204 protein-coding genes and 1 pseudogene (1 of these 205 running past the window's edge) are annotated in these 226082 nt (G+C 72.0%); 112 read left to right on the top strand and 93 right to left on the bottom strand.

All coding sequences use genetic code 11. The features are described from left to right. The 3 genes from ACWCO8_RS26965 to ACWCO8_RS26955 form a co-directional block, all read left to right on the top strand. Window positions 1-849, top strand: partial view of a class I tRNA ligase family protein gene (locus ACWCO8_RS26965; RefSeq protein WP_451034428.1) — the 3' portion only. 717 nt of this gene lie to the left of the window's left edge; the window shows 849 of its 1566 coding nt (coding positions 718-1566); its start codon lies off the left edge, out of view; its stop codon occupies window positions 847-849. A gap of 62 nt (window positions 850-911) precedes the next feature. Beyond that, window positions 912-2270, top strand: coding sequence for a D-inositol-3-phosphate glycosyltransferase (gene mshA, locus ACWCO8_RS26960; protein WP_451034427.1), 1359 nt, complete (start codon window positions 912-914; stop codon window positions 2268-2270). A 216-nt stretch (window positions 2271-2486) separates the two neighbouring features. Next, window positions 2487-2690 carry a hypothetical protein gene (locus ACWCO8_RS26955; RefSeq protein WP_384506627.1) on the top strand — a complete coding sequence of 68 codons (204 nt, stop codon included), beginning with the start codon at window positions 2487-2489 and terminating at the stop codon, window positions 2688-2690. 129 nt (window positions 2691-2819) lie between these two features. On the opposite strand, the gene ACWCO8_RS26950 is transcribed toward ACWCO8_RS26955, so the two are convergent. From ACWCO8_RS26950 to ACWCO8_RS26920, 7 genes and pseudogenes are all read right to left on the bottom strand, one after another. Further along, on the bottom strand, window positions 2820-3893 hold the full coding sequence (locus ACWCO8_RS26950) for a helix-turn-helix domain-containing protein (protein WP_362007410.1): 1074 nt from the start codon (window positions 3891-3893) through the stop codon (window positions 2820-2822). A gap of 124 nt (window positions 3894-4017) precedes the next feature. Next, window positions 4018-5118, bottom strand: a complete 1101-nt coding sequence (locus ACWCO8_RS26945; protein WP_451034426.1) for a LuxR C-terminal-related transcriptional regulator — start codon at window positions 5116-5118, stop codon at window positions 4018-4020. An 88-nt stretch (window positions 5119-5206) separates the two neighbouring features. Further along, window positions 5207-5626: a Fur family transcriptional regulator gene (locus ACWCO8_RS26940; protein ID WP_451034425.1), complete on the bottom strand. Its 420-nt coding sequence runs from the start codon at window positions 5624-5626 to the stop codon at window positions 5207-5209. A 41-nt stretch (window positions 5627-5667) separates the two neighbouring features. Beyond that, the gene (locus ACWCO8_RS26935) at window positions 5668-6546 is read right to left on the bottom strand and encodes a class I SAM-dependent methyltransferase (protein ID WP_451034424.1); all 879 of its coding nucleotides are present in this window, start codon (window positions 6544-6546) and stop codon (window positions 5668-5670) included. Window positions 6547-6724: 178 nt separating this feature from the next. Further along, the gene (locus ACWCO8_RS26930) at window positions 6725-7210 is read right to left on the bottom strand and encodes a GNAT family N-acetyltransferase (RefSeq protein WP_451034423.1); all 486 of its coding nucleotides are present in this window, start codon (window positions 7208-7210) and stop codon (window positions 6725-6727) included. 136 nt (window positions 7211-7346) lie between these two features. Further along, a complete protein-coding gene (locus ACWCO8_RS26925; protein ID WP_451034422.1) occupies window positions 7347-8258 on the bottom strand; it encodes a M56 family metallopeptidase in 912 nt (303 codons plus the stop codon). A gap of 176 nt (window positions 8259-8434) precedes the next feature. Then, window positions 8435-8797, bottom strand: a pseudogene (locus ACWCO8_RS26920) (BlaI/MecI/CopY family transcriptional regulator); the annotation flags it as partial. 103 nt (window positions 8798-8900) lie between these two features. Between ACWCO8_RS26920 and ACWCO8_RS26915 the strand changes: the two are divergent. Further along, on the top strand, window positions 8901-9056 hold the full coding sequence (locus ACWCO8_RS26915; RefSeq protein WP_362007396.1) for a hypothetical protein: 156 nt from the start codon (window positions 8901-8903) through the stop codon (window positions 9054-9056). Between the two features lie 19 nt (window positions 9057-9075). Here the strand turns inward: ACWCO8_RS26915 and ACWCO8_RS26910 are convergent, their stop codons facing one another. The 3 genes from ACWCO8_RS26910 to ACWCO8_RS26900 form a co-directional block, all read right to left on the bottom strand. Further along, on the bottom strand, window positions 9076-9357 hold the full coding sequence (locus tag ACWCO8_RS26910; protein WP_015035316.1) for a metal-sensitive transcriptional regulator: 282 nt from the start codon (window positions 9355-9357) through the stop codon (window positions 9076-9078). Between the two features lie 28 nt (window positions 9358-9385). After that, complete coding sequence (locus ACWCO8_RS26905) at window positions 9386-11671, bottom strand: heavy metal translocating P-type ATPase (RefSeq protein ID WP_451034421.1); 2286 nt, start codon at window positions 11669-11671, stop codon at window positions 9386-9388. Window positions 11672-11760: 89 nt separating this feature from the next. Beyond that, window positions 11761-12051, bottom strand: coding sequence for a heavy-metal-associated domain-containing protein (locus tag ACWCO8_RS26900; RefSeq protein ID WP_362007391.1), 291 nt, complete (start codon window positions 12049-12051; stop codon window positions 11761-11763). Window positions 12052-12238: 187 nt separating this feature from the next. Between ACWCO8_RS26900 and ACWCO8_RS26895 the strand changes: the two genes are divergently transcribed. The 3 genes from ACWCO8_RS26895 to ACWCO8_RS26885 all read left to right on the top strand — a co-directional run bounded on the left by ACWCO8_RS26895 (window position 12239) and on the right by ACWCO8_RS26885 (window position 14867). After that, window positions 12239-13168, top strand: coding sequence for a hypothetical protein (locus ACWCO8_RS26895; protein ID WP_451034420.1), 930 nt, complete (start codon window positions 12239-12241; stop codon window positions 13166-13168). 70 nt (window positions 13169-13238) lie between these two features. Next, window positions 13239-13928 carry a copper homeostasis protein CutC gene (locus ACWCO8_RS26890; protein WP_362007386.1) on the top strand — a complete coding sequence of 230 codons (690 nt, stop codon included), beginning with the start codon at window positions 13239-13241 and terminating at the stop codon, window positions 13926-13928. A 186-nt stretch (window positions 13929-14114) separates the two neighbouring features. After that, entirely contained in the window at window positions 14115-14867 is a 753-nt protein-coding gene (locus ACWCO8_RS26885; protein ID WP_451034574.1) for a VOC family protein, read from the top strand. Window positions 14868-14980: 113 nt separating this feature from the next. Here ACWCO8_RS26885 and ACWCO8_RS26880 read toward each other — a convergent pair whose 3' ends face one another. Next, window positions 14981-15727, bottom strand: a complete 747-nt coding sequence (locus ACWCO8_RS26880) for an SDR family NAD(P)-dependent oxidoreductase (RefSeq protein WP_451034419.1) — start codon at window positions 15725-15727, stop codon at window positions 14981-14983. An 84-nt stretch (window positions 15728-15811) separates the two neighbouring features. On the opposite strand from ACWCO8_RS26880, the gene ACWCO8_RS26875 reads away from it, so the two are divergent. Beyond that, entirely contained in the window at window positions 15812-16690 is an 879-nt protein-coding gene (locus ACWCO8_RS26875; protein ID WP_451034418.1) for an aminoglycoside phosphotransferase family protein, read from the top strand. 162 nt (window positions 16691-16852) lie between these two features. Beyond that, window positions 16853-17536 (top strand): esterase/lipase family protein, encoded by a 684-nt coding sequence (locus ACWCO8_RS26870; RefSeq protein ID WP_451034573.1) that lies wholly within the window; start codon window positions 16853-16855, stop codon window positions 17534-17536. A gap of 19 nt (window positions 17537-17555) precedes the next feature. Here ACWCO8_RS26870 and ACWCO8_RS26865 read toward each other — a convergent pair whose 3' ends face one another. Continuing rightward, a complete protein-coding gene (locus ACWCO8_RS26865; RefSeq protein ID WP_451034417.1) occupies window positions 17556-19145 on the bottom strand; it encodes a serine/threonine-protein kinase in 1590 nt (529 codons plus the stop codon). A gap of 123 nt (window positions 19146-19268) precedes the next feature. Further along, window positions 19269-21296, bottom strand: a complete 2028-nt coding sequence (locus ACWCO8_RS26860; protein WP_451034416.1) for a HelD family protein — start codon at window positions 21294-21296, stop codon at window positions 19269-19271. Window positions 21297-21530: 234 nt separating this feature from the next. On the opposite strand from ACWCO8_RS26860, the gene ACWCO8_RS26855 reads away from it, so the two are divergent. Together ACWCO8_RS26855 and ACWCO8_RS26850 are read left to right on the top strand one after the other, a co-directional pair. After that, window positions 21531-21716: a hypothetical protein gene (locus tag ACWCO8_RS26855; RefSeq protein ID WP_362007373.1), complete on the top strand. Its 186-nt coding sequence runs from the start codon at window positions 21531-21533 to the stop codon at window positions 21714-21716. A gap of 128 nt (window positions 21717-21844) precedes the next feature. Further along, entirely contained in the window at window positions 21845-23197 is a 1353-nt protein-coding gene (locus ACWCO8_RS26850) for a hypothetical protein (RefSeq protein WP_451034415.1), read from the top strand. Between the two features lie 92 nt (window positions 23198-23289). Here the strand turns inward: ACWCO8_RS26850 and ACWCO8_RS26845 are convergent, their stop codons facing one another. Beyond that, the gene (locus tag ACWCO8_RS26845) at window positions 23290-24942 is read right to left on the bottom strand and encodes a DNA repair helicase XPB (RefSeq protein WP_451034414.1); all 1653 of its coding nucleotides are present in this window, start codon (window positions 24940-24942) and stop codon (window positions 23290-23292) included. 111 nt (window positions 24943-25053) lie between these two features. On the opposite strand from ACWCO8_RS26845, the gene ACWCO8_RS26840 reads away from it, so the two are divergent. Further along, on the top strand, window positions 25054-25632 hold the full coding sequence (locus ACWCO8_RS26840) for a Uma2 family endonuclease (protein ID WP_451034413.1): 579 nt from the start codon (window positions 25054-25056) through the stop codon (window positions 25630-25632). A gap of 16 nt (window positions 25633-25648) precedes the next feature. On the opposite strand, the gene ACWCO8_RS26835 is transcribed toward ACWCO8_RS26840, so the two are convergent. Beyond that, window positions 25649-28195 carry a helicase-associated domain-containing protein gene (locus ACWCO8_RS26835; RefSeq protein ID WP_451034412.1) on the bottom strand — a complete coding sequence of 849 codons (2547 nt, stop codon included), beginning with the start codon at window positions 28193-28195 and terminating at the stop codon, window positions 25649-25651. 62 nt (window positions 28196-28257) lie between these two features. Here ACWCO8_RS26835 and ACWCO8_RS26830 point away from each other — a divergent pair, with 62 nt between their 5' ends. Then, on the top strand, window positions 28258-29250 hold the full coding sequence (locus tag ACWCO8_RS26830) for a hypothetical protein (RefSeq protein ID WP_451034411.1): 993 nt from the start codon (window positions 28258-28260) through the stop codon (window positions 29248-29250). Here ACWCO8_RS26830 and ACWCO8_RS26825 read toward each other — a convergent pair. From ACWCO8_RS26825 to ACWCO8_RS26810, 4 genes are all read right to left on the bottom strand, one after another. Further along, window positions 29247-30710 (bottom strand): hypothetical protein, encoded by a 1464-nt coding sequence (locus ACWCO8_RS26825; RefSeq protein WP_451034410.1) that lies wholly within the window; start codon window positions 30708-30710, stop codon window positions 29247-29249. The two genes, ACWCO8_RS26830 and ACWCO8_RS26825, sit on opposite strands and share 4 nt — an antisense overlap. Before the next feature lie 74 nt (window positions 30711-30784). After that, window positions 30785-31594 carry an ABC transporter ATP-binding protein gene (locus tag ACWCO8_RS26820; protein ID WP_451034409.1) on the bottom strand — a complete coding sequence of 270 codons (810 nt, stop codon included), beginning with the start codon at window positions 31592-31594 and terminating at the stop codon, window positions 30785-30787. Continuing rightward, entirely contained in the window at window positions 31591-32646 is a 1056-nt protein-coding gene (locus tag ACWCO8_RS26815; protein WP_451034408.1) for a FecCD family ABC transporter permease, read from the bottom strand. The genes ACWCO8_RS26820 and ACWCO8_RS26815 overlap by 4 nt, the downstream gene beginning before the upstream one ends. After that, the gene (locus ACWCO8_RS26810) at window positions 32643-33647 is read right to left on the bottom strand and encodes a FecCD family ABC transporter permease (RefSeq protein WP_451034407.1); all 1005 of its coding nucleotides are present in this window, start codon (window positions 33645-33647) and stop codon (window positions 32643-32645) included. Before ACWCO8_RS26810 ends, ACWCO8_RS26815 begins: the two co-directional genes overlap by 4 nt. 113 nt (window positions 33648-33760) lie before the next feature. Between ACWCO8_RS26810 and ACWCO8_RS26805 the strand changes: the two genes are divergently transcribed. After that, window positions 33761-34387 carry an HAD family hydrolase gene (locus ACWCO8_RS26805; RefSeq protein ID WP_362007351.1) on the top strand — a complete coding sequence of 209 codons (627 nt, stop codon included), beginning with the start codon at window positions 33761-33763 and terminating at the stop codon, window positions 34385-34387. On the opposite strand, the gene ACWCO8_RS26800 is transcribed toward ACWCO8_RS26805, so the two are convergent. Further along, the gene (locus tag ACWCO8_RS26800) at window positions 34384-34653 is read right to left on the bottom strand and encodes a hypothetical protein (RefSeq protein WP_451034406.1); all 270 of its coding nucleotides are present in this window, start codon (window positions 34651-34653) and stop codon (window positions 34384-34386) included. The genes ACWCO8_RS26805 and ACWCO8_RS26800 overlap by 4 nt on opposite strands. 162 nt (window positions 34654-34815) lie before the next feature. On the opposite strand from ACWCO8_RS26800, the gene ACWCO8_RS26795 reads away from it, so the two are divergent. Beyond that, window positions 34816-35199 (top strand): cold-shock protein, encoded by a 384-nt coding sequence (locus tag ACWCO8_RS26795; protein WP_308354918.1) that lies wholly within the window; start codon window positions 34816-34818, stop codon window positions 35197-35199. A gap of 24 nt (window positions 35200-35223) precedes the next feature. Here the strand turns inward: ACWCO8_RS26795 and ACWCO8_RS26790 are convergent, their stop codons facing one another. The 4 genes from ACWCO8_RS26790 to ACWCO8_RS26775 form a co-directional block, all read right to left on the bottom strand. Continuing rightward, entirely contained in the window at window positions 35224-36075 is an 852-nt protein-coding gene (locus ACWCO8_RS26790; RefSeq protein ID WP_451034405.1) for a 1,4-dihydroxy-6-naphthoate synthase, read from the bottom strand. After that, the gene (locus tag ACWCO8_RS26785) at window positions 36072-36848 is read right to left on the bottom strand and encodes a futalosine hydrolase (protein ID WP_451034572.1); all 777 of its coding nucleotides are present in this window, start codon (window positions 36846-36848) and stop codon (window positions 36072-36074) included. The genes ACWCO8_RS26790 and ACWCO8_RS26785 overlap by 4 nt, the downstream gene beginning before the upstream one ends. Next, window positions 36845-37327 carry a DUF2771 domain-containing protein gene (locus ACWCO8_RS26780; RefSeq protein WP_362007342.1) on the bottom strand — a complete coding sequence of 161 codons (483 nt, stop codon included), beginning with the start codon at window positions 37325-37327 and terminating at the stop codon, window positions 36845-36847. Before ACWCO8_RS26780 ends, ACWCO8_RS26785 begins: the two co-directional genes overlap by 4 nt. A 100-nt stretch (window positions 37328-37427) precedes the next feature. After that, window positions 37428-38798 (bottom strand): MFS transporter, encoded by a 1371-nt coding sequence (locus ACWCO8_RS26775; RefSeq protein WP_451034404.1) that lies wholly within the window; start codon window positions 38796-38798, stop codon window positions 37428-37430. A gap of 327 nt (window positions 38799-39125) precedes the next feature. Between ACWCO8_RS26775 and ACWCO8_RS26770 the strand changes: the two genes are divergently transcribed. Together ACWCO8_RS26770 and ACWCO8_RS26765 are read left to right on the top strand one after the other, a co-directional pair. After that, window positions 39126-40046 (top strand): DUF3027 domain-containing protein, encoded by a 921-nt coding sequence (locus ACWCO8_RS26770; protein ID WP_451034403.1) that lies wholly within the window; start codon window positions 39126-39128, stop codon window positions 40044-40046. 106 nt (window positions 40047-40152) lie between these two features. Beyond that, window positions 40153-43410, top strand: coding sequence for a sacsin N-terminal ATP-binding-like domain-containing protein (locus ACWCO8_RS26765; protein WP_451034402.1), 3258 nt, complete (start codon window positions 40153-40155; stop codon window positions 43408-43410). 13 nt (window positions 43411-43423) lie between these two features. Here the strand turns inward: ACWCO8_RS26765 and ACWCO8_RS26760 are convergent, their stop codons facing one another. Then, window positions 43424-43996 carry a dihydrofolate reductase family protein gene (locus ACWCO8_RS26760; protein WP_451034401.1) on the bottom strand — a complete coding sequence of 191 codons (573 nt, stop codon included), beginning with the start codon at window positions 43994-43996 and terminating at the stop codon, window positions 43424-43426. Between the two features lie 215 nt (window positions 43997-44211). On the opposite strand from ACWCO8_RS26760, the gene ACWCO8_RS26755 reads away from it, so the two are divergent. Together ACWCO8_RS26755 and ACWCO8_RS26750 are read left to right on the top strand one after the other, a co-directional pair. Then, on the top strand, window positions 44212-45507 hold the full coding sequence (locus tag ACWCO8_RS26755) for a glycosyltransferase 87 family protein (RefSeq protein ID WP_451034400.1): 1296 nt from the start codon (window positions 44212-44214) through the stop codon (window positions 45505-45507). 112 nt (window positions 45508-45619) lie between these two features. Further along, the gene (locus ACWCO8_RS26750) at window positions 45620-47125 is read left to right on the top strand and encodes a hypothetical protein (RefSeq protein WP_451034399.1); all 1506 of its coding nucleotides are present in this window, start codon (window positions 45620-45622) and stop codon (window positions 47123-47125) included. 65 nt (window positions 47126-47190) lie between these two features. Here ACWCO8_RS26750 and ACWCO8_RS26745 read toward each other — a convergent pair whose 3' ends face one another. Together ACWCO8_RS26745 and ACWCO8_RS26740 are read right to left on the bottom strand one after the other, a co-directional pair. Further along, a complete protein-coding gene (locus ACWCO8_RS26745) occupies window positions 47191-49599 on the bottom strand; it encodes an HAD-IC family P-type ATPase (RefSeq protein WP_451034398.1) in 2409 nt (802 codons plus the stop codon). Window positions 49600-49703: 104 nt separating this feature from the next. Further along, window positions 49704-49982: a DUF2530 domain-containing protein gene (locus ACWCO8_RS26740; protein WP_451034397.1), complete on the bottom strand. Its 279-nt coding sequence runs from the start codon at window positions 49980-49982 to the stop codon at window positions 49704-49706. 140 nt (window positions 49983-50122) lie between these two features. Between ACWCO8_RS26740 and ACWCO8_RS26735 the strand changes: the two genes are divergently transcribed. Then, window positions 50123-51574, top strand: a complete 1452-nt coding sequence (locus ACWCO8_RS26735) for an NCS2 family permease (protein ID WP_451034396.1) — start codon at window positions 50123-50125, stop codon at window positions 51572-51574. 3 nt (window positions 51575-51577) lie between these two features. On the opposite strand, the gene ACWCO8_RS26730 is transcribed toward ACWCO8_RS26735, so the two are convergent. Then, the gene (locus tag ACWCO8_RS26730; RefSeq protein WP_362007323.1) at window positions 51578-51790 is read right to left on the bottom strand and encodes a ribbon-helix-helix protein, CopG family; all 213 of its coding nucleotides are present in this window, start codon (window positions 51788-51790) and stop codon (window positions 51578-51580) included. Between the two features lie 132 nt (window positions 51791-51922). Between ACWCO8_RS26730 and ACWCO8_RS26725 the strand changes: the two genes are divergently transcribed. Both ACWCO8_RS26725 and ACWCO8_RS26720 read left to right on the top strand, forming a co-directional pair. Continuing rightward, on the top strand, window positions 51923-52366 hold the full coding sequence (locus tag ACWCO8_RS26725; protein WP_362007321.1) for a MarR family winged helix-turn-helix transcriptional regulator: 444 nt from the start codon (window positions 51923-51925) through the stop codon (window positions 52364-52366). A gap of 27 nt (window positions 52367-52393) precedes the next feature. Further along, window positions 52394-53731: an MFS transporter gene (locus tag ACWCO8_RS26720; RefSeq protein ID WP_362007318.1), complete on the top strand. Its 1338-nt coding sequence runs from the start codon at window positions 52394-52396 to the stop codon at window positions 53729-53731. Between the two features lie 99 nt (window positions 53732-53830). On the opposite strand, the gene ACWCO8_RS26715 is transcribed toward ACWCO8_RS26720, so the two are convergent. Further along, window positions 53831-54340: a GNAT family N-acetyltransferase gene (locus ACWCO8_RS26715; protein WP_451034395.1), complete on the bottom strand. Its 510-nt coding sequence runs from the start codon at window positions 54338-54340 to the stop codon at window positions 53831-53833. 33 nt (window positions 54341-54373) lie between these two features. Between ACWCO8_RS26715 and thpR the strand changes: the two genes are divergently transcribed. Beyond that, window positions 54374-54955 (top strand): RNA 2',3'-cyclic phosphodiesterase, encoded by a 582-nt coding sequence (gene thpR / locus ACWCO8_RS26710; protein ID WP_362007313.1) that lies wholly within the window; start codon window positions 54374-54376, stop codon window positions 54953-54955. Between the two features lie 135 nt (window positions 54956-55090). Here the strand turns inward: thpR and ACWCO8_RS26705 are convergent, their stop codons facing one another. After that, complete coding sequence (locus ACWCO8_RS26705) at window positions 55091-56080, bottom strand: aldo/keto reductase (RefSeq protein ID WP_451034394.1); 990 nt, start codon at window positions 56078-56080, stop codon at window positions 55091-55093. Window positions 56081-56190: 110 nt separating this feature from the next. After that, on the bottom strand, window positions 56191-56760 hold the full coding sequence (locus tag ACWCO8_RS26700) for a MarR family winged helix-turn-helix transcriptional regulator (protein ID WP_451034393.1): 570 nt from the start codon (window positions 56758-56760) through the stop codon (window positions 56191-56193). Between the two features lie 35 nt (window positions 56761-56795). On the opposite strand from ACWCO8_RS26700, the gene ACWCO8_RS26695 reads away from it, so the two are divergent. Next, window positions 56796-57266 carry a carboxymuconolactone decarboxylase family protein gene (locus ACWCO8_RS26695; RefSeq protein ID WP_451034392.1) on the top strand — a complete coding sequence of 157 codons (471 nt, stop codon included), beginning with the start codon at window positions 56796-56798 and terminating at the stop codon, window positions 57264-57266. Window positions 57267-57296: 30 nt separating this feature from the next. On the opposite strand, the gene ACWCO8_RS26690 is transcribed toward ACWCO8_RS26695, so the two are convergent. The 4 genes from ACWCO8_RS26690 to ACWCO8_RS26675 all read right to left on the bottom strand — a co-directional run bounded on the left by ACWCO8_RS26690 (window position 57297) and on the right by ACWCO8_RS26675 (window position 59649). After that, on the bottom strand, window positions 57297-57824 hold the full coding sequence (locus ACWCO8_RS26690) for a hypothetical protein (protein WP_451034391.1): 528 nt from the start codon (window positions 57822-57824) through the stop codon (window positions 57297-57299). Between the two features lie 72 nt (window positions 57825-57896). Beyond that, on the bottom strand, window positions 57897-58418 hold the full coding sequence (locus ACWCO8_RS26685) for a hypothetical protein (protein ID WP_451034390.1): 522 nt from the start codon (window positions 58416-58418) through the stop codon (window positions 57897-57899). A gap of 114 nt (window positions 58419-58532) precedes the next feature. Next, on the bottom strand, window positions 58533-59237 hold the full coding sequence (locus tag ACWCO8_RS26680; protein WP_451034389.1) for a GDSL-type esterase/lipase family protein: 705 nt from the start codon (window positions 59235-59237) through the stop codon (window positions 58533-58535). A gap of 7 nt (window positions 59238-59244) precedes the next feature. Next, window positions 59245-59649: a DUF6083 domain-containing protein gene (locus tag ACWCO8_RS26675; RefSeq protein ID WP_451034388.1), complete on the bottom strand. Its 405-nt coding sequence runs from the start codon at window positions 59647-59649 to the stop codon at window positions 59245-59247. Window positions 59650-59815: 166 nt separating this feature from the next. Here ACWCO8_RS26675 and ACWCO8_RS26670 point away from each other — a divergent pair, with 166 nt between their 5' ends. Continuing rightward, window positions 59816-60829 carry a WD40 repeat domain-containing protein gene (locus tag ACWCO8_RS26670; RefSeq protein WP_451034387.1) on the top strand — a complete coding sequence of 338 codons (1014 nt, stop codon included), beginning with the start codon at window positions 59816-59818 and terminating at the stop codon, window positions 60827-60829. Window positions 60830-60880: 51 nt separating this feature from the next. On the opposite strand, the gene ACWCO8_RS26665 is transcribed toward ACWCO8_RS26670, so the two are convergent. Next, complete coding sequence (locus ACWCO8_RS26665) at window positions 60881-61648, bottom strand: TetR/AcrR family transcriptional regulator (protein WP_451034386.1); 768 nt, start codon at window positions 61646-61648, stop codon at window positions 60881-60883. Window positions 61649-61724: 76 nt separating this feature from the next. On the opposite strand from ACWCO8_RS26665, the gene ACWCO8_RS26660 reads away from it, so the two are divergent. Together ACWCO8_RS26660 and ACWCO8_RS26655 are read left to right on the top strand one after the other, a co-directional pair. Continuing rightward, window positions 61725-62807 carry an ATP-binding cassette domain-containing protein gene (locus ACWCO8_RS26660; RefSeq protein ID WP_451034385.1) on the top strand — a complete coding sequence of 361 codons (1083 nt, stop codon included), beginning with the start codon at window positions 61725-61727 and terminating at the stop codon, window positions 62805-62807. Beyond that, window positions 62804-63625 (top strand): ABC transporter permease, encoded by an 822-nt coding sequence (locus ACWCO8_RS26655; protein ID WP_451034384.1) that lies wholly within the window; start codon window positions 62804-62806, stop codon window positions 63623-63625. The genes ACWCO8_RS26660 and ACWCO8_RS26655 overlap by 4 nt, the downstream gene beginning before the upstream one ends. 76 nt (window positions 63626-63701) lie before the next feature. On the opposite strand, the gene serC is transcribed toward ACWCO8_RS26655, so the two are convergent. Then, complete coding sequence (gene serC, locus ACWCO8_RS26650; RefSeq protein WP_451034383.1) at window positions 63702-64820, bottom strand: phosphoserine transaminase; 1119 nt, start codon at window positions 64818-64820, stop codon at window positions 63702-63704. Window positions 64821-64870: 50 nt separating this feature from the next. On the opposite strand from serC, the gene ACWCO8_RS26645 reads away from it, so the two are divergent. The 3 genes from ACWCO8_RS26645 to ACWCO8_RS26635 are packed head-to-tail and all read left to right on the top strand — an operon-like array spanning window position 64871 to window position 68915. Beyond that, the gene (locus ACWCO8_RS26645; protein WP_451034382.1) at window positions 64871-67615 is read left to right on the top strand and encodes an FAD-binding and (Fe-S)-binding domain-containing protein; all 2745 of its coding nucleotides are present in this window, start codon (window positions 64871-64873) and stop codon (window positions 67613-67615) included. 9 nt (window positions 67616-67624) lie between these two features. Beyond that, window positions 67625-68323, top strand: coding sequence for a TetR/AcrR family transcriptional regulator (locus ACWCO8_RS26640; RefSeq protein WP_451034381.1), 699 nt, complete (start codon window positions 67625-67627; stop codon window positions 68321-68323). Window positions 68324-68333: 10 nt separating this feature from the next. Then, on the top strand, window positions 68334-68915 hold the full coding sequence (locus ACWCO8_RS26635) for a DUF2867 domain-containing protein (protein ID WP_451034380.1): 582 nt from the start codon (window positions 68334-68336) through the stop codon (window positions 68913-68915). A gap of 6 nt (window positions 68916-68921) precedes the next feature. On the opposite strand, the gene ACWCO8_RS26630 is transcribed toward ACWCO8_RS26635, so the two are convergent. Beyond that, window positions 68922-69905, bottom strand: coding sequence for a GlxA family transcriptional regulator (locus ACWCO8_RS26630; RefSeq protein ID WP_451034379.1), 984 nt, complete (start codon window positions 69903-69905; stop codon window positions 68922-68924). Window positions 69906-70003: 98 nt separating this feature from the next. On the opposite strand from ACWCO8_RS26630, the gene ACWCO8_RS26625 reads away from it, so the two are divergent. The 3 genes from ACWCO8_RS26625 (at window position 70004) to ACWCO8_RS26615 (ending at window position 73069) form a co-directional block, all read left to right on the top strand. Continuing rightward, entirely contained in the window at window positions 70004-71152 is a 1149-nt protein-coding gene (locus tag ACWCO8_RS26625; RefSeq protein ID WP_451034378.1) for an AraC-like ligand-binding domain-containing protein, read from the top strand. A gap of 273 nt (window positions 71153-71425) precedes the next feature. Next, on the top strand, window positions 71426-72019 hold the full coding sequence (locus ACWCO8_RS26620; RefSeq protein ID WP_451034377.1) for an MBL fold metallo-hydrolase: 594 nt from the start codon (window positions 71426-71428) through the stop codon (window positions 72017-72019). A gap of 51 nt (window positions 72020-72070) precedes the next feature. Then, window positions 72071-73069 carry a hypothetical protein gene (locus tag ACWCO8_RS26615; RefSeq protein ID WP_451034376.1) on the top strand — a complete coding sequence of 333 codons (999 nt, stop codon included), beginning with the start codon at window positions 72071-72073 and terminating at the stop codon, window positions 73067-73069. Here the strand turns inward: ACWCO8_RS26615 and ACWCO8_RS26610 are convergent. Beyond that, the gene (locus ACWCO8_RS26610; protein ID WP_451034375.1) at window positions 73041-73928 is read right to left on the bottom strand and encodes a LysR family transcriptional regulator; all 888 of its coding nucleotides are present in this window, start codon (window positions 73926-73928) and stop codon (window positions 73041-73043) included. The two genes, ACWCO8_RS26615 and ACWCO8_RS26610, sit on opposite strands and share 29 nt — an antisense overlap. A gap of 205 nt (window positions 73929-74133) precedes the next feature. Here ACWCO8_RS26610 and ACWCO8_RS26605 point away from each other — a divergent pair, with 205 nt between their 5' ends. From ACWCO8_RS26605 to ACWCO8_RS26575, 7 genes are all read left to right on the top strand, one after another. Then, on the top strand, window positions 74134-75024 hold the full coding sequence (locus ACWCO8_RS26605; RefSeq protein WP_451034571.1) for an EamA family transporter: 891 nt from the start codon (window positions 74134-74136) through the stop codon (window positions 75022-75024). Between the two features lie 88 nt (window positions 75025-75112). Beyond that, complete coding sequence (locus ACWCO8_RS26600; protein ID WP_451034374.1) at window positions 75113-75712, top strand: hypothetical protein; 600 nt, start codon at window positions 75113-75115, stop codon at window positions 75710-75712. 203 nt (window positions 75713-75915) lie between these two features. Beyond that, window positions 75916-76707 (top strand): TIGR03084 family metal-binding protein, encoded by a 792-nt coding sequence (locus ACWCO8_RS26595; RefSeq protein WP_451034373.1) that lies wholly within the window; start codon window positions 75916-75918, stop codon window positions 76705-76707. Then, complete coding sequence (locus ACWCO8_RS26590; protein WP_451034372.1) at window positions 76704-78398, top strand: acyclic terpene utilization AtuA family protein; 1695 nt, start codon at window positions 76704-76706, stop codon at window positions 78396-78398. The genes ACWCO8_RS26595 and ACWCO8_RS26590 overlap by 4 nt, the downstream gene beginning before the upstream one ends. A gap of 19 nt (window positions 78399-78417) precedes the next feature. After that, window positions 78418-80013, top strand: a complete 1596-nt coding sequence (locus tag ACWCO8_RS26585; RefSeq protein WP_451034371.1) for an acyl-CoA carboxylase subunit beta — start codon at window positions 78418-78420, stop codon at window positions 80011-80013. Window positions 80014-80021: 8 nt separating this feature from the next. Next, entirely contained in the window at window positions 80022-81965 is a 1944-nt protein-coding gene (locus tag ACWCO8_RS26580; RefSeq protein WP_451034370.1) for an acetyl/propionyl/methylcrotonyl-CoA carboxylase subunit alpha, read from the top strand. After that, the gene (locus ACWCO8_RS26575; RefSeq protein WP_451034369.1) at window positions 81962-83098 is read left to right on the top strand and encodes an acyl-CoA dehydrogenase family protein; all 1137 of its coding nucleotides are present in this window, start codon (window positions 81962-81964) and stop codon (window positions 83096-83098) included. The genes ACWCO8_RS26580 and ACWCO8_RS26575 overlap by 4 nt, the downstream gene beginning before the upstream one ends. A 105-nt stretch (window positions 83099-83203) precedes the next feature. On the opposite strand, the gene ACWCO8_RS26570 is transcribed toward ACWCO8_RS26575, so the two are convergent. Both ACWCO8_RS26570 and ACWCO8_RS26565 read right to left on the bottom strand, forming a co-directional pair. Beyond that, window positions 83204-83632 carry a hypothetical protein gene (locus ACWCO8_RS26570; RefSeq protein WP_451034368.1) on the bottom strand — a complete coding sequence of 143 codons (429 nt, stop codon included), beginning with the start codon at window positions 83630-83632 and terminating at the stop codon, window positions 83204-83206. Window positions 83633-83649: 17 nt separating this feature from the next. Next, window positions 83650-87978, bottom strand: a complete 4329-nt coding sequence (locus tag ACWCO8_RS26565; RefSeq protein ID WP_451034367.1) for a DNRLRE domain-containing protein — start codon at window positions 87976-87978, stop codon at window positions 83650-83652. Between the two features lie 283 nt (window positions 87979-88261). On the opposite strand from ACWCO8_RS26565, the gene ACWCO8_RS26560 reads away from it, so the two are divergent. From ACWCO8_RS26560 to ACWCO8_RS26550, 3 genes are read left to right on the top strand one after another with little or no spacing between them, the layout of a single operon-like run. After that, window positions 88262-89839 (top strand): 4-coumarate--CoA ligase family protein, encoded by a 1578-nt coding sequence (locus ACWCO8_RS26560; RefSeq protein ID WP_451034366.1) that lies wholly within the window; start codon window positions 88262-88264, stop codon window positions 89837-89839. Between the two features lie 22 nt (window positions 89840-89861). Continuing rightward, a complete protein-coding gene (locus ACWCO8_RS26555; RefSeq protein WP_451034365.1) occupies window positions 89862-90569 on the top strand; it encodes an enoyl-CoA hydratase family protein in 708 nt (235 codons plus the stop codon). Beyond that, complete coding sequence (locus ACWCO8_RS26550; protein WP_451034364.1) at window positions 90557-91264, top strand: TetR/AcrR family transcriptional regulator; 708 nt, start codon at window positions 90557-90559, stop codon at window positions 91262-91264. The genes ACWCO8_RS26555 and ACWCO8_RS26550 overlap by 13 nt, the downstream gene beginning before the upstream one ends. Here ACWCO8_RS26550 and ACWCO8_RS26545 read toward each other — a convergent pair. Then, the gene (locus tag ACWCO8_RS26545) at window positions 91198-92880 is read right to left on the bottom strand and encodes an FAD-dependent monooxygenase (RefSeq protein WP_451034570.1); all 1683 of its coding nucleotides are present in this window, start codon (window positions 92878-92880) and stop codon (window positions 91198-91200) included. The genes ACWCO8_RS26550 and ACWCO8_RS26545 overlap by 67 nt on opposite strands. Before the next feature lie 298 nt (window positions 92881-93178). Between ACWCO8_RS26545 and ACWCO8_RS26540 the strand changes: the two genes are divergently transcribed. Then, window positions 93179-94258 (top strand): isopenicillin N synthase family dioxygenase, encoded by a 1080-nt coding sequence (locus tag ACWCO8_RS26540; RefSeq protein ID WP_451034363.1) that lies wholly within the window; start codon window positions 93179-93181, stop codon window positions 94256-94258. A 107-nt stretch (window positions 94259-94365) separates the two neighbouring features. Here ACWCO8_RS26540 and ACWCO8_RS26535 read toward each other — a convergent pair whose 3' ends face one another. Continuing rightward, complete coding sequence (locus tag ACWCO8_RS26535) at window positions 94366-95475, bottom strand: citrate synthase 2 (RefSeq protein ID WP_362007242.1); 1110 nt, start codon at window positions 95473-95475, stop codon at window positions 94366-94368. A gap of 237 nt (window positions 95476-95712) precedes the next feature. Between ACWCO8_RS26535 and pdxH the strand changes: the two genes are divergently transcribed. Beyond that, a complete protein-coding gene (gene pdxH / locus ACWCO8_RS26530; protein ID WP_451034362.1) occupies window positions 95713-96375 on the top strand; it encodes a pyridoxamine 5'-phosphate oxidase in 663 nt (220 codons plus the stop codon). Window positions 96376-96380: 5 nt separating this feature from the next. Here the strand turns inward: pdxH and ACWCO8_RS26525 are convergent, their stop codons facing one another. Continuing rightward, window positions 96381-97259 (bottom strand): winged helix-turn-helix transcriptional regulator, encoded by an 879-nt coding sequence (locus ACWCO8_RS26525; protein ID WP_451034361.1) that lies wholly within the window; start codon window positions 97257-97259, stop codon window positions 96381-96383. Window positions 97260-97416: 157 nt separating this feature from the next. Here ACWCO8_RS26525 and ACWCO8_RS26520 point away from each other — a divergent pair, with 157 nt between their 5' ends. The 4 genes from ACWCO8_RS26520 (at window position 97417) to ACWCO8_RS26505 (ending at window position 101823) form a co-directional block, all read left to right on the top strand. Next, window positions 97417-98220, top strand: a complete 804-nt coding sequence (locus ACWCO8_RS26520; protein WP_451034360.1) for an ABC transporter permease — start codon at window positions 97417-97419, stop codon at window positions 98218-98220. Window position 98221: 1 nt separating this feature from the next. Continuing rightward, window positions 98222-99196, top strand: coding sequence for an ABC transporter ATP-binding protein (locus ACWCO8_RS26515; protein ID WP_451034359.1), 975 nt, complete (start codon window positions 98222-98224; stop codon window positions 99194-99196). Further along, entirely contained in the window at window positions 99193-100038 is an 846-nt protein-coding gene (locus ACWCO8_RS26510) for an ABC transporter permease (protein ID WP_451034358.1), read from the top strand. The genes ACWCO8_RS26515 and ACWCO8_RS26510 overlap by 4 nt, the downstream gene beginning before the upstream one ends. Before the next feature lie 411 nt (window positions 100039-100449). After that, on the top strand, window positions 100450-101823 hold the full coding sequence (locus ACWCO8_RS26505; RefSeq protein WP_451034357.1) for a PAS domain-containing protein: 1374 nt from the start codon (window positions 100450-100452) through the stop codon (window positions 101821-101823). A 39-nt stretch (window positions 101824-101862) separates the two neighbouring features. Here the strand turns inward: ACWCO8_RS26505 and ACWCO8_RS26500 are convergent, their stop codons facing one another. Genes ACWCO8_RS26500 through ACWCO8_RS26485 form a run of 4 tightly spaced genes read right to left on the bottom strand, consistent with a single transcriptional unit; the run spans window position 101863 to window position 105330 of the window. Beyond that, window positions 101863-103065: an ABC transporter permease gene (locus ACWCO8_RS26500; RefSeq protein ID WP_451034356.1), complete on the bottom strand. Its 1203-nt coding sequence runs from the start codon at window positions 103063-103065 to the stop codon at window positions 101863-101865. Further along, on the bottom strand, window positions 103062-103751 hold the full coding sequence (locus ACWCO8_RS26495; protein ID WP_451034355.1) for an ABC transporter ATP-binding protein: 690 nt from the start codon (window positions 103749-103751) through the stop codon (window positions 103062-103064). Before ACWCO8_RS26495 ends, ACWCO8_RS26500 begins: the two co-directional genes overlap by 4 nt. Then, window positions 103748-104809: a peptidoglycan-binding protein gene (locus ACWCO8_RS26490; RefSeq protein ID WP_451034354.1), complete on the bottom strand. Its 1062-nt coding sequence runs from the start codon at window positions 104807-104809 to the stop codon at window positions 103748-103750. The genes ACWCO8_RS26495 and ACWCO8_RS26490 overlap by 4 nt, the downstream gene beginning before the upstream one ends. Then, on the bottom strand, window positions 104806-105330 hold the full coding sequence (locus tag ACWCO8_RS26485) for a hypothetical protein (RefSeq protein WP_362007216.1): 525 nt from the start codon (window positions 105328-105330) through the stop codon (window positions 104806-104808). The genes ACWCO8_RS26490 and ACWCO8_RS26485 overlap by 4 nt, the downstream gene beginning before the upstream one ends. A gap of 88 nt (window positions 105331-105418) precedes the next feature. Here ACWCO8_RS26485 and ACWCO8_RS26480 point away from each other — a divergent pair, with 88 nt between their 5' ends. Together ACWCO8_RS26480 and ACWCO8_RS26475 are read left to right on the top strand one after the other, a co-directional pair. Next, complete coding sequence (locus ACWCO8_RS26480) at window positions 105419-106081, top strand: response regulator transcription factor (protein WP_384506903.1); 663 nt, start codon at window positions 105419-105421, stop codon at window positions 106079-106081. A gap of 32 nt (window positions 106082-106113) precedes the next feature. Beyond that, complete coding sequence (locus tag ACWCO8_RS26475; protein ID WP_451034569.1) at window positions 106114-107283, top strand: sensor histidine kinase; 1170 nt, start codon at window positions 106114-106116, stop codon at window positions 107281-107283. Between the two features lie 32 nt (window positions 107284-107315). Here ACWCO8_RS26475 and ACWCO8_RS26470 read toward each other — a convergent pair whose 3' ends face one another. Continuing rightward, window positions 107316-108083, bottom strand: coding sequence for an SIS domain-containing protein (locus ACWCO8_RS26470; RefSeq protein WP_362007210.1), 768 nt, complete (start codon window positions 108081-108083; stop codon window positions 107316-107318). A gap of 160 nt (window positions 108084-108243) precedes the next feature. On the opposite strand from ACWCO8_RS26470, the gene ACWCO8_RS26465 reads away from it, so the two are divergent. Together ACWCO8_RS26465 and ACWCO8_RS26460 are read left to right on the top strand one after the other, a co-directional pair. After that, window positions 108244-108936 (top strand): metal-dependent transcriptional regulator, encoded by a 693-nt coding sequence (locus ACWCO8_RS26465; RefSeq protein WP_362007208.1) that lies wholly within the window; start codon window positions 108244-108246, stop codon window positions 108934-108936. A 473-nt stretch (window positions 108937-109409) separates the two neighbouring features. Next, window positions 109410-110270: an alpha/beta fold hydrolase gene (locus tag ACWCO8_RS26460; RefSeq protein WP_451034353.1), complete on the top strand. Its 861-nt coding sequence runs from the start codon at window positions 109410-109412 to the stop codon at window positions 110268-110270. Window positions 110271-110279: 9 nt separating this feature from the next. Here the strand turns inward: ACWCO8_RS26460 and ACWCO8_RS26455 are convergent, their stop codons facing one another. Beyond that, window positions 110280-111512, bottom strand: a complete 1233-nt coding sequence (locus ACWCO8_RS26455; RefSeq protein WP_451034352.1) for a serine hydrolase domain-containing protein — start codon at window positions 111510-111512, stop codon at window positions 110280-110282. A 199-nt stretch (window positions 111513-111711) separates the two neighbouring features. On the opposite strand from ACWCO8_RS26455, the gene ACWCO8_RS26450 reads away from it, so the two are divergent. Next, window positions 111712-112248, top strand: coding sequence for an NUDIX hydrolase family protein (locus tag ACWCO8_RS26450; RefSeq protein ID WP_451034351.1), 537 nt, complete (start codon window positions 111712-111714; stop codon window positions 112246-112248). A 63-nt stretch (window positions 112249-112311) separates the two neighbouring features. On the opposite strand, the gene ACWCO8_RS26445 is transcribed toward ACWCO8_RS26450, so the two are convergent. Continuing rightward, window positions 112312-113685: a protein kinase domain-containing protein gene (locus ACWCO8_RS26445; protein WP_451034350.1), complete on the bottom strand. Its 1374-nt coding sequence runs from the start codon at window positions 113683-113685 to the stop codon at window positions 112312-112314. 77 nt (window positions 113686-113762) lie between these two features. Beyond that, complete coding sequence (locus ACWCO8_RS26440; RefSeq protein WP_451034349.1) at window positions 113763-114647, bottom strand: arginase family protein; 885 nt, start codon at window positions 114645-114647, stop codon at window positions 113763-113765. A gap of 86 nt (window positions 114648-114733) precedes the next feature. On the opposite strand from ACWCO8_RS26440, the gene ACWCO8_RS26435 reads away from it, so the two are divergent. Both ACWCO8_RS26435 and ACWCO8_RS26430 read left to right on the top strand, forming a co-directional pair. Further along, window positions 114734-115957, top strand: coding sequence for a hypothetical protein (locus tag ACWCO8_RS26435; protein ID WP_451034348.1), 1224 nt, complete (start codon window positions 114734-114736; stop codon window positions 115955-115957). A 110-nt stretch (window positions 115958-116067) separates the two neighbouring features. After that, window positions 116068-116193, top strand: coding sequence for a hypothetical protein (locus ACWCO8_RS26430; protein WP_451034347.1), 126 nt, complete (start codon window positions 116068-116070; stop codon window positions 116191-116193). Between the two features lie 134 nt (window positions 116194-116327). On the opposite strand, the gene ACWCO8_RS26425 is transcribed toward ACWCO8_RS26430, so the two are convergent. The 3 genes from ACWCO8_RS26425 to ACWCO8_RS26415 all read right to left on the bottom strand — a co-directional run bounded on the left by ACWCO8_RS26425 (window position 116328) and on the right by ACWCO8_RS26415 (window position 117608). Next, window positions 116328-116468 (bottom strand): hypothetical protein, encoded by a 141-nt coding sequence (locus ACWCO8_RS26425; protein ID WP_362007188.1) that lies wholly within the window; start codon window positions 116466-116468, stop codon window positions 116328-116330. A gap of 64 nt (window positions 116469-116532) precedes the next feature. Then, complete coding sequence (locus ACWCO8_RS26420) at window positions 116533-116793, bottom strand: DUF397 domain-containing protein (protein ID WP_451034346.1); 261 nt, start codon at window positions 116791-116793, stop codon at window positions 116533-116535. Next, window positions 116790-117608: a helix-turn-helix domain-containing protein gene (locus tag ACWCO8_RS26415; RefSeq protein WP_451034345.1), complete on the bottom strand. Its 819-nt coding sequence runs from the start codon at window positions 117606-117608 to the stop codon at window positions 116790-116792. The genes ACWCO8_RS26420 and ACWCO8_RS26415 overlap by 4 nt, the downstream gene beginning before the upstream one ends. Before the next feature lie 82 nt (window positions 117609-117690). Between ACWCO8_RS26415 and ACWCO8_RS26410 the strand changes: the two genes are divergently transcribed. Then, window positions 117691-118101, top strand: coding sequence for a hypothetical protein (locus tag ACWCO8_RS26410; protein WP_451034344.1), 411 nt, complete (start codon window positions 117691-117693; stop codon window positions 118099-118101). Here ACWCO8_RS26410 and ACWCO8_RS26405 read toward each other — a convergent pair. Continuing rightward, the gene (locus ACWCO8_RS26405; protein WP_451034343.1) at window positions 118082-118867 is read right to left on the bottom strand and encodes a hypothetical protein; all 786 of its coding nucleotides are present in this window, start codon (window positions 118865-118867) and stop codon (window positions 118082-118084) included. The two genes, ACWCO8_RS26410 and ACWCO8_RS26405, sit on opposite strands and share 20 nt — an antisense overlap. Window positions 118868-119037: 170 nt before the next feature. Here ACWCO8_RS26405 and ACWCO8_RS26400 point away from each other — a divergent pair, with 170 nt between their 5' ends. After that, window positions 119038-120261, top strand: a complete 1224-nt coding sequence (locus tag ACWCO8_RS26400; RefSeq protein ID WP_451034342.1) for an FG-GAP-like repeat-containing protein — start codon at window positions 119038-119040, stop codon at window positions 120259-120261. Between the two features lie 116 nt (window positions 120262-120377). Here the strand turns inward: ACWCO8_RS26400 and ACWCO8_RS26395 are convergent, their stop codons facing one another. Then, entirely contained in the window at window positions 120378-120821 is a 444-nt protein-coding gene (locus ACWCO8_RS26395; protein ID WP_362007173.1) for a subtilase-type protease inhibitor, read from the bottom strand. A gap of 338 nt (window positions 120822-121159) precedes the next feature. Here ACWCO8_RS26395 and ACWCO8_RS26390 point away from each other — a divergent pair, with 338 nt between their 5' ends. Continuing rightward, the gene (locus ACWCO8_RS26390) at window positions 121160-122374 is read left to right on the top strand and encodes an FG-GAP-like repeat-containing protein (RefSeq protein WP_451034341.1); all 1215 of its coding nucleotides are present in this window, start codon (window positions 121160-121162) and stop codon (window positions 122372-122374) included. 57 nt (window positions 122375-122431) lie between these two features. Here ACWCO8_RS26390 and ACWCO8_RS26385 read toward each other — a convergent pair whose 3' ends face one another. The 3 genes from ACWCO8_RS26385 to ACWCO8_RS26375 all read right to left on the bottom strand — a co-directional run bounded on the left by ACWCO8_RS26385 (window position 122432) and on the right by ACWCO8_RS26375 (window position 125629). Beyond that, entirely contained in the window at window positions 122432-124045 is a 1614-nt protein-coding gene (locus ACWCO8_RS26385) for a transporter (RefSeq protein WP_451034340.1), read from the bottom strand. Further along, the gene (locus ACWCO8_RS26380; RefSeq protein WP_451034568.1) at window positions 124042-124866 is read right to left on the bottom strand and encodes an ABC transporter ATP-binding protein; all 825 of its coding nucleotides are present in this window, start codon (window positions 124864-124866) and stop codon (window positions 124042-124044) included. The genes ACWCO8_RS26385 and ACWCO8_RS26380 overlap by 4 nt, the downstream gene beginning before the upstream one ends. A gap of 85 nt (window positions 124867-124951) precedes the next feature. After that, window positions 124952-125629, bottom strand: a complete 678-nt coding sequence (locus ACWCO8_RS26375) for a bifunctional DNA primase/polymerase (protein WP_451034339.1) — start codon at window positions 125627-125629, stop codon at window positions 124952-124954. Between the two features lie 279 nt (window positions 125630-125908). Between ACWCO8_RS26375 and ACWCO8_RS26370 the strand changes: the two genes are divergently transcribed. Then, window positions 125909-127291, top strand: coding sequence for a transcriptional regulator (locus ACWCO8_RS26370; protein WP_362007164.1), 1383 nt, complete (start codon window positions 125909-125911; stop codon window positions 127289-127291). A 33-nt stretch (window positions 127292-127324) separates the two neighbouring features. Here ACWCO8_RS26370 and ACWCO8_RS26365 read toward each other — a convergent pair whose 3' ends face one another. After that, window positions 127325-128047 (bottom strand): helix-turn-helix domain-containing protein, encoded by a 723-nt coding sequence (locus ACWCO8_RS26365; RefSeq protein ID WP_451034338.1) that lies wholly within the window; start codon window positions 128045-128047, stop codon window positions 127325-127327. 259 nt (window positions 128048-128306) lie between these two features. On the opposite strand from ACWCO8_RS26365, the gene ACWCO8_RS26360 reads away from it, so the two are divergent. Next, a complete protein-coding gene (locus ACWCO8_RS26360; protein ID WP_451034337.1) occupies window positions 128307-128978 on the top strand; it encodes a DUF4097 family beta strand repeat-containing protein in 672 nt (223 codons plus the stop codon). Between the two features lie 165 nt (window positions 128979-129143). Next, complete coding sequence (locus ACWCO8_RS26355) at window positions 129144-130646, top strand: hypothetical protein (protein WP_451034336.1); 1503 nt, start codon at window positions 129144-129146, stop codon at window positions 130644-130646. 32 nt (window positions 130647-130678) lie between these two features. Here the strand turns inward: ACWCO8_RS26355 and ACWCO8_RS26350 are convergent, their stop codons facing one another. Then, complete coding sequence (locus tag ACWCO8_RS26350) at window positions 130679-131977, bottom strand: ABC transporter substrate-binding protein (protein WP_451034335.1); 1299 nt, start codon at window positions 131975-131977, stop codon at window positions 130679-130681. Between the two features lie 282 nt (window positions 131978-132259). On the opposite strand from ACWCO8_RS26350, the gene ACWCO8_RS26345 reads away from it, so the two are divergent. Both ACWCO8_RS26345 and purU read left to right on the top strand, forming a co-directional pair. After that, window positions 132260-132712: an SCO4402 family protein gene (locus ACWCO8_RS26345; RefSeq protein ID WP_362007863.1), complete on the top strand. Its 453-nt coding sequence runs from the start codon at window positions 132260-132262 to the stop codon at window positions 132710-132712. Between the two features lie 84 nt (window positions 132713-132796). Next, the gene (gene purU, locus ACWCO8_RS26340) at window positions 132797-133648 is read left to right on the top strand and encodes a formyltetrahydrofolate deformylase (protein ID WP_362007151.1); all 852 of its coding nucleotides are present in this window, start codon (window positions 132797-132799) and stop codon (window positions 133646-133648) included. A gap of 14 nt (window positions 133649-133662) precedes the next feature. On the opposite strand, the gene ACWCO8_RS26335 is transcribed toward purU, so the two are convergent. Both ACWCO8_RS26335 and ACWCO8_RS26330 read right to left on the bottom strand, forming a co-directional pair. Continuing rightward, on the bottom strand, window positions 133663-134955 hold the full coding sequence (locus tag ACWCO8_RS26335) for a maleylpyruvate isomerase N-terminal domain-containing protein (protein ID WP_451034334.1): 1293 nt from the start codon (window positions 134953-134955) through the stop codon (window positions 133663-133665). Then, window positions 134952-135533 carry a sigma-70 family RNA polymerase sigma factor gene (locus ACWCO8_RS26330; RefSeq protein WP_362007147.1) on the bottom strand — a complete coding sequence of 194 codons (582 nt, stop codon included), beginning with the start codon at window positions 135531-135533 and terminating at the stop codon, window positions 134952-134954. Before ACWCO8_RS26330 ends, ACWCO8_RS26335 begins: the two co-directional genes overlap by 4 nt. Window positions 135534-135751: 218 nt before the next feature. Here ACWCO8_RS26330 and ACWCO8_RS26325 point away from each other — a divergent pair, with 218 nt between their 5' ends. Beyond that, complete coding sequence (locus ACWCO8_RS26325; RefSeq protein WP_362007146.1) at window positions 135752-136126, top strand: STAS domain-containing protein; 375 nt, start codon at window positions 135752-135754, stop codon at window positions 136124-136126. Window positions 136127-136182: 56 nt separating this feature from the next. Next, window positions 136183-136695 carry an EF-hand domain-containing protein gene (locus ACWCO8_RS26320; RefSeq protein ID WP_362007143.1) on the top strand — a complete coding sequence of 171 codons (513 nt, stop codon included), beginning with the start codon at window positions 136183-136185 and terminating at the stop codon, window positions 136693-136695. Here the strand turns inward: ACWCO8_RS26320 and ACWCO8_RS26315 are convergent. Further along, window positions 136682-138229: a class I adenylate-forming enzyme family protein gene (locus ACWCO8_RS26315; RefSeq protein WP_451034333.1), complete on the bottom strand. Its 1548-nt coding sequence runs from the start codon at window positions 138227-138229 to the stop codon at window positions 136682-136684. The genes ACWCO8_RS26320 and ACWCO8_RS26315 overlap by 14 nt on opposite strands. Before the next feature lie 180 nt (window positions 138230-138409). On the opposite strand from ACWCO8_RS26315, the gene ACWCO8_RS26310 reads away from it, so the two are divergent. From ACWCO8_RS26310 to ACWCO8_RS26295, 4 genes are all read left to right on the top strand, one after another. Beyond that, window positions 138410-139612, top strand: coding sequence for an amidohydrolase family protein (locus ACWCO8_RS26310; protein ID WP_451034332.1), 1203 nt, complete (start codon window positions 138410-138412; stop codon window positions 139610-139612). Then, window positions 139612-140745: an acyl-CoA dehydrogenase gene (locus ACWCO8_RS26305; protein ID WP_451034331.1), complete on the top strand. Its 1134-nt coding sequence runs from the start codon at window positions 139612-139614 to the stop codon at window positions 140743-140745. Before ACWCO8_RS26310 ends, ACWCO8_RS26305 begins: the two co-directional genes overlap by 1 nt. 8 nt (window positions 140746-140753) lie before the next feature. Further along, entirely contained in the window at window positions 140754-141620 is an 867-nt protein-coding gene (locus tag ACWCO8_RS26300) for an acyl-CoA dehydrogenase family protein (RefSeq protein WP_451034567.1), read from the top strand. Window positions 141621-142030: 410 nt separating this feature from the next. Beyond that, entirely contained in the window at window positions 142031-142543 is a 513-nt protein-coding gene (locus tag ACWCO8_RS26295; protein WP_451034330.1) for an ATP-binding protein, read from the top strand. Between the two features lie 186 nt (window positions 142544-142729). Here ACWCO8_RS26295 and ACWCO8_RS26290 read toward each other — a convergent pair whose 3' ends face one another. Beyond that, on the bottom strand, window positions 142730-143692 hold the full coding sequence (locus ACWCO8_RS26290) for a cyclase family protein (protein ID WP_451034329.1): 963 nt from the start codon (window positions 143690-143692) through the stop codon (window positions 142730-142732). A gap of 102 nt (window positions 143693-143794) precedes the next feature. On the opposite strand from ACWCO8_RS26290, the gene ACWCO8_RS26285 reads away from it, so the two are divergent. From ACWCO8_RS26285 to ACWCO8_RS26275, 3 genes are all read left to right on the top strand, one after another. Next, window positions 143795-144709 (top strand): SDR family oxidoreductase, encoded by a 915-nt coding sequence (locus tag ACWCO8_RS26285; protein ID WP_362007126.1) that lies wholly within the window; start codon window positions 143795-143797, stop codon window positions 144707-144709. 216 nt (window positions 144710-144925) lie between these two features. Next, a complete protein-coding gene (locus tag ACWCO8_RS26280; protein WP_451034328.1) occupies window positions 144926-145981 on the top strand; it encodes a Zn-dependent alcohol dehydrogenase in 1056 nt (351 codons plus the stop codon). Between the two features lie 30 nt (window positions 145982-146011). Next, on the top strand, window positions 146012-147268 hold the full coding sequence (locus tag ACWCO8_RS26275; protein ID WP_451034327.1) for an MFS transporter: 1257 nt from the start codon (window positions 146012-146014) through the stop codon (window positions 147266-147268). 26 nt (window positions 147269-147294) lie between these two features. Here ACWCO8_RS26275 and ACWCO8_RS26270 read toward each other — a convergent pair whose 3' ends face one another. Further along, window positions 147295-148275 carry a GlxA family transcriptional regulator gene (locus ACWCO8_RS26270; protein WP_451034326.1) on the bottom strand — a complete coding sequence of 327 codons (981 nt, stop codon included), beginning with the start codon at window positions 148273-148275 and terminating at the stop codon, window positions 147295-147297. 117 nt (window positions 148276-148392) lie between these two features. Here ACWCO8_RS26270 and ACWCO8_RS26265 point away from each other — a divergent pair, with 117 nt between their 5' ends. The 5 genes from ACWCO8_RS26265 to ACWCO8_RS26245 all read left to right on the top strand — a co-directional run bounded on the left by ACWCO8_RS26265 (window position 148393) and on the right by ACWCO8_RS26245 (window position 153754). After that, on the top strand, window positions 148393-149610 hold the full coding sequence (locus tag ACWCO8_RS26265) for an MFS transporter (RefSeq protein WP_451034566.1): 1218 nt from the start codon (window positions 148393-148395) through the stop codon (window positions 149608-149610). Window positions 149611-149684: 74 nt separating this feature from the next. Next, complete coding sequence (locus tag ACWCO8_RS26260; RefSeq protein ID WP_451034325.1) at window positions 149685-150200, top strand: helix-turn-helix transcriptional regulator; 516 nt, start codon at window positions 149685-149687, stop codon at window positions 150198-150200. Window positions 150201-150308: 108 nt separating this feature from the next. Further along, on the top strand, window positions 150309-151502 hold the full coding sequence (locus tag ACWCO8_RS26255; RefSeq protein ID WP_451034324.1) for a DUF2306 domain-containing protein: 1194 nt from the start codon (window positions 150309-150311) through the stop codon (window positions 151500-151502). Continuing rightward, entirely contained in the window at window positions 151499-152356 is an 858-nt protein-coding gene (locus ACWCO8_RS26250) for a hypothetical protein (protein ID WP_451034323.1), read from the top strand. Before ACWCO8_RS26255 ends, ACWCO8_RS26250 begins: the two co-directional genes overlap by 4 nt. 150 nt (window positions 152357-152506) lie before the next feature. Then, window positions 152507-153754 carry an MFS transporter gene (locus ACWCO8_RS26245; RefSeq protein ID WP_451034565.1) on the top strand — a complete coding sequence of 416 codons (1248 nt, stop codon included), beginning with the start codon at window positions 152507-152509 and terminating at the stop codon, window positions 153752-153754. Here ACWCO8_RS26245 and ACWCO8_RS26240 read toward each other — a convergent pair. From ACWCO8_RS26240 to ACWCO8_RS26220, 5 genes are all read right to left on the bottom strand, one after another. Next, window positions 153729-154280: a DinB family protein gene (locus ACWCO8_RS26240; RefSeq protein WP_451034564.1), complete on the bottom strand. Its 552-nt coding sequence runs from the start codon at window positions 154278-154280 to the stop codon at window positions 153729-153731. The genes ACWCO8_RS26245 and ACWCO8_RS26240 overlap by 26 nt on opposite strands. A gap of 157 nt (window positions 154281-154437) precedes the next feature. Then, a complete protein-coding gene (locus tag ACWCO8_RS26235; RefSeq protein ID WP_451034563.1) occupies window positions 154438-155016 on the bottom strand; it encodes a flavin reductase family protein in 579 nt (192 codons plus the stop codon). Between the two features lie 131 nt (window positions 155017-155147). After that, window positions 155148-155933, bottom strand: coding sequence for an enoyl-CoA hydratase/isomerase family protein (locus ACWCO8_RS26230; RefSeq protein ID WP_451034322.1), 786 nt, complete (start codon window positions 155931-155933; stop codon window positions 155148-155150). Window positions 155934-155955: 22 nt separating this feature from the next. Beyond that, a complete protein-coding gene (locus tag ACWCO8_RS26225) occupies window positions 155956-158187 on the bottom strand; it encodes an acetate--CoA ligase family protein (protein WP_451034321.1) in 2232 nt (743 codons plus the stop codon). Window positions 158188-158335: 148 nt separating this feature from the next. Then, on the bottom strand, window positions 158336-159490 hold the full coding sequence (locus tag ACWCO8_RS26220) for a flavin-containing monooxygenase (protein ID WP_451034320.1): 1155 nt from the start codon (window positions 159488-159490) through the stop codon (window positions 158336-158338). 192 nt (window positions 159491-159682) lie between these two features. On the opposite strand from ACWCO8_RS26220, the gene ACWCO8_RS26215 reads away from it, so the two are divergent. Both ACWCO8_RS26215 and ACWCO8_RS26210 read left to right on the top strand, forming a co-directional pair. Continuing rightward, window positions 159683-160132, top strand: a complete 450-nt coding sequence (locus ACWCO8_RS26215; protein WP_451034319.1) for a DoxX family membrane protein — start codon at window positions 159683-159685, stop codon at window positions 160130-160132. After that, entirely contained in the window at window positions 160132-160536 is a 405-nt protein-coding gene (locus ACWCO8_RS26210; RefSeq protein ID WP_451034318.1) for a Zn-ribbon domain-containing OB-fold protein, read from the top strand. The genes ACWCO8_RS26215 and ACWCO8_RS26210 overlap by 1 nt, the downstream gene beginning before the upstream one ends. Here ACWCO8_RS26210 and ACWCO8_RS26205 read toward each other — a convergent pair. The 7 genes from ACWCO8_RS26205 to ACWCO8_RS26175 all read right to left on the bottom strand — a co-directional run bounded on the left by ACWCO8_RS26205 (window position 160525) and on the right by ACWCO8_RS26175 (window position 171037). Beyond that, entirely contained in the window at window positions 160525-162459 is a 1935-nt protein-coding gene (locus tag ACWCO8_RS26205) for a serine/threonine-protein kinase (RefSeq protein WP_451034317.1), read from the bottom strand. The two genes, ACWCO8_RS26210 and ACWCO8_RS26205, sit on opposite strands and share 12 nt — an antisense overlap. A 176-nt stretch (window positions 162460-162635) precedes the next feature. Next, window positions 162636-164930, bottom strand: coding sequence for an FG-GAP repeat domain-containing protein (locus ACWCO8_RS26200; protein WP_451034316.1), 2295 nt, complete (start codon window positions 164928-164930; stop codon window positions 162636-162638). 118 nt (window positions 164931-165048) lie between these two features. Beyond that, window positions 165049-167289 carry an FG-GAP repeat domain-containing protein gene (locus ACWCO8_RS26195; RefSeq protein ID WP_451034315.1) on the bottom strand — a complete coding sequence of 747 codons (2241 nt, stop codon included), beginning with the start codon at window positions 167287-167289 and terminating at the stop codon, window positions 165049-165051. A 63-nt stretch (window positions 167290-167352) separates the two neighbouring features. Further along, window positions 167353-169599 carry an FG-GAP repeat domain-containing protein gene (locus ACWCO8_RS26190; protein WP_451034314.1) on the bottom strand — a complete coding sequence of 749 codons (2247 nt, stop codon included), beginning with the start codon at window positions 169597-169599 and terminating at the stop codon, window positions 167353-167355. A 178-nt stretch (window positions 169600-169777) separates the two neighbouring features. Further along, window positions 169778-170293, bottom strand: a complete 516-nt coding sequence (locus ACWCO8_RS26185) for a mycothiol transferase (RefSeq protein WP_451034313.1) — start codon at window positions 170291-170293, stop codon at window positions 169778-169780. Window position 170294: 1 nt separating this feature from the next. Beyond that, on the bottom strand, window positions 170295-170699 hold the full coding sequence (locus ACWCO8_RS26180) for a DnaJ family domain-containing protein (protein ID WP_451034312.1): 405 nt from the start codon (window positions 170697-170699) through the stop codon (window positions 170295-170297). A 134-nt stretch (window positions 170700-170833) separates the two neighbouring features. Further along, window positions 170834-171037 (bottom strand): cold-shock protein, encoded by a 204-nt coding sequence (locus tag ACWCO8_RS26175; protein ID WP_003967102.1) that lies wholly within the window; start codon window positions 171035-171037, stop codon window positions 170834-170836. A gap of 339 nt (window positions 171038-171376) precedes the next feature. On the opposite strand from ACWCO8_RS26175, the gene ACWCO8_RS26170 reads away from it, so the two are divergent. Continuing rightward, window positions 171377-172249 carry a menaquinone biosynthetic enzyme MqnA/MqnD family protein gene (locus ACWCO8_RS26170; RefSeq protein WP_451034311.1) on the top strand — a complete coding sequence of 291 codons (873 nt, stop codon included), beginning with the start codon at window positions 171377-171379 and terminating at the stop codon, window positions 172247-172249. A gap of 21 nt (window positions 172250-172270) precedes the next feature. Here ACWCO8_RS26170 and ACWCO8_RS26165 read toward each other — a convergent pair whose 3' ends face one another. Further along, the gene (locus ACWCO8_RS26165) at window positions 172271-173332 is read right to left on the bottom strand and encodes an alpha/beta hydrolase (protein ID WP_451034310.1); all 1062 of its coding nucleotides are present in this window, start codon (window positions 173330-173332) and stop codon (window positions 172271-172273) included. A gap of 275 nt (window positions 173333-173607) precedes the next feature. On the opposite strand from ACWCO8_RS26165, the gene ACWCO8_RS26160 reads away from it, so the two are divergent. From ACWCO8_RS26160 to ACWCO8_RS26140, 5 genes are all read left to right on the top strand, one after another. Further along, window positions 173608-175377, top strand: a complete 1770-nt coding sequence (locus ACWCO8_RS26160; RefSeq protein WP_451034309.1) for a serine/threonine-protein kinase — start codon at window positions 173608-173610, stop codon at window positions 175375-175377. Between the two features lie 68 nt (window positions 175378-175445). Next, window positions 175446-176645, top strand: a complete 1200-nt coding sequence (mqnC, locus tag ACWCO8_RS26155; protein ID WP_362007074.1) for a cyclic dehypoxanthinyl futalosine synthase — start codon at window positions 175446-175448, stop codon at window positions 176643-176645. A gap of 7 nt (window positions 176646-176652) precedes the next feature. Then, a complete protein-coding gene (locus ACWCO8_RS26150) occupies window positions 176653-177252 on the top strand; it encodes a hypothetical protein (protein WP_362007071.1) in 600 nt (199 codons plus the stop codon). A gap of 111 nt (window positions 177253-177363) precedes the next feature. Beyond that, entirely contained in the window at window positions 177364-178056 is a 693-nt protein-coding gene (locus ACWCO8_RS26145; protein WP_451034308.1) for a demethylmenaquinone methyltransferase, read from the top strand. 75 nt (window positions 178057-178131) lie between these two features. Then, entirely contained in the window at window positions 178132-179418 is a 1287-nt protein-coding gene (locus ACWCO8_RS26140; RefSeq protein WP_451034307.1) for a geranylgeranyl reductase family protein, read from the top strand. On the opposite strand, the gene ACWCO8_RS26135 is transcribed toward ACWCO8_RS26140, so the two are convergent. Further along, window positions 179384-180379: a helix-turn-helix domain-containing protein gene (locus ACWCO8_RS26135; protein ID WP_451034306.1), complete on the bottom strand. Its 996-nt coding sequence runs from the start codon at window positions 180377-180379 to the stop codon at window positions 179384-179386. The genes ACWCO8_RS26140 and ACWCO8_RS26135 overlap by 35 nt on opposite strands. Before the next feature lie 85 nt (window positions 180380-180464). On the opposite strand from ACWCO8_RS26135, the gene ACWCO8_RS26130 reads away from it, so the two are divergent. Further along, a complete protein-coding gene (locus tag ACWCO8_RS26130) occupies window positions 180465-181331 on the top strand; it encodes an NAD(P)-dependent oxidoreductase (RefSeq protein WP_451034305.1) in 867 nt (288 codons plus the stop codon). An 81-nt stretch (window positions 181332-181412) separates the two neighbouring features. Here ACWCO8_RS26130 and ACWCO8_RS26125 read toward each other — a convergent pair whose 3' ends face one another. After that, window positions 181413-182249, bottom strand: coding sequence for a C40 family peptidase (locus tag ACWCO8_RS26125; RefSeq protein ID WP_451034304.1), 837 nt, complete (start codon window positions 182247-182249; stop codon window positions 181413-181415). 679 nt (window positions 182250-182928) lie between these two features. Between ACWCO8_RS26125 and ACWCO8_RS26120 the strand changes: the two genes are divergently transcribed. From ACWCO8_RS26120 to nuoN, 14 genes are read left to right on the top strand one after another with little or no spacing between them, the layout of a single operon-like run. Then, window positions 182929-183288, top strand: coding sequence for an NADH-quinone oxidoreductase subunit A (locus ACWCO8_RS26120; RefSeq protein WP_030494815.1), 360 nt, complete (start codon window positions 182929-182931; stop codon window positions 183286-183288). A gap of 17 nt (window positions 183289-183305) precedes the next feature. Beyond that, window positions 183306-183860: a NuoB/complex I 20 kDa subunit family protein gene (locus ACWCO8_RS26115; protein WP_010041554.1), complete on the top strand. Its 555-nt coding sequence runs from the start codon at window positions 183306-183308 to the stop codon at window positions 183858-183860. Beyond that, complete coding sequence (locus tag ACWCO8_RS26110; protein ID WP_362007054.1) at window positions 183857-184588, top strand: NADH-quinone oxidoreductase subunit C; 732 nt, start codon at window positions 183857-183859, stop codon at window positions 184586-184588. The genes ACWCO8_RS26115 and ACWCO8_RS26110 overlap by 4 nt, the downstream gene beginning before the upstream one ends. Beyond that, a complete protein-coding gene (locus tag ACWCO8_RS26105; RefSeq protein ID WP_451034303.1) occupies window positions 184588-185925 on the top strand; it encodes an NADH-quinone oxidoreductase subunit D in 1338 nt (445 codons plus the stop codon). The genes ACWCO8_RS26110 and ACWCO8_RS26105 overlap by 1 nt, the downstream gene beginning before the upstream one ends. Next, window positions 185922-186665 carry an NADH-quinone oxidoreductase subunit NuoE gene (gene nuoE, locus ACWCO8_RS26100; RefSeq protein ID WP_362007049.1) on the top strand — a complete coding sequence of 248 codons (744 nt, stop codon included), beginning with the start codon at window positions 185922-185924 and terminating at the stop codon, window positions 186663-186665. Before ACWCO8_RS26105 ends, nuoE begins: the two co-directional genes overlap by 4 nt. Continuing rightward, on the top strand, window positions 186665-188014 hold the full coding sequence (gene nuoF, locus ACWCO8_RS26095; protein ID WP_451034302.1) for an NADH-quinone oxidoreductase subunit NuoF: 1350 nt from the start codon (window positions 186665-186667) through the stop codon (window positions 188012-188014). The genes nuoE and nuoF overlap by 1 nt, the downstream gene beginning before the upstream one ends. Beyond that, window positions 188011-190491, top strand: coding sequence for an NADH-quinone oxidoreductase subunit G (locus ACWCO8_RS26090; RefSeq protein ID WP_451034301.1), 2481 nt, complete (start codon window positions 188011-188013; stop codon window positions 190489-190491). The genes nuoF and ACWCO8_RS26090 overlap by 4 nt, the downstream gene beginning before the upstream one ends. Beyond that, window positions 190488-191849 carry an NADH-quinone oxidoreductase subunit NuoH gene (gene nuoH / locus ACWCO8_RS26085; protein ID WP_362007041.1) on the top strand — a complete coding sequence of 454 codons (1362 nt, stop codon included), beginning with the start codon at window positions 190488-190490 and terminating at the stop codon, window positions 191847-191849. Before ACWCO8_RS26090 ends, nuoH begins: the two co-directional genes overlap by 4 nt. Beyond that, a complete protein-coding gene (gene nuoI / locus ACWCO8_RS26080) occupies window positions 191842-192420 on the top strand; it encodes an NADH-quinone oxidoreductase subunit NuoI (protein ID WP_451034300.1) in 579 nt (192 codons plus the stop codon). Before nuoH ends, nuoI begins: the two co-directional genes overlap by 8 nt. Then, complete coding sequence (locus ACWCO8_RS26075) at window positions 192417-193274, top strand: NADH-quinone oxidoreductase subunit J (protein ID WP_362007035.1); 858 nt, start codon at window positions 192417-192419, stop codon at window positions 193272-193274. The genes nuoI and ACWCO8_RS26075 overlap by 4 nt, the downstream gene beginning before the upstream one ends. Next, the gene (nuoK, locus tag ACWCO8_RS26070; RefSeq protein WP_069927518.1) at window positions 193271-193570 is read left to right on the top strand and encodes an NADH-quinone oxidoreductase subunit NuoK; all 300 of its coding nucleotides are present in this window, start codon (window positions 193271-193273) and stop codon (window positions 193568-193570) included. The genes ACWCO8_RS26075 and nuoK overlap by 4 nt, the downstream gene beginning before the upstream one ends. A gap of 11 nt (window positions 193571-193581) precedes the next feature. Beyond that, window positions 193582-195477 (top strand): NADH-quinone oxidoreductase subunit L, encoded by a 1896-nt coding sequence (nuoL, locus tag ACWCO8_RS26065; RefSeq protein ID WP_451034299.1) that lies wholly within the window; start codon window positions 193582-193584, stop codon window positions 195475-195477. A gap of 5 nt (window positions 195478-195482) precedes the next feature. Beyond that, window positions 195483-197057: an NADH-quinone oxidoreductase subunit M gene (locus ACWCO8_RS26060; RefSeq protein ID WP_451034298.1), complete on the top strand. Its 1575-nt coding sequence runs from the start codon at window positions 195483-195485 to the stop codon at window positions 197055-197057. Continuing rightward, complete coding sequence (gene nuoN / locus ACWCO8_RS26055) at window positions 197054-198727, top strand: NADH-quinone oxidoreductase subunit NuoN (protein WP_451034297.1); 1674 nt, start codon at window positions 197054-197056, stop codon at window positions 198725-198727. Before ACWCO8_RS26060 ends, nuoN begins: the two co-directional genes overlap by 4 nt. 67 nt (window positions 198728-198794) lie before the next feature. On the opposite strand, the gene fahA is transcribed toward nuoN, so the two are convergent. Then, window positions 198795-200024, bottom strand: coding sequence for a fumarylacetoacetase (gene fahA / locus ACWCO8_RS26050; RefSeq protein WP_451034296.1), 1230 nt, complete (start codon window positions 200022-200024; stop codon window positions 198795-198797). 301 nt (window positions 200025-200325) lie between these two features. Between fahA and ACWCO8_RS26045 the strand changes: the two genes are divergently transcribed. Then, window positions 200326-201624: an LPXTG cell wall anchor domain-containing protein gene (locus tag ACWCO8_RS26045; protein ID WP_451034295.1), complete on the top strand. Its 1299-nt coding sequence runs from the start codon at window positions 200326-200328 to the stop codon at window positions 201622-201624. A gap of 136 nt (window positions 201625-201760) precedes the next feature. Next, window positions 201761-203050 (top strand): LAETG motif-containing sortase-dependent surface protein, encoded by a 1290-nt coding sequence (locus ACWCO8_RS26040; protein ID WP_451034294.1) that lies wholly within the window; start codon window positions 201761-201763, stop codon window positions 203048-203050. Window positions 203051-203070: 20 nt separating this feature from the next. Here the strand turns inward: ACWCO8_RS26040 and ACWCO8_RS26035 are convergent, their stop codons facing one another. Both ACWCO8_RS26035 and ACWCO8_RS26030 read right to left on the bottom strand, forming a co-directional pair. Then, the gene (locus tag ACWCO8_RS26035; RefSeq protein ID WP_451034293.1) at window positions 203071-205071 is read right to left on the bottom strand and encodes a CocE/NonD family hydrolase; all 2001 of its coding nucleotides are present in this window, start codon (window positions 205069-205071) and stop codon (window positions 203071-203073) included. Between the two features lie 18 nt (window positions 205072-205089). After that, complete coding sequence (locus ACWCO8_RS26030) at window positions 205090-206595, bottom strand: peptide MFS transporter (RefSeq protein ID WP_451034292.1); 1506 nt, start codon at window positions 206593-206595, stop codon at window positions 205090-205092. Window positions 206596-206884: 289 nt separating this feature from the next. Here ACWCO8_RS26030 and ACWCO8_RS26025 point away from each other — a divergent pair, with 289 nt between their 5' ends. Then, complete coding sequence (locus ACWCO8_RS26025) at window positions 206885-207895, top strand: polyprenyl synthetase family protein (protein WP_362007015.1); 1011 nt, start codon at window positions 206885-206887, stop codon at window positions 207893-207895. A 117-nt stretch (window positions 207896-208012) separates the two neighbouring features. Beyond that, a complete protein-coding gene (locus ACWCO8_RS26020) occupies window positions 208013-209245 on the top strand; it encodes a LolA family protein (RefSeq protein ID WP_451034291.1) in 1233 nt (410 codons plus the stop codon). A 108-nt stretch (window positions 209246-209353) separates the two neighbouring features. Here the strand turns inward: ACWCO8_RS26020 and ACWCO8_RS26015 are convergent, their stop codons facing one another. Both ACWCO8_RS26015 and ACWCO8_RS26010 read right to left on the bottom strand, forming a co-directional pair. Next, on the bottom strand, window positions 209354-210667 hold the full coding sequence (locus ACWCO8_RS26015) for a M28 family metallopeptidase (protein ID WP_451034290.1): 1314 nt from the start codon (window positions 210665-210667) through the stop codon (window positions 209354-209356). Window positions 210668-210815: 148 nt separating this feature from the next. After that, window positions 210816-211625 (bottom strand): HEAT repeat domain-containing protein, encoded by an 810-nt coding sequence (locus ACWCO8_RS26010; RefSeq protein ID WP_451034289.1) that lies wholly within the window; start codon window positions 211623-211625, stop codon window positions 210816-210818. Between the two features lie 184 nt (window positions 211626-211809). Between ACWCO8_RS26010 and ACWCO8_RS26005 the strand changes: the two genes are divergently transcribed. Continuing rightward, the gene (locus ACWCO8_RS26005) at window positions 211810-212298 is read left to right on the top strand and encodes a carboxymuconolactone decarboxylase family protein (protein WP_451034288.1); all 489 of its coding nucleotides are present in this window, start codon (window positions 211810-211812) and stop codon (window positions 212296-212298) included. Window positions 212299-212371: 73 nt separating this feature from the next. Then, window positions 212372-212878 carry a DUF1203 domain-containing protein gene (locus ACWCO8_RS26000; protein ID WP_451034287.1) on the top strand — a complete coding sequence of 169 codons (507 nt, stop codon included), beginning with the start codon at window positions 212372-212374 and terminating at the stop codon, window positions 212876-212878. Window positions 212879-212881: 3 nt separating this feature from the next. Here the strand turns inward: ACWCO8_RS26000 and ACWCO8_RS25995 are convergent, their stop codons facing one another. Next, window positions 212882-213337 carry a VOC family protein gene (locus tag ACWCO8_RS25995; protein ID WP_451034286.1) on the bottom strand — a complete coding sequence of 152 codons (456 nt, stop codon included), beginning with the start codon at window positions 213335-213337 and terminating at the stop codon, window positions 212882-212884. 65 nt (window positions 213338-213402) lie between these two features. Beyond that, window positions 213403-213876 (bottom strand): winged helix-turn-helix transcriptional regulator, encoded by a 474-nt coding sequence (locus ACWCO8_RS25990; RefSeq protein ID WP_451034285.1) that lies wholly within the window; start codon window positions 213874-213876, stop codon window positions 213403-213405. Between ACWCO8_RS25990 and ACWCO8_RS25985 the strand changes: the two genes are divergently transcribed. After that, entirely contained in the window at window positions 213875-215383 is a 1509-nt protein-coding gene (locus ACWCO8_RS25985) for an MFS transporter (protein WP_451034284.1), read from the top strand. The genes ACWCO8_RS25990 and ACWCO8_RS25985 overlap by 2 nt on opposite strands. On the opposite strand, the gene rarD is transcribed toward ACWCO8_RS25985, so the two are convergent. Together rarD and ACWCO8_RS25975 are read right to left on the bottom strand one after the other, a co-directional pair. Continuing rightward, a complete protein-coding gene (gene rarD, locus ACWCO8_RS25980) occupies window positions 215380-216408 on the bottom strand; it encodes an EamA family transporter RarD (RefSeq protein ID WP_451034283.1) in 1029 nt (342 codons plus the stop codon). The genes ACWCO8_RS25985 and rarD overlap by 4 nt on opposite strands. A gap of 102 nt (window positions 216409-216510) precedes the next feature. After that, window positions 216511-217371, bottom strand: a complete 861-nt coding sequence (locus tag ACWCO8_RS25975; RefSeq protein WP_451034282.1) for an SDR family oxidoreductase — start codon at window positions 217369-217371, stop codon at window positions 216511-216513. 111 nt (window positions 217372-217482) lie between these two features. Between ACWCO8_RS25975 and ACWCO8_RS25970 the strand changes: the two genes are divergently transcribed. The 4 genes from ACWCO8_RS25970 (at window position 217483) to ACWCO8_RS25955 (ending at window position 223288) form a co-directional block, all read left to right on the top strand. Next, entirely contained in the window at window positions 217483-217914 is a 432-nt protein-coding gene (locus ACWCO8_RS25970; RefSeq protein ID WP_451034281.1) for a winged helix-turn-helix transcriptional regulator, read from the top strand. A gap of 83 nt (window positions 217915-217997) precedes the next feature. Then, complete coding sequence (locus ACWCO8_RS25965) at window positions 217998-218828, top strand: hypothetical protein (RefSeq protein WP_451034280.1); 831 nt, start codon at window positions 217998-218000, stop codon at window positions 218826-218828. Continuing rightward, entirely contained in the window at window positions 218825-221065 is a 2241-nt protein-coding gene (locus tag ACWCO8_RS25960; RefSeq protein WP_451034279.1) for a bifunctional serine/threonine-protein kinase/ABC transporter substrate-binding protein, read from the top strand. The genes ACWCO8_RS25965 and ACWCO8_RS25960 overlap by 4 nt, the downstream gene beginning before the upstream one ends. Window positions 221066-221068: 3 nt before the next feature. Next, on the top strand, window positions 221069-223288 hold the full coding sequence (locus ACWCO8_RS25955; protein WP_451034278.1) for a bifunctional serine/threonine-protein kinase/ABC transporter substrate-binding protein: 2220 nt from the start codon (window positions 221069-221071) through the stop codon (window positions 223286-223288). 57 nt (window positions 223289-223345) lie between these two features. Here ACWCO8_RS25955 and ACWCO8_RS25950 read toward each other — a convergent pair whose 3' ends face one another. Both ACWCO8_RS25950 and ACWCO8_RS25945 read right to left on the bottom strand, forming a co-directional pair. Further along, the gene (locus tag ACWCO8_RS25950) at window positions 223346-224398 is read right to left on the bottom strand and encodes a 2-oxoacid:ferredoxin oxidoreductase subunit beta (protein WP_451034277.1); all 1053 of its coding nucleotides are present in this window, start codon (window positions 224396-224398) and stop codon (window positions 223346-223348) included. Continuing rightward, a partial coding sequence (locus tag ACWCO8_RS25945; RefSeq protein WP_451034276.1) for a 2-oxoacid:acceptor oxidoreductase subunit alpha occupies window positions 224391-226082 on the bottom strand: 1692 nt, incomplete at its 5' end. The genes ACWCO8_RS25950 and ACWCO8_RS25945, both read right to left, overlap by 8 nt.

The raw sequence follows: 226082 nt of genomic DNA, 5'->3' as shown, positions 1-226082 counted from the left end.
GTGCCCGTCGAGGGCTTCCCCGAGCACCGGATCGACGGCTGCTTCGAGGCCGCCGCCATGCACCTCTTCGGCTACGACCCCAAGGGCCCGCTGCCGCGCCGCGCCATCCACTTCTGCGGCTTCGGGCACGCCTTCTGCCACGCCGTGCTGCTGCCGGTGCTGCTCCTCGCCCAGGACATCAAGCTGCCGCAGGACTTCTGCGTCAACGAGTCGTACGTCGTCGAGGAGGGCGTCCAGGAGGGCAACGTCTGGGCGCTCGACCTGCTCACCGAGTACGGCTCCGACACCCTGCGCCGGCACGTGCTCCAGGCCCGCCCGCTGGGCCGCCGCACGGTCTTCCACCGCGACCGGCTCGCCGCGGCCCGCCACGAGCTCGACGAGAGCTGGAACAGCTGGCTCGCCCGGCTCTTCTCCGCCGTACGCGAGGAGTGCGCCGGTCTCACCCCGCAGGCGCTGCCCGGCGGCACCGGCTGGGAGGTCCTGGAACGGCGGCTGGGCCGGGCGGTGGAGGACCTGCGCGAGGCGTACGGCCCCGATGCCTTCGACCCGCGCCGCGCGGTCGCCGTCCTCGACGAGATGGTCCGCTCGGTGGCCGACTTCGGCCACGTCAACGCCCACGAACGCTGCCGGCCCACCACCGCCTGCCCCCATCTGCCCGCACTGGCCGCCCAGTTGGCGGTCGCCTCGGCGCTCTCGGCGTGGGCGCGTCCGGTGATGCCGGAGGGCGCCGACCGCCTGGCCGCCGCGCTCAAGACCGAGCCGGGCGGCCCGATCGACGCGACGGCGCTCACCCCGCCCACGCCGGGTACGCGTCTCGCCCCACCGTCGGGACCGGTGTTCGGTTTCTGACGGACCACACCCCCAGCGCCCCCCACCCCAGCGCCGTCCCACCCATCCCTGCCGCGTGGACCGTGCGCGCGCGACGCGCGGGGGCACGTGGCCCGCCTCCCCAGGAGCCCCACGTGTCCCTGCGCGTCGCCATGCTCAGCGTCCACACCTCCCCGCTGCACCAGCCGGGCACCGGGGACGCCGGTGGCATGAACGTCTACATGGTCGAACTCTCCCGCGCCCTCGCCGAACAGGGCGCCCAGGTCGACCTGTTCACCCGCTGCCGGGGCGAGGGCCGGCCCCCGCTGGTCGAGCTCGCCCCCGGGGTCCGGGTCCGGCATCTGCACGCCGGGCCGCGCCGGGCGCTCCCCAAGGAGGCCATGCCCGGGCTCGTCGTCCCGTTCTCGCTCGCCCTGCTCAAGGAGAGCGCCCGCTACGACCTGGTCCACTCCCACTACTGGCTCTCCGGGCAGGCCGGGCGCATCGCCGCGGCCGGCTGGCGGATACCCCTGGTCCACACCGCGCACACCCTGGCCCGGGTGAAGAACGCGGCCCTCGCGGCGGGCGACACCCCCGAGCCCGAGCTGCGGATCCGCGGCGAGCACCAAGTGGTCGAGTCCGCGGACCGGTTGATCGCCAACACGGCCGACGAGGCGGCGGCCCTCGCCTCGCTGTACGGGGCCGCGGGACCGCGCACGGAGGTCGTACGGCCCGGCGTTGACCTGCGCACCTTCGGCCCGCGCGAGGGCGGCCGGGCGGCAGCCCGGGCCCGTCTCGGACTGCCCGCCGACGCCTTCGTGCCCCTCTACGCCGGCCGCATCCAGCCCCTGAAGGGGCCGGACGTGCTCGTGCGGGCCGTGGCGGAGCTGCTGTTCCTCGCCCCGGAGCTGCGCCGCAGGCTGCTCGTCCCGGTGATCGGGGGTCACTCGGGGGCGACCCGGGAGGGTTCGGCCTGGCGGCTCGCGCGGGAGCTCGGGGTCGACGATGTGCTGCGGCCCAGCCCTCCCGTACCGCAGGAGCGGCTCGCGGACTGGTACCGGGCGGCCGATGTGCTCGTGGTGCCCTCGCGCAGCGAGTCCTTCGGTCTGGTGGCCCTGGAGGCGCAGGCGTGCGGGACGCCGGTGCTCGCGGCGGCGGTCGGCGGGCTGCCGACGGCGGTGTGGGACGGGGTGACCGGAATGCTCGTGCGCGGCCATGACCCGCTGGAGTACGCCCGCCGGCTGCGGTGGCTCGCGGCGCATCCCCGGGCGGGGGCGACGATGGGGGAGGCGGCGGTCGCGCACGCCCGGGGGATGAGCTGGCGGGCCTCGGCCGCGCGGACGGTCGAGGTGTACGAGGCGGCGCGTCGGGACAGCGCGCGGATGGGGCAGGGGCGGCGGCACGCCCCTGCCCCGGCGGCCCCTCTCTCCTGGAGGAACGAGAAGGCCGTCGCACGAGTCTAGCATTTGTTTTGGTCGGACCAAAGATGTGGATCGCTCCGGATCCCTCAATTCCGATACCGCACAGGCGTATTGACGCATCCACGCCATGGCGGATCCACGCATGGAGAAACTCTGGATCCCTTTCCCGGTGCGGGCCAATATGGAGATGTCTTCAGGGAGCGCCCGGCGGCACGGGCCCCCGAAGTCGGAATTCGCATTCCAACTCCTGGAGGAAACATGTCTGCTGCGCGTATAGCGGGTATTCGGAAGACGGTCCGCCAGTTCGCCGTCGCGATCGTGGCCTGTACGGCCGTCGCCGGTGGCGCGGCGCTGGTCGCGGCCCCCGACGACACCGCGCCCGTCGGCCCGCGCATGGTGGCCGACGGTCAGGACAACGGCTGGCCCGTCCCGCCGCCGTCCCCGGCCCCGACCGTCAACTGACCACCTGATCGACGTATCCACTGAGCACCTGCCGAACGGAATTCGTACCGGGGAGTCGAATCGGGCCCCGCGATCGCCGCGCGCGATTGCGGGGCCCGACCCGTGTCCGGGCCCCGAATTCTCCCGCGGTCAGTCCAGCCAGCCGAGGCGAACCGCGCGCGCCCCCGCCTCGAATCGGCTCGACGCGCCCAGTTCCTGCATGAGTTCGGAGATCATCCGGCTCACCGTCCGCAGCGACACCCCGAGCGTGCGGGCGATCTTCTCGTCCTTCATTCCCGACGCGAGCATGTGCAGCGCCGCCCGCTGCTGCTCCGAGAGCCCGTCGCCGCCCCGCTCGGGCGCCGCGTCGTCGCCGTACGGCGTGGCCGTGTGCCAGCAGTGCTCGTACAGGCTCAGATACGGCCGTACGAGCGCACTGCCCCGGGCCAGGATCGCGCCCTCGCCGGGGTCCTCGGGGCGGATGGGCACCAGGGCGAACTGCCGGTCGGCGATGATCAGGTTCAGCGGGACGGACGGGGCGAGCCGGATCTCCACCCCCAGCTCGGCGCGCCGGCCGAGGAACTCCGCCATCTCCGGGAGCGCCGCCTCCTGCCGCCCGTAGATGGCGCGGACCCGCACTCCGTTGCCGATCTGCCGGCGGTCGCGGTCGAGCATCCGCTCCGGGTTCTGGCGCCCGGGCGTCCCGGGGTGCAGGGAGGCCGAACTCTCCTGCATCACATCGGTGATGTCCTCGATCGCCTGCTGGATGCGGCGGTAGTCGGTGAGCGCCTCGACCTCCGCCTCCGCCCGGGTCAGCGCGTCCGCCCGCAGGAAGGTGCCGGCCAGGGTCTCCAGGGTGCTGTACGCCCGGTCGGCCTCGGCGAGGTGCTCGCGCAGCCGCTCCCGCTCCCGTTCGAGGAGCCGCAGCAGCGCGATCTCGGGGTCGACCGCGGCGACGACATCGGTGTCGGAGCGCCAACTGCCGTCCTGGACGGCGGTGACGGTGGCGTGCGCGGCGCCGGTCGGCACGATCAGGCCCAGCTGGACGAGGGCGTCACGACATCGCTCGTACTCCTCGGGCGCGAGCCGTAAGTCCGCGTACGCCTCGCCGAAGCCCGATACTCCGCGCCTGCGCAGCTCCTGATAGAGGGTCAGGACGTCGTCATCCCGCCCGGGCGCGTCGATCGCGCTGTCCGTCGTGCCGGTGCCCGCGTCCGTGACCATGGCGAAGTGACCCCCTCTTCGTCCGAGTCGCCGCCCCGCCTCACCTTGTCACAGGGTCCGGCGACGAGCCGAGATGCCGATCTTGGATGTGTCGTGCGTCACTGCCGTGCGTCACGGTCGCTCGTCACGCCTCGCCCTCGCCGTCGAGCAGCCCGAGCCTGGCCGCCTTCACCCCGGCCTCGAAGCGGCTGGCGGCGCCCAGTTCGTGCATGACCTCGGAGAGCAGCCGGCTGACGGTCCGCAGCGACACCCCGAGGTTCTTCGCGATCTGCTCGTCCTTGATGCCGGAGGCGAGCATCCGCAGGGCCGCCCGCTGCTGCTCGGAGAGCCCGTCGCCACCGCGCTCGGGCTTCTCCTCGTCGCCGTACCGGCCGGCGGCCTGCCAGCAGTACGCGTAGAGGGCGAGGTACGAGCGGACCAGGCCGGGCCCGCGCGCCAGGAGGGAGGCGGAGTCCGGGTCGTGGGGATCGGTGGGCAGCAGGGCGAAGTTCTCGTCGGCGAGCACCATGTTCATCGGCACGACGGGGGAGAGCCGGATCTCCACGCCGAGCGCGGCCCGCTCCTCCAGGTGCTGCGCCATGTCCGGTACGGAACTGATCCGGCGGCTGTACATCGCATGGACGCGCACCCCACGCCCGCTCAGGGCCCGGTCGCGCGCCAGCTCGGCGGCCATGTCCTCGCGCCGTACCGAGCCCGTGTGCATGGAGTGCACGGAGACGCGGACCGAGTCGCCGAGCGCGGCCAGTTCCTGCCGTACGCGCGCGGGGTCGGCGACGACCTCGACGTCGACGGCGGAGCGGGGCGCCGTGCCGGCCCGGAGGAACGGTCCCGCCAGCGTGGCGAGGGTGGTCTGGGCCCGGCTGGTCTCGGCGAGCCGGTGCTCCAACCGCTCCCGCTCACGCTGGAGGAGCCGCACGAGCGCGACGTCGGGCTCGACGACGGCCTGCGGGGCGGGCGGGGCCTGGGCGTTAGGGTGCTCCGCCGGGGTCTGGGCCTCAGGGGGTTCCGGCGGTGTGGTCTGGGTCTGCGCCTCAGGGTGCTCCGGCGCCGGTTCGATCAGGCCGAGGGCGGTGAGTTCGGCGCGGCAGCGCTGCCGGTCGGTGGCGGAGAGCCCGAGGCCGTCCGCGACGTCGTCGAAGACGGCGGTGGGCCGGGCACGGAGTTCGAGGTAGACCGCGAGAGCCTGTTCGCTTCCCGTGCGCGTCCCGGTGGCGTGTTTGGACACTGAGCAGCAGACTCCCCCCGGACCCGTACGGGTCCCGTTGAATCGCCCCGCTAGACCCTGCCACACATTCGAACGCCCCGCACGGGGTTCAACCGGCCGCGCAGTCGGGGCACAGCCCCTTGAAGACGATCTCGGCGTCGCTGGTCCGCCAGCCGGGCAGGGCGCCGCGCGGGGGCTTGGGGGCGGGCGCGTCGACGTTCTCCACGCGGCCGCACCGGACGCAGAGGGCGTGCTGGTGCGGGGTCCCCGAGATCTCGAAGACGGCGGGCAGGCCGGGCCGGTCGAACTTGGTGACCAGGCCGGTCTCCTGGAAGTGCCGCAGCATCTCGTACACGGCCTGGCTGGTGAGCGTGCCGAGGCGTTCGCGCGCGGCGGCGGCGATCGCCTCCACGTCGAGATGGCCTGCGGAGGCGAGCACCGTGAGCACCTCGAGGCGGGGGCCCGTGACCCGGAGGCCCACGTCGCGCAGGCGCTGGATCACCGCCTCGCGGTCCGAGAGTTCTTCCACGACTGCCATCTTCTCCGCCCGGCACGGTCGATCTGGTCGGCTCAAACTTTTGCGGGCATCGTACCTCTTGTCTCCCCGGCGCGGCAGATGAGGAGCACGCTCTCGGTCCGTTCGTCGATACGGTGCCGCCGCCGTCCCTCGATGTGCAGGCCCGCGGAGCGCAGCTCGGCCGCGAGGCGTTCGGGGTCGACGATCCACTTGTCGGTGGTGAGCACGACCCGTTCGTGGGAGCGCTTGCCGGTCCTGGCCGCGTAGTAGGTGATCCGCTCGCTCATCGTGGGCAGGTCGAAGACCTGCCGGGCGACCACCCACTCGTCGACCCCGTCGAACCGGGGGACCTGGAAGGTCCAGGTGCGCGACGGCTCGGTGACGAGGCCGTGGCGCAGGTGGGAGGTGTAGTCGAGGGCGAGGGCGCCGCCGGTGTCCAGGTGCGTGGCGATCTCGCGGAGCAGCGCGGGGCGGGCGCGCGGCGGTACGGCGGAGACCATGGCGCCGGCCAGGAGCGCGAGGCGGTAACTGCGGTGCAGGCGGAGTTCGGTGAGGTCGGCGCGCGTGGTGAGGACGAGCCGGGCGACCTGGGGGCCGATGCGCCGCGCCCAGGCGTCGAGCCGGGCCAGGGCGGCGGGGTCGCGGTCGACGGCCTCGACGGCGAAGCCGTGCCGGGCGAACGGGACGGCGAGGCGCCCGGCGCCGGAGCCCAGGTCGAGAACGGGGCTGCTGGTTGTACCGGTGGTCGTGGCGCGGGCGAGGTCGAGGTAGCGGAGGATGTCGGCACTGTGGGGCCCGAGGAGGGCGTCGTACAGCCAGACGGCGTCCTCGCCCCAGGGGGAGACGGACTCGAGGCCCCGGAGCGCGTCGGTGTGGGGGTCGTATCGGGACGGCAGGACCGGCGCGAGCGCGGCGCCGCTCGGTGTCTGCATCGCTCCTCCAGGGGCTCGCTCGGTCCATGCCGTCCGCGAAGCGGGAACCCGTGCCGCCGGGCGACCGCGTCGCGCGTCCATGGTGCCGGGGGAGAGCGTGCCGCTTCCAGGTTCGGCGGCGGCGTGAACACGCGATGGCGTTCATCTGCCAAGCGAGGAGCCCTGCGAGGAGCGGGAGTTACAGCGGGCGGCCGAGGCGCGTGGGGTTGAGGGGGGCGAAGCCCTGGCTCTCGTAGAAGGGGAGGGACGGGTCCTTGTCCGCGTCCGAGGGGAGCGTCACGCGCTGCGCGACCGCCCCGAACCCGCGCATCCGTTCCGTCGCCGCGCCCAGGAGCGCCGAGCCGACGCCCCGTCGGCGCGAGTTCTCCGCCACGGCGAGCGCGTACACCTCGCCCTCGCCCGGTACCGGGACCCCGCCGGCCGCCGCGCCGACGATCGTGCCGTCCTCGCCCGTGGCCACGAGCCAGCCAAGCCAGCCGGGCGCGCCACCCGGAATTTCAATTTCCGCGCGGATGCGGGGAAGTGCGCATTGGGTGGACACCAGTCGGTGCACCGGGATTTCACCGAGGATTTCGTGGTAACTGCCCCGAATGGCATCCGCCAGCAGCCTGGATATCGTCGCCGCGTCGGCGGCCGCCGCCGCCCGCACGTCAGCCAGCTGCATTGGTTCGTACCCTTCGACGTGCCGAGCCCCAGCGTCAACATACCCACACTAGCCGGGAATTCAGGGCCGCGGGACGGATGGTGACCGATGTGAAATCTACGAATTCACTTAGTAATGAGCCGCTGAAACGAGTCGCTTATCCGGGTACGGAACAACACGCGACGATCAACGGAGCCATCGCCCCCGCGGCCGTCGAGATCGCGAGCAGGCCGCGCAGCACGGGGTGTCCCGCGCTGTACGGAGTGAGAATGCGCCGCATCCGCAGCGCGGCCGAAGGCCCGCCCGCCGCGAACGCCTCGCGCGGCGCCTGGCCGGCCGCGAGCGCGTACAGCGCCGTCGCGAGCGCGTCGCGCGAGCAGCGGCGCAACGCCCGGTCGTCGGCGGCCATTTCGAGCAGCAGCGGTACGGCGGTTCCGCCGTGGCGGGCGAGCGGGAGGCGGGGGAAGACGGTCGCGAAGGCCTCCGTCGCCGCGACGAGGAGGTGGTGCCGTCCGGCGATGTGCGCCCGCTCGTGCGCGAGCGCGGCCGCCAACTGGGGTGCGGTGAGGGTGTCGAGGGCGCCGGAGGAGACGACGACGCGCCGGGAACGGCCCGGCAGGCAGTAGACGGCGGGGCGGGCGTGGTCGAGCACGGTGGCCCGCAGGTCCGGGTCGTACCGCCCGACCAGGCGCAGGACGCCCGCGTGCCGCAGTCGCGAGCGGCGGGCGCGCAGCAGCTCCCGTACGAAACCGGCGGTGGGCAGCGCGAGGACGGCGAGGGCCAGGCCGGCGGCCGTGTACTGGCGGGCGGTCAGGTCGAGGAGCGCGGCGGGGGAGGGGAGGGCGAGGGTGACGACCCGGTCGGTCAGCCGGTGGCTGCTGTCCCCGTCGAGGACGAGCTGGGCGGGCAGCAGAGCGGCGGCCCCGGCGAACACGGCCCCGATCACCGCCCACACCGCGAGCCCGAGCCGCGGCACCTGCTGCGCCCAGCGGGCCCGTACGAGGAGCCAGGGGATCAGCACCCCACAGACGAACGCGAGCCCGAGCGGCAGCAGGACGTGATGACTCACGCGTCACCGCCGGGCAGTTCGCGGCGGGACGAGTCGCCGAGCGGCTGGTGGTCACCACGGGGCGCGTCGGCGCCGCGCGCGCCGCCGCCAGGGCCGCCGCGACCCGGGCCGCCCTCCGTGCTGTCGCGGCGACCGGGACCGCCCACCCCCGGCCCGTCCTGCCCCGGGGCCGAGGGCTCCCCGCCCCCGCGCGCCATCCGCAGCGCCGCGTCCAAGGCGCGCATGTCCTCGGGGGAGATGGTCTCCACGAAACGGAGGAGCGCGGCCGGGCGGTCGGCGCTGTCGCCGAGGGCGTCCTGCATGAGGGCCGCGGTGTACTCCTCGCGGCTGCGGACCGGTTCGTACAGCCAGGCGCGGCCCGCCTTCTCGCGACGGAGCCAGCCCTTGCGGTGGAGGATGTCCGCCACCGTCATCACCGTCGTGTAGGCGACCCTGCGCCCCAGATTGATGTCGTCGACGATCTCGCGGACCGTGGCGGGCCGTTGCCAGGCCCACAGCCGGTCCATGATCTCCGCCTCCAGCTCGCCCAGTCGGCGCACGCGGATCCCCTCCCCTCGATCCCCCTCGCGTCCCCATGGGGGCGGCCCATCGTACGGGCCGTCAACCCGGCGCAGATATACCCCCTAGGGGTACGATGACCGGATGTCGACCCTCATGAAGAACCGCCCTTGCGCGAAGGTCTGCGGCCCCGGTCTGCCCGGTTCGGTGGAGCTGACGCTCCTCCGGGCGGTGCTCGGGCTCTGTCTCCGCCTGAGCGTCACCGTGACCGCCGACTGCCCTTCACGCAAGGGCGGTTGAGCCCCGCGAGGCGCTGCGCCTACGTCCTGATCAGCCGGGCGATCGCCTTCGACGCCTCGCCCACCTTCACCTTCGCCTGGTCCCCGCCCTGGGCGATCGCCTCGGTCACGCAGCAGCTGAGGTGCTCGTCCAGGAGGGCCACGGCGCAGGACTGCAGCGCCGCGTTGATCGCGGAGACCTGGGTCAGGACGTCGATGCAGTAGACGTCCTCGTCGACCATCCGCTGCACCCCCCTCACCTGCCCCTCGATGCGCCTCAGGCGTCTGATGATGTCTTCCTTGTGCTGTCCGTACCCGGCCATGGCAGGCTCCTCGGCTGCTTGTCGAGCTCTACTTGTCGAGCTGCTTGTCGGCGGCCTGGAAGCCGCGCAGGCGCAGGCTGTTGCCGACGACGAAGACCGAGGAGAAGGCCATCGCGGCGCCCGCGATCATCGGGTTGAGCAGTCCGGCCGCGGCGAGCGGCAGGGCGGCCACGTTGTAGGCGAAGGCCCAGAACAGGTTCGAGCGGATCGTGCCGAGCGTGCGCCGGGAGAGCCGGATCGCGTCGGCCGCGGCCCTCAGGTCTCCCCGTACGAGCGTCAGGTCGCCCGCCTCGATCGCGGCGTCCGTGCCGGTGCCCATCGCCAGGCCCAGGTCGGCCTGGGCGAGCGCGGCGGCGTCGTTGACCCCGTCGCCGACCATGGCCACCGAACGCCCCTCCGCCTGCAGCCGCTTGACGACGTCGACCTTGTCCTGCGGCATGACCTCCGCGATGACCTCGTCGATGCCGACCTCGGCGGCGACGGCCTCCGCGACCGCCTTGTTGTCGCCGGTGAGGAGGATCGGGGTGAGGCCGAGGCCGCGCAGTCGGCGGATCGCCTCGGGGCTGGTCTCCTTGACGGCGTCGGCGACCTCCAGGACCGCGCGGGCCTCGCCGTCCCAGGCGACGGCGATCGCGGTCTTCCCCGCCGTCTCGGCCGCCTCCTTGGCGGACTTGAGCGAGGCGGGCAGCTCCATCGCCCACTCCGTGAGCAGCTTCTCCCGGCCGACGAGGACCGCGTGGCCCTCCACGACGCCCTGGACGCCGAGCCCGGGGAGGTTGGCGAAGTCCTCGGGGGTGGGGAGCGTCCCGACCTTGGCGGCGGCGCCCGTGGCGACGGCCTGCGCGATGGGGTGCTCGGAGGAGTGCTCCAGGGCGCCCGCGAGGCGCAGCACGTCCGTCTCGTCCGTACCGGCGGCGGTGTGGACCTTGATGAGCGTCATCCGGCCGGTGGTGACCGTACCGGTCTTGTCCAGGACGATCGTGTCGACCTTGCGCGTGGTCTCCAGGACCTCGGGCCCCTTGATCAGGATGCCGAGCTGCGCGCCGCGGCCGGTGCCGACCATGAGCGCGGTCGGCGTGGCCAGGCCCAGGGCGCAGGGGCAGGCGATGATCAGTACGGCGACGGCGGCGGTGAAGGCGGCCGTCAGACCGGCGCCGGTGCCGAGCCAGAAGCCGAGGGTGCCGAGCGCGAGCGCGATGACGACGGGGACGAAGACGGCGGAGATCCTGTCGGCGAGACGCTGGGCGGCGGCCTTGCCGTTCTGGGCGTCCTCCACCAGCTTGGCCATCCGGGCCAGTTGGGTGTCGGCGCCGATGCGGGTGGCCTCGACGACGAGCCGGCCGCCGGCGTTCAGGGTGGCACCGGTGACGGCGTCGCCGACGCCGACCTCGACGGGTACGGACTCGCCGGTGAGCATGGACGCGTCGACGGCGGAGGAGCCCTCGACGACGGTGCCGTCGGTGGCGATCTTCTCGCCGGGCCGGACCAGGAAGCGGTCCCCGACCTGGAGTTCGCTCGTGGGCACGGTGATCTCGCGCCCGTCCTTGAGGACCGTGACCTCCTTGGCGCCGAGCTGCATGAGCGCCTTGAGGGCGGCGCCCGCCTTGCGCTTGGAGCGGGCCTCGAAGTAGCGGCCGGCCAGGATGAAGGCGGTGACGCCGGCGGCGGCTTCGAGATAGATGTTCCCGGCGCCGTCGGTGCGGGCGATCGTGAACTCGAAGGGGTGGGTCATGCCCGGCGTACCGGCGGTGCCGAAGAACAGCGCCCACAGGGACCACAGGAACGCGGCGATCGTGCCGACGGAGATCAGGGTGTCCATGGTGGCCGCGCCGTGCTTGGCGTTGGTCCAGGCGGCCTTGTGGAAGGGCCAGGCGGCGTAGACGACGACCGGCGCCGCGAGGGTGAGGCTGAGCCACTGCCAGTACTCGATCTGGAGCGCCGGGACCATCGCCATCGCGATGACGGGGACGGCGAGCGCGACGGCGGTGACGAGCCGCTGCTTGAGGGGCCGGAGCTCTTCGTCGGCCTTCTCGTCGTCGGTGGGCCCGTCGTCGTCGGCGTTGTTCGCGGGGCGCTCGGGCTTGGGCTCGGCGGCGGTGTACCCGGTGGCCTCGACGGTGGCGATGAGGTCGTCGACGGAGATGTCGGCGTCGGCGTCGAAGGTGACCTTCGCCTTCTCGGTGGCGTAGTTGACGGTGGCCTCGACCCCGTCCATGCGGTTGAGCTTCTTCTCGATCCGGGCGGCGCACGAGGCGCAGGTCATGCCGCCGATGGCGAGCTCGACCTGGGCGGCGCCTGGGGTGGTGGTGGTCATTTCCTGCTCCTCGGTACTGCGGGGTGCGGGGGCCGGGGCCCATGGGCGGACGGGCCCCGGCGGCCGGAATGGGGCGTGGGCCGCTGCCGTCAGGCGCGGCCGGTCAGCTCGTAGCCGGCGTCGTCGACGGCGGCGGTGATCGCGGCGTCGTCGGGCGCGCCGCCGGTGGTCACGGTCACCAGGCCGCCGGCGACGTCGACGTCCACGGAGATGACGCCGTCGAGGGCGGAGACGGAGGTGGTGATCGCGGTCTTGCAGTGCCCGCAGGTCATGCCGGACACGGCGTAGACGGTGGCGGTGCTCTCGGCGACGGCGGTGGCGGTGGTGGCGGTCTCGCCGGTGGTGGAGCAGCTGCCGTCAGGAGTACAGCAGGAAGACATGGGTTCCTCCTCATGGTGGGCGCAGATACCCTGAGGGGGTATCCGGGAACGAGTCCATGTATACCCCCCAGTGGTATCCAACGCAAGGGCGGCCTCGGCTTGACTCCATACCCCCCAGGGGTATGGTGAAGTGCAACTGGACGACATCGGGTCGCTCATCAGGCCACTTACGTACGGGAGAGCAGCCATGAACACCGGAGTGAAGATCACCGCCTTCGCCGCCGCGATCGCCGCGACGTTCGGGACGGCGTACGGCGTGGGCAAGGGCGTCGGCCCCGTGGGCGAGCCCCCGGCGAAGGCGTCACACGGCGAACACGCGGAGGCGGAAGCGGCCCCCGCGGCGAACGCCCCCGTGGCCGGGGGCCTCCAGGTCTCGGAGGGCGGCTACACGCTGGCCCTGGAGACGCCGACCCCGGCGCAGGGGAGGAGCGTCCTGAAGTTCGCGGTCAAGGACGCGGCCGGCAAGAAGGTCACCGCGTACACGACCGAGCACGGCAAGGAGCTGCACTTCATCGTGGCCTCGCGCGACCTGACGGTCTTCCGCCACCTGCACCCGGTGCGGGCGGCGGACGGCACGTGGTCGACGCCGGTCGACCTGCCGGCGGCCGGGGGCTACAAGGCCTTCGCGGACTTCAAGCCGGCGGCGAAGAACGCGAAGGGCATCACGCTGGGCGCGGACCTGTCCGTACCGGGCATGAGCGCCCCGCAGCCCCTGCCGAAGCCCACGCGAACGGCGACGGTGGACGGCTACGAGGTGAATCTGGGCGGCACCCTGGCCCCCGGCCGGGCGGGCGAACTGAAGCTCACGGTCAGCAAGGCCGGGAAGCCGGTGACGGACCTGGAGCCGTACCTCGGGGCGTACGGCCACCTGGTCGCCCTGCGCGCCGGCGACCTCGCCTACCTCCACGTCCACCCCAACGAGGGCGGCCCGGGCCCGGACGTCTCCTTCACGGCGACGGCGCCGAGCGCGGGGTCGTACCGCCTGTTCCTGGACTTCCAGCACGGCGGAAAGGTGCGGACGGCGGCGTTCACGGTGCAGGCGGGGCAGGGCGGGGCGCCGGCGATCTCGACGCCGGATGAGGCAGGGCACGATGCGGGAGGCCACGAGCACGGCTAGGGTGGGGTCATTGGACTAGACCTGTAGACCCTGCAGACCTGTAGCCGTCATTCATGGAGGAATGGGCTCGATGAGCAACCGTGCAGTCCTAGAGGTGATCGCCCTCGACGAGGAGGACGCGGTCGCCGCCCAGGCCGGTGGGGCGGACCGCCTTGAGCTGGTCACCGACATGGCGGCCGACGGGCTGACCCCGTCGCGGACCGGCTTCGCCGCGATCCGCGCCGCCGTGGACATCCCGCTGCGCGTGATGCTCAGACTGACGGACGGCTTCGCCGCGGGCGACATCGACGCGCTCGTGGCCCGCGCGACCGACCTCCGGGACGCGGGCGCGGACGAGTTCGTCCTCGGCTTCCTCACCCCGGACGGCGACGCCGACCTGGTGGCGGTGGAGCGGCTGATCGCCGTCCTGGACGGCTGCCGCTGGACCTTCCACCGGGCGATCGACCGCACGCCCGACCGCGACGCCCTGCGCAAGCAGCTCGCGGACCTGCCGGGCCTCGACACCTACCTCACGGCGGGCTCGCCGACCGGCGTCGACGACGGCCTCCCCGTGCTCCTCGCGGAGGCGGCCCGCGCGGGCGAGCCCGGCTACGAGCCCCAGATCCTGGTGGGCGGCGGCCTCCGCCTCGACCACCTCCCCCACCTCCGCACCGCCGGCCTCTCCGCCTTCCACATCGGCGGCGCGGCCCGCCCCCACGGCTGGACGGCCCCGGTCTCCCCGGAAGCGGTCCGGGTCTGGCGCGAGGCTCTGGACGCGTAGCGCTGAGGCACGGAGGCCTCCGCCTGCCCGCTCCAGGCGCCCGCGGTGTCACCTGAACGGCCCGATTTCGGGCGGCGGGGCCGGGTAGGGGGTGGACCGTTCTTCCCCGCAGCGCTATCGACGGAGGCACCCGTGCCCGAAAAGCATGGTCACTACAAGCCCGGCACCCCGTGCTGGATCGACCTGATGGTTCCCGATCAGCAGGCGGCCCTCGACTTCTACCGCGACCTCTTCGGGTGGCAGGGCGAGATCGGGTCGGCGGAGACGGGGGGCTACTCCGTCTGCACCCTCAAGGGGCAGCCGGTCGCGGGGATCATGAAGGCGATGAACCCGGACGGGACGGTGCCCGACCCGCTGCCGCCGGTGGTGTGGACGACGTATCTGGCGACCGACGACCTCGAGTCCACGGTCAAGTCCGTCGCCGACGCGGGCGGCACGGTCATGGTGGAAGCCATGGACGTCATGGAGCTGGGGCGGATGGCCGTGGTGGTCGACCCGACCGGCGCCGTCATCGGCCTGTGGCAGGCCGGCACCTTCCCCGGCGCCGGCATCGTCAACGAGCACGGCGCGCTGATCTGGAACGAGGTCGTCACCAGCGACCTCCCGGCCGCCTCCGCCTTCTACTCGGCGATCCTGCCCGTCACCACGGCGCGGTCCGAGATGCCCGGCGCGGAGGAGTACATCGAGTTCCAGGTCGCGGGCCGTGCCGTGGGCGGAATGATGGACCTGAGCGCGCTTCCGCCGGGCGTACCGCCGCACTGGCAGCCGTACTTCCACGTGGACAGCGTGGACGAGGTCCAGGCGGCCGCCGTCCGCGCGGGCGGCACGGTCCTGGCCCCGGCCTTCGACATGGCGGCCGGCCGCATGGCCGTCCTGGCCGACCCCCAGGGCGGCGCGTTCTCCGTCATCACGGCGTCCGAGCCGGAGCAGCCCGCCTGACGTCGCCCTGTCCGGGCCGGGGGACGGCGGCCGGTTCGTCCGCCCTCCTGGGTGCCCGGCGCCGCCGCCGACCGTACGCGTACGCCGCCGACCGTACGCGTACGGAGCCGCCCTCAGCGGCCGCCCGCCACCCGCAGGATCGTGCCCGTCGTGTACGAGGCGTCCGCCGACAGGAGCCACGCCACCGCCGCCGCGATCTCGTCCGGTCGGCCCGGCCGGCCCAGCGGGATCGTCGCCGCCGCCTTCGCGGGGCGGTCCGGGTCGCCCATCGCCGCGTGCATGTCGGTCTCGATGATGCCGGGCGCCACCGCGTTGACCCGGATGCCGTCCGGGCCCAGCTCCTTGGAGAGGCCCACGGTCAGCGCGTCGGTCGCCGCCTTCGTCGCCGCGTAGTGGACGTAGTCGCCGGGGCTGCCGAGCGTGGCGGCGGCGGAGGAGACGTTCACGATCGCGCCGCCGCCCAGCGCGGCCATGTCGCGGGCGGCGCGGCGGCAACAGAGCAGGTAGCCCAGGAGGTTGACCTCCACCACGCGGCGCAGGTCCTCCGTCGTGGCGTCGGCGAGGCGCCCCAGCGGGCCGGTGACGCCCGCGTTGTTCACCAGGCCGGTCACCGGGCCGAGTTCGGCCTCCGCCGTGTCGAAGAGCCGCTCCACGTCCGCCTCGTCCGACGTGTCCACCCGGACGACCACGCACCGCGCGCCCGCCGCCCGGACCGCCGCCGCCGTCTCCTCGGCGGCGGCCGCGTCCCGTACGTACCCGAGCGCCAGATCGTGCCCCTCGGCCGCCAGCCGTACGCAGGTCGCCGCGCCGATCCCGCGGCTGCCGCCCGTGACGACGGTGACATTTCGGGGGTCAGACATGGTGTTCCCACCTTCCTCTCGGTCGCGCCGCCCCCACCGTAAAGCGGTGGCCCGGCCGGTCCGCCGCTGGCTACCCTCCCCGCCATGGCCGACCCCGTACGCACCGTCCGCACCCTCGTCGCCGCTCAGTTCCCGCAGTGGTCCGGGCTGCCCGTCAGGCGTGTGCCGTCGGCCGGTACGGACAACGACATGTACCGCCTCGGCGACCGCCTCGCCGTCCGGCTGCCCAAGACCGCCGCGAACGCCGGGTCCATCGCCAAGGAGCAGCGCTGGCTGCCGCACCTCGCCCCGCACCTGCCGCTGCCCGTACCGGTGCCGGTCGGCCACGGCGTGCCCGGGGAGGGCTTCGACCTGCCCTGGTCGGTGTACGACTGGCTCGACGGCGCCAACGCCTACGACGAGCCGATCGCCGATCTCGCGAACGCGGCGGTCGAGTTGGGCCGGTTCGGCGCGGCGCTGCGCCGCGTGGACGCGACGGACGGGCCGAGGTCGTTCCGGGGCGGCCACGTCACCGAGTGGGTGTCGGCGAGGGTGACGGAGGGGGCGATCCGGGACCTCGGCGCGGACGGCGTCCTCGACGCGGACCGGGTGACAGCCGCCTGGGAGTCGGTGCTTCGGCTGCCGCAGTGGGAGGGCCCGCCCCGGTGGGTCCACGGCGACCTGCTGCCCGGCAACCTGCTGGCCCGGGACGGCCGGCTGAGCGCCGTCATCGACTTCGGCGCGGTCGGTACGGGCGACCCCGCCTGCGACATGATGGCCGCCTGGACCCTCCTCACCGCCGAGACCCGCCCGCTGTTCCGGGCGGCGGCGGAGGTCGACGACGCGACCTGGGCGCGCGGGCGCGGCTGGGCGCTGTGCTGGGGCGTGGTCACGGAACACGAGTACCGCGGTACGAATCCGGTCCTGGCGGCCGTGGCCCACCGCGCGTGGTCGGAGGCGCTGCCGGAGTACGGCGCGCAGTAAGCGCTTCCCGGCGGCCGCTCCGCGGCCATGAAGTTTTAGCCGCCGCGGGACTGTTCTTCCGCGCTCCCGGACCCCACCATGCTCCTCACTACTCGTGCGTAACACCCTGTAGGGAGAAGCGTGTTGAGACTCCGTGCCCGTCTCCGTGCCCGTGTCGGCCTCGTGGCGCTCCTTGCCCTGACGGCGTCCGCCTTCGTCACCCAGGCCGGCCAGGCCGCCCCGTCCGCTTCCGCTTCGGCTCAGGCCGTGGCCCGTACCCCCGTCGTCTTCGTCCACGGCTACAACGCCGACCCGGGTGTCTGGGGCGGCCTGCGCGAGGACCTCAAGGCGGACGGCTACACCGACGCCGAGCTCTTCTCCTTCGGCTACGACACCCACCGCTCCGTCAACGAGGCCATCGCCGGCGAGCTGGCCGCGTACGTCGCCGACGTCAAGCGGCGGACCGGCGCGAGCCGGGTCGACCTCGTCTCGCACTCCTTCGGCAGCCTCGTCTCGCGCTGGTACGTGAAGTTCGACGGCGCCGGCCAGTCCTCCGTCGCCCACTGGGTCTCCCTCGCCGGCCCCAACCACGGCACCAGCACCGCCTGGGCCTGCGCCCTGTGGGACCAGGCCTGCCGCGACATGACCCCGGGCTCGTACGTACAGAAGAAGCTCGCCGAGGGCGACGAGACCCCGGGCGCCGTCCGCTACGCCACGTGGTGGTCGAACTGCGACGAGGTCATCAACCCCGACAACAGCGTCCCGCTGACCGGCGCCACCAACAACGCGGCCGGCTGCCTCGACCACAACGCGCTGCTCGGCGACGACGGGGTCTCGGCGGGGGTGCGGGCGTTCCTCGCGTCGTAGCCGACCGGTGGCCGGGCGGCTACGGCGCCCGCCAGACCGTCAGGTCACCGGTCAGGAAGTTGACCCCGCTGTCCGGCAGGTACGTCGACTTGATCTGGACGACGAAAAGACCGATGTCTCCTGAGGGGTGCTTGACGCAGATCTCGCTGCCCGCCGCCGCCGTGAGCAGGGAGAGGCGGCGCGTGGGAACGACCTCGACGGCGATGCGGCAGTCGTCGAGGGTCGCCCCCGGCTTGCCGACGTGCATGCTCATCAGGGTGGAGTCGCTCTGCAGGTCGCACAACTCCTTGCAGACCAGGCGGATGTCCCCCTTGCGGTCCGTGCGCTCGACCGGCTCCTTGATGCTCAGGGAGTTCTTCTCGTCCAGCCTTTGGAAGGGGTACGCGACGGCTTGAGGCTTCTTGGGCGGCGCCGCCGAGGACGGGGTCGAGGAGGGAGTCGACGAGGGGCCCGAGGACGGGCCCGTCGGGCCGCCAGTGCGGCCGCCGTCCTTCGTATCCGAGGCCGACGCCTCCCGGTCCCGGATCCACCGGCCCACGGCGTCCGTGACCGTCCAGGTCAGACCGGTCACCAGCAGGGCCCCCGCCAGGACGGCGACGGCCGTGACGAGTACGGTGCGCCGTCTTCGGGCCCGTCGCTCGTCCGGCCCCGTCTCGCGGCGGTCCTCCGGGCGCGGGACCAGGGGGAGCGTGCCCACGGGGGTGGGTTCGGGGACGGGGCCAGGGACCGCGAGTTCCGGGCCCATGACCTCGCGCCAGACGGCCGGGCCCGCGCCCGCCTCCGGGCCGAGGTGCCGGCGGCACCACTCGACGACCTCCGCAGGGGTGGCCCGGTCCGCCGGGTCGGCGGCCAGGCAGCGGGCGATCAGGGGGCGGAGCTCGGCGGGCAGGCGGGACAGGTCGGGCTCGGAGTGCACGATCCGGTACAGCACCATGACCGAGGGGCCGTCGCCGTACAGCGGCTCGCCAAGCGCCGCGAAGGCCGCCGTCTGACCGAGCGCGAAGATGTCGGTCGCCGGGGTGAGTTCGCCCACGGACGCCTGCTCGGGAGCCATGAACGAGGGGGTGCCGATGGCGGTGCCCGTCGCCGTCTGCGAGGTGATGTCGGAGGCGAGCGAGATCCCGAAGTCGATCACGCGCGGACCGTCGGCGGCGAGCAGGACGTTCGCCGGCTTCAGGTCCCGGTGGACGATGCCCGCGCCGTGGACGGCCTGCAGCGCCTCGGCGACGCCCGCCATCAGCCACAGCACCGCGGCCACCGGCAGCGGCCCGCGCCGGGCGACGGCCTCGGCCAGGGAGGGTCCGGGTACGTAAAGGGTCGCCAGCCACGGCGGTGAGGCGTCCGCGTCGGCGTCGATCAACTCGGCGGTGTACGCGCCCCGGACCCGCTGCGCCGCCTTGATCTCCCGGCGGAACCGGCGCCGGAAGACCGGGTCGTCGGCCAGCTCGGGCCGTACGACCTTGATGGCCACCGGCCGCCCGCCGGGTGTGTGCGACAGGTACACCCGGCCCATGCCGCCCGCGCCGAGCCGGGCGGCGAGCCGGTAGCGCCCCACCACCGGCGGATCGTCCGCCTGCAGCGGCTGGAACACCTCGGTCGCGTACTCCACCTGAACCAGTCCCCCCGAACCCTGAACCCCGAACCCGGAACTCTTGACCGACCCCCGTGGTCAGCAGCCTAGGCCGCAGAGCGCCGGCGTCCGCCGCCAGGGTTGGCGATCAACGCGAGGCGATCACGCGTCCAACTGCTCCGGGAGCGCCGAGGAGTGAACCACCGTCAGACCCGACACCGCACGCGTCAGCGCCACGTACAGGCGCCGCAGCCCCGTCCGCTCGTCCGGTTCGCCGTCCACGACGGCCGCCGGGTCGTCCAGGACCACGTAGTCGTACTCCAGGCCCTTGGCGAGCGAGGCCGGGACGAGGGTCAGACGGGACTCGGCCGTCGTCTCCTCGCCGGGCGAGAGGTACGCGTGCCCCGCGGCGGTCAGCGCCTCGGCGAGCGGTGCGATCCGGGCGTCGGCGGCGATCAGGCCGATCGAGCCCTCGTGCTCCAAGGCGTCCGCGCACGCGGCGACGACCGCCGCGTCGAGCTCCGCGGGCTCGCGGTGGAGGATCGACAGCGAACCCGGGTTCTCCCGGACCGACTCGACGGCCGCGAGCCCCGGCGACATGTGCGGCAGCAGCCTCGACGCGTACGCGATGACCTCGCGCGGCACGCGGAAACCGGCGGTCAGCTCCTCCACCACGGCCTCCGGCTTGCCCAGGTGCCCGAGCGCCTGCGCCCAACTCCCGGTCGCCCAGGGCGTGGTGCCCTGCGCGAGGTCGCCCAGGATCGTCGCCGAACCGGTCGTGCAGCGGCGGCCGACGGCCCGGTACTGCATCGGGGACAGGTCCTGCGCCTCGTCCAGGACCACGTGCCCGAGCGAGTGCGTCCGCTCCACCAGGTCCTTCGCCTCGTCGATCAGGACCGTGTCCGCCGCCGACCACTTCGCCGACTTCACCGAGCGGCCCGGCTTCGCCCACAGCAGCAGCTTCTGCTCGTCGTCCGTCAGGACGCCGTCCGCGTGCTCGGCGAGGAACTCGGCGTCGCTCAGCAGCCGCAGCACCAGCTTCGCCGGGTCGACCGGCGGCCAGAGCGTCTTCACGACCGCCTTCACCGCCGCGTTGCGGGCCACCGCGTCCTGCACCCGGTCGTCGGGCGCCTCGCCCGCCTGCTCCATCCGCACCAGGACCGTGTGCGCGATGCGCTGCGGGAGCGCGTCGCGGGCGGCGCCGTAACGGATGTCGCGATCGAGCAACTCGCGGACGATCTCCTCCAGTTCGTACGCCGGGACCCGCCAGCGGCGTGAGCCGCGCACCACGACGAGCGGCTCCGTCGGCAGCGTGACGTGCGAGCGCACCGCCCGCCGCAGCACCTCCGCCATCCTCGCGTCGCCCTTGACGACCGCCGTCGCCGCCTCGTCCGCGCCCCGGACCTCGACATGCGCGACGAGGTCGTCGACGGTCGCCTGCTGGACCTCCAGCTCGCCGAGGGCGGGCAGGACCTGCTCGATGTAGTGGAGGAAGGACCGGTTCGGCCCGATGACGAGGGTGCCGGTGCGGGCGAGCCGATCCCGGTGCGCGTAGAGCAGATACGCGACCCGGTGCAGGCCGACGGCGGTCTTTCCGGTGCCGGGGCCGCCCTGGACGCAGACGGTGCCGGAGAGCCCGGACCGGACGATCTCGTCCTGCTCGGGCTGGATGGTGGCGACGATGTCCCGCATCGGGCCGACGCGGGGCCGCTCGATCTCGGCCTGGAGCAGCTTGCTGGTCCGCTCCAGCTCGGCCGGGTCGGAGAGGTGCTCGTCCTCGTACGCGGTGAGGTCACCGCCCGTGTAACCGAACCGGCGCCGGAGCCCTACGTCCTGCGGGTCCTTCCGCGACGCCCGGTAGAACGGCTGGGAGACCGGCGCGCGCCAGTCGATCACCATCGGGTCCCCGCCGGCGTCGTGCACGTGCCGGCGGCCGATGTAGAAGCGCTGCCCCTCCTGCGTGGTGTGCAGGTAGTCGAGCCGCCCGAAGAAGAGCGGGGTGTGGGAGAGGTCGGCGAGCGCCTTGATCCGCTCCTCGATCTGACGGCCGAGGACGGCGGCGTTGACCCAGTTCGCGGTGACGTCCTTGATGTCGAGCGCCTCGACGTCCTCGCGCATCGCGCGCAGCGCGGCACGCGAGTCGGCGAGATGGGCGCGCTCGCGCGCGAGCGGGTCGGCGGGCGTGGACATGCGGAAGCCTCCGGAGGTGCGTGAGCGTGACGGGGCGGCCGCCGGTTTCCGACCGGCAGGCAGCGCTCTCCACGGAGGGAGGCGGGGAAGTCGGAGATTGTAGCTCTGTGGGGCGTGCGGGGCGACCGAATATTCCGGGGGAGGTCCCGTAGGGGGTGGTCTCCGACCTGAGGGGGACGAGGGTTCCATCCCCAGCCTGATGTGTTCGGAATGTCCGGATTCCATCATGGAGACATGACCACCGCGACGTTCACCCCAGACCGCACGATCCCGCGCTCCCGCCGCCTCGGCCTCGCGCTACGGGCGATACGCGCCTACGGCTCGGCGGCCGTGTCCGTCGTCGTCCTCGGCGACCACGGCCCGTACGGCGAGCGCACGGGCGTCCGTGACCCCCGGCCTCAGTACGTCGGACGGCCCTGATAGGCCGGACGGATGCCCAGCTGACCTCCGACGATCTTCACAGCCCTCGGAGCGCAACCCTTCCCCACTCTCACAGGTCTCCTCATCGCACCGCCGTCTCCCCATGGAGCAGAGGAACAGAGGAGATCATGGGAATGCCTTTCGCCGGCCGCGTCGCGCGGCTCGGTGCCTGTCTCACCGCCGCCGGTCTGGTCACGGTCGGCCTGACCGCCACCCCGGCCGCCGCCGACAGCGACCAGCTCTGGATCGCGTCGCCGTGGGAAGTGGCGCTGCCCAAGGCCGTCGCCGGCGGTCAGGTCCCGGCCACGACCGTCGCCCTGAGCCTGTACCACGACAACGCCAACCACCGCGTGACGGACGGCCGGCTCACCGTCGACGTCTCCGAGCTGACCGGTGTCGCCGACGTCACCTGGCCCGAGAACTGCGCGCCGACCGGCGCGACCGCCGTCTGCTCCCTCCCCGAGGTGCCGCTCACGGGCGAGTCCCCCGAGTCCCCGGTGGAGCTGAAGCTGCGCGCGGCCTCGGGCGCCGAGACCGGGGTCGGCGGCCGGATCACCTACGGGGCGACCGCCACCACGAACGCGCCCGAGGGCACCCTCACGGCCTCCGAGGGCTGGTCCACCGTCCGGGTCGCCTCCGGCCCCGACCTGGTCCTGAGCCGGATCCCCGCCGTCACGGACGTCGCCCCGCGCTCCACCGTGGCCGTGCCGTTCTCCGTGGTCAACAACGGCAACGAGGCCGCGAACGGCGTCCAGGTCACCCTGTACGTCACGCGCGGCCTCTCCCTCGGCACCGTCGCCCCGCAGTGCGTGAGCACGCCCGAGGGCGAGAGCGTGCCGGCCGCGCTCACCAAGGTCGAGTGCCTCTTCGACGACGTCGTCGCACCCGGCTCCACCTTCACCCTGCCGGCCCCGCTCCGCGCGAGCGTCGCCCGGTACGCCCTCGCCGAGCGGATCGACATCGGCGTCGCGGCCCGCGGCGGAGCCGAGGACGTGACGCCCGAGAACAACGGTCAGGTCGCCTCGATCGGCGTCACCAACACGGCCGACTTCGCCGTCGGCGGCGTCCGCGCGAGCGGTGCCGCGGGGGAGACGGTGACCGCCGCACTGACCTTCCGCAACCGCGGTCCGGCCTGGGTCGCCAACCTGGGCTCCGGGGACCCCGTCGGCGCGGTCGACCTGACCGTCCCCAGGGGCGCCACCGTCACCTCCGTACCGGAGGGCTGCGACCCGCGCACGGCGGACGGCGGCTGGTGGGAGAGCGAGACCCGGACCGGCGCCCCGCGCTACGTCTGCAACCTGCCGATGTGGGTGGCCGAGAAGCAGACCGTGACGTTCCCGTTCCAGCTGCGGATCGACACCGCGATCCGCGGCGCGAAGGGCGCGATCACGCTCAAGCAGGCCTACGGCGACGGGCCGTTCCCGTTCGACCCGAACCCGACGAACAACCAGGCGAAGCTGGTCCTCAACCCGGCGGTCTGAGCACGGCGTACGGCTCACGACGTACGACGAAGGGCCCCGCCCACGTTTCCACGAGGACGGGGCCCTTCCACTTACGCGCCGTACGCGCGCCGTCAGCTCGGCGAATCGCCCGCGAGCAGCTCGTCCGCGTCCACGATCCGGTACGCGTACCCCTGCTCGGCCAGGAACCGCTGGCGGTGCGCCGCGAAGTCCTGGTCGATCGTGTCGCGCGCGACGACCGAGTAGAAGTGCGCCTGGTGGCCGTCGGCCTTCGGGCGCAGCACCCGCCCGAGCCGCTGCGCCTCCTCCTGCCGGGAGCCGAAGGTGCCGGAGACCTGGATGGCGACGGTGGCCTCGGGCAGGTCGATGGAGAAGTTGGCGACCTTCGAGACGACGAGGACGCTGATCTCGCCCTGCCGGAACGCGTCGAAGAGCTTCTCGCGCTGCGCGTTCGGCGTCTCGCCCTTGATGACCGGCGCGTTCAGGTGCTCGCCGAGCTCGTCCAGCTGGTCGATGTACTGGCCGATGACGAGGATCTGCTGCCCGGCGAACTTCCGCACCAGCGCCTCGGTCACCTTCCGCTTGGTGGCCGTGGTGGCGCAGAAGCGGTACTTCTCCTCCTGCTCGGCGGTCGCGTAGGCGAGCCGCTCGGAGTCCGTGAGGTTGACCCGGACCTCGACGCAGTCGGCGGGCGCGATGTACCCCTGCGCCTCGATCTCCTTCCACGGCGCGTCGAAGCGCTTCGGGCCGATGAGCGAGAAGACGTCCGACTCGCGCCCGTCCTCGCGCACGAGCGTGGCCGTGAGGCCGAGCCGCCGCCGCGCCTGCAGGTCGGCGGTGAACTTGAAGACCGGCGCGGGCAGCAGGTGCACCTCGTCGTAGACGATGAGGCCCCAGTCGCGGGAGTCGAAGAGCTCCAGGTGCGGATAGATGCCCTTCCGCTTCGTCGTCAGGACCTGGTACGTGGCGATGGTGACCGGCCGGATCTCCTTCTTCGTACCGGAGTACTCGCCGATCTCGTCCTCGGTGAGCGAGGTCCGCTTCACCAGCTCGTGCTTCCACTGCCGGGCGGAGACGGTGTTGGTCACGAGGATGAGCGTGGTGGCCTTCGCCTGGGCCATCGCCCCGGCGCCGACCAGCGTCTTGCCCGCGCCGCAGGGCAGCACGACGACACCGGAGCCGCCGTGCCAGAAGCCCTCGACGGCCTGCTTCTGGTACGGGCGCAGGGCCCAGCCGTCCTCGGCCAGCTCGATCGGGTGCGCCTCGCCGTCGACGTAACCGGCGAGGTCCTCGGCCGGCCAGCCCAGCTTCAGGAGCGTCTGCTTGATCTGCCCGCGCTCGGAGGGGTGCACGGCGACGGTGTCCTGGTCGATGCGGGCGCCGACGAGCGGCTGCACCTTCTTCGACCGGAGGATCTCCTCCAGGACGGGCCGGTCGGTGCTGGTCAGGACGAGCCCGTGGGTGGGGTGCTTGGAGAGCGTGAGCCGCCCGTACCGGGCCATGGTTTCGGCGACGTCCACGAGCAGCGCGTGCGGCACGGGGTACCGCGAGAACTCCACGAGCGCGTCGACGACCTGCTCGGCGTCGTGCCCGGCCGCCCGCGCGTTCCACAGCCCGAGCGGCGTCACCCGGTACGTGTGGATGTGCTCGGGCGCCCGCTCCAGCTCCGCGAACGGCGCGATGGCCCGGCGGCAGGCGTCCGCCTGCTCGTGGTCGACCTCCAGGAGCAGCGTCTTGTCGCTCTGGACGATGAGTGGTCCGTTCACGTACGTAATCCCTTCCGCACGGCCAAACATCCAGTGTGCCTGAGGTCCGGCGGTTGTCGGTGGGGCCTGCCACTCTGAAGGCGACCGGTTCCACGAGAGGGAGGTGGCGAGATGAGCGTCGCGCACGATCCGCACTATGGGCCCTGGACCATAGAAGAAGTCCTGGCATTGCCGGAGGACCGTGGTCAGCGTCGTGAATTGGTGGGGGAAGCGCTCGTGCTGTCTCCGGCTCCGGGAACCAAGCATCAGCGGGCGTCGTCGCGTCTCTGGAGTCTGCTGGACCGTGCCGTCCAGGAGGAGGGCGTGCCCGCCGAAGTCCTGGAGGCGATCAACCTCATCCTGCCCGACGGGCTCTTCATCCCGGACATCGTGGTGGTCGAGGCGGCCGCCTCGGCGGAGAACCCGGTGACGTGCGACGCCGATGACGTGCTGCTCGTCGTGGAGATCGTCTCGCCCTCGTCGTCCGGCCGCCGCACCGACCGGCTGCTGAAGCCGCCGTACTACGCGGAGGCGGGCATCGAGCACCTGTGGCGACTCGAACTGGAGCCGGTGCCGACGCTGGTCGTCTGCGAGCTTCAGGACGGCCGCTACGTGGAACGGACGGTCGCCGAGGCGGGGCGGACGACGCTGATCGAGAAGCCGTTCCCGGTGGAGGTCGATCCGGCCGCCCTCGTCGCCCCGAGGGCCTAGGGCAGGTCGGCTGTCGCTAGACCTGGTCCTCCGCCAGTTCCGCGACGCCCGTGATGCGGTGCAGGGGGTACGTGCGGACTTCGTCCGCCGTGTGGTCGTAGCCCGTCACGAAGCCGCCCTCCACGCGCACGGGGGCGATCACGCGCTGGCTGGCGGCGCCCTCGGCGTTGACGTAGCCGATCCAGACGGCCGTGCCGGTCAGCGCGGCGGCCTGGACCGTGGCCAGGGTCTCGGCGGGGGAGGTACGGGGAAGCTCGCCGGCCGCGCGGGCCGGGGCCTCCGCGGTCTCGGGGCGCTCCTTGCGGACGGCCGTCGCGGCCAGGTCGCCCGCCCGGATCGCGCGGACCGCCGCGCCGAGCAGCGTCGCGTCGGGGGACGGCGGGCCGTCGGGGACGGGCGCGGGGGCGGTGCGGGCTCCGGTGCGGTAGGCGTCGGCGCGGGTGATCAGGACGTCGCCGGCCGCGGACTCGGCGGCCGGGGCGTACCCCATCGACCGCAGCCCGTCGAGCAGCGCCGCCGGGTCCGTCTGCGCCGCGAGGACCGTCGGCGCGAGGCGGCGCAGCCGCAGGGACGCGGACCGCTTGTCGGCCAGGATCTCGCCGAGGACCGTGTCGTCGTCGCAGCGCACGTATGCGGACGCGGCGCCGATCCTGAGGTGGCCGTGCCTCCGCGCCACGTCGTCGATCAGGTACGAGAGCGGCTGCGGCACCGGCGTACGGGAGTGGGCGGTCAGGAAGTCGTGCAGGTCGGACGCGCTGCGCCCGGCGTCGAGCGCGCGCCGCACCGAGCCGGGCGTGAAGCGGTAGACCGTCGCGCCACCCTTCGACTCGACGTCCGCGAGGACCGAGAGCGTGTCGGCCAGCGGGCGCCGCAGCGGGCCGGGCGCGACGGCGGTGAGGTCGGCCTGGAGGAGGACGTGGTCGACGGCCTCCGGGAGGAGCGGCGCGAGCAGCGTCGCGGCCCGCGCGGCGGCGACGGACAGCTCGACCCCGTGCTCGGCCACCGGCTCCGGGGCGGCCTCGGCGAGCGGCAGGTTGAGCAGCGCCCGCGCGGGCGAGGCGAGGGCGCCGCGCCCGGTGACCCCGAGCAGCTCGGCCTCGGTGAGGGTCCAGTGGGCGAGCCGGGAGCGGAGGTCGCCGCCCGCGTTCGACGGAGGCGTCGTACCCGCGCCGCGCAGCGGGCGTTCCCAGCGCAACCGGGTCAGCAGGGCCTCCGGGTCCGCCGCCGAGCCCGGCGGCAGCGTCGCCTGCAGGGTGAGGACCCGGCGCCGTACCTCCGGCGCGCCGCCCCGGTCCAGGTCCGGGCCGAGGGCCGACAGGGTGCGGCCCTTCGCGTCCTGGCCGCCGACCAGACCGGCCGTCCTCGTCCCCATGAGCCAGGCCGTGACGAGCCGGCCCCAGCGCTCGGCGGGCGGCAGGTCGAGCCAGTCGTCGTACGCGGGCGTCGGCGCGTACCGCTCGTCCGCCTCGCCGTCCGAGGCGAGCAGCCCCGCCCCGTACGTCAGCTCCAGCCAGAACGCCGCGATCGGCTCGCCCACGTCGAGCGCGACGGCGGTCCTCTTGAGGTCCCGTACCGACATCCCGCCCGCGCGCAGCACCGCCGGGCCGCCCTGGTCCCAGCTCTTCAGGAGCTCCTCGACCGTCGACAGCGCCGCGTGCGCCTGGCCGGCCGCGGCGTTGTCCACAACCTGGGGACGGTACTCGCGCAACACGGTCAGCTCGGGCGCCTGCGGCTCGGGCGAGCGGTGCGCGCGGCCGCCGCGCAAATGGAGCGCGGCCTCGCGGGGCAGGACGACCGTCCGGGGCGAGGCGGGGAGCAGCAGGCCGCGGTCGCGCAGCCACTGGACGGGCGGGGCCGGGTTCGCCGTCACCTCGCCGTACGGCGGACCCCACACCAGCCGGTCCAGCACCGCGAGCGCCTCCGACGGCGCGGTGTCGAGCAGCGCGCCCATCCGGTCCCGGTCGGTGAAGAGCCCGGTGAGCGCCGCGACGGCGGAGACCGGGTCGTGCGTCGCGGGCAGCCCGGCGGTGGCGATGATCTCCTGGATCCGGCCCGGGGACATCCCGGCCGTCGCCTCGGAGACGGTCGGCCCGAGACCGGTCGGGGACGGGTGCTGCGGAGAGGGCGCGAGCAGCTCGCGGGCGGTCCGTACGAGCCGCAGCCGGTCGTCCTCGCCCCAGACCAGGGCCTGTTCGCGCAGCACCTCCACCGCGCGGGGCAGCGCCTTCTCGACACCCGGGTGGCCGTCGTCGCCGGACAGCAGGGCGAGCAGCACGGTGTACGGGGCGGGGTCCGGGGCGACGGCGAGCGCCTCGGCGGTCTGGAGGGTGAACCGGTCGAGCCGTTCGAGCGCGCGCACGACGGAGCCGCGGGTGCCGGCCCGGGTCGCGAGCTGGGTCAGGTCGTTCGGTACGGGGGAGAGCAGATCCGGGCGTGCGCGCAGCAGCGCGGCGAGCCCCTCGTCGCCCCGCGCGCGCAGCGCCTCCGCGAGCGTGCGCGGCGCGGCGGCGGCGTCAGTTCCTCCGGGCACGTACGCCTCCCGATCGAGCTCACCGATCCCCATCCGGACCACGTTAGCCCCTGCACGGGCGCTAACGTCGGGGCGTACCGGCCGTGGAGGGGACTGTGGGGATCGAGAGCGACCAGTTGGTCTTCGACTATCTGAGCCGGGTGGGCGATCTGGCCCAGCAGCGGCAGCTGCCATCGGGGGACCGGATGAAGCTCGTCTCCTCGCTCCGGGGCGAGATCGACCGCCGGCGCGCCACGTTCGGCCAGGAGAGTCCGGCGGCGATACGGAACCTCCTCGACGAACTGGGCTCACCGGCCGAGGTCGTGGACAGGGCGGCGGGCCTGCCGGCGCAGCGGGACGGCGCGGGGGCTGGTGCTGGTGCCGGTGCTGGTGCCGGTAATGGGGGCGGCCGCCTACGGAAGCGAAAGCCCCCGGTACCGAAGCCGCGCGCTCCTGAGCCGGCAGCCTGGCCCACGCCTCCGCACCTGGCGGGCATGGACGAGGTCGGTGCGGCGGACGACCCGGACTGGTGGCGCCTGGACGCCCTCGACGTCGACGAACCCCTGCCGGGCGACGACCTGGTGCCGGGGTTCCGGGGCGGGGTGGAGATCCCGGAACTCCTGAAGCCGCCGGTGACGGAGGAGGACGAGGAGGCCGACTTCGTAGAGGAGGAGACGGAGACGGCCCGGAGACCGCTGTGGCGCCGGATCCTCCGGAGGCAGCGACCGGACACGGAGGACGGGACTCCCGCCGGTTTCAGACTGGGCAGCCCGGGCGTGGTCCTGGCCGCGCTGCTCCTCCTGGGCGGCGCGATCTTCGGCTCCCTGATCGCCGTGGCGTTGGGCTGGCTCCTGGCCTACGCCTCGCGCCGCCTCTCCCGTACGGAGAGCCAGTGGGCGGTCATCATCCTCCCGGGCCTCACGGCGGCGGCCGGCGTGGTCTGGCTCTGGGGCCGCGTGGAGGGCCGCTGGGGCACCCCGGTGGCCCAGGGCGGCGAGGCGATGGGCGCGGCGATCTCGGAGACCTGGCCGTGGACCCTGAAGGCGGCGGCGATCGCCTCGGCGGTGTTCCTGCTGTGGCGCGCGCGGAGGGGCGGACCAGCGAGTTAGGGCTTGTCCGGGGGCGGGGACGGGTTCACGACGGCCGCGAAGGGGGTCGAGGCGTGGGCCTCCACCGTGAACAGGTCGAACCTGCGGTATTCCCTCTGGGTCTCGGCGTCCGTGATGAGGCCCTTGCCTTTGAACGTGGAGATGGAGGCGTCCCAGTTGGAATCCGCCGCACCCAGTCCCCACCACGCGGTCACATAGCGAGGCTTCCGCGTCACGTTGATCACGTTGTTGTTGTAGCGCACGGCCGCGTGGTGGATGAGGAACTCGCCGTCGCAGTCCTTCGGGGGGCAGTAGAGGATCGCCTTGGTGTCCCACGAGTACTGCGGCTCGCGGAAGGTGTCCAGATCGATACGCCCCCGGTCCATTCTCATGACCATGGCGCTCAGATCGGCCTCGATCACGTCGTACTTCGCCGCCTTGGGAATCTGGACGATCTTGTCCTCCCGGTACTCCTCACCGGGTTCGAACCAGTAACCGGGCCCCGTGAACCGGCCAACACCGAGCGCGGTCCACCCGATGGAGCCGACGAGCAGCGAAACGTCGCCGTCGCCGTTCTCCAATGAGAGTCTGCGGTCTCTCAGTTCCGTGCTCGTCTCGTTGTACTCACCTGTGCGCCCGTAGACCGACCAGTCGTCGGCGAGGATGTACAGCGGGACGGATCCGGTGTTCTTCAGGTGGAGAGTCACGGGGAAGTGGAGGACCGGCCGTTCGAGGTCTGTGCGCGGCGCCCCGAAACTCACCTTCACGGCCAGGTTCGCCGGTGCGGCGGTGGGCTGGTACAGCGACGAGTAGGCGATGTTCACCGCGGCCAGGAGCGCCGTGGCCAGCACCCCGGCCGCGATCTTCGTCGGATGGGGAGTACCCCGCCAGATCTTCGCCCGGATGGCCACCGACAACGCCCACAGGGACCAGCCGAAGAGAGGGAAGATGCCCAGCATGTAGGGCGTGTATTCCTTTTCCTGGAACCACAGCACTACCAGCATGGTGGTGGCGCTCAGCGCGATGAGGACGCCGACGAGGACGATCGTCCCGGAGATACGCAGGCCTCGCTTGCCCCAGTAGTCGAAGACCGCCACGGCCGCCGCGACCTCGGCCACCCCCGCGAGCATGAACACGAACCCCGTGATCCGCCCCGCGAAGGACAGCGCCTCGAAAGCATCCGGGATGCCGATGGAGGTCAGCAGGGCCCAACCGCCCACAAGACCCGCCACCATCAATACGATCGTCGCGCGTCTGCGTCGGGTGTGGTCGGGCCACGTGTCGCTTCCGGCCCCCTGCCAGGTCACGGAGGTCCGGTCCTCGAGATCCAGATCCTTCGGGTATCCGTGGTTGCGGAGAATGCGCCGCAGCTCGTGCGGCGACCAGGCGCTGCCCACCGTCTCGGCGCCGATGCGCACCTCGCGCAGGCCCCGGCTGTCGGGCGGAAGTACCGTGACCTTGACCTTCGTCCGGTCGTGCATGCCCTCCAGCGTCGTGTCTGAAGGAGCCCGCCGCAGGCGGTGGGGCCCCATTGGAGTGCCGGCCCAGGGCCGGCCTAGGCCCGCACCCGCACCACGTCCGCCCCCCAAGGCGCCCCCGGCACCACCAGCGGTGACCCCGTCACCGGGTCCGGGACCACGACCGAGTCCAGGCCGAAGACGTCGCGGACCAGGTCCGCCGTCACCACGTCGGCCGGTGCGCCCTCCGCCACCACCTCGCCCGACTTCATCGCGACCAGGTGGTCGGCGTACCGCGCCGCCTGGTTCAGGTCGTGGAGGACGAGCACGATCGTGCGGCCGCGTGAGACGTTCAGGCGGCGGACCAGGTCCAGGACCTCGACCTGGTGGGCGATGTCCAGGTACGTCGTCGGTTCGTCGAGGAGCAGCAGGTCCGTGTCCTGCGCGAGGGCCATCGCGATCCAGACCCGCTGCCGCTGACCGCCCGACAGCTCGTCCACCGAGCGGTCGGCCAGGGCGGCGACGTCGGTCGAGGCCATCGCCTCCACGACCGCCCGCTCGTCCGCCTCCGACCACTGCTTCCACCACGCCTGGTGCGGCTGACGGCCCCGCGACACCAGGTCGGCGACCGTGATCGCCTCCGGTGCGACCGGCGTCTGCGGCAGCAGGCCGATCGACTGCGCGATCCGCTTCGTCGGCAGTTTCGCCAGCGACTCCCCGTCGAGCAGCACCGCCCCGCCCGCAGGCTTGAGCAGCCGCCCGAGCGCCCGCAGCGTCGTCGACTTCCCGCACGCGTTCGGGCCGACGATCACGGTCACCTTGCCGTCCGGTACGGCCAGGTCCAGGTCCTTCACGACCGTACGGTCCTCGTACGCGAGCGTCAGCCCGCGCGCGGTCAGCCTGCTCACTGCGCTCCTCCCACGCTTCGGCTCCGGACGATGAGCCAGATCAGGTACGGGGCGCCCACCGCCGCCGTCAGGACGCCCACCGGCAGCTCCGTCGGTGCGAACAGGCGCCGCCCCAGCAGGTCCGCGAGGACCACCACGAACGCGCCCATGAGCGCCGAGGACAGCAGCGGAATCTGCGCCGTACGCGTCATCCGCCGGGCGATCTGCGGCGCGAGCAGCGCCACGAAGTCCACCGGGCCCGCCACCCCCGTCGCCACCGACGCGAGGACGACGCCCACCACGACCAGGCCCAACCGGACCCGCCCCAAGGAGACGCCGAGCGCCGTCGCCGTGTCGTCGTCGAGCGACACCGTGCGCTGCGCCCGCGCCGCCCACAGGATCGCGGGGAGCAGCAGGAGCAGTGTCCAGCGGATCGGCGCGGCCTCGTCCCAGCCGCGGCCGTTGAGCGAGCCCGTCATCCAGACCTGGGCCTGCTGGGCGACCAGGTAGTCGCCCTTGGTCATGAACAGGGTGATCAGCGACCGCAGCGCGATCGCGAATCCGATCCCGATGAGCACGAACCGCGTCGCGTGCAGCCCGCCCCGCCAGGCGACGACGTACACGAGCGCGGCGGCCGCGATCCCGCCGACGATCGAGAGGTACGGCAGGACGGTGTACGAGGTGAGGCCGAAGGTCATCGCGCCGACCGTCAGCGCCCCCGCGCCCTGGCTGATGCCGATGATGTCGGGGCTGGCGAGCGGGTTGCGGGCGACGGTCTGGATGAGGGCGCCCGCGATCCCGAACGCGGCGCCGACCATCAGCCCGACCGCGAGCCGCGGCATCCGCAGCTCCTCGACGACGAACGTCGAACGGGACTCCTGCCCGAAGACCACCTTCAGGACCTCGCCCGGCGCCACGAACTTCTCGCCCACGCACAGGTACGCGACCGAGACCGCCGCCAGGAGCAGCACCAGGCCCACCGCCACGGCCGCCGAGCGCCGGTGCAGCAGGAACGAGCCCCGCCCGGCGCGCACGACCCCGTACCCCGCGGGACGTACCGACGTCGTCGTCATGCCGGCACCGCCTTCCGGCGTACGAGCGTCACCAGGAACGGCACCCCGATGAGCGCCGTCATCACCCCCGCCGGGACCTCGCCCGGCGGGAAGAGCACCCGGCCGATCACGTCCGACACCAGCAGCATCACGGGCCCCACGAGGGCGGCCATCGGCAGCACCCAGCGGTGGTCGCCGCCCACGATCGCGCGGGCGATGTGCGGCACCGCGAGGCCGACGAACGCGATCGGTCCCGCCGCCGCGACCCCCGCCCCGGTCAGCACGGTCGCCCCGATCCCGCCCACGATCCGTACCGTCGCGACCCGCTGCCCGAGCCCCTTCGCCACGTCCTCGCCGAGCGCGAGCGCGTCCAGGCCCCGGGCGACGGAGAGCACGAGCACCGCGCCGAGCAGCAGGAAGGGCCAGATCTGGCCGACGACCTCGGCGTCCCGCCCGTCGAGCGAGCCGATCTGCCAGAACCGGAACTCGTCGAGAGCCGAGGCCCTGGTCGTGAGCACCCCGGTCGTCACGGAGAGCAGCAGCGCGTTGATCGCGGCGCCGCCGAGCGCGAGCTTCACCGGGGTCGCCCCGCCGCGCCCGCTGGAGGCGATCGCGTACACCGCGACCGAGGCGAGGGCCGCGCCCGCGAAGGCGAACCACACGTACCCGGTCAGCGTGTGCACGCCGGCGAAGGCGATCGCGAGGACCACGCCCACCGAGGCGCCCTGGCTGATGCCGAGGATGCCGGGGTCGGCGATCGGGTTGCGGGTGATGCCCTGCAGGGCCGTGCCGGCCAGCGCGAGGGCGGCGCCGACCATCAGCCCGATGAGCGTCCTGGGCACCCGCATCTGCCGGACGACCTCGGCGTCGGCGCTCGTCCCGCCGTGCAGCAGCGCGTCGAGGACCGTGGACGGGGCGATGGCCCGGGCGCCCACGGCGAGGCTCAGCAGGATCGCGACGAGGAGGGCGATGACGGCTACGGCGATGGCCAGAACTCGTCTGGAACGGAAGGCGGCGGTCATCGAGGCCCATCAGGAAGTACGAGGTGCGAGGTGCGGGCGTTGCTCAGGTAAGGCGTGGCTCAGTGGCTCAGTCTAAGCAGCGGCCCGAAGGCCGATTCGAACATGTAGGCACAATGTCCTCCATGGCTACCCCTGGCATCCCCACCGTCGGCTTCGACCTCGACATGACCCTGATCGACTCCCGCCCCGGCATCAAGGCCACCTACCAGGCCTTCTCCGCGCAGGTCGGCGTGGCGATCGACGCCGACCTCGCCGTCTCCCGGCTCGGCCCGCCGCTGGAGCACGAGCTGGCGAACTGGTTCCCGGAGGCGGAGATCGCGGAGCGGGTCGTCCAGTACCGCGCGCTCTACCCGACGTACGCGATCGAGCCCTCGCTCGCGCTGCCCGGCGCCAGGGATGCGATTCAAGCCGTTCGCGAGGCGGGCGGCCGGGCGATCGTCGTGACCGCCAAGAACGAGCCGCACGCCAAGCTGCACCTCTCCCACCTCGGCATCGACCCCGACGCCGTCATCGGCGGCCTGTGGGCCGAGGGCAAGGCGCAGGCGCTGCGCGAGTTCGGCGCGGGGGTGTACGTCGGCGACCACACCGGCGACGTGCGCGGCGCCGCGCACGCGGGCGCCCTGTCGGTGGCCGTGGCGACCGGACCGTGCGACGCGACCGAGCTGCGCGAGGCCGGCGCGGACGTCGTCCTGAGCGACCTGACGCAGTTCCGTGCCTGGTGGGAGGCGTACCGGGGCTAGCCGCCCTGCGCCGTCACCGTCTTCGCCTGGCGGCGCTGGGCGGCGATCGAGCGCAGCACGCCGGCGCCGGCGACGAGGAATCCGACGCCCATCAGCATGCACACGCCGTAGGCGATCGGCGGGAACGGGTCGGTGCCGAGGAAGAGCGGCGCGACCGTGACCAGGGTGGCCACCGCACCGATGATGAAGACAATCGCACCGGCACGGACCAGACCGTCGCCGGGCGCACTGTCGTCCGACGAGGCCGCGGGGGTTTCACTACGCATTCGGCCAGGGTAGTTCCCAGGCCGTATGAACAAAGCGGCGACGTCTTGTCACCGGCGCGAAGCCCATTAGCCTTGATCTCAGCGGGTCTCGGGGCCCGCTGTATTGCTATCCAGAGCCGGATTCCCGGCGCATTCCCATCGAGTACGAGGACGAGGACAGACGTGCCTACCGGCAAGGTCAAATGGTTCAACAGCGAGAAGGGCTTCGGCTTTCTCTCCCGGGACGACGGCGGCGACGTCTTCGTCCACTCGTCGGTGCTCCCTGCCGGAGTCGACGCCCTCAAGCCGGGGCAGCGTGTGGAGTTCGGGGTGGTCGCGGGCCAGCGCGGCGACCAGGCCCTCTCCGTGACGGTCCTCGACCCGACCCCCTCCGTCGCCGCGGCGCAGCGCCGTAAGCCCGACGAACTGGCGTCCATCGTGCAGGACCTGACGACGCTCCTGGAGAACATCACGCCGATGCTGGAGCGGGGCCGCTACCCCGACAAGGCGCAGGGCGCGAAGATCGCGGGCCTGCTGCGGGCGGTCGCGGACCAGCTCGACGTGTAGCTCGACATGTGACGCGCCGCGTTCCTACGGGAACGACAGCGCGTCCGGGCCGAGGGGCGGCACCAGCCCCTCGGCCGCCGCGCGCGTGAGGAGCCCGCGCACGGCCGCGTAACCGGCCTCGCCGAGGTCGGCCGTGAACTCGTTGACGTAGAGACCGATGTGCTGATCGGCCACCTTGGGGTCCATCTCCTGCGCGTGCTCGAGTACGTACGGGCGTGAGACGGCCGGGTCGTCCCAGGCCATCCGGACCGACGTGCGGGCCGCGTCGGCGAGGCTCCGCAGCACGTCGGGGCCGAGCGAGCGGCGCGCGATGATCGCGCCGAGCGGGATCGGGAGACCGGTGGTGTCCTCCCAGTGGGCACCCATGTCGGCGAGGGCGTGCAGACCGTAGTTCTGGTACGTGAACCGGGCCTCGTGGATGACGAGCCCCGCGTCGACCTTCCCGTCCCGTACGGCGGGCATGATCTCGTGGAACGGCATGACGACGACGTCGCCGACCCCGCCCGGTACGACGTCCGCGGCCCACAGCCGGAAGAGCAGGTACGCGGTCGAGCGCTCGCTCGGCACCGCGACGGTCTTCCCCCGCAGGTCCACGCCCGGCTCCCGGGTGAGCACGAGAGGGCCGCAGCCGCGCCCCAGGGCGCCGCCGCAGGGCAGCAGGGCGTACTCGTCGAGGACCCACGGCAGAACGGCGTACGAGACCTTCAGGACGTCGTAGTCGGCCGTTCCGCGCTCGGCCCAGCCGTTGGTGAGGTCGATGTCGGCGAACGTCACGTCGAGGCGGGGCGCGCCGGGGACGCGGCCGTGGGCCCAGGCGTCGAAGACGAAGGTGTCGTTCGGGCAGGGCGAGTAGGCGATCTTCAGCTTGGGGGTCATCGGAGAGGCTCCACGAGGACGGAGTGGCTGAGCTGCTGGAACGTGGACCGCAGGGCGTCCAGGGCCTCGCCGATGCGCCAGGCGGCGCGGTCGCGGGGGCCGACGGCGTTGGAGACGGCCCGGATCTCGACCACGGGCACGCCGTGGGCGGCGGCGGCCTCGGCCACGCCGAACCCCTCCATCGCCTCGGCGGCGGCGCCGGGATACCGGGCGGCCAGCTCGGCGGCGCGCTCGGCGGTGCCGGTGACGGTGGAGACGGTGAGGACGGAGGCGACGGTGTGGCGCGCCTCGCCGAGAGCGAGGGCGGCGGAGACGCGCTGGGTGAGGGCGGCGGCGACCGGGTGGGTGGAGCGCCCGAAGCCGAGCTCCTCGACGGTCAGGTAGCCGTCGGGTGTCTGGGCGCCGAGGTCGGCGGCGACGATCGCGTCGGACACGACGACGGAGCCGATCGGGGCGAGCGGCTGGAACCCGCCGGCGATCCCGGCGGAGACGACGAGGTCGTAGGGGGTGGCGGCCCCCGCGAGGGCGGTGGCGCCGGCGGCGGCGACCGAGGCGGGCCCGACACCGCCGACGAGCACGTCGACGACGGCGCCGGCGGGGTGGCCGAGGCGGCGGAGCACGTACCCGCCGGGGAGCGGGACGTCGACCGGCTCAGGACCGTGCTCCGGCTCAGGACCGCGGCGCTCCGGGCCCGGACCGTCGAAGGGAAGGCCGCGTACGACGGAGTCCGCCTCCGCCGCCACGGCCGTCACGATCAGGGTCCGGAGGGTCAGGAGTCCTTCTTCAGCTCGAAGTGCCAGATGCCGGTCAGCTTCTTGCCGTCGTTCTCGACGATGGTGACCTGGGTCTGGTTGGTCGCCTCGCCGGTCTGGGAGGAGAAGAAGGCGCTGGCCGGGATGGTCCGGTACGTCTTCTTGTACGGCTCCGGCTCGGCGTTCTGGCCGCCGAGGAAGATGGTCCAGCCGTTCTCCGCGATCGACGGGTCCACGCCGAAGCGGACCTTGTCGTCCGCGGCGACCGTGATCGACTTCTCGGCCTTCCTGTTGAGGCACTCCTGGATCTGGGACTCCTTGATGGCGTCGCCGTCGTTGTAGCAGGCGGCCTCGGAGTGGATCGAGTTGGTCCCCACCGTCAGCGTCGCGAGCGGAGTCGGCTTTTCGCCGCAGGCGGAGAGGGTGAGGAGCCCGACGGAGACGGCCCCGAGGGCGGCGGCGGCCCGGCGGCGCGAGCCGGTGAAGAACGCTACGGTCATGGCCCGAAGGCTATCGGGCCCACCGAACTCCGCCACGCGGGGGTGCGGCGCGCCGCGTTTTCGGGGGCGCTCACATGGCTCAGCGCCCTGCCCGAGCGGCTCACGTCTCCGTGGTCGCCTTCTTTTTGGTTTCCGCGCGGGCCGCCGCCACCAGGCCCCGTACCGCCAGCAGGGCGCCCAGGCCCAGCATGCAGGCGGCGACCGACATGCCCATCGGGCCGCTCAGCGGCAGGGAGATGCCGATCGCACCGCCCACCACCCACGACATCTGCAGCAGCGTCTCCGAACGGGCGAACGCGGACGTCCGCACCACCTCCGGCACGTCCCGCTGGATCAGCGCGTCGAGGGACAGCTTCGACAGGGCCTGCGTCAGGCCCGCCACCGCGCCGAGCACGGCCACCATCGCCCCGCTGAAGAAGACCGCCGCGAGGACCGCCGCCCCGCACACCGTCGTGATCATCGTGGCGATGATCACCTCCGGCGCGTGGCCGCGCTCCTTCAGGAGCGAGCCGACGGCCGTCCCGCAGGCGTTGCCCACGCCCGCCGCCACGGCCACCATCGCCAGCGACACGGCCGCGCTCTGCCCGGAGAGCGGATGCTCGCGCAGCAGGAACGCCAGGAAGAAGATCAGGAACCCGGACAGCATCCGCTGCGCCGCGTTCGCCTGGAGCCCGTGCAGCACCGAGGGCCCGACCGTCCGCAGGCTCGGTTTCTTCTCGCCGTGGGTCAGCAGGTGCGCCCGCCGTTCGCCCTTCGCCGAGTCGACCTTGTGCGGCATCCGGAACGCCCAGTACCCGCCGAGCAGGAACAGCGCGCACGCCCCGTACAGCGGGTACGGCGGCCCGATCTGCTGGAGTCCCGCGCCGATCGGCGCCGCGATCCCGGTCGCGAGCAGGCCCGCGAGGGTGACCCGGGAGTTCGCCTTGACCAGCGAGAAGCCGTGCGGGAGCAGCCGTGGCACGACCGCGCTGCGGACGACTCCGTACGCCTTCGAGGCCACGAGCACGCCGAGCGCCGCCGGATACAGCTCCAGGCCGCCCGTGGCCACCGCGCCCGACATGGTGATCGCGAGGACCGCCCGGGTCCACATCGCCGCGGCCATCGCCGCCCGCCGCCCGTGCGGCAGGCGGTCCAGGAGCGGGCCGACGACGGGGGCCAGCAGGGTGAACGGGAGCATCGTGATGCCCAGGTACAGCGCGACCCGGCCGCGGGCCTCGTCCGTCGGTACGGAGAAGAAGACCGTGGAGGCGAGCGCGACCGTGATCATGACATCGCCGGCCCCGTTCACGGCGTGCAGCTCGATCAGTTTCCCGAGCCCCGACTCGCCCGCGCCGTGCGCGTGGGTCGCCTTGCGGATGCCGCGCGCCGTACCGGTGAACGGCAGATGAAGGGCGCGCCCCACCGTCCGGCCCACTCGGCGGAGCGGCCCGGCAAGATCGTGGGATCGTGCGGACGACCGTGCGGCTGCCACTCCGTCATAGTGCCCCACGCCCCTGACTTGTGAACCGTGGCACGGCGGCCGGAGGTCCACGATCCGGGCCACTTGGGGCGGGCAGGTGGGCGGCGGGCGGCGGAGGGGGTAGCGTGCGTAGCGCGCCACCGGCGGAAGATCTCGGCCGCGCGCCTCTTCGGCATCCCGCAGAATGGATGACGATAGGTGTGCCCGAGAGACGCGAGACGAGGTCGGGCGCGGACGTCGATGCGGCCCTCTGGTCCGCTCCGCCCGCCGCCCGGGTCTCTTCGCTCCCGCTCCTCGGCCGGCGCACCCGTGAGACGGCGTAGGAGAGAAGCGAGACCTGTGAGTGCTGCGACGACGCGAAGCCGTACCCCGCGTACCCCGCGTACCCCCGACCGCCTGTGCGCCGAGGCGGTAGACCTGGCGAGGGAGGCCGCCGAGGAGGCTGCCGCTCCCGGAATCGTCGGCGCCCATGTGGAGACCGTCGCCGAGGGCGACCGGGTCGTCACGCACTTCTTCGAGTGCAAGGAGCCCGGCTACCGGGGCTGGCGCTGGGCGGTGACGGTCACCCGGGCGTCCCGGGCGAAGAACGTCACCCTCGACGAAACCGTCCTGCTGCCCGGCTCCGACGCGCTCCTGGCCCCCGAGTGGGTGCCGTGGAGCGAGCGGCTCAGGCCGGGCGACATGGGCCCGGGGGACCTGCTGCCGACGGAGCAGGACGACCTGCGGCTCGAACCCGGGTACACGGGCGAGGACGTGCCGCCGCCGAACTCGCCGGTCTCGGACGAGATGGTGGACCACCTCGACGTCGAGGACGCCGAGATCACCTCCCGTACGCCGTCCCGGGGCTCGATCGCCTCGGTCGCCGAGGAACTCGGCATGCGGCGCGCGCGGGTCCTTTCGCGGTACGGGCTGCATGTGGCGGCGGACCGCTGGGACGAGTCGTTCGGGGCGAAGACCCCGATGGCGCAGGCGGCGCCCGCGTCGTGCGACACGTGCGCGTTCCTGGTGCCGCTCGCGGGGTCGCTGAAGCAGGCGTTCGGCGTCTGCGCGAACGAGTTCTCGCCGGCGGACGGGCGTGTCGTCTCGCTCTCGTACGGCTGCGGCGGGCACTCCGAGGCCGCGATCATGCCGAAGCCCCCGCGTCCGGCGCCGCCGGTCCTGGACTCGATGGGCGCGGACGCGTTCCCCCTCCGCCCGGCGAAGGACTCCGGCTCCACGACGGAACCGGACGGCACCTCGGAAGACCTGGGCCACTCGTAGCGGCCGGCGCCGGCCTCCACGGGGGCCGGCGCGGGGTGACCGTTCACCTGGGGTGATTGCTCCGGCGCGGGGTGGGAAGGCGCAGGGGGCCCAAGGGCGCGTCCGGATGGAGGCGCGGCGCGTCGCTGGTGAGGGGCGCGGTACCTTCGGGCACCCGGCAACTTCAAACCGCCCGCAGAGTGGAGCAGACGTGAGCGTCAGCGTCAGGACGTCGACCGACGGAGCCGACCCCTTCGGCACCGCCCGGCTGCGGAGGGGCGTGCTCGATGCCTGGGGCGCCGGGCCCGCCCGGTTCCGGGAGGACGCCAACGCCGAGGAGGACCTCGCCCTCGGCGGCTACCGCGACCGCCTCGTCGTCGAACTCGCCCAGAACGCCGCCGACGCCGCCCACCGCGCGGGCGTCACCGGACGCCTCCGGCTCACCCTCCACGACGCCGGCCCCGACGCGCCCGCCGTCCTCGCCGCCGCCAACACCGGCGCCCCGCTCGACGCGACCGGCGTCGAATCGCTCTCCACCCTCCGCGCCTCCGCCAAGCGCGGTGAGTTCGACACGAACGCCGTCGGCCGCTTCGGCGTCGGCTTCGCCGCCGTCCTCGCCGTCTCCGACGAGCCCGCCGTCCTCGGCCGCCACGGCGGCGTCCGCTGGTCCCTCGCCGAGGCCCGCGAGCTCGCCGCCGACGCCGCCCGGCACAGCCCCGGCCTCGGGGACGAGCTGCGCCGCCGTGACGGCCACGTACCGCTGCTCCGCCTCCCGCTGCCTGCCGAGGGCACCGCCCCCGACGGCTACGACACCGTCGTCGTCCTCCCGCTCCGGGACTCCGCCGCCGTCGGCCTCGCCGGCCGGCTGCTGGCCTCCATCGACGACGCGCTCCTGCTCACCCTTCCCGGCCTCGCCGAGGTCGTCGTCGACACCCCCGAGGGCGTCCGGACGCTGCGCCGCTCCGAGGCGGACGGGTACGTCCACATCGCCGACTCCGCGACCGGCACCCACCGCTGGCGGACCGTCACCCACGGCGGCCCCCTCGACCCCGCGCTCCTCAAGGACCGGCCGGTCGAGGAGCGGCTGCGCCCGTACTGGTCGGTGACCTGGGCCGTGCCCGTGGACGCCGAGGGCGCCCCGCTGTTCCCCCGTACCGAGCCCGTCGTCCACGCCCCGACCCCCACCGACGAGCCGCTCGGCCTGCCCGCGCTCCTCATCGCCTCCCTCCCGCTGGACACGGCCCGCCGCCACCCGGCTCCCGGCCCGCTCACCGACTTCCTCGTCGAGCGCGCCGCCGACGCGTACGCCGAACTCCTCGCCGACTGGGAGCCGGTGTCGGTCGCCACGATCGACCTCGTCCCCGGACCGCTCGGCAAGGCCGCCCTCGACGGGGCGCTGCGCGAGGCGATCCTGCGGCGGCTGCCGCGCGTCGCGTTCCTGGCGCCCGAGGCGCCCTCGGAGGAGGTGCCCGCGCTGCGGGCGGTCGAGGCCGAGGTCGTGGAGGGCGCGGGGCACGAGACCGTCGCCGTCCTCGCGGAGGTCTTCCCGACCCTGCTGCCCGCCGGGCTCGAACGGCGCGTGGAACTGCGCACGCTCGGCGTCGGCCGCGTCCCCCTGACCGAGGCGATCGACCGGCTCGCCGGGGTCGACCGGGCGCCGTCCTGGTGGTGGCGCCTGTACGACTCGCTGGCCGGGGTGGACCCGGACCGGCTGACCGGCCTTCCGGTCCCGCTGGCGGACCCGGACGCGGGGGCGGTCGGCGAGGGCCCCGACAGTGACGCCCGCGCCGCCCACCCCACCCGTACCACCATCGGCCCCCGCCACGTCCTCCTGCCCCAGGACCGCACCCCCGCCGACCTCACCCGCCTCGGCCTCAAGGTCGCCCACCCGGACGCCGCCCACCCGCTCCTGGAGAAGCTGGGCGCGCTCCCGGCCACGCCCCGCGCGGTCCTGACGACGCCCCAGGTGCGGGCGGCGGTCGCCGGCTCGCTCGACGCGGGTGACATCTGGGACGAGGACGCGGACGCCCTGGACGCCGACGAGCTGGCCGAGACCGTGCTCGCGCTCGTACGGGACGCGGAGCTGGAGCCCGGCGACGAACCGTGGCTCGGCGCGCTCGCCCTCCCGGACGAGGACGGGGAACTGGCGCCCGCCGGCGAACTGGTCCTGCCCGGCAGCGCCTTCGCCGCCGTGATGAGCGAGGGCGAACTCGCCCTCTGCGACGCCGAACTGGCCGACCGCTGGGGCGAACAGCCCCTCGCCGCCTGCGGGGTGCTCGCCGGCTTCGCGCTGGTCCGGGCCACCGACCTGGTCCTCGACCCGGACGAGATGGAGCCCCGCGACGGGGACTTCGCCGAGCCCGACGACGCCGGGCTGCTCGACGCCGTCGACGTCTGGTGCGAGGACGTCCTCGACCGCCTCGCGGACACCCCGGTACCGCCGGTGGCGACCGAGATCGTCGCCGTACGGGACCTGGACCTGGTCGACGACGACGCCTGGCCGCAGGCGCTCGCCCTGCTCGCCCAGCCGCCCCTGCGGGACGCGCTCACCCAGCCCGTACGGGTCCTGATGCCGGACGGCACGACCGAGACCGTACGGTCGTACACCGCCTGGTGGCTCCGCGACCACCCGGTCCTCGACGGCCGCCGCCCGGCCGGCCTGCGCGCCGCCGGTACGGACCCGCTGCTCATCGGCCTGTACGACTCCGCCGACGCGACCGGCTTCGACGACGAGCAGGTCCTGCGGGCCCTGGGCGTCCGCACCTCGGTCCCGGCGCTCCTCGACGAGCCCGGCGGCGCGGCCGAACTCCTCGGCCGTCTGGCCGACCCGGACCGGGAGGTGTCCGGCGCCCAACTGCACGCCCTGTACACGGCCCTGGCCGACCTGGACCCCGAGCAGGTCACCCTCCCCGACGAGCTGCGCGCGGTCGTGGACGGCGAACTCGTCGTGGTCGACGCCGCCGAGGCCCTGGTCGCCGACGCCCCCGACCTCCTGCCGCTCGCGGGCGGCCTGCCCCTGCTCCCGGTCTCCCCGTCCCGCGCGGCCGACCTCGCGGAGCTGTTCCAGGTGCGGCGGCTGAGCGAGGCCGTCGAGGCGGAGGTGACGACGGTCGGCGAGGAGCACGAGGTCCCGGCCTCGGTCCACGCGCTCCTCGGCCCGGCGACCCCGGACGCGTACGTCGAGCACGAGGAGCTGCGCGCGGCGGGCGTCGAACTGGACTGGCGCCGTACCCCCGACGGCACGATCCACGCCGCCACCCTGGAGGGCGTCGCCGCCGGCCTCGCCTGGGCGGCGGGCCAGTGGCCCCGCCGCTTCGAGGTCGCGGCCCTCCTGGAGGACCCGTCGCGCACGGCGGAGCTGGCGCGCGACCGCTGGTTCGACTAGGGGCTGCCCCTGATCAGCGGACGACGTCGAAGACCTGCTTCTGCAGGCCGTTGGCGTAGGTCTCGTGCTCGACCAGCTTCAGCTTCTGGACGTCCTTGTCCGTGGCGCTGAAGAGCCGCTTGCCCGCGCCGAGCAGGAGCGGGAAGACGAGCAGGTGGTAGCGGTCGATCAGACCGGCGTCCGAGAGGGCCTGGTTCAGGCTCGCGCTGCCGTGGACGATGATCGGGCCGCCCTCGGTCTCCTTCAGCGCGGCGACCTCGTCGAGGGAGCGCAGGATCGTGGTCTCGCTCCAGTCGGTGACGAGGTCGTCGTCGGTGAGGGTGGTGGAGACGACGTACTTCGGCATCGCCTTGTAGTCGGCGAACTCCGCCATGTCGGGCCAGACCGCGCTGAAGGCCTCGTAACTGGCCCGGCCGAGGAGCATCGCCGAGGCCTCCTTCTGCTCACGGCCCTTGATCTCGTACGCCTCGGGGAGGAAGTCGATGTCCTTGAAGGTCCACCCGGAGTTCCGGTAGCCGGGCTCGCCGCCGGGGCCCTCCACGACGCCGTCGAGGGAGATGAAGGCGGTGCTGATGAGAGTGCGCATGATGGCTTCCTAGGCGTCTTGGTCGGTCGGCTGCTTCGGTCGTGATCTATGACTGGGGAGCGCGGGGAAACTCATCGGTCGTGTTCGGACCCGGACCCGGACCCGGACCCGGTGGGGCCACCTGGCCCTCCGGGTGCCCGCCCGACGGGGGACGTGGGCGGGCGCGGCCGGTGCGTTCATGGAGACGGGGGTCGTATCGGCCTACGTTCCGGTCCATGACGCAGCAGAAGGCCGGCCTTCTGGTCGGCGCCCCTCCCGAGGAGGCCCCGAACCCGGCGCGCTCCGCCCCGGCTCCGTGGGACACCGTCCGGTCGTACGGGACGTCCCGTACCGTGATCGCGGCGGTCTGGGCGCTGACCCGGATCGTCATGGTGTACCTGTTGGTCCAGGACGACATCGGGGTCAGCAACGTCTCCTCCGAGGTGGAGTTCCTCTACCCGCGCTGGGCGGAGCAACTGGCCGGCGGCTCGTACCCGGTCGGTGACGTCACCTGGCAGTACCCGCCGGGCGCGGGCCTGCTGTTCCTCTCGCCCTCGCTCCTGTCCTTCCTCGACTACTTCGCCGCGTTCCTCGTGCTCACGCTCGTCGCCGACGCCGTGGTCACGGTGGCGCTGGCCCGCCCGGGCCGCAGGCTCGCGGGGGCCTGGCTGTGGACCGCGGGGCTGCCGCTGCTCCTGAACCTGCCACACGGGCGGTTCGACATCCAGGTGACGGCCCTCGCGGTCCTCGCGCTGCTCGCCGGGCGCCGCAGCCCGCGCCTCGGCGGGGCGCTCGCCGCGTTCGGCGCGCTGATCAAGGTGTGGCCGCTGCTCACCCTCGTGGGCCTGGAACGGGGCCGTACGACCAGGGACGCCTGGGTGTCGGCCGCCGCGGCCGCCGCGGCGCTCCTGACCGTCCTCGCCGTCGCCTTCCGGCACAGCTTCGACTTCCTCCAGCAGCAGGGCGCGCGGGGCGTGCAGATCGAGTCGCTCGGTGGCACGGTGCTGTCGCTGATGCGGGCGGCGGGGCTGCCGATCTGGGTCGAAACGCGGTACGGCGCCCTGGAGTTCGCCGGTGAGCACGTGGCGAGCGTGGCGCAGCTGTCGCTGATGCTGACGGCGGCGGCCTTCGGCTGGCTGATGTTCTGGCGGGGCCGCGCCTCGCGCTGGACGGAGGCGACCCCGTTCGACGCGGCGCTCACCGCGATCCTCCTGTTCACGGTCACCAGCCGGGTCATCAGCCCCCAGTACATGGTCTGGCTCCTGGGCCTGGCCGCGGTCTGCCTCACCTCCCGCCACACCACCCAACGCCCGGTCGCCTGGGTCCTCCTCGCCGCGACGGCGGTGACGGCCCTCGCCTACCCGACGTACTACCTGGAGGTCATGCAGGGCACGGCCCTGGGCAACACACTGATGGTCCTCCGGAACGGGCTGCTGCTCGCGGCGGTCGTTCTGTCCTGCCGACGCCTGTGGCGGGCGACGGCGGCGGCGGCGGACAAAAATCCGGCGCCGGGTGTCACAGGCGTCGGATAGGTTCACCCGGCAGTGATCAACTGATCGTTCGGGAGGGGAATCGATGTTCGGGGCGGGGAGAAGGCGCAGAGCGCATGCCTGGCTGGGGGCGGCTTCGCTGTCGCTGGCCTGCGTGGCCGGTCTGCTGGGGGGCGGGACGGCGCAGGCGGCGGAGCACCCGAACACCTTGGAGGATCCGAAGCTGGCGTGGGTCAGCTGCGTGACCTCCGGTGAGCTGCCGTGGCTGGGGAACATCGACGCCGAGTTCTCCGGGCGCGTGGCGGGTGAGGGCTCGGGTCTCGCGTCCGTGCGCTTCAAGCTGTGGCGGGGTGCGGAGGCCGAGACGCCGATCGTCGACACCTTCATCCCGGTGAGCGTGGGCGGCACCGCGCAGACGCGGGTACCCCGGGCGGAGATTCCCGAGGGCTCCGACTACTGGTGGCAGGCGCGCCTGGAGGACGAGAAGGGCACCTCGGAGTGGACCACTCCCTGTGGTTTCCGGCCCGACCAGACGCGTCCGACGGCTCCCGCGGTGACGTTCACGGACGCCGCGCAGTACCCCAACGGGGCCCCGGCCGGAGTGCCCAGGGCGGTGCGTTTCAGCGTGCCGACGGGGACCGAGGTGAAGGGCTTCTGCTTCAACCCGGAGCGGATGATCGGCGTGTCCAACGAGGACTGCGACAGCCAGTGGGTGCCGGCGGAGGCGGACGGGACGGCGACGGCCACGTTCGTCTCGCCCGAGCGCACCGGACCCTCGTCGCTGTACTTCCAGGCGGTGGACCGGGCCGGCAACGTCTCGGACCAGGTGCAGGAGGACTACCGGGTCGCGTACCCCTTCGTCGAGCGTTTCGGTGACTACAACAGCGACGGCCGGGCCGACCTGCTCGGTGTCGGCGCGGACGGCAAGCTGACGTTGCGCGCCGGCCAGGAGGCCGGTGGCTTCGCGGCCCCGGTGGTCGCCGACGGGCGGAACTGGTCGGGCGCCCTCGTGGCACGAGCGAGCTGGCTGCTCGCCCGGAACGGCGACCTGTGGTCCTACGACACCCGCAACGACATCGTCGCTCTCCAGGGCGGGAAGCTGTTCGCGTACCCGGGGAACGGCGAGGGCGGCTTCGGGGCGCCGGTGGAGATCACCGGCTACGACTGGTCGCGCGTCACGGGCATCGCGCTCAACCGGACCGAGAACCAGATTCCCCTGGTGCTGGCCAAGGAAGGCGACCGGCTCCTCGTCTTCGAGCTGAACACCTACGGGCAGCTGACCGTCGGAGAGCCGTCCGTGCTCGCCGAGACCGGCTGGGCCTCGAAGACCGTGCACTTCGCGGACAGCCCCGAGGAGGGCCTGCCGTTCTTCTGGGCCCGTGACACCCGGCGCGGGACGGTCCAGCACCTGCCGATCGAGTACGGCACCACCCAGCCCTGGGCCCTGGGGACGCCGACCACCGTCGCCTCGTCCGGCTGGTCCGTGCGCCAGCGGCCGTCCGTGGCCGCCGTCGGTGACGTGGACGGTGACGGCCGCACCGACCTGGTCTCCGGCACCCGCACGGGCGCCCTGGTGCTCCACCCGGCCGCCGAGAACGGCTCGCTGGGCGCGCCGACGACCCTGCACACCTCGGGGTGGCGGGGCGTCACCTTCTTCTGACGCCCGCTGCACCAGCCCTGGCCCTCGCCGTGACCGGCGGGGGCCAGTTGCGTGTGTGGGGAGGTTCAGGCCGGGAACCTGTGGTCCACCCAGCGGAAGCTGAACTCGATCAGGGCCGCGCCCGCCGCCGCGATCGCGACCGCCGTCCACGGCATCGTCACGCCGACCAGCTTCAGGGCGAAGAAGTCCTGGAGCCAGGGGACGACGAGGACCAGGAGGAAGGCGCCGCCCATGGTGGCGACCAGGGCGATGCGCCACCAGGTGTAGGGGCGGGCGACGATCGCCAGGACCCACATGGAGACCAGGAACAGGGTCAGCGTCGCCGCGCTCGTCTCGGCGTCCAGGGCGCCCGGGCCGCTGTAGTACGAGCGGGCCACGAGGTACGTGGCGAAGGTGGCGGCCGCCGCGACGATGCCGCCGGGGATCGCGTACCGCATCACCCGTTTCACGAAGTGCGGCTTCGCGCGCTCCTTGTTCGGGGCGAGCGCGAGGAAGAAGGCCGGGACGCCGATCGTCAGGGTGGAGAGGAGCGTCAGGTGTCGGGGTAGGAACGGGTACTCGACCTGGCTGCACACCACCAGGACCGCCAGCAGCACCGAGTAGACCGTCTTCGTCAGGAAGAGGGTCGCGACCCGGGTGATGTTGCCGATGACCCGGCGGCCCTCCGCGACCACCGACGGGAGCGTCGCGAAGGAGTTGTTGAGCAGGACGATCTGGGCCACCGCCTTGGTCGCCTCCGAGCCCGAGCCCATCGAGACGCCGATGTCCGCGTCCTTCAGCGCGAGGACGTCATTGACGCCGTCGCCCGTCATGGCGACCGTGTGGCCGTTGGACTGGAGCGCGCCGACCATGTCCCGCTTCTGCTGCGGGGTGACCCGGCCGAAGACGGTGTTGCGGTCCAGTTCGTCGGCCATCGCCGCTTGCTCCGTGGGCAGGCGGCGGGCGTCGACCGTGTGCTCGGCTCCCGGCAGGCCCAGCTTGCCCGCCACCGCCCCGACCGAGACCGCGTTGTCGCCCGAGATGACCTTGGCGGCGACGTTCTGGTCCGCGAAGTAGGCGAGCGTGTCCGCCGCGTCGGGGCGCAGGCGCTGCTCCAGGACCACCAGGGCCGTCGGGCTCGCGTCGGCTGCGACCTCCGGGGAGTCGAGCTCGCGCGCCGTGCGGGCGAGGAGCAGGACGCGGAGCCCCTGCTCGTTGAGGTGGTCGATCTCGGCGAGGGTCGGGTCGCCGGCCTTCAGGAGCACGTCGGGCGCGCCGAGCAGCCAGGTCGAGGTGTCGCCGTTGCCCTCGCTGAAGGCCGCGCCGCTGTACTTGCGGGCCGAGGAGAACGGCAGCGACTCGGTGCAGCGCCACTCCTCCGCGTCCGGGTAGGCGTCGATGATGGCCTGGAGGGAGGCGTTGGGGCGCGGGTCGGACTCGCCGAGGGCGCCGAGGACCTTCCGTACGTACGTCTCGTCGCTGCCGTTCAGCGCGCGCAGTTCGGTGACGTCCATGCCGCCCTCGGTGAGCGTGCCCGTCTTGTCGAGGCAGACGACGTCGACGCGCGCGAGGCCCTCGATGGCCGGCAGCTCCTGCACGAGGCACTGCTTGCGGCCGAGCCGGATCACGCCGATCGCGAAGGCGACCGAGGTGAGGAGGACGAGCCCCTCGGGGATCATCGGGACGATGCCGCCGACGGTCCGGGCGACGGACTCCTTGAAGTCGGTGTCCTTGACGACGAGCTGGCTGATGATGAGGCCGATCGCGGTCGGGACCATCATCCACGTCACGTACTTGAGGATCGTGGAGATGCCGGAGCGCAGCTCGGAGTGGACGAGGGTGAAGCGGGAGGCCTCCTCGGCGAGCTGGGCCGCGTACGCCTCGCGCCCGACCTTGGTGGCGGTGAACGCGCCGCCGCCCGCGACCACGAACGAGCCCGACATCATCGTGTCGCCGGGCTTCTTCACCACCGGGTCGGCCTCGCCGGTCAGCAGCGACTCGTCGACCTCCAGGCTGTCGACCTCGGCCACCTCGCCGTCGACGACGACCTTGTCGCCCGGGCCGAGTTCGATGAGGTCGCCGAGGACGATCTCGGAGGTGGAGACCTCGGTGGCGGCCCCGTCGCGGCGGACGGTGGGTTTGGCCTCGCCGATGACGGCGAGCCCGTCGAGGGTCTTCTTGGCGCGGAGCTCCTGGATGATGCCGATGCCGGTGTTGGCGATGATCACGAAGCCGAAGAGGCTGTCCTGGATCGGCGCGACGAAGAGCATGATCACCCAGAGGACGCCGATGATCGCGTTGAAGCGGGTGAAGACGTTGCCGCGGACGATGTCGGCGGTGGAGCGCGAGCTGCGGACGGGTACGTCGTTCACCTCGCCGCGCGCGACGCGTTCGGCGACTTCGGCGGAGGTCAGTCCGGCGGCCCGGTGGACGACGGGTGGTTCGTCCGCGGTGTTCTCGCTGCCGTCGGTGTCGATCTTCGCCCGCTGAGTCATGTTTCCGACGGTACGACCGGAAGCGAGCGTTCACCTGCCGGGAACGGTGAACATCAGACCGCGGGGGGATCGAAATCGTTCCCCGGTACTACGGCGTGACGGCGCTACGGCGCGGTCGACTCCGACGCGGTGTCCTTCGCCGCCTCCGCGCGCTTGATCGCCGCGTCCCGCTTCCGTACGTACCAGATGCCGATCAGCCCGAGGCCCGCGCCGGCCAGACACGTCCAGACCCACCAGGTCAGGTCGCGGTCGTCGAACCAGCCGTAGAAGGGGACCTGGACGAGGAAGAGCACGAACCAGAGGATCGTGCCGCCCGTGATGGTGGCGACGACCGGCCCCTCCAGGGGCTCGGGTGCCTCGTACTTGGGAGTCCACTTCGCCATGCGGTCAGTCTAGGCGTCGTTTCCGAGGGTCTACGCGCGGAGATGGACGCTCGCTCGTTCATGTGTTCATACTGAAACGGTTTGCTTCTGGCGGGTTTCCTTCGTATGAACCGCCAATCACAACCCCGCGAGGAACCCCCATGAGCACCACGGCCACCGCCAAGGCCATGCCCCCGTCCCCCGAGGACCGCACACCGCCCTCCGGAGGACTCGACCGCTTCTTCAAGATCTCCGAGCGCGGTTCCACCGTCGCCCGCGAGGTCCGCGGCGGTTTCGCCACCTTCTTCGCGATGGCCTACATCATCGTGCTGAACCCGATCATCCTCGGCAGCGCCAAGGACATGTACGGGCACCAGCTCGACAGCGGCCAGCTCGTCACCGCGACCGTGCTCACCGCCGCCTTCTCGACGCTCCTCATGGGCGTCATCGGCAACGTCCCGATCGCCCTCGCGGCCGGTCTCGGCGTCAACACGGTCGTCGCGCTCCAGCTCGCGCCCCGGATGTCCTGGCCGGACGCCATGGGCATGGTCGTCCTCGCCGGCATCGTCGTGATGCTGCTCGTCGCGACCGGGCTGCGCGAGCGCGTGATGAACGCGGTCCCGGTCGGCCTGCGCAAGGGCATCGCGATCGGCATCGGCCTCTTCATCATGCTCATCGGCCTCGTCGACTCGGGCTTCGTCTCCCGTATCCCCGACGCCGCGCACACCACCGTCCCGCTCCAACTCGGCGCCGACGGTCACCTCACCGGCTGGCCGGTCCTGGTCTTCGTCCTCGGCACGCTGCTCACGCTCGCGCTGATCATCCGCAAGGTGCCGGGCGCGATCCTCATCTCCATCGTCGTGATGACCATCGTCGCGATGGTGATCAACGCGGTCGCGACCGTCCCGTCCTGGGGTCTGACCACCCCGACCTGGCCCGGCAACCCGGTGGCCTCGCCCGACTTCGGGCTCGTCGGTCAGGTGAGCCTCTTCGGCGGCTTCGACAAGGTCGGCATGCTGACCGGCGTCCTCTTCGTCTTCACCGTGCTGCTGTCCTGCTTCTTCGACGCGATGGGCACCATCCTCGGCGTCGGCGACGAGGCGAAGCTGATGGACAAGGACGGCAACTTCCCGGGCATCAACAAGGTCCTGCTCGTCGACGGCCTGGCGGTCGCCTCCGGCGGCGCGACCTCGTCCTCCGCCACCACCTGCTTCGTGGAGTCGACGGCGGGCGTCGGCGAGGGAGCCCGTACCGGCCTCGCCTCGGTGGTCACCGGCGCGCTGTTCTCGGTGGCGCTGTTCCTCACGCCGCTCGCCACGATGGTCCCGTCCCAGGCGGCGACGCCCGCGCTGCTCGCGGTCGGCTTCCTGATCCTGGCCGGTTCGGTCAAGGAGATCGACTGGAGCGACTTCACCATCGCGGTGCCGGCGTTCCTGGCGATGGTGATGATGCCGTTCACGTACTCCATCACGAACGGCATCGGCATCGGCTTCATCGCGTTCAGCGTGCTGCGGCTCGCGGCCGGCCGAGGCCGTGAGGTCCCGGTGGCGATGTACGTCGTCTCGGCGGTCTTCGTCTTCTACTACGCGATGCCGGCGCTGGGCCTCACGTGACCCTCAGGCGGTAGGAGCGGTGTCCGCGGGCTTCTCCTGCAGCCCGTAGAACTTCTCCGTCTCGTCGACGGCCGACTTGAACCGTTCGTCGAAGTCATCGCGGATGAGCGTCCGGACCACATAGTCCTGGACGCTCATTCCGCGTTTGGCGGCATGTCCCTTGAGACGGTCGAGCAGCTCACCGTCGATGCGCAGGCTGAGCACGGTCGATCCCATGCCCGTCAGGGTCGCGGCACAGACAGGCCCGGTGCGTCACTTTCCGAATACTTCTCACTCGTTTGGGTGACAGATTCGGTCGGCGGCATTCCGAATGGTATTTAGACCGTCTAATGAGTTACGCTAAGGACCATGCCTGACCTGTCCCACGGCACCGCCGACGACGCCGCCGCCGTGAACGCGCTCCGCTCCGCCGTCATGCGCCTCAGCCGACGACTCAAGCACCAGCGCGTCGACGAATCGCTGAGCCCGACCGAGATGTCGGTCCTCGGCACCCTCGCCCTCTGCGGCCACGCCACCCCCGGTGAGCTGGCCCGCAAGGAGCACGTGCAGCCGCCGTCGATGACCCGCATCGTCGCGCTGCTCGAAGCCAAGGGACTGGTCCGGCTCGAGCCTCACCCCGACGACCGCAGGCAGAAGGTCGTCAGCCAGACCGAGCGGGCCGAAGCCATGCTCGAAGAGTCCCGCCGCAAGCGGAACGCCTGGCTGGCCACCCTCGCCGACGGCCTGGACGAGGACGAATGGGCCAAGCTCCGCGCCGCCGCCCCCGTCCTGGAGAAGCTCGCCCACCTCTAGACCCCTACGCCGAGGAGGCGACGCACTTTGAGTACGGGACCCGGAGCAGACTCCGCACCCGTCCACAAACCCGCTACCCACACCCGCGGGCGGGGAGAAACCTTCTCCTCACTCCGCATACGCAACTACCGGCTGTTCTTCACCGGTGCCATCGTCTCCAACACCGGCACCTGGATGGCCCGCATCACCCAGGACTGGCTGGTCCTGAGCCTCACGGGCTCCGCCACCGCCGTCGGCATCACGACGGCGCTCCAGTTCCTCCCGATGCTCCTCTTCGGCCTGTACGGCGGAGTCCTCGCCGACCGCTACCCGAAGCGGCAGATCCTCCTGATCACCCAGGCCGCCCTCGGCCTCTGCGGACTCGCGCTCGCCGTCCTGACGCTCTCCGGCCACATCCAGGTCTGGCACGTCTACCTGGTCGCCTTCCTGCTCGGCATGGTCACCGTCGTCGACAACCCGACCCGGCAGTCCTTCGTCTCCGAGATGGTCGGCCCGGACCAGCTCCGCAACGCCGTCTCGCTGAACTCCGCGAACTTCCAGTCCGCCCGGCTCGTCGGCCCCGCCGTCGCCGGTCTGCTGATCGCCACGATCGGCAGCGGCTGGTCCTTCCTCCTGAACGGACTGTTTTTCCTCGCCCCGCTCACCGGCCTGCTGCTGATGCGCCCCGCCGAGTTCCACAAGGTGGAGCGCGCACCGCGCGGCAAGGGCCAGCTGAGAGAGGGCCTGCGGTACGTCGCCGGGCGGCCGGAGCTGATCTGGCCGATCGTCCTCGTGGGCTTCATCGGCACGTTCGGCTTCAACTTCCCGATCTGGCTCACCGCGTTCTCCGAGGAGATCTTCCACGTGGGCGCGGGGACGTACGGCTTCCTGAACACGCTCCTGGCCGCCGGCTCCCTCGCGGGCGCGCTCTTCGCGGCGCGGCGCGGATCCACCCGGCTGCGGACGCTGGTGGTCGCGGCGGTCGTCTTCGGCGTCCTGGAGATCACGGCGGCGCTCTCGCCGGCCTTCTGGCTGTTCGCGCTGCTGCTCGTGCCGATCGGCATGTTCGGCCTCACGGTCAACATCACCGCCAACTCGGCCGTCCAGCTCGCGACGGACCCGGCGATGCGGGGCCGGGTCATGAGCCTCTACATGATGGTCTTCGCGGGCGGTACGCCGTTCGGCGCGCCGCTGCTCGGCTGGATCACGGACACGTACGGCCCGAGAGTCGGCTTCGCGACGGGCGGCCTGGTCTCGCTCGTGGCGGCGGGCACGATCGGCCTGATCCTGGCCAGGGTCGGCGGCCTGAAGATGGCCCTGGGCTGGCACCACGGCCACCCGAGGGTCCGCTTCGTGCCGCGGGAGAGGCTGGCGACGGCGGCGTAGCCCTTGGGCGGGCAGCGGGCAGCGGGCAGCGGGCGGGGTGTGACTCCCTGCGCCCGCCGCCCACTCCCGCGCCTCGCACCCGCGCCTCACACCCGCCCCTCACACCCGCTGCTCCAGCACCTGCCCCGGCCAGCCGTCGCCCACCGTGAAGGACTCCGTCCGCCGGAAGCCCTGGCGCTCGTAGTACTCCACCAGCCGCCCCTCGCTGCCCGCGAAGCAGTCCACGCGCAGCAGCGAGAGGCCCTGGCGGCGGGTCTCCTCCACCGCGTGCGCGAGCAGCGCGGCGCCAACGCCACGGCCGTGGAAGCGGGCGTCGGTCGCCAGGATGTGGACGTACACCTCGGGCTCGTCCGCCGGCGCGACGTACGGCGCCGGGTGCGGGGTCAGGGTCAGCGTGCCCGCCGGTACGCCGTCGATCTCCGCGATCCACGGGGTGCCCTCGGCCACGATCTCCCCGACCCGCTGCACCGACTTCTCACTGGCGGACCAGGGCCGGGTGCCCCACTGGTCGGTGATGCCCTTGCCGTTCAGCCAGACGACGGCGCTGTCGAGCAGCGCGAGTATCGCGGGAACGTCGTCCGCCCCGCCCTTCCTGATGGTGATCTCCATCCGGCCGACGTTAGCCGCTGCCAGACTCGACCCATGAGGCTTTTCGCGGCCGTTCTGCCGCCCAAGGAGCAGCTGACCGAACTCGCCGGGGTCCTGGACCGCGTGAACCACCTGCCCGGTGCCGACGCGCTGCGCTGGACCTCCCGGCCCGGCTGGCACTTCACGCTCGCGTTCATGGGGGAGGTCGACGAGGAGCTGCTCCCCGACCTCCACGCGCGGCTCGCCCGCGCCGCCCACCGCACGGACCCGTTCGGACTGCGGCTGCACGGCGGCGGGCACTTCGGGCGGGCGGTGCTCTGGACGGGCGCCGCGGGCGACCTCGACGGGATGCGGCTGCTGGCCGAGCGCGCCGACGCGGCCGCCCGCCGCGCGGGCGTCCCGATGGACGAGCACCGCCGCTACCAGGCCCACCTGACGGTCGCCCGCTCCCGCGACGGCGTCGACCTGCGCCCGTTCGTCGACGCGATGGCCCCGTTCGAGGGCACCCGCTGGCAGGTCTCCGAGCTCGCCCTCGTCCGCAGCAACCTCCCGACCGGCGGCGTACCGGGGGAGCAGCCCCGCTACGAGACGGTCGGCACATGGCCCCTGGGCGGGCCGGGGGAGCCTCCGGGTTAACCTCGTCGTGTGGACCCGAAGACTCGTAACCGGATCATGGCCGGTGTGCTCGTGCTGATGTTCGCGATCGTCGCCGTGTCGTCGGTGCTCGGCCAGTAGCCCGGCCGAGCACGCGACGACGGCGACTCTGCCCGCCTACCAGGCGAAGGCCTCCGGAGAGGGGCCCGGGCCGGGGAAGATCTCGTCGAGGCCGGTCAGTACCTCCTCCGAGAGCTCCAGCTCGACGGCGCGCAGCGCGCCCTCCAGCTGCTCCGCCGTGCGCGGCCCGACGATGGGGCCGGTCACCTGGGGCCGGGTGAGCAGCCAGGCGAGGCCCACCTCGCCCGGTTCGAGACCGTGCTTCTCCAGCAGGTCCTCGTACGCCTGGATCTTCGCGCGCGAGGACGCGTCGGCGAGGACGTCGGCGGCCCGCCCGCTCGCGCGCCGGCCACCCTCCTCCTGCTTCTTGATGACGCCGCCGAGCAGCCCGCCGTGCAGCGGGGACCAGGGGATGATCCCGAGGCCGTACTCCTGCGCGGCCGGCAGCACCTCCATCTCGGCGCGCCGCTCGAAGAGGTTGTACAGGCACTGCTCACTGACGAGACCGACCATGCCGCGCCGGGCGGCGGCCTCGTTGGCCTGGGCGATCTTGTAGCCGGGGAAGTTGGAGGAGGCGGCGTAGAGGATCTTGCCCTGCTGGATCAGGACGTCGATCGCCTGCCAGATCTCCTCGAAGGGAGTCAGGCGGTCGATGTGGTGGAACTGGTAGACGTCGATGTAGTCGGTGCCGAGCCGCTTGAGGGAGGCGTCGACGGCGCGGCGGATGTTGAGGGCGGAGAGCTTGTCCTCGTTGGGCCAGGTGTCGCCCTCGCGGGACATGGAGCCGTAGACCTTGGTGGCGAGGACGGTCTTCTCGCGCCGGCCGCCGCCCTGGGCGAACCAGCTGCCGATGATCTCCTCGGTACGGCCCTTGTTCTCACCCCACCCGTAGACATTGGCCGTGTCGAAGAAGTTGATGCCCGCGGCGAGCGCGGCGTCCATGATCGCGTGGCTGTCGGCCTCGTCCGTCTGCGGGCCGAAGTTCATCGTGCCGAGGACGAGTCGGCTGACCTTGAGTCCGGTGCGTCCGAGCTGCGTGTACTTCATGGTCCCCAAGCCAAGCCCTTGGAGCGCGCTTCAGGCAAGGGGGTTCCGCGGGGGGCTTGTTGGGTGGGGTGGGGTGCGTGCGCCGGCCGGGCTCATGGGCCCGGCCGGCGTCACGTGCCGCCGAGCCAGCTTGTGGCGTCCAGGCGGTAGGTGGTCTCCGGTGGGACTACCTGGCGGAGGGCGGTTTCCAGGTCTCGTACGCGTGCGGTGCCCAGGGTTCGCGTCCACTCCGTGCGCAGTTCGTCGAAGATCGCGGCCGAGCGGGCGAGCGCGTCGAGGCCGTGCGGGGTCAGGCGGACGAGCTTGCGGCGGGCGTCGGTGGGGTCGTCGGCGCGCTCGGCGTAGCCGACGGCGAGGAGGCGGTCGACGGTCTTCCCGGCCGCCTGCTTGGAGACACCGAGGTGGCGCCCGATGTCGCTGGCGGTCGCGCCCCGGGGTCCGCCGGCGGCGATGGCCTGGAGCGCGAAGCCGTGCGCGGGGCGGAGGTCGGGGTGGCCCTGGCGGGCGAGTTCGGCGTGGAGCCGGTCGATGAGGGTGCGGAAGCCCGCGAAGAGGAGGAGGGGGAGCTCGAATCCCGGCACGGAGTCAGGTGATCCCGCGGACCCTGCGGATCCCGCGGATTCGCCCTTGCCTGAATCGACAACCTGGTTTACGTTTATCTCGTGCGCATGGTCAACCATGTTGTCGATTCTATCCTCTTCCCCCTGGAGTCGCCTTGTTCGTCGATCACACCCTTGAGACCGCCCCCGCCGCCTCCCGTCGTTCCATGGAGCGCGTCGCCGCGGCCTGGGGGCACCTGCCGCAGGCCGTGGCCCGTATGGCCGAGTCCCCGCACGCGCTGGACGGCTTCCTGAAGCTGAGCGCGATGTTCGAGGACACGACACTCGACCCGCACGCGCGCGAGACGGTGATCCTGACGGTCGCCGTACGCAACCAGTGTCATCTCTGCATCCGGCTCCACGAGGGGAAGCTCGCTTCGCTGGGGCCTGCCCCCGAGCCCGAACGCCTGGAGGGGATACGGCAGTTCACGCACCAGATCCTCGCCGCTGCCGGAGCTGTGAGCGACGAGGATCTGGAGAGTTTCTTCGGTTGGGGTTACACCCGCCAGAACGCCCTGGAGGTCGTCCTCGGCATCGGTGCCTACACCCTGTCCACCATGGCGAACCGGCTGACCCGCTCGGCCTGAGCCACGTGAGCCGTGTGAGCCACGTGAGCGTCACAGGAGGATCAGAGCGATGAGCACCAGGACCGAGCCGAGCGTGGCCAGTGCGAAGCGGGTCAGGACCACCGGGCGCAGCCAGTTCGGGAGCGCGGAGCCGGCGGCGGCGATCACCGCCTTGGCGTCGATGGCGCGGACCGCCGCGTCCTCGGACCTGGCGAAGGCCGCCTCGGTGTAGCGGGTGGCGAAGACCTGGCCGGCGGTGATGAAGCCGACGACGAGGAGGACGAGCGGCTCGACGACGAAGGAGAGGGTGCGGCCGAGGTCGCTGCCGGTGAGGGTGAGTGCGCCGAGGGCGGTCATCGTCACGCCGATGCCGAGCGCGAGGGCGAACTCCCAGGCCTTCTCCTTGAACGCTATGCCGTGCCGGGCGAGGACCTCGGCCCCGTGACCCTGGCGGGCCATCTCGGCCTCGGCGGCCTGCTGGGCGGCGCCGCCGCGGAACCAGGCGACGACCGGGATGACGAAGAAGGTGGCGGCGAGAAGGAGTTGGAGGGAGGCGGCGAGGGTGGTGGAGAGCTGCATGGTGATCGTCGATCCTCAGTCTGTGTGTGGGGGGGAGTGGGTGGAGTGGGGTGGAGTGGGCCTGTATGTCGGTCAGGCGACGGCGATCGCCACCAGCGCCAGCGCCGAGCCGCCGAAGACGATCGCGTGGCGGATGTTCTGCTGGATCCGGACCCAGCCCGGGAAGGCGTTCTCGGCGGCCTTGAGGAAGGCGGGAACGTCGATGCGGGTCAGCTCGGGGTCGCCCTTGCGCTCGAAGGCGGTCCGGACGGAGGAGACGGCGGTCAGGTTGCTGTAGAGGATCAGGCCGTTCATGACGATGACGAGCGACTGGAAGATCCAGGTCAGCGTCTGACCCCACTCGTTGCCCGCGAAGTTGAGGGCGGCGAGCGCGGTCATGACGACGGCGACGGAGACCGGGGCCCATGTCTCGTGGCCGCTCGCGTCGAAGGAGATGTCGTTCTCGGCGAGGACGCCGGGGCGGATGCCCTGGCGGTCCAGCTCACGGTCGGCGGCGGTCAGCGCGGCCGGGCCGAAGCGGGCCCGGACGATCGGGATGCTGACGAAGGCGAGGGCGATGAGGATCTGCATGACGGCGGCGAAGCTGGCGTTCATCGGGGTTCGTCTCCTGCGGTTCGGTGGCGTGTCGTCGTTCCCTTACGAGGAAGACGGTGCCGAACCGCGCTGACACCCCGCCGACCGTCGCCTGACAGCCGCGCGCGGGACCTGTCAGGTCGCCTGGCGCCCTGTCAGCGGCCCTCCGTACGGGGCCCCGAGCCCCCACGCCTGGTGCATCGCGGAGGCGAACGCGGCCGCCAGTTTGTGCTCGCCCGACGGGCCGGGGTGGGTGCCGTCGTAGGTGTCGGTGTCGAGGTCGTACGACTCCGGGGTCGTCGCCAGGAGCAGCGGCGACGCGGCCGTGTCCAGGTCGGCGACGGCCTTCGCGAGCAGCTCGTTGAAGCGCTCGCACTCCGCTGCGAAGGGCGCGTCGTAGGTGGCGCGGACGTTCGGGATGACCGGCATGACGACGAACCGGACGTGCGGGTTCGCGGCGCGGGCGGCCGCGACGAAGGCGCGTACGTTGTCGGCGGTCTGGGAGCTGTTCGTGTAGAAGCCGAGGTCTATCAGGCCGAGGGAGACCAGGAGCACGTCCGCCCCGGTCGCCGTCACCGTCTCGCCGATCAGCGGCGCCATGTGCAGCCACCCCTCGCCCCAGCCGGCCAGGTGCCGGCGCGCGGGCGCGGGGAAGCCGGGGTCGGCGTAGTCGTGCGAGAGGGGCGCGTCGGCGCCGGAGTCGTACAGCTCGGTGCGCGGGCCGACGATCTCGTACCGCCCGGGCAGTGTCGCTTCGAGGTGCTGCCACATCCGGTAGCGCCACGTGTGGTCGCCGGCCCGTCCGATGGTGCAGCTGTCGCCGACGAACATGAAACGCATGGTCACATCATCCCGGAGGCCTCCCGGGCGCTGCGACGTGATCCCGGCCACCCCGGCGGCGGGCGTGCTCGCGCCACAGGGCGTACAGGGTGGGGGAGCCGGTGGGTGGTGCGGGCTGCGAAGGGCACACGTCGAAGTGGCAGATCCGGCAGGTGTCGGACGGCTGGGCGTTGCCGAGGTTGACCGCCGTCCCGTCGCCCGCGACGCGCCAGCGTCTGCCCGCAGGGATGGATCCGACCGGCCACTCGCCGACCTCGAGCAGCATCCACTTGCCCCGGACCGTGCGGTGCCAGTCGGCGCGCGCGCCGCACCGACCACAGGCCGCGGCCCCGCTGTCGCGCTGCGTCGGTACGCCCGCGTCCAGCGGAGCCATCCCGGACAGGACCTCCCCCACGAGCACCGGATCACCCATACCGCCTGAACCTCCCCATCGTGCGTGTTCCACGCAGTCAACGCCGACGAGGAGTCGGGTGATCCGAAAAGCGGGGAACACCCCCCGAACGAGTGGACGACCGAACGTCGTCCGACCGGCGGCGGTCCATCCCGGAGATTCCCGGAGCCGTGGCAGGCTGGACGGTATGCGATCACTGCTGGGTGCCTCCGGGGCCGCCGCTCTCGTCCTCCTCTCGGGCGTCCTGCTCCCGGGGCCCGTCGCGTTCGCCGCCGACGGGGCGGACCAGGACTTCACGATCAAGGACCCCCGGATCACGGAGTCCAGCGGCCTCGCCGCCAGCCACGCCCACCCGGGCGTCTACTGGACGCACAACGACCAGGACGCCCCGCTGATCTACGGCATCGACTCCCGTACCGGCGAGACCGTCGCGACGCTCACCATGAAGGGCGTCGGCACGCCCCGCGACATGGAGGCGATCTCCGTCGGCCCGGACGGCGACATCTACGTCGGCGACATCGGCGACAACAAGGACGGCACCTGGGACCACGTCTGGATCTACCGCTTCCCCGAGCCGAAGCAGCTCAGGAACCAGACGGTGACGGCGAAGCAGTACGACGTGAAGTACGCCGACGGCCCGCGCAACGCCGAGGCGCTGATGGTCCACCCGAAGACCGGCCGGGTCTACATCGCCAGCAAGAACGAGAACACCGGCGGCCTCTACGCGGGCCCTGAGCGGCTCTCCAGCTCCGGTACGAACGTCTTCCGGCGCGTCGACGACGTGCCGTGGGTGACCGACGGCGCGTTCTCGCCGGACGGCGACCGGCTGCTGCTGCGCGGCTACTTCAGCGCCAAGGAGTACGCGTGGAAGGGCGGCCGCCTCGGGGACGACGGTACGAGCGTGGGGGCGCCGTTCCAGGGGCAGGCGGAGTCGGCGACGTACACGAAGGACGGCTCGGCGCTGATGTTCGGCTCGGAGGGCGCGAAGAGCGGTGTCGTCCGGGTGGAGCTGCCCGAGGCCGACCGCCCGGCGGAGAAGGCGCCGGGCTCGTCGCCGGCGAAGGACGGTTCGAAGGACGGGTCGAAGGATTCGGGTACCACCCCCGAGGAGCGCGGCAACTTCACCGTCGGCGTGATCGTCCTCGGCATCGCGACCGCGATCGTCATCGGCGGGAAGCGCCTCCTGCGTCGCGGCCGCTGACGCCGCCCCTCAGCCGCCGGAGCCGTCGCCCCGACCGCTGACGCCGCCCCCTCAGCCGCCGGAGCCGTCGCCCCGGCCGCTGACGAGGGCTTCGAAGCCGTCGAGGAGGCGGTCGAGGCCGAACGTGAAGTGGTCGAAGTCGCGGGCGAAGGTGTCCTCGGCGAGCGCCGCCATCAGCGGGTAGTCGCCCGAGGCCATCGCCCGCTCCAGGAAGGGCTGTTGGCCCGTCCAGAACTCCTCGTCGCTCACGCCCGTCTCCTGCGCGGCCTCGGCGGCCTGGCTCTCCATCCGCGCGATGCCCGCGACATAGCTCTGCACGGTGACGATCACGCCGATGGTCTCCGGGTCGCTCAGCCCCATCCCGTGCGGCCCCTTCAGGCCCGAGAGGCAGAGTTCGAGGCCGCGCAGCGCGCTCGGGCCGAGGACCGAGCGGGCCTGGTTGACCTTCAGGAGCCAGGGGTGGGCCTGGTAGAGCTCGCGGTACGAGCGCGCGAGCTGCTCGACCGTGTCCCGCCAGTGGGTCGGGATCTGGGGGTCGTCCTCGTAGGACTCGCCCTGCACGCGGTCGAGCATCAGGTCGAGCAGCTCCGTCTTGCCGGGGACGTACCGGTAGAGCGACATCGTCCCCACGCCGAGCTCCGTGGCCACACGCCGCATGGAGACGGCGTCCAGACCCTCCGCGTCGGCGACGCCGACGGCGGCCGTGACGATCCGGTCGAGGGTGAGGCCCGGCTTGGGGCCGCGGCTGGGGCGCTCACCCGTACCCCACAGGAGATCCAGGCTGCTGCTCGTCGTCGCGCGCTTCATGGCCTCACTCATGGGCTCACTTTAAAACTGGGTACGGCGTACTCTGATTCGGGTACGGTGTACTCAGTTTCGCCGAGCGGAGGTTTCCATGTACGAAAACGCGGTCCTCGTCGAGGGCCTGCGCAAGCACTACGGCAAGGGCAGGAGCGGCAAGGCCGCGACGGGCAAGGGCGGGAGCGGCAAGAGCGCGAGCACCACGCTCGCCCTCGACGGCTTCGACCTCGCCGTCCGGCCCGGCACCGTCCACGGCCTCCTCGGCCCCAACGGCGCCGGCAAGACCACCGCCGTACGCGTCCTCGCCACGCTCCTGAAGGCCGACGGCGGCCGCGCCGAGGTCGCCGGGATCGACGTCGCCCGCGATCCGCGCGGCGTCCGCGCCCGCATCGGGCTCGCCGGCCAGTACGCCGCCGTGGACGAGGGCATCAGCGGCCGGCAGAACCTGGAGATCTTCGGCCGCCTCTTCCACCTGGGCGCCCGCCGCGCCCGCACCCGTGCCGGCGAACTTCTCGACCGATTCCAGCTCACCGAGGCCGCCGACCGGAACGCGGGCACCTACAGCGGCGGGATGCGCCGCCGCCTCGACCTGGCCGCCTCGATGATCCTCACGCCCGACGTCCTCTTCCTCGACGAGCCGACGACGGGCCTCGACCCGCGGGGCCGGGGCGAGGTCTGGGACGCCGTCCGAGCCCTGGTCGCGGGCGGTACGACGGTGCTGCTCACCACGCAGTACCTCGACGAGGCCGACCGGCTCGCCTCCCGGATCACCGTCATGGACCGGGGCCGGGCCATCGCCGACGACACCCCCGACGGCCTGAAGAACCGGGTCGGCGGCGACCGGATCGAGGTCGTGGCCGCCGAGGCCGCTGACCTGCCGGCCGTACGGAAGGTCCTCGCCCGGGTCGCGGCGGCCGAACCCGCCGTGGACGAGGACGACCGGCGCGTCCACGCCCCGGTCACCGACCGGGTCGCCGCCCTCACCGAGGTCGCGCGCACCCTGCGGGACGAACGGATCGCCGTCGAGGACCTCGGCCTGCGCCGCCCCAGCCTGGACGACGTCTTCCTGACCCTGACGGGCCGCCCGAGCGCGGACGACGCGGCGACCGACGACGCGACGACCCACGACGCCACGACCGACGCCACCACCGCCACCGAAGGAGCCGCAGCCGCATGACGACCGCCGTCCCCACGAACCGGCGCGCCCACCAGGCCTACTGGGCGCTGGCCGACTGCGCCACCCTCGTCCTCCGCACCCTGCTCAACTACCGCCGCCAGCCCGTCGCCATCCTCTGGCAGCTCGGCTTCCCCATCGTCTCCGTCCTCCTCTACGGCTTCGTCTTCGGCAGCGCGATGCAGGTGCCCGGGGGCGGCGACTACAAGGACTTCCTCATGCCGGGGATGTTCACCATGACCATGACCTTCGGGCTCATGAACACCGCCACCGCCGTCGTCGCCGACTCCGGACGGGGGGTCATGGACCGGTTCCGGTCCATGCCGATGGCCCCCTCCGCCGTCACCACCGGCCGGGGCGCCTCCGACCTGCTGGTCGCCGCCGCCGAACTCGGCATCCTCGCCGCGACCGCGCTCGCCATCGGCTGGACCTCGGAGGGCGGTGTCGGCGGCACGCTGCTCGCCTTCGGCCTGCTGCTCCTGCTGCGGTTCAGCCTCATCTGGGTGGGCGTGTGGTGCGGGCTCGTGCTGCCGAACACGGAGGCGGCCGGCGCGCTCTACGCGGTGATCTTCCCGATCACGATGATCTCCAGCGTCTTCGTCGCGCCCTCGCTGATGCCCGGCTGGCTGGCGCCCGTGGCCGCCTGGAACCCGATCTCCTCGACCGTCGCCGCCACCCGCGAGCTGTTCGGCAACCCGGGCGCGGCCGGCGGGAGCTGGGTGGAGCAGCACGCGCTCCTGATGGCCGTCCTCTGGCCGCTGCTCCTGACGGCGATCTTCTTGCCGTTGGCCGTACGCAGGTTCCAGCGCCTCAGCCGGTGATCCCGATGGGGCACGCACGAGGGCCCGGCATCGACCATGTCCGATGCCGGGCCCTTCGTACGAGCGGATACCCCTGTTACAGCTTCTCGATCACGTAGTCCACGCAGGCCGTCAGGGCCCGCACGTCCGCCGGGTCGATCGCCGGGAACATCGCGATCCGCAGCTGGTTGCGGCCCAGCTTGCGGTACGGCTCGGTGTCCACGATGCCGTTGGCGCGCAGCACCTTGGCGACGGCGGCCGCGTCGATGTCGTCCGAGAAGTCGATCGTGCCGATGACCTGCGACCGCTTGGCCGGGTCCGTGACGAACGGCGTCGCGTACTTGGACTCCTCGGCCCAGGTGTACAGCGCCTGGGAGGACTCCTTCGTCCGGGCCACGGCCCAGTCCAGACCGCCCTGGCCGTTGATCCACTTCAGCTGCTCGTTGAGCAGGAAGAGGGTCCCGAGTGCCGGGGTGTTGTACGTCTGGTTCTTCAGCGAGTTGTCGATCGCCGTCGGGAGCGAGAAGAACTCCGGGATGTGCCGGCCGGACGCGTGGATCCGGGCCGCGCGCTCCAGGGCCGCCGGGGAGAAGGCCGCGAGCCACAGGCCGCCGTCGGCGGCGAAGGACTTCTGCGGGGCGAAGTAGTAGACGTCCGACTCGGTGATGTCGACCGGCAGGCCGCCCGCGCCGGAGGTCGCGTCGACCAGGACGAGCGCGCCCTCGTCGGCGCCCGCGACCCGCTTGACCGGGGCCGCGACACCGGTCGAGGTCTCGTTGTGCGTGTACGCGTACACGTCGACGCCCGCCTCGGCCACCGGCTCCGGGTGGGTGCCCGGGTCGGCGGAGATCACGGTCGGCTCGGCCAGCCAGGGGGCCAGCTTCGCGGCCTTCGCGAACTTGGAGGAGAACTCGCCGAAGGTGAGGTGCTGCGACTTCGACTCGATGAGCCCGTGGGTCGCGATGTCCCAGAAGGCGGTGGAGCCGCCGTTGCCCAGGATCACCTCGTAGCCCTCGGGCAGCGAGAAGAGGTCGCGCACGCCGGCCCGTACCTCGCCGACCAGGTTCTTGACCGGAGCCTGGCGGTGGGACGTGCCGAGCAGGGAAGTGCCGGTGGCGGCCAGGGCGTCCAGCGCCTCCGTACGCACCTTGGAGGGGCCCGCGCCGAAACGGCCGTCGGCGGGCTTGATGTCAGCGGGAATCTGGATCTCAGCCACGAGGCGGAGCGTATCGGGTCGCACCGCACACGGCCGACGATGTCCGCCGGATGAGACGCCAGGTGAGACATCCTGACCTTGTGCGAAAACACCACGGGCACCAGGAGCGGTCGGATCTCGAGGCGGCGCTGCGCGCGGCCGTGGCGGGTGACGTGGACTTCGGCGCCACGGCGAGAGCCCTGACGACGATGGACGCGTCCAACTACCGACGGGTGCCGGTGGGGGTGGTCGCGCCCCGGGACGCCGACGACGTGGCGGCGGCGCTCGCGGTCTGCGGGGAGCACCGGGTGCCGGTGGTGGCGCGGGGCGGCGGCACGTCGATCGCGGGCCAGGCGACGGGGACGGGCGTGGTCCTCGACTTCACGCGCCACATGCGCGCGGTCGTCTCCGTCGACCGGGAGGCGCGGACGGCGGTCGTCCAGCCGGGACTTGTCCTGGACCGGCTGCGGGACGCGGTGCGCCCGTACGGCCTGACCTTCGGCCCGGACCCGTCCACGCACAGCCGCTGCACGCTCGGCGGCATGATCGGCAACAACGCGTGCGGCGCGCACTCGGTGGCGTGGGGGACGACGGCCGACAACGTCCTGGGCCTGGACGTCCGGACGTACGGGGGCTCGTCCCTCGCCCTCGGCCGGGACTGGCAGGGCGCACCGGCGGGGCTGCGGGAGCTGGTGGAAGGGAACCTGGCGCTGCTGCGGACCGGGTACCCGGAGGGGCTGCCGCGCCGGATCTCCGGCTACGCGCTCGACGCGCTGCTGCCCGAGCGGGGCGGGGACGTGGCCCGGCTGCTCTGCGGGAGCGAGGGGACGCTGGGGGTGGTGACGGAGGCGACGGTACGGCTCGTGGAGCTGCCGGCCGCGCCGGTCCTGGTGGTCCTCGGGTACGCGGACGAGAGCGCGGCGGCCGACGCGGTGGCGGGGCTGCTGCCGCTGGGCCCGCTGACGGTGGAGGGGATGGCGGCGGACCTGGTGCGGGACGCGGGTGCGGGGCTGCCGCGCGGGGGTGCGTGGCTGTTCGTGGAGGTGGACGGGGAGGGGGCGGCGCGGGAGCTGGTGGCGTCGGCCTCGGGGGACGTGCTGGACGCGGCTGTCGTCGTCGACCCGGCCGGGCAGCGGGCGCTGTGGCGGATCCGGGAGGACGCGGCCGGGACGGCGACGCGGATGCCGGACGGGGTGGAGGCCTGGCCCGGGTGGGAGGACTGCGCGGTGCCGCCGGCGCGGCTCGGATCGTACCTGCGCGAGTTCCGCGCCCTGTTGACGGAGTACGGCCTGCGGGGGACTCCGTACGGCCACTTCGGCGACGGCTGCGTCCATGTCCGTATCGACTTCGACCTCTACTCGGCGGCGGGCGTGGGCCGGTTCCGGGAGTTCTCGGAGGCGGTGGCGGACCTGGTGGTGGCGCACGGGGGCTCGTTGTCGGGGGAGCACGGGGACGGGCGGGCGCGGGCGGAGCTGCTGCCGAGGATGTACGGCCCGGAGCTGGTGGGTCTGTTCGGTGCGGTGAAGGACCTCTGGGACCCGGACGGCGGCCTGAACCCGGGGATGCTGGTGCGGCCGGGGCGCCTCGACGAGGGGCTGCGGTTCAAGGGGCTGCCGGTGGAGGCGCGGGAGGTCGCGCGGTGCGTGGGGGTCGCGAAGTGCCGGGTGGAGGGGCCGACGTCGGGGCCGGGGGTGATGTGTCCTTCGTACCGTGCGACGGGCGAGGAGCGGCACTCGACGCGGGGCCGGGCGCGGCTGCTGCACGAGATGGCGCTCGGTGAGGTGATCACGGACGGCTGGCGCTCGGAGGAGGTGCGGGAGGCGCTCGACCTGTGCCTGTCGTGCAAGGGGTGCAGGAGCGACTGCCCGGTGGGCGTGGACATGGCCGCGTACAAGGCGCGCTTCCTGGACCGCCACTACGCGGGGCGGCGGCGGCCGTGGTCGCACGTGACGATGGGGAGGCTGCCGGAGTGGCTCCGTCTCTTCGGCCCGGCGCTGAACCTGGCGCGGGTCTTCCCTTCGCGTTTCGCGGGGGTCGCGCCGGAGCGGGAGCTGCCGAGGGTGGCGTCGCGGACGTTCGTGTCGTGGTTCGGTACGCGTCTGGAGACGGCGTCGGACGTGTGGCTGTGGCCGGACACCTTCACGAACCACCTGGCGCCGCAGGTGGGGCGTTCGGCGGTCCGGGTCCTGGAGTCGGCGGGCGTACGGGTGGGGCTGCCGCCGGGGCGGGTGTGCTGCGGGCTCACGTACGTGTCGACGGGCCAGTTGGACCGGGCCCGGAAGGTGATGAGCGGGACCCTGGACGTGATGGAGCCCCAGCTCGGCCATCCCGTGGTCGTCCTCGAACCCTCCTGCGCGGCGACCCTGCGGACGGACCTCCTGGAACTCCTCCCGGACGACCCGCGCGCCCGGACGCTCGCCTCGTCGGTACGGACCTTCGCGGAGGCCCTGGAGGAGTTCGCACCCGAGTGGGAGCCGCCGCGCCTCGACCACCCGGTGGTCGGCCAGACCCACTGCCACCAGCACGCCGTCCTGGGCGACGAACCGGATCGGCGGTTGCGTGAACGGATGGGCCTGGAAGGCGAGTTGAGCGGGGGCTGCTGCGGCCTCGCGGGCAACTTCGGCTTCGAGCCCGGCCATTACGAGGTCTCGGTGGCCTGCGCGGAGGACCAGCTGCTCCCGGCGGTGCGGGCGGCGGACGAGAACGCGGTGCTTCTGGCCGACGGGTTCTCCTGCCGTACGCAGCTCGACGACTTGGCGGGGAGGCGGGCCCGGCACATCGCGGAAGTCCTGGCGGAGGCGATCCAGCCGGATTAACATACATGCATGAATGTACGTGAGGAGGGAGCTGGGTCTCCCGCGCCCGGCTCGTCCGCGCCCGGCTCGCCGGGGCCCCGCCGTTCCACGCAGGCCGAGCGGCGGGAGCGCACGCGCATCGCGCTCCTGGAATCGGCGGCCCGGGGGCTGTCCCGTCACGGCTACGGCAACCTCGTCCTGGAGCAGGTGGCCAGGGACGCCGGCTACACGCGCGGCGCGCTCTACCACCAGTTCAAGGACAAGCAGGAGCTGGCCCTCGCCGTGGCCGAGTGGGTCTTCGAGGCCTGGGACCGGGAGGTCGGGCACCACGTCGAGCGGGAGTCGGAACCGCTCGCGGCGCTGCTCACGCTCGCCCGCGCGCACACCGCCTTCTGCCGGCGGGACATCGCCCGCGTGGCGGTGGCGCTGCGCCTGGAGTTCTCCGGGCAGGACCATCCGATCGGACACCTGGTGGAGACCGGCTACCGCGCCCTCCTCGACCTCTGCACCGGCTACGTCGAGGCCGGGCGCGCGGCGGGGACGATCCCCGCGGGCCCGCCGGCCGGGGACGTCGCGCTCGCCTATGTGGGCGCGGTCGAAGGCACCTCGATCGCCCTGGCCGGCCGCGTCCCCGACGACGCGTCCCTGGTCGTCGCCGCCGCGTCGGGGGCTCTCGGCCTGGGGGCGGCCGGCTTCCCGTACTCCTCCGTCGAACACAGCGAACCGTAGGAGGCACTCCATGGAACTTCCCAAGTCCGCGCACACGTCCCGCCCGTGGCGGATCCACGAGTTGACGCCCGACTTCCGGCTCTACGACGTCTGGGCACTGCCGACGCCCGGCGGCCCCGACGACTTCCCGCGCCTGGTGCGGAACTTCGCCGGAGGCGACACGGGCGACAACTCCTCCTGGCTCGCCCGCCAACTGTTCGCGATCCGCTGGAAGCTCGGCGAGCTGTTCGGCTGGGACGACCGGGACAAGGGCCTCGGCTCCCGGGTGCCGACCCTGCGCGACCGGCTGCCGGAGGACCTCCGCGACGGCCCGGCAGGACCGGAGTTCGAGCGGCTGCCCTTCACGTCCGTCTACCTCGGGGACGACGAGTGGGCGGCGGAAATGGCGAACCGGACCATGCACGGCGTGATGCACCTGAGCTGGGTCCCCGACGGCTCGGGCGGCCACCGCGGCCAGCTGGCCGTCCTGGTGAAGCCGAACGGCCTCTTCGGCAAGGCCTACATGGCGGCGATCTCCCCGTTCCGGCATCTGCTCGTGTACCCGCCGCTGATGCGCGACATCGGGCGGGAGTGGCGCGAGACGGCGCGTTAGGAGGCCTCAGGTCCGGCGGGGCTCGTTGTCGACCGCCGCCGTTCTGGTGAACGTACGGCGGTAGGTGCGGGGCGGGACGCCGCGGCGGCGGACGAACTGTTCGCGCAGGACGGCCGCGCTGCCGTAGCCGACGAGGCGGGCGATCTCCTCGACCGGGAGGTCGGTCGTCTCCAGGAGCTCCTCCGCCCGGCCGAGCCGCTGGCCGAGGACCCAGGCGTGCGGAGTGGTCCCGGTCGCGGCGGCGAAGCGGCGGGCGAAGGAGCGGCGGCTCATCAGGGCGCGGCGGGCCAATTCGGCCACGGGCAGCGGCTCGTGGAGGTGGGCGCGGGCCCACGCGAGGACGTCGCCGAGCCGTTCGTCCTCGCAGTCCTCGGGGACGGGGGCGGTGACGTACTGCGCCTGACCGCCGTCGCGGTGCGGCGGCAGGACGAGGTCGCGGGCGACGGCGTTCGCGGCGGCGGCCCCGTACTCGCGGCGCAGCAGATGCAGGCAGAGGTCGAATCCGGCGGCGGCGCCCGCGCCCGTGAGGATCCGGCCCTCGTCGACGTACAGGGCGTCCCGCTCGACGGTGACGGCCGGGTGGCGCTGCGCGAGCAGGTCGGCGAACCGCCAGTGGGTGGTGGCCCGCAGCCCGTCGAGCAGCCCGGCCGCGGCGAGCGCGAAGGCGCCGACACAGTGCGAGCCGACGAGTGCGCCGCGCGCGTGGGCGGCCCGGAGCGCGTCGAGCACGGGCGCGGGCGGCGGGGTGCGGAAGTCGGCCCAGGGGAGGGCGAGTACGAGATCGGCCGAGGCGAGCCGGTCGAGCCCGTGCGCGACGGAGAGCGGCACCCCGTAGTCGGTGGGCACCTGCCCGGGGGCGTCGGCGCAGAGCGCGAAGTCGAAACGCGGTAGCCCCGCGGGCGGCGCGGCGAACACCTCGGACACGAGCCCGACGGCGAGCATGCCGACGCGCGGCGGGGCATAGGCGGCGACGCTCAGGAACGGCGGCATGCGGGGGAGTGTGGCACGGGGGCGAGCCTTTGGCGGCGGGGGGCTGGTCCCGGTACGGGGGGCGACGAAACGAGCTTGCGTCCGAAAGAACGTGTCTGATGATGGATCACGTGGCGGTGGGGGCGGGCACGGCTGTGCGACACATCGGTGAGGGGCTGGATTGCCGCCACGTCGGTGAGTGGGGGGATCGCATGGGGTTGCTGATCGCGTCGGATGCTGTCGGGGAGGGTGAGGACGGGTTCGATTGGTTCTGCGAGACGGTGTCCAGCGCTGTGATGCCCGTCATGATCAGCACCCGCCATGCCGCCGGCTTCCGGGCGAGTATCACGGACCTGGATCTCGGCGTGGTGCGGCTGACCGCTGTGACGTGCTCACCGGTGCTCTCGCGGCGCACCTTGACTCACGTCCGTCGCGGCGATCCCGAGCACGTGCAGCTGGCGCTCCTCACGCAAGGTGCTTGCAGGATCTCCCAGCGGGGCAACGAATCGGTGGTCGCGGGGGGACTCGTGCTCACCGACACCTCACGGCCGAGTGAGGGGGCATGCACGGGCGGACAGGTCGAGTCGGTCGTCATGCAGATTCCCCGTCAGGCCCTGGCACTGAGGTCGGACCGGGTGGACAGCCTCCTCGCGCGGAGCTTGCCGGCAGACGTGGGGTCAGGGGCGATCCTCGCGGACTTCCTGAAGACGTTGCTGGCGCACGGCCCACGCTGTCGCCCGGAGGAGCTGCGCGCCATGGGGTCCGTCACCCTCGACCTGGCCACCGCGTTTCTCGCGCGGCAGCTCGGTGACCCTGGTGAGGCGCCTGCCGAGGCCCGTGCGCAGGAGACGCTGCAGCGGACCTACCGCTTCATCGAGACCAACCTCGGCGACCCGAGCCTGACTCCTCAGATGATCGCCGACCGGCACAACATGTCCCTGCGGAGTCTCTACGCCCTCTTCGCCGACCAGCCCCTGACCATCGCGGCACACATCCGCCGAAGCCGGCTGGAGCGCGCCCACACCGACCTCGCGTCCCGGGAACTGAGCGGTCAGCCCGTTCAGGCGATCGCGGCTCGCTGGGGCTTCTCCAGCGCTACCAGGTTCAGCCGGGCGTTCCGCGAAGCCTACGGAATCACCCCCACCGAACACCGTGCGCTCTCCCTGGCCGCCCCACGGCACGCAGAGCACAGAAACCCTGCACGCCATGAACACCACCGCACGCTCCTCGGGCCTACATTCTCCGCTGGAGACAGCGCCACAGCGTGAGTGGGGGAGGCCGGTCGCCCCCGCCCTGAGCAGGGCGACCGACGGCTACTCATGGTGTGAGTGCCGATGGGCACCAATTCATCAGGGGAGACATCGCATGGCTGGAAAGATCAGCAAGTTCGCCGTCGCCGCGGCCGCCTGATCGACCTCGTGAGTTCCGGCACGCACGTGCGCGCTCCCGTCCCGCCCCCGCCGCAGGGGCTGGCACAAAACCCGCGATGGGTGGCAGTACGGCCACTCGTCGGCGATCTTCCGTACGGAGAAGCTGAGTTCATGACCGACCAGCCGCGCGGGAACACCGCCGCCTACACCGTCCTGACCACCGGATACACCCTCTCCACGGGCCCGGGCGTCGCCGCCACCGTCTCGTACGTGACCGACGGCGACCGTCATGTGATCGTCGACCCGGGCATGGTGGCCAGCCGGGACCGGATCCTCGGCCCGCTGGCCGAACTGGGCCTGGGGCCCGACGACATCACCGACGTCGTGCTCAGCCACCACCACCCCGACAACACCATGAACGTCGGCCTGTTCGGCCGGGCGCGCGTCCATGACCACAAGGCCGAGTACCTGAACGACCAGTGGACCGACCGGGACGCCGAGGGTCTCGAACTGACCCCGTCCCTGCGCCTGATCCGCACCCCGGGGCACAGCCCCGAGGACATCACGCTCCTCGCCGGTACGGCCGAGGGCGTCGTCGCCTTCGTCGGCGACCTCTGGTGGCGCCCGGACGGCCCGGCCGAGGACCCGGTGGCCCCGGACCGCGACCAACTCCGCACCTCCCGCCTGCGGGTCCTGAAGACCTCGGACGTGATCGTCCCGGGGCACGGGGGGCCGTTTCCGGCCGGGGACGAGGCGGTGATCTAGCCGTACGTCGATACGTCCGTACCGTCGACCGTCACACAGGGGGACCCCACCATGTCGTTGCACGAAGCCGCCCCGCCCGGCCCCACCGCCGCCGACCGGCGCCGCGGCCGCCCATGGCACCGCCCCCTGGCGGTGTGCGCCGTCCTGTTGGCGGTCCTCACGGTCCTCAGCGGGGTCGGAGTGGCCGTGGACGACCGGACCCTGCTCGGGGAGCCGGTCTGGGTGAAGCCGCTGAAGTTCGGCTTCGCCTTCGCCCTCTACTCCGCCACGCTGGCGTGGCTGCTGCCCCGACTGGACCGCGGCAGGCGGCTCGCCCGGTGGGTGGGGACCGTCTTCGCGGTGGCCGTGGTCGTCGAGGTGGGCGCCATCACGGTGCAGGCGGCGCGCGGTACGTTCAGCCACTTCAACGCCGACCGGACCGACCCGGTCACCCTGGCCCTCGTACCGGTCCTCACCTTCGGTGTGATGGTCATCGTCGTCGCGCAACTGATCGTCTGCGTCGTCGTGTTGAGGCAACGTACGGGCGGCGGGGACCTGAACCGGGCGATCCGCGCCGGGCTCGGGCTCGCGACCTTCGGCATGCTCGTGCCGCTCTACTGGATGGTGACCGGGGTGCACCCCCGTACCGTCACCGACGCCAACGGCGACGCCATCCCGATGTACCAGGGCCACGGCATCGGCGACCCCGACGGCCACGGCATGGCCCTCACGAACTGGAGCGTGACCGGCGGGGACTTCCGGGTGCCGCACTTCTTCGCCCTGCACGGCATCCAGGTCCTGCTGCTGCTCACGGTGGTGCTCGCCGCACTGTCGGCCCGGCGCGCCTGGCTGCGCGACGAGCGGGTCCGCGCCCGTCTGGTGGGCTGTGCCGCGCTCGGCCTCTGGGGCCTGGTCGCGGTCGTGACCTCGCAGGCGGCCCGGGGGCAGTCCCTGATCCACCCGGACGGGGTGACCCTCGGCGCCTTCGCCGGTGTCCTCGTCCTGACGGCCGCGGTGACCGCGCGCGTCGTTGTCGTCGCCGTCAGGTCCCGGCCGGCGGGCGCTCCGTGATCTCCCGGGCCAGCTCCACGAGCAGCCGCGTCGCCGGGTGCGGGGAGGTGTCGCGCCAGGCCAGGAGGACCGGGATCCGGGGGGCGTCGGGGAGAGGGCGGTAGGTGACGCCGGGGTGGGGGTGCATGGCCGCCGTGGAGGCCGAGGAGACGCCGACGCCCCGGCCGGCGGCGATCGCGGTGAGCCAGTCGTCGGTGTTGCCGACCGTCAGGGTCGTGGCCGGGCGCAGGTGCGCGGGCCAGAGGGACGGGGTGGTGGTGCCCGAGACGGTGTTGAGGACGATCGTCTCGCTCGCGAGGTCCGCCAGGGTGAGGGACGTACGGGAGGCCAGCGCGCTGTCCGTCGCCACGGCGGCCACCCGGTCCTCGGTGGCCAGCTCCTCGGTCGCCAGGCCGGGCGCGTCGACGGGGCCCCGGAGCAGCGCGGCGTCCACCTCGCCCCGGACGAGGCCGGCCGTGCGGTCGTCGATGCGGAGGAGTTCCAGCGGGGTCTCGGGGTGCTCGCGCTGCCAGCGCCGGAGCAGGGGTGTGGTGTACGGGCCGAACGCCGACCACGCGTGCCCGAGCCGCAGCGGGCGGTGGCGTAGTTGGGCGGGGTCCAGGGCCGCGTCGAACGCGGCGACGGCCGCCGCCGCGCGGTCGTGGAAGGCGCGGCCCTCGGCGGTGAGCGCGAGGTGGTGGGTGGAGCGGTCGACGAGCCGGACGCCGAGGTGTTTCTCCAGGGCGGCGAGGGTGCGGGACATCGCGGGCTGAGTGAGGTGGAGGCGGGCGGCGGCGCGGGTCACGTTGCCCTCCTCGGCGATGGCGAGAAAGGCGCGAAGGTGGCGGAGCTCGATGCCCGAGCGACTCCCTTGACTCATGCGCCCGGAGCATAACCGCAGCCCAATCGGCATTTCACGCGCCGCGCGGGACGGCTTAGCGTGAGTGGCGGAGCCCACTTGACGGGTCCACTATCCTGGACTGGTAAGTCCAGTGCAATGAACCATCCTGCAGGGGAGTGAGCCGGTGGACAGCCCGGTCAAGGACACGACGGCGGGCACGGGCACGGGCGCGCGGACGGCGACGGTGCCGACGGCCGCGGCGCGCGGCACCCGCCTGGGCCCGGTGGCACTCGTCGTGGCGGGCGGCCTGTCCGTCCAGTTCGGCTCGGCGGTCGCCGTCCTGCTGATGCCGCGGGCCGGCGCGCTCGGCGTGGTGACGCTGCGGCTCGTTCTCGCCGCCGCGGTCCTGCTGATCGTCTGCCGCCCGAAGGTCCGCGGCTACAACCGGGCCGACTGGGGCACGGTCGTCGCCTTCGGCACCGCGATGGCAGGGATGAACATCTTCATCTACCAGGCCGTCGACCGGATCCCCCTCGGCGCCGCCGTGACCCTGGAGGTCCTCGGCCCGCTGCTCCTCTCGGTCATCGCCTCCCGCCGCCTCTCGAACCTCATCTGGGCGGGGCTCGCGCTCGGCGGCGTCCTCCTGCTCAGCGGCATGCTCACCGGCGGCGGCTTCGACCGCCTGGACCCGGTCGGCGCCGGCTTCGCCCTCGCGGCGGGCGCGATGTGGGCGACGTACATCGTCTTCAGCGCCCGTACCGGCCGCCGCTTCCCGCAGGCGGACGGCCTGGCGCTCGCGATGGCCTTCGGCGCGGTCCTGAGCCTGCCCTTCGGCATCGTCGAGGCGGGCGACAAGCTCCTGGTCCCCTCGACGATCGCCCTCGGCCTCGCGGTCGCCCTGATGTCCTCGGTCCTCCCGTACACCCTCGAACTCCTGGCCCTCCGCCGCCTCCCCGCCCCCACCTTCGCCATCCTCATGAGCCTGGAACCGGCCATCGCCGCCACCGCCGGCTTCCTCGTCCTGAGCCAGGGCCTCTCCCTCCTGGACGCCCTGGCCATCGCCCTCGTCATCGCCGCCAGCATGGGCGCGGTCCGCACCCAGACGAAACGCGTCAGGGCGATCCCGGAGGCGTAGGCCGCAGGCGCGCGCCGCCCGCGGCCGGGCCCTGGCCTCCGCCCCGCCTCCCCCTTAGGCTGCGTGATCCACTTCGCTCGGGGGGATCATGAACTTCTTCACTCGGCATCGCAGACCGTTCGCCTTCCTGCTGCTGGCGGTGGCAGTCGTCTCCGGCGGCGCGGCCCTGGCCGGACTCGAGTCGGGGGACGAGGGCGCGCTGATCCTGCTGCTCCGGCTCCAGGAGTACGTCCTTCCGCTGGGATGCCTCGCCCTGGCCGCGGTGACCGGGGCGGTCCTCCTGGGACTGCCCAAGTCATCCTTGCTGCGCGTGCCCCTGGTCACGATGCTGCTGGTGATCGGCGTCCCCACGCTGCTCATCGGGAGCTGGGTCTCCGCGGTGTTCGGCGGTTCGGACAAGGTGCTGAAGACGGAATCGGCCCCCGGTCGCGGCGACCGCCAACTGGTCGTGGTGGCACGGAGCGGCTCCCTCGACCCGGTGTGGTGCGTCTACGTCCACCAGGGGCGCCCACCGCTGGAACGCCGGTGGAGCGTCGGCTGCTTCGACGGCGACGACGAGTCCAACGCACTCGGCGAGACCACGTGGACCGCCCCCGACCGGATTCGCATGACCACCGAGGGAGGCGCGGTCCACGACGTGACCATCACCCCGGGCGGCCGGCCCGACCGGGTCGTTTCCGTCGGCTAGCGGCCTGAGTCGGCCTTCAGGCTCCGGGGTCCCTCCCCACGCGCGAGCCGTGCCGCGCCAAGAGCGTTCGCCCGTATCGGAATTGGTCGACCCCGGCGAGCCCGCCGAGAAAGTTTCGCTCAGTACAAGCAAGCATGCTTGATTGTTTCTTCCGCCGCTGCCATGCTCCTCCGCACACGCCCGTGTCCCGAGGGGAGCGCACCGTGTCCGACCCCGCCGTCGTGCTCGACGATCTACGCCGTGAGAGCGAGGAAGTCGACCGGCTCGTCGCCGAGTTGAGCGACACGAGATGGGCCGCCCCCACCCCCGCCGCCGGCTGGACCGTCGCCCACCAGGTCGCCCACCTCGCCTGGACCGACCGCGCCGCGCTCCTCGCCGTCACCGACGCCGAGGGGTTCCGCGTGGAGGCCGAGAAGGCCCTCGCCGCGCCCGAGTCGTTCGTCGACGACGGCGCCGCCGAGGGCGCCGCGCTCGCCCCCGGCGAGCTCCTCGGGCGCTGGCGCGTCGGCCGCGAGCGGCTCTGGACGGCCCTGGCCACCGCCCCGCCCGGCGCCCGTTTCCCCTGGTACGGGCCGCCCATGAGCGCCTCCTCGATGGCGACCGCCCGCCTCATGGAGACCTGGGCGCACGGCCAGGACATCGCCGACGCCCTCGGGGCCGTCCGCGCACCCACCGCCCGCCTGCGCCACGTCGCCTGGATCGGCGTCCGCGCCCGCGACTACGCCTATCTCGTACGGGGTCTCCAACCGCCCGCCGAGCCCTTCCGGGTCGAGCTCGTCGGACCGGGCGGCGAGGAGTGGGCCTACGGACCCGAGGACTCCGCCCAGCGGATCACCGGACCCGCCCTCGACTTCTGCCTCCTCGTCACCCAGCGCGTCCACCGCGACGACACCGCCCTCGCCGCGGAAGGCGCCGACGCCGAGCGCTGGCTCACCATCGCCCAGGCCTTCGCCGGTCCCCCCGGCGGCGGGCGCCCCGCCAAGGAGCAGGCGTGATCCTTCGTATCGGCAACGCCTCCGGCTTCTACGGCGACCGCTTCGACGCCGTCCACGAGATGCTCACCGGCGGCGAACCGGGCTCCCTCGACGTCCTCACCGGCGACTACCTCGCCGAACTCACCATGCTCATCCTCGGCCGCGACCTCCTGAAGGACCCGAAGGGCGGTTACGCCAAGACCTTCCTGCGCCAGATGGAGGAGAGCCTCGGCCTCGCCCACGAGCGCGGTGTCCGCATCGTCACCAACGCCGGCGGCCTCAACCCCGCCGGCCTCGCCGAAGCCCTCGGCGCCCTCGCCGACCGGCTCGGGCTGCCCACCCGGATCGCGTACGTCGAGGGCGACCGGCTCCCGCCCCGCGACGGCATCCTGACCGCCAACGCCTACCTCGGCGGCGCCGGCATCGCTGCCTGCCTGGCCGCCGGCGCCGACGTCGTCGTCACCGGCCGCGTCACCGACGCCGCCCTCGTCACAGGGCCCGCGCAGTGGCGGTTCGGCTGGGGGCCGGAGGAGTACGACGCCCTGGCCGGCGCGGTCGTCGCCGGGCACGTCCTGGAGTGCGGTACGCAGGCCACCGGGGGCAACTACGCCTTCTTCACCCATCACGACCCGCGTGACCTCCGGCGTCCCGGATTTCCGCTCGCCGAGATCCACCCCGACGGTTCCTCCGTCATCACCAAGCACCCCGGCACCGGCGGCGTCGTCGACCTCGGGACCGTCACCGCGCAGCTCCTCTACGAGACCGCCGGCGCACGGTACGCCGGGCCCGACGTGACCGCCCGGCTCGACACCGTACGGCTCACCCAGGACGGGCCCGACCGGGTGCGGATCGACGGCGTACGGGGCGAGGCCCCGCCGCCCACCCTCAAGGCCGGGCTCACCCGGATCGGCGGCCACCGCAACGAGGTCGTCTTCGTCCTCACCGGCCTCGACGTCGAGGCCAAGGCCCAGCTCGTGAAGGACCAGGTGGAGGACGCGTTCGAGCGCGCCAAGTCCCGGCCCGCCGAGGTCCGTTGGGAGCTGGCCCGGACGGACCGGAGCGACGCCGACACCGAGGAGACCGCCAGCGCGCTCCTCCGGCTCGTCGTCCGCGACCCCGCCCCCGAGCCCGTCGGCCGCGCCCTCAGCGGCGCCGCGATCGAACTGGCCCTCTCCAGCTACCCCGGCTTCCACGTCACCGCCCCACCCGGCAAGGGCGCCCCCTACGGGGTCTTCGAGGCCGCGTACGTCCCCGCCTCCGACATCCCGCACACCGCCGTCCTCCCCGACGGGAGCCGCGTCACCCTCCCCGTACCCGTCCACACCCGGGAACTGGAACCCGTCCCCGAACCCCCGCTGCCCACGCCCCTGCCCGACGGGCCGACGCGCCGCGCCCCGCTCGGCCTCGTCGCGGGAGCCCGCAGCGGCGACAAGGGCGGCGACGCGAATGTGGGGGTGTGGGTGCGTACGGAGGGCGCCTGGCGGTGGCTCGTCCACCACCTCACCGTCGAGACATTCCAGCAACTCCTGCCCGAGACGGGCCGCTTCCACGTCGTACGGCACGTCCTGCCCGATCTCCGCGCCCTGAACTTCGTCGTCACCGGCATCCTCGGCGAAGGCGTCGCCTCCCAGGCCCGCTTCGACCCCCAGGCCAAGGCCCTCGGCGAGTGGCTCCGCGCCCGCGAACTCGACGTACCGGAGGAACTCCTGTGACCGCCCCGGAGGAACTGCTGTGACCGTCCTCGCCTCCGCCCTCGACACCGGCGGACCCGACTACGCGGCCCACCGCGCCGCCATGCTCGACAAGCTCGCCGCCCTCGACACCGAGCACGCCAAGGCGCTCGCGGGCGGCGGGGAGAAGTACGTCCAACGGCACCGCAAGCGCGGCAAGTTGCTCGCGCGGGAGCGGATCGAGCTGCTTCTCGACCCCGACACGCCCTTCCTGGAGCTCTCGCCGCTCGCCGCCTGGGGCAGCGACTACCCGGTCGGCGCGTCGATCGTCACCGGCATCGGGGTGGTCGAGGGCGTCGAGTGCCTGATCACCGCCAACGACCCGACCGTGCGCGGCGGCGCCTCCAACCCGTGGACCCTGAAGAAGGCCCTGCGGGCGAACGAGATCGCGTACGCCAACCGGCTCCCGGTCATCTCCCTCGTCGAGTCCGGCGGCGCCGATCTGCCGTCCCAGAAGGAGATCTTCATCCCCGGCGGCGCGCTCTTCCGCGACCTGACCCGGCTCTCCGCCGCCGGCATCCCCACCATCGCGGTCGTCTTCGGCAACTCGACGGCCGGCGGGGCGTACGTCCCCGGCATGTCCGACCACACCGTGATGATCAAGGAGCGGTCGAAGGTCTTCCTCGGCGGTCCGCCTCTGGTCAAGATGGCGACGGGCGAGGAGAGCGACGACGAGTCGCTCGGCGGAGCCGAGATGCACGCCCGTACTTCAGGTCTCGCCGACCACTACGCCGTCGACGAGGCCGACGCGCTGCGCCAGGCCCGCCGGATCGTCGCCCGCCTCAACCACCGCAAGGCGCACCCCGATCCGGCCCACGCGGAGCCGCCGAAGTACGACGAGGACGAGCTGCTCGGGATCGTGCCGGGGGACCTGAAGACCCCCTTCGACCCGCGCGAGGTCATCGCCCGGATCGTCGACGGCTCGGACTTCGACGAGTTCAAGCCGCTGTACGGGCCGAGCCTGGTGACCGGCTGGGCCGAACTGCACGGCTACCCGGTCGGCGTCCTCGCCAACGCCCAGGGCGTGCTGTTCAGCGCGGAGTCGCAGAAGGCCGCACAGTTCATCCAGCTCGCCAACCAGCGTGACATCCCGCTGCTCTTCCTGCACAACACCACCGGCTACATGGTCGGCAAGGAGTACGAGCAGGGCGGCATCATCAAGCACGGCGCCATGATGATCAACGCGGTGTCGAACAGCCGGGTGCCGCATCTGAGCGTGCTGATGGGCGCGTCGTACGGCGCCGGCCACTACGGCATGTGCGGCCGGGCCTACGACCCGCGCTTCCTCTTCGCCTGGCCGAGCGCCAAGTCCGCCGTCATGGGCCCGCAGCAGCTCGCGGGTGTCCTGTCGATCGTGGCGCGGGCGAGCGCGGCCGCGAAGGGGCAGCCGTACGACGACGAGGCGGACGCCGGGCTGCGCGCGATGGTCGAGGCGCAGATCGAGTCGGAGTCCCTGCCGATGTTCCTGTCCGGGCGGCTGTACGACGACGGCGTCATCGACCCCCGCGACACCCGCACGGTCCTCGGACTGTGCCTGTCCGCGATCCACACGGCACCGGTCGAGGGCGCACGCGGCTTCGGCGTCTTCCGGATGTGAGGCGAGAGATGATCTCCAGGATGTTGGTCGCCAACCGGGGCGAGATCGCCTGCCGGGTCTTCCGTACCTGCCGCGCGCTCGGCATCGCGACGGTCGCGGTGTACTCGGACGCGGACGCCGGTGCGCTGCACGTACGGGAGGCGGACGCGGCGGTACGGCTGCCGGGGGCGGCGCCCTCGGAGACGTACCTCCGTGGCGACCTGGTGGTGAAGGCGGCGCTCGCGGCGGGCGCGGACGCCGTGCACCCGGGGTACGGCTTCCTCTCCGAGAACGCGGAGTTCGCGCGGGCCGTGCGCGACGCGGGCCTGGTGTGGATCGGGCCGCCGCCGGAGGCGATCGAGGCGATGGCCTCGAAAACGCGGGCGAAGGAGCTCCTCGGGATCGCCCCGCTCGCGGCCGCCGACGTCACCGAGGCGGACCTCCCGGTCCTGGTGAAGGCGGCGGCGGGCGGCGGCGGTCGCGGCATGCGGATCGTCCGCGAACTCGGCGCGCTGGAAGGAGAGTTGAAGGGGGCGTCGGCGGAGGCGGCGAGCGCGTTCGGGGACGGCGAGGTGTTCGTCGAGCCGTATGTGGAGAACGGGCGTCATGTCGAGGTCCAGATCCTGGCGGACGGGCAGGGCGCCGTGTGGGCGCTCGGTACGCGCGACTGCTCGCTCCAGCGCCGCCACCAGAAGGTCATCGAGGAGTCCCCGGCGCCGGGGCTCGCGCCGTCGCTGCTCGCGGAGCTGTACGCCCGGTCCGTCGCCGCCGCGAAGGCGGTCGGGTACGTGGGCGCGGGGACGGTGGAGTTCCTGGTCGCGGACGGGCGGGCGCACTTCCTGGAGATGAACACGCGGCTCCAGGTGGAGCACCCGGTGACGGAGGAGGTGTACGGGGTGGACCTGGTCGCGCTCCAGATCGCCGTCGCCGAGGGCGCCCCGCTCCCGCCGGAGCCGCCGACCCCGACCGGCCACGCGATCGAGGCCCGGCTCTACGCCGAGGACCCGGCGTCGGGCTGGACGCCCCAGGCGGGCGTGCTGCACGCCCTTGAGATCGCCCCGGAAGCAGCGGCGCGCGTGGACGCCGGCTACGCCTCCGGCGACACCATCGGCGTCCACTACGACGCCATGCTCGCCAAGGTCGTCGTCCACGCGCCCACCCGCCCCGAGGCGATCCGCAAGCTCGCCCGCGCGCTGGAGACGGCCCGGGTGCACGGCCCGGTCACCAACCGGGAATTGCTCGTCGGGTCCCTCCGGCATCCCGAGTTCGGGGATCCGGAGCGGCTCGACACCGGCTTCTACGAGCGGAACCTCGACGCGCTCACCCAGGCACCGCCCGGCGAGGCGTACGCCGCCGTCGCCGCCGCGCTCGCGGACGCCGCGAGGCGGCAGGGCCGGTTCGGGGGCGGGTGGCGGAACCTCGTCTCGCAGGACCAGGCCAAGGCGTACGGCGAGCACGAGGTCCGGTACCGCCCCACCCGCGACGGCGGGTACGCGGTCACCGCGCCCGAGGGCGTCCGCGTGGAGTCCGTCGCCCCGGACCACGTACGCCTTGAGATCGACGGCGTGGTGAGGTCCTTCGAGGTAGCGCGATACGGCGACGACAGCGCCACCGTCCACGTGGGCCCCCACCGCCTCACCGCCCACCCCCGCTTCCCCGACCCGGCGGACCAGCGCGAGCCCGGCTCACTCCTGGCCCCCATGCCCGGCACCGTCGTCCGGGTCGCGGAGGGTCTCGCGGTCGGGGACCGGGTCACCGCCGGGCAGCCGCTCCTCTGGCTGGAGGCGATGAAGATGGAGCACCGCGTCACCGCCCCCGCGTCGGGCACGCTCACCGCGCTCCACGCGACCCCCGGCCGCCAGGTGGAGGTGGGCGCCCTCCTGGCCGTCGTACAGCAGTCCGAGCAGTCCGTGCAGACCCAGCAGTCCGAGCAGTCCGTGCAGGCCGAAGCACAGGAGGACCAGACCGCATGAGCAGCACCATGATCGAGAGCGAAGAGCTGACCGCGCTCCGCGCCGCCGTCGCGGCGCTCGGCCACCGCCACGGCCCCGGCTTCGACCGTGCGGCGCTGTGGGCGGAGGCGGGCAAGCTCGGCTACCTGGGCGTGAACCTGCCCGAGGAGTACGGCGGCGGGGGCGGCGGCATGGCCGAGCTGTCGATCGTCCTGGAGGAGGCGGGAGCCGCCGGCGCCCCGCTCCTGATGATGGTCGTCTCGCCCGCGATCTGCGGCACGGTCATCGCCCGCTTCGGTACGGAGGAGCAGAAGCGCACCTGGCTCCCGGGTCTGGCGGACGGCTCGCTCACCATGGCCTTCGGCATCACCGAGCCGGACGCGGGCTCCAACTCCCACCGGATCACGACCACGGCCACGAAGACGGAGGACGGCTGGGTCCTCAACGGCCGCAAGGTGTTCGTGTCGGGCGTCGACATCGCCGACGCGACCCTGATCGTCGGCCGGATGTCGGACGCCCGCACGGGCAACCTGAAGCCCTGCCTCTTCATCGTCCCCCGCGAGGCCCCCGGGTTCGGGCGTCGGCAGATCGAGATGGAACTGGACGCGAACGAGAAGCAGTTCGAGCTGACCCTCGACGACGTCCACCTCCCGGCCGACGCGCTCGTCGGCGACGAGGACGCGGGCCTGCTCCAGCTCTTCGCCGGGCTCAACCCGGAGCGCATCATGACGGCCGCGTTCGCGATCGGCATGGGCCGCTACGCCCTCGCCCAGGCCGTGAAGTACGCCAAGGAGCGCCAGGTCTGGAAGACCCCCATCGGCGCCCACCAGGCCATCGCGCATCCCCTCGCCCAGGCCCACATCGAGCTGGAGCTGGCCAGGCTGATGATGCAGAAGGCCGCGCAGCTCTACGACGCCGGCGACGACATCGGCGCGGGCGAGGCCGCCAACATGGCCAAGTACGCGGCCGGCGAGGCCTGCGTGAAGGCCGTCGACCAGTCCGTCCACACCCTCGGCGGCAACGGCCTGACCCGCGAGTTCGGCCTGGCCCGCCTGATCGCCGCCTCCCGCGTGGCCCGCATCGCCCCCGTCAGCCGGGAAATGATCCTGAACTACGTGTCCCACCAGTCCCTGGGTCTCCCCAAGTCGTACTGAGCCGCCGTGTACAACGGGCGTCAGCCCACGCTCGGTCCGAACGACGCGGACCGAGGACGCCGATGGGCGCCCCGCCGATGCCCGGCGGGGCGCCCTGTCGTCATTTCACTGGTCCTCGCGGAGAACGACCACGTAGCTGTCGTCGTAGGGCTTGCTCTCGTCCTTCGGCATCAGCAGAAGCGACAAGGTCGAGCTCTCGCCCGCGAACCGGACGTCCACGGAGGCGTCCTTCTCCCCCAGACTGAACTCCGCCGTGGCCGGACGCTGAGCGGCGTCACCCCAGTCGGCCACCCACCGCTTCGCGTCGTTCTCCGGCACACCCTCCTCCTTGGCGAGATCGACCAGACCGTCGGCGTCGCGGGCCTTGAGCCGGGCCAATACGTGCTCGGCGGTGGCGAGGCTGCCGGGGGTGGGGCGCCCTGTGACGGTCAGCTCGAGCTCGTTGACGCCGTTCTTGGTGCGCTCGGGGGTCTTGTCGGTCGAGGTCGCATCGCAGCCACCGAGCAGAAGCACGAGCGCTCCAACCAGCCCCACCGCCCTACCTACCCGCCTCAACTGCGCTTCCCCGGTCGAATGATGCTGATGGCGCTCAGCTTCTTGTTGTTTTTGAACCACTGGCTCAGTGTCGTGTGGTGGACTCGGCCGTGCTGAGTGATGGTGATTTTGTCCCCCTTGCCTCCGGTGACGATGCCTGTGTGGTTCCACGCCTTGGAAGAGGTGTAGTAGCCGAAGATGACATCACCCGGCCGGGCGTCGTACCGCGAGATCTCGCGGCCGCCCCTGTGGTTCTTCAGGTGCTGCCGCAGATTGGCCGCGGCGGCCCAGGTGTAGCTGTCGAGCCGGATCCAGCCAATGTTGTTGCGGAACCAGCGCGAGGCGTTCTTGCGACCGCCCTTGCGCTGCTGCATCTTGCCGCCCCAGTGCAGAGCCTTGGAGACGAAGTTTGCGCAATCGGTGTCGTAGTCGTACTTGATGTTGGCGTTGCGCTTGGCCCAGTTCGCCGTGCCGTTGCCATCGGGAGCGGCGGCGAACACCGCGGCGAGCCGCATCGTCTCCGTGCCCGGGGCGGGCTCGTCGGCGAGCATGCCGTCGTCGTCCAGCTTGATCGGCAGGTCTTCCTCCCCCTGCGCGACCTCTTCGACGCTGCGCTCCGCCGGCGGCGCCACGGAGGCGTCGCGCACGGCGTCGCCCGTCGTGGGCAGGGTGACCTCGGCCGCGGCGTCGTCGGCTTCCATGCGGAGGACACCGGCGGCGAAGACGAAGCGGCCGGGCAGGGGGCCCTCCTCCGGCTCCTGCGTGCCGTCCGTGTGGGTGAGCACGCTGCGCTCTGAGACCGTGCCGCGCACGATCACCGTGTTGTCGGGGCCGGGACCGGTCAGCACGTCGTCGAAGGCCGTGGTGACCTCGGTGAAGCGCCGCTCATGACGGGCGTATGCCTCGCGGCGGTCGTTCAGGTGGGGGAGCTGCTGTTCCAGCAGCGCACGGAACATCGCGCCGTGCGGGCTGCTCGCGGTGGCCTGCTCGACCGTGGTGTGCGTGCCCTTGAGGACTCCTGCCCGTGCGGCGAGGTAGTCGCGCACCGCCTGGACGTAGCGTTCCCGCTCGGCGACGGCGACCGGCTCGGCCGCGGCGGACACGGCTGCCTCGGACGTTCCGTGCGGGGAGGCTGCCCTGACCGTCACGGTGTGGTCCGCGCCGTTGGTGAGGCCGTCGAAGACGGCTCGGGTGTCCTCGGTGGTGGTACGGGCGACCTCGGTACCGTCGCGGTGGACGACCACGGTGTAGGTGGGTGTGTCGATGGCGGCGCCGGGATCGGTCGGCGGGTTCCAGGTGGCGAGCAGACCGCGGTCCGCCGGAACGGCCTTCACGTTCTCGGGGGCGCCAGGAGCGCCGGAGGGGATGTACGACACCGTGAGCACAGGACGCAGTTTCGGGTCCTGGGCCCGGGAGGAGTGGTACACCACACCGGGCGCGGCGGTCTTCTCGTCCCCGAGCTGGAGGGTCAGGCCGTTGTTGTCGGTCTCGTACAGCCAGTCCGCGACGAGGGATCCCAGATTCAGATCTCCGAGAGCGGTGGGCAGCTCGTCATCGGCGAGCAGGGGCTCCTCGTTGGCCGCGGCGGCGAGGCTCTGTCCGCTGAGGGAGGGGTCCCATGCCTCGGCCAGGTCGCGCACGGTGGCGGCGGGTTCGGTGCACTGGGCGGTCTCGCCCGCGCAGTCGGCCCGGTGGAGGGTGAGCCGTGCGTCGGTGATCCGGACGCCGGCAGGCACCGCGGACAGGTCCGCCTTGAACCAGCTGCGCCACGCGGTGCCACCCGGTGTGCCGACACGAAGCATGCCGTCCTGGACCGCCGCGCACGGATCGGCGCCGCAGTCGGTGGCACCGACGGGGGCGGTGGCGTCGCGCAGGGCCTCGCCCGAGATGGCGACGGTCCGCACCTGCGGGACAGGCTGGGCGGCAGGCGCCTTGGCGGTGAAGGCACGCTTGGGCGTCCATGCCGAGCAGGCCGTGTCACTGCAGGCGCGCATGGCCCACTGGTAGCCGCGCTCGGGCACGAGGGTGCCTTCGGGGATCAACGTGGCGACACGCTGGCCACTGTCGTGGAACGACGCAGGCAGCCGCACTCCCGGCAGGGGTGCGCCCATGGCGTCGTACAGGGCGAACTCGCCGTGCAGGTAGGCGCGGTCTCCGGACGTCAATACACCGGACAGCATCGGGGTGGGGGTGTCCTGGGCACCCTCCAGGGGTGCGCTGGGCACGTCCGGGACCGGCAGGACGGTCGGTTTGGTCCCCCTGCCGAACTGGTGGGCGGTGACGCCGGAGAGCAGGCCCGCGGAGTCGACGGTGCGGGCGTGCAGGACATGCCAGCCCTTGTTCGGGTTGATCTTGACGGTCTGCGGCTTGCCGTCGGTGCCGGCCGGATCATTGACCTGCTGCGGGGTGTTGGGGTCGTCGAGCCCCCACAGGAAGCCGCGGCCGTCTGTGGAGGTCGTGGTGAGGGTGCAGCTGATCTCACCACTCGTGTCGGTCCAGGTGTCCTGCGGGTGGCCGGCGCAGTTGATCTGCGGGGCGGCGGGCTTGGCGGTGTTCACGCGGAACGGCACATGGCCGGTCCATGCGCCGTACGCGGAGCCGTCATAGGCACGAGCGCGTACGCGGTAGCCGAACGAGCCGAGCTTCTTCGTCTCGGGGAGTGCCAGCGCGGCGGTGCCGCCGGAAGCCACGGCGCCGCTGGTGCCTGTCCAGCTGTAGGTGCCCGCGTCGTTGAAGGCCGGATCGGCGGTGACCTCGAACTGCGCCTGCACGGTGCCGCCGTCGGAATCCGCGACCTTTGCCGAGAAGATCGGCGTCACCGAGGTCGCGTACGTGCGCTTGTTGAAGGTGTTGTACGAGAACGGGGAGAGCGCCACGGCGGTGGGCGCTCCCGGCGGATTGTTGTAGGTCACCGAGAGGACCGGGACGTTCGTGGCCGCGTTACGGGAGTGGAATCGCTTCCAGGCGTAGGAGTCCTTCTCGTCGGTGGCACGGATACCGAGAGAGTTCAGGTCGTGGGCGTTGGCCGCCCAGGCACGGGCGAGGGCGGTGATGTCAGCGGTGGCCCAGCCGTCCGCGCAGCCGGTGCCGGCGCCCTTGGTCTGCGCGGAGGTGGCCCACTTGCGGTTCCAGCTCGGCTGGGCGCTCCAGCGGCTGGCTGTGCTGGGGGTGCTGGTGTCCCACACCTCCCAGTCGCGTGGTTCGCAGGACCAGGAGTGGTGGTTCCACAGCTTCAGGGTGGCCGCCTTGACGTCCTTGCCCTTCACCGCACGGGTGTCGAAGCGCAGGAACGAACGAGCGGACTGCCCCGCACCGTTGTAGCCGAGCTTCAGCTCGGTGGCGGTGGACTGATCGGTGGTGTAACCCTCCTGCACGAACGTGGTGAACGTCGTCAGCAGACCCACCGCCGGATCGATGGTGACGGGAAAGCGCGTGGCGGGGTTGGCCAGGAACGCCGCGTCCGGAGTCAGGGTGAGGTCGATCTCGTCGCCCTGTTGGGTTACGGACATCGCGACGGGCGCCCGATGCGCATGTTCACCCGAGCGGGCATCCGTCCGCGCGTCCCACATCACGGGCGCGGGCAGCGTACCGGCAGGCTTACCGGTGCGGACGTCGGTGAAGGTCACTCCGCCGTCCGCGTCTGTCTTGGCCGTCAACCCCTTCGCCGTGAGCGTCATCCGTAGAGTGCCCGCCTCGTCCACAGCCTGACGAGAGTTGAGCACGAGGAACTGCTCGAAGCCGGTGCGGGTGGCTGAGACGACGAGGTCGGCGTGGGGCAGGGCATCCCGATAGGTCGCCTTTGTGCCGTCGAGGGTCGGCGCGGGCAGCGCTCCCCGCCAGCCCAGTTCGACGCGTTCCCCCTGCGGCGAAGTGAGCGACACCAGTGGTGCGGCGGCGGCGACGGGCTCAGTGGCCCGCAGCCTAAGGGTGGCCGATGCATCCTCCCGTTCGGTCGACGCCCTGCCCAGGGTGAGATCCAGCGGGTGCGCCTTCGCCCCCACTGTTCCGTCGGCGTCCTTCTCGAGGCTGATGTCCACGGCGGTCCAGCCGCCGTCATCGGCGCGGAAACGGACCGGCCCGCCGGCTTGGTCCTCCGTCAGCGTGCCATCGGGGTTCGCCCACAGGGTGAGCGTCTCCGTGCGGGCGTCGGTGACCTCGACCCGCTTACCCGCCAGGCGCGCCCTCAGCAGCGCCGAGCTGATGTCGCCCTTCGCCGGCGGCGTGCCCATGCGGAGCGCTGCTGGGGATACGGCCGTCGTACTGGACGCGGTGGCGGTCGAGATCATGGTGGCCGGCGTGGCCGCGTCGACGGCCAAGAGACCGGAAAGCGCCAGGGACGCAGCCACCGGCAAGGTGAATCTGGACGTGCGTATGCTCCGCAAAGGAGCCCCTCCTGTAAAGAGATTGTAAAGAGGGTGTGAGTGTAAGAGGGAGCATCTTCCGCTCCCTACCGGGGCCTATCACCCGAACCTGGCATCGACAGGGCCGACCGGATGTCGCCCCGTCCGCACGATCCAGAGAATCATGCAGGCATGCTTGATTGTTTCTTCCGGTGCTGACAGGGTCTCCCCAACTCGTACCGGCGCACGCGATCCTGGCGACCACCTTCCACCTCTCCAGGGGGCACACATGGTGTTTCACAGCGAGTACGCGGATGTTCCTGCCGTCTCCCTCCCCATTCACGAGGCCGTCCTCGGGCGGGCCGCCGAGTTCGGGGACACCCCTGCGCTGATCGACGGGGCGGGGGAGCTGAGTCTCACGTACGCGCAGGTCGACGCGTTCCATCGGCGCGTGGCGGCCGGGCTGGCCGAGGCGGGGGTGCGGAAGGGGGACGTCCTCGCGCTGCACAGCCCCAACACCGTGCTGTATCCGATCGCGTTCTACGCGGCCACCCGGGCCGGCGCGTCCGTCACCACCGTGCATCCGTTGGCGACGCCCGAGGAGTTCGCCAAGCAGCTCAAGGACTCGTCCGCGCGCTGGATCGTCACCGTCTCCCCGCTCCTCCCGGCGGCCCGGCGCGCGGCCGAACTCGCGGGCGGGATCGAGGAGATCTTCGTCTGCGACCAGGCGCCCGAGGGCGAGGGGATCCGTTCCCTGCAGGCGATGGTCGCCACGAACGCCCCCGAGCCGGACGTCGTGATCGATCCGGACGAGGACATCGCCGCCCTGCCGTACTCCTCCGGCACCACCGGCGTCCCGAAGGGCGTGATGCTCACGCACACGTCCATCGCGACCAACCTGGAGCAGCTGTATCCGCTGATGCCCATGCGGCCGGGGGACCGGATCCTCGCCGTGCTGCCGTTCTTCCACATCTATGGGCTCACCGCGCTGATGAACGCCCCCCTGCGGCACGGTGCCACCGTCGTCGTGCTTCCGCGCTTCGAGCTCGACACCTTCCTCGCCGCCATCCAGAACCACCGCATCAACGGCCTGTACGTCGCCCCGCCCATCGTCCTCGCGCTCGCCAAGCACCCCGCGGTCGCCGCGTACGACCTGTCCTCGCTCGAGTACATCGTCAGCGCCGCCGCCCCGCTCGACGCCTCGCTCGCCGAGGCGTGTTCGGCGCGGCTGAAGCTGCCGCCGGTCCGGCAGGCGTACGGCATGACCGAGCTGTCCCCGGGCACGCACGTCGTCCCGCTCGCCGCGAAGAACCCGCCGCCCGGCGCCGTCGGGCAGCTGCTGCCCTCCACCGAGATGCGGATCCTGTCGCTCGACGACCCGTCGAAGGACGCCGAACCGGGCGCGGAGGGCGAGGTCGCCATCCGCGGGCCGCAGGTCATGAAGGGGTACCTCGGGCGGCCCGACGCCACCGCCACGATGATCGACGCGGACGGGTGGGTGCACACCGGCGACATCGGGCGCGTCGACGAGAACGGGTGGCTGTTCGTCGTCGACCGGGTCAAGGAACTCATCAAGTACAAGGGCTTCCAGGTCGCCCCCGCCGAACTCGAAGCCCTGCTGCTGACCCACGAGTCCATCGCCGACGCGGCCGTCATCGGCGTGACCGACGAGGACGGCAACGAGATTCCCAAGGCGTACGTCGTGCGGCAGCCGGGCGCGGACGGGCTCGGCGCCGAGGACGTGATGGCGTACGTGGCGGGGAAGGTCTCTCCGTACAAGAAGGTCAGGCGCGTGGAGTTCATCGACGGGGTGCCGCGCGCCGCTTCGGGGAAGATCCTCCGTCGTGAGCTGCGGGACCGGGAATGACGGCCGAGATGAAGGTGGACTCTTGAAGTTGGATCTAGGTATCGCCACGCTGACGCTCGACTCCCCGGAGAACCGCAACGCCCTCTCGGCGGCCCTGGTCGCCGAGTTGGCGGCGGCGTTCACGGAGTGCGCGCAGGACCCGGCGGTACGGGCGGTGGTGCTCACGCACACCGGCTCGACGTTCAGTGCCGGCGCGGACCTGAAGGCGCCGCCGAGCCCGTACGCCTTCGTGGATCTGCTCCGGCAGATCGTGGAGCTGCCGAAACCGGTGGTGGGCGTCGTCGACGGGCACGTCAGGGCCGGCGGGCTCGGGTTGCTCGGGGCGTGCGACATCGTGGTCGCGTCGGAGGGCTCCGACTTCGCGCTGACCGAGGCGCGGATCGGGGTCGCCCCCGCCGTCGTCTCGCTGACGCTGCTGCCGAAGCTGGAGCCGCGGGCGGCGGCGCGGTACTACGTGACGGGGGAGCGGTTCGGTACGGCGGAGGCAATCGCCATGGGCCTCGTCACCGCTCCCGCGGACGCCCTCGACGCGATCCTCGACGGGCTGCGCCTGGGCTCCCCGCAGGGGCTGGCCGAGTCGAAGCGGCTGGTCACGGCTAGAGTCCTGGAGACCTTCGAGCGTGACGCGGAGGACCTGGTCCAGAGGTCGGCCACGCTCTTCGCCTCCCCCGAGGCGCGCGAAGGGATGACGGCCTTCCTCGAACGACGGGACCCCGAATGGCGGTTGTGACCGGCCCGCAGCAAGGCCCCAGGCAAGGCGCCAAGCAAGGCCCGCAGCAGGGGCCCAAGCAAGGCCCCCAGCAGGACAGGAGCCGCGCCACCCGGCAGCGGCTCCTGGAGGCGGCGGTGTCCTGCCTGGCCGAACACGGCTGGGCGGGCTCCACCGTCGCCGTGGTCGCCGAGCGGGCGGGCGTCTCGCGGGGCGCGGCCCAGCACCACTTCCCGACCCGCGAGGACCTCTTCACGGCGGCCGTCGAGTACGTCGCCGAGGAGCGGTCCCAGGCCCTGCGCGAGCTTCCCGCGCGCGACCGCCGCGAGGCCGTCGCCGCGCTCGTCGACCTGTTCACCGGGCCGCTGTTCCGCGCCGCCCTCCACCTCTGGGTCGCGGCCGCCCACGAGCCCCAGCTGCACGCCCGCGTCACGGAGTTGGAAGCCCGCGTCGGCCGCGACTCCCACCGGATGGCCGTGACCCTGCTGGCCGCCGACGAGTCCGTGCCCGGGGTACGGGAGACGGTCCAGGGGCTCCTGGACATGGCCCGGGGCCTGGGTCTCGCCACGCTCCTGACGGACGACGCGGCCCGCCGCGCGCGGGTCGTGGCGCAGTGGTCGACCCTCCTGGACGAGGTCCTGGGAGGCGCTCAGAGCGGCGTCGGTTCCGACACCGCCGCCGGTGCCGCCGTCGGTACGGAGAGCGCCGCCAGGTAGCCGTTGAGCGCGGCCGCCGTGCCCGCGAGCGGGAAGCGGGCGCCGAGCTGCCCGTCGGGGCGGACGAGGAAGCCGGTCGGTCCGTCCGGACGGTAGAGCCGCGCGAACTCCCCTCCCGCGTCCCGGTATTCGGGCAACGCGCCGCGCACCTGGACGCGTTCGTCGTCGGACTCGCGCGCGAGCAGCGCGACCACCGTCGGCCGGTCCCCGCCCACCGCCGCGGCGACCACCGCGACCGCCTCCGCCGCCCTCGCGAGCTCGTCGGCCTTGTCCGCGTACAGCAGCACGACGTGCCCGGTGCGGCCGCGCAGGACGTCGAGGAGCCGCAGCGGGTAGGCGGCGAGGTGCGTCGTCAGGCCGGCGCAGTCCGGGGCCCGGTCGCCGGGCTGCGGGGCGTCGTCGGGGCCGTACGGATGGGCCGCGAGCGGGCCGTCGCGGTAGGAGACGAGGAGTTGGGCCTCCCGCAGCATCACGGTCGCCGGGTCGTCGGGGTCGGCCTCCATGCCCTGCCGCGCGTGCCGGACGGTCCGGCCCACGACCTCCTCGCCGACCGGGCGGCGCTCGGCGTCGTAACTGCCGAGCAGCCCCGGTCCGGCCTCCCCGCGCAGGACGAGGGCCAGCTTCCAGGCCAGGTTGCAGGCGTCCTGGATGCCGGTGTTCATGCCCTGGGCGCCGGTCGGCGGGTGGATGTGGGCGGCGTCGCCCGCGACGAACACCCGGCCCTCGCCGTACCGGTCGACGATCCGGTGGCTGATCCGGAACACGGACGACCAGCGCAGCTCCGAGACCCGCGCGGGCACGGGGGCCAGCCGGTCGACCACGGCCTGGATGTGGGACAGCTCGGGCACCCGGCCGCCCTCCAGACCGTGCGCCACCCCGTCCCCGTCGCTGTGGGTGGAGAGCTCGGGCGGGACCGTCATCGACATGCGGTAGCGGCCCTTCCCGGGCAGCGGGATGCAGACCAGCAGGTCGTCCGTCGAGCCGTCCTCGGCGACGTGCAGGGACCGGATGCCGTACCCGTACGGCATGTCCCAGTCGGCCTCGACGTCGCCGAGCATGTACTCCTCCGGGAACGCCCCGCCCTCGAAGCCGAGCCCGAGGCCCTTGCGGACGGTGCTGTGCGCGCCGTCGCAGCCGATCAGATACCGGACCCGCAGCTCCTCCTCCGCGCCGGACGCGGCCCGCAGCCGCGCCGTCACCCCGTCCGCGTCCTGCCCGAACGACACCAGCTCCGTACCGCGCTCGATGACCGTGCCCAGACCGGCGACGTACTCCTCCAGGAGCCGCTCGGTCTCGTACTGAGGAAGCGCGGCGAACCCGTACGGCACCTCCGGCGGCAGTTCCAGCTCGATCCGCCCCCGCTCCTGGCCGTTGACGTGGATCAGCTGGCCGCGCATCGGGACCGCGGCCTCCATGACGGCCCTGGCCAGGCCCATCCGGTCCCAGATCTCCAGGGTGCGCGGCTGGACGCCGACGGCCTTCGCGTACGGGAGGCGGGCCGGCAGCCGGTCGACGAGCCGGCAGCGCACTCCGCGCCTGCGCAGTTCGGCGGCCGCGCTGAGGCCCACGGGCCCGGCGCCCACGATCAGCACGTCGGTCGAGAAGCCGGTCGACACAGTGCTCGTACGGGTGTCTGCCACGGGATCCTCCCAGTGCGCCCCCGCTCTCGGACCGGCCCCGAAGACCATGGTCACCCGGTGGCGTGACCCGCGCCACATACGTACGGCCCGCCCCGCAGTACGCTGGTCGCATGCTTCCGCTCGTACGCCGCCGCCACGTGGACTTCGTCCGCGTCACGAGCATGGGCTGTCGGCGCTCCGCCTGACCTCGTAGCCCCCCTCTCTTCAGGCACCCGCGCCCCCCGCCCCACCCCTGGCGACGCGCACGGGCCCGTACACCCCGCGGACGCACACCATGACGCACAGCACCACTGCCACCCAGCAGCCCTCCACCTCGGCGCAGCGGCCGTACAGCTCCCAGCTGCCGATCGTCGACCTCTCCGCCGCCGACCGCGGCCCGCAGGCCCGGCGCCTCCTCCACGCCCAGCTGCACTCCGCCGCCCACGACGTCGGCTTCTTCCAGCTCGTCGGGCACGGGATCACCGAGGCCGAGACGAAGGCGCTGACCTCCGCGATGAAGGCCTTCTTCGCCCTCCCGGAGGCCGACCGGCTCGCGCTCGACACCACCAACTCGCCGCACTTCCGCGGCTACACCCGCATCGGCGACGAGCGCACCGGCGGCTCCCGCGACTGGCGCGACCAGCTCGACATCGGCGCCGAGCGCCCCGCGCGCGTCCCAGGACCCGGCGAGGCCCCGTACTGGTGGCTCCAGGGCCCCAACCAGTGGCCCGCCGCCCTCCCCGAGCTGCGCCTCGCCGCGCTGAACTGGGTCGAGCGGCTCAGCGGGGTCGCCGAGCGGCTGCTGCACGAGCTGCTCGCCTCGATCGGCGCGCCCGCGGGCTTCTACGACGACGTGTTCGGCGACCGGGCCCACCCGCACCTCAAGCTGGTGCGCTACCCCGGCAGCGCGGGCGACGGGGCCGACCAGGGCGTCGGCGCCCACAAGGACTACGGCTTCCTCACGCTGCTGCTCCAGGACCACGTCGGCGGCCTCCAGGTGGAGCGCGAGGACGGCCTCTTCCACGACGTGCCGCCGCTGCCGGGCGCGTTCGTCGTGAACCTCGGCGAGCTCCTCGAAGTGGCGACCAACGGCTATCTGCTCGCCACCAACCACCGGGTGGTCTCGCCGCCCGCGGCGACGGAACGCTTCTCCGTGCCGTTCTTCTACAACCCGCGCCTCGACGCCCGGATCGCCCCGCTGGAGTTCCCGTACGCCTCGACGGCGCCCGGGGTCACGAGCGACCCGGCGAACCCGCTGTTCGCCGAGTACGGCCGCAACGAACTGAAGGGCAAGCTGCGCGCCCACCCGCTGGCCGCCGCCCGCCACCACGCGGACCTGCTGCTCGCGGACGCGCGCCCGCTCACGGCGGCGTGAGGCGGTCTGCGGCTGTCTGAGACGGTCTGAGGCGCCTGACACACGCGAGAGGACCCGGGGCCGCTGTGCGGGCTGCCCCGGGTCCTCTGCGTCGTCTAGCGCTTGCGTCAGCCCGCGAACGCCGCCAGGTCCGCGTAGCCCGCGATCTCGCGCGGGTCACGCTGGCCCGGGCCCGTGTAGCGGGCGCTCGGGCGGACCAGGCGGCCCGTGCGCTTCTGCTCCAGGATGTGCGCCGACCAGCCGGCGGTACGGGCGCAGCTGAACATCGACGTGAACATGTGCGCCGGGACCTCGGCGAAGTCCAGGACGATCGCCGCCCAGAACTCGACGTTCGTCGCGAGGACGCGGTCGGGGCGGCGGGCGTGCAGCTCCTCCAGGGCGGCCTTCTCCAGCGCCTCGGCGACCTCGAAGCGCGGCGCGGCCAGCTCCTTCGCCGTACGGCGGAGCACGCGGGCGCGCGGGTCCTCGGCGCGGTAGACGCGGTGGCCGAAGCCCATAAGCCGCTCGCCCTGGTCCAGGGCCTTCTTCACGTACGCCGTGGCGTCGCCGGTCCGCTCGATCTCCTCGATCATGCCGAGGACGCGGGACGGGGCGCCGCCGTGCAGCGGCCCGGACATGGCGCCGACGGCGCCCGAGAGCGCCGCGGCGACGTCGGCGCCGGTGGAGGCGATGACGCGGGCGGTGAAGGTGGAGGCGTTCATGCCGTGCTCGGCGGCCGAGGTCCAGTACGCGTCGACGGCCTTGACGTGCTTCGGGTCGGGCTCGCCGCGCCAGCGGATCATGAACCGCTCGACGACCGACGTGGCCTTGTCGATCTCGCTCTGCGGCACCATCGGCAGGCCCTGGCCGCGCGCCGACTGGGCGACGTACGACAGCGCCATGACGGCGGCGCGCGCGAGGTCGTCGCGGGCCTGGTCGGCGTCGATGTCGAGGAGCGGCTTCAGGCCCCAGACGGGCGCGAGCATGGCGAGCGCGGACTGCACGTCGACGCGGATGTCACCGGAGTGGACCGGGATCGGGAAGGGCTCGGCCGGCGGCAGACCGGGGTCGAACGCGCCGTCGACCAGCAGGCCCCAGACGTTCCCGAACGAGACATGACCGACGAGATCCTCGATGTCGACGCCGCGGTACCGAAGAGCGCCGCCCTCCTTGTCGGGTTCGGCGATCTCCGTCTCGAACGCGACGACTCCTTCGAGCCCGGGTACGAAGTCGGACATCAGGCGGCTCCTCTATCGATGATCAATCATCCAGCGGTGGGCGGGACCTGTCGGTCGGGACCTTCGGGGACCGTCGGGGACCTTTGGTCGGGAAGCAACAGTCATCCAGCCGAAGAGTCTGTACGGTTCCGATGATGCGGGGAAGCGTGACATCCGGCACACTCCGCCGATCCGGCGACGAAGGGTTAACGGCCCGCGATGCCGGGCAGACTGCGCCTCTGCGGCAGGATGAACCCTGTGACCGACGCTCTCGATCCCGCCGACATGCGCGAGCAGTACCGCACCACGGAGCTGACTGTGGCCGACCTCGCCCCCGAACCGATCGAACAGTTCACGCGCTGGTTCACGGCGGTCGCCACGAGCCCGGCGATCCACGAGCCGAACGCGATGGTCGTCTCGACCGCGACGCCCGACGGCCGGCCGTCCTCCCGCACGGTGCTCCTGAAGCACTACGACGAGGCGGGTTTCGTCTTCTACACGAACTACTCGTCCCGCAAGGGCGGCGAGCTGGCGGCCAATCCGTACATCTCGCTGCTCTTCCCCTGGCACCCGCTGGCCCGCCAGGTCATCGTCACGGGCCGGGCGGTCCGCACCGGCCGGGACGAGACCGTCGCGTACTTCCGCACCCGCCCGCACGGCTCCCAGCTGGGCGCCTGGGCCAGCCACCAGTCCTCGGTGATCGCGTCCCGCGAGGAGCTGCTCGCCCGCTACGAGGAGCTGGCCGCCCGCTACCCGGCGGACGAGCAGGTGCCGGTGCCGCCGGAGTGGGGCGGCTTCCGGGTCGTCCCGGACACGGTGGAGTTCTGGCAGGGGCACGAGAACCGGCTGCACGACCGGCTGCGGTACGTACGGGCCGAGGACGGCGCCGACAAGTGGCGGGTGGAGCGCCTCTCACCCTGACCGGGTCACCCCGAGAGCCTTGACGCCTCGCTCAGGGCCGTCTCGACGGCGTGCGGGATGTCGGTCACCGGGAATTGGACGTGCCGTACGGCCCGCTCCCGGTCCAGGACGAGCACGGCCCGCTTGAGCCGGAGCGCCTGGCCGGCGCGGAAGGTCGGCAGCCGGAGCGCGGCCGCGAGCCGGGCGTCCATGTCGGAGAGCAGCGGGAAGGGGATGTCCTCGGCGGCGGCGAAGGCGCGCTGTTCGTCGGGGCGCTGGGTCGAGACGCCGTGGACGGCGATCCCGGCGGCCGTGAAGTCCTCGTACGCGTCCCTGAACAGCCGGTTCTCCAGCGTGCAGCCGACCGTGCCGGGGATGTCGTTCCAGCCCTCGGGCAGCGGGCTCGGGCGCCCGGTCGCGGGGTAGCAGAAGAGCACGGTGGCGGCGGCGTCCGGGTCCACCGGGTCGCGCTCGGCGCCGGTGTGCGCGGGCAGGGTGAGCCGCGGCAGCCGGGTGCCGGGCAGTTCGTGGACGCGGAGGGCCTCGGCGCTGTGCTCGTCGGCGGAGGCGGTGAGGCTCCCGTCGCCGAGGAGCCAGCGGTCGGACCAGTCCTGCATGGCGACCAGGACGGGGAGCAGGGCGCGCCCGGCCGGGCTGAGCCGGTACTCGTACCGCACGGGCCCCTCCTGGTACGGGACGCGGTCGAGCACGCCGCTGTCGACGAGGTGGCCGAGGCGCTCGGTGAGGACCTTGCGGGAGATGCCCAGCTCGGCCTGGAGCTCGTCGAAGCGGTGCCGGCCGCGCGCGGTCTCCCGGACGAGCAGCAGGCTCCACCAGTCGCCGACGACGGCGGCGGCCTGGGCGATCGCGCAGGCGGCGTCGCGCTCGGGCACGGCTCGGACCATGCGCTGCTCCTTCGGATTCCGGACGAGGTCGTTCGTCGGTCCATCTTGCGGCACGGGGTGAGTTCCCGATAGAAACTCAGTGTAAGTTCCGAAAGGAGACTCACTCGTCGCCGCGCGTCGTGCGGGTCTCGGGGGATCTCGGGGAGGGGAATCCCGCATGTCCACAGCCTGGGCGACCGCATGGCGCACCTGGCAGACGACCCGTCGCGCCTATCCATGGACGTACGCCGTCGGTACGGTCCTGCCGGCCGCGCTCGCGATCGGGCTCGCGTACCTCGGCTACCACGCCATCGGCGGCGGAGCCGTCGCCGAGGACTTCACCGAGGGCAGCGGGACCACCGCCTACCTCGCCTACATCGTGGTCGGCGCGACGGCTTTCCAGTTCACGGTCCGGCTCATCCTCTGGTCCGCGAAGGCGCTGATCACCGAGCAGCGGCAGGGCACCCTCGGTGTCCTGCTCATCGCCCCCGCGCGGCGCTTCCCGTACCTCGCGGGCTTCACGGCCTTCGCGGTCCTCAGCAGCCTGGTCGAGTTCCTCGCGCTCGGTGTCGTGGTCGCCCTGCTCGGCATCGCCGTCCCGGTCGCCTCCGCGCCCGGGCTGCTCCTCGGCGCCCTCGCGCTGGTCGGCGCGGTCTTCGCCCTCTCGGTGGGGCTCGGCGGGCTGATGATCGCCGCCGGGGAGGCGCACATCTCGCAGAACACCGTCTTCATCGTCCTCGGCCTGGTCGGCGGCTTCACCTTCCCGCGCGCCTATCTGCCCGAGCCGGTCCAGTGGTTCGCCGAACTGCTGCCGACGACCGCGGCGACGGACGTCCTGCACGCGGCGACCACCGGGGCCGGCTCGCTGCCCGAGCTGCTGCCGCGGCTCGCGGTGTGCGCGCTGCTGAGCGGCGCGTACCTGCTCCTGGGCCTGACGTACCTGCCGCGGGCCGAGGCCCGCGCGATCGAGAGGAACTACTGACATGACGGGTATTCAGGTCCGTTCGCTGCGCAAGGACTTCCCCGTCCGCACCAAGGGAATCTTCGGCGCCAGGGACGTCAAGCGGGCGGTCGCGGGACTCGACCTCGACATCCCGCCCGGCCGAATCACCGGCCTCCTCGGCCTCAACGGCGCGGGCAAGACCACGACCATCAAGATCCTGGCCACGCTTCTGCGCCCCACCTCGGGCTCGGTCACGGTCGACGGCCTGGACACGGTGGCGGACGCCCGGGCCGTCCGCCGCCGGATCAACCTCATCGCGGGCGGCGAGCGCATGGTCTACACCCGGATGACCGGCCGGGAGAACCTCTGGTACTTCGGCCAGCTCTACGACGTCCCGAAACGCGAACTGCAAGCCCGCATAGACGAGTTGCTGACTCTCGTGGGCCTGACGGACGCGGCGGACACGCTCGTCGAGCGGTACTCGCGCGGCATGACCCAGCGCCTCGCCATCGCCCGGGGCCTGATCAACCGGCCCGCGTACCTCCTCCTCGACGAGCCCACGCTCGGCCTGGACGCCCCGATCGCCCGCGACCTGCGCCGCGTCGTGGCACGGCTCGCGGAGGAGGGCACGGGGGTGCTGCTCACCTCGCACTACCTGGCCGAGGTGGAGGAGCTGTGCGGCCACGTGTACGTGATCTCCGCCGGCCGCCACCTCGCGGAGGGCAGCCCCGCGGAACTGAAGGCGGCCACCGGCAGCCACCGCACGATCCGCCTGACGGTGACCAACCCGGGCGAGGCGACGGCGGCCGTGGCGACGGACTTCGGTGCGACGCGGGAGCCGCTCCCGGGCGGCGGGGAACTCCTGACACTCCGCCACCCGGACGACATGGCAGGCCCGTTGGCGGCGGCGATCGTGCGGGCGGGCGGCTCGATCGGGGGCCTGGAGATCGCGGAGGCGAGCCTGGAGGACGCGATCCTGGCGCTGGCGGAGAGGGAGGAGGGCGCACTCGTATGACCCACGCACTGACCCGATCCTTCCGTCACGCGGTCCGGATCTTCGCGGCGGAAGCCCTGAAGCAGCATCGCCGTCTCTTCGGCCAGCCGCTCGTGGTCTTCTCGATGCTGGTCTGGCCGCTGCTCCAACTGGCCACGACCTACTACACGTTGCGTCCGGTGGCGACCGCGTCCCCGGCCGCCGCGAACTGGCCGACAGTCGCCGACCCGGAGCGCCTCCTGGCGTTCCTGGCCACCGGGACGCTCGCGTACGCCTTCTTCTTCTCGCTCGTCCAGAGCGCCTGGCACTTCTCCTTCGAGCGGTCCACCGGCACCCTGGAGCTCCTCTTCCTCTCCCCGGCCGGCCGCCTCACCCTCATGGTCGCGAACGGCGCGGGGGCCCTGCTCCAGAACGCCTGGCTGCTCACCTGCTTCACCGTCGCCGCGCTCACCGGCTTCGGGACGCTGTCGGTGTCGGCCTGGTGGATGTACGGGATCGTCTTCCTGGCCATGCTGATCCCGGCGGTCGCGTGGGGCACGTTCCTCAACAGCGTGCTGGTCTTCTCGCGGGACTCGGCGTTCCTGTACACGATCCTGGACGAGCCGCTCTGGTTCGTGTCGGGGGTCCGCCTCCCGAACTTCGCCCTGCCGACGGCGATCCAGCTGGTGGGAGCGGTCTTCCCGCTCACGGGCAGCCTGATCGCGGTCCGAGGCGCCCTCCTGGAGCACCGCACCCTGACCGAGCTGACCCCGACCCTCCTGGGCCTGGGCGCCCTGAGCGCCCTCCTCCTTGCGGCGTCGGCGCTGATCCTCCGCGTGGGCGAGGCCCACGCCCAGCGCACGGGCAGGCTCTCCCTGGCGTAGCGAGCGAAAAACGCAGACGACCCGTGGGCCTTGGTCCCGTCCGCTCGAGTTCGGACGGGAGCCGGCCGGACTTACCGGCGGCCCACGGGTCGGGTGACTGCGTGGTTTTCGGCAGGTGGCCTGCCGAGGTGCACAGAGTGCGACGGCAGGCCGTTAGCCCGCAGTCACCTCACGAATCCGAAAAGAAACCATGTTCTCGGATCACCTCCTTTCAGCGTGTGCTCCACAGCCTAGGAACCCTCCCGCGAAGCCTCAAGCGATTTATTCGCCGCGATCCGAGGGCGCCCCGCCCGTTCGTTTCCGGGGCGCAACGTTTTCGTGGAACGGGGTGTGTTCTGCGTCACGTTCGAGTTGAATGATCCGAGGCGTGCGGATGCACGTGCGTACACCGTCCTGCAGGGGGTTGCCGGGATGAGTGCTGCCAGGGGTGGGACCACGTCTGTGCCGGGGGACGATCTGCTCGCCGCGCTTCTCGACGGGATGGACGCGGCGCTCTGTGCTTTCGATGCCGACGGGACCGTCACGCACTGGAACAAGGAGGCCGAGCGGATTCTCGGCTGGTCGGCCGGGGAGGCCGTCGGGCGGCGGGGGTTCGAGGGGTGGGCGGCGCGGCCCGCCGACGCGGCGGAGGCGCTCGCACGGCTGATGGCCGCCATGGACGCGCCGGGCCGGCTCGTGCACGAGTGCGCCCTTGTCCGGAAGGACGGCGGCCGCGTGCTCGTACGGACGCAGTCCGCCGGGGTGCGCGGCGCGGACGGCAAGCCCGCCGGGGTGTACTGCGCGTTCAGCGAGGTGCACGCCCAGATCGACCTGGAGCGGTCGATCGCGCTGAGCGAGGCGCTCTTCGAGGAGGCGTCCTGGGGCGTCGTCCTCGTCGACGTGGACCTGCGCCCGGCCGTCGTCAACGGGTACGCGGCCCGGGCGATGCGCGCCGGGCGGACGACCCTGCTGGGCCGGCCGCTCGGAGAGGTCGTCGCGCAGGGCCTGGAGGAGCTGGAGTCCGCCCTGGAGCACGTCCTCGCGGAGGGGGCGCCGAAGGCCCCCGCCGAGGTGTGGGTGACCTTGCGGACGGCGGACGGCGAGCGCCGCCGGTGCTGGCGCAGCGGATTCGTACGGCTCTCGTCGCCGCTCGCGGAGGAGCCGGTGCCGCTGGGCGTGGGCTGGCTGTTCCAGGACGTCACCGAGGAGCGGCTCGCCGAGCAGGAGGCGGACCGGCTGCGATTCCGGTACAGCCAGCTGCACCGGGCCGGCGCCGTCGCCGCCGAGTGCGAGGACCCGAGGGAGGCGGCGACGGTCCTCCTCGACTTCGCCCTCGCGGGCTTCGCCGACCACGCCCTCGTCGACATCGCGGCGGGGGAGCGGCGCCTCGTGCGGGTGGCGACGACCCCGGCCGGTGAGCCGGGGCCCGTCGTGCCGGTCGCGGGCGGGGGCATCCCGCTGCGCTACCCCTCGGGCCACCCCGTCCACCAGGCCCTCTCCCGTACGGGACCGGTGCGGGCGTCCGCGACCGCGGCCGCCGGTTCCCAGGCCGCCGAGGACTGGGCGGCCGAGCGCCTGTGGCCGCGCGACGCCCTCCACGCCCTCTGCCTGCCCCTGCGCAGCCGGGGCCGCACGGTCGGCGCCGTGACCTTCCTCCGCTCCGCGTCCCGTACGCCCTTCGAGCGCCCGGACGCGGTGTTCGCGGAGGCCGTGGCGGTACGGGTCGCGGCCTCGCTCGACCTCGCGGCGGCGCTGGCGGGGGGTACGGGTACGGGGGGCGGCTCCACGCCACGTCGAGACGTCTGAGACGCCTGAGGTGCCTCGGATGCCGCCCCCGCCGGCCCGCTACGCCGCGTGCAGCGCCAGCGTCGGGGACAGCCTCGACGCCCGTACCGCCGGATACAGGCCCGCCACCGTCCCGATCACCAGCGTCGCGCCGAAGCCGCCGCCGACCGCCCACGGCGGCACCACCCACGGCAGGCCGCCCGTGTACGCGTACACGCCCGTCGCCGCGCCGCCGAGCGCCACGCCCGCGAGGCCCCCGAGGCCCGACAGCATCAGGGACTCCGTGACGAACTGGATCCTGATCTGGCCCCTGGTCGCGCCCAGGGAGCGGCGCAGGCCGATCTCGTGGCGGCGTTCAAGGACCGAGATGATCATGGTGTTCGCCACGCCCACCCCGCCCACGAGCAGCGCGATCCCGCCGAGGCCGAGCAGCAGCGTGGAGAAGGCCCCCTCGGTCGCCGCCTTCGCCTGGAGCGCCGCCGACGGGTCGCCGACGGCCACGTTCTGCGGGTTCTCCGGGTCGATCGTCGGGGCGAGCAGCCGCTGGACGTCCCGTACGGACGCGTCGGTGGACCGCTCGTACACCGCCGTCGGGTGCCCGTCGAAGCCCAGCAGCTTCTGCGCGCCCTCCCAGCCGACCAGCGCCGCGCGTTCGATCTCGGGCGCGAGGGGCAGCGGGTCGAGGATGCCGACGACCGTGAAGTACCGGTCGTCGATCCAGACCTGCCGGCCCGGCTCGGTGATGCCGAGCCGTTCGGCCGCGACATGGCCCAACACCACGGACGGGTAGCGGCCGTTGGCGGCGTTCAGCCAGGTGCCGGACGCCGTGCCGCCGCGCAGGGCGGCGAGCAGCCGCTCCGTGGCGGCCTTGACGGCGATCCCGCCCGTCTCGCCCTCGGGGATCTTCTCGGAGCGCCGGACCGTGCGCTTGAGGTCGGCGGTCGCGCCGACCTCCTCGACGCCGTCGATCCGGCCGACCATGCCCACGGCGTCCTTGGGCAGCTTGACCTCCTGGCCGCTGAACATCCCCTCACCCGGCTTGGCCACCAGCATGTTCGTGCCGAGCGCGTCGAGCTGCCGCATCAACTGGGCCTGGCTGGACGCCGAGATGCCCACGACCGCGATCATCGTGGCGATCCCGATGGCGATCCCGAGCGCCGACAACACCACCCGCACGGGCCGACTCCGCAGCCCGGCCGAACCGACGTGCAGCACATCCCGGGGCCCGAGCCGCGCGGCCTTCAGGGCGCGTCGCGCCCTCACGCCGCGACCTTCCCACGTGCCGTGTCCGCCACCACGCGGCCGTCGCGGATCCGGACCTGGCGCGGCAGGCGGCCGGCGATCTCCGTGTCATGCGTGATGACCGCGATCGTCGCGCCGTGCTCGTTGAGGTCGTGCAGCAGGTCCATCACCGCCTCCCCGGACGCCGAGTCGAGCGCGCCCGTCGGCTCGTCGGCGAGCAGCAGGTCGGGTTCGCCGACCACCGCGCGGGCGATGGCCACGCGCTGCTTCTGGCCGCCCGACAGCTCGTGCGGGCGGTGCTTCATCCGGTCGGCGAGCCCGACACGGGCGAGCGCCTCGGCGGCCAGCGCGCGCCGCCGCGCCCGGGGGAGCCCCGAGTAGAGCAGCCCCTCGGCGACGTTCTCCAGGGCGCCGACCCCGGGCACCAGGTGGAAGGCCTGGAACACGAAGCCGATGTGGCGCGCCCGCAGGGCGGACAGCCGGCGGTCCGTCAGCGCGGCCACGTCGTGTCCGGCGATCTCCACGGTCCCGGCGCTCGGCCGGTCCAGGGTGCCGACGATGTGCAGCAGCGTGGACTTGCCGGACCCGGACGGGCCGACGATCCCGAGCAGTTCGCCCGTGCCGACGGTGAGATCCACGCCGTCGAGGGCCCGGACACCGCCCGCGTACTCCTTGGTGACCCCGGAGAGCTTCACTACCGCGCTCATACGGACGGCACCCCGACCTTCATGCCCTCGCGCAGCCCGTCCCCGCTGATCTCCACCCGGCCCTGGCCGAACATCCCGAGCTCGACCCGGACGTCCCGCGTCCGCCCGCCGCCGTCGACGACCTGGACGCCGAAGCCGCCGCCCGGCAGGGCGAGCAGCGCGTTGACGGGCACGGACAGCACGTTCTTCCGGGTCTCCCCGGTGAGGTCGACGGTGACCGGGGACTGGTCCACGCCCGTGACCTTGCCCGGCGCGTCGAAGGAGACCGTGATGTCGATCTTCGGGGTGCGGTCCTGCGGGTCGTCCCCGGTCGACGCGGTCTTCCCCACCGACGACACCTTGCCCGGCGCCGTCGTCCCGTCCGGGAGCTGGACGGTGACCCGGGTCCCGGTCTTCGCCGAACCGGCGTCCGCGACCGGCATCTTGAACCGTACGACCCGCTCGGAGCCGGTCACCGTGAGCACCGGCCGCCCGGGCCCCACCTGGTCACCGGTCGCCGCGCCCGCCTCCTTGACGCGCACCGCGCTCCCGGCGAAGGCGATCGCGTCGGGGCCGACCGTCCCCGTCTGCTTCTGGTCGTGCGACTTCTGCCAGCGCTTCACGGCGGCGGCGGTCTTGTCCGTGTACTCCTCGTCGACGGTGAAGCCGGCGTAGCCGAGGGCGGCCAGGTTCTCCTCCAGCTGCCGCACGTCGTTGCCCTTGTCGCCGGTCTTCAGGGTCCGGTACATGGGCTCGGCGCCGTACATCAGGCGGACGGGCCTGCCGTCGACCTCGTACAGCCGCTCGTCGCGCGCGACGGTCGAGCCGGTCGGGGCGATCCGGGTGAGGATCCCGGAGGGGCCCGCGTTGATCTTCCGCTCGCCGAGATGGCCGAGCGTGCCGTCCTGCTGGGAGCTGTCGCTCAGGTCGCCCCGGGTGATCGGGACCGTCGCGGGCGGCCGCCTCGAGTCCGCCGCGGCCTGCGGCTCCTCGGGGGCGGCGAGCGCGGTCACCGCGACCCCGGCGCCCGCGACGACGACGATCGTCGCCAGGGCGGCCACGAGTTTGCGTCGGCTCATCGCGACACGCTCTCGCACGCCTTGTTGGCCTTCTCGAACTTCTTGGCCTGCTCGCCCTGCGGTATCGGCCGCGCCGCCGTCATCCCGCCCTCGCCGAACGTCGGGTCGGGCATGTCGAAGCCGTTCTTCCGCATGCACTGGGCGTACTTGATCATCTTGTCCTTCTCGGCCTGGGTCGGCTCCTTGCCCATGCCGGCGCCGCCCTTGCCCTGACAGGCCTTGAACGCCTTCTCCATCTTCTCCTTCGACATGCCGTCGCCGCCGATGGTCAGCCCGACACCCTCCTCGCCCGGCTTGGGCTCGGGCACGTCGAGGCCCTGCTCGCGCAGGCACTTGCGGTGCTCCAGGGCCTGGTCGGCCTTCTTGCCCTCGTCGCTCACGCTCTCGCTCGCCGCGTCCTTCTTCCCGCCGCCGTCGGCGGTGCACGCGGTGGTCAGCAGGGCGAGCGCGGCGATGGAGACGGCCGCGGCCATCTGGAAGGTCTCTCGCGTACGTCGAGTGGTACGTCCGGTGATCGTCATGGGCGGCAGCGTGCGCGCCCGAGGGGTTTCGTTTCTCTCAGCGGATCGGTTTACGGAGACGAAAGCCCGGGTCGGATAGACAGGGGCCATGCGTGTACTGGTGGTGGAGGACGAGGCGTTTCTCGCCGAGATGATCGCCGAGGGGCTGCGCCGCGACGCGCTCGCCGTGGACGTCGCGGCCGACGGCCTGGAGGCCCTGCGGAAGCTTCAGTTCGGGGAGTACGACGTCATGGTCCTCGACCGCGACCTGCCCGGGATCCACGGCGACGACGTCTGCCGCCGCGTGGTCGACCAGCGCCTGATGACCCGGGTCCTGATGCTGACGGCCGCCGGAACGGTACGGGACCGGGTCGAGGGGCTCGGCCTCGGCGCCGACGACTACCTGGCCAAGCCCTTCGCGTACGACGAGCTGCTCGCCCGCGTCCTCGCCCTGGGCCGGCGCGCCCGGCCCGCGCTCCCGCCGGTCCTGGAACGGGCCGGGATCGTCCTCGACACCGCCCGCCGCCAGGCCAGCCGCGACGGCCGGCACCTGCACCTGTCGCGGAAGGAGTTCGCGGTCCTGGAGGCGCTGTTGCGCGCCGAGGGCGCCGTGGTGAGCGGTGAGGACCTGATCGAGCAGGTGTGGGAGGAGCACACCAGCTACCGCACGAACGCGGTACGGGTGACCCTGAGCAAGCTCCGCGCGAAGCTCGGTGAGCCACCGGTGGTGGAGACCGTGCCGGGCGCGGGCTACCGGATCGTCGCGTCATGAGGGCGCGCGTGATGCTGTCGCTGAGGGCCGCCATGGCCGGCGAACGCGCCCGCCTCACGGCGCTCTACGGCGGGCTGCTCCTGCTGGCGGGCGCGCTGCTCACCGGGGTCGTGTACTTCCTGGTGAAGGAGGGCCTGTACTCGTCGATCAGCGTGGCCATGACGACCGCTGTGCCCGCGCAGCGCCTCCAGGACCTGCCGGCCGTCGCCGCCACGCCCAGCCCGGCCTGGCGGGAGGCCACGCCCACGGTCCCGACGCAGGGCCTGGCGATCACCCGGACGCTGAGCGACGCGGCCGAGAGCGCCGCCCTCGAACGCCTCCTCACGGTCTCGCTGCTCGTCCTCGCCGCGTACGCCGTCCTCTCCGTCGCCCTCGCCTGGTGGATGGCGGGCCGGGTGCTGCGCCCGGTCGCCGTGATCACGGACACGGCCCGGCGCCTCTCCGGGGAGAACCTGCACGAGAGGATCGCCCTGGACGGGCCGCCGGGGGAGCTGAAGCGCCTCGCGGACACCTTCGACGAGATGCTCGGGCGGATGGAGCGGCTGGTCTCGGCCCAGCAGCGGTTCGCGGCGAACGCGGCGCACGAGCTGCGGACCCCGGTCGCCGTGCAGCGGGCGGCCGCCGAGATCGGCCTCGCGGGGGAGCCGGGTCCCGAGCGGGTGGCCCGGATCCGGGAGAAGCTCATCGAGGTCGCCGACGCCAGCGAACGGACCATCGAGGGCCTGCTGCTGCTCGCCTCCTGCGACCAGGGGCTCCAGGAGCGGCGCCCAGTCGCGCTGCACGAGGTCGCCACGCGGGCGGCCGAGTCCCTCGCGGCCGAGGCGGCCGAGCGCGGGCTCGACGTCGTGGTGGACGCCCGGCCCCTGACGGTGAGCGGCGACGCGGTGCTCCTGGACCGGCTCGCCCACAACCTGGTGGCGAACGCGGTCCGGCACAACGTCCCGGGCGGCCGCGTCGAGGTCCGTACGGGCCCCGAGGGCATCGAGGTCACGAACACCGGCCCGGTCGTCCCGCCCGAGACCGTCCCCCTGCTCTTCGAACCCTTCCGGCGCATCTCCGCCCGCACCCAGGCCCCCGGCGAGGGCGTGGGCCTCGGCCTCTCGATCGTCGACTCCATCGCCCGCGCCCACGGCGCGACCCCGACCGCGACCGCCAACCGGGAGGGCGGCGGGCTCACGGTCGGGGTCCGTTTCAGCCAGTGAGAGCGGTCAGCGCCTCGGTACGCGGGCGCCGGTCAGTGCCGGAAGAAGATCCGGTCGCGGTACTCGGTCATCACGCGGCCGTTCCACTCGTGGCCGCCGTCGACGTTGCCCGAGCGCAGGAGCGGCGGCTCGATGCCCAGGCGGACCATCTCCTCGGCCGCGGCGGCCATGGTGGCCTGCATCAGGGCGCTGGTGACGACCGTCGAGGCCGGGGCGAACGGGGCCTCGATGGCCTCGTGGGTCAGTTCGGCGTCGCCGACCGCGATCCGCGAGTCGAGGACGATGTCGCAGTGGTCCTTCAGGTACGTCCCCGAGACGTGCCGGGACTTCGTCTCCGTCGCGTACGCCACCGAGGTGACGCCGATCACCGTCAGGCCCAGGGCGCGGGCGTTCATCGCCATCTCGACCGGCAGGGCGTTGCGGCCCGAGAGGGAGATGATGATCAGGACGTCGCCCGCCTTGGCGGGCGAGGAGTCGAGCACCGCGCCCGCGAGGCCGTCCACCCGCTCCAGGGCGGAGCCGAGCGTCGCCGGCATGACGTCGACGCCGACGACACCGGGGACGGCCAGCAGGTTCATCAGGGCCAGGCCGCCCGCCCGGTAGACGACGTCCTGGGCGGCCAGCGAGGAGTGGCCCGCGCCGAAGGCGAAGAGCCGGCCGCCGGCGGCGACGGCCTCGGCGATCGCGGTCCCGGCGGCGGCGATCTCCTCGGAGTCCTGGTCGCGGACCTGCTGGAGCAGGCCGATCGCGGCATCGAAGAACTGCCCTGCCAGCTTGGACTCGCGCGCACTGTCGCCCATTGCCGAAGCTCCTTGTCGTCGTGTCGCGGATCACCGTGCGGTCTGGACCATTGCTCTGTCAATACCGTCTTTGCCCGGCGTTTCCCCCGCGCGGCACGGTTGTCGGTGTGATGCGTCAGAATTGGTGCAGGGCCAGCGCACGACTCATCGAGGGGCACGTATGTCCGGACTGATCGACACCACGGAGATGTATCTCCGCACCATCCTCGAGCTCGAAGAGGAAGGCGTGGTCCCCATGCGCGCCCGCATCGCCGAGCGGCTGGACCAGAGCGGCCCCACGGTGAGCCAGACCGTGGCCCGCATGGAGCGGGACGGTCTGGTCGCGGTCGCCAGCGACCGGCACCTGGAGCTGACCGACGAGGGCCGCCGCCTCGCGACGCGCGTGATGCGCAAGCACCGCCTGGCCGAGTGTCTCCTCGTCGACGTGATCGGCCTGGAGTGGGAGCAGGTCCACGCGGAGGCCTGTCGCTGGGAGCACGTGATGAGCGAGGCCGTCGAGCGGCGCGTTCTGGAGCTGCTCCGGCACCCGACGGAGTCGCCGTACGGCAACCCGATCCCGGGCCTGGAGGAGCTGGGCGAGAAGGCCGAGGCGGAGTCCTTCCTGGACGACTCCATGGTCTCGCTCGCCGACCTGGACGCGGGCGCGGACGGCAAGACGGTGATCGTGCGCCGGATCGGCGAGCCGATCCAGACGGACGCCCAGCTGATGTACACGCTGCGTCGGGCGGGCGTGCAGCCCGGTTCCGTGGTGAGCGTGACGGAGTCGGCGGGCGGCGTCCTGGTCGGCAGCAGCGGCGAGGCGGCGGAGCTGGACGCGGAGGTCGCGGCACACGTCTTCGTGGCGAAGCGCTAGGACCACCCCGCGAGGGACACCACGCCACTCCTCGGGTCCCTTTACGGTCCCGTACGCCGCCCCCACAAGCGGCCCGGCCCGTTTTACGGCGGAATCGCCACGCCCGCGCCCCTCGGCGTGCCACGCTGGGGTCGGTTCGTAGAGCCGGATCGTGGGCCGGGGAGGGGTGGGTGCGATGGAGTCGTCGGGGGCGGTGCCTCAGCAGACAAGGAGCCCCGGCGCCCATGGGCGCCGGGGCCTGTCCTCCCCTGTGCTGACCCGGAGCCCCGAGCTCCCAGGGTCATTCCCCTCGGACCGTTTTCCCCGAGCGGTCCGCCTCCCGCTGAAGATCTCCCCTCGGCGGCGCGCGTCAATCCTTGAGCGCGGTCACTCGAACGAGGGGTGTTACGTGGCAGAACCCCATTTTCGAATATGGGTTCGATAGTCTGGCGGGGCTCGACACGCTCGATGGGAAAGAGGGGGTGCCAGGGAACATGGTGCGACGTCTCGACGTCACCGGGGCCGACGGCGTACGCCTGGCTGCCTGGGAGTTCACGGAAGAGCAGACAGCACCGGCCGGGGCCACCGGTTCCGGGGTGTTACTGCTGCACGGCCTGATGGGGAACGCCTCGCACTGGGCCCCCACGGCCCGCTGGCTGGCCGAGGGGCATCGGGTCGTCGCCCTCGACCAGCGCGGTCACGGCAGCAGCGAGAAGCCCGCCGCCGGACCCTTCACACGCGAGGCGTACGTCGCGGACGCGGCCGCCGCCGTCGAGCAGCTGGGCCTCGGCCCCGTCACCCTCGTCGGGCACTCCATGGGCGCCCTCACCGCCTGGCAGCTCGCGGCCGAGCACCCCGACCTGGTCCGCGCCCTGGTCATCTGCGACATGCGGGCCTCGGCCCTCGGGGCCGCCTCGCAGCGCGAATGGACGGACTGGTTCCGCCGCTGGCCGGCGCCCTTCGCCTCGCTCGACGCGGTCCGGCAGTGGTTCGGCGAGGACGACCCCTGGGTCGAGCGGCCGAACCCGGCGCGCGGCGACTTCTTCGCCGAGGTGATGACCGAGCGCCCCGACGGCTGGTGGCCGGTCTTCGACCCGGCCCAGATGCTGACCTCCCGCGAGACCTGGGTCCACGACGCCCACTGGGACTCGCTCGCCCAGGTCCGCTGCCCCACGCTCGTGGTCCGCGGCCTGGACGGCGAGCTGGGCCGCGCCGAGGCCCAGGAGATGGTCCGCGTCCTCCCGCGCGGGGCGTACGCGGAGATCCCGGACGCCGGCCACCTCCTGCACTACGACCACCCGGACGCCTGGCGCACGGCGATCGAGCCGTTCCTGGAAGGCGTCCTCACCTCCTGACGCGCCGTCTCATGCCGTGGGGCGCACGGCGGGTGCGGCCACGCGCGGCGGCACGGGCCGGTCGTAGACGTTGTTCGGTGTCACGACCTGCGTGATCGCGCGGGCGACCAGCGAGCTCGGCTCCTGGCCCTGGCTCGTGATGTCGGTGTTGAGCATCAGCACCAGGGTGGCCTTCTGCGAGGGCAGGTAGACGGTCACGGTCTCGTACCCCGGGATGGAGCCGTTGTGCCCGATCCAGCCACCGCTGTTGAAGATGCCGAGGCCGTAGCTGGTGCCCGGGAAACCGGTCGGCAGGAACTTCAGACGCTGCGCCTGGGTCTCCGGGCTGAGCAGCTCACCCGTGGCGACGATCTTCGCCCAGCGCCGCAGATCCTCAAGGTTCGAGATCATCGCCCCGGCCGCCCACGCCCAACTGGGGTTCCAGTCCGTGGAGTCGGTGACCTCGCCGCTCAGCGTCTGGTTGGTGTAGCCGCGCGGGTGCGGCTCGGGGAACTCGGCGCCCTCCGGCAGCAGCGTGTGGCGCAGCTTCGCCGGGCGGAGCACCCGCTTCTCCAGGAAGTCGACGAGCCGGTGCCCGCTGACCTTCTCGATCACCAGGCCGAGCAGGACCAGGTTGCTGTTGGAGTACTGGAACTGCGCCCCGGGGGCGAAGGTGTTCTTGTGCGTGTAGCCGTACGAGAGCACCTCGTACGGGGAGAAGTACCGGCTCGGGTCGGACAGCAGGTCATGCTGGAAGTCCTCGTCGTCGGTGTACGGGAAGAGGCCGCTGCGCATCTCGGCGAGGTGGCGCAGGGTGATCTTCCAGCCGTTCGGGACGCCGGCGATGTACTTGGCGATCGGGTCGTCGAGCTTGATCCTGCCGTCGTCGACGAGCTTCAGGAGCGCGGTGACCGTGAACGTCTTGGTCTCGCTGCCGATCCGCAGGAAGACGTCGGTGGACATCGGCTCGCCGGTGACCTTGTCGGCGACGCCGCTCGCGCGGACGTAGCGCCCCTTGCCGGGCATCCAGAGCCCGGCGACGAGACCGGGGATCCCGGCCTGCGTACGGACGTCCTCGATGACCTTGTCCAGGCGGGCGGTCAGCTCGGGCGAGAAGCCGTCGCCGCCGCGGTCGGCGGGGACGGAGGCGGGGAGCGCGGCACCGGTGGCGGCGGTCGCCGGAACGGTGGCCAGCGGGGCGAGGAGGGAGGCGACGAGCACGGCGGCGGCGGCGAAGAGCCGGCGGGTGGGGGTACGGCGCATGGCGAGGCGTCTCTTCCAGTTCAGGATGCGGAACTCACGATCCGGACGGCCAACGTGACCCCCGCGCCCTCGCGCGCCCCCGTTCCTCGGCCCGTCGCCCCGGTGAGTCCACTCGCCCGGCGGAGTGGATTTCGTACAGCCACCCGCCGTTGGTGTCGCGTTCCGGTGCGGAACGGCGTCCGGAAAGTATGATCAGGCGATGTCTGACACGACCGAAATCACGCCTGGTTGGCTGGCCACGGACGAGCTGGAGAGTGCTCGCGCGCGGATGCCGATCCTGTACGTCGAGGCTGTTCCCGTGCGCGTGGACGACAGCGGCGAGGTGACCAGCATCGGACTGCTGCTGCGCATCGGCGCCGACGGAACGATCAGCCGCAGCCTGGTGTCCGGCCGCGTGATGCACCACGAGCGGGTCCGCGACGCGCTGCTCCGGCACCTGGAGAAGGACCTCGGCCCCGTGGCCCTCCCCCGAGTCCCGTCCTCCCTGCAGCCGTTCACGATCGCCGAGTACTTCCCCACGGCGGGCGTCACCCCGTACCACGACCCGCGCCAGCACGCCGTGGCCCTCGCGTACGTCGTCCCGGTGACGGGCGACTGCCGTCCCCGCCAGGACGCCCTCGACCTCGTCTGGTTCTCCCCCCAGGAGGCCGCGTCCCCGGCCGTCCAGAACGAGATGCCGGGCGGCCGAGGCCTCCTGCTCAAGCAGGCCTTGGCGTACGTCGGCCACACGTACTGAGCGAAGCGGGGCGGGGGGCGGACCGCCGTCGGGATGCTCGATCGAGCCGAACGGATCCCCGCGTCACTGGAGTTCGCACTTGGTCTTGGACCAGTTCAACGTGCACCCCTCCTGGTCCTTCAGGACCACCAGGGAGAGGCAGCCGTAGATCAGGCTGAGCAGCTGGGCGACGGCCAGGAGCCAGGAGATGACCTGGATGAAGGAGGTCGGGCCCTTCTTGTCGGGGCGCCAGACCGGCAAGGCCCCCAGCAGCCCGACGGCACTCGCGGCCGTCCCGGCGAAGGCCGTCCAGCGGGCGCCGCTCCAGTCCCCGACATCGATGAATCCGCCGACTTCCCCCGCGAACCAGAGCGCCACGACCAGCAGGAGAGCGCAGAGGGCCAGCCGGACGCCGTGGACGACGAGCTTGAGACGCGGCAACGGCTGCGCAGGCTGCCTGTCGGCCACTGCGCCGCCCGGACGGCGGGAGGTCCTGGTGGAACCGGGAGCTCCCGTGCCGGGGGCGATCAGGGTCGGACGCAGTCCCTGACCCGGACCCAGACCCAAGGTCGGACGCGGGGGCGGGGGCGGCGGTGCGGGTGCCGTCACCGCGGCCCGCAGTGCCCCGCGCAGCGCCCGCGCGTCGGGGTACCGATCATCGGGCTTCTTGGCGAGTGCGCGAGCGAGGACCATCTCAAGGCCTGGCTGCCCGGTGATCCCGCGCGATGCCAGCGTCGGTGGCGGCGCGTACAGCTGCTGTTGGGCGATCGCGTGCGCGTCGTGGCCGTCGAAGGGCTTGCTGCCCGTCAGCATCTCGAAGAGCAGGACGCCGACCGCGTACAGGTCGCACCGACCGTCGAGGTCCGGTTCGCCCCGAACCTGCTCCGGGGCCATGTAGTGCGCGGTCCCTATCGCGAAGTAGGGGCTTGTCAGAGCGGTCTGGTTGCGGGTGAGGGCCCGGACGATCCCGAAGTCCGCCACCTTCGCGATGCCACCCGGGGCCAGCAGGACGTTCGCCGGCTTGATGTCGCGGTGGACGAGCCCGCGGTCGTGGCTGGCCTCGAGCGCGGAAAGGATCTGGTCCGCCAGGGGCACCGCCTCTGACGCGGGCAGCATGCCCTGTTCGCGCAGCTTGGCCGACAAGGAAGGCCCGTCCACCAGCTCCATGACGAAGTAGGGCATCGGCGGCCCCTCTGCCTGTTCCTCTTCTCCGGTGTCGTGCACGGTCACCACGTGGATGTGTCCGAGCCTCGCCATCGCTTGTGACTCGCGCTGGAACCGGCGTACGGAGTCCGGTTCCAGGGCGATCCTCGGCCGCATGGTCTTGATCGCGACCTGCCGGTTGAGCCTGACGTCGTGGGCCCGGTAGACATGCGCCATCCCGCCGCTGTCCAGCAGCGCGTCGATGCGGTACCGGCCCCCGGCCAGGGTCGTACCCGGAGCGAGTGTGTCCCCCATGGGACAGATCGTACGATCAACTCGGCTGCGAACCGAGGAGAGTTGACGATTGTCGCGACGCGGGCGGGCGCGTCACGTCACCGAGCGTCGGCCCGCCGCAGGCTCGCTGCCAGGCACTCCGTCAGCCGGGTCCCGATCGAGCCGTCCGGGTCGAGGCGGGGGTTGAAGATGGTGACGTCGAACCCCACGGCCCGGTCGTCGGCCAGCGCCATACCCAGGACGTCCTCCAGCTCGGCCCAGCTCAGCCCGCCCGGCTGGCGGTAGTCCACGGCCGGCATGATCGCGTCGTCGAGGACGTCCACGTCGAGGTGGACCCAATACCCGTCCACCGCACCCCCGGTGAGCCGCTCGACCGCGCCCCGCGCGGCATCGGCGGCGCCGGCCGCGCGGACGTCGTCCAGGTCCAGGGCGTACAGCCCCGCCGGCAGCGGCTGCATCCCGTCGGCGGCGGACGCGTCGGCGTCGCGGAACCCGAAGGCGACGACGTCCTCGTCCCGGACGAGCGGCCGGCGCCCCTCCAGGTCGGTCAGTACGCGGGGCCCGCGGCCGGTCGCGAGGGCCAGCTCCATCGACGCGGCCTCACCGGCCGGCTCGGCCTCGGGCTGGTAGAAGTCGGTGTGCCCGTCCAGGAACAGCAGCCCGTACCGCCCCCTCCGCCGCAGGGCCAGCAGGTTGCCCAGCAGGATGCTGCAGTCCCCACCCAGGACGACCGGAAGCCGCCCCGAATCCAGAACCTGGCCGACGGCATCGGCCAGCAGCCCGGAGTACCGGGCGATCCCGCCCGGATTGAGCACCCCGGTCGCGGCATCCGGCACCGGGTCGTACGGCGGTGCCTCGACCCGACCGGCCCGCGGCAACTCACCAAGCAGCACCCCGGGAAGGTCCTGAACCCCGGACGGCCGCAGCCCGAGTACGGACGGTGCCTCGATGACGACCGGCTCACGCCGTCTGACCAGTGGCATACCTCCATGGTGTCCCCGCGCGCCGACTCGGGCATCGCCACGAAATCGCCCTGCTCAGGGCGGCGCGGCAGCAGTAGCCTCCCCGCATGCGAACCATCGAGACGCTGATACCGCAGGCCGGACACGCCGACACGGCAGGCCTCCTCGAGGTCGACGCCCCGACGCTCGCCCGGTACGTGGCCGACCCCAGCCACCCGTGGTGGCGCCGGAGCCCCTGCGTGATCGCACTGACCGGCCGGGTCCCGGAGCAGTACGCCCCCGAGCTGACCGCCCGCATCCGAGACCCGCACGACGAGCTGCGCCGGGAACTCCTCGACCTGCTCGCGGACCGGGAGGAACTGCTGCCCTGGCTGCGGCACGAGGACCGCCGGAGCGACACCTCGTACGGCATGACCGAGGCGTTCCTCAAGGCGCGCGGCCTGCTCGGCGACCGCTCGGCCGCGCACGACCTGGCGACCCTCGCCGCGTCGCCGTCCCAGGGCACCCGCGCCGCCGCCGAAGCCGGTCTGGACGGGCTGGTCGACCGGCACGGTACGGCCACGATCCTCGCGGACCTGGGCACGGACCGGCCCGAGGACCGCCTCTTCCACCTCCGGATGCGCTACCGCGCCGACGAGGACGTGACCGACGCCCTCGCGGACCCGGACCGGCGGGTCGCCCACCGCGCCCAGTGGTGCGCGGACGACCCGGACCGCCTGCGCGCCTACATCGGCGAGGCGCCGACGACCGAGGCGAAGCTGTGGGCGACGTACGCGCTCCACGGCCTCACCGAGGACACGGCCGAGACCAGGGCGGTGTACGAGAACCTGGGCCGCCCCCGCGTCGAGGTCGAGGACCTGGACGAGGAGCTCCGCGCCGCGATCGTCCACGAGTACGCCCCCGGCTGCGAGACCACGAGCGACCCGCGGTGGCGGATCGAGGTCCTGTGCACCGACCCGCCCGCCCGCCCCGACGTCGACGACCAGCTCCGCCGCGCGACGGCCGCGCTCACGACGGCGGGCCTCGCGCCGAAACCCCCGGTCTCCTGCGGAGAGGACAACCAGCAGGGGGACGGGACGTACCACGTCATCGAGGCCGCCGGCAGGCGCTTCCTGATCAGCACGCTGGGCCCCTTCGCCACGGACGAGGAGGAGGGCTACGAGGAGGACTCCGCCGCCTACGCCACCGCCCGCCACGCACTCGAAGGGGCGGGCTTCCGCTGGATCGACGCGGAGACCGGCACGATCCGCGTCACGGACCTCTGCGTCTACTACTTCGGCGGCCGCGGGCCCCTGACGGTCGGGGCGCTGCTCTTCTACTGGCAGGACTAGGCCTGTTGCGACCGGGCGTGCGATGCCACCTTGCCGTGCGGCAGTTGCGCAACCCTCTTGGCCGTAGCGGAGTCTGAAGGGGAAATACGGGTCGGAGAAAGAAGGATGCCGTGGAAGAGGTGCTGGTGACGGCAGTGAAGTGGACTGCACGCGGTGTGGGACTCGCCCTCGACTACATCAACCTGCGAGATGCCATCAAGCAGTTCCGACGCGACGTTCGAAAGAACTTCCGGTAGGAGCGGTCGGCGCGAAAGCCCTGGTCGGAGTCGTTCGTTGAGGCCGGTTGGGGCGGCAACGGCGGGAACGGGGACCCCTGACCGCGTGCGCGTCGGCGAGGTGTTCAGCACGAACACCTCGCCGACACCCGCGGCTACGCGGGCTGGCAGTACCAGGCGCCCGCGCCGTCCCACACCCAGTCGCAGCTGATGTCCGCGTGACTGGTGCCGGCGAAGCCCAACGAGATCACCGCGGTCATGGCCAGAACCGCGAACGACTTGCGCAATGCGGACATGGTGCCCCCTCGAATCGAAGTGTCGGCCCAAGGTAGGGCCCAACTCGCGTCGAGAGCAGGCGAGTTACAGCCAGGTGCTGCCCGAAAGGAAGTGCGTCCAGGCGGCGGGGGAGAGCGTGAGGGCGGGGACGGTCGTGTCCTTGGAGTCCCGGACGTGGACGGTGTGGGGGCGGCTGTAGGGGGACTTGGTCCAGGCGACCTCGACACAGGCGCCGCCTTGGTCGCCGCTGTACGAGGACTTCGTCCAGCCGACCGCGACCTCGACGCAGTCGCCGCCCTGGTCGCCGCTGTAGCTGCTCTTGAACCAGTTGAGGTCGGTGCTCATAGCTCTCGTGCCACCTGTTCGATCAGTTGTGCCGAGTCCTCGGGAGTAAGGGCCTGCGCCCGCAGAGTGCTGTAGCGGGCGAAGACGTCTCCCACATCCGGCTGCTCGCTGAGAAAGTACCTGCCGCCCTGCCCTTCGACATAGACGAGTTGTCTGCGACGCTCCTCTGTCTCCAGGAGCGTGAAGGACCCGTTGAGTCCGGCATGGGTCCGTCGGTTCTCCGGCATTACCTGGATCGTCACGTTCCGCAGATCGGCGCACTGGCGGATGTGCAGCAGGTTGCTGCGGAGGACTTCCGGCCCGCCGAGTGGTTTGGTGAGCGCGGACCTCTCCAGGACGAAGGTCACCAGCGGTGCGGGTTTGCGGTAGAAGAGCTCCTGCCGTGCGAGGCGAGCCGAGATGCCCGCCTCGATCTCCTCGTCCTCCAGCGCCGGTACGGCGCTCTCGAAGACCGCCCGTGCGTAGTCCTTGGTCTGGAGAAGGCCCGGGACGAGGTGGGTCTCGTACTTGTGAATGCCCGCTGCCTTGGCCTCTTCTCCCAAGTAGTCCTCGAACCAGGCAGCCACCCCGCTCTCGGTCATCTCCTCCGCGACCTCGATCAGTGCACCTTGTGCACCGAGCAGGCTGTCGGCGATCACGACGAAGTCGCCCCTCGCCCGGCGCTCCCCGCGCTCGATCATGGCCACCTGGGACTTGGAGTATCCGGTCGCCTTGCCCAGCGCCTCCTGCGAGACCTTCGCGCGCTCCCGATGGAAGCGCAACAGCCTCCCGAAGGCCTTCGCGGCCCCAGGGCTCCCCTTGTTTCCTTTGTTCACGCCTGACCTCCCCGAACGCACAGCCCGGCACAAAGCGCCTGTGGCCCTGGTCACAGTAGAGCGACGCCGGAAAGCTGGTGTCATGAATTCGCGCAAGTCACTTGACAGGGTGCCCCCTTGGGTTCCCGCCACCGGTCACGCCCTTCGGCACGCGGGCGTGCACTTCGATGCCGTTCGGATCGGCGGGTTCCTCGGGGAGGACGTCGCGTACCGGCTCATGGAGTTCACCGACTTCCGTGCCGGGCCGATCGTGCGGGAGGCCACCGGTGAGCGGAACCTGTACTTTCTGCTGCCCCCGCAGACCGCCGTCGCCCACGCCTGGCCGGCCCCGGCGCGGGCGCTGAGTCGGAGTGGGCGGAGTGAGGCGTTCGTCGGGGTTCCGGCGCTCGACGGGGTGACCTGGCCGTTGGACTGGCGGTCCCGGCCGACCGAGGAGGACCCGTTCGTGGAGCCGGGGCTCCTGCATCTGATGGTCAGTCGCGCGGTGGAGTGACCGGGCGGGTCAACCGGCGGAAGCGCATGCCGTGGGCCGCGCGCAGCCGCCACAGTTCGACGCCTGCGACGGCGGTCGTGGCGACGGCGCCGCTGAGCGGGAGCAGGAAGGGCACGCCCGGGAACTCCGCCAGCGGGAACAGGAGGTCCTGGAGGGTGAGTTCCCAGGCGAGGGCCACTGTGATCAGGGCCGGAAACGCCGGGTGGATCTCGATCGTGCGGAACATGTGCCGCGAGATCGCGGGAACGGCGAAGTAGAGGAACCCGACGCGGCGCAGTCCCACGTACAGACAGACGAGAATCGCGAGACCCGAGAGGATCGGCTGCTCCTCGAAGTCCTTGGTGCTCACCCAGAGGGCGCCCGTCACGCCTCCGACCGTCATCAGCAGATGCCCGAGGAAGGCGCCCGCCGCCGTGAGGGGGCCTCGCAGCCGTCCACCGAGCGCGCCCCCGGTCGGGGGCCGGAGGATCAGGAAGTACGCGGCGACCACCAGCGGTGCCGTCACGAGCAGCAGGAACGGCACGAGGAGGAGTCGTAGGCCGCTGTCCCGCGCCCAGGCCGCCAGGAGGTTTCCGTCGACGTCGTCACCAGTCATGATCACGGGCCACTTGATCGCGACGGCGATCGCGATGCCGCCCCAGAACCTGACCTGCTGGAGGACCGCGATCGGGGTGTCCCGCAGGACGGCCTCCTCGTGCGGTTCCATCCAGCGTCGGACCAGGAACCGGTCCCTGTGCTCGCCCGCCTCGCGCACGTCCCCCGACATGCGGGGGATTGTGCCCGAGCGGGGCTGTGGACGACACGGTTCCGGCCCACCGGCGAGGAGCGGCCCGTGGAGCCGGGGCTCCCGCATGCGGTGACGGTGGCCTGATGTACGGTCCCCCTCGCGGCGCGTCGAGGAGCACTCCGTGCCGCATCAGGGAGGGAAAGCAACAAATGCGTACATCTTGGGGAAGAAGTCTGGCCACCGCGGTCACCGCGCTGGGGCTCACCTCGCTCGGGCTGTTCGGTGCGGGCGCGACGCCCGCGCAGGCCGCCATCAAGGACTGCCCGAAGGGCTACTTCTGCGCCTGGCAGGCCGACAACGGCGCGGGCACGATGTTCAAGACGAACGTCGACAAGGCGACGCTCGGGTCCTGGGACAACAAGTTCTACTCGGTCGTGAACCACACGTCCCTGTACGCCTGCCTGTACAGCGGCCCGAACTACGACGGCACCAACGGCACCGACATCTGGGATCCCGATCCCGCCGGTACCGAATGGGGCTACGCACAGCCGAAGACCGTCAGCTCGGTGAAGCTCGTCCCCACGGTGCGGGAGTGCGACGGGGCCCCGTACCCCGAGTGGCACTCCGCCGTGGCGCCCACGGCGGCCGGCTTCGGCGACATGAACGGCGACCGGCGGGCGGACGTGCTCGTCCGGGACCAGGTGGGGCGCCTGTGGTTCCTGCCGGGTGACATGTCCGGCAGGATGGTCGGTTCGGGCGGGTGGAACGCGATGAACGCGCTCACCCGGCACGGCGACTTCAGTGGTGACGGCCGCGAGGACGTGGTCGCGCGCGAGGCGTCGACCGGCAAGCTGTGGCTGTACCCGGGTACGGGCTCCGGGACCCTGGGCACGCGCAAGCTGCTCGGCAGCGGCGGCTGGAACGCGATGAGCCGCGTCGTCGCCTTCGGCGACCTCTCCGGGGACGGTCGCGGCGACGTCGTCGCCGTGGAGAAGTCCACCGGGAAGCTCTGGCTCTACCCGGGCACCACCTCCGGTGGCCTCGGCGCGCGCAAGCTGCTCGGCAACGGCGGCTGGAACGGCATGAACGCCCTCGTCGCCGCCGGTGACATGAACAAGGACGGCCGGGCCGACCTGGTCGCGCGCGAGGCTTCCACCGGCAAGCTCTGGCTCTACCCGGGCCAGGCCGGCTCCTTCGGGTCCCGCGTGATGATCGGCTCCGGCGGCTGGAACGGCATGCACACCATCCTCGCCGTGGGCGACTACGGCGGCGACGGCGCCGTCGATCTCGCCGCCACGACCACGGGCAGCTTCGTCGCCGACGGCTGCCGGGGCGCCGGCTGCCTGGTGCTCTACCCCGGTACCGGCACCGGCGGCCTGCAGGCCGGCCAGCCGCAGGCCTGGGACTGGTGGCACCTCAACGGCGTCTTCTGACAGACGGAAGGGAGGGCCTTCGTTCCGCATCTCGGACGAAGGCCCTCCCTTCTTTCGCTCGCGCGTCAGAACGCCCGGAACGTCAGGGCGCTCGGAACGTCAGACCGCTCAGAGCGTCAGAACGCGAAGACCGAGCTCTTCCACATGCCGACGTTCATCTCGCACCGGTTGCCGTACGTCGCCGACCACGTCACGCGCTTGCCCTTCCAGATGCCCTCGCCCGTGACCGTGACCGGGTCCCAGATGCGCGTACAGGGGGCGGCGGCGTTCGCGCGGGTCAGCCGGCCGAAGTCGCCGTCCACGGCGTTCAGCTCCTCGCAGGCGGACGCGGGCGCCGGGTGCGTGCCCGTGGCCGTGGGGGTGCAGCCCAGGGTCACCGCGCGCTCGACCGTCGCCGACGTCACGTCCTCGCCCTTCGCCACGGAGAGCACCAGCGCCGACGGCGGGTACAGGCGCGTCGGCTCGGCCTGCGCGGAGGCCGGCGTCGCGGCGACGCCGATCAGTGCGAGACCGGTCGCGAGGGCGGTGGTGAAGGCGGTGTCACGGAGCAGGGGACGCATGGAATTGTCCTTTCGGGGCGGGTGCTGCCTGATTGCGCCCCGGAGTCTTGCCGATGCGGAGGGTGATCGCACATCCTTCGCCGCTTTCCGGTCACGACCGAACGTTCGGCCTGTTGGGGGCGGGTGCGGCCCTCGCTGAGAGCGCTCCGAGCGCAGCTGGTCCAAGGTCGAACAACCAACTGGCCTGCGAAGATAAGGAATTGGTTCGAATTCGCACGACATCCGGAGACGGTGGTTCGGCCGGAAGCCCGTGCCGAGCCCGTGCAGGGACGGGTGCGCCGCGCGCTCCTCGCCGTACGCTCGATCGCCTATTCGGTCGCACGATGGGGAGGGGATTGATGCGCACCACCATGCTGCGAGGCCTGGCCACCGTTCTGGGTCTCGCCTCCGTGGCCGTGCTCGGGGTGGGCGGCACGGCGCCCGCGCGGGCCGCGGCCTCCGACTGCCCGCAGGGCTACTTCTGCGCGTGGAAGAACGAGTCGGCCACCGGGACGATGTTCAAGGCGAACACGGACCAGGCGACGCTGGGCAGTTGGGACAACGCGTTCCGCTCGTTCACCAACCGGACGTCGATGTACGCGTGCCTGTACGACGAGAAGGACCACGCGCCCATGGGCGGGTACGCCTCGCTGGGCCCCGACGGCCCGGGCGAGTGGGGCGCCTGGCCGACCTCGCCCACGAGCTCGATCAAGTTCGTCCGTACGGAGCGGGAGTGCAGCCGGCCCGCGTACCCCGACTGGAACGCCGCGGGGGCGTACGCGGCGCCCTTCGGCGACATGAACGGTGACCGCACGGCCGACCTGCTCTCGCGGGACACGGCCGGCCGGCTCTGGTTCCTGCGGGGAGACGGCCAGGGCCGGCTCGTCGGTACCGGTGGCTGGAACGCGATGAACGCGCTGACCCGCCACGGCGACTTCACCGACGACGGCTGGGAGGACCTCGTCGCCCGTGAGGCGGCCACCGGCAAGCTCTGGGTCTACCCGGGCGTCGGCAGCGGCTTCTTCTACGAGCGCAGGCTGATCGGCAGCGGCGGCTGGAACGGCATGGCCCAGGTCACCGCCTTCGGTGACCTCACCGGGGACGGCCGCAGTGACCTCGTCGCGATCGAGAAGTCCACGGGGAAGCTGTGGCTGTACCCCGGGAACGGCTCGGGTGGTCTCGGCGAGCGCCTGCTGATCGGCTCCGGCGGCTGGAACGGCATGAACGCCCTCGTCGGCGCCGGTGACATGGACCGCGACGGCGTGACCGACCTCGTCGCCCGTGAGGCGGCCACCGGCAAGCTCTGGCTCTACCCGGGCGGCGCCTCGGCCCTCAAGGCCCGCAAGCTCATCGGCACGGGTGGCTGGAACGCGATGGACACCTTCATCGCGGTCGGCGACACCAACGGCGATGGCTACGCCGACCTCTCCACGATCACCAACGAGCAGTACCGGATCGACGGATACCCCGGCCATCTCGGCTGGCTGCTCACCTACCCGGGCGTCGGCGACGGTTCGCTCGCGAGTGGGCAACGCGTCGACGGCGAGTGGTGGGGCCTGAACGGCGTCTTCTGACAGGAGCGGGGGCGGCCGGACCGCAAGGCCCGACCGCCCCCGCACGCTCACTGCCGCCTACCCCTTGCTGACCGCCGCCAGGATCTCCGGCAGCCGCCGCGCAGTCCGGGGCGCCGCCAGCTTCAGGCCGCCCCACAGCAGCAGCGCGCCGTACAGCGTGCCGAGCGGCAGCAGGATCCACAGCAGGGACGTCTCGTCCTCGACGTTGAGGTAGATCGCCGCCCCGATCACCGGGGCGCACAGCACCGCCGCCGCGAACATGCCGCCGAAGATCGAGATCCAGGCAAGTCCGCCCTGCCCCGGCGCCACGTTCTTGTACGCGCTGTCCTGCGGGATCGAGTACGGGAAGAGCGCCGAGGCCAGCGCCCCGACCCCCAGCATCGCGCCGAGCAGCGCGAAGGCCACGCCCAGCGCGTCCGGCAGCGACGACCAGGCGCCGGAGACGACCGCCGTGCCCGTGGTCACCAGGACCGTGAACGGCAGGGTGATCAGGAGCAGCGTCAGGGCCCGCGCCCGCAGTTCGGCGTACGCGTCCGCCGGGGTGGAGATCGTCTGGGCGACCATCCAGAACGCCGAGGTGTCCTGCCCGAACTGGTTGTACATCAGCATGCCGAGCATCCCCGAGGCGAAGCAGGCCCAGTAGACCGAGCCCGCGCCCTGGAGCGCGTTGAACATGGGCACGATCGCGCCCATCGCGAGCGAGGTGATCCAGGCCATCTTGGTCTTCGGGTCGCGCCAGATGTAGCGCAGGCTGCGCTCCATCACCGTTCCCGTACGCCCGCCCGGCAGCATCCGCGCCAGCCGTCCCGTGGACTCCCGGCCGCTGCCGGCCGAGTCTGGGGCCGCGCCGATCGTCGAGCCGTCCGGCTCGGTCATCAGCCGCACCAGGCTCCGCTGCCACCAGTACAGCAGCGCCCCGAGGGCGACGGCCGTGAGCAGCAACTGCGCCGCCGCCACCGCGTAGTCGCCCTCGCTCGCCGAGTCCACGGCCGAGACCGCAGAGGCGGGCGGCAACCAGCTCACGACCGCCGTCGCCGGTTCGAGCGTCGACAGACCCCCGGCCCGGCTCAGGCGCTGGGCGCCCAAGTTGACCACCTGGATGCCGACCGCGATCACCAGACCGCTCAGTACCGCGAGGTCCCGGCCCTTGCGCGAGGTCAGCAGCCGTACGTTGGCGGCCGCGACGGCCCGCGAGAGCGCCACGCACACCAGGACCACCAGCGGCACGGCGACGACCGCCGCCGCGACACCCGCCGCGCCCCGCGCGAGCGCGAGGGCCGCGCCCAGGCCGGCGAGCAGGGTGAACGCGGGGCCCATGCCCACCAGCGAGGCCACGAGCAGCGAGCGCACCAGCGGGCGCGGGTGCAGCGGCAGCATCACGAGCCGCGACGGGTCGAGCGTCTCGTCGCCGCCGGACACGAAGAGCGGCATGAACGCCCACGACAGCGCGATCACGCCCGTCATCAGGATCGCGATCGAGTCGGCGTCCGCGTACCCCCGCAGCAGGACGAAGCCGAGCAGCAGCAGCGCGCCGAAGAGGACGGTGACGACGATCGACGTCACATAGACGGCCGTGCGCGCGGCCGACTGCCGCAGCCCGTTGCGCAGCAGGGCCAGTTTGAGCCGGACGAAGACCGACGTGAGCGAGTCGGGGGCGGGCGCCGTGGTCATCGGGCCGTACCCCCGCCGAGCCAGTCCAGGGAGTCCCCGGCCGACTCGCGCCCGTTCGCGCCCACCAGCTCAAGGAACGCGGCCTGCAGCGACGGCGCGTCGCCCCGTACGTCCGCCAGCGGGCCCTGCGCACGGATCTGGCCCGCGGCCATCACCGCGACCCAGTCGCACAGCGACTCCACCAGCTCCATGACGTGGCTGGAGAAGACGACGGTCGCGCCCGAGCCGGTGTACCGCTCCAGGACGCCCCGGATCGTCTGCGCGGACACCGGGTCGACGCCCTCGAACGGCTCGTCCAGGAAGAGGACTTCCGGGTTGTGCAGGAGCGCCGCGGCCAGACCGATCTTCTTGCGCATACCGGTCGAGTAGTCCACGACCAGCTTGTTCTGCGCGCCCGCCAGGTCCAGGACGTCGAGCAGCTGCGCGGCCCGCTTGTCGACCTCCGCACCGGGCAGCCCCCGCAGCCGCCCGGTGTACGCGAGGAGTTCACGGCCCGAGAGCCGCTCGAAGAGTCGCAGCCCCTCCGGCAGGACCCCGATCCGGGCCTTGACCTCGGCGACCGACTCCGGGTCGCGCCACACGTCGTGCCCGGCGACGAGGACGCGCCCCGCGTCCGGCCGGAGCAGACCGGTGATCATGGAGAGGGTGGTCGTTTTGCCGGCGCCGTTGGGCCCGACGAGACCGATGAACCGGCCCGCGGGCAGCACCAAGTCGATGCCGTTCACGGCGATCTGCTGCCCGAAGCGCTTCCACAGCCCCTCGACGCGAACGGCGGGCACCGCTCCCGGTCCCCCGGGGGCGGTGCCCGCCTCTACGTACATTCCGTCAGATGCCTGGTCAGGCATGGTCCGTCAACCCCTCGGTCGTCCCCGTACGTCGTACGAGCACACCCTAAGGGGCCACCTCTCAGGGGCGCCTGGCCCGTGCGGCCGCCGCTTCCCGTCCGCAGGCGTACGCGAGGGGGCTGATGAGCTCCTCGGCGTCCGGCAGCCAGCGGTTCGCCGGGGTGGGCCGCCGCGCCCACTGCACCGCGCCGTGCCCGCCGACCCGGGTGGGCGGCGCCGCCACGTAGAAGCCCTCGCCGCGGGTGGTCAGGTCGATCGAGGCCGGGGCCCAGCCCAGCTTCCGTACGAGATCGGGGACCTTGGTCGCGGCGCCCGGCAGCACGAAGAAGAACATCCGGCGGTCCGGCGTACAGGTCACCGGGCCGAGCGTGAGCTCCATGCGCTCCATCCGCGCGAGCGCCAGGAAGCCCGCCGACTCCGGCACTTCGATCGCGTCGAAGGTACGGCCCGTCGGCAGCAGGATCGACGCCTTGGGCTGCTTCGACCACATGCGCCGCGCCCCGACCGCGCTGCCGGTCGCCTGGGTCGACCAGTCGGGCCTGGCCGGGTGCGCGCCGGGAGTGACGCACTCCTCCGCGCCGCAGGAGCACCGCTCCCGCCCCTCGACCGCCTCCAGCCAGGTCCCCGGGAACACGTCCCAGTGCCGCTCTTCCGCATACCGCACGGCGCTGTCCAGCAGCTGCTCGCCTCGCTGCTTGGGGATCTGTGCGGCTTCCGTGACTCCGATGGTCTCTTCCACGGTGAACTCAACTCCCGCCGTCACCTGGGGTTACGGGCGGCGTGCCGCGCGGTGTGGAGCATCGATCCTGCACGACGGGGCGCATGGGTGCACGGACGGGGGCGCGCGTGGGGCCGGGGAGCGGTGGTGGGGTAGCCAGAGGTGGGGGGTGTCGGCCGTGCCCCGCGCCTGGGTCCGTGGCCGATGCGTCCGGTTTCGCGTGTTCACATCGGCATTGACCGGATATCCGCCGGGCAGTGATCAGTTCTCTTCGATCACTCACGGCCTCAGGGGGTAGTCATGTCAGCCAGGCCACTTGTCGCCCGTCAGCCGAACGAACGGCTGCAGGCGCTCATTCAGGAGGCAGCGTGTTCCAACGCGGGCCTCGCCCGCAGGGTGAACATGGTCGGGTCCGAGCGCGGTCTCGACCTGCGGTACGACAAGACGTCGGTGGCGCGCTGGCTGCGCGGGCAGCAGCCGCGCGGGCGGGCGCCGGGGATCATCGCGGAGGCGCTGGGCCGCAAGCTCGGCCGGACGGTCACGATCGACGAGATCGGGATGGCGAACGGCAAGAACCTGGCGGCCGGTGTGGGGCTGCAGTTCGCGCCGACGGTGCTCGGCGCGATCGAGCAGGTCTGCGAGTTGTGGCGGAGCGACGTGGGCCGCCGGGACTTCCTCTCCGGGTCCACGGTCGCGGCCTCCGCGCTGGTGGAGCCGAGCCGGGACTGGCTGATCACGGGCGCGGACGCGCACGTGGCGCGGTCGGCGGGGGCGCGGGTCGGGGTCTCGGACGTGGAGGCGGTCCGGGCGATGACGGCGGCCCTGGTCGACCTGGACCGGCGGTTCGGCAGCGGGCATGTGCGGCCGGTGGTCGTGCACTACCTGAACAGCGTGGTGGCGGGGCTGCTTTCGGGTTCGTACCGGGAGGCGGTCGGCCGGCAGCTGTTCGCGGCGGTCGCGCGGCTCACGGAGCTGGCCGGGTACATGGCGGTGGACACCGGGCAGCCGGGGCTCGCCCAGCGGTACTACATCCAGGCGCTGCGGCTCGCGCAGGCCGCGGGCGACCGGGCGTACGGCGGCTATGTGCTGGCCGCCTCGATGAGTCACCTGGCCGCCGAGCTCGGCAACCCGCGGGAGATCGCGCAGTTGGCGCGCGCGGCGCAGGAGGGTGCGCGGGGGCGGGTGACGCCGCGGGCGGAGGCGATGTTCTTCGCGGCGGAGGCCCGCGGGCACGCGCTGCTCGGGGACGCCCACTCCTTCGAGGCGGTCGCGGGGCGTGCCGTACGGGCCCTTGAGCGGGCGGAGCCGGAGTCGGGCGACGACCCGTCGTGGATCGCGCACTTCGACCACGCGTACCTCGCCGACGAACTGGCCCACTGCCACCGGGACCTGGGGCAGGCGGAGGCGGCGGCGCGGGCGGCCGAGGAGTCCTTGGAGGGGCACCCGGAGACGCGGGCCAGGCGGCGGGCGATCGGCCTGGTGCTGCTGGCCTCGGCGCAGGTGCAGCGGCGCGAGGTGGAGCAGGCCTGCCACACGGGCACGCGCGCCCTCGAACTCCTCGCGACGCTGCGGTCCTCGCGGGGCGCGGAGTATCTGGACGACCTGAAGGACCGTCTGGACCCGTTCGCGGGGGAGCCGGTGGTACGGGAGTTCGGGGCGCGGCTCGCGTTGCACGCGGCGTGACGGCCGGCCCCGGCTGCACGGGGGCCGGGCCGGCTACGGCGTCGGGTCGGTCCTGGTGTGGAGGACGTCGCGGGCCTGTTCGGCGGCGCGGGTGATGCTCTCGGCGACGAAGTCGACGAAGCGGGCGATGTTCTCCAGGCGGGCGGCGGCCGGGGTGTCGGGGCCGAGGACGCGGACGCCCTCCCGTGCGGTCTCGGCGAACTCTATGTTCGACCGGGCGGAGGCCATCATCGACTGGTACCAGACGTCGGCGTCGGCGAAGTAGCGCTCGCGGCGGCGCTCGTCGCGCTCCCGGCGGACCAGGCCCTGGCTCTCCAGGAACGTGATGGCCTTGGAGATGGACGCGGGGCTGACCTGGAGGCGCTGGACGAGTTCGGCCGCCGTGAGGCTGCCCGAGTCGGTGGTGAAGAGGCAGGTCAGCACCGCGGACGTCATCTTGGGCAGGCCCTGGCGCATGAGGAGGGTGGTGAACTGCTCCTCGTACTCGCGCACCGCCTCGGCGTCGCGGCCGTAGGGCTGCGGGGGCGCCTCCGCGCCCTTGGGGGTGGCGGGCCTGCGCCGGTGGGCGCGGTGCTCGGTGGCGCGGTGGGCCAGGTCGGCGCGGTAGGCGGTGGGGCCGCCGTTGCGCATCACCTCGCGGGTGATTGTCGAGGTCGGACGGTCCAGGCGCCTGGCGATCTCCGCGTACGCGAGGCCGTCGGCGAGGCCCAGCGCGATCTGCTGGCGTTCCTGCTGGGTGAGTCTGCCTCCCGGCATCGCGATCTCCCTGTCGATCGTCCTTCGATGTTCCTACGGTCCTGCTCCGCGCGGTCAGCATAGCGTTCACCCCTCGCCCAATGCAACGGGCGAGGGGTTTTGCGTTGCGTTATCGCCTGAGTCGTTGCAATGAAATATGGGGGTCTACCTGCATCAATGCAGTTTGAGTGCAACGAGCTTGTTGCGGGATCAGTGAACACAACGTAGCGTTTCTCTTGTCAGAAACACGGAGCACGGAAACAGAAACCAGGAGAAAACCATGCAGAAGTTCGCCACCACCGCCCCGATCGCCGCCGTTCTCGACATCGCCGCCGGCCGCGTCCAGGTCATCGCCGCCGACCGGGCCGACGCCACGGTCGAGGTCCGGCCCGCGAACGCCTCGAAGAGCCGCGACGTGAAGACGGCCGAGCAGACCACCGTCAGCTACGACGACGGCGTCCTGCGGATCACGACGCCGCCCGCGAAGAACGGACTCCTCGGCAACGTCGGCTCCGTCGAGGTCACCGTCCAGGTGCCCGCCGGCTCCCGCGTCGAGGGCAAGGCGGCCGCCGCCGAGTTCCGGGGCGTCGGACGGCTCGGGGACGTCGCCTTCGACGGCGCGCACGGCACGGTCAAGATCGACGAGGCCGCGAGCGTCCGCCTCACCGCGCTCGGCGGTGACGTCACCGTCGGCCGCCTGAGCGGCCCGGCCGACATCAGCACCCTGAAGGGCGACATCCGTATCGCCGAGGCCACGCGGGGCGCGGTCGTCCTCTCCACCCAGTCCGGCGACCTGTCGGTCGACACGGCGCGCGGGGTCTCCGCCACCCTCGACGCCGGCACCACCCTGGGCCGCGTTCACAACTCCCTCACCAACTCCGCCGGTGCCGCCGCCGAGCTGAACATCAAGGCGACCACCATCCAGGGCGACATCACCGCCCGCAGCCTCTGAACCGTACGAACGGGGGCGATCAGGGGCTTGAGGCAAGGGAGTTGACGGTGAGACCGGTACGGGCCCGTTGTGGGTCTGTTACCGGTCTCACACGTGTGTGCACGGCCCTGGACGCACCCGGTAGCGTGAGCCGACGATTCCGTAGGTCCATCAGTAGGAGTCCCGGTGACGCAGAGCGGACAGGGGCCGGAGCCGCAGTATCCGGCGGTACGGCCCACGCACGAAGGTGTCGTGCTGCCCGCGGAGGGCGGCGTGGAGACCGGCCAGGGCGTAGGCCCGGCCGGCGGCACGCCGTGGGGCGGCGCCTGGGGCCCCGGCGGGGCGCCGCAGGGGCAGCAGCCCCCGCACTCCCAGCCGTCCGCGCAGCCGCTGCCCCCGGCCATGCCGCTCCCGCCGGAGGCCGTGCCGGGCGGGGCCTCGGACATGCAGGCGACGCAGTACATCGCACCGATCCCGCCGCAGGGCGCGCCGCCCGCCGCGGGCCCGGGGCCGATGCCGGGCCCGATGCCCGGCGCCATGCCAGGTGCGATGCACGGGGCGCACGGACAGATACCCGCCGACACCCCGCCGCCCGGTGGCTACGGCTACCCCGCGCCCGCCCAGCCGCCGGTCCAGCCCGGCTACGGCTACCCTCCGGCCGCGCCCTCCCACGCCGACATGCAGGCGACCCAGCACATCCCGCCGGTCGCCGCCCAGAGCCCCGCCCAGGGCGCCGGTTCGGACACGCAGTTCCTCGGCACCGGCCCCCTCGGCCGGCCGCAGCAGCCCGCCGGGGCCTCGGACGCGACCCAGTACATCGCCCCCGTACCGGCGCAGACGCCCGGTGAGCGGCAGCCGCCCGCCGAGTTCGACAACCTCTTCCGCAGCGACTCCACGCAGCACATGCCGCAGCCGCCGCAGCGGCAGTTCCAGCAGGCGCCGTACAGCCCGCCCGCCCAGCAGGCCCCGCAGCAGCAGTTCCAGCAGCAGCCGCCCGTGCCGCCCGGCTTCCAGGGCGCGTACCAGGACGACTACGACGACGAGCCCGAGCCGCGCCGCAGGTCGCCCCTCGCGCTGATCGCCGCCGTCGTCGTCGGCTGCGCGGTCGTCGGCCTCGGCGCCGGCGCGCTGCTCAGCGGCGGGGACGACGAGAAGGACAAGGGCCCCGGCCAGAACGTGGCCGCCAGCTCCGGCGCCCCCTCGACCGCGCCCAGCGGTCAGGCCGCCGACCCCGCCGAGCCGCAGGCGCAGGCCCTCGACAAGCTGCTCGCGGACAGCAACAACAGCCGCGACGCGGTGATCCGCTCGGTCGAGGCCATCAAGGAGTGCAAGAACCTCGACCAGGCCGCCGCCGACCTGCGGGACGCCGCCGGACAGCGGCGCGCCCTGGTGACCCGGCTGCAGGGCCTCACCATCGACAAGCTGCCCAGCAACGCCGACCTGAACACCGAGCTCACCAAGGCCTGGCAGGCGTCGGCGTCCGCCGACGACCACTACGCCGCCTGGGCGGACCAGGTCAAGGGCAACAAGAAGCTCTGCAAGGGCGGCAAGGCCCGGGGCACCTCGCACACCGTCGAGGCCGGCAAGAAGAGCTCCGACGCCACGATCGCCAAGCGCAAGGCGGCGGCGCTGTGGAACCCGACCGCCGAGAAGTACGGCCTGTCCAAGCGGACCCCCACCCAGCTGTAGGGAGGGGGCGCCCGGCTCGGCGCTCCGAACCGTTACGGAGCGCCGAGGACGGTGTCGCCGACGTCGACGAAGCCGGGCTTCTGCGCCACGAGCTGCCCCTTGCGGACCACCTGGAACGTCACCTCGTGGTTGACGATCCGCGGGAAGCGGGGGGCGCCGAGCATGTCCTCGTACCGCCAGCGCAGCTTCGGGGTGAGGCCGCCGGTGTCGATCTCCACCCCGCGGTCCAGGGCGTGCGCGACGGCGGCTGCCGAGATCGAGTCGGTGTCGAGCGACTCGATCACCTTCTTCAGGACCGTGTACGCGATCCAGGTCGTCTGGACGCCCGCGTCGGTCGGGTCGACCCGGTTGTCGACGAACGCGTGGTCCTTGATGACCTTGCGCATCGCCCCCCAGCGCTCGTCGTTCGCCTCCGGGTACCAGCCGGTGACGTACGCGCCCTCGAAGGGGCTGTGCGCGCCGCCCGTGCGGTCGACGACGGGCTGGCTGACGCTGCCGAGCACGGAGGAGATCCGTACGCTCTCCGCGCCCTTGCCGTCCTCGCCGTCCTGACCGTTCTGGCTCTCGTCCTGCTCCTGCGCGGGGAGGCGCCGGAAGGAGTCGAAGAAGGTCTGGGTGCGCTCGCCGAGGACTGCGGCGACACAGCCGTCCTCGCCGCCGGCCTTGGCGCGGGCCCGCTTGGCCTGCGCGGTGTACTCGGCGGCGTCCTCGACGGCCGGGATGTCGGTGGCGCCGTCGTGACTGCTCTTGCGCAGCCCGGAGTTGAGCAGATCGGGCAGCTTGTCGCCGGCGAGGGTGTCGGGCCTGACGAGGGAGACCTTGCGGCAGTCCTCGGCGAGCTGCATGCCGTGACCGGCCATGAGCGAGGCGAGGCCGCCGTTCACCGGGTAGGAGAGCGGGCTGGTGAACTCGTCCTCGGAGACGCCGTATCCGCCGATGTACGGGATCTCGGCCGCCTCCAGGGGCGCCATGAAGGCGCGGCCGTTCTGGCTGTACGAGCCGACGACGGCGACGACCTTCTCGCTGACGGCCCGGCGGGCGCAGGCGGCGGCGCCGGCCGAGGTGTTCTGCTCGTTGCAGGTGAGGATCTTGAGCTCGTGGCCGTCGATCCCGCCGGAGGCGTTCACCCAGCGCGCGTAGGCCTGGGCCATCGCGGGCATGCCGGGCTGGTTGGTGGCGCGAGTCCCGTCGGGTGCCCACGTCATGACGGTGACGGGCTCCCTGGATCCCCCCGTGGTCCCAGGGATCACGCCGCAGCCGGTGAGCAATGACGCACCGGCCGCTGTCGCCGTGACGTATGCGAGGAGTGAGGTCATTCGCCTACCGGTCATGGGCACGCACAATTCCGCCTCACGGGTAACGCAGAAGTGTGCAGAGTTCAACGAGGGGTGACGTGAGGGTGAATTACCGGGGTTGATGCCCTGGTGGGGACTGCGCGGGGAGCGTGTCGGAGGCGTGCCGGCGGGTTACCGGGAGGGTTGCCGGAAGGATGCCGGCGGGGTGCCGGAAGGGTGCTGGTCGGGCGATCTTGATGGGGAACGTACGATCGAACGGTGTCCAGTCCAGTCTCAGGTTCGGTGAACTCTTCCCGTCGCGGCCGTCGCTCCTCCACCATGGGCGGCATGCCGCTCAACGACTTGCCGTGGTGGCGCTGGCGCAGCAACGTGCGCTCCGCGCTGCACATGCTCTCCGACCCCACGTTCCACGAGACCACCTGGCTGACCGGCCAGGAGGGGTACGGCGACGTCACCGACGCCGTCTACCGCCTGGTCGAGGACACGTGGCTGGACAACTGGTCCGCCGAGAAGTACGTCGGAACGATCTTCCGCGACTCCGGCGAGGCCGCCCTGGTGGACGTCGCCGTGCTGCGGGTGCTGCGGATCATGCACCAGGTGGGGCCCGACGCGCCGTTCTCCGCGTACATGGAGCACCACGGCTGGCCGGAGGCCGTACGGGCCGCCCGCGAGGCACACATACGGATGGCGCAGTCGGACGGCGAGGACCCGGACACGCCCCCGCGCTCGCTCGAGGTCCTCCGCATCATGACGGGGTCGGTCGGGGCGTGACCGCGCCCGTCCGCCGTTTCATGGCCGGGTCCGCCTGACGGACGCGGGCCGTGCCCGCCGTGCGCGGTGTGGCACCCTACGGGGATGACCGACCAGTACGTCCTCACGCTCTCCTGCCCCGACAAACAGGGCATCGTGCACGCCGTGTCGAGCTACCTCTTCATCACCGGCTGCAACATCGAGGACAGCCAGCAGTTCAAGGACCGCGACACGGGCCTGTTCTTCATGCGCGTCCACTTCTCGGCGGAGGAGCCGGTGACCGTGGAGAAGCTCCGGGCGAGCTTCGCGGCGGTCGGCGACTCGTTCACGATGGACTGGCACATCAACCGGGCCGACGAGCGGATGCGCGTCGTGCTGATGGTGTCGAAGTTCGGCCACTGCCTGAACGACCTCCTGTTCCGCTCGCGGATCGGGGCGCTGCCGGTCGAGATCGTCGCGGTCGTCTCCAACCACACGGACTTCTCCGAGCTGGTGAGCTCGTACGGCATCCCGTTCCGGCACATTCCGGTCACGAAGGACAACAAGCCGGAGGCGGAGGCCGAACTGCTCGCCCTCGTCCGCGAGGAGAACGTCGAGCTGGTCGTACTCGCCCGCTACATGCAGGTGCTCTCCGACGACCTGTGCAAGCAGCTGTCGGGCCGGATCATCAACATCCACCACTCCTTCCTGCCGAGCTTCAAGGGCGCCAAGCCCTACCACCAGGCGCACGCGCGCGGCGTGAAGCTGATCGGCGCGACGGCCCACTACGTGACGGCCGACCTCGACGAGGGCCCGATCATCGAGCAGGAGGTCGAGCGTGTCGGCCACGAGGTCACCCCGGACCAGCTGGTCGCCGTCGGCCGCGACGTCGAGTGCCAGGCGCTGGCCCGCGCGGTGAAGTGGCACGCGGAGCGCCGCATCCTGCTCAACGGCCGCCGCACGGTGGTCTTCGCGTAAGGGTCCTCGAACCTCTACAGCCTGCTGAGCGAGGCCGCCGCGAAGAGGACGTCGCGGATGGCCTCGCGGTCGCCGTCCTGGCCGGCCGCGGCCTCCTCCGGCGGGATGTGGCCCGCCACGAGCTGGCAGAACTCGACGCCGTCCATCGCCACCTGGGCCACCGCGTGGTCCGGGGAGCCGACGGCCGCCGGGGAGTCCAGGGCGATGTACCAGTGGCCGCCGCCCGAGCCCTCGACCTCCAGGTGGAGCGAGCGGCCGGGGGCGCCCGCCGCGACCAGATGACGCGACGGGGACGCCAGGCCCGCGCGGCGCCGGTCGGCCAGGGCCGCCGGGAGCAGCCGGGCCGCCAGGTCGATCATGCCGTGCAGGTGCGTGCCGCTCGGCGGCTCGTACGGGTACGCCACCGCGTTCGCGATGTCGTCCGCGTGCACCCAGCACTCGAAGGCCCGTTCCAGGAGCGAGTCCCGCATGGGCAGCGCGAAGTCCCCGTACGTCACCGTCAGGTCGGCCACACCCCGCCCGGCGAACGAGACCGTGCGGATCAGGGTGTGGCTCTGCTCCCGCCACGGCTCGCGCACATCGCGCGTCGGCGGGTGGTACGAGCCCCGCCAGTACTCGTCCGTCCGCTCCGAAGGCGTGACCGCCGTGGTCTTCGCGCCCAGCGGGTCGTCCAGGCCGAGCGCGGTGGACACCAGTCCGTCCACCGTCAGCAGATGACCGATGACCCCGGCGACCGTCGTCTTGCGGGTGACCGGGCGCTCGCCCTCGAACCACTTCAGCCGGACCGGCGCGTGCCACTCCGACTCGCCGATGTCCCGCAGCAGCGCGTCGAGCCGGGCCGTCTCCGCGTCGTACGGAGTCGCCCAGGCCGGCACCGGGATACGGGCCGGGCGGCGGCCCAGACAGTTCTCCAGGACTCGGGACCGAAGCAGCGGGTCGAGGTCCAGGTCGCGCTCGGAGTGCAGCAGCCCGACCGCGTCCCGCAGCCGCAGCGCCTCGTCCGCGCACGGGGCGCACTCGGTCAGGTGATCCTCGACGGCCTGGGTCTCCTCGGCCGAACAGGCGGAGAGGGCCCAGGCGCCGAGGAGCGATTTCAGGACACTGTGCGGGGGCGGCGGAGGAGGCGGGGGAGGGGCGGCGGCGAGAACAGGCTCGTCGTGCGTCTCTACGGGGCTGGAAGTCAGTCCTCCCGCCGGACGCGCCGCCGGCTCCGCCGTCAGGTCGGCATGGTCGTCGGCGGCCGCGCGCGGTCCCGGTATCCGGGGAGCGCGCGCCACCTCGTCGGGCGTGTCGTCGGGGCCGTTCACAGGGAGCGTCCGTACCCGGGAGGCGAGGAGCCCTCCAGCGGGCGGGTGTTCGCCGTCGACAGCAGCTGAAGCCCGAGCCGCAGCCGGCGCCGCGCCTCGTCCTCGGTGACGCCGAGGTCGGCGGCGGTCTGGCGGTAGTCGCGGCGCTGGAAGTAGGCCAGTTCCAGCGCGGCGCGCAGCGGCGCCGGCATGGAGGTCACGATGTAGTCGGCGCGGGCGGCGACCGAGGCCTGGCGCACCTTCTGCTCCAGCTCTTCCGCGGAGCCCTCGCCGGTCTCGGCGTACGCCGTCGCCTCGGTCTGCCTCAGCCGGTGCACGGCCTGACGCTGGGTCAGCTTGGCGACCCAGGAACGCATGTTGCCCTGCTTGGGGTCGTAGGCGTCGGGGTTCTCCCAGATGTAGCCGAAGACCTCGCGGGTGACCTGGTCGGCCGCGCCGTCGTCGTCGAGGACCCGGTGGGCGAGGCTGTGGACCAGGGAGGCGAACCGGTCGTAGAGCTCGCCGAGCGCGGCGGCCTCACCGCGCGCCAGCCGCTGCTGCATCCTGCGGTCCCAGCGCGGTGGTGTGTCCTTCGCCATGCGTCGACCTCCCGACCCGAGTTCGCCTTCCAAAGTAATGGGCCGCCCGGCGGTGCACGCCCCTTTGTGACAAGTACGCCCCCAGGGGCGTACCGGATGGTAAGGAACACGTCGTTCCCGATCCAGGGGGTTTCGAGCCCCGATCCCCGGGCAGCGGGAGGGGATGGGAACGACCGCCTCCGCTTGAAACCACCGCTTCCTCCCGAAGGGCGCGACGCGTGAACCTCCACGTCGACGTTGAAGAGCTGGGCCCCTGGACCGTGCTGCGGATCCAGGGGGAGCTGGATCTGCTGACCTCGCCCCTGGTCAGGAGACGGGTCCACGACGCCGTCGCGGGCGGCCGGCACGATGTCGTGCTCGACCTCTCAGGGGTGCTTTTCTGCGACTCCAGCGGGGTCGGCGTACTGATCGCCTCCCGCCGCCTGATGCGCTCCTGCCGAGGCCGCCTCCGGGTGGTCCTCCCCGCCCGCGGCTCGGAGGACGCCTCCCACGTCAACCGCGTCCTCGCCGCCCTCGGCGTCCGCCGCCTCTTCGACGTCTACGGCGACGCGACAGCAGCCGTCGACGACGAGGCCCAACCCCTCTCGGCGTGACCCGGGACCCCCGCCGCTCTCGGCACGACGGCCCGGATCGTCGTACCCTCCGTGGCATGGAGCCCATGGAAACCGAGCAGGATCCCGGACAGCTCTTCGAGCACCGGATCGCCCGTCGATTCGCCGCCTTCGACCAGGACGGCGACGGGACGATCTCGCGCGAGGACTTCAGCACGGCGGCGAAGCGCCTCCTCACGGAGTTCGACGTCTCCTTCCGGTCCGACCGCGGCCAGGCGCTGTGTGACGGTGCCGAGGCGTTCTGGCAGGGCATGGCGGGGATCGCGGACGTCGACGGAGACCAGAAGGTCAGCCGCGAGGAGTTCCTCGGCGGCGCCGTGAAGCGGCTGCACGACCACCCCGAGCGGTTCGCCGAGATCGCCCGGCCGTTCCTGCACGCCGTCCTCGCCATCGCCATGACCCCCGCCGATGTGGAGCGGGCGCTGCTCGCGCTCGGCATCCCGCCGGTTGCGGCCGCGCTGAGCGCCCGTACGCTCCCGACCGTCGCCTCCGGGTCCGTCGACGAGCAGGCGGCGGTCGGTGCCTTCGCGCACTACTTCATGACGGAGTAGGCGTCCCGGAGCCGTAGCGCTCCCTGAGCTTGTACTTCAGGACCTTTCGCAGCGTCTCGTTGCGGGGCAGGGCCTCCACGACCTCCAGCTGTTCCGGCAGCTTGTGGACCGAGAGGCCCTGCGCGCGCAGGAACTCCGTGACCGCCGCGAGCGTCAGCGGGGCCGCGCCCGGTGGCTGCTCGATCACCGCGCAGACGCGTTCGCCGCGGTCGGGGTCGGGGAGGCCGATGACGGCCGCGTCGCCGACGCCCGGGTGCTCGTGCAGGAGGTCCTCGATCTCCTTCGCCGAGATGTTCTCGCCCTTGCGGATGATGATGTCCTTGATCCGCCCGGTCAGGACCAGATGCCCGCTCGCGGTGACGTGGCCGACGTCGCCGGTGATCAGGAAGCCGTCCTCGTCGAAGGCGGCCGCGGTCTGCGCCGGGTCCAGATAGCCCTGGCAGACGGCCTCACCGCGCAGTCGGACCTCCCCGGAGCCGTTCCCGGAGCCGTCGTCCGCGATGCGGATCTCCATGCCCTCCGGCGGCCGCCCCTCCGTCGTCGCCAGGTTCTCCACCGTGTCGTCCGGCGACCCCATCGTGATCATCGGGACCTCGGTCATGCCGTACCCGTGCGTGAGCTGGCAGCCCATCTCGCGGACCACCGCGTGGTAGACCTCCGGCGGCTTCGGCGCCCCGCCGCCCGCGAGCAGCCGCAGGCTCGGTATCAGCTTCTCGCCCGGCGGCAGCTTGCGCTGCTCGGCGAGGAACATCGAGTAGAAGGCCGTCGACCCGCCGGCCACGGTCACGCCGTGCCTGCGGTACTCCGCCAGCGCGTCGGGCAGTGCGAACTGTTCGAACATCACGGCGGGGAATCCGTACAGCAGGAGCATCACCGTGTAGTCGGGCCCGGCGATGTGGGCGTACGGGAAGGCCATCGAGCCGATGTCGTCCTCGGTCAGGTGCAGCGCGTGCGCGAGGCACGAGCCGCCCGCGACGAGGGAGCGGTCGGTGTGCAGGACGCCCTTGGGGTCGGAGGTCGTGCCCGACGTCCAGTAGATCCATCGGACGTCCGTGCCGTTGGAGGGGGGTGGGGGGAGGACCGCCGGGTCCCCGTCCGGCAGGGACTCCGGGGCGTACGCCTCGAAGATCCCGCGCGCGCCCAGCCGGTGTGCCATCTCCGTGTGGTCGAAGCCGCGCCACACGCCCGGTACGGCGAAGAACTCGGCCTTCGACTCGCGCAGCGCGAAGCCCACCTCGCGGTCCCGGTAGAACGGGATGACCGGGGACTGCACCGCGCCGATGCGGGCGAGCGCGAAGGAGAGGACCGCGGTCTCGATCCGGGTCGGCAGCTGCCAGGCCACGACCGTGCCGGGCCGCACCCCCATCCCGTAAAGCCCGGCGGCGCACCGCTCGGCGCGGTCGCGGAGTTCGCCGAAGGTGAGGGTCCTGTCCTCCTGGAGCAGGACGGGCCGGCCGGGGGTGAGGGCGGCGCGGCGCTCGACCAGCTCCCAGAGGGTGCGGGAGGTGCCCAGGGTGTGTGCGGTGTCGGTCATGACGGTCCCCTCCGCGTCCATCGGCGTCCATCTGCGCCCGCAACTGACGGGTAGTCAGATTGACTCGAGAGCGTAGAGGTCCGCCGCTTGTCGGTCCAGGGGGCTGGGGCTAACCTGAGCCCGATCGCTATCTGACGGGTCATCAGAAATCGGGAACGCCAGCGGCAACGGGAGACTCTCATGGCGGAACTTCCACGGATCATCAGCGTCGACGACCACGTGATCGAACCGGCCCACCTCTTCAAGACCTGGCTGCCGGCCAAGTACCGCGACCGGGGACCCCAGCCGCTGACCGCCGGGATCGGCGAGCTTGCGTACGTCGGCGGGAAGTACCAGATCACCATGGACCCGGACGGCCCACCGACCGACTGGTGGATCTACGAGGACCTCAAGTTCCCGTACAAGCGCAACATCGCCGCCGTCGGCTTCGACCGGGACGACATGACCCTGGAGGGCATCACCCGCGAGGAGATGCGGCGCGGCTGCTGGGACCCGGTCGCGCGGCTCAAGGACATGGACCTCAACCATGTCGAGGCGAGCCTCTGCTTCCCCACCTTCCCCCGCTTCTGCGGCCAGACCTTCGCCGAGGCCAAGGACAAGGAGGTCGCCCTCGCCTGCGTCCGCGCCTACAACGACTGGATGGTCGAGGAGTGGTGCGGCGACAGCGGCGGCCGGCTCATCCCGCTCTGCATCATCCCGCTCTGGGACATCGACCTCGCCGTCGAGGAGATCCGGCGGAACGCGGCGCGCGGAGTGAAGGCCGTGACCTTCTCGGAGATCCCCACCTATCTGGGGCTCCCCTCCATCCACTCCGGCTACTGGGACCCCTTCTTCGCGGTCTGCCAGGAGACCGGCACGGTCGTCAACATGCACATCGGCTCCAGCAGCCAGATGCCCGCCGCGTCCCCCGACGCCCCGCCCGCCGTCCAGGCCTCGCTCAGCTTCAACAACGCGATGGCCTCGATGATGGACTTCCTCTTCAGCGGGGTGCTCGTGAAGTTCCCGAGGCTGAAGCTGGCGTACAGCGAGGGCCAGATGGGCTGGATCCCGTACGCCCTGGAGCGCGCCGACGACGTGTGGGAGGAGCACCGGGCCTGGGGCGGCGTGCGGGACCTGATCCCCGAGCCGCCGTCGACGTACTACTACCGGCAGATGTTCTGCTGCTTCTTCCGCGACAAGCACGGCATCGCCTCGCTGGACGTGGTGGGCCGGGACAACGCCACCTTCGAGACCGACTACCCGCACGTCGACTCGACCTTCCCGCACACCAAGGAGGTCGCGCTCGACCACGTCCAGGGACTCGACGACGAGACGATCTACAAGCTGATGCGCGGCAACGCCATCCGCATGCTCGACCTCGACTTCGACCGGGGAACCGTCTGATGGACCTTGACGACGGTCCGGGCGAGGAGGAGTTCCGGGCGCGGCTGCGGGAGTGGCTCGCGGCCGTCCTGCCGACGCTGCCGCCCAAGCCCGACCCGCTGGACTGGCCGGGCCGGCGGGCGTACGACTGCGGCTGGCAGCGCCGATTGCACGACGCGGGGTACGCGGACGTGCACTGGGACGCCTCCCCGACCCAGCGGCTGATCTTCCTGGAGGAGACCGAGCGCGCGGGCGCCCCCTACGTGGGCGCGAACTTCGTCGGGCTGCTGCACGCCGGGCCGACGATCGCCGCCGAGGGCACGGCCGAGCAGCGGGAGCGCTGGCTGCCGCCCGTGCTGCGCGGCGACGAGGTGTGGTGCCAGGGCTTCAGCGAGCCGGACGCCGGTTCGGACCTGGCGGGGCTGCGGACCCGGGCGGTACGGGACGGGGACGCGTACGTCGTCTCCGGCTCGAAGATCTGGACCTCGCACGCGGAGGTCGCCGACTGGTGCGAGCTGCTCGTCCGCACGGACGCGTCGGGGCCGAAGCACCGGGGCATCACCTGGCTCGCGATGCCGATGGACGCGCCCGGGATCACGGTCCGCCCGCTGCGGACGCTCGCCGGGTCGACGGAGTTCGCGGAGATGTTCCTCGACGAGGTCAGGGTGCCGGTCGCCAACCGGGTCGGGGAGGAGAACGACGGCTGGCGCGTGACGATGGTGACCCTGTCGTTCGAGCGCGGTACGGCGTTCGTCGGCGAGGTGGTCGCCTGCCGGCGCGTCCTGGCCGAACTCGCGGGCGCGGCGCGGAAGAACGGCACCTGGGACGACCCGGTGGTGCGCCGCCGGCTGGGACGGCTGAGCGCCGAGTTCCGCGCGCTGTGGCGGCTGACCCAATGGAACGTCAGCGAGGCGCAGGCGGTGGGGGGTGTGCCCGGCATCGGGGGCTCGGTCTTCAAGCTGCGGTACTCGCACGCCCGTCAGGAGCTGTACGACGCGGCGGCGGAGGTCCTCGGCCCGGACGCGCTCGACCTGGGGCGGGAGTGGAACCTCGACCGGCTGTCCTCGCTCTCGTACACGATCGCGGCCGGGACCAGTCAGATCCAGCGGAACATCGTCGCCGAGCGGATACTCGGCCTGCCGAAGGGGCGGTGAGCACGGCCGTGGACTTTCGGCTGACGGACGACCAGCGGGCGCTGCGGGCAGGGGTACGGGAGCTGCTGGAGGGCCGGTTCGGGCGGGAGGCGCTGCGGGCCGCCGTCGATTCCCAGGCCCTCGACCGGGGGCTGTGGCGGGAGCTGGGCGCGGCGGGGTTCTTCGCGCTGAGGCTGCCGGAGGGGGCGGGGGGTGTGGGGCTCGGCCTTCCGGAGGCGGTGCTCGTCTTCGAGGAAGCGGGGCGGGTGTTGTTGCCGGGGCCGTTGATCGCGACGCACATGGCCGCGGGGGAGGTGGAGGGCGCCGCGGAGGGGGAGGCGGTGGTCGCCGCGGTCGACGGGGGGTTGGTGGAGTGGCTGGACGCGGCGGACATGGTCGTCGGGGACGTACAGGGAGCCGCACCCGTGCGGTCGGTGGATCCGCTGACGCCGTTGCATCGGTTGCCGGGGGGCGGGGCGGAGGGGCGGTTGTCCGCGACCGGAGTGCTGCTCACCGCCGCCGAGCAGCTCGGTAGTGCGGGGCGTACCACCGAGATGGCGGTCTCGTACGCGCGTACGCGGGAGCAGTTCGGGCGGCCGATCGGGTCGTTCCAGGCCGTCAAGCACCTCTGCGCGGAGATGCTCGTACGGACGGAGGTGGCGCGGGCGGCGGTGTACGGGGCCGCGGTGACGGGCGACCCCGTCGAGATCGCCGGGGCGAAGCTGCTCGCGGACGAGGCGGCGGTGGCGTGCGCGCGGGACTGCCTGCAGGTGCACGGCGGCATGGGGTTCACGTGGGAGGCGGACGTGCATCTCCACCTCAAGCGGGCCTGGGTGCGGGCCGAGCGGGGCCTTTCGAAGGCCGCGGCCGAGGAGGCGGAGGCGGCCGCGCTGTAGCCGCCCGGTGCGCGGGCGCTCACGGAGCGTCGATATCGGGTTGTGTCCTTCGGGCGGGCCGTCACGGCCCGGAGTCGGGGTTCCGCTCCGGTACTCTCCGTGGGATGCGAGTGGTTGTGAGCCCGGATCGTCCCGGTGTCGCCGAAGAGGTGACCCCGGATCGGGCGATGCCCACCGCTCGTACCCCGTGGAGGCGCTGGACGACCTCCTGTTCGACTCCCCGCAGCGTGCGTCGCACAGTATGGGCCATGCGTACTCCTTCGCGCTGGAATATGCCCGAAGCGCTTGTTGCGGTGACTGTACGTCAACCATGCTGTCTCACAAGGGAATCACGTTCCGTGAGTACGTCGCGGAGGCTGATGGCTGTGAGGCGCGAGGCGATGTGTCCGCCGGTTCGGATGGTGTGAGCGGTGCAGGTGCTTCAGGTTCAGTTGGAGGTCGGGCCGGACCCGGCGGAGGTGGGGCGAGCCCGGCGATGGGCGCGCTCGAGGCTCGCCGGGTCGGGCATAGAGGATGACGAGCCGCTGGCCGAGACGCTGGTGCTGCTCATCTCCGAACTCGTGACCAACGCCGTGGTGCACACCGGCTGTCCGGCCGTGCTGCGGATGCTGTTCGGCGCGGGCTGTCCGGAGGCCGGGACGGTACGGGTGGAGGTCGCCGACTCGAGCGACCGGCCGCCGCAGCCCCGGCACGCGCACGGCGAGGACACCAACGGGCGCGGCCTGGAGCTGGTGGACGGCCTGGCCGACCGGTGGGGTTGGCAGCGCGAGGGCGCCGGCAAGAGCATCTGGTGCGAGGTGGACCGGGGTGTGCCGATGAAGCCTCCGACGCCGGCGGGCGGCTCGACGGTGGGTTCGGTGGCGTCGGCGGCGGGCTCGGTGGCCGGCTCGGCGGGACCGGCTGCCGCCTCGGTGCGCTGTTGACGGTTCGTGGCGGTTTGTTCACTCTGGGGTGAGCGATTCGTTGCGAGGGGACGACGAGGGCGGGCCGGTGCGGCCCTCGACGAGTGCGGGTCGTAGCCGGGTGGCGGCGGGTCGTGCCGTGCTCGGGGCGCGCGCGAGTGCGCCGCCACCCGTAGCTCACAGGCTCACCAGCACAGGCTCACCGGCTCACAGCACGGCGACCGGTGCGACCGGTGTGCCCGTACCGCCCACGAAGGGCTCGGGCATCGCGGAGAGCAGGAACGCGTACTGCTCGCGCTGTGCACAGGCTGTGGACAGACTTTCCAGATTCCAGTTCTGCCCCTGGAGCATCCCCATCTCGACCAGGTCGAGGGCGTGCACGGGCAGCCAGAGGTTCTCGATCTCGGGCGGGAAGATCTCGAAGGTCAGCGTGTCGTTGGCGACGGCGGCGACGTCGTGGGCGTGGAACCACTCGGGTGTACGGACGGAGAGGCCCGGGGACGGGAACGCGTAACCGTGCTTGTCCCCGGCGAGGTACTGCTGGATCTGCCCGGTCCGTACGAGGACGATGTCGCCGGCCCGGACGGTGACCCGGCCGAATTCGGCGGCCTCGTCGAGGTCTTCGGGGGTGACGGCGTGGTCGCCGGGCAACCGGTCGAGGCCCTTGGCGGCGGCGACGTCGAGGAGGACGCCGCGGCTGACGATGTGGCGGGCGGTGTGGATGCCGCTGTACTCGGAGCGGCCGTGCGGGGTGATCGTGGCGGCGGGGCGGCCGTTGTAGATCTTGCCGGAGTGCGAGACGTGGGTGAGGGCGTCCCAGTGGGTGGCGGCCTGAAGGCCGAAGGTCACGGCATCGTCGCTGGTGGCGACCGTGCCGGGGCCGAAGAGCTCCTGGTTGATCTGGACCATGACATGGAGCGGGTTGACCCGGCCGGGGATCATGCCGGTCTGCACGCCGTCCTGCTTGAGGTCGAGGGCGAGAGGGACGCGGTGACCGGAGCGGACGGTGGCGACGGCGTCCCGTACGACGTCGTCGGTGATGAGGTTGAGCGTCCCGATCTCGTCGTCCTGGCCCCAGCGGCCCCAGTTGTTGACGCGCTTGGCGATGTCATGGAATTCGACGGGGAGTTGGGACGGAGGTACGGAAGGTTGGGACGCGGGATCTGACATCGGGGCCTCCGCGGGTCTTGTTCTCCGGTATCTGACGGGTCGTAGAATCCAGCTGACGAACGAATCTAACGGACCGTCAGAAATTGCGGGAAGGGGCCGGGCGTGGGGAACTTCTTGGCAGGCAAGGTCGTGGCGGTGACGGGCGCGGGGCGCGGGATCGGCCGCGCGGTGGCCCTCGCGTGCGCGGCGGAGGGCGCGAAGGTCGTCGTCAACGACTACGGGGTCTCCATCGAGGGCGGAGAGCCCACGTCGGAGGTCGCGCTGGGGGTGGTGAAGGAGATCGAGGCGGCGGGCGGCTCGGCGGTCGCGGTCGCCGACGACATCTCGACGATGGCGGGCGGGCAGCGGATCGTCGATGTCGCGCTCGCGGAGTACGGGCGGATCGACGGGGTCGTGTGCGTGGCGGGGATCCTGCGCGAGCGGATGCTCTTCAACATGTCCGAGGAGGAGTGGGACCCGGTCGTCGCGACGCACCTGAAGGGGACGTTCACGGTCTTCCGGGCGGCGTCGGCGGTGATGCGCAAGCAGGGCGCCGGAACGCTGATCGGCTTCACGAGCGGCAACCACCAGGGGTCCGTCGCGCAGGCGAACTACTCGGCGGCGAAGGGCGGGATCATCTCGCTGGTGCGGAGCGCTGCGCTCGGCCTGCACAAGTACGGGGTCACGGCGAACGCGGTGGCGCCGGTGGCGCGGACGCGGATGTCGGCGAACGTCCCGATGGAGCTGAAGGAGATCGGCGAACCGGAGGACGTGGCGGCGCTGGTCGTCTACCTGCTCTCGGACCGAGCCCGCGAGGAACGGATCACCGGCCAGGTCTACACGATCGCCGGCCCGAAGATCGCGGTCTGGGCCCAGCCGCGGGAACTGCGCGCCGGCTACGCGGAGTCCGGCGCCTGGACCCCGGAACGCATCGCGGACTTCCTCCCGGGGACGGTGGGCGTGGACCCGATGCCGATGCTGGCCCGCCTGGAGGAGATGGCGAGGGCGGCAGCGGAGGGCGCCAGGCCCAACGGGTAGGGGTGCGCGGGGGCGGTCACTCCGCCCCACCCCCGTGTGGGCAATCGTCCCGCAGGGCGGGACGGGTGGGCACACGGGACGGCGCACCTGCGGGCGCGTGCGCTCCGGCGGCCCCCGCACCACGAGGTACGTCCACGTTGAGCGGAACGACTGCCCACAACGGGCGAAGGGGGAGGGGGAGGTCCCCCGTCCCACGGACATGGGAGGAGCACGGTCATGAGAGGTGTCGTCTACGACGGCAAGCAGGTTCAGGTCGTGCACGACCTGGAGGTTCGGGAGCCCGGTCCCGGGGACGTGCTCGTGCGCGTCGCCGCCGCCGGCCTCTGCCACAGCGATCTCGCCGTCATCGACGGCACCATCCCCTTCCCCGCCCCCGTCGTCCTCGGACACGAAGGCGCCGGAGTCGTCGAGGCCGTCGGCCCCGGCGTCACCCATGTCGCCGAAGGCGACCACGTCGCGCTCTCCACGCTCGCCAACTGCGGCGCCTGCGCCGACTGCGACCGCGGCCGGCCCACCATGTGCCGCAAGGCCATCGGGATGCCCAAGCAGCCCTTCTCCCGCAGCGGCACCGGCCAGCCGCTCTACCAGTTCGCCTCCAACTCCTCCTTCGCCGAACGGACCGTCGTCAAGGCCGTCCAGGCCGTGAAGATCCCCAAGGACATCCCGCTCACCTCCGCCGCCCTCATGGGCTGCGGTGTCCTCACCGGCGTCGGCGCCGTCCTCAACCGCGCCAAGGCCGACCGCGGCGAGACCGTCGTCGTCATCGGCACCGGCGGCATCGGGCTCAACGTCCTGCAGGGCGCCCGGATAGCCGGCGCGCTCACGATCGTGGCCGTCGACACCAACCCCGCCAAGGAGGAGACCGCCCTCCGCTTCGGCGCCACCCACTTCCTCACCTCGGCCGACGGCGTACGGGACATCCTCCCCACCGGCGCCGACCACGTCTTCGAGTGCGTCGGCCACGTCGGCCTCGTCCGGCAGGCGATCGACCTCCTCGACCGGCACGGCCAGGCGATCCTCCTCGGCATGACCGCGCCCACCGCCGAGGCGAGCTTCCCGCCCGCCGCGATGTTCCTCGACAAGTCCATCCTCGGCTGCCGCTACGGCTCCTCCCGCCCGCAGAAGGACATCGCGCTCTACGCCGATCTCTACCGCGAGGGCCGCCTCCTCCTCGACGAACTCGTCACCGCCACGTACCCCGTGGAGGAGTTCGCGCGGGCCGCGGAGGACGCCGAGCAGGGCAAGGTCGCCCGGGGGGTGCTGACCTTCTAAGGCGGCGAGGTCTTCACTACGGTCAGGGTCATGGCCTACCGCGACATCGTCACCCGCCCCGTCCTCGTCTGGTCGGCCGTCGCCGTCGCGGCCCGGCTGCCGGTCGCGATGGCGCCGCTCGCGCTCGTGTTCCTGGTCCGCGAGCGGCCCGGGGGCTACACCCTCGGAGCCGTACTCGCCGCCACGTACGTCCTCGGCGAGATCGTCGCCGCGCCCGTCCTCGGCATCCGCCTCGACGCCGAACGGGCCCGGCCGCACCTCGCCGTCGGCCTCGCGGTCGGCGCCGTCGCCTTCACAGGCCTCGGCCTCGGGCTCGCCGGGACCGCGCACCCCGTCGTCCTCGGCGCCCTCGCCTTCCTCGCGGGCGCGGGCCCCGGCGCCGCCCCCGGCGGGCTGCGCGCGCTGCTGACCGGGATGGTCCCGGAGAAGGCCGTCACCCAGGCCCTCTCCATGGAGTCCGTCCTCACCTTCGGCATCTGGGCCGCCGCCCCCGCCCTCGCGACCGGCCTCGCCCTCGGCGTCGGCCCGGGTGTACCGCTGCTGCTCCAGGGCGGGTTGATGGCCGCCGCCGTCGCCGGGCTCTGGGCGCTGCCCGCCGGCTGGCACGTCGAGTCGAAGGGCGGCCCCGGCGAGCCGATGCGCCGCGTCCTCGTACGCGCCTGGCCCGTCTACGTCACGGGCGCGGCCAGTCTGACTCTGCTCGCCCTCGCCGAGCTGATCCTCCCCGCGCTCCTGGAACAGCGGGCGATCGGGATCGGCTGGGCGGGGCCCCTGCTCGCCGGGTTCTCGATCGGCTCGGCGGTCGGCGCGTTCGTGTACGGGCTCCGCAGCGGCTGGCCCGGCTCGCTGCCCGTACAGAGCGCCCTCCTCATCCTGGGCGTCTCCACGGGTGTCGCGCTCGTCGCCGTCCTGCCCTGGGCGGGCGCCATCGCGACCGCCCTCGTTCTCGCCGGCCTGCTCCAGGCGCCGGCGATGCTCTCCCGCAACCTGGCCCTCCGCCAGATCCTCCCGCCGAACGCCCTGGCCGCCGGCTACTCCGTGATGTACGCGGCCGTCGGCGCCGGTTACGCCGCGAGCGGCACCCTCGCCGGCGGCCTCCTGAAGGTCGTCGCCCCCTCCACGGCGATCCTCTGCGGCGTCGCCCTGACCCTGCTCCTGACCGCCATCGGCGCGGCGGGCGAGTGGCGCAGGGCCCGCCTGGACGCGCGTGCGGCGGATGAAGGCGCTCGCGACGCGGCATGCCCGGACCGCTCCGGTGCCGACTCCGCGCGTACCGCCGGTGCCTAGGGGGTGTCTCGGGCCTTTCGTTCGGATCAGGCCGGGCTCGCCGCCGCACCCGTCCGGAACGTGCGCCGGTAGGTCGTCGGTGTGACGCCGATCGCCGACTGGAGGTGGGACCGCAGCGACTGCGGTGTGCCGAAGCCGGCGTCGCGGGCGACCTGGTCGACCGGCAGGTCCGTGGACTCCAGGAGGTGGCGGGCCCGTTCGACGCGCTGCTGGGTCAGCCACTGACCGGGGCTGATGCCGACCTCCTCGCGGAACCGGCGCGTGAACGTCCGTACGCTCATCGACTCCCGCACCGCCAGGTCCCGCAGCACGATCGGCTCGTGCAGATGCGCGAGCGCCCAGGCCCGCGCCGAGGTCGTCGTCGACGCCCCGGCCTCGGGGAGCGGCCGCTCGATGTACTGGGCCTGCCCGCCGTCCCGGTGCGGCGGTACGACGGTCCTGCGGGCGACCTCGTTGGCGACGGCGCTCCCGTGGTCCCGGCGCACGATGTGCAGGCACAGGTCGATCCCGGCCGCGACGCCCGCCGAGGTCAGCACGTCCCCGTCGTCGACGAAGAGGACGTCCGCGTCGACCCGCACCTTCGGGAAGAGCCGCTGGAAGTGCGCGGCCGAGGCCCAGTGCGTGGTGGCGGGCCGCCCGTCGAGGTACCCGGCGGCGGCGAGGACGTACCCGCCCGTGCAGATGGAGACGAGCCGGGTCCCGGGCCGGATGTGCGCGAGCGCGGCCGCGAGCTCGTCGGTCAGCCGGCCCTCGTCGTACACCGGGCCCAGTTCGTACGAGGCGGGCACGACGACCGTGTCCGCGGTGGCGAGCGCCTCCGGGCCGTGCTCCACCTGGATCGCGAAGTCCGCGTCCGTCGGGACCGGGCCCGCGACCGGCGCGCAGGTGACGATCTCGTACAGCGGCCGGCCCGCGGCGTCCTTGGCGCGGCCGAAGATCCGGTGGGGAATGCCCAGCTCGAAGGGGAGGAGGCCGGGCAGGGCCAGGACGGCGATACGGTGCGGCACGGAAAATCCCTTGGTGGTCCAGACCATTTGCTGCTAGAAGTCGGAGCCGTGACGACGGACAAGCAGACCGACAGCCGCGACCACTTCGACGAGTACAAGTCTGGCGGCCGGGCCGCCATTCCCGGCACCATTCCTGTCGAGGCCCCCGCCCTCTGGAACCGCGACTTCCGGCTCTTCTTCGTCGCCCGCGCCGCCGCCGTCTTCGGCGAGGGCATGGTGCCCGTCGCCCTCGCCGCCGGACTGCTCGGCGCCGGGTACCCCGGCTCCTCCGTCGGCTACGCGCTCGGCGCCTGGATCGGGCCCTTCGCGCTGTTCGTCATCGTCGGCGGGGTCCTTGCCGACCGGTTCACGGCCCGCCGCATGATGGTCCTCGCCGACCTGATGCGGCTGCCCGGCGCGGCCGTCCTCGCCGTCGCCTTCGGCCTCGGCAGCCCGCCCCTCTGGGCGGTGTACGCGCTCAGTGCCCTCAGCGGCATCGGCGCCGCGCTCTTCCAGCCCGGAGTCGCGTCCACGATCCCGCGCATCGCCCCCGACGTGCAGCGCGCCAACGCCGTGCTGCGGGTCGTCGAGTCGCTGATGACCATGGCGGGACCGGCCGTCGCGGGCGTCCTCGTCGCGCTCACCGGCGGCGCGGGCGCCGCCTTCGGCCTCAACGGCGCGACCTTCGCCGTCAGCGCGGTCTGCCTCACCCTGATGCGCCTCCCCGCCCTGCCCGCCGACTCGGTCCGGCGCGGCTCGCTGCGGGCCGAGATGGCCGTCGGCTGGCGGGAGTTCACGGCCCGCAGGTGGCTGTGGGGCGTGATCGCGATCTGGACGGTGTACGGGTTCACCGTTGCCGGGCCGATGGTGCCGCTGACCGCGACCCTGGTGACCGGCGACCACGGCTCGGCCACGTACGGCTGGCTGATGGCCGTCGCGGGCGCGGGCAACGCGGCCGGCGGGCTGCTCGCCCTGCGGCTGCGGCCCCGCCGCCCGCTCGCGGCGGGCGCGGTCGCCCTCCTCGGCCTGCCGGTCAACCTCGCCCTGCTCGGCTTCGGCGCGCCCGTCGCCGTACTCGCGCTCGGGCAGTTCCTGGGCGGCGCGGCCTTCGCGTTCTGGCTGGTGATGTGGTCGACGTCGGTCCAGACGCACGTCCCGCAGGACGCGCTGAACCGGATGCACGCGTACGAAGTGGCGGGCTCGCTCCTGATGATGGCCGCGGGCCGGGCGCTCGCGGGCCCGGTCGCGGAGGCGGTCGGCACGGAGGAGGTCCTGCTGGCGGGGGCGGTGATCGCGGCCCTGGTGGTGGTGGCCCTGCTGGTGGTCCGGCCGATCAGGACGCTGCCCCGGGCGTAGCCGGGACGCTGCCCCGGGCGTAGGCAGGACGCTGCCCCGGGCGTGGCCCCCGTGACTGCCGGTACGGTCCCCGCATGTCTGAAGTCCGGTTGACCACGCCCTCGTACCTCGTGCTCGGCATCATCGACAAGCTCGGCGAGGCCAGCCCGTACGACGTGAAGGTGGAGGCGGCGCGCACGGTGGCGCCCTTCTGGTCGATGCCGCACGCGCAGGTCTACGCCCAGTGCGACCGCCTCGTGGAGGCCGGCCTGCTCTCCGAGGCGCGGCAGCCGGGCGGGCGGAACCGGCGCCTGATGCGGCTCACGGAGGCGGGCGCGGAGGCCCTGGCCGGCTGGCTCGCCGACCCCGCCTTCGTCCCGGTCGAGGCGCGCGAACGGGGCATCCTCAAGCTCTGGTTCGGGGCCAGCCCGCGCGTGCACGCCCCGGTCCAGGTCGAGGAGCACCGGCGGACCCTGGACGAGTACGAGGGGCTCGCGGAGAGCGTGGGGGAGCTGCTGACGCGGGGGCAGCGGGAGGCGCTGGAGTTCGGGATCCGGTACGAGCGGATGATGGTCGATTTCTGGCGGTGGGTCGAAGAGCGCGAGTCCTGACCTTCGTGTCCTGACCTTCGTACAGACCGTTGACCGCCGGTAACACCCGCCTCTACCTTCCTCCATAGTCCAGAAAGGACTATCCGCGAAGGCGCGAGGGAGCGGCTGATGGATGTGCGGTGGGGGAGGGTCGCCGTCGTCGCGGTGACCGTGAGCTGTGTGGCGTACGCGCCGGTCGCCATGACCCAGTTGTGGCCGTACGCCTCGCCTGGGGCGCCCGCCTTCGGCGAGTGGATCATGGGCCGGATGGTGTCGCCGGAGTACGTCGCCGAGGTCGTGAAGGACCGGATCGGACCGTACGGCCGCAGCCTCGTCCCGCTGATCGTCCATTCGGTCCTGGGCGGCCTGCTCATGCTGCTCGGCCCGGTCCAGTACCTCTCGGCCGTCCGCCGCAGGCGTCGGCTGCACCGGGTCGCCGGGACCGTGTTCGCGGTCACCGTGTACGCCTCGATGGCGGGCGCCGCGGTCTATCTGGCCCGTACGGCACCGGAGGACGCGTTCAGCGGCGCCGCGTTCTGGGTCGTCCTCGCCACGATCCTCGTCGGCACCGTGGGCAGCGTGACCCTCGGTGTCCTCGCCGCCCTCGCCCGCTTCCCGGACCTGCACCAGCGGTGGATGCTGCTCTGCTACGGCTACCTGATGACCGCGCCCCTGCTCCGGCTCGAATGGGGCGGCTTGCCCTGGCTGTTCCCCGGTCTCTCCATGGCCGAGATCAACCGGATCGCGGTCATGCACCTGGGCTCCGTGGTCGTGTTCGGGGCGCTGCTCGCCTCGCGCGCCCTCGACCGGCGGACCACCGTCCCCGGCGTCGAGGGCACCTGGTGCCCGACGCCCGTCCTCGTCGCCGCGCACGTGGCGGGCGCGGTGGGGCTCGCCTGGATCACCTTCGCCCTCTTGGGCGGCCCGGGACCGGAGGGGCCCCGGCTGCTGCTCGGGTACCTGGTCCCGTACGCGGTGACGTACGCGGTCATGGCCGCCCGGCACGTGCGCGCGGGGCGGCGGGGCGCCGCGTGGCCGCGCGAGGAGTGGCGGCTGCACCTTGCCGCGCTCTGCCTGGCCCCGGTCTTCTCGGCGGGCGCGACGCTCGTACTGGAGCGGCTCGTCCACCTCGACGCGTGGACGTCCCTCGTCGCGGGCGTGGCCATCGGCTGCGGGGTCATGGCCTTCGCGGCGGCGTGGATGGTGAGCCTGCGGGTGATGCACGGCCGCGAGGTGCTCGCGCGGCGGACGCGGTCGCGGGCGGGGGAGGACGCGGAGACGGCGGAGGCAGCAGGGGCGGCGGAGACGGCGGTGAAGGCATGACCCGAGCGGCGAGTGCGGGGCGCGAACTGGCCCCGGGCATCGTGCTGTTGGCGAACGTCGTGGCCGTCGTGAGCCTCATGGTGGGCGCGCTGCTCGCCGTGGCGAGCATGGTCGGGTACGCGGCCGGTGCCTGGACCTCTCCCGAGGCGCTCAGCCCCGGGCTCGTCGGGGCGGCGATGGTGGGCGTGGCGCCCGCGCTGTTCACGGTCGGCCGGGCGCGCGTCTGGGAGGAGGCGCGGACGCTCGTCCTGCCCTTGGCGGTCGTGCTCGTGGGCCTGTTCGTGGTGAGCGTGGTCAACGGCGAGGCGCTGTGGGTGGCGCGGGGTGGCTCGCTCTTCCTCGTCCTCTTCAGCCTCGGCTGGGTCGCGACGCTCGGGGCGCTCGCCGCTTGGGCGGTGCTGTGTCTCGTACTCCAGTACCGGCGACCGCGCTCCGGGTCACCGGAGCGCGCGGCCCCGCTCCCCGGCTGGTCGAAGCCGGCGCTCGCCGTCCTCGGCTCGGGGTGGTCGGGCATCGGCGCGGGCCTGCTGGTCCTTCCGGGCTTCTGGTCCGCCTTCGTACCGTGGCCGGTGAACCGCGCCGACGCGCAGGGCCTGGGGGTGTGGGCGCTCTCGCTCGGAGTCGGCGTACTCGGCGCGCTGGCCGAGGACGACCTGGCCCGCCTCCGCCCGGCCCTCCTCGCCGTCCCCTCCGTGGCGCTCGCGGCGGGCGCAGTCCTCGCCGTCCACGCGCCGGACGTGCGGTGGTCGTCGGGCCCGGGGCTCTCGCTGGTCGTGCTGCTCGCGGGCCTGCTGGTGACCGGAGTGACGGGCAGGACGCTGTGGGGACGGGCAGCGGCCGAGCGGGCGGTCTGATGTCCCGATCCTTGCGAAAGCTGTCATTCGGGCCAATGGTGGGGAGGGGTGCGTCCCAGGAAGCTGTGTGACGTGCCCCAGACAACCAACACCAACGCGCCGCTCACCCCCACCCCCACCCCCACCTCCAAGTCCTCCCGCACACCCCGCATCCACCGCGCGTGGTTCGTGGCGGTCGTCACCTTCGTCACGATCATCGGGGCGGCGGCCTTCGCCTCGCTGCCGGGGCTGCTGATCGAGCCGCTGCACGGCGAGTTCGACTGGTCGCGCGGCACGATCGGCTTCGCGGTGTCGGTGAACCTCGCGCTCTACGGCCTGACGGCGCCGTTCGCCGCCGCGCTGATGGACCGCTTCGGCATCCGCAAGGTCGTCGCGGTCGCGCTGAGCGTGATCGCGCTCGGCTCGGTGCTCACGGTGTGGATGACGGAACCGTGGCAACTCGTCCTGTACTGGGGCATCCTGGTCGGTCTCGGCAGCGGCTCCATGGCGCTCGCCTTCGCGGCGACGGTGACGAACCGGTGGTTCGTGGCCCGGCGCGGCCTGGTGACCGGCATCCTGACGGCGGCCGGCGCGTCGGGCCAGCTGGTCTTCCTGCCGCTGCTCTCCTGGCTGGTCGAGAACGAGGGCTGGCGCCCGGCGGCCGTGACCGTCGCGCTCTCCGCGCTCGCGGTCGTCCCCTTCGTCTGGCTGCTGCTCCGTGACCACCCGGCGGACGTGGGCCTCGCCCCGTACGGCGGGGAGTACGTCCCCAAGCCCGCCCCGGTCACGGGCGCGGCGCGGCGGGCCGTGACGGTCCTCCTCAAGGCGGCCCGTACGGGCCCGTTCTGGCTCCTCGCCGGTACGTTCGCGATCTGCGGGGCCTCGACGAACGGCCTGGTGAAGACCCACTTCGTACCGGCCGCCCACGACCACGGCATGCCGATCACCGCGGCGGCCGGGCTGCTCGCCGTGATCGGGGTCTTCGACGTCGTCGGCACGATCGCCTCGGGCTGGTTCACGGACCGCTTCGACGCGCGCCGCCTGCTGGCGGTGTACTACGCGCTGCGGGGCGTGTCCCTGCTCTTCCTGCCGATGCTGCTCGCGCCCACGGTCCACCCGCCGATGCTCTTCTTCATCGTCTTCTACGGCCTTGACTGGGTGGCCACCGTCCCGCCGACGATCGCCCTGTGCCGCGAGCACTACGGCGAGGACAGCGCGATCGTTTTCGGCTGGGTCCTCGCCTCCCACCAGGTCGGCGCCGCGGCCGTCGCCTTCGCGGGCGGCGTGGCCCGTGACGTCTTCGGCTCCTACGACGTCGTCTGGTACGCCTCGGGCGCCCTCTGCGCGGCAGCGGCCCTGATGGCCCTGGTCATCCGCCGCCGGCCCACTTTGGTCACCGAGGCGGGTCCTCGCCCGTGAGCCCGTCGACGGATTCGCGGATGAGGTCGGCGTGACCGGCGTGGCGGGCGTACTCCTCGACGAGGTCCAGGAGGATGCGGCGGAGGTTGGGGCGTTCGCCGCTCCGGGTGGTGAAGGCGCCGAGCTGGTCGAGGCCGCCCGTGCGGAGCGCCTCGTCGACGACGGCACGGGAACGGGCGACCGACTCCCGCCAGAGGGCGAGCAGCTGCTCGGGGGAGTCGTCGGCGGCGGAACGGTAGTCCCAGTCGGGCGTGGTCTCCCAGTCGACGGCGTCCCAGGGCGCGCCGACGGGCGAGCCGAGCCACAGCCGGGCGAAGTGGCTGTCCTCGATGTGCGCCAGGTGCTTGAGCAGGCCGCCCAGCGTGACGGCGGACGCGCCGACGGTGGCGCGCAGGCCGGCGGCGTCCAGGCCGGAGCACTTCCAGGCCAGCGTGGCCCGCTGGCGTTCGAGCGCGCCGATGACGGCGGCCGCCTCACTGCCGGCGAGCGGGGGTTCGGGCCAGGCTTCGGCCGCGGTCTCGGTCATGGCTTCGGTCGTGTTCTGGGTCATGGACGCTGACCTTAGCCAGGGTGCCCGATCGCCGTGCAGCCACCAGGAAGTTCGCCCTTCCGCTGCTCGGCCCGGGGCAGGGCGGGAGTCGCCTTGCCGCTCCGCGCCCGCCGCAGCGCCGCGGCCTGAGGTTCTACCCGCTGAACCGCCCGAAGCGCCCCCGGTGGAACAGCAGCGGTTCGCCCTCGCCCGCGCCCAGGGCCTCCACCCGGCCCACTACGATCAGGTGGTCGCCGCCCGTGTGGACGGTGGCGATCGTGCAGTCGATCCAGGCCGGGGCGCCGGTCAGGCGGGGGGAGCCCGTCGCCGGGGCGGCGTCGTAGGGCACGCCCGCGAACTTGTCCGCGCCGCTCTTCGCGAAGCCCAGGCACAGCTCCCGCTGGTCCGCGCCCAGGACGTTCACGCAGAAGACGCCCGCCCGGGCGAGCCGGGGCCAGGTCGTCGACGTACGGGCGACCATGAAGGCCACCAGGGGCGGGTCGAGGGAGAGCGACGCGAACGACTGGCAGGCGAAGCCGGTCGGGCCGTCGGGATCGAGGGCCGTCACGACGGTGACCCCGCTCGCGAAGTGCCCGAGCACGCGCCGGAACTCGGCGGGGTCCACGAGCAGCCGCTCGTCCTCCCCGACTGCCCGCAGCCGGGGCCGCGGGAGCGCTTCGACGGCCGTCGGCGATCCGGCCGACCTGAGGTATCGGACGGCGGTGGCCGCCATCCCAGCGTGTCCCATCACATCTCCCATTGAAGCTGACGGATCGTCAGATGAGAAGCCCCGATACGAGGTGAGCCGGGCCGGTACAGGTGGGTCGGGCCGGTACGAGGTGAGCTGGGCCGGTACGAGGCGGCTCAACGCCCCTCGTACCGAGCCGTCCTCCGCTCGACGAAGCTCGCCACGCCCTCGTTCGCGTCCCGGGTCGTCATGTTGATCTCCTGCGCCGCCGCCTCCGCCGCGAAGGCGGCGGTGCGGTCGGAGTCCAGGGAGGCGTTCACCAGCTGCTTCGTGAGCGCGAGCGCCCGCGTCGGGCCCTGGGCCAGGCGCTCGGCCCATTCCCGCGCGGTCTTCTCCAGCTCCTCGGCCGGCACCACCCGGTTCACCAGGCCCAGTTCCCTGGCCTCGGGCGCCGTCACCGCGTCGCCGAAGAACATCAGCTCCTTCGCCCGCTGCGGCCCGATCAGCCGGGGGAGCAGGTACGCCCCGCCGCCGTCCGGTACGAGGCCCCGGCGTACGAACACCTCGATGAACTTGGCCGGTTCCGCCGCGAGCACCAGGTCGCACGCGAACGCCAGGTGTGCCCCGATCCCGGCCGCCGTCCCGTTGACCGCCGCGATCACCGGCTTCTCGCAGTCCATGACCGCCGCGATGAACCGTTGCGCCCCCAGCCGGATCGTCCGCGCCACGTCTCCGGGGACACGGTCCCCGGACGCGGGCGCGCCCCGCAGGTCCGCGCCCGCGCAGAAGCCCCGGCCCGTGGCCGTCAGGACCACCGCCCGTACGTCCGGGTCGGCCGAGGCCTCCCCGAGCAGCGCGATGATCCGCTCCCGCTGGTCCCAGGTGACCGCGTTCATCGCCTCGGGCCGGTTGAGCGTGATCCACGAGACGCCGTTCTCGACGGTGTGCAGGACGTCGGTCATGAAGGTCTCCTCAAGGGTCTCCTCAGCGGCACACCGCGAGCGCGTCGAGCGCCACCGCGCCCTGGCCCCGGGGCAGCACCATCAGCGGGTTGATGTCCAGTTCGGCGAGGTCGCCGTCCAGCTCGAGGGCCATCCGCTGCACCCGCAGCACGACCTCGACCAGCGCGTCCACGTCCGCCGGCGGAGCTCCCCGTACGCCCTTCAGCAGAGCCTGCCCGCGCAGCTCCCCGAGCATGTCCCTGGCCTGGTCCTCGCCGAACGGCGGCACGCGCACGGCCGCGTCGTTCAGGACCTCCACCAGGACGCCCCCGAGCCCCACCGTGACCGTCGGGCCGAAGAGCGGGTCGCGGGTCACGCCCACCACCATCTCGACCCCGCGCCCCACCATCTGGCAGACCAGGATCCCGTCGAGGTCCACCCCTTCGTAGCGCGCGATGTCGGTGAGCTCCCGGTACGCGTCCCGGACCTGGCTCGCCGAGGTCAACCCGACCTTCACCAGGCCGAGTTCGGTCTTGTGAGCGAGTTGCGCGCCCGAGGCCTTCATCACGACCGGGTAGCCGACGAGGCCGGCCGCCCGGACCGCCGCCGCCGCGCTCGTCACCAGCTGCTCGCGCGGCACCCGGATCCCGTACGCCCGGAGCAGCTGCTTCGCCGCGTGCTCGCTGAGCTGCCGGCCCGGCCGCATCAGGGCCTGTGCCTTGCGGAAGGAGGGGGACGGGGTGCGCGGGGCCTCGTCGAAGGGGGAGCGGTAGGCGGTGGTGAAGCGGTGGTGGTCGAGGTAGGCCTTGACGGCCCCGATGCAGTTGGCGAACGTACGGAAGGTGGCGACGCGCGAGGAGCCGAGCAGGGTCTCCCGGTAGGCCGCCTCCGTCCCGACCGGCGACCCCCACACCACGCACACCAGCTTGTCGGTGGCCTCGGCCGCCTCCACGAGGTCCTGCGCGAGCTTGTCGCTCATGGGCGGGAAGGGGCCGGTGATGGGGCAGATCAGGACGCCGACGGACGGGTCGGCGAGGATCGCGTCGATGATCTTCCGGCCGCGCCAGTCGCCGACCGGGTGGCCGCCGTTGTCGACGGGGTTCGCGACGTTCAGGTACTCCGGTATCCACTGGTGCAGCTCGTCCTGCTTGGCCTCGGGGAGGGTGGGCAGGTGGAGTCCGGCCGCCGTGGCCAGGTCGGAGAAGTGCGCGCCGGTGCCGCCGGAGATCGAGTACACGACGACGCCGTCCGCGACCGGCTTGCGCGCGCGGGCCAACAGGGCGGAGGTGTCCTGGAGTTGGTCGAGCCCGTCGACCCGGATCACGCCGTACTGGCGCATCGCCGCGTCCACGACCTGGTCCGCGCCGGTGAGCTTGCCGGTGTGCGAGGCGGCCATCCGTGCGCCGGTCTCGGTCCGCCCGACCTTCACGGCGACCACGGGCACGCCCTCGCGGGCGGCGCGGTCGGCGGCGAGGAGGAAGGAGCGGCCGTCCTTGAGCCCCTCGACGTAACAGGCGATGGCCCCCACCTCGGGCCGGGTCGCGAAGTACGAGATGAAGTCGGCGGTCTCCAGATCGGCCTCGTTGCCGGTCGGCGCCCAGTGGGAGAGCCGTACCCCCAGCTCCTGAAGGGTGTGGACGGGCCGTCCCTGGTGGCCCGACTGCGTGATGAGTGCGATCGCGGGCCCGTCGAGGTCGTCCCTGAACCGCTCGAAGGCGTTGAGGTTGGTGTTGGGGCCGAGGAGGCGGATGCCGGAGCGCCGTACGGCGTCGGTGAGACGTTCCTGCGCGGCGGCCCCCGCGTCGCCGGTCTCGGCGAACCCGGAGGCGAAGGCGACCGCGAACTTCACCTTGGCCTCGGCGAGCTCCTCGATCACGGGGAGCGGGTCGGCGACCAGCAGGACGGCGAGGTCGACGGGTTCGGCGAGCGCGCCGACGGACGGTACGCAGTCGATCCCAAACACGGTCGTACGGGTCGGGTGCACGGGCACGAGCCGGGCGCCGACCCGCTCGGCCCAGGCGATCAGCTGCCGCGTGATCCCGGTGTTGGGCCGCCCCTCGGCGTCGGAGGCCCCGACGACGGCGACGGACCCGGGCCGGAAGAACCGGTCGAGGTCCGGCACGGCCGCGTGCAACGGCCGCCCGCTGACGTCCACGTCGCCCTGGACGGCGGTCACGCCGTGCACGACGTGACCGCTCGGCCCGGGGTGCTCGCCGCAGGCGACCACGCGGGCGCGGAGATCGGTGGTGAAGGTGCCGTGAGTCGATCCGAGCATCGTTCCGCTCCACCCTTCCGCCCATGACGATTACCTGACGCTCAGTCAGATTACAGAACTGACGGCAAGTCAGGAATGGTCGGGACGTGAGGATCTCGGGAGAGGAAGCGCTTGTCGCCTTGCGCGCCTTCCTGATCGCCGGCGTCGCCTACCGGGCGGACGCCTTCCCGATCGCCCGCGCGATCCGCTCCGCGTCGATCGCCATCTCGCGGAGCATCCCGCTGATGGGGTTCGTGAACCCGGTGAAGTAGAGCCCCGGCGCCTCGCGCGGCGTCCGCGCCCCGTGCACCGTCGGGCGGCCCCGCTCGTCCAGGACGCCGAGGTGGCCGACGAGCGGCTCCAGGGCGCGGCGGTAGCCCGTCGCCGCGATCACCGCGTCCGGGGTGATCGCCGAGCCGTCCGCGAGGACGACCTTGTCGCCGTCGAAGGAGGCGACCGCGCTCACGATCTCCACCTTGCCCTGCCGCACGGCGTCGATCAGGCCCACGTCCTGCACCGGGATCGCCCCCTCGCGCACCCGCGAGTACAGCCCGGTGTCGGGGCGGGGCAGCCCGTGCTCGGAGAGGTCCGGTACGGCGACGCGCGCCATCAGCTCGCCCGCCTTGTCCACCAGGCGTACCGGAAGCCGTCGCACCAGGATGCCGGTGCGCTGGGCGGGCCACCCGGCCGTCGAGCGGCGCACGATGTGCGGGACCGTGCGCACCGCGAGCCGTACCCGCGCCGCCCCGCCCTCGACGAGGTCGGCCGCGATCTCGGCGCCCGTGTTCCCGGCGCCGACGACGAGGACGTCACGGCCCGCGTACGGGGCCGGGTTGCGGTACGCGCTAGCGTGGGCGAGCTCGCCGCCGTACGAGTCCAGGCCCGGCCACTCGGGCAGGCGCGGGGTGTGGTTGTAGCCGGTGGCGACGACCACGGCCCGCCCGGTCAGCCGGCGCCCGCCGGTCGCGTGCAGCAGCCAGTCCTCGCCGGCCCGCTCGACACGGTCGACCTCGACGCCGGTCACGATCTCCAGCTCGTGCACGTCGGCGTACTTCTCCAGGTATCGCACGACGTCCGCGCGGGCGACCCAGCGTCCGAAGGAGCGGGGCATCGGGAGGCCCGGGAGCGCGGAGAGCCGGCGGGTCGTGTGCAGCCGCAGCCGGTCGTAGTGCGAGCGCCAGGAGGCGCCGACCGCGTCGGACTTCTCCAGGACGACGGCCCGGACGCCCTTCGCGCGCAGCGAGGCGGCGACGGCGAGCCCGCCGGGCCCGCCCCCGATGACGTATACCGGGTGATCGGGTCTGGATTGGGGGGTGTTGACCATGAGTGCTCAGCGTAACGAGCTGCTCACTTGTTGGGTCTCGGTCAAGAGGGGGTTCGGTTGCGAAACGGTCACGCCTGGGTGGAATCCATGGAGGCGTGCGGGGGTCTTGCGCGGCCGGAGCCCCATCCGCTGAACTGACGTCCACAACTGACGTACCGTCAGATCAGATCTCGGGAGGGGCAGGTATCGCCGATGCAGACCGTCTGGCTCACCGGCGCCGAATGGCTCGCCGTCCTCCGCATCGGCCTCGGCCTGTGGTGGCTGGAGAGCTGGCGCCACAAGGACAAGAAGGGCTGGTTCGAGCGCGGCACCGGCATAGCGTGGGCGGCGGACGTGGCCGGCAAACACCGCTGGCCGTTCGTGAAGCGCGGCTTCGAGTCGATCGTCGCCCCGCGCCCGAAGCTGATGGCGTACATCGTCGTCTACGCCGAACTCGCCCTGGCCCTCGGCCTGATCTTCGGCTTCCTCACCCCGATCGCCCTGGTCGGCGGCCTGCTCCTCAACCTCCTCTACCTCGTCCTGATGATCCACGACTGGGCCGAGCAGGGGCAGAACGCGATGATGGCGCTGATCTCGCTCGTCGCGCTCTTCGCCCTGTCCTGGCAGACCTGGTCCCTCGACCACGCGATCGGACTCTTCTGATGACGGCCGCCGACCCCGACATCGACGCCTTCACCCGCCCCTACTGGGAAGCCGCGGGCGAAGGCCGCCTGCTGCTCAGGCGCTGCGCCGGCTGCGCCCGCGCGCACCACTACCCGCGCGAGTTCTGCCCGCACTGCTGGAGCGAGGACGTGACCTGGGAGCCCGCGAGCGGCCGGGCCACGCTCTACACCTGGTCGGTCGTCCACCGCAACGACCTCCCACCCTTCGGCGAGCGCGTCCCGTACGTGGCGGCGGTGGTCGACCTCGCCGAGGGCCCGCGGATGATGACCGAGGTGGTGGGGGTGGCGGAGGGAGACCTCCGGATCGGGATGACCCTGGAGGTCACGTTCCGCACGGAGGGCGAGACGACCGTCCCCGTCTTCGGTCCGGCGTCACACGGGTGAGATGTTGCGCCAGAGCTGGGCGCGGCTGCTGGAGTCGCAGGAGTACGTGTCCAGGAACGGCGTTCCGACGTTCAGGCACTCCCCGTTGCTCAGGTTCTGGATCGTCCGGCCGGAGGACGTCGTGGCGTGGATCTTCCACGTCTGCGTACTGGAGCCGTTGCAGGCGGCCACGCCGACGCCGCCGGGGTTGCCGCCCACCTGGAGGCAGCGGCCGGTGTGCTTGTTGACCAGCCGGAAGGTGCCGCCCGATCCCGCCGAGTAGGTCCAGGCGTACGAGGCGCTGCCGCTGTTGTTGGGCAGGGCACCGCAATCGTGGGTGTTGGCGAAGATGCCGTAGCCCGGGTTGTACTCGACCAGGCACTTGCCGTTGGAGGCGTTCTCCAGGGAGTACGTCCCCGAGGGTCCCGAGCCGCCGCCGCCACCGGCGGGCGGGGGCGCGGGACGCGTGGTCTTCGGGGTGGACGGCTCGGAGCCGCCTCCGGAAGCTGAGCCGCCGCCACCGTTGCCCGGTGTGGTTCCGGTGCCGCCGGCCGCCGCACCGCCGCCCGCAGCACCGGAACCGTCCGGTCCGGGCCCGGAGGGGGACGGCGTCCCGGACGAGGCCGAGGTCGAGGAGGAGGGCGTGGCGGAGGCGGACGGGGTTCCGGTCGTCGTCGAGGGCGGCGGCGTGGAGGTGCCGGGCGAGGCCGACTGCGAGGCGGAGGCGGACGGCGGCCCCGCGGCCGAGGCGTCGGGCCCGCCCTGTCGGCCGATCTGGTACGGGCCGAGGGCGACGGTCAGGGTGGTGCCGGTGGCCACGACGACGGGGACGGCGAGCATGACGAACCGCTTGCGCCGGGTCTGCTGCCTGCCGGTGGGGGCGGCGACATCGGCCCCCGCGGTGGCGGGCTGGCCGGCCCCGCGCTGGACGAGCGCGACGGTCCCGATGTCTTCGGCCGCCCCGGTGTCTTCCCCGTCCGCGTCGCCCGCGAGTTCGGCGAGCTCCTCGGCCGTGGGCGCGGTCGCGGCGAAGGCGTCCCGTGCCTCGACGGGCGCCATGACGGCGGCCGGCCAGGGGGTGTCGTCGGCGTAGTCCTCCGTCAGCTCGACGACCTCGGCGGCGGTCGGCCGGGCGGCGGGGTCCTTGGCGAGGCAGGAGCGGACGAGGTGGGCCAGGGCGGGGGCGGTCTCCGCGAGCCGCCCGAAGTCGGGGTCCGCGTGGACGACGCGGTAGAGCAGGCCGGGCCCGGAGCCGTCGCCGAAGGGAGGGCGGCCGGTCGCCGCGTACAGCAGCAGGCTGCCGAGGGCGAAGACGTCCGCCCGACCGGTCAACTGGGGGTCGGCGACCGCCTGTTCCGGGGCCATGTACGCGGGCGTACCGATGACCATGCCGGTCCTGGTCAGGCGGCTCTGGTCCGCCGCGCGCGCGACACCGAAGTCGATGAGCGAGAGGCCGTCGGAGGTGAGCATCACGTTGGACGGCTTGAGGTCCCGGTGCACCATGTCGGCGGCGTGCACCGCCCGCAGCCCGGCCGCGGCCTCCCGCAGCAGCCGCCACAGGGCCTCGGTGGGCAGCGGCCCGCCGTTCAGCCTGAGGGCTTCGTTGAGGGTGACGCCGGGGATGTACTCGGTCGCGAACCACGGCGGCTTCGCCGTCCGGTCGCTCGCGAGCAGCCGCACACTGGCCCCGCCGGGCAGCCGGGCCAGGTTGTCGAGTTCGTGCCCGAAGTGGTTCAGGAAGTCGGCGTCCTCGGCGAGCACGGGCAACACCCGCTTGACCGCCGCGAACTTCCCGGGCACGGCGCCGAGATAGACCCGCCCCATGCCTCCGGAGCCGAGTACGCCGAGTAGCTTGAAGGCACCGATCTGCCGGGGGTCCCCCGGTTCGAGCGGTATGGCGCCGCTGCCGTCCAAGCGCGCGTTGAAGTCTGCATCCCCCTGCATGATCAACAGGATAGCGAGGCTATCCTGCGCTCCGCACCACTCTTCAAGTCACAGAATCGTACGGATAGTTGGCGTGGGGCGGGCGCTTTCGGAGCGAACTTCCCGGGGAACGCCCGATGCCCGGGCTCGCGAGGAGCACCGGGCACCGGGGTGGGGCGTCGGAGCGGGGGTGCCGGTCAGAAGACGGTGGCGTTCCCCCAGTCGACGGGGTCCCAGGACGCGGAACGCGGGCGGAAGGGAGCGCGCCAGTCACCTGTGCTCTCGTAGACGTACAGCTGCCCCTTCGGGTCCGTCGTCCTCGGGTTCTTGTCGTCCACCCCGGGGACGTACGCGATCAGGTCGGGACGCCCGTCCCGCGTGGCGTCGCCGACCCCGACGACCTGCTTGTACACGTTCCAGCCGCCGCCGATCCTCGCGCGCGACGCGAACGTGCCGTCGCCCTTGCCGAGGTAGAGCCAGAGGACACCGGCCGCGTCACGGGCGACGAGGTCGCCCGCCGGAGCGCCGGCGATGTTCCCCACGGCGGCGATCTGGTTGTAGATCCCCCAGCCGCCGCCGACCTTCTTGCGGGGCCCGAGCGGTGCGCTGACGTTGCCGGTGCCCGGGTACAGCCACAGCACGCCCGCCTTGTCGGTGGCCAGCAGATCGGGCTTGCCGTCACCGGTCAGCTCGCTGCCGCCGACGATCTTGTCGTAGATGCCCCAGCCGGTGCCGATCTTCACGCGAGGCAGGAAGTTGGGGTATCTCTTGTCGTTCCTCGGGTAGAGCCAGAGCCCGCCACTCCTGTCCCGGGCCACGAGGTCGGCGTCCGGCGAGCCGCCCAGGTTGCCGGGGGCGACGACCCGGTCGTAGATGTTCCAGCCGGTACCGCCTCCTGTCGGGTACCCGGGCCAGCCGACGGGCCATGTGCTCCCGTCACGGTAGTCGCTGTCGTACATGACCAGATCGCCGTCGGCGTCGACGGCTGCCAGGTCGGGCGAACCGTTGTTGGTGAAGTCGTGCGGGGCGGGCTTACGGACCACCGTGAGCTTGCCGGTCACCTCCACCACGGGGCCGACGCCGTCGGCCGGGGTGGCGCGCATGACCCATTCGTAGTCGCCGTTGTACGCGGCGCCCCGGGAGGTGGCCTCCCCGTACCCGTCGTCACGGCTTCCGTCCCAGGTGAGGCCGACGGTTCCAGGGCCTGTGAAGCCGTCCTTGACGGTCGTCCACGACCTCCACTCGAACATCATCTGGCCGAGGGATCCAGGCCGGGCAAGTTCGAAGTAGAGGTGGACGTTGCGCCGGTTCAGCTTCATTTCCAGCGGGACGATGCCACGGTTCTGGTCGAGGTCGATGACGTCGGGGATGCTCTCACCGAGCAGCGTGAGGCCGGTCTCCTCGCCGGTGCTCGCCACCAGCTCCGTGGTGGGGGCGTCGCCGCTGCCCGCGGTGACCCGGTAGAGGCCCTCGCCGTCCGCCACCGAGCCGCCGCGCACCAGCAGGCTGCCGTCGGGCGCGGTCGTGACGCTCGTGACGTGGTCCAGCAGCACCTTCTCGGCTCCGGACGCCACGGGCCGCGCGGTGAACGGGATCCGGCGGTCGTACGGGTCGGTGGCATCCTCGCCGTACGTCACCCAGCCGCCGACCAGGCCGACCTTGAGGCCGTCAGCCGGGCCCACGAGGTAACGCTTCTCCTCGCCGGTCTTCCGGTCGGTGACGACCACTTCTCGGGGCTGCGTCGCGTCCGTGGTGTGCTCCACCCACGCCAGGTGGGTGGGCGAGAGGGCGGCGGACGCCTCCCAGGGGATCGGCCTGGTCTTCTCGTAGGTGTCGGTGACGGCGCCCGTGGCGAGATCCACCACGGCGACGAAGACCTTCTTCCAGCCCACCTCCGGGCCGATGGTGTACGTCAGCAGCGCGCTGCCCGGCAGCGCGGACGACAGGGCGAACCCGTCGGCCTCGGCGGGCAGACCGGTGACCGTGCGGTTGGACACCGTGCCGTCGGCGGAGCCGAGGAGGTGGACCTCCTTGACGCCCTTCTCGTTCACGGTCGACGCAAGCAGCGTCGAACCGACCGCGCCGAACTCGCTGTAGGTGCCCCCCAGCCCCTTCAGGTCGATCTCGACGGGCGTCGCGCTCGTGGCCATGTCCTGGAGCTTGACGACATCACCGGTACGGGTCACGACCACGTCCGAGACGGCGCCGAACGTGGCGCCCTTCGACACGAGGGTCGACCTGCCGTCCGCGTAACGCGTCCAGCGGTACCCGTCGGCCTTCTTGCTCAGGAAGCCGGCGGCGCCCGCACCGGCGATCTCGGCGCCGGCCGGGAACGGCACGACGGCCTGTTCCCGTGCGGCCGCCGCGGTCGCCGCCGGACCGGCGGCCGGTGACGCGACGGCCGGAACGGCCGGCATGCCGACGGTGACGGCCAGCACAGCGGTGACCGCCGCGCCGAGCCGCCGACGGTTCGTACGACGTGCGTGGGTCAAGATGTGTTCCTCCCCCAGAGGTACCGGGCGCAGCATGCGCCACGCCCGATACGACTGCCGACCAGGTCGCTTGGTTGTACGGGAAGCGACTTCTCGGTGAACGGGAGGGTGTGGGAACTCAGGCGATGTGGTCGTACCGGCCTGCGGTGAACGACACCGACTCACGCCCCTTGAACGGCGCGCGCCAGTCACCGGTGCCCTTGTAGAGGTACATGGTGCCGGAGCCGTACGCCACGAGATCGGGCCGCCCGTCCCGGTCGGCGTCGCCGACGCCGACGACCTGGCTGTACGTGTTCCAGCCGCCGCCGATCCTCGTCCGGCCCGTGAAGGTGCCGTCGCCCCTTCCGAGGTACAGCCAGAGGACGCCCGCCTTGTCGCGGGCGACGAGGTCTCCCGCGGGCGCTCCCGCGATGTCGCCGGTGGCGGTGAGCTCGTTGTAGATGCCCCAGCCGCCGCCGATCTTCTTGCGGGCGGAGAAGGGCGCGGAGGAGGATCCGGTGGCCGGGTAGAGCCAGAGGGCTCCCGCCTTGTCGGTGGCGAGGAGGTCGGGGCGGCCGTCACCGGTGAGGTCGGAGCCGGCGGCGATTTTGTCGTAGATCTGCCAGCCGCCGCCGATCCTCGAACGCTGGGTGAAGGCGGTGTCGCCCTTGCCCTGGTAGAGCCACAGAACGCCCGACGTGTCACGCGCCACCAGGTCGCCGGCCGCACCGCCGGCCAGGTTCCCGGCGGCCTCGATCCGGTCGTAGATGTTCCAACCGCCGCCGACGAGCCCCCGCTCTCCTTCCACCAACCTGCGGTAGTCCCCGCGCGTGTCGTAGTACGAGTCGGAGCGCCACAGCCGGCCGCTCGAGTCCCGCAGGAGTACGTCGGGCGAGCCGTTGTCGTTGTAGTCGTGCGGCGCGGCCTTGCGGACCACCGTGAACGAGCCGGATGTATCCACCGCCGGTCCGATGCCGTTCAGCGGTGTGGCCGTGAGCCGCCACATGTACTCGCCGTTGTACGCGGCGGAGGGCATGGCGAGATTCGGCGTGTGGTTGGTGAGCTCGCCGTGCCACGGAAGGGTGAGTTCGACGGCCCCGGGGGCGGACGCGTCGTGAGGGTTCGCGTAACCCACCCAGCGCCGTTCGGAGGCGGTGTGGATCAGCTCGATCCGCAGACGCGTGTTGTGCCGGCTGAAGCTCGCCTTTAGGGACAGCGTGCCGCCGTTCCGGTCCAGATCGAGCACGCCCGCCGGGAGGTTGTGGCCCAGCAGCGTGAGCTTGGTCGGCTCCCCTGTGCTCGCGACCGGAGTCGCGAAGGGCGTGCCGTCCTCCCCGAGCGATATCCGGTACAGCCCTTCCCCGTGCTCCACCGTGCCACCCATGACCAGAAGGGTGCCGTCCGGCGCCGGCAGGGTGGTGGAGTGGTGGTCCAGCAGCTTGACGGTCGCTCCGGTCTTCATGGAGCGTCCGGTCAGGGCGTACATCGGATCCGGCGTGGTGGCCCGGTCGCCGCCGCCGACGCCGTACAGAAGCCAGTCGCCCAGCAGGTCGGGTACCAGCCGGTACAGGCCGCCCAGCGCGATGCGTTCGGTCGCTCCTGTCCCCCGGTGAGCGAAGGCGAGCGCCGCGCCGGTGCGCCAGTTGTATTCGGACCAGGCCAGGTGGGTCGCCGAGGCGGCCGCGTCCGGAAGCGCGGGGAGTTCGAGGGTGTCGCGTGTCTCGACCACGGAGCCCGTGGCGATGTCCACCAGAGCGACGTGGTGGGTCTGCTCGCCGCTGGAGGGCGTGGCATACACGAGGAGGGCGGTGCCCACGGGCGCGTCGGCATCCACGCGCACGATGGAGGCGTTCGGGGGCAGTCCGACCACGGTCCGGTCGACGATCTCACCGTTCGGCTTGGAGACGAGGTGGAGATCGGTCCCGCCGGACTTGTTGGGGGCCGTCATCAGGAGCGTGGCGCCGCTCGCCCTGTGCCGTACGTAGCCGGGCAGTTCGGTCCTGTCGAACGTCACGGGAGCGACGTCGCCCGTCATGTCGCGCAGCGTCAGCTCGTCCCCCTGCGCCAGGAGGACGAGGTCGGACCCCGTGCCGTACGCCGTGCCGGGAAGCTCGGTCACGGAGCCGTCGTCGAAGCGCGTCCACCGGTAGTGGTACGTGTTCGAGGCGTCCTTGGTCGAGGTGAGGAACCCGCTCGCTCCGGCAGAGATGAGTGAGGATCCAGGTGCGACGCGGACGGCGCTCTGCTGGGTCGCGGCTGCGGGGGCCGGCGTCGGCGCGGGAGCGGCGACCGCGGTCGGGGCGGCGAGGACTCCGGCCGTGACGGCGAGCACGGCCGCGATCGACGCGGTGTGGAATCGCCGGGGAGATATGAGGGACAAGACGCGTTCCTTGAGTGGGCGGCCGGGCGGGAAGCCATGCCCGGCCGCATCGGTGGGTGTGGGTCAGGAGACGGTGGGGCTCTGCGTCAAGGCGCCGTCCACGCCGGTCAGTTCCCGCCCGCGGAAGGGGGCGCTCCAGCTTCCGGTGCCCTTGTAGAGGTATCCGGTGCCGATGCTGTAGAGGTCGCCCGGGGTGTACGCGTACAGGTCGTTGCGGCCGTCGCGGTTCGCGTCGCCGACGCCGACGAGGTGGCTGTACGTGTTCCAGCCGCCGCCGATCTTCGTGCGGGTGGTGAAGGTGCCGTCGCCCTTGCCCAGGTAGCTCCAGAGGACGCCGTTCTTGTCGCGGGCGACAAGATCCCCGGCGGGGGCGCCGGCGAAGTTGCCGACGGCGGTGATCTGGTTGTAGATGCCCCAGCCTTGGCCGACCTTCACCCGGGCGGAGTACGGCGCGCGCCAGTCACCGGTGCCCTTGTAGAGGTAGAGCCCGCCGGCGCGGTCGGTGGCGAGCAGGTCGGCCTTCCCGTCGTTGTTGAGGTCGGAGCCGGCGGTGATCTTGTCGTAGATCTGCCAGCCGGCGCCGACCCTCGTACGGGTGGCGAACGTGCCGTCGCCCTTGCCGAGGTAGAGCCAGAGGACTCCGGCCCTGTCGCGGGCGACGAGGTCCCCGGCGGGGGCGCCGGCGACGTTGCCCGCGGCCTCGATCTGGTCGTAGATGTTCCAGCCCGAGCCGACGACCGTCTTCTCCGCCTCGACCAACTGGCCGTAGTTCGCGTACGGGGAGTAGAAGGTGTCGACGCGGATCAGCCGGCCCGACGCGTCGCGCATGAGGACGTCCGGCGAGCCGTTGTCGTTGTAGTCGTGCGGCGCGGGCTTGCGGACGATCTTGAAGCGGCCGGAGGCGGTCAGGTCCGGCCCGATGCCGTTGAGCGGCTTGGCGCTGAGGTCCCAGGTGTAGTCGCCGTTGTAGGCGCTGCGGGCCCAGTCGAGATCGCCTGCCCACTCGAACGCGTACGTCGGCAGGTCCGGCTGGTCGTAGAGGTACGCGACGGTCGTCTTTCCGGTCCGGGTGTGGCGCAGCGTGACCTTCGTCTCCGCATGGCCCCGGGAGAGGTTCCAAGCGAGCGGAACCCGGCCGCCGTTGGCGTCGAGGTCGATCGTGCTCGGGACGTTGTGGCTGAGGAGCGCGAGCCTGGTCGGCTCGCCGGTGCTCGCCACGAGGGTCGCGGTCGGGACGCCGTCGGAGCCGGGCGCGATCCGGTAGACGCCTTCGCCCTGGGCGATCGTTCCGCCGCGCACGGCCTGCGTGCCGTCGGGCGCGGCGGCGGCCGACGTCAGGTGGTCGAGGAGCTTGACGGTGGTCTTCCCGTCGCCGAGGCTCCGGGCGGTCAGCGCGTTCGTGGAGCCCGGGGCGCCGTTCGCGAGCGCGCCCCGCTCTCCGTACGTCACCCAGTCGCCGACCAGGCCGACCTCGATGTTGCCCGCCCACCCGTCGTCGAGCGGGAAGCGCTGGTCCAGGCCGGTGGAGCGGGCGAGGACGACCACCACCGCCCGGTCTGTGGGGGTGGTCTCGATCCAGGCCACGTGCGTCGCGGAGACGGCGATGTCCCCGTTCGCGGCCGCCGAGGGGAGGGCATAGGTCTCCGTCACCACGCCGGTGGACACGTCGACGAGGCCCAGGAACCGCTTGGCCTCCGCCCCCGTGCCGGTGGAGTAGGTCAGCAGGCCGTGGTCGGGGGTGCCGGCCCTGACGGACATGCCCGCCGCCCCGGCGGGGAGGCCCGTCACCAGGGTCTGTCCGGCGGACCGGTGCATGTGGAGGTCCCTGCCCCCGGTCGCGTTCTGCGAGGTGGTGAAGAGGGCCTCGCCGGCCGCACCGACGTACTGGGCGAGCGTCTCGCGCGGGCCGAGGAACACGCGCGTGACCTCCCGGCCGGTGGAGATGTCCAGGAGTTTCGCGTCGGAGCCCACCCGCGTGCCCACGAGGTTTCCCGATCCGGTGCCCTGGAGGGGGTCGCTCGACGACAGGCTCTGCGGAGCGGATCCGTCCACCGGTACCCAGCGCCGCTCGACGAGCGTGCCCTCCTTGGGGAAGTTGGAGGTCAGGAAGCCCGAGGAGGTGGCCCCGAAGATCTTGTCGCCGCGCGGGAACGCGATGACGTCCTGCGCGTCCGTCCTGCCCACCGTCGTGCCTTCGGTGGCAGGGGCGGCGGTCGCCGGACCGGTGAAGGCGGTCGTGCCGACGGTCACGGCCAGAACGGTGGTGACGGCCGCGACGAGCCGGCGACGGGCGGAGGGGCGTGCGTGCATCAAGGTGTGATTCTCCTCGGAGTCCGACCAGGCGCGGTGGGCCGCGTGACGGGTGGGACTGATGAGGAGGAGGAAAGGTTGTATGCACCCTCAGAGTCTTTGGGCACGCTCAGAGTCTTCGGGCACGCTCAGAGTCGGAGTGCACGGCGATCGGCTCGCGCGCGGAACGGGGCAGACGTCACACCCCCGCCCCCCGCTCCACCAACCCCCGTACGTACGCCGCCTGCCCCGCGTGCTGGTTGTCCTCCGCGATGACGCTCACCAGGCGGACGCCGAGGGTGACCGGTGGGTCCCAGGCGTCGTCCACGACGCGGTCGAGGTCCGTGTTGGTCAGGGTGGCGAGGTGGTCCAGGCTTCGGGTGTGCACGGCGTCGTAGTAGCCGAGCAGGAGGTCCGCCGGGGCGCGGACGGCGGCGACCTGGGTGCTGGAGTGGCCGTAGCCGGTGGCGCGGGCGGAGAAGGGGAGCCCGAAGCGGGCCTTCCAGCCGTCGGCCGTCCAGACCTGCTCGGTCTCGAACACGCCCGCGATGTGGTCGTCCTGGATCCGGGTGAGGTGCCAGACCAGCCAGGCGATCGAGTTCGCGTCCTCGTCGACCCTGGCCGCCAACTCCTCCTCCGACAGCCCCTCGACGGCCCCGTGCACGGCCTCCTGGACGCGACCGAACGCGTCCACGAGCAGGTCGGCGCTTCTCATGTCACCCAGCTCCTCGTCCGGCTCGCCATTCCGCCACCACCGTCTCCACGTCGAACGGCTTCAGGTTCAGCGGCGGGCCCGGGGGCGGGCGGTGGAGGGCCTCCGCGATCCTGGTGTTGATCTCGCCGAGGATCCGCCGCACCTGCGTCTCCGAGACGGCCTCGTCGATCGCCTCCCGCGCGTCCTCGGCATCCTTGCGGAGCGCCAGCGCCGGTGGGAGGACCGACGCGCCCTCGCGGTGCATCTTCTGCTTGATCCACCACAGCTCGTCGTACGGCGCGGTGTCGTCGGTCAGGGGTCTGCCGAAGCCGGCCAGCTTCCGGAACTCGCCGCGCTCGGCGGCCTCGCGGATCTGCTTGTCCACGAACGACTCGAAGCTGACTCCGGGCGGTTTCCGTTCGGTCATACGACCAGACTAAAAGCCGTACGGGGCAAAAGGCGGTCCGGGACCAAAGGCAGGAGCCCCGCTCGTGCCCGAAGGCACGGAGCGGGGCTCCTTGGGTACTTCTCTAGCCGTGCGCGATCGCCGACCCGGGCAACTTAGGCCGGGGTGACGTTCTCCGCCTGCGGGCCCTTCGGACCCTGCGTGACGTCGAAGTTCACGACCTGGTTCTCCTCGAGGGAGCGGAACCCGGACGCGTTGATCGCGGAGTAGTGGACGAAGACATCCGGGCCGCCGCCGTCCTGGGCGATGAAGCCGAAGCCCTTTTCAGCGTTGAACCACTTGACGGTTCCGGTAGCCATAAGCCCTCCTTGGGCCAAAGGGTTGCCCTGCTCCAGAACCTGCAAACAAGTCTGAAAACTACAAAAGCCTGCGGGTCACATGCTCCGCAGGCTCTGTACTGCAAGGGAAACCAAACTGCAACTTGCGATGAGCGTAGCACGCAGGGTCTGCGACGCACTAGAGGGAAAGATCACGTCACCCACACGTTTGACGACCTTCTGACGTGCTGACGTTCGGAGCCCTGACGTGCCGACGTTCAGGGCCCACGCGCGCTGACGTTCAGGGCCACGCGCGCCGACCTTCGGCGCCACGCGCGCCCCGGCGATGTCCACCGTACGGGACGGGTCTAGCCTCGCGATGTGGACAATGCAACCGACGACCACCAGCGCAGCCGGCCCCGCGTCGGACACATCCAGTTTCTGAACTGTCTGCCCCTCTACTGGGGCCTGGCCCGCACGGGAACGCTCCTCGATCTTGAGCTGACCAAGGACACCCCGGAGAAGCTCAGCGAGCGGCTCGTGCGCGGCGACCTCGACATCGGGCCCATCACGCTCGTCGAGTACCTCCGCCACGCCGACGAGCTCGTCGCCCTGCCCGACATCGCCGTGGGCTGCGACGGGCCCGTGATGTCCTGCGTGATCGTCTCCCAGGGGCCGCTGGAGCGGCTCGACGGGGCGCGGGTGGCCCTCGGCTCCACCTCCCGTACCTCTGTACGGCTCGCCCAGCTGCTGCTCGCCGAGCAGTACGGCGTCCAGCCCGACTACTACACGTGCCCGCCCGACCTCGGGCTGATGATGCAGGAGGCCGACGCGGCCGTGCTCATCGGCGACGCGGCCCTGCGGGCCTCGCTGCACGACGCCCCGCGGCTCGGGCTCCAGGTCCACGACCTGGGTCTGATGTGGAAGGACTGGACGGGTCTGCCGTTCGTCTTCGCGGTCTGGGCGGCGCGCAAGGACTTCCTGGCCCGTGAGCCGGAGACCGTGCGCGAGGTCCACGAGGCGTTCCTCGCCTCGCGGGACCTGTCGCTCGTCGAGGTCACCAAGGTCGCGGAGCAGGCGGCGCGCTGGGAGTCCTTCGACGCCGAGCTGCTCGAGCGGTACTTCCGGACCCTGGACTTCCGGTTCGGCCCGGAGCAGCTGGCGGGGGTACGTGAGTTCGCCCGCAGGACCGGTCCGACGACCGGCTTCCCGGCGGACGTACGGGTGGAGCTGCTCGGCGCCCACCGAGGCTGAGCGCCCACCGGCGCCCACGCGTCAGGGGGACGGGACCGGGCCCTGCATCTGCTCGCTGATCCAGGCGATCGAGCCGTCCCCCATGCCCCGGACGTACGTCTTCGCGTTGTGCGTGCCGTCCTGGATGACCTGGAGGCGGGTCTTCACCGGGCCCTTCGTGTAGTCCTTCACGAACCTCTTCAGGCTGCCCAGGCCGGACTCCTTCGTTCCGATCTGGAAGGCGAGGTAGACCCGGTTCTTCTCGGTGTCCGGCTTCGTGCCGAGCGCCTTGGCCAGCTTCTCCGGGTTGTTCGCCTGCCGCGCCGCCTCGTGCCCCGCCCACAGCGGCGAGTCGGGCACGGTGTCGGGGCCGGAGGCGATCACGGCCTTGAACCGGTCCGGGCGCTGGAGCACGGCCTTGAGTCCGGCGAAGCCGCCCGAGGACGAGCCCATGAATGCCCAGCCGTCACGGGACGCGAACGTACGGAAATTCGCCCGGACGAAATCGGGGACGTCCTCGGTGAGCCAGGTGCCCATTTTCGGCTGCCCCGGAATATCGCTTCCGTCGTAGTAGTACTTGTCGTCCGGGTTGAGCACAGGCATCACCACAATGAACGGGAGGCTCTTTCCCTCCTGCGACCACGAGCTGATGCTCGACTGGAGTTTGAGGTCGGTCCCCATCCAGTAATTCATCGGGTAGCCGTTTCCGCCCGGGAGTGCCACGAGGACGGGGAAGCCGCTCTTCGCGTACTTCGGGTCGAAATACTGCTTCGGCGCCCACACCCACACCTTGCCCGTGAAACCGGACTTCGCGCCGGAGAGCGTGGTCACGCCGATCTTGGTGCCGTCGTCCAGGGTGTTGGCCGTCGTGAAACTCGCCTTGGGGCCGGTGGGGAGAACCGTTTCGGGCCCGCCGCCGGTGCCCTTGCCCGCGCCGTCCTTGCCCGTGCCCCGGCCGGGGTCCTTCGCCTGTTGGCTCGTGTTCGTGTCACCCGTGGGGGTGTCGAACGTGAGTGGCGCGCCCTCGTCGGAGCAGCCGGTCACCAGGGCGGCCGCGGTGCCGAGAGCGAGGGCGGTGGCGAGGAACCTGGGGAGGCGGTTCATAGGGCGACTCCGGATGTTTCGGACGCGAAGGTCGATTACGGAACGGGCTACGGAAGGGAGGAGGGGCGTGGTGGGCGATCGGTTGGCTGGGTACCGTTCCGAATCGTGGTGATCCGGCCCACGGCTCGGCCCATGGTTCAACCCATGGTTCAACCCATGGCTCGGCCAACGGCTCGGCCCGCGGCTCGGCTCACGCTTCGGCCAACGGCTCGGCCCGCGGTTCGGGCCCCGCATCGGGGTAGGGCCATCAGAGGTACGGCCATCTAGGGGGAGACATGCAGCCGCTCGACGCGGGGGAGCCCAGGACCATCGGCGCGTACCGGATCCTCGGCCGGCTCGGTGCCGGCGGGATGGGGCGCGTCTATCTGGCCCGTACGGAGGGCGGCAGGACCGTCGCCGTCAAGATCGTGCACCCGCACTTCGCCCTGGACGAGCAGTTCCGGGAGCGGTTCCGGCGCGAGGTGGCGGCGGCGCGCCGGGTCGGTGGCCGGTGGACGGCGCCCGTCCTGGACGCGGACCCCGACGCGCCCGTCCCGTGGGTCGCGACCGGGTACGTCGCCGGGCCGACGCTCACGCGCGCCGTGGAGACGGCCGGGCCGCTGCCCGAGCACTCGGTACGGGCCCTGGGCGCCGGTCTCGCCGAGGCGCTCGCGGGCGTGCACGGGCTCGGCCTCGTCCACCGGGACGTGAAGCCGTCCAACGTGCTCGCCACCCTGGAGGGCCCCCGCCTCATCGACTTCGGCATCGCGCGGGCCACCGACGGCACGGCCTCGCTCACCGCGAGCGGGGTCTCCATCGGCTCGCCCGGCTACATGGCGCCCGAGCAGATCCTGGGGGCCGGCGCGACCGGCGCGTCCGACGTCTTCTCGCTCGGCGCCGTCCTGGCGTTCGCGGCGAACGGGGCCCCGCCCTTCCCCGGCGACACCTCGGCGGCCCTGCTCTACAAGGTGGTCCACGAGGAGCCCGAACTGGGCGCGCTCTCGGGGGAGCTGCGTGACCTGGTGACGGCGTGTCTCGCGAAGACCCCGGCGGACCGCCCGACCCCGACCGCCCTCGCCGCCGCGCTCGCCCCGGCCGGGGCGGCGGCCCTGGTGGCGTCCGGCTGGCTGCCGCCCCGCCTCCTGGAGGAGATCAGCCGAACCGCCGTACGCCTCCTGGACATCGACGCGGCCCTCGACGAGGCGCCCGCCCCCGAGCACCCGTCGGGCCCGGTGCCGTTCACCGCCCCCTCCGCGGACGGGGGCCTGACCGGCCCGCCGTCGGGCGTCTTCGGCCCTCCGACCACCCTGCCGCCGCACCACGGCGTCTACGGCCCCCCGCCGGTCACACCCGCCACACCCGCCACACCGGCCACGCCTGCCACAGGCCACCCGGCCGACGCCGTACCCACCGCCCCCGGCGAGCGGCGGGCGACCTTCGCCGTGGCGGGGCGGCGGGTGAGCTGCACGCTCGCCCTCGCCGTCGCGGGCGCGCTCGCGGCCGTGACGCTCGGGGCCGGGTTCCTCTATGACCTGCTGCCCGGCGGCACCAGGGGCGACGACGCGGGCAGGAACGGCGGGACCGGGACCAGCTCGAAGCCCCCGGCGGCGACGGAACCGACGACCAAGGCCCCGACGAACCCCACGGAGAGCCGCACCCCCAGTCCCAGCCCCACCCCCACCGACGCGTCCCCCGTGGCCTCCGTCCCGGCCGCCTTCCTCGGTACCTGGACCGGGCCCACCACCGAGCGCAACGGCTCCCCGCACGGCGACTTCACCGCCGTCGTGACCAAGGGGCGTACCGGCGAGGACATCGTCCGTACCACCCACACCATCAGCCTCCTGGGCACCACCGTCAGCTGCCACGGCATCGGCAGACTCAGCTCCGCCACGGCCGCCGAACTCAAGATCGCCGACCGCACCGACCCCGACCGCCCCGGCACCGAGGGCCTCTGCACCACCGGCACGTCCTCCTTCACGCTCACCCTCGGCGCCGACGGGACCCTGGCCTACCGCTCCGCCGAGGAGGCCGCGGGCCGACCGACCGGCACCCTGCGGAAGTCCTGAGAAGTGCTGGCGTAGGCTGGTTCGGCCCGCCAAGAAGCCCTAGAACCCCTCCGAAAGGGACGCACCCGGTGACCGAGAAGGCCGACCTCCAGTCCGTGCTCGACCGCGCCGCCGAGGGCGGCCGGATCACCCCCGAGGAGGCGCTCGACCTCTACCGCTCCGCGCCGCTGCACGCGCTGGGCGCGGCGGCCGACGCGGTGCGCCGCCGGCGGTACGCGGGGACCGAGCACATCGCGACGTACATCATCGAGCGGAACATCAACTACACGAACGTCTGCGTGACGGCGTGCAAGTTCTGCGCCTTCTACGCGCCGCCCAAGGACACCGCCAAGGGCTGGACCCGCGACCTCGACGACATCCTGCGCCGCTGCGCGGAGACCGTGGAGCTCGGCGGCACGCAGATCATGTTCCAGGGCGGGCACCACCCGGACTTCGGCGTCGAGTACTACGAGAAGCACTTCGCGGCCATCAAGAAGGACTTCCCGCAGCTGGTCATCCACTCCCTCGGCGCGTCCGAGGTCGAGCACATGGCCCGGATCTCCGGCGTCTCCGTCGAGGAGGCGATCACCCGGATCCACGCCGCCGGTCTCGACTCCTTCGCCGGCGCCGGCGCCGAGCTGCTCCCGGAGCGGCCGCGCAAGGCGATCGCCCCGCTCAAGGAGAGCGGCGAGCGGTGGCTGGAGATCATGGAGATCGCGCACAAGCTCGGTGTCGAGTCGACGTCCACGATGCTGATGGGCACGGGCGAGACGAACGCCGAGCGGATCGAGCACCTGCGGATGATCCGTGACACGCAGGACCGGACGGGCGGCTTCCGGGCCTTCATCCCGTACACGTACCAGCCGCAGAACAACAAGCTGCGTGGCCAGACGCAGGCCACGCTCTTCGAGTACCTGCGGATGATCGCGATCGCCCGTCTCTTCCTCGACAACGTCGCCCACATCCAGGGCTCGTGGCTGACCACGGGCAAGGAGATCGGCCAGCTGACGCTGCACTACGGCGCGGACGACCTCGGCTCGATCATGCTGGAGGAGAACGTCGTCTCCTCGGCGGGCGCCAAGCACCGCTCCAACCTGCGCGAGATGATCGACATGATCCGTACGGCGGACCGCGTGCCGGCGCAGCGCTCCACGACGTACGAGCACCTCGTCGTCCACGACGACCCGGCGAACGACCCGGTCGACGAGCGGGTCGCCTCGCACATCTCCTCCACCGCGATCGCGGGCGGTACGGCCCACCCGGAGCTGAAGCTCCTGGACGCCAACTGATGTGCCTGTGCTGACGATCCACGTCGCCGAGGCGTCGCCCGAGATCGCCGTCCTGGTCGACGGCGCGCGCCTCGCCGCCGTCGGCCCGTACGAGGACCTCGTCGCCGTCCGGCCCGAGGCACGGGTACGGCACTGGCCGGGCATCCTCACGCCCGGGCTGCTGAACCCGTACGCCCCCGAGCTGCTCGAAGGCACCTACCACCCGGACCCGCGGGAGGCCGAGGAGTTCGGCACCGAGCCGATCACGGGGGAGCGGGCACGCGCGATCTTCAGCGCCGACCCCGCACGCCGGGGCGCCTCCGCACGGCGCGGCGTGCAGCGGATGCTGGCGCACGGCACGGTCGCCGTCGCGGGTGAACTGCGCGGCCGGGCCGCCGTGGACGCGGTCCGCCGGGCGGGCCTCGCCGTCGGCCGGCGCCCCGAGGTCCTCCCGGGCCCGCCGTCCTTCTCGCCGGTCCCGCTCGTCCTCCTCCCGCGCCTGGCCCCGGGCGCCCCGGCCCGCTTCGCCGTCTTCGACGTCCCCGACCCGGCCACCCTCGTCCGCCGAGGAGCCTCGACCTGCGTGGCGACGGTCATCGAGGGCCGCCTGGTCCACCGCCGCCGGTAACGACGAGCGGCGCCCGGGCCGGGCCCGCCCGTGGATCGGGCGGGGCGCCTGCGAGAATGGGCCGGTCCGTCCCAAACGAAGCCGTACCCGAGTCTGCGAGGCCGAACGCCAGTGACCCGCGCATCCCTGGACAAGCAGCCGCACGAAGTCGCCTCGATGTTCGACGACGTCGCGGCGAACTACGACCTCACCAACGACGTGCTCTCGCTCGGCCAGGACCGGCGCTGGCGCAAGGAGGTCGCCAAGGCGGTCGACGCCCGCCCCGCGCAGCGCGTCCTGGACCTCGCGGCCGGTACGGCGACCTCCTCGCAGCCCTTCGCCCGCGCGGGCGCGTACGTCGTCCCCTGCGACTTCTCGCTCGGCATGCTCCAGGTCGGCAAGAAGAAGCACCCGTGGATGCCGTTCACCGCCGGCGACGGCATGAACCTCCCGTTCCGCGACGACGTGTTCGACGCCGTGACCATCTCCTTCGGGCTGCGCAACATCCAGGACACCGAGGCCGCGCTGCGCGAGCTGTACCGCGTGACGAAGCCCGGCGGCCGGGTCGTGATCTGCGAGTTCTCGCACGCCACCTGGGCCCCGTTCCGCACGGTGTACGAGGAGTACCTGATGCGCGCCCTCCCGCCGGTGGCCCGCGCGGTCTCGTCCAACCCGGACGCGTACGTGTACCTCGCCGAGTCCATCCGGTCCTGGCCCGACCAGCCGACCCTCGCCGGCCTGCTCCAGAAGGCGGGCTGGTCGAAGGTCGCCTGGCGGAACCTCTCGGGCGGCATCGTCGCCCTGCACCGGGGCTTCAAGGCCTGAGGGCCCGGGCACCCGCCCGCCATAGACTGCAACCGCAACCGACTGCCTCCACCTCGACCTTCGGGAGACCCCGCCGTGACCGAGCAGCCCCTCTCCGAGCACAGCGCTGATGTGATCGTCGTCGGGGCGGGCCCGGCCGGTTCGACGACCGCGTACTACCTCGCCAAGGCCGGACTCGACGTCCTGCTCCTGGAGAAGACCGCGTTCCCCCGCGAGAAGGTCTGCGGCGACGGGCTCACGCCCCGCGCCACCAAGCAGCTCGTCTCCATGGGGATCGACATCTCCGAGGAGGCCGGCTGGCTGCGCAACAAGGGCCTGCGCATCATCGGCGGCGGTGTCCGGCTCCAGCTCGACTGGCCCGACCTCGCCTCGTACCCCGACTACGGACTCGTCCGCAAGCGCGACGACTTCGACGAGCAGCTCGCGCGCCAGGCGCAGAAGGCCGGCGCGCGGCTGTACGAGCGCTGCAACGTCGGCGCGCCGATCATCGACGACCGCACCGGCCGCATCACCGGCGTCAGCGCCAAGCTCGGCGAGGAGAAGCGCGAGGTCACCTTCCACGCGCCGCTCGTCGTCGCCGCCGACGGCAACTCGACCCGGCTCTCGCTCGCGATGGGCCTGCACCGGCGCGAGGACCGGCCGATGGGCGTGGCGGTACGGACGTACTTCACCAGTCCCCGCCACGACGACGACTACCTGGAGTCCTGGCTGGAGCTGTGGGACCGGCGCGGCCCGCAGGACCGGCTGCTGCCCGGCTACGGCTGGATCTTCGGCATGGGCGACGGCACGTCCAACGTCGGCCTCGGCATCCTCAACTCCTCCTCCGCCTTCCGCGAGCTGGACTGGCGCGAGGTCCTCAAGGCCTGGTGCGCCTCGATGCCGGAGGACTGGGGCTACACCCCGGAGAACATGACGACCCCGATCCGCGGGGCCGCGCTGCCGATGGCCTTCAACCGACAGCCGCACTACACCAAGGGCCTGCTGCTCGTCGGTGACGCGGGCGGCCTGGTCAACCCGTTCAACGGCGAGGGCATCGCGTACGCCATGGAGTCCGGCCAGATCGCGGCCGACGTCATCGTCCAGGCGCACGCCCGCGCGACCCCGGCCCAGCGCGAACTGGCCCTGCACAACTACCCGAAGATCCTCAAGGACACCTACGGCGGGTACTACACGCTCGGCCGCGCCTTCGTGAAGATCATCGGCAACCCGAAGATCATGAAGATCGCGACCCAGCGCGGCCTGTCCCACCCGGTCCTGATGAAGTTCACGCTGAAGATGCTCGCGAACCTGACCGACCCGACCGGCGGCGACGCGATGGACCGCATCATCAACGGTCTCTCGAAGGTGGCCCCGAAGGCCTGAACGCCCGCCGGTAGTCCGACGGGGAGACCCCGACGGTACGGGTGAAGTGGTGGCGCAGGTTCGCCGCCGTACCGAGCCCGCTGTGGTCGCCGATCTGCTCCACCGGCAGATCGGTCGACTCCAGGAGCGTCTGGGCGCGCGCGACCCGCTGCTGGAGCAACCACTGCAGCGGCGTGGTCCCGTACGCCTCCCGCACCCGGCGGTGGAACGTGCGCGGCGACATCCGGGCGCGCAGCGCGAGCCCCTCCACGGTCAGCGGCTCGGCCAGGTGCTCGGTCGCCCACTGCAGTACGGGTCCCAGGCTGTCGCCGTCGGCGGGCGGCACCGGGGCCTCGATGAACTGGGCCTGGCCGCCGGTGCGGTGGGCCGGGACGACCAGCCGCCGGGCGAGCTGGCCGGCGACGGTCGCGCCGAGGTCCTTGCGGACCAGGTGCAGGCAGAGGTCGAGCGCGGCGGTGGCCCCGGCGCTCGTCAGGACCGTTCCCTCGTCGGTGTAGAGGACCGAGTCGTCCACGATCACCTCGGGGTACCGGGCGGCGAGCTGCGCGGTGTGCTGCCAATGGGCGGTGGCACGGCGGCCGTCGAGCAGCCCGGCGGCGGCGAGCGCGAACGCGCCGGTGCACAGGGAGACCATCCGCGCCCCGGACGCGGCGGCCGCGCGCAGCGCCTCGACCAGGTCGGCCGGCACGTCCTCGCCGTCGTCCACGACCGCTTCGGGCACGGACGGCACGATGACCGTGTCCGCGCCGACGAGCCCGTCGAGGCCGTGGTCCGTACGGACGGAGAAGACGCCCGCGCCGCCCGCGTCCCCGCACAGCCGCAGCGTGTACCAGGGGTCGGCGAGGTCGGGGTGGGGGACGCCGAAGACCGTGGCGGCGATGGAGAGTTCGTACAACTCCCAGAGCGAGGTGCCGACCCGCTGGTCCGGTACGACAGCGATGGCGACGGTCCCTGTGGTCATGGAGCCGACCCTACGGCAGGAATTTTGCGGGCGTCGTCGGTCCTGCCACTGTCGGCCGGATTCCGCCGCTGCGAGCGTGGACGTCATGAACAAGCCGAACGTCACCGTCATCGGCCTCGGGCAGATGGGCTTCGCCCTCGCCGACGCCTTCCTCGCCGCGGGCCACCCCACCACCGTCTGGAACCGTACGGAGGGCAAGGCCGACGCCCTCGTCGCCCGCGGCGCCACCCGCGCCGCCACCGTCGCCGAGGCGGCCGCGGCGAGCGAACTCGTCGTGGTCTGCGTCCTCGACTACGCGGCCGTCCGCGAACTCCTCGCCCCCGTGGCCGGATCGCTCCGCGGCCGGGTCCTGGTCAACCTCACGAGCGGCTCCCCGGAGCAGGCCCGGGGGGAGGCGGAGTGGGCGGCGGAGCACGGCATCGGCTACCTGGACGGCGGCATCATGACGACCCCGCCGGGGGTCGGCGACAGCGCCAACATGATCCTGTACGCGGGCTCGCCCGCCCTGCTCGCCGAGCACCGGGCCACCCTGGAGGTGCTCGGCGACCCGGTCGACCTCGGCCAGGACGCGGGGCTCGCCTCGCTGTACGACGCCGGGCTGCTCGGGCTCATGTGGTCGGTCTTCGGCGGCTGGCTGCACGCGACCGCCCTCGCCGGCGTGGACGGGGTCGCGGCCAAGGACTTCACCGCGCTCGCCAACCGCTGGCTGAAGACCGTCTCCTGGTTCATGACGGGGTACGCCGAGCAGATCGACGCGGGGGAGTACCCGGGGGCCGACGCCACGATCGACGTCCAGGTGGCGGCGATCGGGCACCTGCTGCACGCGGCGGAGGCGCGCGGCGTCGACAACCGGCTGCCGGAGCTGCATCTGGAGCTGATGCGGCGCGCGGTCGACGCGGGGCACGGCGGGGACAGCTACGCCCGGATCATCGAGGTGTTCCGGGGCAAGTAGGGCGAAACGTCACGTGTACGCGAAAGCCGTCACTCCCCCGAGGAGTGACGGCTTTTCGACGCGTGGATGATCAGGGGCTGATCAGAGGATGCGGACCGCGCCCGACGGGGTGTCCCAGTCCAGGGAGCGCTCGACGACACCGGTCGACGGGTTCTGCGCGCCGACGTACTTGCCGCCGCCCACGTAGATGGCCACGTGGTACGAGCCGCTGCGGGAGCCCCAGTACAGGATGTCGCCCGGCTGGAGGTTGCTCAGCGAGACGGACGTGCCCATGGACGACTGGTCGCCGGAGATCCGGGGCAGGTCGATGCCGGCCTGGCGGTACGCGGCCTGGACGAGGCCGGAGCAGTCCCACGAGTTGGGTCCTGTGCCACCACGGACGTAGGCGTCGCCGACCTGGGCGCGGGCGAAGGCCACGATCGCGGCGGCGGAGCCGGTGGGGGCCTGGGTGTTGCTGCTGGACGAGGAGCCGCTGTCCGAGGACGACGAGGAGCCCGAGTCGGAGAGCTGGGTGCGCGTCTGGGTGCGGGAGGCGCGCTCGCGCTCCTCCGCACGGGCCTTCTCGGCCTTCTCCGCCTTCTCGGCGGCGGCCTTGCGGTCGGCGTCGGCCTTGGCCTTCTTCGCGTCCTTGGCGGCCTTCTCGAGGGCGATCCTCTCCTGCGTCTGCAGGCTGAGGTCCAGGGCCTCCTGCTGGGACGCCTCGGCCGAGGCGGAGACGGCGCTCGCCAGGTCGGTGTCGAGGGATCCGAGCGTGGGCATCTCGATGGTCTCGGTCACCGGCTCGGCATTCGCCGGCCCGGCAGCACCGGCCACCGCGATGGTGCTGAGGACGCCACCGGCAACTCCGGCACGGAGCGCGAGCTTCGAGGCGCTGCGGCGGGGCTTCCGGTGGCTGGGTATGTGAGCGGTGTGGGACATGAGTACAACCGCTATCAGGGCTTCACGGTTCCCTTCAAGAAACGTGGGTTGCGCCACAGTTACGTTCGGAACCACCTAATCCGCTTATCTGGCGGCCTTATTGACGCCGTAACGGACAATACGGGCATGCGCCATCCGGCCCTTGATCACGGGTTTTCCGTGAAACGTCCGAATTGACCGCCGCTTACCACCTCTTTACACCGTTGGCCAAGCCCCGATTTCTCCGGACCACTTTGGTGTGGTGCAGGTCACATCGCGGGTCCACGAAGCGGGCGGTCGGCTCGTGAATCGGTGCACACGTCCACTTCGCTCCCGCCGACCCCTCGACCGGGCGACGGGCCGCTCCTTTATCACCCGGCCGAAGTCCATCGCCAATTTGCCTGTAGATGCCACCTCTTGATAGTGCGGCACGTCCCCGACCAGGGGTTTCCGGTCTGGATGTCACATCTGGTGATCACCTGGGCGCTTCGAGTGCCAAGATCACCGCTCATCCGACTTCATGATCCTTCGTCAGGTGGTGGAGATCACAAAGTCCTTGGCGTACCCCGTGTCGCAGATCACAGAGGGGCGGGCATAAGATGCGGGGCAGCCAGGCTTGTGAACTGCCTCACATGGGGGCGATCTTCGCGGCCCGGTAGTGCGGTCCAACGGTCAAGGACGACTGGAAGGAGCGAGGAGCGTGAATGCGTACGCGCCCATCCTCGTGCTCGGTGCCCTGGGTGCGGGGTTTGCGATCTTCTCCGTGGTCATGGCCACGCTAATCGGCCCAAAGCGGTACAACAGGGCAAAACTTGAGGCGTACGAGTGCGGTATCGAACCGACGCCCACTCCGGCCGGAGGCGGCCGCTTCCCCATCAAGTACTACCTGACGGCGATGCTCTTCATCGTCTTCGACATCGAGATCGTCTTCCTCTACCCCTGGGCCGTCACCTTCGACGCCCTGGGGCTTTTCGGGCTCGTGGAGATGCTGCTCTTCGTGCTCACCGTCTTCGTCGCCTACGCCTATGTGTGGCGGCGCGGCGGCCTGGAATGGGACTGAGGGGCTGAGGGGCACCTATGGGACTCGAAGAGAAGCTGCCGAGCGGCTTTCTGCTGACGACGGTCGAACAGGCCGCGGGCTGGGTGCGCAAGTCATCCGTCTTCCCCGCCACCTTCGGCCTCGCGTGCTGCGCCATCGAGATGATGACGACCGGCGCCGGCCGCTACGACCTGGCGCGCTTCGGCATGGAGGTCTTCCGCGGCTCGCCGCGCCAGGCCGATCTGATGATCGTCGCGGGCCGGGTCAGCCAGAAGATGGCGCCGGTCCTGCGGCAGGTCTACGACCAGATGCCCAACCCCAAGTGGGTCATCTCCATGGGGGTTTGCGCGTCTTCGGGCGGAATGTTCAACAATTACGCGATTGTGCAGGGCGTTGACCACATTGTGCCGGTTGACATCTATTTGCCGGGTTGCCCGCCGCGCCCGGAGATGCTGATGGACGCGATCCTCAAGCTCCACCAGAAGATCCAGACCTCCAAGCTCGGCGTGAACGCCGAGGAGGCGGCCCGCGAGGCGGAGGAAGCGGCGCTCAAGGCGCTGCCGACCATCGAGATGAAGGGGCTCCTCCGTTGAGCGACGAGACTCCCAACCCCGAGAAGGAGCTCTCCGGGCAGAACCTTCCGGGCCAGCGCGGGGAGCACGGTGAGGAGGTCCGCGTCCAGCGCGGGATGTTCGGCGCCAACAACGGCGGCGACACCTCCGGCTACGGCGGCCTCGTCCGCTCCGTACGCCTGCCCGGCGCGGCCACCCGCCCCTACGGCGGCTGGTTCGACGAGGTCGCCGACGAACTGGAGGGCGCGCTCGACGAGCAGGGGCTCCTGCCGGAGAACGCGATCGAGAAGACGGTCGTCGACCGCGACGAGCTCACCTTCCACATCGCCCGCGAGCACCTCGTCCGCGTCGCCCGCACGCTGCGCGACGACCCGGCCCTGCGCTTCGAGCTCTGTACGGGCGTCTCCGGCGTCCACTACCTCGGTGACAAGGGCCGCGAGCTGCACGCCGTCTACCACCTGCGCTCCCTCACCCACGGCCGGCTGATCCGCCTGGAGGTGTCCGCCCCGGACGCCGACCCGCACATTCCGTCGCTCGTCGCGGTCTACCCGACGAACGACTGGCACGAGCGCGAGACGTACGACTTCTTCGGCATCGTCTTCGACGGCCACCCCGCCCTCACCCGGATCATGATGCCGGACGACTGGCAGGGCTTCCCGCAGCGCAAGGACTACCCCCTCGGCGGCATCGCCGTCGAGTACAAGGGCGCCCAGATCCCGGCTCCTGACCAGCGGAGGTCGTACAGCTGATGAGTACCGAACATGCCTCCGCCCGCGAGACGACCGAAGGCACCGTCTACACCGTCACCGGCGGCGACTGGGAAGAGGTCGTCGAGTCCGCCGCCAAGGCGGACGACGAGCGCATCATCGTCAACATGGGCCCCCAGCACCCGTCCACGCACGGTGTGCTCCGGCTGATCCTGGAGATCGACGGCGAGACCGTCACCGAGGCCCGCTGCGGCATCGGCTACCTCCACACCGGCATCGAGAAGAACCTCGAGTTCCGGAACTGGACGCAGGGCACCACCTTCGTCACGCGCATGGACTACCTCACCTCGTTCTACAACGAGACGGCGTACTGCCTGGGCGTCGAGAAGCTGCTCGGCATCACCGACCAGATCCCGGACCGCGCCAGCGTCATCCGCGTGCTCCTCATGGAGCTCAACCGGCTCTCCTCCCACCTGGTGTGCATCGCCACCGGCGGCATGGAGCTGGGCGCCACTACGATCATGATCTACGGCTTCCGGGACCGCGAGATGATCCTGGACCTGTACGAGCTGATCACCGGACTGCGCATGAACCACGCGTTCATCCGCCCCGGCGGCCTCGCCCAGGACCTCCCGCCCGGCGCCGTCGACGCCGTGCGCGAGTTCGTGAAGACCATGAAGAAGAACCTGCCGGAGTACGACAAGCTCGCCACCGGCAACCCCATCTTCAAGGCCCGCATGCAGGACGTCGGCTACCTCGACCTCACCGGCTGCATGGCGCTCGGCGCCACCGGACCGATCCTGCGCTCCGCGGGCCTCCCGCACGACCTGCGCAAGACCGACCCGTACTGCGGCTACGAGACCTACGAGTTCGACGTCCCGACCGCCGACACCTGCGACTCCTACGGACGCTTCCTCGTCCGCCTGGAGGAGATGCGGCAGTCGCTCAGGATCGTCGAGCAGTGCCTGGACCGTCTCCGGCCCGCCGGTCAGGAGCCGGACCCGGTCATGGTCGGCGACAAGAAGATCGCCTGGCCCGCGCAGCTCGCGCTCGGCCCGGACGGACTCGGCAACTCCCTCGACCACATCAAGAAGATCATGGGCACCTCCATGGAGGCCCTGATCCACCACTTCAAGCTGGTCACCGAGGGCTTCCGGGTCCCGGCCGGACAGGCCTACGCGGCCGTCGAGTCGCCCAAGGGCGAACTGGGCGTGCACGTCGTCTCCGACGGCGGCACCCGCCCCTACCGGGTCCACTTCCGCGACCCGTCCTTCACCAACCTGCAGGCCATGGCGGCCATGTGCGAAGGCGGCCAGGTCGCCGACGTCATCGTCGCCGTCGCGTCCATCGACCCCGTGATGGGAGGCGTCGACCGATGACGGACGGACAGACCAGTCTCGGGATGCCCCAGCTCCCCGCCCCCGACTACCCGGCCGAGGTACGCGCCCGGCTGGAGGCGGACGCCAAGGAGATCATCGCCCGCTACCCGGGGTCCCGCTCCGCGCTCCTGCCGCTGCTGCACCTCGTGCAGGCGGAGGAGGGCCACGTCACCCGCACCGGCATGAAGTTCTGCGCCGAGATCCTCGGCCTGACCACCGCCGAGGTCACCGCGGTCGCCACCTTCTACACGATGTACCGGCGCAAGCCCTCCGGCGACTACCAGGTCGGGGTCTGCACCAACACGCTCTGCGCGGTCATGGGCGGCGACGCCATCTTCGAGGAGCTCAAGGAGCACCTCGGCGTCGGCAACAACGAGACGACCGAGGACGGCAAGGTCACGCTGGAGCACATCGAGTGCAACGCGGCCTGCGACTTCGCGCCCGTGATGATGGTCAACTGGGAGTTCTTCGACAACCAGACGCCCGACTCCGCGAAGAGGATCGTCGACGACCTGAGGGCCGGACGCCCCGTCGAACCGACGCGCGGCGCGCCCCTGTGCACGTACAAGGAGACCGCCCGCATCCTGGCCGGCTTCCCCGACGAGCGCGAGGGGGCCGTCGAGGCCACCGGAGGGGCCGGCCCGGCCTCGCTCGTCGGGCTGCGGCTTGCCAAGGGCGAAGCCCCGCACCACAAGATCGTCCACCCGCGCGGCGAATCGGCCAGTGGGGAGGGGGAGTGATGACCTTGGCAGCCGAGATCAACAACAGCAGCCCCGAGAAGCTTCTCGCGCCGGTCCTTTCGGCGTTCTGGGACCAGCCCGACTCCTGGACCCTGGAGACGTACAAGAGGCACGAGGGGTACGAGGGCCTGCGCAAGGCCCTCGCGATGACGCCCGACGAAGTCATCGCGTACGTCAAGGACTCCGGTCTGCGCGGCCGCGGCGGCGCCGGCTTCCCCACCGGGATGAAGTGGCAGTTCATCCCGCAGGGCGACGGCAAGCCGCACTACCTGGTCGTCAACGCCGACGAGTCCGAGCCGGGCACCTGCAAGGACATCCCGCTCCTCTTCGCCAACCCGCACTCCCTCATCGAGGGAATGATCATCGCCTGCTACGCGATCCGCTCCGAGCACGCGTTCATCTATCTGCGCGGCGAGGTCGTGCCCGTCCTGCGCCGTCTGCACGAGGCGGTGCGCGAGGCGTACGAGGCCGGCTACCTCGGCCAGGACATCCTCGGCAGCGGCCTGAACCTCGAACTCACCGTGCACGCGGGCGCCGGCGCGTACATCTGCGGCGAGGAGACCGCCCTGCTCGACTCGCTCGAAGGACGGCGCGGCCAGCCCCGGCTGCGTCCCCCCTTCCCCGCGGTCGCCGGTCTGTACGCGTGCCCCACTGTGGTGAACAACGTCGAGTCCATCGCGTCCGTTCCCGCGATCATGAACCGGGGCAAGGACTGGTTCAAGTCGATGGGCAGCGAGAAGTCCCCGGGCTTCACGCTCTACTCGCTCAGCGGGCACGTCACCACGCCGGGCCAGTACGAGGCCCCGCTCGGGATCACGCTGCGCCAGCTCCTCGACATGAGCGGCGGGATGCGGGCGGGCCACCGGCTGAAGTTCTGGACCCCGGGCGGCTCCTCCACCCCGATGTTCACCGACGAGCACCTCGACGTCCCGCTCGACTACGAGGGCGTGGGCGCGGCCGGCTCGATGCTCGGCACCAAGGCGCTCCAGTGCTTCGACGAGACCACGTGCGTGGTCCGCGCGGTGACCCGCTGGACCGAGTTCTACGCCCACGAGTCCTGCGGCAAGTGCACGCCGTGCCGTGAAGGCACGTACTGGCTCGTGCAGTTGCTCCGCGACATCGAGGCCGGCAAGGGCGTGATGTCCGACCTCGACAAGCTGAACGACATCGCCGACAACATCAACGGCAAGTCGTTCTGCGCGCTCGGTGACGGCGCCGCCTCCCCGATCTTCTCCTCGCTGAAGTACTTCCGCGAGGAGTACGAGCAGCACATCACCGGCCGGGGCTGCCCCTTCGACCCGGCCAAGTCGACCGCCTGGGCGGACAACCACAAGGAGGTGACGGCATGACGGTCACCACGGCCGGCCCCGCCGGCGGGGGTTCGGCTCCCGTACCGCCCGAGGACCTCGTCACGCTGACCATCGACGGCGCCGAGATCTCCGTCCCCAAGGGGACCCTGGTCATCCGCGCCGCCGAGCAGCTCGGCATCGAGATCCCGCGGTTCTGCGACCACCCGCTCCTCGACCCGGCCGGCGCCTGCCGGCAGTGCATCGTCGAGGTCGAGGGCCAGCGCAAGCCGATGGCCTCCTGCACCATCACCTGCACCGACGGCATGGTGGTGAAGTCCCAGCTGACCTCCCCGGTCGCCGAGAAGGCCCAGCACGGTGTGATGGAGCTGCTGCTCATCAACCACCCGCTGGACTGCCCGGTCTGCGACAAGGGCGGCGAGTGCCCGCTGCAGAACCAGGCGATGTCCCACGGGCAGTCCGAGTCCCGCTTCGAGGGCCACAAGCGGACCTACGAGAAGCCGGTACCGATCTCCACGCAGGTGCTGCTCGACCGCGAGCGGTGCGTGCTGTGCGCGCGTTGCACCCGGTTCTCCAACCAGGTCGCGGGCGACCCGATGATCGAGCTGATCGAGCGCGGCGCGCTCCAGCAGGTCGGCACGGGCGAGGGCGATCCGTTCGAGTCGTACTTCTCCGGGAACACCATCCAGATCTGCCCGGTCGGCGCGCTGACCTCGGCCGCGTACCGGTTCCGCTCCCGCCCCTTCGACCTGGTGTCGTCGCCGAGCGTCTGCGAGCACTGCGCGGGCGGCTGCGCCACACGCACGGACCACCGGCGCGGCAAGGTCATGCGGCGGCTCGCGGCGGACGACCCGGAGGTCAACGAGGAGTGGGTGTGCGACAAGGGGCGCTTCGCGTTCCGGTACGCCCAGCAGCGCGACCGGCTGACCACTCCGATGGTACGGAACGCGGAGACGGGCGCTCTCGAACCCGCCTCCTGGCCGGAGGCCCTCGAGGCGGCGGCGCGCGGACTCGTCCGGGGCCGTACCGGTGTCCTGGCCGGCGGCCGGCTGACCGTCGAGGACGCCTACGCGTACGCCAAGTTCGCCCGGGTCGCCCTCGACACCAACGACGTCGACTTCCGGGCCCGGGTCCACTCCAGCGAGGAGGCCGACTTCCTGGCCTCGCAGGTCGCGGGACGTGGCCGGGACCTGGACGGCACAGGGGTCACGTACACCTCGCTCGAAGCCGCCCCGGCGGTGCTGCTCGTCGGCTTCGAGTCCGAGGAGGAGGCCCCCGGCGTCTTCCTGCGGCTGCGCAAGGCCTGGCGCAAGCACGGCCAGAAGACCTACGCGGTGGCCGCGTTCGCGACCCGGGGCCTGGAGAAGGCGGGCGGCACGCTCCTTCCCGCCGCACCCGGCACCGAGACCGAGTGGCTGGACGCGCTCACCTCGCGGGTCGGCCTCGACGAGGCCGGTACGCGCGCGGCGGAGGCGCTCCGCCAGGACGGCGCGGTCCTCGTGGTCGGCGAGCGGCTCGCCGCCGTACCGGGCGGGCTCACCGCCGCCGTACGGACGGCGACGGCGACCGGCGCGAAGCTGGTGTGGATCCCGCGCAGGGCCGGCGAGCGCGGCGCGCTCGAAGCCGGCGCGATCCCCACGCTGCTGCCCGGCGGCCGCCCCGCGACCGACCCCCGCGCGCGTGAGGAGGTCGCGGCCGCCTGGGGCGTACGCGACCTGCCGCACGGCTACGGCCGCGACACCGGTCAGATCGTCGAGGCCGCGGCCACCGGCGAGCTGGGCGCGCTGCTCGTCGGCGCCGTCGAACTCCGCGACCTGCCGGACCCGGCACGCGCGCGTGAGGCGCTCGACGCGGCGTTCGTGGTCTCCCTGGAGCTGCGGCCGAGCGAGGTCACCGAGCGGGCCGACGTGGTCCTGCCGGTCGCCGCGGTCGCCGAGAAGCCCGGCACCTTCCTCAACTGGGAGGGCAGGGCACGGCTCTTCGAGGCCGCGCTCAAGCCCGAGCAGATGACCCGGACGCTGCCGCCGGCCGACGCGCGCGTGCTCCACATGCTCGCCGACGCCCTCGACGCCCACCTGGCCCTGCCCGACCTGCGCTCGGTCCGCCGTGAGCTGGACCGGCTCGGCGGCTGGGACGGCCAGCGGGCCTCCGAACCGACCGAGCCCGCACAGCCCGCGCCCCGCCCGGGCGAGGGCGAGGCGGTCCTCGCCGGACACCGGCTCCTGCTCGACCTCGGCCGCCTCCAGGAGGGCGACACCGCGCTCGCGGGCACCCGCCACGCGGCGGTCGCCCGGCTCTCGGCCACGACCGCGGAGGAGACCGGCGTCAAGGACGGCGACCTCCTCGCGGTCACCGGACCGGCGGGCTCCACGCACTTCCCGCTCCAGGTGACCGAGATGCCCGACCGCGTGGTCTGGCTCCCGCTCAACTCCGAGGCGGGCGGCGTCCTCTCCGACACGGGCGCCCACCCGGGCGACCTGGTCCGCATCGGCGCAGCGACGACGGAGGTGCAGGCATGACCACGCTGCTCGCCGCGGAAGACCTCTCCATGTTCGGGACGGACCCCTGGTGGCTCGTCGCGATCAAGGCGGTCTTCTGCTTCGCCTTCCTCATGGTCACCGTGCTCTTCTCCATCGTGTGGGAGCGCAAGGTCGTCGCCTGGATGCAGCTGCGCATCGGGCCCAACCGGCACGGCCCCTGGGGTTTCCTCCAGTCCCTCGCGGACGGCATCAAGCTGATGCTGAAGGAGGACGTCGTCGTCAAGCGCGCCGACAAGGTCGTCTACATCCTCGCGCCGATCATCGCCGCCGCCCCCGCATTCATGGCGATCGCCGTGATCCCGTTCGGCCCGGCCGGCAACGAGGTCTCGATCTTCGGCCACCGCACCACGATGCAGCTCACCGACCTGCCGATCGCGATGCTGTACGTCCTCGCGATCGCCTCCGTCGGCATCTACGGCATCGTGCTCGCCGGCTGGTCCTCCGGCTCCACGTACCCGCTCCTCGGCGGCCTGCGCTCCTGCGCCCAGATGATCTCCTACGAGATCGCCATGGGCGCCGCGTTCGCCTCCGTCTTCCTCTACTCCGGGTCGATGTCGACCTCGGCGATCGTCGAGGCGCAGGCGGACCGCTGGTTCGTCATCCTGCTGCCGGTCTCGTTCATCATCTACATCGTCACGATGGTCGGCGAGACCAACCGCGCCCCCTTCGACATGCCGGAGTCCGAGGGCGACCTCGTCGGCGGCTTCAACACCGAGTACTCCTCCATCAAGTTCGCGATGTTCATGCTCGCCGAGTACGTGAACATGGTGACGGTCTCCGCCGTCTCCGTGACGCTCTTCCTCGGCGGCTGGCGCGCCCCGTACCCGATCTCCACCTTCTGGGAGGGCGCGAACCACGGCTGGTGGCCGATGCTCTGGTTCATCCTCAAGGTGCAGCTGCTGCTCTTCTTCTTCATCTGGCTGCGCGGCACGCTGCCCCGCGTCCGCTACGACCAGCTGATGAAGCTCGGCTGGAAGGTCCTCATCCCGGTCTCGGTGCTCTGGCTGATGCTGGTCGCCACCGTGCGGGCCCTGCGCAACGAGAACTTCGCGTTCCAGACGATCGTGCTCTACGTCGCCGGAGCCGTGATCGCCGTCCTGTTGCTCTCCTTCGTCGCCGACATGTTCCGCGACCGGCGGGCGGGCGGCGGCGAGGTGGGGGCCGAGGACGAGCCGCCGTTCGACCCGATGGCCGGCGGGTTCCCCGTACCGCCCAAGCCCGGACAGTCCCTGCCGCCCGTGCCGCGGCGCAGGTCGCGTCAGGACCGCGACCTGGTTGTCAGTGGTGCCCCGGATACTGCTACTGCGAGTGAGGGAAAGGAGACGGACGGTGTCTGATTTCCAGAATCCGGTGGCCGGCTTCGGCGTGACCTTCAAGGCCATGTTCAAGAAGCGGCTCACCGAGCAGTACCCGGAGGAGCGCAAGACGACGGCGCCGCGCTTCCACGGCCGGCACCAGCTCAACCGTCATCCGGACGGACTTGAGAAGTGCGTGGGCTGCGAGCTGTGCGCCTGGGCCTGCCCCGCGGACGCCATCTACGTGGAGGGCGCGGACAACACCGAGGAGGAGCGCTACTCCCCGGGCGAGCGCTACGGCCGCGTCTACCAGATCAACTACGCCCGCTGCATCCTGTGCGGGCTGTGCATCGAGGCCTGCCCCACGCGGGCGCTGACGATGACGAACGAGTTCGAACTGGCCGACTCCTCCCGCGAGAACCTGATCTACACCAAGGAGCAGCTCCTCGCGGGCCTTGAGGAGGGCATGGTCGACTCGCCGCACTCGATCTTCCCGGGCATGGACGAGCAGGACTACTACCGGGGCCTGGTCACCGAGGCCGCCCCGGGCACGGTCCAGCAGGTCGCCACGTCCAAGGGGGAGAAGGGCGAGTCGGAAGAGGTGGACGCGTGAACGCCACCCTCGCGGCGTACGAGACGTCCGGCGGCGAGGCCTTCCAGTTCTGGGTCCTCGGCACCGTCGCCGTGATCGGCGCCCTCGCCACCGTCCTGATGAAGAAGGCCATGCACAGCGCGCTGTCGCTGGCCGGCACGATGATCATCCTGGCGGTCTTCTACCTCGCCAACGGCGCGTACTTCCTCGGCATCGTCCAGATCGTCGTCTACACCGGCGCGATCATGATGCTCTTCCTCTTCATCGTCATGCTCGTCGGCGTCACGGCCGCGGACTCGCTGAAGGAGACCATCAAGGGCCAGCGCTGGTGGGCCGCCGCCTGCGGGCTCGGCTTCGGCATCCTGCTGATCGCCGGCATCGGCCAGGCCTCCCTGACCGAGTTCAACGGCCTGGGCGCGGCCAACGGCGCGTACGGCGGGAACGTGGAGGGCCTCGCGGCCCTGATCTTCACCAAGTACGTCTTCGCCTTCGAGATCACCGGCGCGCTGCTCATCACCGCGGCCGTCGGCGCCATGGTCCTCACCCACCGCGAGCGCACCGAACGGGCCCGCACCCAGCGGGAGCTGTCGGAGCAGCGCGTACGGGAAGGCAAGCACGTGCCGCCGCTGCCCGCGCCGGGTGTCTACGCCCGGCACAACGCGGTGGACATCGCCGGTCTCCTGCCCGACGGCACCCCGTCCGAGCTGACCGTGATGCAGACGCTGCGCAAGCGCGGCCAGGTCCGCGACGTGTCCGGCGAGGCGCTGGCCGACCTGAAGGCGCTGGAGCAGCGCTCGGAGGAGCGGCTCGGGCGCACGCGGGACGAGCTCGACCGGGCCGAGCGCGACCGGGCCGATGAGGAGGCCTCCCGATGAACCCCGTGAACTACCTGTACCTCGCCGCCCTGTTGTTCACCATCGGCGCGGCCGGTGTGCTGATCCGGCGGAACGCGATCGTGGTCTTCATGTGCGTCGAGCTGATGCTCAACGCCTGCAACCTCGCGTTCGTCGCCTTCTCCCGGATGCACGGCAACCTCGACGGCCAGATCATCGCCTTCTTCACGATGGTCGTCGCCGCCGCGGAGGTCGTGGTCGGGCTCGCGATCATCGTGTCGCTGTTCCGTTCCCGCCACTCGGCCTCGGTCGACGACGCCAGCCTGATGAAGCTGTAAGGGGCTGAATTGTGGACAACCTGATCGCTCTGCTCATCGCGGCGCCCCTGCTCGGAGCGGCCGTCCTGCTGTGCGGCGGGCGCCGCCTGGACAAGGTCGGGCCGCTGCTCGGCACGGCGCTCGCGGCGACCTCCTTCGTCATCGGCGCCGTCCTCTTCGCCGACATGCTCGGCAAGAGCGCCGACGACCGGGCCCTGTACCAGAACCTGTGGACCTGGATCCCGGTCGAGGGCTTCCAGGCGGACATCGCCTTCCAGCTCGACCAGCTGTCGATGACGTTCGTGCTGCTGATCACCGGCGTCGGCTCGCTGATCCACGTGTACTCGATCGGGTACATGGAGCACGACGAGCGCAAGCGCCGCTTCTTCGGCTATCTGAACCTGTTCCTCGCGGCGATGCTCCTCCTGGTCCTCGCCGACAACTACCTGCTGCTCTACTTCGGCTGGGAGGGCGTCGGCCTCGCCTCGTACCTCCTGATCGGCTTCTGGCAGCACAAGCCCAGCGCGGCCACCGCCGCGAAGAAGGCCTTCCTGGTCAACCGGGTCGGCGACATGGGCCTCTCGATCGCCATCATGATCATGTTCACCACCTTCGGGACCTTCACCTTCGGGCCGGTCCTGGAGGCGACCGGCGAGACGAGCGAGGGCACGCTGACGGCGATCGGCCTGATGCTGCTGCTCGCCGCCTGCGGCAAGTCGGCCCAGGTGCCGCTGCAGTCCTGGCTCGGGGACGCGATGGAGGGCCCGACCCCGGTCTCGGCCCTCATCCACGCGGCCACCATGGTCACCGCCGGTGTCTATCTGATCGTCCGCTCCGCCGACATCTTCAACGCCGCCCCGGACGCCCAGCTCGTGGTCGTCGTGGTCGGCGCGGTCACGCTCCTCTTCGGTGCGATCGTCGGTTGCGCGAAGGACGACATCAAGAAGGCGCTGGCCGGCTCGACGATGTCGCAGATCGGCTACATGATCCTGGCGGCGGGCCTCGGCCCGATCGGCTACGTCTTCGCGATCATGCACCTGGTCACGCACGGCTTCTTCAAGGCCGGGCTCTTCCTCGGCGCCGGTTCGGTCATGCACGGCATGAACGACGAGGTCGACATGCGGCGTTACGGCGGCCTGCGGAAGTACATGCCGGTCACCTTCATCACCTTCGGTCTCGGCTATCTGGCGATCATCGGCTTCCCCGGTCTGTCCGGCTTCTTCTCCAAGGACAAGATCATCGAGGCGGCCTTCGCCAAGGGCGGCACCGAGGGCTGGATCCTCGGCGCGGTCACCCTGCTCGGCGCGGCCATCACCGCGTTCTACATGACCCGCGTGATGCTGATGACCTTCTTCGGCGAGAAGCGCTGGCAGCCCGACGAGAAGGGCGAGCTGCCGCACCCGCACGAGTCGCCGCGGTCCATGACCGTCCCGATGATCCTGCTGGCCGTCGGCTCGGTGGCCGCGGGTGGCTTCTTCTCCATCGGTGACCGGTTCATCAACTGGCTGAAGCCGGTGACCGAGTTCGAGCACGGTCACCCGCCGATCAGCGCCGGGGCCATCACCACGGCCACGGTCGCCGTCATGGTGCTCGGCGTCGGGCTCGCCTACCTCCAGTACGGACGCAGGCCCGTCCCGGTCACCGCCCCGCGCGGCTCGCTGCTCACCCGGGCCGCCCGCCGCGACCTGCTCCAGGACGACTTCAACCACGCCGTCTTCGTGACGGGCGGCACGCACCTCACCCGCTCGCTCGTCTACGTCGACCACACCCTGGTCGACGGGGTCGTCAACGGCACCGCGGCCTCGGTCGGCGGTCTGTCCGGCCGGCTGCGCAAGCTGCAGAACGGCTACGCCCGCACCTATGCGGTCTCCATGTTCGGAGGTACGGCGGTGCTGATCGCCGCGACCCTGCTGATGAGGGCGGTGTAACTGCCATGTCTTTCCCGCTCCTTACGGTGACGGCAGCGGTGCCGGCGGTCGGTGCGATCCTCACCGCCGCCGTGCCCGCCGCCCGCCGTACCGCGGCCAAGTGGCTGGCCCTGGTGGTCTCCCTGGTCACGCTGGTGCTCGCCGCGATCGTCATGATCCGCTTCGAGCCCGGCGGCGACCGGTACCAGCTCGTCGAGTCCCACTCCTGGATCAAGGACTTCGGCGTCCGCTACGAACTGGGCGTGGACGGCATCGGGGTGGCGCTGATCGCGCTCACCGCGCTGCTGATCCCCTTCGTCATCCTGGCCGGCTGGCACGACGCCGACCCCCTGGAGACGAAGTCCTCGCGCTGGCGGCCGACGCAGGGCTTCTTCGCCCTGATCCTGATGGTCGAGGCGATGGTGATCCTCTCCTTCGAGGCCACCGACGTCTTCCTCTTCTACATCCTGTTCGAAGCCATGCTCATCCCGATGTACTTCCTCATCGGCGGCTTCGGCGACCGGGCCCACGCGGGCTCCGACGAGAACGCGGCGGCCCAACGCTCGTACGCGGCCGTCAAGTTCCTGCTGTACAACCTGGTCGGCGGGCTCATCATGCTGGCCGCCGTCATCGGGCTCTACGTGGTCGCGGGGAACTTCTCGCTGACCGAGATCGCCGAGGCGCGGGCCTCCGGGCAGCTGGAGATGGCGACCAACACCGAACGGCTGCTGTTCCTCGGCTTCTTCTTCGCCTTCGCGGTGAAGGCGCCGCTCTGGCCGCTGCACACCTGGCTGCCGAACGCGATGGGGGAGGCGACCGCTCCGGTCGCCGTGCTCATCACCGCGGTCGTCGACAAGGTCGGCACGTTCGCGATGCTCCGCTTCTGCCTCCAGCTCTTCCCCGAGGCCTCGAAGTGGGCGACCCCGGTGATCATCGCGCTCGCCCTGATCAGCATCGTCTACGGCGCGCTGCTCGCGGTCGGCCAGCGGGACATCAAGCGCCTTGTCGCGTACGCCTCGATCTCGCACTTCGGCTTCATCATCATGGGCATCTTCGCGATGACCACCCAGGGCCAGAGCGGCGCGACGCTGTACATGGTCAACCACGGCATCTCGACGGCCGCCCTGATGCTGGTGGCCGGCTTCCTGATCTCGCGGCGCGGCTCGCGGCTCATCGCGGACTACGGCGGTGTGCAGAAGGTCGCCCCGGTGCTCGCCGGCACCTTCCTGATCGGCGGTCTGGCCACCCTCTCGCTGCCGGGGCTCGCGCCCTTCGTCAGTGAATTCCTGGTCCTGGTCGGCACGTTCGCCCGCTACCCGGTGGCCGGCATCATCGCCACCACCGGCATCGTCCTCGCCGCGCTCTACACCCTCGTCCTCTACCAGCGGACGATGACGGGCCCGGTGAAGACGGAGGAGATCCGGACGATGCCGGACCTGCGGGTGCGCGAGCTGGTCGTGGTCGCCCCGCTGATCGCCCTGCTGATCCTCCTCGGGGTGTTCCCGAAGCCGCTGACGGACATCGTGAACCCCGCCGTCTCGCACACCATGTCCGACGTCCAGCAAAAGGACCCCCAGCCTGAAGTGGAGGCGGCCAAGTGAGTGCATCCGCCGTCGCGTCCGGGGCCGCGCCCGTCGTCCACAGCCTGTGGACGACGGCCGCCGAGCCGTTGACCAAGATCCCGGCACCCCACATCGAGTACGTCCAGCTCTCGCCCGTACTCATCGTGGTCGGCGCCGCGGTCCTCAGCGTCCTCGCCGAGGCCTTCGTGCCCCGCAAGGGCCGCTACCACGCCCAGGTGTTCCTGACCGTGCTCGCCCTGGTCGCCGCCTTCGCGGCGATCGTCGGCCTCGCCGCCGGCGGGTACGGCTCCACCAAGGCCCACATCGCGGCCATGGGCGCCATCGCCGTCGACGGCCCGGCGCTCTTCCTCCAGGGCACGATCCTGCTGGCCTCGCTCGTCGCCGTCTTCACCTTCGCCGAGCGCAGGCTCGACCCGGCCGACCACGGCCACAAGGTCGACTCCTTCGCCGCCGAGGCCGCCGCCGTACCCGGCAGCGACCAGGAGAAGGCGGCGGTCAAGGCCGGGTTCACCACCACCGAGGTGTTCCCGCTGGCGCTGTTCGCCGTCGCCGGCATGCTGGTCTTCCCGGCCGCCAACGACCTCCTGACGCTCTTCATCGCGCTCGAGGTCTTCTCGCTGCCGCTCTACCTGCTCTGCGCCGTCGCCCGCCGCAAGCGGCTGATGTCGCAGGAGGCCGCGGTCAAGTACTTCCTGCTCGGCGCCTTCTCCTCGGCGTTCCTGCTCTTCGGCATCGCCCTGCTCTACGGCTACGCGGGCTCCGTCTCGTACGCCACCATCGCGAACGTCGTCGACGGCTCGGTCGCCTCGGTCGACCCGGCCCTCGCCCAGACCATGGGCAACGACGTGCTGCTGCTCATTGGCTTCGCGCTGGTCCTCATGGGCCTGCTCTTCAAGGTCGGCGCCGTGCCGTTCCACATGTGGACCCCGGACGTCTACCAGGGCGCGCCGACCCCCGTCACCGGCTTCATGGCGGCCGCGACGAAGGTCGCCGCGTTCGGCGCGCTCCTGCGCCTGCTGTACGTGGTGCTGCCGGGCCTCACCTGGGACTGGCGGCCGGTCATGTGGGGCGTCGCCATCGTCACCATGCTGGGTGGCGCGATCGTCGCGATCACCCAGACCGACATCAAGCGGCTCCTCGCGTACTCCTCGATCGCGCACGCGGGCTTCCTGCTCGCCGGTGTCATCGCGGCCACGCCCACCGGCATCTCGTCGGTGCTGTTCTACCTGGGCGCGTACTCCTTCGTGACGATCGGCGCGTTCGCGGTCGTCACGCTGGTGCGGGACGCGGGCGGCGAGGCGACGCACCTGTCCAAGTGGGCCGGTCTGGGCCGCCGTTCGCCGCTGGTCGCGGCGGTCTTCGCGGTGTTCCTGCTGGCCTTCGCCGGCATCCCGCTGACGTCGGGCTTCTCCGGCAAGTTCGCGGTCTTCTCGGCGGCGGCGGAGGGCGGCGCGGGCGCGCTGGTCGTCGTCGGTGTCGTCTCGTCGGCGATCGCCGCGTTCTTCTACATCCGGGTGATCGTGCTGATGTTCTTCAGCGAGCCGAAGGCGGACGGCCCCACGGTCGCCGTGCCGTCGGTCTTCACGGCGGCCACGATCACGGTGGGCGTCGCGGTCACGGTGGTGCTCGGCGTCGCGCCGCAGTACTTCCTGGACCTGGCGGGCCAGGCGAGCGTGTTCGTCCGGTAGTTGTCGGGGTTGCCCAAGGGCCCGGTCTCCGCTCAGGCGGAGGCCGGGCCCTTTCCCGTATCTACGGCTACGACTGCGCCGGAACGATCCGCCCGGTGACTTCGCCGAGGGCGACCTGCGTCCCGTCCGGGCCGGGGGCCCAGGCGGTGAGGGTGACCTCGTCGCCGTCCTCCAGGAACGTCCGCTTGCCGGTGGGGAGTTCGAGCGCGTCGCGGCCGTTCCAGGTCAGTTCGAGGAGCGAGCCGCGCTGGTGGACCTCGGGGCCGGAGACCGTACCGGAGCCGTACAGGTCACCGGTGCGCAGCGAGGCGCCGTTGACCGTCATGTGGGCCAGCTGCTGGGCGGCGGTCCAGTACATGGTCGCGAAGGGCGGCTCGGAGACGACCTGGCCGTTGATCTCGACGGTGATCCGCAGATCGAAGCCTCCGTGCTCCTCCTCGGCGGAGTCGTCGAGGTAGGGGAGGAGGTCGAAGTCGCGGGCCGGCGGCTCGGTGCGGGCCGCGTCCAGGGCCTCCAGGGGGGTCACCCAGGCGGAGACGGAGGTGGTGAAGGACTTGCCGAGGAACGGGCCGAGCGGCACGTACTCCCAGGCCTGGATGTCGCGGGCCGACCAGTCGTTGAGGAGCGTCAGGCCGAAGACGTGCTCGCGGAAGTCGGCCAGCGGGACGGGGGTGCCGAGGGTGGAGGGGGTGCCTACGACGAAGCCGACCTCCGCCTCGATGTCCAGCTTCACCGAGGGCCCGAAGACCGGCGCGGGGTCGGTGGGGGCCTTGCGCTGCCCTGCGGGGCGTACGACATCGGTGCCGGACACCACGACCGTGCCCGCGCGGCCGTGGTAGCCGATGGGCAGGTGCTTCCAGTTGGGGGTGAGCGCGTCGCCGTCGGGGCGGAAGATCCGGCCCACGTTGGTGGCGTGGTGCTCGCTGGCGTAGAAGTCGACGTAGTCCGCGACCTCGAACGGCAGGTGCAGCGTGACGGTGTCGAGCGGGTGCAGGAGCGGCTCTATGACCGGCCGGTGGGCGGGTACGGTCACCCAGCCCGTCAGGGCCCTGCGCACGTCGCGCCAGGCGGTGCGGCCGGCGGCGAGCAGCGGGTTGAGGCTGGGCTGGGCGAGCAGCGTCGCGTACGGCGAACCGAGCGCCTGCGCGGCGGCTCCCGCGTCGAGCACATGACCGCCGATGCGGACGCCGACCCTCCGCCGGTCGGGCTCGTCGGCGGGGGAGAAGACGCCGTACGGAAGGTTGTGCGGACCGAAGGGATCGCCCTCGGCCAGGTCGAGCGGGGACTGCTCGGGCATCGGTGCTGCCTCGCTTTCCAGGGTGTGGGGGACACGTTAATGGCCGGGCGGCCGGGCGCGGATGATATGGATCACAGAGAAGGTGCGGCCTCCGTGCACAACTGTCCATGTATGCGCGCTTTATGCGTCCTGTGGGCGAGCTGTGCGTGAGAGACATGACTGAGCGCGTTCAATTCTCACTTTCCAGGGCCTTATCCGGGTCATACGATCACGGCACTGTCGCGCCGCGTGAGGTTCCCGCAGGAGCGACTCCCACTTTGCTCTGCTTTCACCCGACCGCGCTTTGACCAAAGGGCCCATCTTGAAGATTCGCCGCATCCTCGCGACGGCCGTGGCCGCCGCTGTGACGACCCCCGTCGTCCTCCTGTCGGCCGCCCCGGCCTTCGCCGACACGAAGCCGTCCGCGCCCGCGCAGACGCAGAACGACAAGCAGGACCAGGCGCCGGACATCGAGCAGCTGAAGAAGGACGTCGCGGCCGCGCAGAAGACGTACGACGCGGCTGTCCTGGCCGAGGCCGACGCGATGAAGGCCAAGAAGGACCTTGAGAAGCCCGAGCACGAGCTTCAGGTCGCGCTCACCGCCGCGAAGACTGCCGCCGCGGAGGCGGCCACCAAGAAGACCGCCGCGGACACCAAGGTCGCGGAGGCCGAGGCCGCTCTCGCCGCGCTCTCGCCCGAGGCCACCGCCGAGGAGAAGGCCGCTGCGGAGCAGGCGGTCACCGACGCGAAGACCGCCGCCGCCGAGGCCGCCACGGCGAAGACCGCCGCCGACGCGAAGGTCGTGGCAGCCGACACGAAGCTCGTCGACGCGGACGTCGCGGCCTCGACCAAGATCACCACGACCAGGAATGCCACGAAGGAGGCCCTCAAGGCGCTTGACGCCGCCAAGGAGGCCCTGAAGAAGGCCGAGGAGGAAGAGGGCGAGGAGCCGCCGCACGAGGACTGCTTCCCCGAGGACAAGTTCACCTCCGTGGTGACCGGTCTGCCCTCGAAGGTCGTCGCCGGCACCACCGTCGACTTCAAGCTGCGCCTGACGAACGGCAGCGACCGCACGCTGGACGACGCGTACGCCTTCGTCGCGATTCACGCCTTCGACGAGAAGGGCCTGAAGCCGCTCGACAAGTACCTGGACCTGGAGTGGTACGAGGTCGTCAAGGGCAAGGGCTCGTGGAACGACGTTCCCGTCGCCGAGGAGCTGTCCGTCGGCACCCTCAAGCCGAAGGCTTCCGCCGAGATCAAGCTCCGCCTCAAGGTGGACGCGAACACCCCGGCCGGTCAGGGCCTGACCTTCGCGGCGGGTGACTTCTGGAACGAGGACGGGACCTGCGGCGGCACGCCGGACCTGACCGAGTACGAGTTCGACATCCTGGCCAAGGGCAGCAACCCGGGCAAGGTCGAGGACGCCAAGGGCACCCCGGGCGGCAAGAACACCACCACCCAGGGCGGCACCTCCACCACCGCGGTGACGACCGGCCAGCTCGCCAAGACCGGTTCGAACGACGCCATGCCGCAGATCGCCCTCGCGGGCGGCGCGGCCGTCGCCCTCGGCGCCGGCGCGATGTTCATCGTCCGCCGCCGCAAGGCCGGCGCGAACGCCTGATCCGAGTAGTACGTGAAGGGCCCGCGTTCCAGGAGGAACGCGGGCCCCTTCCGTTTCGGGGGCAACCATCCACACGGTCCGCGTGTCGAACAGACGTCATATGCCACGCCTGAGCCGAGGGAACAAGGTGCACCCGATGAAGACAAGCAGAACTCTGGCGGCCACCGCGGCGCTCGCCGCGACGATGTCGCTGACCCTGCTGTCCGCGACACCGGCCCTCGCCGCAGGTACGCCGTCCCCGCCGCCGTCCCCCTCCTCGTCGACGCCCGGCAAGCCGACGCTGGAGGAGCTGTTGGCGGCCACCAAGGCGGCCAACAAGGCGCATGACGAGGCGAAGGCCGCCGCCGGCAGGGCCACCGCCAGGCGTGAGGCGGTCATGAAGGGTGACAGCGACCTCGCCAGGGCGGCCGTCGCGGCGAAGACCGCGGCGGAGACGGCCGCCGCGGGGAAGACCTCCGCCGACGGGAAGCTCACCACCGCCAAGACCGACCTGGCGGCTCTGCCCGCCGACGCCACGCCCCAGGAGCGTGCGGCCGCGGAGAAGGCCGTCGCGGACGCCCAGAAGGCCGCGGAGGACGCGGCCGCCGCGAAGACGGCGGCGGACACGGCACTGGTCACGGCCTTGGGGGCGCGCGACGACGAGCGAGTCGAGGTTGTCCGCCTGGAGAAGGAGGCGAAGAAGGCCGAGAGCGAAGCTCTGGAGGTGGCCGAGGATGCCGGCTACGCGTACCACATCGCTTTGGCCCAGGCGTACGGTCGATGTCACGGGGTGCGGGACAACGGCGTCACGGCGAAGCTGAGCGGGCCCGAGGAAGTGAAAGCGGGGACCAGCGTCGACCTCACGCTGCGGCTGACCAGCAACTTGCCGACGTCCTTCGACAGTTACCACCTCTTTTCCTCCACCGCCTGGTACAAGCGCGGTGCATTCGACAATCCCAACGACAAATATCTGACGGTCCGCTGGTTCAACGAGGCGACCGGACGGTGGGAGAAGTCCAAGAACGTGAACCCGCCCGCAGGAAAGCCGAAGAAGGGTGTTCCCGCCTCCATCAAGCTGCGCCTGACCGTGGACGCCCGAGCGGAGGTCGGCGCCGTGCACGTGATGGCCATCGGAAAGTTCAAGTCGGCGGACGACTGTGTCGTCACAGAGACCGAGCTCCTCACCGTCAATGTGGAGCCCAAGGGCGCGACCCCTGGCCCAGGCACCGGAGACGGCAGCGGTACGGGTGGCGCTGGAACCGGCAATCCCGGTACCCCGCAGGGTGGTTCGTCCACCGCACCGGTGAGCACCGGCAGCGGCCCGCTCGCCGAGACCGGCTCCGACTCGGCCGTTCCGCAGATCGCCCTCGCGGGCGGCGCGGCCGTCGTCCTCGGCGCCGGCGCGATGGTCGTCGTCCGCCGCCGCAAGGCCGGCACCGACGCCTGAGCGCGGGGCTTCGCCTCCGCTCAACCCGCCGTGCGCGGAATCCTCTTCTCCCAGGTGCGGTGGAAGACGACTTCGGCGCCCTCCTTGCAGATCACCTCGTTCGTCGTCAGGAAGGCGTCCGCGTCGCAGGTGATGTCCGAGTGGGAGGTGATCGTGGTGTCCCAGGACAGGTCCGGGCGGTGGAGGCGGATCGTCCAGGTGGAGTGGGTGTGGGCCGAGAGGGGGTCGGTCTCGGTGATCGTGTAGGTCTCCAGGGCGTCCTCGGTGAATTCGAGGCCGTCCGGGTAGACCCGGGTGCCGCCGTAGCGGGGGTCGACCTCCAGGCGCCATTCGCCCTTGGCCACGTCGCGGACGACCAGGCGTTCCGGGCGGGGTTCCTCCAGGGTCGCCGGGGTGACCACGCCCAGGGGTTCGGACTGTTCCGGGGGGTGCCATTCGACCGCGTCCGGGGTCGTCGCGTGGCGCACCGGGAGCGTCAAGGCCGATGTGGTCGGAGCGAGGGTGAAGCCCGCCGCGTCCGGTTGCGGCCAGATCCAGGGCCAGTACGCGGACGAGACCGCGAGGCGGATCCGGTGGCCCGGCGGGAAGGTGTGGCCGATGCCGTTCAGGGAGAAGACGAAGTCTTCCGTCTCGTCGATCTGCGCTTCCACCGCCCGGTCCCGGCCGTAGCGGGACGAGAAGTTCATCGCGCCCCGGGTCACCAGCGTCGACGAGCCGTCCGGCGCCACGTCGCACAGGCGGGCGATCACCTGGCCCGTCGGCGCAGGCGTCGTCAACGTCAGGCTCACCCTCGGGCGGCCCAGGATCTCGATCGCCTCGCCGTCCTCCGGGACCACGAAGTCGAAGCAGGCCCCGTGCGCGTCCTCCTCGCGCTGGTCCGGCGGCAGGTCGCCCTCGTTGCCGAACGGGAAGAAGCGGCCCGCGTCCAGGCCCGTGTGCTGCGGGGAGTCCACCACGACCGGGTCGCCCTGGAAGGCGTACGTGACCGGGGTGACGTTCGGGGACGGCCAGGCCGGGTCCGTGACCCAGCGGCCCGGCATCTCGTCGTAGACGGTCGCGGGCGGGTGTGAGTCGCTGATCCAGGAGCGGAGGAGTGGCTCCGCCATCACGTCGTTGTCCGCGCCCTTCAGATGGTGGTCCCACCAGCGGAGGGTTTCCTGGAGGAAGCCGATCGCCGGGCCCGGCGGCAGGCCCCTGTCCGGGTACTGGTGCGACCACGGGCCGATGATCCCCCGCACCCGGTCCTGCGGCAGGTGCTCCACGAGCCGCAGCACCGTGTCCCGGTACGGGTCGTGCCAGCCGCCCAACGCCAGGACGGCCGCCCGGATCGCGCCGTAGTCCTCGCAGACGCTGCCGTGCCTCCAGTACGCGTCCCGCGTCTGGTGGGCGAGCCAGGTGTGGATGAACGGGTCCACGGCCTCCAGACGCCGCAGCCACATCTCCCGCCACTCCTCGCCCACGTGCAGCGGGTCCGGCGGCCGGCACACGAAGGCGAGCATGGTGGCCGCCCAGGCGTGCATGTCCACGGCCAGGACGGAGCCGCCCATGTAGTGGACGTCGTTGTCGTAGCGGTCGTCCGTCGAGCAGACCGTCACCACGGCCTTCAGCGGCTCGGGGGCCAGGGCGGCGATCTGGAGTGAGTTGAAGCCGCCCCAGGAGATCCCGAACATGCCGACCTTCCCCGTGCACCAGGGCTGCTCGGCGAGCCAGTTCACCACCGCCACGCCGTCCGCCAGCTCGACCGCGTCGTACTCGTCGCCCGGCAGCCCCTCGCTGTTCCCGTGCCCGCGCACGTCGACGCGTACGGAGGCGTAGCCGTGCCCGGCGTACCAGGGGTGCCGCTGCCAGTCCCGGGGCGCCGTCCAGTCGCTCAGGCGGTACGGGAGGTACTCCAGCAGGGCGGGGACGGGCTCCTCGGTGACCGGGCGCCAGATCCGGGCGTAGAGCCGCGTCCCGTCCGGGAGAGGGATCCGGACGTCCTCGCGGGTCGTCTCGTACGGGAACTCGGTACGGATGCGCATGACGGATCTCCGCGGAGCTCAGTGGACGGGGTGCATGGTGCGGCGCAGCCAGGGCGCCATGGCGATCACGACGAGGCCCGCGACGACCGCGATGGCTCCGTTGACGCCGAAGTAGGCGGGCTTGGAGACGTCGTCGTACAGCTTCACCGTCTGCGCCTGGATGCCGTTGGCGAGCGCGAGGGAGAGGAACCAGAGCGACATCGTCTGGCTGGAGAAGGCCTTGGGCGCGAGCTTGCTGGTCGCCGACATCCCGGAGGTCTCCAGAAGCACGTCGCCGAGGCCGAGCAGCAGGTACGAGCCGACGATCCACCAGGCCGCCATCTGGTACGTGTCGTCCGCGTGCCCGGACGTCGGCAGCACCATCAGCAGGAACGACAGTCCGCCGAGGATCACGCCGAAGGCGATCTTGTTGGAGGCGTGCGGCTGCTTGTGGCCCATCCGGGCCCAGACGCCCGCCACGACGGGCGCGAGGGCCACCTCGAAGGCGCCGAGGGCGGAGGCGTACCAGCTGGCGGGGAAGTCGAAGCCGAGGATGGTGGTGCGGGCGTTGGTGGAGGCCAGCAGGATCATCGTCGAGTACGCCTGGAAGAGGATGAAGTTGAAGACGACGGAGGCCAGGAAGAGCACGATGTACGGTTTCAGCCGCCCGCGCTCCTCCGCCGTGACCCGGGGGCTCTTGAACATCACCCAGAAGTAGACGACCGGCGCGAGCACCGAGATCAGCGTCAGCAGGTCGACGAAGCGGTCCATCGTCAGCCAGCCGATGCCGGCAAGCAGCCCGCCCAGGGCCCCCACGACCACGACCCCGAGGACGATCCTGCGCACCGCCCGCCGCATGGCCTCGGGGGAGAGTGCGAATTCGGCCGAATGCTTGCGCCCGGCCAGGTGACGGCGGCCGAGGACGTACTGGGCCAGGCCGAAGGTCATGCCGATGGCGGCGGCCGAGAAGCCCCAGTGGTAGCCGCGGTGGTCGGCGAGCCAGCCGGTGATCAGCGGTCCGGCGAAGGCGCCGATGTTGATCGCCATGTAGTAGAGGGCGAAGCCGGCGTCGCGGCGGTCGTCGTCGGTGGCGTAGAGCTTGCCGACCATGGTGGCGACGTTCGGCTTGAGCAGGCCGGTGCCGGCGCTGATCAGGCCGAGGCCCACCCAGGTCATGGCCGCCGTCGGCACCGCCATGGAGTAGTGGCCGAGCGCGATCAGGATGCCGCCCCACAGGACCGCACGGTACGAGCCGAGGATGCGGTCGGCGAGCCAGCCGCCGGCCACGGAGACCAGGTAGACGAGGGTGCCGTAGGCCGCCGCCACGGAGGCGGCGGTGCCCGGGGCCATGCCGAGGCCCTCGTTCGCGACGGAGTCGGCGAAGTAGAGGACGAGGATCGCCTGCATGCCGAGGAAGGAGAACCGCTCCCAGACCTCCAGGCCCGAGAGGGTGAGAAGGCCCTTCGGGTGCCCGAAGAAGGCATGATCGTCTTCGGGTGGCGGCTGCTCGCCGTTCGCTTCGGTATCGATCGCTGTTCGGGACAAAAGGGCCACTCCTGGTCGTATGAGCTGATCACGAACATACCGGGGGTGGCGGGAAGGCGCCCATGGTGATCGAAACGCGACCGGATACGCTGACTTGAGCGAATCCAGCGACACATCGACAATCCGTGTGGTCGCCGGCAGCAGAAGCAGGCGTTGGAGCAGGCGCACGGCAGGCGTGCAGCAGGCGTGCGGCAGGCGTTGGAACAGCTTTAGAGCAGCTTTAGAGCAGGCGTTAGACAGGCGTTTAGGCAGGCGTTGGAGCAGGCGTCAGCAGACAGGAGACCCCCTCGTGACCGTCGTCGGGCCGTTCGGTCTTAGCGTGCGGGACCAGGCTCTTGAGGCCGATGTCCAGGCCGGGTTGGCGGCCGTGGAGGCAGGGCTCCTCGACGCCACCAAGAGCGAGATCCCGTTCATCACGGAGGCCGCGCAGCACCTCGTCCTGGCAGGTGGCAAGCGGTTCAGGCCCCTGCTCGTGATGCTCGCCGCCCAGTTCGGCGACCCGTACGCGCCGGGTGTCGTGCCCTCGGCCGTCGTCGTCGAGCTCACCCACCTGGCGACGCTCTACCACGACGACGTCATGGACGAGGCGGACGTGCGGCGCGGGGTCGACAGCGCGAACACCCGATGGGGGAACTCCATCGCCGTCCTGACGGGTGACTTCCTCTTCGCCCGCGCCTCGCACACGCTGGCGGACCTCGGCCCCGAGGCCGTACGGATCCAGTCCGAGGCGTTCGAACGCCTCGTGACCGGCCAGATCCTGGAGACGGCAGGACCGCAGGGCGACCGCGACCCGGTCGACCACTACCTCGACGTGCTCGGCGGCAAGACCGGCTCGCTCGTCGCCGTCTCCTGCCGCTTCGGCGCGATGATGTCCGGCGCGGACGAGAGCGTCGTCGACATCCTCACCCAGTACGGCGAGCGGCTCGGCGTCGCCTTCCAGCTCGCCGACGACGTCCTCGACATCGCCTCCGACTCCCACGAGTCCGGCAAGACCCCCGGCACGGACCTCCGCGAGGGCATCCCGACCCTTCCGGTCCTGCACCTGCGCACCGCCGCGGCGGCGCACGGGCGCCCCGAGGACGTCGAGCTGGTCGAGCTGATCGACGGCGACCTCAGCGACGACGACCGGCACGCCGAGGTCCTGCGCCGGCTGCGCGTCCACCCGGCCCTGGAGCAGGCCCGCCGGGACACCGTGCGGTTCGCGGAGGAGGCGCGGGCGATGCTGGCGCCGCTCCCGGAGGGGTACGCGAAGTCGGCCCTGATGGAGCTCTGCGACGCGGTGGTCCACCGCGCGGGCTAACAGACCCTAGGGGTGTGTCATCCCATAGCAGTACGCGAGGTTGAGTCCGGAGTCTGACGATTCCGAGCCGCCGGTTTGGTCAGATGGAGTCATCGACCACGGAGGTTAGGACAGACCATGGCAGAGACCCGTAAGGCGAGCCGCTACGTCGTCCCGTTCGCGGTGGCCGGAGTGGCCGCGGCGACGATCGGACTCGTACCGGCGCTGGCGGCGTCCGGCGACCCCGATCTGCCGGAGATCACGGCACAGCAGCTGATCGAGAAGATCGCCGCGTCGGACACGCAGACGCTGTCCGGCACGTTCAAGGTGAGCACCGACCTGGGCCTGCCGTCGGTGGCCGGCCTCGCCGACAGCTTCGCGGGCGACGCGGCCCGCGGCGGATCCGGCGACGCCCCGTCCACGGACCCGACCGAGATGCTGACGAAGCTGGTCTCGGGCACGCACACCCTGCGCGTGGCCGCGGACGGCCCGGACAAGCAGAAGCTGACGATCCTGGACGGCTCGGACGAGTACAGCCTGATCCACAACGGCGACGACGTCTGGGCGTACGACAGCAAGTCGAACCAGGTCTTCCACGAGAAGGGCGACGCCTCGGACCGCCCCGCCGAGGAGAAGGGCGAGAAGGACGGGCTCCCGGGCACGCCCAAGGAGCTCGCGGACGAGGTCCTGAAGGAGGCGGGCGACACCACGTCGATCACGGTCGGCGGGACGGCCACGGTGGCCGGCCGGGACGCCTACCAGCTGGTGATCAAGCCCAAGCAGAGCGGCTCGACGGTCGAGTCGATCAAGATCGCGGTGGACGCGAAGACCGGTACGCCGCTGAAGTTCACGCTGGCGTCGGTCGAGGGCGGCAAGCCGGTCCTCGACGCGGGCTTCACGAAGGTCGACTTCGGCAAGCCGACGGCCTCGACGTTCGACTTCAAGGCCCCCAAGGGCGCGAAGGTGACCGAGGGCACGGGCGAGGGCGGCCCGGCGGAGCACGGCACGTCGCCGGAGGACGTCGAGAAGGACCTGGAGAAGGAGTTCGGCGGCCCCGGCGGCCTGGGCGGCCTCTTCGGCGGCGCGGTGCCCGGTGCGGCCGGCGACGGCGAGGGCATGAACGTCATCGGCGAGGGCTGGACGGCGATCGCGACCTTCGACACCGGCGCCAAGGCCCCGAAGACCGACGAGGCCCCGAAGGAGGTCCAGGGCTTCCTGGACTCGCTCGGGGACGAGGTGAAGGGGAAGTTCGGCTCCGGCACGGTCTTCAAGACGAAGATCGTGAACGCGCTGATGACGGACGACGGCAAGGTCTACGTCGGCGCGGTGACGAAGCAGGCGCTCGTGGACGCGGCGAACGCGGCGAAGTAGCAGCCGCGGGTACGAACGGAATGGGACCCCGGGTGGGTCGGGGGCGATGGTCACCGACCCACCCGGGCGTTTTTCGTGCGGAACGGCTACTGCCTTACGGGTACTCCCTTACGGGAACGTCAGCTTGACGCTGTTGATGTACCCGGTGTCCTGCGCGGCCCGGTCCTGGACGCGGAGTTTCCAGGCGCCGTTGGCGACCTCCGAGGAGGCGTTCACGGTGTAGGCCTGCACGAGGTTGTCGGCGCTGCCGCCGCTCTGGTTGTGCAGGTTGTAGACAGAGCCGTCCGGGGCGACGAGGTCGACGACGAGGTCACCGCGGTAGGTGTGGACGATGTTGACGTCGACCTTGAGGGCGGCGGGCGCGTTGCCGGTGATGCCCGTGACGTTGACCGTGGAGGTCACCGCGGCGCCGTTGTCCGGGATGGACACGTCGGCGGCGTTCTCGAAGACCGTGCCGGGGGGCGTGGTCGTACCGGCCGACAGGGTCCAGATCGCGTGGGCGACGGCGTCGCTGTTGCGGTCGAGGGCCGTGTCGTTGATGTTCGAGGTCGTGTCGCAGGAGGAGTGGTAGCAGCGGTCGAAGGCCGTGGCCGTACCGCCCCACTTCTGGACCTGCGCGCTGCTCTTCACGCGGCTGGCGCCGGTGAACAGGCCGCCGACGGGGATGCCCACGTTCTTGAACGAGGCGTGGTCGGAGCGGCCGTCGCCCTCGGTCTCGATCTCGGTGGGGACGCCGATGCCGGCGAAGTAGCTCTTGAAGGTCTGCTCGATGGTGGGGTCGTCGTCGTAGACGAAGTAGCCCGGGTTGGGCGAGCCGATCATGTCGAAGTTCAGGTAGCCGGAGAACTTCGAACGCTCCGTGGACGGGAGCTGGTTGACGTAGTACTTCGACCCGACCAGGCCGAGCTCCTCGGCGCCCCACCAGCCGAAGCGCAGGTGCTTCGTGGGCTGGAGGTTGGCCCGGGAGACGGCGAGCGCGGTCTCCAGGACGGCGGCGGAACCGGAGCCGTTGTCGTTGATCCCGGCGCCGGAGGAGACGGAGTCGAGGTGCGCGCCGGCCATGAGGACCTGGTTCGGGTCACCGCCCGGCCAGTCGGCTATCAGGTTGTAGCCGGTGGCGCCGCTGGAGGTGAACTGCTGGACGGTGGTGGTGAATCCGGCCGCGTCCAGCTTGGCCTTCACGAAGTCGATGGAGGCCTTGTAGCCGGTCCGGCCGTGGGCGCGGTTGCCGCCGTTGGCGGTGGCTATCGCCTGGAGGTCGGTGAGGTGCTGCTTGACGTTGGCGAGCGGGATGTCGGGCGCGGCGGTGGGCGCTGCGGGCGCGGCCGGGGCCGCGGTCGCGGAGGCGCCGGTGAAGCCGGCGAGGGCCAGTGCTGCTACGGCGGAGAGCGCGGCGGCACGTCTGGGAACGGAGAACTTCATGTGGGGGCTCCGGATTCCGAACGGGGATGGGACGGAAACGTGCGAGACGCCCCGGGGCGTGGGTGCCACGAGGCGCTGGAGCTGTGCGGGTGGTTCGTGGGCTGAATGTTCGGGGAGAAGGTGACGCTCCGTCAAGAGCGGAAACCGGTCAGGATTGTTCGCTCACCGAACGAGCGGCTTCGCGGACGTCCGGGTGCGGGTCGGACGTCAACTCCCGTAGCAGATCGGCGACTCCGGGAGTCGACCAGTACGCGACCGCCTCCGCGAGCGCGACCCGTACGCCGGGATCGGGGTGCCGGGCCAGCCGGGCCAGTCGCTCCAGGGGGCCGCGCCGCCGGTACGCGAACCAGCGCAGCGCCTCGCCAAGGGCGACGACGTCCCCCGCGGCCTCGGCCGCCTCGACGCGCGCGAGCAGGACACGGGGCGGCGGAGGTGGCCCGTCCAGCGGATGCGGCCGCCGCTCCCGCAGCCGCCGCGCCCCGTACTCCCCGCGCGCCAGGCGCCCCTGGCAGGTGCAGGGCGTCCGGCCGTGCGCATCGGGGAAGTACCGCCACCCGTTGACCCCACGCACCGCCCGGACGCTCCGGACCTCGCCCCGCCCGACGCCCCGGGGCAGAAACACCTCCCACCCCCGCGGATCGTCGAGCCCGCGCACGGCCCGCACGGCGCCGGCCGCCGTCACCTCGGACGGCTCCCGATCCCCGTACCGCCCGACGGTGACGGGCTCGTCGTCCGCGAGCCTGACGTGCACGGCGACGACCTCGCGCGGACCGGGGCGGCGGGCCAGCTCGCGCAGCCACTGGTGGGTGAGCGTGTACGACGGCAGCACGGGAAACAGGTACACCCCGGGCCCGGACGCACCGAGCCCGCTGCCACGACCGTGGCTGAGGGCCCGTATCCCGGCGCGGCGGATCCGCGGGGCGTTGGCCGCGGGGGTGAGGTGCACGAAGGTCGCCATGCGGGACACGGTCCACCGCGTCGGCCGGCCGCCGCAAGCGCTTTGTGCGGGGTGGCCATGGGGCTTGGTTGGGCCGCGCGAAATCTCTTCCCCGTTCCGGTCACATCGCCGGGCGCGTCTCCGTCAGTGCTGTGAAGACGCCGGAAGGCGGACCGACGCAGAATGCAGAATGAGGAGAACAGCCATGACGAACCCCTCCCTCTCCCGGATGCCCAACCCCGGCCAGTTCGTGCCCGAGTTGGCGGATGTCAGTGCCGCGCTGTTCCGGGCCACCGGGAACCGGTCCGTGCCGCGGGCCACGATGAGCCTTGTGCACCTGCGCGCCGGGCAGATCGTCGGGAACACGTACCTGACCGTGCTCAACACCGCCTTCCTGCGGAAGGCCGGCGTGTCCGAGGAGCGCATCACCGCCGTCTCCTCCTGGCAGGACGCCCCGTACTTCACCGACGCCGAGCGCGCCGCCCTCGCCCTGGTCGAGGCCACCCTCCAGCCCGCCCCGCACGGCAAGGAGCGCGTCTCCGACGAGCTGTACGCCGAGGTCGCCGAGCACTACGACGAGAAGGCGCTGGCCACCCTCACCATCGCCATCGGCCAGATCAACTTCTTCATCGCCCTGGCCGTCATCGGCAAGCCGCAGCCGGTCACCACCCTCGCCGACGAGCAGTGGGACTGAGACCGCCGAGCCGTCGAACGCCGCGTCCGAATTCCGCCAGCGCGCGGGGGCGCGGGCGCGTGAGGCTGGGGTCATGACGACCTACACCGCACGCCCCATCGCCCCCGCCGCCCTCGCCGAACTCCGGCACGTGGACGACGCCGGGCAGCCCTGCGTCCCGTTCACCGCCACCGACGGCGGCGACCCCCTGCGCTGCTGCCTCCGGCCCGTCGCCGCGGGGGAGCGGGTCGCGCTCGTCTCCTACGCGCCCCTGCGCCGGTGGGCCGCCACGACCGGGGCCCGGCCGGGCGCGTACGACGAGCAGGGGCCGGTCTTCATCCACGCCGAGGAGTGCGACGGGCCGGTGCCGGGAGCGGAGTCGTACCCCTTCGACCGGCCCGGCGCGCTGCGTACGCTGCGGCGGTACGACGCCGAGGGGCGGATCGTCGGCGGCCGGCTCCTGGAGATCCCGGCCGAGGCGACCGAGGGCTTCGACCAGGCCCTGGCGGAGGCCTTCGACGACACCCGGGTCGCGCTCGTGCACATCAGGGCCGTGGAGTACGGCTGCTTCCAGTTCGAGGTCCGCCGCGCGGGCGCGTGAACGTCACTCCACGCAGAACTCGTTGCCCTCCGGGTCCGCCATGACGACCCACGTCATCCCGTACTCCGACACCCGGCGCAGCACCGACGCGCCCAGGGTCTCCAGGCGCTCGACCTCCGCGTCGCGCTTCTCCTGGCCGGGGTGGAGGTCCATGTGGACGCGGTTCTTGACCGTCTTCTTCTCCGGGACCCGCTGGAACAGGATCCGGCGGCCGCGTCCGGTGCCCGACTTCTCGTCGTAGGGGTCGTCCGGGTGCCGGACGGCGGCCAGATCGCGCCAGGCGCGGCGACCGTCCGCGAGCGTCAGCGTGAGGTCGGCCGGGGCGGCGCCGGCGGCGAGGAGTCCGTCGATGAAGGCCGTGTGGTCCTCGTCCGTATAGCCGAGGGCGGCGGCCCAGAAGGCGGCCTGGGCGTGCGGGTCGCCGGCGTCGATCACGAGCTTCCAGTGCAGTGGAGTCATGCCTCCAGTCTCGACGCGACCGGCGGGGGCGGCGAGCAGGCACGCGTACGGGAACGCCGCCAGGTTCAGACGCCGGCCGTCACGGCCTCCGTCCCCGCCGTCGCCTCCGCCTCCTTGGCGTCGTACGCCTCCCGGGCCGCCGCGATCTCGTTCTGGTGCCGCTCCGTCCATGTCACGAGCGAGCGGATCGTCGTGTGCAACGTTCCGCCCAGCGCGGTGAGTTCGTAGTCCACGCGCGGCGGGACCACCGGGTGGACCGTGCGCTTCACCAGGCCGTCCCGCTCCAACTGCCGCAGCGTCACGGTCAGCATCCGCTGGCTGACCCCGTCGATCTCCCGCTTCAGCTCCGAGAAGCGCAGCTTGCGGCGGTCGAGCAGGGCGATGACGAGCAGGGACCACTTGTCGGCGACCCGGTCGAGGATCTGCCGTACCTCGCAGTCCTCCCGCGTGTCCCACTGGAAGGGGTCCGTGTCCCCGGACTCGCCGTCGGCGTAGGTGACTTCGCAGTGACTCGGTGACTTCAAAGTGCCTTCTTCCATGGCACGCGATCCTGCCGCAGGATCGGGGTGGTTACAAGAGGGAACCGACCCTCTGTCCAGTAACCGCCCCTTCCCCTCTTCCTGCCTGGAGACAGCCGTGTCCACGTCCACCTCCCTCCCCGCGCGTGCCTGGGCCCTCCTCCTCGTCCTCTGCGGGACGATCTTCCTCGAAGGCATCGACGTCGCCATGCTCGCCGTCGCCGTACCGAGCATCAGATCCGATCTCGACCTGTCCACCGGCACAGCGGCCTGGGTGATGTCCGCGTACGTCCTCGGCTACGCCGGCTTCACCCTCCTCGGCGGACGCGCCGCCGACCTGCTCGGCCGCCGCCGGATGTTCCTCGGCTGGCTCGTCGTCTTCCTGCTCTTCTCCGGGCTCGGCGGCTTCGCGACCGAGGGCTGGATGCTGATCACGGCCCGCTTCGTGACGGGCGTCGCCGCCGCGTTCATGACCCCCGCCGCGCTGTCGATCATCACCACCTCGTACGCCGAAGGTCCGCAGCGAAACCAGGCGCTCCTCGTCTTCGCCGGCACCGCCGCCGGAGGCTTCTCCCTCGGCCTCGTCATCGGCGGGCTGCTCACCCAGCTCGGCTGGCGCTGGGTCTTCTTCGCGCCGGTCCTCCTCGCGGCCGCGATCCTGCTCGCCGCGCTGCGCCTGGTCCCCAAGGAGCCCCGCCCGGAGCGGGTGGCCGGCGGCTTCGACCTGGCGGGCGCGCTGACGGCGGCCGGCGCGATGCTGCTGCTCGCCTTCGCGATCGTCCGGCTCGAACACGGCCTGACCGGCTGGCCGCTGACCGCGCTCGTGGCCGCCGCGGGCGTGGCCCTGGCCGGGGTGTTCGTCGCCGTCGAGCGGCGGGCCGCCGCCCCGCTCGTCCGCCTCGGGCTGCTGCGCAAGGCCTCGACCGTCCGGGCCGACCTCGGGGCGCTGCTCTTCGTGGGGTCCTTCTTCGGCTTCCAGTTCGTCGCCACGCTCTACCTGCAGGAGCTGCGCGGCTGGTCCTCGCTGGAGACGGCGTTCGCGCTGATGGTGATGGGCATCGACGCGATCCTCGCCCCGACGCTGACGCCGAGGCTGGTCGCGCGGTTCGGCAACGGCCGGGTGATCCTCGGCGGGTTCGTGCTCGCGGTCGTCTCGTACGCGCTGTTCCTGCCGGTCGGCCCCGACTGGTCGTACGCGGCGATGTTCCCGACCCTGCTCCTGACCGGGCTCGCCTTCTCGCTCGCGTACGGTCCGCTGACCATCGCCGCGACCGACGGCATCGCGGAGGAGGAGCAGGGGCTCGCGAGCGGGCTGCTCACGACGGCCACGCAGTTCGGCTCGGCGGTCGGGATCTCGCTGGTCACGGCGGTCTACGGGATCGTCGGCGGCGGCCTCGACGGCTTCCGCGCGGCCCTGGCCGTACCGGTGGCGATGGTGGCCCTCGGGGCCGTGATCACGGCGACGGGCGTGCGAGGGCGGGCGGGGGCCGCCTCCTTGGAGGAGGCCCCGAAGGCCGGCGTCTCCTAGGCGGGCTGGGTGGGCTGGGCGGGCTGGGGTGCCGCAGTGGGCACCGCACCCGCCCCAGCCGCCGTACCCGTACCCGTACCCGTACCCGTACCCGCTCCCGCGTCCGTCGCCGCGCGCTCCGCGGCCGCCAGTTCCGCGCGGCTGCGGCGGGCGGTCCGCAGGGCGTCCCAGGTCAGGATGGTCAGGGCGAGCCAGACCAGCGAGAAGCCCGCCCAGCGCTCCGGCGGCATGGCCTCGTGGAAGTACGCGATGCCCAGCACGAACTGGAACATCGGCGCCAGGTACTGCAGCAGCCCCAGCGTCGACAGCGGGACGCGGATCGCCGCCGCGCCGAAGCAGATCAGCGGGACGGCGGTCACGATGCCCGTCGCCGCGAGCAGCGCCGCGTGCCCGGTGCCCTCCGCGCCGAAGGTGGCCGAGCCCTGCGAGCCGAGCCAGAGCAGGTACGCGAGGGCGGGCAGGAACTGGACGGCGGTCTCGGCCGCCAGGGACTCCAGGCCGCCGATGTTGACCTTCTTCTTCACCAGGCCGTAGACGCCGAACGAGAAGGCCAGGATCAGCGAGATCCAGGGCGGCTGCCCGTAGCCGATCGAGAGGACCAGGACGGCCGTGGCGGCCACGCCGACCGCCACCCACTGCGCGGGCCGCAGCCGTTCCTTCAGGAGCAGGACGCCGAGCGCGATGGTGACGAGCGGGTTGATGAAGTAGCCGAGGGACGCCTCGACGACGTGGCCGGTGTTGACGGACCAGATGTAGACGCCCCAGTTGACGGTGATCACCGAGGCGGCGAGCGTGATCAGGCCCAGCTTGCGCGGGCTGCGCGCCAGCTCCCGTATCCAGCCCCAGCGGCGCACCACGAGGAGCGCGACGACGACGAAGGCCAGGGACCAGACCATCCGGTGGGCGAGGATCTCGACCGCCCCGGCCGGCTTCAGGAGCGGCCAGAAGAGCGGGACCAGTCCCCACATTCCGTAGGCACCGATCCCGTAGAGGAGACCCGCTCGTCCCTCGTTGTCCGTCTTCACCGAACCTCCTGCCCCGCGCCGCGCCGTCCTGATGAAGGTAGCGCCGCACAGGGCAGGCTGTCATGTCCGTACCGCGATACGGTCATGACCTCTCGCCGTCGGTCAGGCGAGCGCCGTCGCGACCGTCTCGGCCAGCGGGGTCGTCGGGCGGCCGATGAGGCGGGACAGGTCGCCGGTCCGCCGGGCGAGCGCGCCGCGCGCGATGGCCTTGTCGACGTCCACGAGGATCGCGGCGAAGAACGCCGGGACGCCCGCGCCGGTCAGGATCTCCTCGTGCGTCTCGGCCGGGACGTTGTTGTACGCGATCTCCTTGCCGGTCTGGCGGGCGACCTCGGCCGCGTACTCTGCCAGCGACCAGGCGACGTCGCCGCTCAGCTCGTACGCCGTGTTCACGTGCTCCTCGACCGGGCCCGCCAGGACGGCGGCGGCCGCGGCGGCGTAGTCGGCGCGGGTGGCGGAGGCGACGCGGCCCTCGCCGGCGTTGGAGACGACGGCGCCGTGGGCGAGGACGGGGGCGAGGTTGGCGGTGTAGTTCTCGGTGTACCAGCCGTTGCGCAGGAACGTGTACGGCAGCCCCGAGTCGAGGATCAGCGTCTCCGTCGCCCGGTGCTCGGCGGCCAGGTCGAAGTCGGCCTCCGGGCCGCCCAGGATGCCGGTGTACGCGAGCTGCGCGACGCCGGCGGCCTTGGCCGCGTCGATGACGGCGGTGTGCTGGGCCACGCGCTGCCCGACCTCGCTGCCGGAGATCAGCAGCACCCGGTCGCCCGCCTGGAAGGCGTCCGCGAGCGTCTCGGGCTTGCTGTAGTCCGCGATCCGCAGCTCCACACCGCGCTCGGCGAGGGCGGCGGCCTTCGCCTTGTCGCGGACGACGGCGACGACGGACTCGGCGGGGACGCGGGCGAGGAGCTCGTCGACGACGAGACGGCCGAGCTGTCCGGTGGCTCCGGTGACGACGATGCTCATGGTGGGTTCCTTCTCCGGTGGCTTGGGGTGGGCGCCTGGGGTGGGCGATGCACTCACCGTACGTCGGACACTAACCTTCCGAAAGTACCCACTTTGAAGTAAGGTACTGGCATGGGAGTAAGTACGGGAGCGCGAGATGAACGCGAGCCGCTGAGCCTGCTGGCCGACGTCGACGGCGCCATGTGCCCGTCCCGGCTCGTCCTGGAGCACGTCACCAGCCGGTGGGGCGTCCTGGTCTTCATCGCGCTGAGCGAGCGTTCGTACCGCTTCAGCGAGCTGCGCCGCCGGGTCGGTGGCGTCAGCGAGAAGATGCTGACGCAGACGCTCCAGACCCTGGAGCGCGACGGCTTCGTCCACCGCGACGCCAAGCCCGTCATCCCGCCCCGCGTCGACTACAGCCTCACCCCGCTCGGCGAGGAGGCCGCCGGGCTCGTCAGGGAGCTGGCCCGGTGGACCGACGCCCGGCTCCCGGCGGTCGAGGAGGCGCGCGTGCGGTACGACGTGGCGAGGAGCGCGGCGGTGGCCACGAGATCGTCTCAATGAGGCGGTAATCAGGGCCAGTTGTGCCCATGCGTCGTACGATCTGCTCACCACTGGGGGCAAGTGTGAGCGTGTGTGGGGGATTCGTGACGTACGCGTACGGAAGAGTGCTGCGCGCCTGCGGGGGTGTACTGGCCTGCGGACTGGTCCTGACCGCCTGTTCGGACGCGGGGGGTGAGGACGGCAAGGCGCGTACGAGTGCGTCCCCGGCGCCGTCCGGAACCTCGACCGCGCCGCCGAGCTCGGCCGCACCCGCGCCCACACCGACCGGCCTCGAATTCACGGCGGACCCCAAGCGGGCCCCGAAGAACGAGGCCGACGCCAAGAAGCTCGCCCTCGCGATCGTCGCCGGCCCCGAGTCCTGGGGCTCCGACTACGTCAAGCGCACCCCGCACCTCAGCGGCGACTCCTACTGGCCCGTCCTCGACACCGGCTGCACCTGGGAGGCCGGCACCCGGCCGGCGACCGTGCTCCACAACGTGACCGCCTACAGCCAGATCCCCGCGTCGACGGGGAAGGGGCTCCTGCAGGTCTCCGCGACCGTCACCGTCCACCGCACGGAGACCGACGCCGACTGGGAGATGGCCCAGACGCTGGAGGAGGCGCTCCGCTGCCCCTCCCAGCAACTGCGCGACGGTGAGCGCATCACCGGACTCATGTCCCTCGGCAGCCCCTTCGGCGTCGGCGGCAACTTCACGGCCGCGGACTCGCTCCGCGAGGCCGGGACGTACGTCAACGACGCCGTGAAGGGCGAGCAGACGTACTCCTGGTACCAGTCCCGCGTCGGCCAGATCACCGTCGCCGCCGTCGTCAAGGGCGCACCCGGCCACATCGGCAAGGACGTCGACCGGGCCCAGATCCAGGCCCTCGTCGCCATGGTCGGCCGCGCCGAGGACGCCCTGGAGGTCACGTCATGAGCAACCCCACCAGCAGCCCCACCGGCCCCACCCCGCAGCCGCGGCCCGGCGCCCTCCAGCCGCTCCTCCCCTCCGACCCCTCCACCATCGCCGCGTACCGGCTCCTCGGCCGGCTCGGCGCCGGTGGCATGGGCGTCGTCTACCTCGGGCGTACGGAGCACGGTGAGCTCGCCGCCGTGAAGGTCACCCACGCCGACCAGGCCGAACAGGCCGACTTCCGGGAGCGGTTCCGGCGCGAGGTCGAGGCCGCGCGCCGGGTCGTCAGCCCCTGGGCCGTCCCCGTGACCGGGGCCGACCCGGACGCGCCCGAGCCGTGGATGGCGACCGCCTTCGTCCCCGGGCCCTCCCTCGGCGAGGCCGTCGCCGCGCACGGGCCGCTGCCCGAGCGGAGCGTACGGATCCTCGGCGGCGCCGTCGCCCGCGCGCTCGCCGCCGTCCACGCGGCCGGGCTCGTCCACCGGGACGTCAAGCCGGGCAACGTCCTCCTCGCCGTCGACGGCCCCCGCCTCATCGACTTCGGCATCGCCCGGGCGACCGGGGAGACCGCGCTGACCTCCACCGACATGGTCGTCGGCACCCCCGGCTTCCTCGCCCCCGAACAGGCCGAGGCCCGCGCCGCCGAGATCGGCCCGCCCAGCGACGTCTTCGCCCTCGGCTGCCTCCTCGCCCACGCGGCGACCGGCCGCCCGCCCTTCGGTACGGGGGCGGTCGACGCCCTCCTCTACCGCACCGTCCACGACGAGCCCGACCTCGCCGGTGTACCGGAGGGGTCGCTCCTCGACCTCGTCCAGGCCTGCCTCGCCAAGGACCCCGCCGACCGGCCCACCGCCGAGGACGTCGTCGCCCGCCTCACCGAGGACACCCCCGGCGCGGCCGCCGACTGGCTGCCCGCCCCCGTCGTCCGGACCATCGCCGAACGCTCCGCCGCGATGCTCGCCCTCCCCGAGATCGACCGCACCGAGCACGGAACACCGGCCGCCCCCAGCCAACCGGCTGCCGGCAGACGGAAGTTCCTGCTCCTGGCCTCCGGCGGCGCCGCCGCCCTCGCCGCCGGCGGCGGCATCGCCGCCTACGCAGCGCTGCGCGACGACGACAACGGCAAGAACGGCAGGACCGCCGCCCCGCCGCCCAAGAAGCGGCGCTGGATCGTCGGCGTACAAGCCGACCTGACCGGCCCCGCCAAGGACATCGGCCGCGCCCAGGAACGCGGCGCCCGCCTCGCGGTCGAGCTGTTCAACGCCCGCAAGGACAAGCCCTTCACCCTCGAACTCAAGGTCTCCGACGACGCCGGCGACAAGAACAAGGCCCTCGCCGCCGCCCGCGTCCTCACCGGCGACCCGGACGTCCTCGGCGTCCTCGGCCCCACCTCCGACTACACCGGCCTCAACGCGCTGCCCGCGTACGACGAGTCACGGCTGCCGCTCATGACGGTCTCCGCCGGGCTCAACCTGCTGACCCTCCCGGGCAGCCAGGGCCTCTCCGTGCTGCGCGCCTGCCCCCAGCACCCCATCGCCGGCAGCTGCCTCGCCTACTACGTCCTCAACAAGACCGCGAGCGTCCGCCCGGGCATCCTCCAGGAACGCACCGACGACACCTACGCCTGGCAGTACATCGGCGGCGCCAACTTCGCCTTCCGCGACGGGAAGGTCGTACCCGTCCCCCGTGTCGTCCCCGGGCCCACCACCGACTACAAGCGGATCCTCGGCTCGATGATCGCCGAGGGCATGGACGCGTACGTCCACTGCGGCATCACCCCCAGCGCCGTCCTCGCCGCCCGCGCCCTCGACGAACTCGGCTTCACCGGCATGAAGATCACCGGCCAGCACGTCTTCGAGTCCCGCTTCCTCACCGAGGCCGGAGCCGCCGCCGAGGGCTGGATCCTCGGCGCGCCCGTCACCGACCCGACCACACGCAAGGAGGCGGCCGCCTTCGTCGCCGCCCACCGCACCCGGTACGGCGCGCCCCCCGCCTACTACGCCGGCGAGTCCTTCGACGTCGTCAACCTGCTGATCCAGGAAGTGGAGAAGGCCGCCAAGGGCGGGCAGCGCCCCGACCGCACCACCCTCACGCCCGCACTACGCAAGGCCAAGTACACGGGCGCCATGGGCGGCTACACCTTCGACACGGAGTCCGGGAACCTCACGGGCATCGGCACCTTCATGTACGCCGTCCGCAACGGCCGCTTCGCGCCCCTGGAGTTCGCGCCCGCCGGCCCGCCCAAGAACAGACGGACCTGACGCGTGCGGCCCCTCCGACCCGCCGATCCCTCGGCGATCGCCGGCTACCGCCTCCTCGGCCGGCTCGGCGCCGGCGGCATGGGCGTGGTCTACCTCGCCCGCTCCGCCGGCGGCGCGCTCGCCGCTCTCAAGCTGATCCGGGCCGAGCACGCCGCCGACCCCGGATTCCGGGAGCGGTTCCGGCGCGAGGCCCTGGTCGCCCAGCGGATCACCGGCCGCTGGGTGGTCCGGGTCCTCGGCGCCGACCCGGAGGCCCGGGAGCCCTGGCTCGCCACCGAGTTCGTCCCGGGCCCTTCGCTCGCCGAGGCCGTCGGCCTGCACGGCGCCCTGCCCGAGGCGACCGTACGGGCCCTGGGCGCCCGGCTCGCCGACGCCCTCGCGGACATGCACGAGGCCGGGCTCGTCCACCGGGACGTCAAGCCCGGCAACGTCCTCCTCGCCCTCGACGGGCCGCGCCTCATCGACTTCGGCATCGCCCGGTCGGCCGGGGCGACCGCCCTGACCGCCACCGACGCGATGATCGGCACCCCCGGCTTCCTCGCCCCCGAGCAGGCCCGTGTCAGCGGCGCGGGCGAGGTCGGCCCGGGGAGCGACGTCTTCTCGCTCGGCTGCGTGCTCGCGTACGCGACGACGGGCCGCCGCCCCTTCGGTACGGGCACGGTGGCCGCGATCGTCTACCGCACGGTCCACGAGGAGCCCGACCTCGACGGCGTACCGGAGGCGCTGCTGCCGCTGGTGACCGCCTGCCTGGCCAAGGACCCCTCCGACCGGCCGACGGCGGAGGAGACACGGGCGCGGCTCGGCCGGGCCGACGAACCGGCGGGGGACTGGCTGCCGCCAGGACTGCCCGCCCTCATCGCCGAACGCTCCACCCGCGTCCTCGACCTGCCCGTCGCCGAACCGACCGTCGTCGTGCCCTCCGCCGGCCCGACCCGCACCTCGCCGTCCCGGCGACGGTTCCTGGCCCTCGGCTCCGCAGTCGCCGTCGCCGGCGCGGGCGGCCTCACGGCCTGGCTGGTGAACCGCGAGCCGGGGGCGGGCGGCACGAGCGGGGGTACGGGCACGGGCGGGCCGTCCGGGCCCCGTCCCTCCTACACGATCGGCGTCCAGACCGACCTGACCGGCCCCGGCAAGGCGTCCGGGCGCGCCCAGGAACGCGGGGTGCGGCTGGCCGCCGAGACCTTCAACGCCCGCGCCGACCGGCCCTTCGACCTCGCGGTGAAGGTACGGGACGACGGCGGCGACCCGCGCCGGGCCGCCGCCGTGGCCGAGGACTTCGTGAAGGACGCGTCCGTCATGGCGGTGATCGGCCCCACGAACAGGGAGACCGTCGTCGCCGGCTCCCAGGCGTACGACAGGAGCCAGCTCGTCTTCGCGACCGTCGGCGTCGGCATCGACCCGGGCGACCTGACGATCCAGACCGTCAACCCGGTCTACCGCGAGATGCGCGCCCCGCACGACATGCTGCAACTCCCCTTCACCAGCGTCGCCATCATGACGAAGGCCAAGCGGACGGCCGTGGTCGACGACCGCGCGGCGGGCGACTTCAGCTGGCGGACGGCCAACTCCGCGCAGAGCACCATGACGCAGGTCTCCGAAGCGGTGACGGTCCATCGGATCGCCGCCGACAGCGAGGACTTCGGCCCCGTCGTGCGCGAGGTCCTCGCCGCCCGCCCGCACGCGGTCCTCTACGCCGGGGTCTCCCCGCGCCGGGCCGGACTCTGCGCCAAGGCCCTGCGCGCGCAGGGGTACAAGGGCCTGTGCGGCGGCGTCGAGTACGCGCTCGGCCCCGAGTTCCTGTCCGTCGCGGGCCCGGCGGCCGAGGAGTGGTACTTCGGCACGACGTACGTCGACCCGGCGCTCGTACCGGCCGCGAAGGCCTTCACGGCCGCCTACCGCAAGCGCTGGGGGCTGTCGGAGCGAGCAGTGGTTGAGCCGTTCGCCGCCGAGGCGTACGACGTCGTGACGGGCATCGCCGCGAGCATGAGCGACCTCGTGTCGGACCAGAAGCTGGACATCGCGCGGAGCGCCGTGCGCGGGGCGCTGCGGCTGTTCCCGTACCAGGGGATCACGAAGAAGTACGGCTTCGACGAACGGAACGTCACGGCGTTCAAGTTCATCAAGGAGATGTTCCTCTACCGGATCGAGGACGGCACCCCGCGCTACCTCGGCCCCTTCGAGGCGGCGGCGGAGGGCGAGAAGAAGCGGCGGAAGTTCGACTGAGGGGCGCGACCGATGTTCCGGTCGCGCCCCTCATCCGTTCGTTCCGTTGGTCTGTTCTTAGCCGACGACGGTCCAGGTGTCGTTGCCGGCGAGGAGTTGTCCGAGGTCGCCCTTGCCGTGCTGTTCGATGGCGGTGTCGAGTTGGTCGGCCATGAGGGTGTCGTAGACGGGGCGTCGGGTGGAGCGGAAGACGCCGATGGGGGTCTGGTGGAGGGTGTCGGGGTCGGCGAGGCGGGAGAGCGCGAACGCGGTGGTGGGTGAGGCCGCGTGGGCGTCGTGGACCAGGACCGCGTGTTCGTTCTCGGGGGTGACCGTGACGACCTTGAGGTCGCCGGTCGCGGGGTCGCGGACGACGCCCTTGTCCTGGTCGGTGCCGAAGCGGATCGGCTGTCCGTGTTCGAGGCGGATGACGGCTTCCTGGGCCTGGTCCTTGTCCTTGAGGACTTCGAAGGCGCCGTCGTTGAAGATGTTGCAGTTCTGGTAGATCTCCACGAGGGCGGTGCCGGGGTGGTCGGCGGCCTGGCGCAGGACCTCGGTGAGGTGCTTGCGGTCGGAGTCGACGGTCCGTGCCACGAACGAGGCCTCGGCGCCCAGGGCGAGGGAGACCGGGTTGAACGGTGCGTCCAGGGAGCCCATCGGGGTGGACTTGGTGATCTTGCCGAGTTCGCTGGTGGGGCTGTACTGGCCCTTGGTGAGGCCGTAGATCCTGTTGTTGAAGAGGAGGATCTTGAGGTTGACGTTGCGGCGCAGGGCGTGGATGAGGTGGTTGCCGCCGATGGAGAGGGCGTCGCCGTCGCCGGTGACGACCCAGACGGACAGGTCGCGGCGGGAGGTTGCGAGGCCGGTGGCGATGGCGGGGGCGCGGCCGTGGATGGAGTGCATCCCGTAGGTGTTCATGTAGTACGGGAAGCGCGAGGAGCAGCCGATCCCGGAGACGAAGACGATGTTCTCCTTCGCCAGACCGAGCTCCGGCATGAACCCCTGCACCGCGGCCAGGACGGCGTAGTCGCCGCAGCCGGGGCACCAGCGCACTTCCTGGTCGGACTTGAAGTCCTTCATCGACTGCGCGGCTTCGGCCTTGGGCACGAGGTTCAGGAGCGTCTCACTCATCGATGGCCTCCTTGAGCGCCGAAGCGAGCTGCTCGGCCTTGAACGGCATGCCGTTGACCTGGGTGTGCGAGCGGGCGTCGACCAGGTACTTCGCCCGTACGAGCGTGGCGAGCTGGCCGAGGTTCATCTCGGGCACCACTACCTTGTCGTAACGCTTCAGGACCTCTCCGAGATTCCTCGGGAAGGGGTTGAGGTGGCGCAGGTGGGCCTGGGCGATGGGGTGTCCGGCCCGGCGCAGCCGGCGGACGGCGGCGGTGATGGGCCCGTAGGTGGAGCCCCAGCCGAGGACCAGGGTCTTCGCGCCGCTGGGGTCGTCGACCTCGATGTCGGGGACTTCGATGCCGTCGATCTTCGCCTGGCGGGTGCGGACCATGAGCTCGTGGTTGGCGGGGTCGTAGCTGATGTTGCCGGTGCCGTCCTGTTTCTCGATGCCGCCGATGCGGTGTTCGAGGCCGGGGGTGCCGGGGATCGCCCAGGGGCGGGCGAGGGTCTGCGGGTCGCGCTTGTAGGGCCAGAAGACCTCGGTGCCGTCGGCGAGTTCGTGGTTGGGGCCGGTGGCGAACTGGGTCCGCAGGTCGGGGAGTTCCTCGACGTCGGGGATCCGCCAGGGCTCGGAGCCGTTGGCGAGGTAGCCGTCGGAGAGCAGGAAGACCGGGGTGCGGTAGGTGAGCGCGATCCGCGCGGCCTCGATCGCCGCGTCGAAACAGTCCGCCGGCGTCTTCGGCGCGACCACCGGGACGGGTGCTTCGCCGTTACGGCCGTACATCGCCTGCAGCAGGTCCGCCTGCTCGGTCTTGGTCGGAAGGCCGGTCGAAGGCCCGCCGCGCTGGATGTCCACGATCAGCAGCGGCAACTCCAGCGACACCGCGAGCCCGATCGTCTCCGACTTCAACGCCACACCCGGCCCGGACGTCGTGGTCACGGCGAGGGACCCGCCGAAGGCCGCCCCGAGCGCGGCGCCGATGCCGGCGATCTCGTCCTCGGCCTGGAAGGTGCGCACGCCGAAGTTCTTGTGCCGGCTCAGCTCGTGCAGGATGTCCGACGCCGGAGTGATCGGGTACGAGCCCAGGTAGAGCGGCAGGTCCGCCTGGCGGGAGGCGGCGATCAGGCCGTAGGACAGGGCCAGGTTCCCGGAGATGTTCCGGTAGGTGCCGGTCGGGAAGGCGCTGGTCGCGGGGGCGACCTCGTAGGAGACGGCGAAGTCCTCGGTCGTCTCGCCGAAGTTCCAGCCGGCGCGGAACGCGGCCACGTTCGCCTCGGCGATCTGCGGCTTCTTCGCGAACTTCTGCCGCAGGAAGGTCTCCGTGCCCTCGGTGGGCCGGTGGTACATCCAGGAGAGCAGTCCGAGGGCGAACATGTTCTTCGACCGCTCGGCCTCCTTGCGGGAGAGCCCGAAGTCCTTCAGCGCCTCGATCGTCAGCGTCGTGAGCGGCACCGGGTGGACCCGGTAGGCGTCCAGCGAGCCGTCCTCCAGCGGGGAGGTCTCGTAGCCGACCTTCGCCATCGCGCGCTTGGCGAACTCGTCGGTGTTCACGATGATCTCGCTGCCGCGCGGCACGTCGTCGATGTTGGCCTTCAACGCGGCCGGGTTCATCGCGACCAGCACGTTCGGGGCATCGCCCGGGGTCAGGATGTCGTGATCGGCGAAGTGCAACTGGAACGAGGAGACACCCGGCAGCGTGCC

It is taken from the genome of Streptomyces sp. NPDC001927, assembly GCF_053594455.1.
This window is presented reverse-complemented; position numbering and strand designations above follow the sequence as displayed.

Coding starts and splice junctions, on each gene's coding strand:
- ACWCO8_RS25975 (WP_451034282.1), bottom strand. CDS start 217,371: ATGAGCATCGTCGTCACCGGAGCCACCGGACAGCTCGGCCGTCTCGTC.
- ACWCO8_RS26090 (WP_451034301.1), top strand. CDS start 188,011: ATGACGGTCACCACGGCCGGCCCCGCCGGCGGGGGTTCGGCTCCCGTA.
- ACWCO8_RS26955 (WP_384506627.1), top strand. CDS start 2,487: ATGTCTGCTGCGCGTATAGCGGGTATTCGGAAGACGGTCCGCCAGTTC.
- ACWCO8_RS26760 (WP_451034401.1), bottom strand. CDS start 43,996: ATGCGCACTCTCATCAGCACCGCCTTCATCTCCCTCGACGGCGTCGTG.
- ACWCO8_RS26900 (WP_362007391.1), bottom strand. CDS start 12,051: ATGTCTTCCTGCTGTACTCCTGACGGCAGCTGCTCCACCACCGGCGAG.
- ACWCO8_RS26225 (WP_451034321.1), bottom strand. CDS start 158,187: ATGCTCGGATCGACTCACGGCACCTTCACCACCGATCTCCGCGCCCGC.
- ACWCO8_RS26035 (WP_451034293.1), bottom strand. CDS start 205,071: ATGCGCATCCGTACCGAGTTCCCGTACGAGACGACCCGCGAGGACGTC.
- ACWCO8_RS26660 (WP_451034385.1), top strand. CDS start 61,725: ATGTACGAAAACGCGGTCCTCGTCGAGGGCCTGCGCAAGCACTACGGC.
- ACWCO8_RS26725 (WP_362007321.1), top strand. CDS start 51,923: ATGCCTGACCTGTCCCACGGCACCGCCGACGACGCCGCCGCCGTGAAC.
- ACWCO8_RS26135 (WP_451034306.1), bottom strand. CDS start 180,379: ATGACCACAGGGACCGTCGCCATCGCTGTCGTACCGGACCAGCGGGTC.
- ACWCO8_RS26470 (WP_362007210.1), bottom strand. CDS start 108,083: ATGGGCGACAGTGCGCGCGAGTCCAAGCTGGCAGGGCAGTTCTTCGAT.
- ACWCO8_RS26810 (WP_451034407.1), bottom strand. CDS start 33,647: ATGACCGCCGCCTTCCGTTCCAGACGAGTTCTGGCCATCGCCGTAGCC.
- ACWCO8_RS26000 (WP_451034287.1), top strand. CDS start 212,372: ATGACGACCTACACCGCACGCCCCATCGCCCCCGCCGCCCTCGCCGAA.
- ACWCO8_RS26600 (WP_451034374.1), top strand. CDS start 75,113: ATGAACTTCTTCACTCGGCATCGCAGACCGTTCGCCTTCCTGCTGCTG.
- ACWCO8_RS26455 (WP_451034352.1), bottom strand. CDS start 111,512: ATGCGCCGTACCCCCACCCGCCGGCTCTTCGCCGCCGCCGCCGTGCTC.
- ACWCO8_RS26445 (WP_451034350.1), bottom strand. CDS start 113,685: ATGGGGGACACACTCGCTCCGGGTACGACCCTGGCCGGGGGCCGGTAC.
- ACWCO8_RS26515 (WP_451034359.1), top strand. CDS start 98,222: ATGACGGGTATTCAGGTCCGTTCGCTGCGCAAGGACTTCCCCGTCCGC.
- ACWCO8_RS26320 (WP_362007143.1), top strand. CDS start 136,183: ATGGAGCCCATGGAAACCGAGCAGGATCCCGGACAGCTCTTCGAGCAC.
- ACWCO8_RS26425 (WP_362007188.1), bottom strand. CDS start 116,468: ATGTCCGCATTGCGCAAGTCGTTCGCGGTTCTGGCCATGACCGCGGTG.
- ACWCO8_RS26310 (WP_451034332.1), top strand. CDS start 138,410: ATGGCGGAACTTCCACGGATCATCAGCGTCGACGACCACGTGATCGAA.
- ACWCO8_RS26655 (WP_451034384.1), top strand. CDS start 62,804: ATGACGACCGCCGTCCCCACGAACCGGCGCGCCCACCAGGCCTACTGG.
- ACWCO8_RS26875 (WP_451034418.1), top strand. CDS start 15,812: ATGGCCGACCCCGTACGCACCGTCCGCACCCTCGTCGCCGCTCAGTTC.
- ACWCO8_RS26275 (WP_451034327.1), top strand. CDS start 146,012: ATGGCCTACCGCGACATCGTCACCCGCCCCGTCCTCGTCTGGTCGGCC.
- ACWCO8_RS26165 (WP_451034310.1), bottom strand. CDS start 173,332: ATGAACCGCCTCCCCAGGTTCCTCGCCACCGCCCTCGCTCTCGGCACC.
- fahA (WP_451034296.1), bottom strand. CDS start 200,024: ATGCCCGAGCAGTCCCCGCTCGACCTGGCCGAGGGCGATCCCTTCGGT.
- ACWCO8_RS26400 (WP_451034342.1), top strand. CDS start 119,038: ATGCGTACATCTTGGGGAAGAAGTCTGGCCACCGCGGTCACCGCGCTG.
- ACWCO8_RS26125 (WP_451034304.1), bottom strand. CDS start 182,249: ATGTCCCACACCGCTCACATACCCAGCCACCGGAAGCCCCGCCGCAGC.
- ACWCO8_RS26835 (WP_451034412.1), bottom strand. CDS start 28,195: ATGGGGATCGGTGAGCTCGATCGGGAGGCGTACGTGCCCGGAGGAACT.
- ACWCO8_RS26480 (WP_384506903.1), top strand. CDS start 105,419: ATGCGTGTACTGGTGGTGGAGGACGAGGCGTTTCTCGCCGAGATGATC.
- ACWCO8_RS26185 (WP_451034313.1), bottom strand. CDS start 170,293: ATGAGAAGCGCCGACCTGCTCGTGGACGCGTTCGGTCGCGTCCAGGAG.
- ACWCO8_RS26485 (WP_362007216.1), bottom strand. CDS start 105,330: ATGACGATCACCGGACGTACCACTCGACGTACGCGAGAGACCTTCCAG.
- ACWCO8_RS26450 (WP_451034351.1), top strand. CDS start 111,712: ATGTCTGACACGACCGAAATCACGCCTGGTTGGCTGGCCACGGACGAG.
- ACWCO8_RS26345 (WP_362007863.1), top strand. CDS start 132,260: ATGGGCGGCATGCCGCTCAACGACTTGCCGTGGTGGCGCTGGCGCAGC.
- ACWCO8_RS26115 (WP_010041554.1), top strand. CDS start 183,306: ATGGGACTCGAAGAGAAGCTGCCGAGCGGCTTTCTGCTGACGACGGTC.
- ACWCO8_RS26230 (WP_451034322.1), bottom strand. CDS start 155,933: ATGACCGACGTCCTGCACACCGTCGAGAACGGCGTCTCGTGGATCACG.
- ACWCO8_RS26715 (WP_451034395.1), bottom strand. CDS start 54,340: ATGGAGATCACCATCAGGAAGGGCGGGGCGGACGACGTTCCCGCGATA.
- nuoE (WP_362007049.1), top strand. CDS start 185,922: ATGACGGACGGACAGACCAGTCTCGGGATGCCCCAGCTCCCCGCCCCC.
- ACWCO8_RS26635 (WP_451034380.1), top strand. CDS start 68,334: ATGGAACTTCCCAAGTCCGCGCACACGTCCCGCCCGTGGCGGATCCAC.
- ACWCO8_RS26805 (WP_362007351.1), top strand. CDS start 33,761: ATGTCCTCCATGGCTACCCCTGGCATCCCCACCGTCGGCTTCGACCTC.
- ACWCO8_RS26370 (WP_362007164.1), top strand. CDS start 125,909: ATGTCAGCCAGGCCACTTGTCGCCCGTCAGCCGAACGAACGGCTGCAG.
- ACWCO8_RS26410 (WP_451034344.1), top strand. CDS start 117,691: ATGAATTCGCGCAAGTCACTTGACAGGGTGCCCCCTTGGGTTCCCGCC.
- ACWCO8_RS26930 (WP_451034423.1), bottom strand. CDS start 7,210: ATGCAGCTGGCTGACGTGCGGGCGGCGGCGGCCGCCGACGCGGCGACG.
- ACWCO8_RS26755 (WP_451034400.1), top strand. CDS start 44,212: ATGACGCAGCAGAAGGCCGGCCTTCTGGTCGGCGCCCCTCCCGAGGAG.
- ACWCO8_RS26790 (WP_451034405.1), bottom strand. CDS start 36,075: ATGACCCCCAAGCTGAAGATCGCCTACTCGCCCTGCCCGAACGACACC.
- ACWCO8_RS26255 (WP_451034324.1), top strand. CDS start 150,309: ATGGATGTGCGGTGGGGGAGGGTCGCCGTCGTCGCGGTGACCGTGAGC.
- ACWCO8_RS26840 (WP_451034413.1), top strand. CDS start 25,054: ATGAGCGTCGCGCACGATCCGCACTATGGGCCCTGGACCATAGAAGAA.
- ACWCO8_RS26670 (WP_451034387.1), top strand. CDS start 59,816: ATGCGATCACTGCTGGGTGCCTCCGGGGCCGCCGCTCTCGTCCTCCTC.
- ACWCO8_RS26885 (WP_451034574.1), top strand. CDS start 14,115: ATGGTTCCCGATCAGCAGGCGGCCCTCGACTTCTACCGCGACCTCTTC.
- ACWCO8_RS26260 (WP_451034325.1), top strand. CDS start 149,685: ATGTCTGAAGTCCGGTTGACCACGCCCTCGTACCTCGTGCTCGGCATC.
- ACWCO8_RS26915 (WP_362007396.1), top strand. CDS start 8,901: ATGTCGACCCTCATGAAGAACCGCCCTTGCGCGAAGGTCTGCGGCCCC.
- ACWCO8_RS26675 (WP_451034388.1), bottom strand. CDS start 59,649: ATGGGTGATCCGGTGCTCGTGGGGGAGGTCCTGTCCGGGATGGCTCCG.
- ACWCO8_RS26665 (WP_451034386.1), bottom strand. CDS start 61,648: ATGAGTGAGGCCATGAAGCGCGCGACGACGAGCAGCAGCCTGGATCTC.
- ACWCO8_RS25950 (WP_451034277.1), bottom strand. CDS start 224,398: ATGAGTGAGACGCTCCTGAACCTCGTGCCCAAGGCCGAAGCCGCGCAG.
- ACWCO8_RS26020 (WP_451034291.1), top strand. CDS start 208,013: ATGGCAGAGACCCGTAAGGCGAGCCGCTACGTCGTCCCGTTCGCGGTG.
- nuoH (WP_362007041.1), top strand. CDS start 190,488: ATGACCACGCTGCTCGCCGCGGAAGACCTCTCCATGTTCGGGACGGAC.
- ACWCO8_RS26060 (WP_451034298.1), top strand. CDS start 195,483: ATGTCTTTCCCGCTCCTTACGGTGACGGCAGCGGTGCCGGCGGTCGGT.
- ACWCO8_RS25990 (WP_451034285.1), bottom strand. CDS start 213,876: ATGGAAGAAGGCACTTTGAAGTCACCGAGTCACTGCGAAGTCACCTAC.
- ACWCO8_RS26765 (WP_451034402.1), top strand. CDS start 40,153: ATGGAGGCGCGGCGCGTCGCTGGTGAGGGGCGCGGTACCTTCGGGCAC.
- ACWCO8_RS26160 (WP_451034309.1), top strand. CDS start 173,608: ATGCAGCCGCTCGACGCGGGGGAGCCCAGGACCATCGGCGCGTACCGG.
- ACWCO8_RS26640 (WP_451034381.1), top strand. CDS start 67,625: ATGAATGTACGTGAGGAGGGAGCTGGGTCTCCCGCGCCCGGCTCGTCC.
- nuoK (WP_069927518.1), top strand. CDS start 193,271: ATGAACCCCGTGAACTACCTGTACCTCGCCGCCCTGTTGTTCACCATC.
- ACWCO8_RS25995 (WP_451034286.1), bottom strand. CDS start 213,337: ATGACTCCACTGCACTGGAAGCTCGTGATCGACGCCGGCGACCCGCAC.
- ACWCO8_RS26175 (WP_003967102.1), bottom strand. CDS start 171,037: ATGGCTACCGGAACCGTCAAGTGGTTCAACGCTGAAAAGGGCTTCGGC.
- ACWCO8_RS26465 (WP_362007208.1), top strand. CDS start 108,244: ATGTCCGGACTGATCGACACCACGGAGATGTATCTCCGCACCATCCTC.
- ACWCO8_RS25970 (WP_451034281.1), top strand. CDS start 217,483: ATGGGAGTAAGTACGGGAGCGCGAGATGAACGCGAGCCGCTGAGCCTG.
- ACWCO8_RS26360 (WP_451034337.1), top strand. CDS start 128,307: ATGCAGAAGTTCGCCACCACCGCCCCGATCGCCGCCGTTCTCGACATC.
- ACWCO8_RS26690 (WP_451034391.1), bottom strand. CDS start 57,824: ATGCAGCTCTCCACCACCCTCGCCGCCTCCCTCCAACTCCTTCTCGCC.
- ACWCO8_RS26540 (WP_451034363.1), top strand. CDS start 93,179: ATGACGCACAGCACCACTGCCACCCAGCAGCCCTCCACCTCGGCGCAG.
- ACWCO8_RS26235 (WP_451034563.1), bottom strand. CDS start 155,016: ATGGCGGCCACCGCCGTCCGATACCTCAGGTCGGCCGGATCGCCGACG.
- ACWCO8_RS26220 (WP_451034320.1), bottom strand. CDS start 159,490: ATGGTCAACACCCCCCAATCCAGACCCGATCACCCGGTATACGTCATC.
- ACWCO8_RS26405 (WP_451034343.1), bottom strand. CDS start 118,867: ATGTCGGGGGACGTGCGCGAGGCGGGCGAGCACAGGGACCGGTTCCTG.
- ACWCO8_RS26385 (WP_451034340.1), bottom strand. CDS start 124,045: ATGACCACGGCGCCCGCCCCCGACTCGCTCACGTCGGTCTTCGTCCGG.
- ACWCO8_RS26005 (WP_451034288.1), top strand. CDS start 211,810: ATGACGAACCCCTCCCTCTCCCGGATGCCCAACCCCGGCCAGTTCGTG.
- ACWCO8_RS26910 (WP_015035316.1), bottom strand. CDS start 9,357: ATGGCCGGGTACGGACAGCACAAGGAAGACATCATCAGACGCCTGAGG.
- ACWCO8_RS26580 (WP_451034370.1), top strand. CDS start 80,022: ATGATCTCCAGGATGTTGGTCGCCAACCGGGGCGAGATCGCCTGCCGG.
- ACWCO8_RS26180 (WP_451034312.1), bottom strand. CDS start 170,699: ATGACCGAACGGAAACCGCCCGGAGTCAGCTTCGAGTCGTTCGTGGAC.
- ACWCO8_RS26280 (WP_451034328.1), top strand. CDS start 144,926: ATGAGAGGTGTCGTCTACGACGGCAAGCAGGTTCAGGTCGTGCACGAC.
- ACWCO8_RS26130 (WP_451034305.1), top strand. CDS start 180,465: ATGAACAAGCCGAACGTCACCGTCATCGGCCTCGGGCAGATGGGCTTC.
- ACWCO8_RS26190 (WP_451034314.1), bottom strand. CDS start 169,599: ATGCACGCACGCCCCTCCGCCCGTCGCCGGCTCGTCGCGGCCGTCACC.
- ACWCO8_RS26390 (WP_451034341.1), top strand. CDS start 121,160: ATGCGCACCACCATGCTGCGAGGCCTGGCCACCGTTCTGGGTCTCGCC.
- ACWCO8_RS26780 (WP_362007342.1), bottom strand. CDS start 37,327: ATGACCGTAGCGTTCTTCACCGGCTCGCGCCGCCGGGCCGCCGCCGCC.
- ACWCO8_RS26645 (WP_451034382.1), top strand. CDS start 64,871: ATGAGACGCCAGGTGAGACATCCTGACCTTGTGCGAAAACACCACGGG.
- ACWCO8_RS26105 (WP_451034303.1), top strand. CDS start 184,588: ATGAGTACCGAACATGCCTCCGCCCGCGAGACGACCGAAGGCACCGTC.
- ACWCO8_RS26475 (WP_451034569.1), top strand. CDS start 106,114: ATGGCCGGCGAACGCGCCCGCCTCACGGCGCTCTACGGCGGGCTGCTC.
- ACWCO8_RS26315 (WP_451034333.1), bottom strand. CDS start 138,229: ATGACCGACACCGCACACACCCTGGGCACCTCCCGCACCCTCTGGGAG.
- ACWCO8_RS26560 (WP_451034366.1), top strand. CDS start 88,262: ATGGTGTTTCACAGCGAGTACGCGGATGTTCCTGCCGTCTCCCTCCCC.
- ACWCO8_RS26860 (WP_451034416.1), bottom strand. CDS start 21,296: ATGTCCACGCCCGCCGACCCGCTCGCGCGCGAGCGCGCCCATCTCGCC.
- nuoF (WP_451034302.1), top strand. CDS start 186,665: ATGACCTTGGCAGCCGAGATCAACAACAGCAGCCCCGAGAAGCTTCTC.
- ACWCO8_RS26350 (WP_451034335.1), bottom strand. CDS start 131,977: ATGACCGGTAGGCGAATGACCTCACTCCTCGCATACGTCACGGCGACA.
- ACWCO8_RS26420 (WP_451034346.1), bottom strand. CDS start 116,793: ATGAGCACCGACCTCAACTGGTTCAAGAGCAGCTACAGCGGCGACCAG.
- ACWCO8_RS26525 (WP_451034361.1), bottom strand. CDS start 97,259: ATGGTCCGAGCCGTGCCCGAGCGCGACGCCGCCTGCGCGATCGCCCAG.
- ACWCO8_RS26015 (WP_451034290.1), bottom strand. CDS start 210,667: ATGAAGTTCTCCGTTCCCAGACGTGCCGCCGCGCTCTCCGCCGTAGCA.
- ACWCO8_RS26290 (WP_451034329.1), bottom strand. CDS start 143,692: ATGTCAGATCCCGCGTCCCAACCTTCCGTACCTCCGTCCCAACTCCCC.
- ACWCO8_RS26520 (WP_451034360.1), top strand. CDS start 97,417: ATGTCCACAGCCTGGGCGACCGCATGGCGCACCTGGCAGACGACCCGT.
- ACWCO8_RS26740 (WP_451034397.1), bottom strand. CDS start 49,982: ATGGCGAAGTGGACTCCCAAGTACGAGGCACCCGAGCCCCTGGAGGGG.
- ACWCO8_RS26215 (WP_451034319.1), top strand. CDS start 159,683: ATGCAGACCGTCTGGCTCACCGGCGCCGAATGGCTCGCCGTCCTCCGC.
- ACWCO8_RS26935 (WP_451034424.1), bottom strand. CDS start 6,546: ATGCAGACACCGAGCGGCGCCGCGCTCGCGCCGGTCCTGCCGTCCCGA.
- ACWCO8_RS26435 (WP_451034348.1), top strand. CDS start 114,734: ATGCGAACCATCGAGACGCTGATACCGCAGGCCGGACACGCCGACACG.
- ACWCO8_RS26205 (WP_451034317.1), bottom strand. CDS start 162,459: ATGCAGGGGGATGCAGACTTCAACGCGCGCTTGGACGGCAGCGGCGCC.
- ACWCO8_RS26380 (WP_451034568.1), bottom strand. CDS start 124,866: ATGTACGTAGAGGCGGGCACCGCCCCCGGGGGACCGGGAGCGGTGCCC.
- ACWCO8_RS26365 (WP_451034338.1), bottom strand. CDS start 128,047: ATGCCGGGAGGCAGACTCACCCAGCAGGAACGCCAGCAGATCGCGCTG.
- ACWCO8_RS26440 (WP_451034349.1), bottom strand. CDS start 114,647: ATGCCACTGGTCAGACGGCGTGAGCCGGTCGTCATCGAGGCACCGTCC.
- ACWCO8_RS26460 (WP_451034353.1), top strand. CDS start 109,410: ATGGTGCGACGTCTCGACGTCACCGGGGCCGACGGCGTACGCCTGGCT.
- ACWCO8_RS26815 (WP_451034408.1), bottom strand. CDS start 32,646: ATGACGACGACGTCGGTACGTCCCGCGGGGTACGGGGTCGTGCGCGCC.
- ACWCO8_RS26210 (WP_451034318.1), top strand. CDS start 160,132: ATGACGGCCGCCGACCCCGACATCGACGCCTTCACCCGCCCCTACTGG.
- ACWCO8_RS26490 (WP_451034354.1), bottom strand. CDS start 104,809: ATGAGCCGACGCAAACTCGTGGCCGCCCTGGCGACGATCGTCGTCGTC.
- ACWCO8_RS26735 (WP_451034396.1), top strand. CDS start 50,123: ATGAGCACCACGGCCACCGCCAAGGCCATGCCCCCGTCCCCCGAGGAC.
- ACWCO8_RS26550 (WP_451034364.1), top strand. CDS start 90,557: ATGGCGGTTGTGACCGGCCCGCAGCAAGGCCCCAGGCAAGGCGCCAAG.
- ACWCO8_RS26625 (WP_451034378.1), top strand. CDS start 70,004: ATGATGGATCACGTGGCGGTGGGGGCGGGCACGGCTGTGCGACACATC.
- ACWCO8_RS26700 (WP_451034393.1), bottom strand. CDS start 56,760: ATGGTTGACCATGCGCACGAGATAAACGTAAACCAGGTTGTCGATTCA.
- ACWCO8_RS26855 (WP_362007373.1), top strand. CDS start 21,531: ATGACCACCGCGACGTTCACCCCAGACCGCACGATCCCGCGCTCCCGC.
- ACWCO8_RS26395 (WP_362007173.1), bottom strand. CDS start 120,821: ATGCGTCCCCTGCTCCGTGACACCGCCTTCACCACCGCCCTCGCGACC.
- ACWCO8_RS26535 (WP_362007242.1), bottom strand. CDS start 95,475: ATGTCCGACTTCGTACCCGGGCTCGAAGGAGTCGTCGCGTTCGAGACG.
- ACWCO8_RS26575 (WP_451034369.1), top strand. CDS start 81,962: ATGAGCAGCACCATGATCGAGAGCGAAGAGCTGACCGCGCTCCGCGCC.
- ACWCO8_RS26895 (WP_451034420.1), top strand. CDS start 12,239: ATGAACACCGGAGTGAAGATCACCGCCTTCGCCGCCGCGATCGCCGCG.
- ACWCO8_RS26610 (WP_451034375.1), bottom strand. CDS start 73,928: ATGAGTCAAGGGAGTCGCTCGGGCATCGAGCTCCGCCACCTTCGCGCC.
- ACWCO8_RS26495 (WP_451034355.1), bottom strand. CDS start 103,751: ATGAGCGCGGTAGTGAAGCTCTCCGGGGTCACCAAGGAGTACGCGGGC.
- purU (WP_362007151.1), top strand. CDS start 132,797: ATGACCGACCAGTACGTCCTCACGCTCTCCTGCCCCGACAAACAGGGC.
- ACWCO8_RS26680 (WP_451034389.1), bottom strand. CDS start 59,237: ATGCGTTTCATGTTCGTCGGCGACAGCTGCACCATCGGACGGGCCGGC.
- ACWCO8_RS26705 (WP_451034394.1), bottom strand. CDS start 56,080: ATGAAGTACACGCAGCTCGGACGCACCGGACTCAAGGTCAGCCGACTC.
- ACWCO8_RS26240 (WP_451034564.1), bottom strand. CDS start 154,280: ATGACCGAGACCGCGGCCGAAGCCTGGCCCGAACCCCCGCTCGCCGGC.
- ACWCO8_RS26620 (WP_451034377.1), top strand. CDS start 71,426: ATGACCGACCAGCCGCGCGGGAACACCGCCGCCTACACCGTCCTGACC.
- ACWCO8_RS26305 (WP_451034331.1), top strand. CDS start 139,612: ATGGACCTTGACGACGGTCCGGGCGAGGAGGAGTTCCGGGCGCGGCTG.
- ACWCO8_RS26825 (WP_451034410.1), bottom strand. CDS start 30,710: ATGCACGACCGGACGAAGGTCAAGGTCACGGTACTTCCGCCCGACAGC.
- ACWCO8_RS26905 (WP_451034421.1), bottom strand. CDS start 11,671: ATGACCACCACCACCCCAGGCGCCGCCCAGGTCGAGCTCGCCATCGGC.
- ACWCO8_RS26330 (WP_362007147.1), bottom strand. CDS start 135,533: ATGGCGAAGGACACACCACCGCGCTGGGACCGCAGGATGCAGCAGCGG.
- ACWCO8_RS26880 (WP_451034419.1), bottom strand. CDS start 15,727: ATGTCTGACCCCCGAAATGTCACCGTCGTCACGGGCGGCAGCCGCGGG.
- ACWCO8_RS26890 (WP_362007386.1), top strand. CDS start 13,239: ATGAGCAACCGTGCAGTCCTAGAGGTGATCGCCCTCGACGAGGAGGAC.
- ACWCO8_RS26505 (WP_451034357.1), top strand. CDS start 100,450: ATGAGTGCTGCCAGGGGTGGGACCACGTCTGTGCCGGGGGACGATCTG.
- ACWCO8_RS26630 (WP_451034379.1), bottom strand. CDS start 69,905: ATGCCGCCGTTCCTGAGCGTCGCCGCCTATGCCCCGCCGCGCGTCGGC.
- thpR (WP_362007313.1), top strand. CDS start 54,374: ATGAGGCTTTTCGCGGCCGTTCTGCCGCCCAAGGAGCAGCTGACCGAA.
- ACWCO8_RS26950 (WP_362007410.1), bottom strand. CDS start 3,893: ATGGTCACGGACGCGGGCACCGGCACGACGGACAGCGCGATCGACGCG.
- ACWCO8_RS26510 (WP_451034358.1), top strand. CDS start 99,193: ATGACCCACGCACTGACCCGATCCTTCCGTCACGCGGTCCGGATCTTC.
- ACWCO8_RS26745 (WP_451034398.1), bottom strand. CDS start 49,599: ATGACTCAGCGGGCGAAGATCGACACCGACGGCAGCGAGAACACCGCG.
- ACWCO8_RS26615 (WP_451034376.1), top strand. CDS start 72,071: ATGTCGTTGCACGAAGCCGCCCCGCCCGGCCCCACCGCCGCCGACCGG.
- ACWCO8_RS25960 (WP_451034279.1), top strand. CDS start 218,825: ATGAGCAACCCCACCAGCAGCCCCACCGGCCCCACCCCGCAGCCGCGG.
- ACWCO8_RS25985 (WP_451034284.1), top strand. CDS start 213,875: ATGGCACGCGATCCTGCCGCAGGATCGGGGTGGTTACAAGAGGGAACC.
- ACWCO8_RS26685 (WP_451034390.1), bottom strand. CDS start 58,418: ATGAACGCCAGCTTCGCCGCCGTCATGCAGATCCTCATCGCCCTCGCC.
- ACWCO8_RS26730 (WP_362007323.1), bottom strand. CDS start 51,790: ATGGGATCGACCGTGCTCAGCCTGCGCATCGACGGTGAGCTGCTCGAC.
- ACWCO8_RS26250 (WP_451034323.1), top strand. CDS start 151,499: ATGACCCGAGCGGCGAGTGCGGGGCGCGAACTGGCCCCGGGCATCGTG.
- ACWCO8_RS26010 (WP_451034289.1), bottom strand. CDS start 211,625: ATGGCGACCTTCGTGCACCTCACCCCCGCGGCCAACGCCCCGCGGATC.
- ACWCO8_RS26800 (WP_451034406.1), bottom strand. CDS start 34,653: ATGCGTAGTGAAACCCCCGCGGCCTCGTCGGACGACAGTGCGCCCGGC.
- ACWCO8_RS26850 (WP_451034415.1), top strand. CDS start 21,845: ATGGGAATGCCTTTCGCCGGCCGCGTCGCGCGGCTCGGTGCCTGTCTC.
- ACWCO8_RS26040 (WP_451034294.1), top strand. CDS start 201,761: ATGAAGACAAGCAGAACTCTGGCGGCCACCGCGGCGCTCGCCGCGACG.